This window comes from Pseudovibrio sp. Ad5, from assembly GCF_001623095.1.
In the GTDB taxonomy this organism is placed as follows: domain Bacteria; phylum Pseudomonadota; class Alphaproteobacteria; order Rhizobiales; family Stappiaceae; genus Pseudovibrio.
This window is the reverse complement of record NZ_LMCH01000015.1, coordinates 57,672-288,357: the sequence shown is the minus strand read 5'-3', so window position 1 is coordinate 288,357 and position 230,686 is coordinate 57,672. Positions and strand designations below refer to the sequence as shown.

The following is a 230,686-nucleotide window of genomic DNA, read 5'->3' as shown; positions in this document are numbered from 1 at the left end:
TTTTCCTGCTCCATCAGCTTTTGTGCCTCTGCTGCATGTTCAGCACCACGCACCTGCATTGCTTCAAAGACTTCCCGGTCCATGCCATCCTGAATGTCTTTCTTCAGAGCCTCGAACTCGGCAAGTTTTTGCTGGCTCTCCTTTATCGTGGCAGCGAGCTTTTCTGGATCTTTCGCAAGTGGCACTGCCTCCTGGAGCAGTTCAAGCATGCGATCTTCCTGGCTGAGTATGTATTCACTTTCCTTGTCAGGACCGAAGCGGTCTCCTTTTTTAATCAAGGCAATGCCTCGATCTATCGCCTGGAGAGCTGAGCGTTCAGCATCATCAAAAGCCGTTGTAAGATGTTTGATTTTTTCGAGTTCTGGTCGACGTTTTACAACGTCTGCGATGCGCTGCCGATAGACTTCAAAGCCTTCTATGAAACTCGCCTTTGCCTCTTCAAATAGGCTCGCATAACGCTGTTTCTCGGCTTCAACCACCTTCACGGCATCGGTAAGCTGATGATTGAGATCTAATCCGTCCAGATAATTTTTTCTCTGAATGGCTTCCCTCAATTGCTCAACCAACCCTTTGGCTTTATTGTAGTTTGTTTCGAAATCGGTAAAATCCAACCCCCAATCTGCATATTGATCAAGGCTCACATTTACGTTGTCGATAATCTTTTCGAAACCTTCGGCCCGTTGACTCAATCCTCTCATCTGAGACTCTGTGAAGTTCTCACTGAGCTTGCGGAAATTGTCCATCGCGTTGAAGGCATCCAGTGCCTCTTGTAACCCGGATTCCATGCCCGCAATGATGGCTTTACGGTCTCCGTCCTCTTGTGAGTTATTTAAGTCAGTTGCAGCAGTAAGATTCAATCGTGCCTTATCAAATTCCTCAATGAAAGTCCCTTCAAAATAGGTGTCACGACAGGACGGCCACCATTCATCGTATGAAGCTATTACAATGTCTTGTAGCTTGCTAACATCAGAATAAATGTTGTCTTTTTTAATTCTGAAGGCAGTGATGTCGGCATCGTACTGGGCTTGTGCGTCGAGTTCTGCTCTCACAGCTGCAACACCTGCGTCACCGAGAGCATCGAGCATGACGTCCATAGCTTTCTCGATTTCTGAAAACTGCAGTACTGCGGCCTTTCCCTCTCCAGATTTTGCCAGTTCATGAGCTTTATCCAGACCAGCTCTCGCAGTGGCATCTGCATTTTCAAAAACTTTCAAAATCTCTGGAAATTTTGCAACCGTGTCTACAAGTTCGGACAGCTTAATGTAGTCAGTCAGCAAGTCAGAAAATGACGTGAAGACCTTAAGTTCTTCGTCTAGTGCTGCTTTTTCCGCTGCCTCACTCGCCTGTCTCATGCTCTGCCGGTGTGTTTCAGCCAGATCCAAAGCATCCCGAGATGCTGCAACATCTTGTTGTTCTACGGATATTTTGAGTTCCGCAATGTTGTCCATTGCTATCAGATAGGCATCATCTAATGCGGACAGATCAATCGCCCAGCCACCCAAGTTTTCACGCACTTTGTAAATATCTTCGAATGCGGCAAGATAGTATTTGGCCCCTTCAGAGATGCCGTTGAGCTGCGACATCACGATTTGCTTACTGACATCAAACGCATTTTCCATGTCGCGATAGGCTTTTTTGGCCTCTGTGATTGGCTCTCGTATGCTCGTGATGAATAGATCCTGATTGACTTTCATCCGTGGGCCAGGTGTCATCATTTGGTCAGCGCCTGTGAGCCAATCCATCGCTTCATCTATTGAGGCGTTTGCCAGTTGGAATGAGTTCTGGAACCGTTGGAGGTAGTCACCTTCACAGAAACGCTCCCAAACTTTATTCCCCTCTTTGACAGCGTTTTTCAACTGTTCGACCTCAACGCGAAGCTGCTTTAACTCTCTGACGAATAGTGCAATTTCTTCCTGCTCTTCTTTTTCCGCCAGTTGCTCTACAGTTAGAGCTTCCTCTTCCACCTCAGATGTTTCAGTACCTGCCTGATAGCTTTCCGGTTGCTTTGGTTTTGGCGGATTGGCGACAAAAGCGTCCAGATTGACCATAGATTGCTTCAGGTCTGCCAGCGCGCCTCTGGCATCTGTGATGCGGCCTTGGCTGATGTAGTCGAAGGCTTCTTTGGCGTATCCTTGGGCGATCATCCTGAAACTAAGAAATTCCCCACGAAGTTCATCATTTACAATGCCATTCGCAACGTTTTCATAGGCTTGAATTCTGCCCCAGGCCTCTTGCACTTCAATCTTCAGGCCTGCAACTTTGGCTGCTGTTTTTGCGCCGCGTTCCAAGGCGATTTCGAGGCCGCTGAGAGCAATCTGGGTGTTATCGATTGCATCGTCGGCGTCTTCGTATTTCTTACGTTTGAAGAGATTTTCCGCCTGATCAGAGTACTCGACAGCTCTATCGTATAGATTATCGAAAATTGCTTCTTCTTCTTTGTCTTTGAAGACATCGCTACGATCATTGAACTCGGCAATATTTTCTCGCAGTCTGTCCAATGTCTGCATGAAGAGCTCGGTATTTTCCTCCTGAGTGGCTGCAGTTCTGATCCCCTGGAAGTACTGCAATTTGTCGACATGGTTTTGCAGGTTTGTAATGGAGGTCTGAGCGTTGGCGGTGACCTGATTGGCCTCGCTCAGGTTTTCATTTTTCACCGCTGTTTCTGCTCGATTAAGGTTGAACTCAACTTCGCCCGCAATAGTATCGAACCTTTTGAGGTAAATGACTTTTCTCTCCTCTACCTCTGCAAATTTCACAAATTCAGAGCGACGGGAGAGCAAAATATCGGCTTGTTTTTGCAGTAAAGCGATCTGATCCTGTGCAATCTCAAGAGCCGATTGTGCCTCCACGGCAATCTCGTGCATCTCTGTGAGGTCAAGCTTGACCATTTCAAGCTTATCTTCTGCGGACAGCACTTCACCTTTTAATAGGTCAGATTGCGCCTCTGCAATGGCGCTACGTGCCGACTTATCCGCCTTCCTGAAGACGGGCAGAAGTCCGTTGTACTCGCTCACCAACCCTTCCTGAGAGGCCAGCTCATCCGCCTTCTTTGTCAGCTCAATCGCATCACCAGCAAGCAGTTTCACTTCGTTCTCATCATCATCGTCCTCTTCAGGTGTCCCTTCAGAAGACGCGATGCTTTGCAACATAACTTGCTGCATTTCGATGAAGCCGTTTTCAGCGCTCTCAGCCGCTTTTTCGGCCTCAATGCCGTTGCCTGCAGCGACCAGAGATGTTGCTTGCTTGCAGTTAGTTACGACCGCCTCATGAAGCTTCTCAAATTCTACCAGGTCTTTGGGATTATGCTCTATTTCGGATTTACGTGTACTCAGATCAGCAGCTGCGGTTTCGGTTGATTGAACTCGGTTCTCGATATCTTTTTTCGCGTTTGCAGCGTGTTTTTGCGTTTTCTTCAGCAGGTCTTTCAACACCGCAAGATTGATAGATGCGGCTTGTAGACTTTGCTTGGCAACAGAGATGCTGTTGCTGTTCAATGCCGTGTTCAGATCCCTAATATTTTCAGCAGCCTGCTCGTAAGCCCCGTCAAAGCGAGACAGATCAATGTTCCAGGTTTCAATACTGGCGCGTTGCTTATGGACATCATCCAGTTTCTTCTTGGCTTCAGCTGCTATCCCCCTCATGCTATCGAGAGTGATGTCCTGGCCTTCCTTGAAGTTGGACTGCATCACGCGGAGATATTCTTCTCCGCGATCCATGAAGGCCTGCAGTTTACCAAGGTCAACAAAGCCTTTTTTGTCTGGCTTGTTCATGATGTCGTTGGCTTGCTTTACATTGGCTTCAGCCAACTGCTTGGCATCTTCAAACACCCTTTGAGTGACGTCTTCAATGAAGACATCGGTTCGTTTGCCAGCTATATGTACTGCTTTAGCAAGAGACCTTAAGTTCCTGCTTACTTTAGACAATTCCTTTTGATGAATACGCTTGCGTTCTGCCAGATCCAGAACAGCCTGCTGTTCTTCGGCTTTGTCTCGCGGGGGTTGTTCTGCCTGAGAAACAGAGACTGTTTCGCCACCTTGCCCATTTTCGCTGTTCGGCACCTGATCATCATCATCAGGCAGATCAAACCTGACCTTCATCGTCTTTAAGACTGCATGCGCCCAGTTTTCGTGCTCTGGAGGGAGGTTATTCTCAGGCATTTGGAATCTCCGAAGTTCGGGAAACTACTGTTTCACACTTTAATCGCTCTGCGCATAATTATGCGTTGCTGCTCTTCGGATATGGGAAATTTCAAGTGTTTCGCTAAAAATTACGTTGCCGATACTTGGTTAAGTTAAGGTAAGTTTAGATCCAGTCTGGATTTGTATTTGAGGCAAGATTTAAATACACAAAATGCGATGATTTTCACGCAATGCACACAACGGAAAATGGCCTTGCGTTGGTTTGCGTTGAAATGTGAGCGTAACGGCTAGAGAACCCACAAGCATTCTTGAGAAAGAGATTCAGGAATGCCTGTTAATGCACTGATTTAACTAATCTAACCTTCAGTTTGAATCTGTAAATTTTACTCCAACATCGGCAAACAAGGCTAAGTCGTTTGCTGCGTCGGTTAGCGTTGTTTCGTAAAACTCTCCATCCACTATGGCTTTATAGAAGGCGTCCAACTCAATCCGGAACGGGTCTTCATAGGACGGACCAATCACCTCTTTGGTGGTCTGCTCATCGGTTGAACGAGTGATACTAAGTTGTGTCGGTAGATTACGAATGTACGGCGTATCATAGGTCACGTGGTACCGCTCCGTCTGGGTCAAAACTTCGATGCCTGCATCGAATTCAGCAATGTCAGAGATGACAGCTTCGTACAGCGCGGTGAAGTGACCATAATCAAACAGGACCATCACCGTTTCCCCACCATGCTGTTTGGCGTAGCTCACCGCCTTGGGCATGCCGAGCAGGTCACGCATGGCGGAGAAGCTGTGTGAGGACAGCCCGGTCAGGACCTGATAGGCGCGCAACTGATCTTCGCTGGCGTTCTCCCCCATGATCTCACGGAGCATGGCTGTGGTGCGCTGCTGGCCCTCTGCGATGATCTGTTGCGGGACATCGCTACCGCGGACAACGGGGCGCGTCTGACGGGTGAAGTATGGCGCTTCGCGGATGATATCGCGGATGCGGACATGGCGGATGTTTGCCAGATCTGGCATGCGATCCTTCAAAGCGAGGAAGCTGCGGGAATATCTGCGCATGTAGCCAACGAACACCACACTGTTGCTGCTTTTTTGCTCTTCCAGCAATGGCGGGATCTGGTGTTTATTGAGGCAGACCGGCTTTTCGATGAAGACATGCTTGCCGGCTTTCATTGCCTCTGACAGAAGGTCCGCGTGTAAGTGATCCGGTGTCAGAATGAAGATTGCATCCAGCGAGCGGTCTGCAATCAGGTCTGAGGCTGCAGCATACCGCTTTGCAACACCGTAGCGGTCGCTGATGTACTCCATAAGCTCGTTAGAGACATCGCTGATGGCCGAGATGGTAAAGCGGGCATCATCTGCAAGAAGTGGCAGGTGCATCAACTGAGCGACTTCGCCCAAGCCGATAATTCCGACGGACAGTGACATTGTTCTTCCTCAGACTTAAGCGAGTTTTGCAATAAAGGAGAAGTTGCGACGGGCGAGGTCCAGAGGTGTTTCGCATGCGTTTTCAGCAATATCTTGCTCAACAACAACCGGTCTCCGGAAATCCCTTGCCCGCAGGACGTCCATAACCGCCGCAATATCAACGGCTCCGTCTGCAAGTGGGCACATGACACCTGCAGCCAGAGACGCAGGAACGCTGAGTTCGCCAGACAGAACGCGCGTGCGTACAGCTGGATCAACGTTTTTCAGATGCATGTAGTCGATGCGATCCCATTTTCGCTGCATATACGCCAGTGGATCCTGATCCCAGAACGCATGGTGGCCTGTATCAAGACACAGGTTGAGTGGCGTGTTTTGCAACAAGTCATCAATCTGAGTTTCCAGCTCAACGCATGTGCCGATGTGGGGGTGGAAACTCAGCGCAACACCGTAGACTTCAGCAAGCATTGCATGGGCCTTTGTGAGGTCCTCATACATTTGCGAGCGCGCGGCCTGTGTCATCACACCGAGCTGTTCTGGCGGATAGACGTTGCTTTCATCCATCACCACCAGATGCTTAGCGCTAAGGGATGACAGGAGTTGACCTTGTGCCTGCATGTCTTCATGGAACCGGGCACTTGTTTCCGGCTGGGAGAACGTGTGCACGTGGGTTGCGCCGATCAAGGTGAGATCGTGCCTCGTTAGCATGGCCTTGAGCGCTTCTGTGTCCTTTGGCAGGTACCCGAGCGGGCCAAGCTCAGTCCCCTTGTAGCCTGCGCTTGCGACCTCTGCCAGATACTCCTCTGGCGTGTATGCGTTGCCTGTTGGATAACAGACGCCCCATGAACACGGTGCATTCCCGATCAACATGCCGTGCTGTCCTATTCCGTTACTATGTATATTGGATTGGAAAGAGCCCGGATAATGGGCTGTTCCAGTATGTCTGCTTCAGTGAGCCCCAAAGGAAGCTTTTTGCCTTTGAACGCCCCTAATAATTCTTCAAGCAGCCCGGTGTGGTTTTCACGCGCAACGATCTCAGTTCGCAGGAATCCAATGGCTGGCTGGTTGAAAGAGATCTGCTGTTCATCATTGATGAGAACATCTTCTCTCCGCAAGCCGGATGCATCCACCCAGCGCAACACATCCCCTTTGGCGCCTTTGACGTGGACGGAGAAACTTGTGGTGCTTGTTGGCACTTCATCCCCCATGCGCGCCAAGCCGGAGGTGAGCGACAGGTGCGGGCCGTCTGGCCCTTCGGTCACATACCCGAGCCCTGCTTTCATGGCGTTCAGAACAGCTTGCTCGCTGAGTTCATCCAGCCAGAGCACTGTTGTCGGGCGAGCCAGCACAAGCGGGCCTTCCGGTAACAGTTGGTCGGGTTGATGGTAGTCGCTGCCACCAATCAAAGAAATCTGATGCCCCTCACTGAGGCGCTTTTGATAGCGTGCCAGTGACACCCAGTTGTACATGAGCCAAGCGGATTGCCAGACCTCCATACAGTCGGTCTCTGGCAGCTCGTAGGTCCAGTCGATCGGCGGTTTGTCGTGATTGATGGAGAACAGACCGCCGCGGTCATGAGCCGCTTTGGCGACGATGTGGGCGTGGTCTGGCTTGGTCATGCGGAAGTCGAGCCAGTCATCGATGCCGAATACATTAGCGTGGCCGACTGCCGTGGTGACCTCCATGCCTCTTACAAAGACAAGGTCTTGCGAGGAGTGCGGATGGAAGTATCTACGCTGGGTGGTGGTGTTGTGGTCTGCGATTGCCAGAAAATCCAGCCCTGCCTGTTTTGCCGCGGCGTGGAGTAACTCAGGTGCGCCGCGTGCATCGGAGTGGAAGGTATGGCAGTGCAGATCTCCCTTGTACCACCCTGCCCCTTGGCGCACCGGATTGGGTGTCACGGGCTGCGGCGTAAGCTTTCTTGGGGCCTGATCGAAGGAGATGGTGAGGTCAACATCCGCCCCATTTTCCGGCACTTTATAAAGGCCCAGAATTATCTGCCATGTGCCCGGTTTGATCTGTCCGTGGACATAGCCCGGAGTGGCATCATCCAGCGCGATGAAGAAGCTGTCGCGGGCGCCCCCGCTCCAGCCACGAAACCCCGAGATTGCCGGAAACGGCGTGATCTCGGGATCAAGGCATCCAAGATCGATGATACAATCCTTGGCCTTGGGGTAGTTCAGCAACACGTCAAAGCGTGTCGTTCCTTCCGGCACCTCAAATTCCAGATAGAAGTACGGATCTTTGAGCTGATCCGCCTTCGTGGTGTGGTGCTGCAAATTGAGGTGGTCCAGAGTGTCACTCATTGTCCAATGCCAATCTGTTTCCGTCTGCATCAAACAAGGAGATATGCTGACTGGAAAAGCCGAGAGCTACATCTTCTGACAGGATGATGTCGTCATCTGTGAAGATGCGGGCTGTGAAGCGGGCAGCATCCGGACGCTCGATGGTGACGAGCTTCTCGGCGCCCATGTTTTCATTGGCAAACAGTTTGCCGCGCACCACGTTTTCTTCTTCAGCTGTTGCACGCAGATGTTCCGGGCGGACCCCCAGCGTGATGTTGGGGTTGATGGCAACGGCTTCTGCAAAGGACTTATGCATCGGCAAGGCCACAACTTCCAGACCATCAGCTTTCACCTTCAGGCTGTTGTCTTCCACCATCGCTTCCACTGGCAACAGGTTCATGGGCGGGTTGCCGACAAAGTTTGCTACGAAGGTGGTGGCTGGTTTGCGGTAGATTTCCATTGGGGTTGCGAACTGAACGATCCGACCCTGATCCATGACCGCAACACGGGTGGCGAGCGCCATGGCTTCGGCCTGATCGTGGGTGACGTAAACCGAGGTCATGCCCATGCTGTGTTGCAAGTGGTGCAGAAAGCCGCGCGCTTCCAGACGCAGCTTGGCATCCAGATTGGAGAGCGGCTCATCAAACAAGTAGACCTGACTGGGGTTTACCAGTGCACGGGCAAGTGACGTGCGCTGTTGCTGGCCGCCAGAGATCTGCGCTGGCAAACGGTCCAGCAAATGGCCGATCTTCAGAACATCAGCGACTTCCTGCGCCCGCTCGCCGCGGGTGGCTTCATTCTCACCGCGTACTTTTAACGGATAAGAGATGTTCTGGCTGATGTTCATGTGCGGATAAAGCGCATAATCCTGAAACACCATGGAGATTTTGCGATCACGCGGATGCAGGCCTGTTACATCTCTATCACCGATATAGATGCGGCCACTGGTTGGCGTTTCCAGCCCGGCGATCATGCGCAAACTGGTGGTTTTTCCGCAGCCGGACGGGCCCAACAGGCAGATGAACTCGCCGTCGTTGATCTCAAAGCTGGCGTTGGAGACTGCATTAAAATCGCCGAAAGACTTGGTGACGTTTTGAAAGGAGATAGAAGCCATTTTTGTTCTTCCGATTATGCTTTAATGCCGCCGAAGAACCGGAAACCAAACTTCCAGTTTACGAACAGATAGAGAGAGATGACAGGGAACGAGTAGATCAGCGCATAGGCTGCAAGCAGCGTGACGATTGGCGTTCCAGCTTCCGAATAGAAGGAGTAGATGGCCACAGAAGCAGGCATCAACTCGTCAGAACGCAGCAGAATGAACGGGATCAGGAAGCTGCCCCAGATGTTGACGAACGCCCAGACCACCACGACCACAATCCCCGGACGGATGACTGGCAGTGCCACATCACGAAAGGCCTGCATGGAGGAAGCTCCAGCGACCATGGCGCTTTCCTCGTAGGACTTGGGGATGCCGTCGATAAAGTCGCGCAGGATGAACATGGCTGTTGGCAGCAGACCGCCAGCGAAGACGAGGATTACAGCGACATGGGTGTCGATGAGGCCGAGCTTGGAGACGATCAGGAAGATTGGAACCATCGCCGCACTGCCAGACACCACGGAGGAGAACAGCAGCAGCAGATATGTGATGCTTTTTTTGCCGGGAATGTCCGAGCGTGACAGAGCATAGGCTGCCAAAGTCGCTGCGAAACCGACAAGAACCACACCGCCAATGCTTTGGATGAACGAGTTCAGCAATCCGCGCATTGCGAAGGTGTTTTCAAAGACAGTGAAGAAGTTCTTCAGCGTAAACGGACTTGGGATTTCCAGTCCGAGTTCTGCCCGCGCGTTGAAGGGAGCGAACAGGAACCAGATCAAAGGCAAGGCAAAGCAGATGCCGATCAGAGCTGCAAGAACAGAGAAGCTGATACGAGACAGAATTTGCTGGAATGAGAGGGTCATTATTCTGCTCCCTTATGTTTCTGTTTTGCGATGCGCAGATAGAACAGAGCAAAGGCAAGGTTGATCAACATGATGACCACGCCAACGGCGGCCCCTTTGCCAAACTCAAAGTCTTTAAAGGCGACGCGATACGTGTAGATGGACAGCAGCTCGGTGCGGTACGACGGGCCACCTTGCGTCAGCAGGAACGGGGTAAACACGTTGAACGTCCACATGGTGATGAGGATCAGATCAGTCACCACGTGCCCTTTGATGAGCGGCAAGGCGATGTCTTTGAATTTTTGGAAAGACGTCGCGCCAGCAACATCAGCGGCCTGAAAATAGCTTGGCGGAAGAGAGGCAAACGCGGAGTTGAACAGCATCATGGAGAACGCTGCACCGCGCCAGGTGTTGAAGAACACGATCACCCAGAACGGATTGTCCAGCAACCAATCCCCCGGCTCCAGCCCGAGTGCTGTTGTCAGCATGTTCAAGGTGCCGTTGTCGTAATCAAGGAAAGCAAACCAGGCGAAACCGATTACGACTTCTGGCAGAATCCAAGCCACGATGACGGCAGATTCAGAGAAGAGCTTCACGTATTTGGGTGTTGATTGCAGCAACCATGCGAGGATCATGCCCAGCAGTGCCTGCCCGATAAGCGCGGAGAGCAGCACAAACTGAATTGTTAGAATGAGCGAGAACCCAAACTGGCCTCGTGTGAAGAACGTTTCCATGTTGAACAAGGCGACGTAATTATCAAACCCGACAAACTCGGGGTTGAGAGCTGTTTTACCAAGCAGAGTTCTGTTGGTGAAGGAGACAAAGATCACCCAGAAGAAGGGGACGATCACAAATGCGCCGACAAGAGCCGCAGAGGGCGAGAAAAACAGCGTTCCCGCGCGCACAGACAACAAAGAGAAGTTCTTCAAAATACACCTTCCCAAGAAGGGAGATTACTGGATCGAAAGATCAGGGAGAGGATAAGGGCGCGCAACAGGAGCGCGCCCTGCCCCGGAGTTGGGGTAAGCCTTATTTGCTTACGATGTTTTCTTCACCAACAATGGCGGTAACGTCAGACTTGTACTGCGCCATGGCCTGTTCTGGTGTCTGCTCGCCGGAGACAACTGCTTCTGTCATACGCTGAACTGCAACAGACACTTTGTTGTAGTAGGCGTTGTTTGGACGAGCTGTGGTCAGTGGCAGAAGTGTCTGAGAGGTCTCTGTCAGGAAGTCAGAGTTTGGAATCCAGACATCATCACGAATACGAACGCGTGGGTTGATCGCCTGGAATGCATCCAGCTGCTCTTTGGAGTTCATGTAGGACAACAGCGCCCAGGACTCTTTTGGAGCTTTGGAGTTTGGATTGATCACAAAACCCGTACCACCGGACATGGTCACGAAGTCCTGACCGCGGAAGCCTTTGCCCGGCTCTTGAGCAGGCATCTTCTTCCAGGTCATGTTGACGTCGCGGTCTTTGACTTCAAATTCAGCGCCCGGCTTGGTGACTGAGCGGTAGAACCAGTCGCCTTCAACCAGCATTGCTGTTTTACCATCGCGGAAGTTTGCGAATGTGCGGTTGCGGCCATCACCCAGCAGCTGAGCGCGTTTGTCGCCAAGCTTTTCATCAACATAGATGGTCTTATAAAGGTTCAGTGTATCGAGAATGCCTTGTGAGGAAACGATCCACTTGCCGTTCTCGTCCAGCATGCCTTCACCAGTGCCGAGAATGGCCATCCAGTAGCCCTGCATGGTGGTTGCTTCACCCATGGAAACGCCCGCATTCAGCTGAAGCGGAGCGGATTTAGGCATTGCCTTTTTGATGGTGCGCGCTGCATCCAGAACGTCTTTCCAGGATGTTGGCTGCCATGTGTCAGCGTCAATTCCTGCCTGTGCGAAGATGTCTTTGCGCACAAAGATCATGCGGCTATCAGTGCCAAGCGCGATACCATAGGCTTTGCCGCCGTAGGACATCAGCTCTTTAGAGCCATCAGAAATGTGAGACCAGCCTTCCCACTGGTTCACCTCTGCGCCAGCAACCTCTTCCAATGGCTTCAGCAGACCGGCGTCAACGAAGTTTGGAATAAGGAAGCCGTCGAACGATGATACGTCCGCGCCTGCGCCGGTTGAAAAGTCCAGAGCAAGCTGCTGTGTCAACTGCTCGTCTTTTCCGGCAAACTCTTTAAAAATCACTTTTACGTCTTTGCCTGTGGCTTTCATCATGGTTTCAAAACCAGGAATGACGCTTGTTTTCAGCCAGACAGCAGCTGCACTGTTCACGCCGCCTTCCACACAACGGCAAGTGATGGTGACGTCCGTTGCCATTGCTGGCCCGGCCAATGCTGTGGCAGCTGCAAGACCCAATGCATAACTACGCAATTTACTCATCTAAATTATCCCCCCAGGGCATCCTGTGTTGGTGTGCCTTGTCACTAATCTTGAGAAATCGATCAGTGAATTTAAAATGAACACGTTTTCATTATTCGTCAACACTCAAGAGAAAATCAAGAGGATTCTAAAATATTACGCCAGCAAATATTTTACAGAAACGGCACAAAACTGTCATATTTTCGTCGTGCATAAAGAATGTTCGATTGACATCCTAGGGTTATATACGGCATTAACGGTGAACACGTTTTCACAAATTGAGTGGTTTTGAGTGTCAGAGCATCCAAACATCCAAGAGGCGAAACGCCCCGAACGCGCGACGGCAGATACAGTTGCCAAACTTGCAGGCGTATCGCGAGTCGCTGTTTCACGCGCTTTCAATCCACATGCCTCTTTGAAGAAGGAAAAGCGTGATCTGATTCTCAAGATCGCGAAGGAGTTGGGTTACACGCCAGACATGGCGGGCCGCGCGCTGGTGACACGCCGATCCCATCTGGTGGGGGTGATCGTACCGGATGTGTGCAGCCCCTGGGAATCGCAGGAGATCGACGCGCTGACCACTGCCCTGCAAGGGGAAGGGTTTGCCACGCTGCTCTTCAAGACCCGCACTGACCAGAGCATGGATGAGCGGTTGCTGACCTATATGAAGGGCTTCAACCTGGACAGCATCATCGCTTTTGCCGAGAACGTTTCACCTGATACACTGACCCATTCGCTGGGCCGTGCCGTGCCGATTTACGTGAGTTATTCGGAGGATGGCAGTTTGCCAAACCAACCGGGCTCCACGTCTGTCTTCGATCGTTTGATTGTGGATCAGAAGACCGGCATCGATCAGGCTGTTGCTTTGATGCAGGCTTATGGCTGCAAGAACTTTGCCTATCTTGGTGGTACGACCACATCCCTTGCAAATACAGAGCGTGAGCGCGCATTCAAATGCATTATGAAAGAGCGTGGTTTGCCAGAGCCGCTGGTGTTGCAGGGCGACTATACCTATGAGACCGCCCTCGCCTCCACGCTGGACCTGTTCAAGGTTGGCGAAGGCGTTGATGGCATCTTCTCTGCAAATGATGTCGGTGCGTTTGGTGTGATTGATGCCCTGCGTTTTCAACTGGGCCTGCGGGTTCCTGAGGATGTGAAAGTGGTTGGCTTTGATGACATTGCTCAGTCCGGATGGCTGAGCTACAACCTCACCACTGTGAAAATCGATCTGGAAGATCGTGTCCGGGCTCTCGTACGGCTTATCTTGCGGCGCCTTAAAGACCCCAATGCCCCAGCCATGACCGAGACACTGCAGACCCGCCTGATTGTGCGCGGTACTGTTGGCTCATAAGAAGCAAAGAAATATGTCCCCAAATACTATTCACCTGATTTTCAAAACCCATCTGGATATCGGTTTCACTGATCATGCGGAGAAGGTCCGGCAGCGTTATCACTCCTACTTTTTGCCGCAAGCGCTTGATACGGCGGAGCATTTCTATTTTGAAAACCCGCAGGACCCGAAATTTCGCTGGACCACGGGCGCATGGCTGATCTGGGACTATCTGAACGAGGCGTCAGCTACTGAAGCAAAGCGACTGGAAGCTGCGATTGAGAAGGGTTTGATCCGCTGGCACGGATTGCCGTTCACGATACATTCTGAGCTGATGTCACCAGCCCTGTTTGAGGCCGGCCTTTCCTACTCCAAAGAACTGGATGAGCGGTTTGGGGTGAAAACTATTGCCGCAAAGATGACGGATGTTCCCGGACATACGCTTGGTATTGTGCCGCTGATGGCGAAAGCTGGCATCAAGTTTTTGCATCTGGGGGTCAACACCGCCTCTCCGACACCAAAACTGCCGGATGTGTTCCGCTGGCAGGCCCCTTCCGGTGAGGAGGTTCTGGTGCTCTATCAAAACTCCTATGGTGCGACCCAGTTTATTCCGGGTGTTTCTGATGGCCTGAGCTTTGCGCATACGGAAGACAATATCGGGCCGCAGAACATCGGACAGACGGTGAATGTATACCGTGCGATGGAGCGGCAGTATCCGGATTATCAGATCAAGGCAGCGACGCTGGATGAGTTTGCCGAGGTGCTGTGGCCTCACCGGGAAAGCTTCCCCGTTGTAACGCAGGAAATCGGCGACAGCTGGATCCATGGCAGCGCGACTGATCCTGTAAAGTCAGCACAGTACCGGGCATTGCAGCGGGTTTATGATCGTTTTGCTGACGACAAAATCACGCCGGAGCGGCTTTCCTTTGGTCGCAAGCTTTCCATGGTGGCTGAGCATACGTGCGGGGTAGATATCAAAACCTATCTACGCAATGAACAGGCGTGGGATCGCGGGGATTTTGACGCTGCACGCCAAAACGATCCGCGTTTTCAGTATGCTGAAGCGTCCTGGGCTGAACAGCGGGCTTATTGTAAGGATGCCGTTGCTGCGCTTGATAAGGGTGATCAGAAGATTGCCAGGGCAGCGCTGAAAGAACTGTGCTGCCCTCTTCCGCATGCTGGTCCGTTTGAGATTATCGATGAGGCCGGGTTTGGTGGTTGGTCCATGGAGATTGATAGTGACACCGGTGCTATCAAGCGGCTTACAACACCAGATGGGAAAGACCTGTTTGGGCTGGATGACAATCTGCTTTCGTTTGCCCATGAAACCTATGATGCCAGCGATGTCAAAGCGCATATGGATGCCTATCTGACCCACGAGGAAGAATGGGCCATTCTGGATCACATCAAGCCGGGACTGGATAAGGCAGGGACTGCGACGTCAAAAAGCCATTGCCCGAAGTTTGAAGGGCTTGCGGTTGCCGACGATCACGTCGTTCTTTCCTATGTGATGGCCTCGGATATTCCCGGCGCGACCTCCAACATTCAGCTGGCACTGAATGGGTCAAACGACAAGCTGGAGATCACGCTGCGGCTTTATGGTAAGATTGCCAATCGGATGCCCGAGGCTGGGTTTCTGCGGTTTGCGCCAGATGGTGCGGCACGCTGGCAGTTCGACAAGACCGGATATTGGGTGGAGGCCCATGACCTGCCGGATATGAGCGGAGGTCAGTTGCAGGCGATCTTTGGGGCGAGAGCACAAGCAGATCAGGCAATCCGCATTGTTCCGCTGGATTCTCCGCTCGTGGCCCCTGCTGATTTGCCGTTTATGCCGTTCCAGCACAAAGCACCTGCTTATGATCAGGGGCTTCGGTTCAACATCTACAACAACAAGTGGGGCACCAACTTTCCGATGTGGTGGGAAGGTGACTTTAGCGCCCGGTTTGTGTTGGAGATTGGCGCTTAATTCGCCAGAGCCGCAATAAAAAAGCCAGCTCACGGCATTGGACGTGAGCTGGCCTCTCGGGAGCGTAGGAATTTCAGTTTATTCAGCTGCAACAGACTCGCTGTCGGAGCCGCGGGCATCCCACAAGCCCTGATAGATTTCCATCATCTCAGCAATGGTTGGCGTGACCGGGTTGTTGCCCGGAGAACCTGAGGCAAGCGCCTGCTCTGCCATGGTTTCGCAGCGATCCATGAACTCCTTGCGATCAATACCGAATTCTTCTGGTGTTGGCACGGAGAGTTCATCGTTGAGCGCACGCAGCTCAATCAGGAGCTTGCGGTTGGCCATGGCATCATCATCCTGCTGGGATGCAAAACCCAATGCACGTGCAGCTTCAGCATAACGCTGTGGTGCAGCTGGAATTGAGAAGGCTGTCACATCTGGAAGAAGCATTGCGTTGGAAAGGCCATGCGGCACGTGGAAGAACGCGCCAATTGGGCGACTCATGCCGTGCACCAGAGCCACGGATGCGCTAGAGAACGCAACGCCTGCAAGGGTTGAGCCGAGCATCATCTCTTCACGTGCTTTTTCGTTGTTGCCTGTGTGGTAGACTTCACGCAGGTTCGGGCCGATCAGCTTCAGGGCAGCCAGTGCCTGACTGTCGCTGTACGGATTTGCTTTCTTGCTGACATAGGCTTCGAGCGCATGGGTCATGGCATCAATGCCGGTGTCCGCGGTGATGCGTGCTGGCAGGCTCATGGTGAGTTTGTAGTCCACCAGTGCGGCAACAGGCATGAAGCCGATGCCGACACACAGCATCTTTTCGCCGCGCTCTTCATCCGTGATGATGGTGAAACGAGTGACTTCTGTGCCGGTGCCAGCAGTTGTTGGAACCGCAATAACCGGCAGGCCCTGCTCTGTGACGTCTCGTGGGAAGCGGTAGTCGCGCATTTCCCCGCCAAACTTTGCCAGAATCGCAATGGCTTTTGCGCTGTCGATCGGGCTGCCGCCACCAAGGGCTACGATGCAGTCATAGCTGTCTTCCCGCGCCTTTTCCACACCCGGAAGGATGGAGGCGACGGTTGGTTCAGGCAAGGTATCTGCAAAAACTTCGCTTTCAATGCCCTCGGCCTTCAGGCTTTCCTGCATAGATTCGGAATATCCCAGCTGAACCATCATGGGATCTGTGACGATGAGAGGCTTTTTGCAGCCGATTTTTGCCAGAACTGCAGGCAATTGAAGGGCGGCTCCCGCACCAACTTGCATGATGCGCGGCAGAATGATCTGAGATGTCATGAGAATGAACCTTTGGTTATTGTCACCATCTGGGATGCCGGGAACATCCCAGATGGTTCGGGGTGAGAGCGCCTTACTCGGCTGGAGCTGCAGCAGGGGCTGCATTGCCAGCTGAATAAGGATGCTCTTCGTCATCTATGGTGGAGATGATTTCTGAGACCTCGAGGTGGAGTGATTTGAGCAATCCCCACGTGGTCAGGATCAGCACGAAGGAATACGGCAGAGCCGCCACGATCGAGGCTGTTTGCAAGGCTCGCAAGCCACCGGCGAACAACAGCACCGCAGACACGGCGCCAATGGAAAGGCCCCAGAAGATGCGGTAGCGGTTGGCCGGATTCTCGTCGCCCATGGACAAGATGGTGCAGATCACGAGTGTCGCGGAATCCGCAGAGGTTACAAAATACGTCACCAGCAGAACTGTACACATCGCCGCGCCGAGGATGGTGAGCGTGGAGCCCAGATCCATCAGTTCGATGGTTGTGTAAAGAGCCGAGGTGATGTCCGCATTCACCGCTTCTGTCACGCCGCCAGCGCCGAACAGTTCAAGGAACATTGCTGTGTTGCCGAAGGTGGTGATCCAGAATGTGGAGAGCAGTGTTGGTGCCAGCAATACGCCAAGCAGGAATTCTTTAACCGTACGGCCTCTGGAAATGCGCGCGATGAAGATGCCAACGAATGGCGCCCATGCGATCCACCAGCCCCAGTAGAAGATGGTCCAGCCACCCTGCCAGCTGTTGCTCGGATCAGTTTCGACCCAGAAGCCAAGCGGAATTGCGTTGGTCAGGTAGTCGCCCAGATTGGTTGCGAAAGACCCGAGAATGTAAACGGTCGGGCCAAAAATGAGGAAGAACACAAGCATCACCATGGTGAGGTGCATGTTGAATTCACTCAGGATTTTGATGCCCTTGTTCACGCCACTCAGGACGGACATGGTTGCCAGTACGGAGATAACCGCGATGATGATGATCTTGTTGGTGATGCTGACTTCAAAGCCGAACAGGTAGTTCAGGCCGGTATTCATCTGCTGGGCTCCCAACCCAAGAGATGTCGCAATACCGAAGACTGTACCGAAAACTGCAAGCAGGTCGGCTGCGTGGCCGATTGGACCGTAAATCTTATCACCAAAAATCGGATAGAGCCCTGAACGAACGGACAGCGGCAGGCCCTTACGATAGTGGAAATAAGCTAGTCCAAGACCGGAGAGTGCAAACAGTGCCCAACCATGCAAACCCCAGTGGAAAATACTGATCCGCATTGCAATTTGGGCGGCTTCTACGGAGCTTTCCTGCCCTTCTGCGATAAACGGATTACTTTGGAAGTGGTAGATCGGCTCTGCGATACTCCAGAACAGAATCCCGATACCGATGCCGGCCCCAAAGAGCATCGAGAACCAGGAAAAGAAGCTGTATTCCGGCTTTTCGTCATCTTTGCCCAAGCGAATATTGCCGTAACGGCTCATGGTCATCGCGAAAGCCAGAAACAGGAAAAAACTGACCAGACCAATATAGTACCAAGATAGATTATTTGCGATGAAACCTTTGGCTGAATTGTAAAGTGAGCCAGCAGTTTCAGGAACCATTACAGTAAATAAAACAAACGCAATGACGAGTACTGTAGACCCGACAGCCATAACAGGATTTACACCTGTAAACAGGCCCTCCCCCGTCCTTCTTTCAGTATTGCTGTTATTATACATTTGTCCCCCTCAAGCTTTATTTTTGCTGTCCTGATTGAAGGTTGAATTTTTGCCGGAGGGTTAAATTGTTATCAATCAACAAAAAAAGACCCAATGGTATAAAAATATTTATGAATAGTTTTACGTAGAGTATGAAATTCTACCCATACGAATGGGAGAAGTTAATGAAGAAGAATTTACCCCCGCTCAATTGGCTCAGGGCATTTGAAGCGTCGGCGCGTCATCTCAGCTTTACGCATGCATCAACAGAGCTCAACCTTACGCAGGCAGCGATCAGTCACCAGATCAAGGGCCTGGAGTGTCAGTTGGGATCTGTGCTGTTTAAACGATTGCCGCGTGGCCTGGAGCTGACAGATGCGGGGGCGGCGTATTTGCCGGCAGTCCACGAATCCGTGGAGCGCCTGAAGGCGGCAACGGAAGAAATCTTCGGTCAAGGGCAGAACAATCTGCTGACTGTGAAGATCAACATGGTGTTCTTCATGCGCTGGCTTGCGCCGCGTATGAAGGAGTTTCGCAAGCTGCATCCAAAGATCAACCTGCGGGTCACCTCCAACATCTGGCTGGACAACAAAGAAACCTCTGGAGACTGTGATCTGGAAGTGCGGTACGGGCGAGGCAAATGGCCGGCCGTTCAATGTGACCGACTGACACGAGACGAGCTATTTCCGGTTTGCAGTCCTTGCTATCTGGAAGAAAACGGGCCGCTTGAATCGCCTCAAGACCTTGCAAATCATAGTGTTTTGCATGTGATTGGATATCAGGAAGGCTGGGGATACTGGCTGAAGCAAACCAAGCACAGTGACGTGGAACTGCGGCAGAGCTATCAGTTTGACACGCTTGTTACTGCCTTGGAGATGGCTGCCTTGGGAGAAGGCGTTGCTTTGGGCCGAACAAGTCTTGTGGAAAATGCACTGAAGTCCGGCCAGCTGGTTGCTCCACTGGAAAATCGCGTTCCGACGGAAGAAGCGTTTTATCTGGTTTACTCCAATACGAGCCTTGAGCACCCCCATGCTGTGACCTTCAGAAACTGGCTGCTGAACGCGATACATGAAGGGTAATCTCCCTTTTTGACAGGACACTGTCCCCGCGGCTCACGCAGTATCAAACAGGTTTGGTGGAAGAAATTTCAGCTTCCACCAGTCCGGCAAAGGCAAAACCAAACAGTTCAGAATTAGACGAGCTACAAATAATTTTATGCCTGCACCGAAATTTAAATTGCTGGTTTCTACGTATGGGCCTGCCTATTGTTTTTCCAATGAAGTGAACCGTTGCTGCGAAGCATTTCACCCATAACAATCTGAAATCAAAGACATAATTATGTCTGGAATAAACTGAGAACCGTCGATGGGCGGTTTCTGAGGATGATGTTGCATGGAAAAAAGACTTCCCCTTGAAGGTGTCAGAGTTGTTGACTTCGGTCAGCAGATTGCAGGTCCAGCTGTTGCTATGATCCTTGCGGATATGGGCGCAACTGTTATTCACGTCGATCCGCCTCAAGGGCCTCAGTGGGATCACCCGGCAAATGCGATTTTAAATCGTAACAAGAAATGCATCCGGCTTGATCTGAAGTCAGAAGCTGGCCTGCAAAAGGCATTTGAGCTGATTGCAGCAGCCGATGTGGTGCTTGAGAGCTTCCGCCCTGGTAAGATGAAAGACCTTGGCGTCGATTTTGCTGCACTTCGTGCTGAACGCCCTGAGCTTGTTACGCTTTCAGTCCCAGGATTTGCCAGCAATGATGAGCTGCGCCGTGAGTGGAAAGCAACGGAAGCCATCGTCGCCGCTACATCCGGTGCGTTCACTGACATGGGCTTTAACCGCGTGCTCATGGGTCTGAACCCGAGCTTCTCTCCGCTTCCACTCGGTTCCTCTTATGCCACGACAATGGCGGCCAGTTCTGTTGTGATGGCCCTACTCGCCCGCGAAAAGACGGGCCGTGGTGATACAATTGAAGTGCCGATTGCAGCTGCTCTCATGGAAGGCCTCTCCTACAATTCAGTCGTGATTGAGGGCATGCCAGAGCGCTACATGACCATGCGCGAGCACGAAATTACCCATCGCCGCGAAAATGACATCGAGATGGATCTTTCCTATGAGGATCTGCAGGAGTACCTCGACCCGTTCTACCGGACCTATGAGTGCGCGGATGGCCGTTATTTCTACGCGGTCTGCCCGTCTCACCGCAACCACGCCCGCCGCTGCCTGCAGGCTCTCGGTATTTACGAGGAGTTGCTTGCTGAAGGTCTGCCTGAGGTAAACAACCTGCACCTGCCAATTGCAGAGTGGGACGGGGAAACGTCCATTGGTGTTTATCCGCTTCCGAAAAAGTGGGCTGATATCATTTCAGTGAAAATGAAGAAGGTATTCCTCACCAAAACCTCTGATGAATGGGGCATTATCTTTGGTGAAGGCCAGATCCCAGGTGCACCGCACCGCACCACACAGGAGTGGGTGAACAGCGAGCACTGCAACACGTCCGGTCTGATTGTCGAAGTGAACGACCCTGAATACGGCCTGATGAAACAGCCCGGCCCTGTTGTGTGGTTTGAGGAGATTGTGGACTACCTGCTCACCCCCAAAGCGCGCGAGAACGTGACCTTTGAGGAGGCTCTGGCAACTTTGAAGGCCGTTGATAGCACCGACACCTTGCCAGCTCCGACGGCTCCATCAGCCGACAAAGACGGCTGGCTTAACGACCTGCGTATTCTGGATCTGACCAATGTGATTGCTGGTCCGCATTCCACTGCATTCCTTGGACGTTTTGGCGCAGATGTGATCAAGCTAGATCCGGTCAAACCGCTTTACGATCCGCTGATTGGCACGCTGTTTACGTTCCAGACCAACATTGGCAAGAAGAGCGCGCTGGTGGACATTACAACAGGCGAAGGCCGTGAGGCTTTTGAACGTCTGGTGAAGTCCGTTGACCTTGTGGTGATCAATGCTCCTGACCGTCAGATGAAGCCACTTGGCCTTGATCATGTCAGCTTGCAGGCGATCAATCCGGGCGTTCTGTTCTGCCGTCTGGACTGTCTTGGTGGACCAAAGCCCGGACCGAAAACCAACTACATCGGTTATGATGACATCATTCAGGCCAACAGCGGCATCATGAGCCGGTTTGGCGGCGTTGATACACCGGAAGAGCATGCGCATCTGGGTACTCTGGACGTGAACTGCGGCTTTGCTGCTGGTCTTGGTATGGCGCTGTCGCTTTATCACAAGCACAAAACCGGTCAGACCTCCCGTGCACGGACCTCTCTGTCAGCGGTGACTAATCTGGCGCAGATCAAGTTTGCGTTTGATTATGAAGGCCGTGCTCCGTTTGATGAAGCATCCGGACGTGATGCCCTTGGCAACCACGCACTCTCGCACTTCTATAAAGCCTCTGATGGTTGGATCTTTATGGATGCAGAGGACCACGAGCTTATCGACCTTGCACAGGTTGACGGTTTGAGCGGTGTGGAAGAAGCAAATGATACCGCTGAGTTCCTGCGGGTTGCGTTTGAACAAGACACGGCGGAAAGCTGGTGTGAGAAGCTGAGAGCAGCGGATATTGCGGCGGCGCAGCCTCTGGGCATCGAGCATCTGCGCGACACGTACACTCGTACGGCTGATGGTGCGGTTGGCATTGATCGTGGCAGCTACGCGTTTTCCACTTATGAGGATCATCCAAGTGGGCACCGCGTGACGCTGATCGACCATTATTCCATCCGCCCAGAGGAAGCCGCTATCCGCGCCTTGCCTAGCACTGAGGCTTACGGCAATTCCACACGCGAAGTGCTTGCCGGTGTTGGATACAGCGATGAGCAGGTGGACGACATGATTGAACGGCGGATTGCTGGCACCGGTTGGGGCCGAGAGTTCCTGCCGAGCTGATTACTTAAAAACGTATATCCCATTCCCATAACAGGGACCCACACAACAGGGATATGCTTTAATGGAACCCCCTCACAGCGCTTCAGGCCTTGTGAGGGGTTTCTGTTTTTTGGTGTCTTGCTCAGGTCTTTAATGCGTAAGCGCTGCTGAGCCGTAGGTGAGCAGGGCTGCACAAATCATTGTTAAAGTGAAAATCATAGAGGTGAGCATGGAGAGCCATGCAGGGCATCTGGTCAGGCCAAGGTATCGGGTCAGGATGATCCGCGCCTTAAACAGGATTAGCGCAGCGATGATCAGCGGGCCCACATAGATAAGCAATTCGCTGCTGAACAGGCTGAGGCCGTAGCCGAGCAGTGTAAGCGCGACCAGAACCACCCAGGCTTTGAGCAGATCGTTCATCTGGATGCTCTTAGAGGTCGTTTTGTTGGTGTCCATGATTATAGCCCCTGCCCCATGAGATAGAAAATGGGGAAAATGATCACCCAGATCAGATCAACCATATGCCAGAAGGCTGTGCCCGATTCCATGTTGTCCTCGGTGGGCCACAGGGCGATGATGCCGAGTATGATCAGGCCAAAGATCACGTGGGCCAAATGGAACCCAGTGACCAGATAGTAAAGCGTATAGAATGTGTTGGTCTCAACATTGAGGCCAAGGGCAAGCTTTTCCTTGTACTCGAAAATCTTGAGCGCGATGAACACGACGCCGAGACTTCCTGCCCCCAGCAATGCCAATCTTGTCTTCACAATCTCTTTGATTTTGGCAAAGCGCACCGCGATGGCAGCAAACAAGCCTGAGGTGAGCAGGATGATTGTGTTTAACGTGGCAAGAGGCACATTGAGGTGCGTGCGTGCCTCACGGTAGATCTCAGGATTGAGCAGCTCATTGCCGGCGAAGGCCCACAGCGCTCCGCCAAACACGAGGATTTCGCTGACGATCAGGATCCACATCATGGGATCACCGGGCAGATTTTCCAGTGCCCAGGGAGAGACAGGCTGGTGATAGACCCGTTCTGCAGTCTCGTTTTCTTTCTGGCAAACCTCGTCCATTACGCCCTTCCAGCCGATATGAGTGTTTGATGGCAAAGTAGATCGGTTTGCCTGCGTGGTCCTTGTTGGAGCGCTAACTGTAGCTGCTCTTTGCTATCTGATTGACTGATTGATGGTTTGTTCCACCCAGTTTTGCCAGGAGGAGACGAATGAGCTTGCCAATCGGGACAGTGGTCGCTGGTGCGGCACGAGGATGGAGTAGCCGAAGGGCACTGTCGGTTCGAAGGGCAGGAACACGATTTTGGAGGCATCCCCGCGGCTGCGCTGATAGCTGACCGCACTCAAAGCATCGACAACTGCGCAGATCTGCCCGGCTTCGACAAAATGGAACAGCGGCAGGAAGTATTGAGTATCGATGCGGATATCAAAATGCGCATCACTGGATTGGAACGCGGTTTTGGTGGCCTCAAAGGTGGAGTGACTGGGCTGGAGCACACCCATGGGCACACCGTCCAGATCCTTCGCGTGGATCACCTTCTTGTTTGCCAGTGCTGATGTTTTCGGGACAGCGCACAGGCAGGTGCATGGGATTGTAGTGTTGTGAGACAGGACATCCTGCTCCGTGCCTACAGCTGCATCACAAAAGCCGATATCGAAACTTTGTGCGGCGATCAGGTTGAGGATTTGCGGTGAGCTGCGGGTTGCCAGAGTGACCTTCACCTGCGGTTTGTCCTCGATGAAGTTGCTGATGAACTCGGGCAGCAGATAGGAGGATGGACCGGGCATGGCAACGATACTCAACGAGCCTTGCACCTGATCGCGCATGTTGCTGAGGTTCTGCTCAACCATCTTCACGCGGTCCAGAATGCTAGACGCCTCCGAGAGCAAATAATGGGCTTCCGGGACAGGAATCAGTCGGCGACCCTCGCGCAAGAAAAGCGGCATTCCCAAATCATCTTCCAGCGCTTTGAGCGATGCGCTTACGGCGGGCTGGGTGCGATGAAGGTTTCGCGCAGCGTGGCTGACCGAGCCGGTTTTCATTATCTCGCGGAAAACCGCCAGTTGCTGCAGATTCATAGCCACCTCAATACATAAACAAAATCTATCATAACCATAATATTTCGAATTTGCTTTTATGAATAAGGCTAACCACCATGAGGCCAATAATTATAAATACCTATCACCTTGAATTGGGCTTATCTGAATTTATTAGAGGGGGGATACTCATGGGATTATTCAGTAAATGCGCCGGGATTGCGCTTGCTTGCACGATGATCAGTGGTGCAGCGGTTGCGCAGGACATCAAATTTTTCCGCATTGGTACGGGAGGTGCTGGCGGAACCTACTTCCCGATTGGCGGGATCATTGCCAACGCAATTTCCAACCCACCAGGCTCTCGTCCGTGTGATCAGGGCGGCAACTGCGGTGTTCCAAATCTGGTGGCGATCGCGCAGTCAACCAACGCGTCTGCGCATAATGTGAACGCTATTCAGGCGGGCCAGATGGAAGCAGGTCTGACAGGTGCTGCGACACTTCATTTTGCCTATCACGGTTCTGGCAAGTATGAGGGCAACGCCAAACCAGACCTTCGTGTGATTGCAAACCTTTACCCTGAGGACTTGCATCTTGTACTGCCAAAGGGTGGTGAACTGGACAACCTTGCGGACCTGAAAGGCAAACGGGTTGGCATTGCGCAGGCAGGTTCTGGAACGCAGATTGCTGTTGAGCTCATTCTCGGTGATCACGGCGTCAACCGTGACAATATTGATGAGGCAGAGCTCAACAACTCTCAAAGCGCGGAGCGGACAGCTGATGGTCAGCTGGATGCTTACTTTTATGCTGCGGGAACCCCGGTTGCTGCCATGATCCAGTTGGATAACACCAAGGGCATGGATCTTTATTCCTTCACTGAAGCAGAAGTTGCTCAGGCGAACAAGACTGTTCCCTACTACATTCCTTCCACCATCCCTGCTGGCACTTATCCGGGCGTGACGCATGACACCAACACGGTGGCAGTGAGCGGCATGTTTGTGACCAATGCTAATATTGATGAGGAACTGGTCTACGAGATCACCAAGGCGCTTTGGTCTAAGACCGCCCGTAAACTACTGGATAACGGACATCCGAAAGGCAAGGTCATCACCATGAAGAGTGCGCTTGACGGCATTGATGGCATTGGCGTGCCGCTGCACCCGGGTGCTGAGCGTTACTACAAAGAAGTTGGTCTGCTCGATTAATCACAGTCTGACTTAAAACGGCAGCGGGAGTGTTCTTCCGCTGCCTTCTGTCGCCACCGGTGGTTCAGCCTTGCCGCATGCTTTTGTTTGCGCAGCTGTTGGTGTTGAGAAGTGATCGTCCAACACGCTCCTACCACCGCATGACGCACCCCAGACCCGGGAGGGTTCCATGCCCCTACAATCGCACCTTGATAACAAGGCTCTGGAAGAGCTGGAGAAAAAGTATGACTCCGCTCTCCATACCCGTGACAACGGGCCAATCCTGACAAAAGTGGTTTATTGGGCGACCATTGCCTATGCGCTCTATCACTTCTGGACCGCCGGATTTGGAACGCCGGTTGATTATGTTCACATGGGCATCCATCTGGCCGGGTTGTATTTCTTCATTTTTCTGGCGTTTCCCTTTCTCAAATCTGATCGTGCTTTGGCCAATACGCCCGGTAAGTTCCTGAGCTTTGGCAATGTGCCGCTCTTTGACTGGGTGATCATGATACTGGCGATGATGGGATCGCTGTATCTGTGGTTTAGCTGGCGCGGATTTGACCTTTTTGGCATTCAGGTTTCTGAGCAGGCTTTGCGACAAGGCAACCCAGCCGGACCGGATATCTTCTTCGGCACTATCATCATTTTAACAGTGCTGGAGATAGCGCGCCGGACCATTGGTATCGTGCTGCCGCTGATCATTGTGGTCTTCATCGGTTATGCGCTTTTGGGGCCATATATTCCAATCCAGATCCTGAAGCATCCGGGCGTGGACTGGCGGCAGTTCGTCAACAACATGTACTTCCCGTTTGAAGGCATTTTTGGCGTTACGCTCTGGGTCGTTTCAACTGTTGTGTTTCATTTCGTGCTGTTTGGTGTTGTGGCGCAGCGCATGGGGCTTGGGCAGTTCTTCGTTGATAATGCGATGATCCTAGCCGGACGTTATACGGGCGGACCTGCGAAGGTTTCCGTTGTCTCCTCCGCTTTCTTCGGCACTATCTCCGGCTCTTCCATCGCCAACACAGTCTCCACCGGTTCACTGACCATTCCCAACATGAAGAAGCTTGGGTATCCGGGGCACTTTGCAGGCGGTGTTGAAGCGGCGGCCAGTGCGGGCGGACAGATAACTCCGCCGATCATGGGGGCTGCGAGCTTCCTGATGGCCGAATATCTGGAAGTGCCTTACACCACCATCGTGATTGCAGCGATTGTGCCTGCTCTGATGCACTATATCGGCGTCATGTCCATCGTGCACTTCACTGCAAAACGCCTTGGGCTGGAAGCCTACCCTAAGGACCAGATCCCGCAGTTTGTGCAGGTCTGGCGTGAGGGCTGGTTTACGGTACTGCCGCTGATCGGGCTGCTCGTGGTGCTGTTCTCTGGCTACTCGCCCAACATGGCTGCGTTTATTGGCATTTCGCTTTGTGTTGTTGTTGGCTTTTGTGCCATCGATAAGCCGCTGTCTCTGGCTGTGTCACTTGCCTTGCTGGGTTTCATTTTCTGGAAGGCATCGCCCTACTCCGGTGAAGGGTTCTCGCCAACGATGGCCGGGGTACTTGGCGCGCTGACCTTGCTGGGCTGTTTGCATCGCAATGAACGCCAAAGCTTTAAAGACCTGTTCGACAGCTGCCATGTGGGCGTGCAGTACGCACTGGCCGTGGGCGCAGCCTCTGCTGCTGTTGGCATCGTGGTGGGTGTGATCAACACCACCGGTGTTGGCTTCCGTCTTGGCTTTATGGTCACCAACGGCGCTGCGGATATGGCGGCGTCATTAGCTCCGCTGCTTGACTGGACCTCTTTGGAAGTGTTTGGGCAAGCCTCCATTCAGCAGTTCCTGTCTCTGGTTCTGATCGCTATTGCCTGTATTTTGATGGGTGCTGGTCTACCAACAACAGCGCTTTACATCATGCTTGTTGCGGTGGCTCAACCGGCTCTGGCTCAACTGGGCGTGCCCGCTTTGGCAACGCATATGTTCGTGCTTTATTATGGTGTTATCTCCGAGATTACACCGCCGGTTTGCGCCTCAGCCTACGCTGCGGCTGGTATTGCAGGGGCGAACCCGTTCAGGACTGGTGTGAGTGCCTTTACCTTGGGGCTTGGCAAACTCATGGTGCCGATGGTGTTCGTCTATGCGCCAACCATGCTGATTGTTTTGCCGGAGTACTTCACTCTCGTCTCGTTCTTGCAGGTCACGCTGACCTGTGCGCTGGGTGTGTTTGCTATTGCAACAGCCGTTTCCGGTTACTTCATGGCTCCGCTCAACGGTCTGTGGCGTGTGCTGATGGCTATTGGCGGATTGATGCTGGTTGCTCCAAGTCTGGGGTCTGATCTGGCTGCAATTCTCATCATCGCGCCTGTCTTGTTCCAGCAGGTTTCCAGCCAACGCAACTTGCAGGCGGCGACACAATGACAGAAGCTGTAGTACCTGACGTCACTGTGCTTGGTGCGGGGTTGGTTGGCATTTGCTGTGCTTTGTCTCTGGCCGAAAAAGGCTTGCGCGTGCACATGGTTGACCGGGATGCTCCCGGTCAGGCCACCTCTGCTGGCAATGCGGGGATTATCTCGCCGTGGTCTGTGGTGCCACAGTCCATGCCGGGGCTTTGGAAGAAGGTGCCCGGCTGGCTGATGGATCCGCAAGGTCCGGTGACGATCAAGCCCAGTTACCTGCCTCGCGTGGCTACATGGGGCCTGCGTTTTCTCTATGGGGGACGACAGGAGCGCATTCAGCCGATTGGCGATGCCATGCATGCCCTCAATCATGACTGCATTGAGCTTTACCGTCATCACCTTACCGGCACAGGGCACGACAATCTGCTGCAAGACAGCTGGTATGTACATGCATTTCGGGATGCCTCCCAGATTGATCTGGATGGACCGGATTATGCCATGCGCCGCGCTGTGGGGGCTGAGATTGAGGAGATTGGTGCTGCGGCCTTACAAGATTTGGAACCTGCTCTAACTCATGAGTTTGAGGCCGCCGTTCTCATCAAGGGACAGGCCCGGGCTGTCTCTCCCGGTAAAATCGGTAAAGTGCTTGCCGACAAGCTACGCCAGATGGGCGGAACCATTGAGCAAGCCGAGGTGCACTCCATCACACCAAGAGACGGCGGCGGCTGGAGATATGTGACGGAGACAGGCGAGCATTTTGCACCGAAACTGGTGCTTTCCATGGGCGTCTGGTCTGCCAAACTGCTGAAACCACTTGGGGTCAAGGTGCCGATGGAGGCTGAGCGTGGCTACCACGTGTCCTTCAGCAATCCCGGTGTTGCCCTCACGCATTCCATCATGGATATGGACATGAAGTTTGTCGCCTCCACCATGGAGAGCGCCATTCGGGTTGCCGGAACGGCTGAGTTTGCCGGGCTTGATGCACCGATCAACCAAAAACGGCTGGATGGTTTGGTGGGGCTTGCCAGCAAGCTGCTGCCAGATTTGCGGATGGATGACATCAGCACATGGTCCGGACAACGTCCCAGCTTGCCCGACAGTTTGCCTTGCATTGGCGAAATTGACGGATTTCCGGATTTGATTGGCGCGTTTGGCCACAGTCATTACGGCCTGATGATGGCCCCAAAAACTGGAAGATTGGTTGCCGATCTGGTGACCGGCACCACCCCCAACATCAATATGACCCCTTATTACGTGACACGGTACTAAAGGATTTCGCATGACCATTCATCCTGGTGGCCAGAACATTTGCGGCGTTTCAATCGGCGTTCTTTCGCTGGAAAGCTATTTCCCGAAACCTCCCGGTCACATCAAGAACCCGTCGAGCCTGCCGTTTACAACAACCTATGAGATCCTGCATGGATTGACAGTCCAAAAACTGCTGGCTGATCCCTCGCCTGAATTGCTTGAGCCGATCCTCAGCGCCGCCAAGCGTCTTGAAGATCAGGGCGTACATGCAATCACCGGGTCCTGCGGATTTCTGGCGATCTTTCAAAAGGAGATCGCAGCAGCCGTTTCTGTTCCGGTTTTTGTGTCTTCGCTCATACAGGTTCCCCTTGCCTACCACATGACCAATGCACCCGTTGGGGTCATTACCGCGTCCGCAGCCTCTTTGACGGACAAGCATCTGGAAGGTGTGGGTGCAGCCCATGTGCCGATTGTGGTTCAGGGGCTGGATGACGCACCTGAGTTTTCCGCTGTGATCTTACGCGGTGAACGCACACAGATGGACCTTGGCAAGGTGACAGAAGAGCTGTTTGCTGCGGCAGATGACATGATTGAGCGATCACCGGATATCGGTGCCGTGGTTTTGGAGTGCACTGATCTGCCGCCATATGCGCATCAGCTACAAGCGCGTATCAAACGGCCAGTGTTTGACATCATCACCCTTGCCAGCATGGCACATTCGGTGGCACATCGGTACGCCTTTCCCGGATTTATCTGAGTGTCTTACACCCCTTCTGTTTCGCTTTCATAAGATGGCAGGGGTGGAATGATGTCATCGGTGCACAGGTAGAGGTTTTGCAGGGTAAGCAAGGGCATGGGGTTTTCCGTCAGATTGGACATGATGTTCATGGCAATGTTCAGCTGAGCTGCGTTGCAGGATGGTTTATGCGTCTGTGCCCACGCCGTGATTGAGTTGGCAAGGTTTTCAAGGATATCGCCCTCAAGTTCGCCGTTGTTCTGGATGGTGACGGGGGTTGGCGGCAGAAGAGCGATTGGCAGATCGATTGGCTCTTCTGTGAGGCCTTGCGCAAGATGATAGCCGTAACCGATATTAAGCTGCAGCGTAATGTCGCCAGCATATTCACCATGAAACAGCATGTAGAAGAGATGTTCCAGATGCTCCATCAGGCTCCGCTGATAAGGCTCATTTGTGGGGTTGCCGAGGTATGCGATGTTGAGTGACTGAAAGCTGGACAATGTTGGGTGGAACGGGTTTTTAAAGGTGGCCGTCGGCGTTCTGAACACGAAGCCATCTGTGATTTTGCCGTGGATGTAGCTGTTGCGGATCATGTACATGGAAGCCAACGCATCTTGCCGCGCGAGCACCTGCATGCCCGGCATGACGACCTGACGATCACTCAAGGGCTGTGCAATATCCTGTGTCAGATAGGTCTGCTTGCTCTTCGTTTTCTGGGTGTAATAGTAGGTGTAGGTCTGCTTACCTTCGACACAAGCACTGCTATCCAGATGGCTTATCCAATCCGGGATTTCGACCACAGGATCTCCGGTTAGTCCTGCAGGCGGATTGCAATTCTCCAGTATCAGTTTGACGACCCAGCGCTGTGATGTTTGCTCCGTTGGAGTGCTATAGTCCTGATTTTCCTCCAGAATGCTGAAACTGACTGTTTCGCTGCCCTCTTTTTGTGAGGTCGCCGCAAGTATCGCAAAGCTGCTGCTGGCGTTTGCTTTACAGATTATGTCTTCGTTGACCTTGATGATCACAGCCAGAGCTTGCGCCGCCTTCTCGATGGCATCAGTTGACTGATTGCCAGCGTTTATGATTGGAACATATTGGTCCAGCGTCGTGGTCAGGTTGTTCTGGATGGTGATGAACTGCGCGAGTTCGGCAAAGGCATCCATGAAATCGGTGAGTTCACCTTGCGGTTTGTCTTTGAGGTTGAATTGGATTTGCCCATGAGCTTTGTCCTGAAGGTAATGGAAGTTCAGGCCGTAAGTGTATTCGTAGTTCCATTTGGTGATCTGGGAGAGTTTCTTAGCCTTCTTGTCATAGGCAGGGCCAGCTTGAGAGACCATGCGCGGTGTTTCCGGGAAACTGCGCAGCAAGATGGGCACTTTGAAAGACCCAAGCGGCTTTTCAAGAACCGGCGTACCTTCCGCCTGGATCGGAGAGAGCCAGCTTGAGGCTTTGTAGTCGGCTATGCCCTGAACCGGGCTGATCTGATGTTCGAGAGACGTGACTTTGTAGCTCAGATCCAGCGAGAGGCATTCCGTTGTCTCTCCCAGTTTTTCTGAGGCCTGAAGCAGGAAGGTGAGCGGTTGCTCTGCACCATCTTGCAATTTCAGTTTGGCAGACGTGAGCGAGAAAAGGCTTGAGAGAGATTTTGCGGGTGTTGGCTCCTGCGCGGCTTCCTGTGCATCCGGTGGGCAATCTGCCACGCTGTTCAGGTTGATGTTGCCGTAAAGCTGCGGAGTTTCTTCATCGCCTGTCAGCGGAATGTTGGCGGTTATGTCCGCCCCGAACGAGAGGACAGCCTGGGTTGTGTAGAGATTGGAAAGCTCATTGAGCAGCGTTTGTTTGAAGGTCTCTTGTGCGGAGGTTAGCCGCGTACTTGTGCCATCCTGATAGATGGGTGCCAGCATGCGTGCCGTGATCTGTGCAAGGCTCTTCTTTTGCTCCGTCAATGCCTCCATAAAGCCGCTGACAACTGCAGGGCTCTCACCGGTGCAGGAGATACTCTGCGGTTTGTTGGCTGCGAGTTTGTCGATGAACAGGAGTGAGGAGGAGTATTTGGGAGACAGCAGCGCGTCAAAAAACTCAAAGTACTGCTTCAGCCAGACGTCCATCTCTACATTCGAGAAGGTGCTTTGAACCGGAGTGCCTGTGAACTTTCCTGTGCTTGCGTCAAAGTCATCCAGTCCAGCATAGGGATAAACCGAGGCACTGCGGGAGATCAGCGTGTTACTGACTGGAAGCGGTGCGTATATTTCTGGCTGGCTTTCATCTGTGATGTGGAAGGAGATTGGATCTCCCTGCTTTGTGCCAATACGCACACCCCAGGTTGCGTTGGAAGACACGCCAGCGGATGGCGCATATCGGTTGATACCGGAGGCGACCATCATTGTGAAATCCGGACCATGGATAGTCTGCGCTACACATTGCGCAAACTCTGCCAGAATGTCTGGCTTTGGCTTCGTCGGTTTTTCGGAGTCTGCGTCACCTTTTTTAGGTTTCGGGGCACTGACGGTGGTTCTGATTGCTATGGTGTTGGCAACAGATCGTGTCAACGGATCGGCAGCGTAATCACCGACCGCTATACCGTGGGTTCGTTTGAAGACAAGCTGTGTTGTGAGCTCAATGATTGGTTCCTGATTGAGGCTGCTCATTGGCACTGTTACAGGCAATGAGAGCGGCGGAATTGTTTCAAAAGTATCGGTTTCTTCGAGGTTGCTTTGCCTGATCAGGAATTGCTCGATGTCTTGCCACCAGCCGACCAGCTGTTCAAGTTCGTGTACTGAGAGCTGATAGGTGTTGAGCGAGAGTGTCGAGTTGACCTCTATTGCAAAACCGTTGGGGTCATTGAACTGGGCCAGCATATCTTCAACGATAACCAGTGCTGAGTGCGCTCTTTGCTGTGCGATCTCCGGATTTTGGCCTTTTTGCGGGAAGAAGGGTCCACTATCAAAGCTGAAGGTGATGAGGATCGTGAAGTTTTCCGGGGTCGTTTCGGCGCTACCCTCAGGCTGCACTGTCCAGTTTGCTGAGGTCGAGGGCCACTGAGAGAGCGGGATGATCTGATCTGTGTAGCCCTGAAGCGCCGGTTTTCTGTTCAACTTTCCTGCGGGCTTTGTCGGCTCGTCCAGTGTTGATAGGATCGTATTGCCGTAATAGTCGTTCCATCCGAGTTGAGTTTGCAGGAGCAATCCGTTGGCACTGTACGGGTTCAGTGTCGTGGCTTCTGATGCGTTTTCGGTTTTTACAAGGCTGAGATACGATATTACGCCATGATACATTTCCGCATCGCCAGCAGACGCTTCCAGAACATATCGGATCTTTCCCTCATAGGGCGAGGTAGACTTGCCTGAGGCACCAATGGGCAGGCCCATATTGCTTGGTCTGAAGTCCTGATTTCCCAGAATCTTATAGGCCAGCAGGCTGTAATTGTTGAGGAGCAAGGCCGTCGCGTAGTCGTCTCCTGTTCCGCCCTTGGGTATCTCCGGCGCCTGTTCACGTTGCGCATTAAGTGCCTGAACACCGGGATGTTCACCGGGTTGAACAGTCAGCGGACCCGCGCGCAGAGTGAGTGTTTGACCGGAGACGAGCAATTGCTCCATCTCTGCGTTTGTACTGGCAACAACGATGGGCTCGGTGCCAAAGTAATCCGCAATTTCTGACAGGCATGTGTAGCTCGACAAATCATTGCTCAAAGTCTTGGAGCCAATTGTCAAATCAATCACAGGCAACCGTATTGGTGCGCTTGCTGGAACTGTTTCGCCAGTCAGACGCGGGTTTACCTGCTTTAGCTCTTCAACGCTTGTCCCAAAGCGCAAGGCGATACTTGCGAAGGATACATCACTGCTTTGTGGAACCCGATAGGTACCCTGCTCGATGCTGACGGTTTTGCCCGGTATCAGCTGGATTTTGCCGTTCGCTGATGTTTCTTGACTTGAAGCCAGAGTGTTGGCGATGAGTGAGTTGAGGTTGGAGTGATAGCGTAGCGCAATGCTTGCCAGCGTATCATCGTCAGTGGTCGTGTGCTCCACCAACTCGCCTTTGGCAGCAGCTGTTAGTGATGTGCCTGAGCCTGCGATTGGCTGTGCAGTTGCGAGCCCGTTAATGTAGGCGTGCATGTACTCCTGATCTTCATGGATGATGACCAGAGACAGCGTCGCCTCACCTTTTTCGTTGAAGACATCTGGCGGCAATCCAGTCTGCCCGTCATCAGCGGTGTAATAGAGATAGAAGCCACCCGAGTTAGTGATGCCAGCTTCCCAAAGCAGTTTGATCAGTGACATGGGCGTGTTGAGAAGCGTTGGGCTCTGGCTCTCCTTTGCCGCCTCAGACAACAGCTCTCCGCTTGGATTGGTCACCGTGGAGAGGTTGGTTTGCGACAGGCCGAAGGTGACATTGCTGCCGCCCTCACCCACAAAATGTGTACCGCTGCTTTGTGAGCCTTTGCTGTAACCGAGCGTGAGAGACGCAAAGCTATGATCCGCAGGCAGGCTTTGCAGCAATCGCTCCAGAATGACAACGCCAGCTGAACTCACTCCATTCAGCTCATAGGTTGTTTTCAAGGCCGCATCCGCCGCCGTTTTGGCTTCCGTCGCTGGAGCGTTCGATGTTTGAACTGGCAGTTTCTTGATGGAGAACTCAATTGTTGATGCCCAGCCATAGTTCGTCAGCGGGGTTTTGATGGCCTTTCCAGTTGCAGCATCCATCGACACCTGCTCAACAAGGAGCTGAGGAGGCACAACTGCGTTGTTTTGTGCGCTGTTGGCACCAAGTGTCGTTAGTGCTGCTGAAAGCGTCCACAAACGCAGATATTGGGTACTGGATGGCTTTTGAGGGTCGTTTGTGGGAACGTTGATTGGCTCTGCACTTTGCCAATTGATGAAGTGCGGGATTGGGAAGGCGCTTGGTTGCTGTTCAACCTTTGCAAGGAGTGAAAGTTCCTCTGGTCCGGCAGACAGGTACTCTGTCTGCCCGTAGGCATTGACGGCTTCAATGCGTTGATAGTCTTTGCTTGCAGTCGCCTCATTGTCTGACGGTACATCCACCTCGTATTTCAGGGTGGTTTGATCATTTCCAAGTGTGATCCAATCTGCATCCTTTGGCTTGCTCAGCAGCAAGGAGAGACTGCTTGTTAGCGGTGTTGGAATGGCGAGCTGCTGACCGGACAGAGCGAACAGGCCAGCCTCATTCGGCAGACTGAGCTTTCCAGCCTCATCCTTTTCAACCCAGATGCCCTCTACAAGTGGTGTGATGCCATCTGTTGGCAGACGCATACCATGGAAGTAATAGCGTGAGGCCATGCCTGACAGGTGGGTGATGCCACCCGTACGCTGCACTTCCTTGATGAGCTCTCCAACGGGGAACTGAGGCAGATGCACGATGCTCAAACTGCCAGCATCTGATCCTGCGTTGGAGCCTGAGGCGCCCGCAAAAAGATCGGTGAGCTCTCCGTTTGCGGTGATTGCCAGCGCTTCAACATCAGCGTCAAACTTTTGCGCGATGGATGAGAGGGTATCCGTATCCGCTGTCTTTTGCGTGAACGCTGGCATCTGCAACGTAGAGCCGACAACCAGAAGGTCCTGCTGGGCTTGCACAGCACTGCTGCTGGTCAATTCATCGATGGTAATCCCAAGAGCTGTTGCGACTGCATTTAATGTTTGCCCGCCAGAGACTGTGTGCTTCTTCTCAGTTCCATCTGATGTGGTGTAAACAATCTGAGCACCGCTGCGCAAAAGGTCCGCGACTGCCTTGTTTTTACTCATGAGGTCAGAGGCTTCGACAGTCGCATTATATGGGTTGTTGCTGGCTAATTTTTGGAAGGAACTGTTCGCAGGGATCACAAGCGGTGCAGTCGGAATTGTGACGTTGAGGCCTGCTGTCAAAGGGTGGCTGTTGTTGGCTTTGAAGAGGTCTGTGAGGGTAAAGTCTGCTCCGGAGAATGCACCTTGGCTGTTGACCCAACTCACAATGTAACTGGGTGTTTTTCCAGCTGGGAGCGGATAATTGAAGTCGCGTAGACCGCTCAGGAGGTTTTGCATCATCTGCTTCATAATCAGCATAAAGTAGTTTTCATATATATATGATGCTATTGATGTTTTACTGCCAACTCCATCAATCTCAAAGGGGGATTTTCCACTCTCTTTTTCCACCTGAACACTGAGCTGGTTAAAGTAAACTGTTAAGTCTTCCAGGTACTCGGTGGTTATGGAATTGTAGTCTGCAAAAGTATAGGAGAGCGATGTTTTGCTGTCTTGTTCCAGCGCGATGCTGAGTGATGGCAACATGGGGAAATAGGTCGCTTGCGCCTCTCCTGAACGGGACGGCAAAGCAATATCGAGCATGAACTGTTGCTGCAGGAACGTGGTGATGTCCTGCTGGGTCAGTGCGTCTGACGAGCCTTCCAACTCACCCAGCCTGTTCAGTATGGCGTTGATCTCAACCGCGCTGATTACGTGGTTATCGACCTGGTCTGCACTGGGGTTTTCATCACCCATGGTCGCGGCTACAAGCCAGCGGGTTACCATCTTGGCCAGAGCCTCGAATGCAGTGTCTGTTTGCTGCCCTGCGGCCTTCTCATAAAGCTCCGCATCTTCCGGAGTTGCTGGTGCGGGTGCGGAAATGAATAGGTTGGCGACGTAACACGGCAACTGTGGCGCTCGGGCCTCTTCAGAAGACGACCAGTTCTCATCCTTTGCCAGAGTTAAACCGTAGCCCAGATGGATCTCTAGCGGGTTTTGAGAGGGATCCGCAGCGGGTTGCAGGTTTGCCCAGCTGAACTCTACCGGAGCTGCCTCATAGGCTCCCGTTAGCATTGGCAAGCGGCTGTAGAGCGCTAGGCGGTCCGCTAATGGTGCAGCAAGCAAGCCTTCGTAGGCTTCCGAACCATCAAGCCAGGGAGCTTTACTAGGATCCTGGAGAGCACCTAGTTTGAAGGTGGTATGAACGTGCGCGGAGAAGCTGAAGCTCACTTTGATGGTGAACAGGCCAAGATCAATCTTCGCAGAGGCGCGGACATCCACTTTAGCTGAAATTGTGAGTGGGATCGGCTCGTATGAGGCAAGCTTGATCTGTGCGCTGACCTCGATCCTGATATTGACCGAGGCCTTGATGATAGCAAAATCTATGGTGCCGTACAGTTTACCGATGATGCCAAAGGTGCCTGTGAGGGAGAAGAAATATTCGCCCTGCAGTGACAGAGCATCGCTGCTGCCTGAGTGCTGACCTTCATAGGCATTCCACTTTGCTAAAATGCCTTGCAAAATCCCGAAGGCGGTGAGGCTGAAGCCCGCTTTGAGAATGCCCATATCAACAGACTTTCCAAGCCCCAGCTGCGCGCCGAAGCCGAAGACCAGATTGGGGTTGAAGAAGCCTCTTGTGGAGACTGGCAGCCCTTTGACAGAAGCGGCAGGCAACTTGCCAAAGTAGAACCCTCCTCCACCTTTTACCGGAATGCCCGGCGGTACGATGGCCTCAACTGAAAAGGAATGCGAGAAATTGTTGTTCCAGGGGAAACCGACATCAATCTGGAAGTCACCGTTGGTGTAGACCTCAATCCCGAATGTGGGCAGTGTGATTGTCACGGCTCCAACATCAATGCGGCGCATGATTTCCGGCAGTTCGATGGAGGCTGAAAACTTACCAAGGCCCGGTGAAACCTTTTTATAGATGACCTGAAAATCCAGACCGGAGAAGACCTTAGCCGCTTTTCCATTACAGGCAATGCGCAGTGCATAGAGACTTGGGTCCGTCAGAACCACTTGCAAGGTGAACGTGTACTTCGCGCCAGTGCTTTCAAGATCGCCTTGATGTTCCTGCCCTAGTTCTTTGCTGGAATCGATCCTCAGAACACCGAAGTCCGTTGCAAACAGCCAGTTGATATCACCAGCAAAGCCGATGTCGGGCACCTTCTTCACTGAGGGTTTGTGAAGGTCTCCCAGAATATCGACAGCTTGCTGCACGGTGGTGACGTCTTGCAGGCCTTTGACGTCCACATGCTGTCCACCAGCGAGTAAACGCAGGTCAAGATACTTATTGCCAGCACCGCCGGGGCTTGGCGTTGTGGAGGGTTGATCTGCACGCCATGGCGGCAGCTTTGTTGCTTCCAGTTCGCTATCAGACAGCCAGGGAAAATCACCTTCCAGCTGCACGAAAACGCCTGATTTCTTTTTATAGGTGAGCGAAATGCCGGTCACTGAGGCGATTAAAAGGTCGATAGGACCAATTTTCACATCAAATTTAACGCTTCCGGTGTTAAAATTCCATTTGAGTTCAAAATCAGAAAGTTTGACATCATTTAACAGGTCAAATGGCGCGGCGAGCCCAAACTTTGTTCCGGTCATCCATTCCACAAAGGTTTCGACCATGGCACCAAGTGTGGTGGTATCTGTAAACCTGATCGTAGCACATTGATCAGCCAATACCTCTGCCGAGAACACGCCCCATGTGATCCCGAAATGTGAATGCATTTTGGCATATTCATAAAATACGGTGAGCTCGATGTTTTCCCAAAGCACGTCGGCTGTCAGCAATGCGTATTTGCTGTTTTCTTTTGCGGTTTCATAACGGGTCAATGATTTGGCTGGTTCAATGAAGACAATCTCTTCGCGGTCATCAAGCACCGGAATGCGCGCTTTGCTGCCGGGTAACAGAAGCTCACTTCCGCCCGTATCTCCAATTTTTGCCGTGAAGGTCACATCCGGGAGCCATTTTGGCCTCACGTCTTTGTTGAGGCTCACTGTTCCCCCAAACTCATAACTGGCCGCGGATGTTCCGATGCCCGTTGAGAAGGTTACATTCAGATCTGAGAGGTCTACATCGATAGCATCCGGTGCCCAGTTACTGCCGAAATAGGCATCAATGATCTGGCTGACCTTGATAGGCGTGTCACCCTGCTCTCCGGTAAACGTCCAGAGATGGTTTTGCGTGTCGAATGTAGCTGTCACATTAATTGGGACGGGCTGAACATTCGGCAGACCATCAAACAGCATTGTTGAGGCTTTGATGGAGCCTACCGAGTTGGTTCCAACGCCTTTGACTTGGATGTAGATGTCGTTGAGCTCGAACTTTGCAGGTGGCAAGGTGATTTGCCAGCCTTTCAAATTTACGCCAGCCTCAACGGAATAAGAGCTGCTATTCTTGTTCTGTCCGGGAGAATATTCCAGTGACAGGTTTGCAATATCGGCATCAACGTCAAGGTGATAGCCGCTCGGCAGTAATGCATTCACGAAGTCCGAGACAGGCAGGTTTGCCCCATCCGGGCTAAGTGTTGCCGTTACTGTGGTTTGTGGATAGGTGGTAGAAACGTCGAGAATTGCTGGGTTACTGCTTGAACCGATCATAGCATCTGTGGAGGCCACCCAGCTTATCTGACGTTTGCCGGTTGGCTGGGAAGCGGTGATCTCAAAACTCAGGTTCTTCAGATTCAATCCACCAAACAGATCCCATTCCTTGCTGTCTTTCAGGGAAACCTGAAAACTTTCTATCCTCTTGTTTTTTTGGTCATAGTTGAAGCGCAGGCCATCCACATTCAGCTCATTCAGGTCGGCGAACTCAGAAGGTATTGAGTTTGCAAAATTCATCCCGCCTATGAGCGTGAATATGGAGTTCAGTGAAGGGGCAGCCTCCTCTGCAAATGCCCCCTGCACCACCATCTTGTTTTTGGCAGAGCTTGGGAAATCCATGTGGAATGGAATGAGCGTGTCGCCGACCTCAATAGAGGTTTGCACACCGCCTGTGAGCCGCGCACCATTGCTGGAAAACTCGACGGACAGACCTGTGTCTTCCAGTGCGAACCATTCAACGCCTGGTAGTTCAAGCTTTTCCAGCGAGATTTGGAGTTGGGCTTTGTAATTGCTTTGGTTTTTACTCGCTCGCCCCAAGCTGGAGACCGTAAGTGTGACTTCCAGTTCTGTGCCGAGAAAATCCGAGGTCTTTCCCTGCACGATGATCTTGCTGAGCTTTTTTGAGGTGTAGACAGGTTTGATCGTCACGGGGCTTTTTACCGAGCCAATTGTCAGTCCGCCTGAGCCCAGCACTGTTTGCAGGAAGGTGTGGAACGGTCCCTCTTTCAACACATTGGGGATCAGAGCGAGCATCCCATTTTTTGTATTGTCCGTCAGCGTGGTTTGTAGTGTTTGCAGATCAGAAAAAATACTGTCGGAGACGCCACTTGCGACTGAAACGAGAGCAAATCTGGCAGCTAAAAACCCGAGCGCTTGTAAGAGCTTATCGTTTTGAGGTGCGGTGTAATACTGTTTGAGGCCGTCAAAATACTCGAAGTACTCGCCCTTTTCTGAGCGAAACTGGGTCACCATATCCGATATGGTTTGCACCAGTTCATTGGGCGGCATGGTTGCTTTGTAGCCCTCTTGAAACGCAGATGTTCCGAGAGCAATCTGGTTTTTAGAGCTATCTAAAAGCGTAGCGGTGGTTGGTGTTGTGCTGCTGGCGGCTTTGCCCTTGCCGTTTCCAAATGTGCTTGGATAAGGGTTGGACGTGAAATTGCCGAGTTTGAAGAACGGCTTACCCAGGTTCACAGCCAGATTGGCGCTTTGAGTGCCTTCCAGAACGCTTGGCAATGTGGCTGCGCCATACAAATAGTCAATCGCGTCTGGCGGCAGATCAGACAAGGTGGTGACAACCGTTGCACCTGGTTTCAGTTTGCTGAGGAAAGCAGCCCCAGCAGAGCCTGACAGGTCCTTATTCAGGTAAATATCGGCACCTGAGCCAGAGGTATTTCGGAACACTTGCTGGTTCTTGCAGTAAGCGTTGATGTTCTTTGTCTGCTCATCACGAGACGTGCTTGTGCCCTGCTTCGCCGCGTTCTTTTGGGGAAAATATCGCGCAAGTGTTTGCCATGTGGAACTGCTCAAATCATCTAGAACAGCGATGACAACCGGCTTTTTGGTAAAGCCCTTTTGCTTTTGCAGGAGTGCGGCTGCAGCGATGAGTTCAAAGGCAATCCCTTCTGTATTGCCGACAAGCGATGTTTTGTCTGTCGATGACCCTGGCAGGCTCGCAACCGGAAAGAACTCGATGCCGGATTGGCCTGATTTTCCAAGAGCATTGCTGATGTTCTGCGCCGCACTCAATGCCTTGGTGTTGACCTCGGGGATCTTCCTCAGGTCCGCCCAGTTGAGCTTTGTAGTCAGGTCCTGTTTGAAACTGCGATAAGCAAACTGTGAGCCTTGCAGAACGAGCTGGTCATCGAGATTTATGGTCTGCTTGAGACCCGGCAGCACCACTAAAGAGTTGGCGGAACAGGTCTTCCCAGCCTGCGTGCAGGTTTCAGCTGTCCAGAGATAGGGTTGTAGCAGGACAAAGTAGCTGCATTTCACTGCAGTCGCGATGCTTGTATTGTCTATGTTGGGAATGTTACCGCCGCCACATAGGCATAGCGGCATCGTGCCAGACAGACCTGGTACGGAACGATGGGTTATCTCGCCAACGGTGGTTTCCTGATAAGCGTGAAAGGTGATTGTAACGCCGTCCAGCGTCATTGATGCGCGGGTGGTCGGGTCAAAGCCGGGTAGCAGCTGCGCCAGCTCCTGCAGGAGTGTTTTTTGGCCACTGTCGTAAATCAGGTCCACATCTACCTGAAACCCAAGGGAAATCATCCGCCGCATAAGGTTGATGGTGTTGGCGGCACTGCCTGATCTTGGGTCTTGTGACAGAAAATAACGCAGTTTTTTGCCGAGCAGAAAATCCGTGAGCCGCCCGATGATACCACTGGAGAGCGTTGCATTCAGATCCTGGGCAGCGGAGGCAAACAGTTGCACCAGATTGGCAAGCTCTGAGGACAGGTTCTCTTCGTCTGGCGTGGCTACACGCTCGAGTGGTTCGATTGGACTGTGCTCGTTCATCTTGCTGCACCAGTGCTGATTGAAGGAGTGATTTATTTGCTGTCGGCGGGCTCGTTGTTGTAGACCGCGTACCAGGCCAGACCTGTGGTTTTGGCCGAGCCCTCGTTGCTCTCATCTGGGTCTGAGAACAGATAGAACGATGTGGCGCCGCTTGGCGGGATCTTGGCCAGCCCCAGAAACTTGATGGCGATCTCATTGAGAACAAACATGTATTGCTTGCTGGCATCAGGCTCTTTGCTATTTGGGTTTTCCGTGTAGAGCAGCTGGATCGGGCCGTAGGACATGGAAAGCACGTTCTGCAAGCTGATGAGCGAGGCACCGTTTGAGGAGCCCGGCATTTGAATGGCAGTCTTGGATTTGTAGGTTTCGCCCGTGGAGTCTGGTGACCATGCCAGCAGCAAATCAGCGGTGAGGCCCAGTTTGCCTGCGAGGTCTCCGGCGGTGCCGAGGCTGACTTCGAACTTGAGGCCGTTCCATGTGTCTGACAGGCCTTGCTGGCGGACGCTGGTCACAACATCCAAATATCCCATGGAGGCTGGCGTCTTGCCTGCGCTGTCAGAGCTGACAAACCCTTTCAATTGCAATGGCATAGTGGCAACAAGGCTACCGCTGCGAGGCGTGCTGTTTTTGCTGTCGAATGTCAGCTGAGCGCTGTCCCAAGTGATCTTCTGGCTTTCGTAGGCACTCGTTTGTGCAAAGCTCATTTGCAGGCCGAGTTCGTTAAACGCCAGTCCATTCTGGCTGGTTTGCTGGTCTGGCTCATTGCCAAAGGAGAATAAGTCAACTGGCTTGTTCTTGCCTGCGCTGAGGATCGCGAAATCGAGGAAGCCTGTGAAGGCGAAGCGGATGAGTGGTTCTGTTTGATTTTCCTGCGTTTTTTCGTGTTTGGAGATGGTGTTCATTCGCGCGGATGTGAACTCTGTTTGCTCCAGGATGTTGTTGTCGACCGTGAACAGATAGGGATGGGTTGCAGCCATGGTGTAGGACGGGTGGTTGTTGTTGTCCTGATAGCTCGCTTTCATAATCAGCGACTTGTACTGGCTGCCTTTGGGCTGTGGTTGGCCTGTCGGTAAAACGGGCTTTGAACTGGCGGTCTCGCTGCCAAAAATCCTGGTCATGGAGAGCTGTGCGAAGGAGGAGAACTTCTTTATTGCCGAGTTCTCAAAAAGCACTTTGAGCGAGAGCAGGATGAAATCATATGTGCGCGTTGCAGAGGGCACAACTGGCTCCGGGCTTGTCGCTCCCTTTGGTACAATGAGATCACTGTCTTCATAGTAAATCAGCCCATAGACTGAGCTTTGCTTCTTTATTTCGATTTTTTCACCACTTGCACCTGCCTTGATCTGATTGATGCGGATGGCGAGGTGGTGGGCATAAAACTTTGCCGGATCGCGCACGCCAGCCACAATCCCAGCCAATTGCTCGGGCGGTGATTTGATACGCGCGCGTAGCATAAGTACGCCGGTCCAGTTGGGATCAGCGGCAGTCTGGTTGAAGCTTTCGAAGTACTCTGTTGCCGGGTTTTCATAGGCTGCTTTGAAGTAGTCCTGAAGCCATGAGGAGACATTGACCAGCTGGGCTTTGTCTGGTGTGTTTTGGCGTTCGGTTGTTGGAGCGGCGAAGGTTTCTTTTTGGGTCCATTTTTGCGGATTGGAGATGAGGTTGTCTTTTTCACTGCCCTTCGGGTCAAAGAGTGGGCCGCGTATTCCTTTAATAATCAATATGTTGGCGTAGTCGCCGAAATCTGGTGAATTGCCGACGTCGGCTTCGATTTGCCAGTCTTCGATGTTCAGCGTGTTGAGGAAGGTTGAGCCTGCTTCACCTAATTCTGATGGGTTTGCAGCCACCAGAAACAGCTGATTGGTCTGGAAGGCCTCTATGAGTTTGGGGGATAAATCTTTGAAGGCAAAATCGGAAGGTGTTGGTACTTTGATTTGAGCGAGCTTGACTTCCTTCCAGTGACTGGCGTCTGTGGGTGATTGCAGCGTGGCGATCACGCCCAGTGGGGTTGTCAGGGTTGCATCCCCCTCTCCTGTTTGCGCCTTAGCCTCTCTGGCGTTGGATTGAGCGTTGGTCAGAGATGCAATCACCTTGCGGCGGGTCGGAGCAATGATGCTTTTTTCAAACAGAGCGACATCGCACTGGGAGTAACTCGGGTCGCCCTCATCCGTGCCGGCGTAGGGGAACATGGGGAAGGCCTTATCTTCCATTGGCGGCAGTGTGTAGGCTGGACTGACAGTACCCAGCAACTCCTTGTTTTCCTGCCAGATTTCATCGTCATAACCGTGCAGTGCGCTGCCGTGAGGTTGCGCCACATAGGTGATGGATGTTCCGCTTTTTTCTGCGGCATTATCTGGCGGGAACACCTGCACATACGACGTTTTGTAGTTGCCTTTGAGCGGTGCTCCTTTGGGTGCGGGGCGTCCAACGGGAGACGACACAGGCAACGGGAAAACCGGCGCATAGGCAGGCTGATTGGGTATAAACCGCAGCCGTGCTCCCTCAGAGAGCGCGTGTTCTGCTGCGCCAGGGACTTCCAGAAACTCTGTGCCGCCCAATCCGCACATGAAGCGGGCTTTTGTATCGTCTTTCGCGGCCGGTGCGCAGACGAGGAAATCACCAACAGGACTGGCGATAAAGCTATGAAGCGATGAGGTATTCTCGTAGCTCGGGGTGAGTATAATTCCTGCAGACTGTGCATCAGTCATATGACTGTCAGCGGTGATACTCTGTAAAACAACAGGAGCGCCGTAGGTGGTCCGGTAGAAGCTGTTCAGGGTTGGACCCTGCCCGCTTTCCTCTTCGGCGCGGAAATAGAAGGCGCAGCGGTTGGGATCTGTTCGATTGTGCGTCGGATAGATGTTCAGCGCGTCGGTGACGTCCACAATGAGCGTCATAGGCAGAGGATTACGGCTGCCATTGTCGCCTGTGCCCAAGGCGAAGCGTTGACCATTGACGCCGGTTTTGGTCTTGGCATCTTTCGTAACCCATTGAAAACCAAGGTTCCATTGATCATGAAGAGCGCCGCGCTCGAACTCGGCATCAAACACAATGGCACCACGATCCGGACCGGAGCAGCGGATGTCTGCCTTACTCACCGAGCCCGTATCCGGACTGAGATATCCTCCCAACTGGATGGCAGATTCCGAGAGTTGGAGGTTCTCTTCATCTTCAGAAACACCAATGTAAGCGCTTGAATAGAACTCGATGGTGAGTTCGGGTGCCAGAAGGTAGGACAAACTGCTGGTTGTCACTGTTCCCGCTGCATTAATGGAGAAGAAGGCCGGGCGTTGGCCGGTATAGTCACGAGGGACCGGAAGCGGTGTTAAGTCTTTGGGAAGCCACATGAAACCGCGCAGCACATTCATGCTTTGCAAGTAGGCATGCAGGCCGGATACCAGGTCCTGCTGACTGCTCTCTTTGCCTCCACATTCAAGTGGATCCGGGCAGTAGATGAAGGAGCCGGAGTAGGTTTTGCTGGTGAGCGCGTCTTTGAGCGAAATGCGCTTGGGGAGTTTGGCTCTTCTGGTGGCTACCTTGCTGACAACAAACGCAAAACCACCGGCGTTGTCGCCAGAGTTTGGAGCCAAATAAAGGCTTTTGCAGGTTTGTTGCAGGAAATCCATTGCTCAGCTCCCAAAGCCCATTCCACCAACGGGGATAAAGACAGAATTCGGGAGCACTGCTCCGCGCTTTTAAGGGGAACATAGGGTGCAGGCAGGCTTCAATTTGCGACAATTGAAGGTTCACAAAGTGAACTGAAAAGGTTTCATCCGTCAGAAGCAGTTTTCGCTTCACAGATCAGAATAGATTTGATTTTACTCATAAAAAACAGAGTGTTAGTGCGCCTTACACACCAAATAAGTTGTGAGCTGAAAAATGATCGTGTTTTTGTGCGTTGGTTTGCGTTTTTTACGTGTGAGCTGCGTTTTTTTTGTAAAACACACAAAAGGCAGGCTGATGGATGTTCAGCCTGCCTTTTGCTCTGTCAAATCAGTTTAGGCGAAGGTGACGCCTGCCTTGGTCATTGGGAGTTCGGTCACACGTGGTCCTTTCGCTGCAATGGCATTTGCCAGTGCTGGAGCGGATGGTGGTGTGCCCGGTTCGCCGACGCCTGTTGGGGCTTGTGTGGAGAGGACAATGTGCGTTTCAATCTCGCCGATATCCCCGATGCGGAGAGGTTCGTAGTCCGGGAAGTTTTGTTGGATAACTTCACCGTTCTCCAGAGTGATCTCATCGCGCATGGCGTGGCCAAGGCCGTAGCCGATGCCGCCTTCCATCTGTGCCTTGATCACATCCGGATTGACCGGGATACCGCAATCAACGGCGCAGGTGACTTTTTCGATCTTTACGCCGTTTTCTGCATCACCTGAAATCTCGACAACTTCGGCAACATAGCTGCCAAAGGATTTGTGGACCGCAACACCTTGAGAGCGACCCTCAGCGCCTTTGCCCCAGTTGCTTTTTTCAGCAGCCAGTTTGAGAACACCCGTCAGTCGTTTTTGATCTGGCGTGTCGCCTGCCAGATGGGCCAGACGGAACTCAACCGGATCACGGCCCGCTGCTGTTGCAACGGCATCCATCATGGCTTCCATGACGTAGGCGGTGTGGGTGTGACCAACGGAGCGCCACCACAAAACGGTTGTGGCTGGTTTGATGTCCGTCAGGCCGGCAAACATGCCCGGAATGGAGTACTGCGTCGGGGTGACGCCTTCTACGGAAAGATGATCGACCCCATCATGAACCGAGAACGCCTCAAACGGGGTGCCCTTGGAGATGGACTGGCCTGCAACACGGTGATCCCAGCCAGCGATGTTGCCATCTGCATCAAGACCAACACGAACTTTGTGCGCAAATGCCGGGCGGTAGTAGCCACCGGTGATGTCATCCTCACGGGACCACACCAGTTTGACCGGGCGGCGGCGATCCGTCATCACAAAGGAAAGCGCTGCTTCCACCTGATAATCGACCGTTGGTGTTGCACGGCGACCGAACGAGCCACCAGCGAACATGGTGTTGACCTGCACCTTGTCCATTGGCACCTGAAGGATTTGCGCAATCGCTGCATGTGGTGAGGTTGGCATCTGACAGCCGTCATGCAGGATCACGCCGCCATCTTCTGTCGCCTCAATGGTGCAGGTAAGCGGTTCCATTGGAGCATGTGCGAGCAATGGGAAGTAGAAGGTCTCTTCGACCACCTTGTCTGCATTTTTAATCGCACCTGCAATCTCGGCCTGATCGTTTTTGGTCAAGTTGTATTCCGGCGCTATGTTTAGCGCAGCCATCAGCTCTTTGTAGACGTCTTCAGAACTGCGGCTTTCAGCTGCTGAGTTGTCCCAGGTGACTTCCAGAGCTTCACGGGCTTGAAGAGAGGCCCATGTGTTTTCTGCGTAAACCGCGACACCAGCTTTGTTGGGCAGTGTAGCTGCACGGATGAAGCCTTTGACATCCTTCGCGGCGCTGTCATCAAAGGATGTGACAGTTGCACCTTTGCGGGTGGCCCGCTTGATGGTGACGACCATCTGATTATCAAGCTGGATATCCATCGCGTATTTGGCAGTGCCGTTGATCTTCGGCGGTGTGTCCTTGCGGCGCACACTGGCGTTGCCGATCAACTTGAACTCGGATGGATCTTTCAGGCGCGGGTTTTCAGGTACTGTCAGCTTGCTCGCGGCAGCTACAAACTCGCCGATTGGCGCTTTGTTGCCACCACCTGAGATCACACCATCTTCCAGCTTGAGCTGGGCGGCGGGTACATCCCAAGCCAGTGATGCGGCTTGCAACAGCACTTCACGGGCGGCAGCGCCTGCCTGACGATACTGCTTAAAGCTGTTGAACATGGCGGTGGAGCCGCCGGTACCCTGGATAGGTCCGAAAGCCGTGTTGTTGTAAAGCTTCGGGTTGGATGGGGCGAACTCATACTCTATCGCATCCATGCTGACGCCCAGCTCTTCTGCAATGAGTGTGGTGAGGCCGGTTGCCGGACCCTGCCCTTTTTCAAAATGTTTGACGATCGCAGTCACGGTGCCATCTGCTGCAATCTTTACAAACGGATTGAGCATGGTGGTGTCTGCAGCATTTGCAGCGGCCATAGAGCCGGATGGGGCCACACCAATAACAAGAACGGCGGCAGCAGAGGCTGCTGCCCCTTTGAGGAAGCCACGACGAGAGGACAACACGCTCATATCAAGCCTCCATAATTTCTGATGCACGTACGATTGCGGAACGAATGCGCTGGTAAGTGGCGCATCGGCAGGCGTTGCCGTCCATGTAATCGTCAATTTCTTCCAGTGTCGGCTTTGCGTTTTCAGAGAGCAGGCCAACGGCAGACATGATCTGGCCGGACTGACAGTAACCACACTGGACCACGTCCAGCTCTGTCCATGCCTGTTGCACGGCTTGTGCTGGCGTGGACTTCAGGCCTTCAATTGTGGTGATCTCAGAATCTTCCACATCTTCAATAAACGTTTGACAGGAGCGGACCGGTTCGCCATCCAGATAAACGGTGCACGCACCGCATGAGGCGACACCACACCCAAATTTTGTTCCGGTGAGCTTGAGTTCATCGCGGATCACCCAAAGAAGCGGGGTTCCTGGTTCGGCGTCGACCTTATGCGTCTGGCCGTTCAGCTTTAAAGAAATTGCCATCAAAAAAAATCCCTTTTTTGATCCGTAGCGGTTGGCTGGGTCAGCAATAATCTCAGGCACTGTTTGAATGGGGCAGTGTTGTATGCGGAATGCGCTATTCTGCTTTTTGAGCCTGAAACAAATGATCTGTAGTTATCCCTAGCACTCGCCTCTCTCGCTTTCAGTGGCAAATCGCGCCAAAGTACTGCCATATCGCGCCACTATGTAAATTGGCACTGGCACACCTAGCAAAAATTCGAGATGAAAGAGTGGCAAGACCAATGAGACCGAGCCGAGCATGACGAAACACGCACATCTTTACCCAGGCGCTGCCATGATGGCGCAAATCATTCAGTACCTTGACCTGTCTGTTGACCGGGTGATGCGCCGTGCCGGAGTTTCCATTGAACAGCTGGGTCCGGCAGCCAAGGGCATCACGCAGGCGCAATATTTCGCCATCTGGCATGCGCTGCATCAGGAATATGGCGGCAACGATCTGGCAATCAAACTTGGGCACACCATCAAGCAAGGCAGTTTTGTTCCACACGCCTTTGCGTTTTCCTGCAGTCCAAACATTGAGGAAGGCGTGAAGCGTCTTGCGCTGTTCAAACCTCTGATTGCGCCTATCCGGCTGGAAGTTGAGCGTACAGATAGTACGGTGTCCATCCTGTTTACCTCCAGCGATCCGACGGAACCGTTTCCTGAAATTCTGGCTCAGTTCGAGATTGTCTACTTCACCAATTGCAGCCGCACCTTTACCGGAGAGCAGATTGTGCCGCTCAGTGTGGGAGGCCCTGTTGGGAATCTGGACTGGTCTGCTGTTGAAGCGGAATGCGGGGTGAAGGCAACGCCTGCCCCGGTGGCGCACATCACCCTTTCGCTGCAGGATGCCACTCGTCCGCTGATCACGCAGATGGAAGGTATGTGGGATACGTTTGAAGATGGGCTGCGCCAGAAATTGCAGAGCACGGGCAGTTCTGATGAAATGTCCCGCCGCGTGAAGAATGCGTTATTGGAAAGCCTGCCAGCGGGCCAGAACACCATTGACGTGATCAGCCAGAACCTGAATGCCAGCAAGCGGACCTTGCAGCGTAAGTTGAAGGAAGAAGGCAAAAGTTTTCAGGACATTTTGAGCGAGACCCGCGCCGAACTCTCCCAGCACTATCTGGTGCGCAGTGATCTGAGCATTCCGGAAATCTCCTATCTGCTTGGGTACAAGGATACCGGCTCGTTCTTTCGCGCGTTTCACAGCTGGACGGGCAAGACACCGATGGAAGTGCGTGGGATTGCTTAAGGGCGCCCTAATTTAGCCTCTCATGAAGAAAGCTTCATGAAACCTTGGGCTGGTAAGAGCCCGGCATGGCTATTCTATTTGTTCTTTCGGGATTGCCTGGTGTTGGTAAAACGACCTTGGCAAAGGCCCTTTCTCCGCGCCTGCAAGCCGTTCATTTACGTATTGATTCACTTGAGGCTGCCCTCAAGACCTCCGTTCTTGCGATCTCACCAGCAGAAGATGCCGGTTATGTTGCAGCAGCAGCCGTTGCCAAAGACAACTTGCTGCTGGGCAACAATGTGATTGCGGATGCGGTGAATCCGATCGAGATTACCCGCAACATCTGGCTGGAAGCGGCGCTTGGCGCCAAGGTGAAAGCGCTTAACATCGAAGTCATCTGCTCTGATGAGGCTGAACACAAGACGCGCGTTGAGACCAGACACAACGATATTTCCGCGATGTCCCTGCCCAGCTGGGAGGATGTACAGCGGCGACGCTATGAGCCGTGGAAGAAGCACCGCCTTGTGGTCGACACCTTTGAAAAGCCCGTTGAGGAAAGCGTCGAAGAGATCATCGAGGCCTTCAGCCAGCTGGTGCGTTACGGGTCTTATTGAGGCTCTCACGCGAACTGGCGGAGTTTCGGGCGGATCATGCTCACGCAGGTTTCCAGAAACAGGCGTGTGAGCCGGGACTGATTTTGCTTGCCAGTGTGCATGGCGTGCAGGTCTATTTCAGGGAACCTCCACTCCGGCAGCACCTCCACCAGACTGTGCCTTTTCAACGCGTCCTGACAGAGAATGGATGGCAGCTCCCCTATTCCCAGGCCAGACCTAACCGCAGATTGAAGCGCTGAGTAGTCGTTGATGGCGATGTCTGGTGCAAAACGAATGGTCCGCTCTTCGCTTTTCCTGCTCAGCTGCCAGTTGATTTCCGGCTTATGCCAGAACCCGAAGCCGATCAGGGCGTGTTGCGTCAGGTCTTCAGGGCACTGCGGAGTTCCCTGCTCTGCGATGTAAGAAGGCGAAGCGACCAGAACGTGGCGGTAGGCGGCGAGCTTTGTGAGTGTCAGTCCGGAATCTGGTTTTGGACCAACGCGGAAAGACAGATCAACATCATCCTCGATAAAGTCCAGATTGCGCTCTGATACGATCATGTGGATGCGTACCTGCGGGTATTGCAGGCGAAACTGCCCGATGACAGGAATGAAGAGAGCTTCGGCCAGATTGGGTGGCACGGTGACCTTCAGGTCTCCCGACACGGCTGACTGGCTCTGTTCCACCACGCGATCTGCTGCTTTGAACGCTTCCAGTCCCGGTAGGCAGGCTTGATAGAACTGGTCACCGATTTCCGTCAGACGCATGCGCCGCGTCGTGCGTTCCAGCAGTTTTGCGCCCATCTGCGCTTCCAGATCCGCCACCTTTCGGCTGACGGTTGAGAGCGGCAGGCGCAGCACCTTGGCAGCTCCGGAAAAGCTGCCTGCTTTGGCAACTTCAGCAAATATCGCGATTGCATTCAGGTCCTGCATCATATTCCCATATTTAGAATTATCATTTCCAATTCAAGCAATATTACCACATCAAGAAGAATAGTAGAATGCGTTCCAATCAAAACATGAAAGGAACGCGGGGTGGGAAACCAGGATAAATCCATCAACTACATCGAATTTCCTCTGCTGAAAAATGAAGAGACCAAGAGTTTCTACAGCTCTGTGTTTGGCTGGGTCTTTGAAGACTGGGGGCCAAGCTACATCAGCTTTTCCGGTGCTGGTGTGGAGGGCGGTTTTAATGGAGAAAGCGGGTTTCCGGTTCAGGCTCCCGGTGTTCTGGTGGTGCTTTATGCGGCGGATCTTGAGGGCACGCTAAAGGCCGTCCGTGCAGCTGGTGCGGCGATCTTGCAGGACATCTATTCTTTCCCTGGCGGGCAGCGGTTTCATTTTGCAGATCCCAACGGGAACGAACTTGCGGTGTGGACGGAGGCTTCGTCATGAGCAAACGTATTTTGGTCGCCGGAGCCAACGGGACAATCGGCCTGCATCTCCTCAGAGAGTTAAAGCAAACACCGTGGCATGTGCGTGCTTTGGTGCGCAGTACGGAAAATGCACGGCTGGTTTCATCCTTCGGCGCTGAGGCGGTTCGGGGAGATTTTTCTGATCTGCCTTCTCTCTCTGAGGCGATGGCGGGCATTGACACACTGGTACTGATCACTTCGGCCAACCCACAGGCAGCACAACAGGCCTCAGCTGTGCTTCATGCGGCATTGGAGAGCGGTGTGCGCAAAGTGGTTCGCATTTCGGCCATCAAGGCAGGTGCTACTGGGCCAACAGCGAACACTGTGTTGCATGCAGCAACCGAGGATGAGCTTGTTCGCTCCGGGATGGAGTATGTAATCCTGAGACCTAACCTTTTTATGCAGAACATGTTTCTGGCAACGCAAACCATAGCAGAACACAGCAGCTTCTTCTTTGGCATGGGTGATGCCCGGATGGGGATGGTAGACACACGCGATGTGGCTGAGTGCGCCGCAAAATGCGTGCTGAGTGATCATTTCAACGGCAACATCTATGAAGTAACGGGAGCAAAGAGCCTTTCCTATTTTGATGTTGCGTCGGCACTCAGCCCAGAACTCAAGCGTACCATCACCTATGTGCCTGTCATGCCGCAGGATGTGTATGATGGTATTGTTGGTGCGGGTTGGGATGAGTGGATTGCGGGCATCTCTCGCGATTATGCGCAGGCCTATCGCAGTGGTTGGGGGGACTTCACAACGGATGCCGTTTCTACAATCTGCGGGCGCCCACCGCGCAGCATCAAAACTTTCATCTGTGAGGTGTTTTGCGCCAAGGCCGCTTTGAGCGTGTCGATTGGGCCGCCTTGACCAACCATATGGCGAGCTACCAATTATCCGTCAATTGTAACCGCTTATGCGATTTCTTCAGGCACAATTCAGTTTCATGTTCTTTGTAGATGTGAAAGAGTTGAGGCAAATATTGGGTATACTTCGCCCTAGTGGAAGGAACACATGCGCGTATTGTTGGTTGAGGATGAGCGGCTGATTGCGGATGCGATCAAGGCTTTTCTAGAGCGGCATGAATTTATAGTGGACTGGGTCGATGATGGTCTTTTGGCAGAAGACGCTCTGAGAACCGGAGAGTTCGACCTGGTTATTCTGGATCTGGGGTTGCCCGGTCAGGATGGTCTGGAGTTTTTACGGGCCGTTCGTGATGACAAGGCGGATGTGCCTATCCTGATCCTGTCTGCGCGGGAGACCACCAAGAACCGGATTGATGGGCTTAATCTGGGTGCAGATGATTATCTGACCAAACCTTTTGACATGGAAGAACTTCTGGCCCGCTGCCGTGCGCTGGTGCGGCGCTCTGTTGGGCGTACGCGCATGTTGTTGCAGCATGGGGCGTTGACGCTGGATCTGGACCAGAAAAAAGCCTGCTACGACGGGGTTGAGGTGGTGCTGCAGCCCCTCGCCTTCCGCCTGTTGACCATTTTGTTGGAGCGGCGGGGCCGTGTGGTTTCCAAGTCTGATCTCATGGAAAAGCTTTATGGCTGGGAAGAGAATGCGGAGAGCAATGTGCTTGAGGTTTATGTCTCGCAGATCCGCAGGAAGACTACGTCCAAACTAATCCGGACCATCCGCGGCGTAGGCTATATTGTTGATGAGGACGTACCGGCATGAAACTTTCCTCCATCCGCAGCCGCATCCTCATCTTTCTGATCCCGCTGCTGTTTGTGGTCTGGGGCGTCTTTTCCGCCATTGTCTACACTATGACAGAGGAAGAGCTTTACGAGACCCATGATGCGCAAGCCTTTCAGCTTGTCAGCGCGATTGCACAGCTGGAGGGGGATACCATTTCTCCCAAGCATCTGGATGATCATCATGAACTTAATGATTACTTCGTGATCATCCGTGATGGAGACGGCAACGATTTATATAAGTCATCCGACCAAGTACAGCTACCCCAGTATCTGAGGCCGGGTGCTCAGGAAATTGAGCATGAGGGCGACAGCTGGGTGATCTGGAATTTTCCGGGCCAAAAGACTGACAGGCAATACATCATCGGTGTTGTGTTTGATGAAGCCATTGAGCTGGCCGACCAGACTGTTGCCACGGTTTCCATCCCTTTGGGGCTGGTGCTGGTGTTTTCCATCATCGCAACGGTTTTCATCGTCAAACGCGGGTTACGTCCGCTCACCACTCTTTCTGAGACACTGCAAACTCGGGAGCCTGAGAGTCTTGGCAAGCTGACAACGGAGAAGCAGGCAGATGAGCTTGTGCCGATTGTAAACTCCCTGAACATGTTGTTTGACAAGATTGAAGACTACCTTGCCCGCGAGCAGCGGTTTATTGATGATGCGGCGCATGAGATCAGAACACCGCTGACCGTGGTGAAGGCCCAATGTCAGGTGATTGAGCGGGACGCGCTGGATGATGCGACACGGCTGCGGTTTGACAACATCATTGAAGGTGTTGACCGGGCCACACATCTGGCCGCCAAGCTTTTGGAACATGCCCGTGCAGGTCAGGATGCCCACAAAGAGATAACAGAGCACGACTTGCTGCCTGTTCTTCAGGAAAGCCTTGCACAACAGGCCCATGCGGCACTTGATAAAAATGTGGAGCTGCAACTGCTTCAATCAGAACATGTGGCAGCTGTTGTTGATCCGGAAGATCTGGGCGCTGTGCTTGGTAATCTGATTGGCAATGCAATCCGGCATACACCGTCTGATGGTGAGGTGATCGTGGTTCTTGAGCGCGGTGACGATCATATTCAACTGAGTGTTGAAGACAGTGGACCAGGTGTGCCTGAGAAATACCGTGAGAAGGTGTTTGAGCGGTTCTTCCGCATGCCGGGGCAATCAAGTTCAGGTGCAGGCCTTGGCCTGTCTATTACGCAAACTCTGTGTCGCCGCAATGGGATCGAGATTTCCCTTGGCAAGAGTGAACGACTGGGCGGAGCCTGTTTTATGCTCAAACTGAAAAGGTAGTGTCGTAAACTTCAGGTAGGTTTCAGCTTCCAAGTGAATTTAGGGGAAGCACTCAGATTGAAACCTACTCCGAGGCTGCATCTGTAGCTTCATTTGGGGTGATCTGATTATGAATGGTGTGCGATGCCCCCCAACGGTGTCACTCACCTTTCATAGCCAGAGTTTCATCTGAGTGCGCATCGTTAACTCAGATGAGCGTACCGGAATGAAACCGATTGGCCTGACCTTCATTATCGCCAGCATCCTAGTCCCCCTTTTGATCTTCTCCCAGTTTGGTAGCCAAGCAGACTCAGGTGCTTTGCTGAGCCAGTATTTTGGCATGGTCTCACTGATCTTCATGGGGCTGGTTCAGGTGATGGCCACACGGATGAAAGGCGTTGAGGCTCTGTTTGGCCCGCTGGACCGTGTGTATGTCTTGCATAAATGGCTGGCTATTTTCGCAATTGCTGCTGCTTTCCTGCATGAAAGCATTGATGCAGATGCGCTTTCAAGCGGCGATACGGATGGACTGGCGAAAGAGCTGGGTGAGATCGGGTATAATGGTATTTTAATCCTCGGCCTTGGTTCTCTGGCGACCTTCATCCCCTATAATATCTGGCGCTGGACCCACCGTTTGATCGGTATTTTCTTCGCCCTTGCTGCTGCGCACTTCCTGATGATCCCCAACGTGTTCTCTTGGAGTGATCCGCTTGGACTTTACGTCGCCTTCTTCTGTTTTGCCGGTGTCGCGTCCTTCTTGTACCTGACTTACAAAGGCATGGCCGGGCGCACAAAGACCTATGAGGTAGAAGATGTTCAGATTTACGGGCGCATCACCAGTGTGACACTGAAACCTGAAGGCAAGCCAATTTCTCATGATGCCGGTCAGTTTGCTTACCTCTCCTTTGATCAGGAGGGCATGGGCGAAGTGCATCCTTACACGATTGCATCTGCACCGCGCGAAGACGGAAGACTGCGGTTCTGCATTTCTGCGCTGGGTGATTACACATCTCGTGTGCACAAGCTCCAAGTCGGCACAAAAGCTCAAATCAGCAAGGGATATGGCGGGTTCCGCCCAATTGCTTCCAATCGGGACCAGATCTGGATTGCGGGCGGTGTCGGGATCACACCTTTCCTGTCGTGGGCTCAGACTTTGAGCGGGGATGAGACCGGACAGTTCTATCTTTACTATGGCGTCCGTAACCGGTTGGAGAACCCGTTTGAGGAGGAGCTGGACGCACTGCAAAGCCGTCTGCCGAACCTTCATGTACAGTACTTTGAGTCTGACATGGGCGAGTACATCGACGCGCGGTTGCTGAAAATCCTGCAGGGAAAATTCTTTGATGTGATGCCAATTGCGTTTTGTGGTCCGGAAGTTATGCGCAAAGCGTTGATACGGGATCTGAAAGCCCTGAAGTACCCGATGCGCTTGTTTCATTATGAAGAATTCCAGATGCGCTCCGGCCTTGGTTTCCGAAAACTGTTTAAGTTTCTGCTTCAGCAAGTTAACCGGCATTCTGAAAAGTTCGCCCCGGCCAAGTAGAGCTTGGCCAACATGAGGATCGCTGCATTGCCTGGCGGTGCGACGATCCGCTCTTTCAAGCCAGATGCAAGGTTTAGCTGTCTGGCTTTATGGTGCATTCGAAAGGTGCCGGGACTGAAGGGATCAGTGAAATTAAATCAATATATTAATTGAGATTTGGAGGGTTCAATCAGAACCAATAATTCTGCTCTTTTTAGGATCATTGGCTCATGACAAAAATCGCCTCCCGCTCGATTACGACCGACATTCCTGCTCCTTCCGAAGATCGTCGCTCCAAGTCTCCTATTGTTTGTTACGAAGTAGATCATTTGCCTGCCTATAACGCTGAGCTTTATCAGCAGGCAAAGGAGAGCCTGGAGAAGATCGACGAAGTTGTGGTGCCACCTCGTGATGGCGGTCATTTCAAGGTGCCTGCTGGCCACTTCTTCCGGATTGTGAGCGTTGAAGGCCCGCAGGTTGGCGATCTCAATTTGTGGAATGCCAATGACATTAATGAGCGGTTTTTCAGCGGCAAGACCCGTCAGCTGCATGCCTCGCACCTTTCAACCGGAGACCGGCTCTGGAGCACCATGCCGTATCTGCGTCCGATGGCGACGATTACACAGGATACGCTGGACTGGTACGGTTGGGATGAGGATGGTGCGGGCGTCCATGATGTGATTGGGACACGCTGCGACCCTTACACCAACCATATGCTCAAGAACGTGGATTACAACCATTGTTGCCACTCTAACCTGACCCGCGCACTGGCAGATGCAAAGGGTCTCTCGATAGATGGCGCTGAGCCTCATGTGCATGATGTGATGAACGTCTTCATGTGCACGGGCTTTACCCGCGATACCCACCAGTATTTCATGAAAGCCAGCCCTGTTCGTCCGGGTGATTTTATTGAGTTCTTTGCGGAGATCGATCTTCTGGGCGCGCTTTCTACCTGTCCGGGTGGTGATTGCGGCAGCAGTCACTCTGATGACAATACGCCGTGCTATCCGCTTCTTGTCGAGATCTTCAAACCGGAAGAGGGTAGTTTGAAAGGCTGGTCCGCCGCAAAACGCAGCGGTTATGCAGGCGGGCACCAAGCCTGATCCTGTTTGATTTGGCCAGTGGCAGTTGTTTTTCGTGTTACGGCACGAGGACAGCTGCGCCGGATAGTCGTCCCTCTCGCAAATCTTCCAGTGCCTGATTGGCCTGTTCAAGCCTGTAGGGAATGCAGTGAGTTTTCACACCTGCTTTTTTGGCGAGGGGAAAGAACTCCAGCCCGTCTTCTCGGGTCAGGTTGGCAACGGAAACAACCTCCCGCTCCTCCCAGAATAATGCATAGGGCATTTGCGGGATGTCGCTCATATGAATGCCACCGCACACCACACGCCCGCCTTTGCGCAGAGCACTCAACGCGGCTGGAACGAGTGGACCCACGGGGGCAAAGATGATGGCTGCATCCAGTTTTTCTGGTGGCTGGTCTTCAGAGCTTCCTGCCCAAATGGCACCAAGTTCTCTTGCAAAGTTCTGGGCCTGTGTGTCTCCTGATCTGGTGAAGGCATAGACATCACGACCTTGCCAGATGCAGATCTGCGCGATGATATGGGCGGCGGCACCAAAGCCGTAAATACCTATCGTTCTGCCTTTGCCAGCCTTCTTTAAAGATCGCCAGCCGATTAAGCCGGCACACAGAAGTGGCGCAAGCGATACCGGATCTGCGTCTTCATCCAGCTCAAATGCAAAATGTCGGTCTGCGATGGTGTGGGTCGCAAAGCCGCCATCGCGTGTGTAGCCCGTGAATATGGGATGATCGCAGAGATTTTCCTGATGGCTTTGACAAAAGGAACAACAGCCGCACGTATGCCCAAGCCAGGGAATGCCCACTCTCGTGCCGATTGTGAGGTCATCAACACCTGCCCCACATGCACGCACCCTGCCGACAATTTCATGACCGGGAATGAGCGGGAGCTTTGGTTTCGTCAGATCGCCATCCACGACGTGAAGGTCTGTCCGGCAAACCGCGCAAGCTTCAACCTCAATCAGGATTTCGCCGGTGCGCGGTGTTGGCGGCGCAGCACGTTCCTGCAAGACAAGTGGCTTTCCAATTTCGGTCAGAACCATTGCTTTCATGAGGGCATTCCTTCTCACGCAGGCTTGGATTGTGCTCAGATTATACGCTGTTGTCCTAAGAAAGTCTGGCGTGGTGTTTGCGGTTCCCCGTTGTTGCTGTGCGCTGCAGAATTAGATCAAGAATAAGAGAAAACCGAACCATTTATCACAACGCATATTTCATCTGGGTCCGTCATAACAATCTGGTGCGCGTGCGCGCGACGACTTGTTGGAGTGGAGCCTTGCGGAGATGCCATGTGCGTCTGCCCGCTGGTTTTCCTGTTTGTGTACCTCTCATAATTAAGGTGAGTGAACCTCCGATGCCCGGAAATCAAAATACCGATACTGGCACTGACACCAATCCTATTCCTGCAGAAGACCAAATGAACCAGAGCGAAGAAACCTGGGCTCAGCAAATCTATAAGCTATGGGGCGAAATGCTTCCAACCTGGGCAGATGCATTTGGCGAAGTTTATGAAGCAGAACGAGAACGGGAACGGGAAGAGCTTGCACAGGCAACAGCCCGAATGGATGAAGATGACCGTCGTCAGGCTGAGCAGGAGTTACGACACGATGCTGCTTCTACATTGGCATTTGAGGATAGTGAACGTTTCTTCGAACTTAAAAATGAGATGACCATACTCGAATCCAATCCCATGGAAGCGATCGACATGCCAGATTCACCTGACATGTCGCTGAGTAAGGTGATCATCGATCAGATCGCAGCTTTCAAATTGCAGAAGGAAGAACTTTTTCTGGAAGTTCAGGTCTTTAAGGGTCTGGAAGCTGAGAAGCTGGCTTTCACAACCGCTAATGAGCTGGTTGGGATGCTTATAGACAAAGCCTATATTCAAAGCGGCGTTTACAACTTTGCCGCTTGCGAAGTGACTCTGTCCGAGATGGAACGCAAGCTCAAAGACATGAAAAATCTTCTTCGAGATGCCCAAGTGCATCCAGCAACCTATGTCAGTAACGAAGATCAGGTTCTGATTGGTCAGGATGTTAAGAAGGTGAAGGAGATCATCTTCAATTTGCAGGACGCTGGTTATACTGGATTGGGAACAAGCCTGCTCATTGAAATGAACCAGTATCAGGATGCGGTGTCACGGCCATCCGATGCGCGCTGGACAGAGCTTATGTCTGATGCGGAGGCCTGTAAAAAAGCTCTGCCGGAACTGCGCAGCTCGGCCAAATATATTGAGACCCTGTGCGAAAGCATGACCATGGCGCAGCCAACAACTGCTGCATCAGATACGCTTGAAGAACTCCGTGACTATCAAAGTGAAAGTTCCCGCGACCTTTCATCAACCCTGCGCGTTATCGCGAGTCTCAAGGCTAAGGCTGAACGCCGTGAAAGGTGGATCAAACAAGAGGAATGGGCCGAGAAAAATCTGGATGTACGCACCCAGGCCTATCGAAAACAACTTGAGAAGTTTGTCGTGTTTGATGCAGACCATCAGGTGGTTACCAAAGAAAGCAAGACTGAAGCCCGTGCTCGCGCTGTTGATACTGAAGGGCTGGATAAAGATGTCATGGCAACAATGCCGAAGCGACCCGGCGGCAAGGATGTTAAGGCTGTTCCCCGTGCGACGATCAACAAGCTTTTGGAATCTTTTGAGTTTTTGGATGAAATGCGGTTATCGGGTGTGACAGGTATGGAAGCCATTGCACTTGAAGAGTTTATCAAGACAGAAGACATTCTGGAAGGCATCAACTCCAATCCAACCGGATATGATGACCTTCAAACACGCACGCAGAAGATGCTTGATAAAGTTGCAACCACCAAATCCGGCAAGAAAGCGATTTATTACGTTGAAGCCAAGATGAACCTTGAAGAGGATATCCGTCTCTTACGCGAACAAGCACCGGATATGAACATCAACAAGGCTCTCGGTCGGTGCAACAAGCTGGAAGGTACACGATTTCATCCACTCCTGAGACAGCTCGAGGAATCCCTCGCCTTCAGAGAGGTCTTTGAGATGAAGCTGGAACCGATTGAGAAGATATTCAAGGAAATTCCGGGCTTGCTTGCCAGGCTGGGTAAAGCTCGCCCTGAGCTTGCCATGAGATTCAAGAAGATCTGGCAGCCCAAGCAGGAGAAAGTCTATCACGGTGAACTGGAGCTGGAACTGAAACAGGCGAAAGTCACCGCTCATAACGCTGCCACTGTTGATGATGTGAAAGAGGCCATCTCACAGGTGAATACCGTCAAGATTAAAGCGGACAAGTATGTTGAAGAGCTGAGAGCTCGTGTAGCGCTGCTTGGCGAGGATGTGGATGGACCTGTCACCACCCCTGAGCGGGATGAGTTCTTTGAGAAAATCGAAGAAGACTACAAAAATGGTGTTCAGCTTGAGATTGACCGCAAGGTTGCCAAGGGCAAATTCAATGAAACCTCTGGCCCTATGAAGGATGAGCTGGAAATGCTCACCGCGAAGTCCAAGAGCTGGAAAGGTGCAAAGGCGCTTCTGACACGGTTCCCACGTATTGATACAACTAACTATGATCCGACCCGTTTCAAGGATCTCTTGGAAGAAGTGAAGCTTCTTGAACAGGAAAGTGCGGTCAACTCCTCTTACGAAGAAAATATGGGGCGGCTGAAAGAGCTGAAGGGCATGTATGATGCCATGCGCGGCGAGCTGACAGGCTTTAGAGAAGACATCGCCAAGGATGTCGTTAAAGCCGCAGAGAAAGCCATCACGCGTATGGAATCTGCAAAGGCGTTTGCTGAAGGCGACTTCATCACCGGTGTTGCCAGCCAGCAAGAAGCTGGCGAAGATTACGTCAATGCGGGCAGCTTGAAGCGGTTCACCACCTGCATATCAAAGCCAATTATACCAGGTGAGCTGCGAACGTATGCGCAGGTCATCGGCGACAGCAAGAAATCACTTCAAGAGCGCAAAAAGGCCCGCGAAGAGGCGTTACGCCTTGTGCGGCCTTTGCTGGCACGGCTCGACAGCGACAAGGCCATCAAGCTTTATCGTCGCCATCCGTTCGGTTTGGACAATGACATAAATGTCCTGAGGCCCGTTCTGGTGCAGCTTGAAGTTAAATTGTTGACTCTCGCGTCCTGATGCATATGAACCCTGCGGCACTGCATGTGATCGCAGGGCAAAATACGCGCAACTTTGAAGTGTAATTTGCATTTATACTCAGCAGGTTATCCATGAGATGTATGCAGAGGGTGAATTAGTCCTTTTCCTTGAGGTTTTAGTCTGGTAGTTACCGATTTGCTCAGCAATGAGTGCCGGTCGCAGCCTACCCGGCAACAGCGAAAACAAGGACTAAACCTTATGAAGACTATCGTAATCTGCTCAGGCGGATTGGATTCGGTCACGCTTGCCTACAAGGTTGCGCGTGAAAACGAATTGCTCGGCCTCGTCTCTTTTGATTACGGCCAACGGCACAAAAAGGAGTTGGACTATGCAGCGCATGCTGCAAAGCAGCTTGGTGTGCCACATCATATTCTGGACATGAGCCAGATAGGAGCGCATTTAAGCGGCTCCGCTCTAACCGATGATGTTGATGTTCCTGACGGCCATTATGCCGAAGAGAACATGAAGGTCACTGTGGTTCCCAACCGAAACGCAATCATGCTGTCCATCGGCTTTGGTATTGCGGCTGCTCAGCAGGCCGATGCTGTGGCTGCGGCTGTTCATGGGGGTGATCACTTCATCTACCCGGACTGTCGCCCTGGCTTTATCAAAAGCTTTGAAGCCATGCAGAAGCTGGCTTTGGACGGCTATGCCAATGTGAGCCTTTACACGCCATTTGTAGAAATTTCCAAAGGTGCCATCGTTGAAGAAGGTGCCCGGATCAACGTGCCGTTTGAGGACACGTGGTCCTGCTACAAAGGCGGAGAGAAACATTGCGGGCGGTGCGGCACCTGTGTCGAACGGCGAGAAGCCTTTGATCTGGCCGGTGTTGAGGACCCAACAGAATACGCGGATCCCGACTACTGGAAATCCGTGGTGGAACGAGCGGAACCATAATGTACAAAATCACCAAGGAATTTCACTTCTCGGCGTCGCATCAACTCTGCGAAATGCCGGAGGGACATCCCTGTGCGCGCCTGCATGGCCACAACTACATTGTGGTGATTGAGCTTGCCAGCAAGGATCTGGATGAACACGGCTTTGTGGTGGACTTCACTGAGTTGAAGCCGCTCAAGCGTTTCATTGATGATGAGCTGGATCATCGCCACCTCAATGAGGTGTTCGGACACGATCAGGTCACCTCTGAGTATCTCGCCAAGACCATCTACGAGTTCTGCAAAGGGCACTGGGTGGAGACCTGCGCTGTGCGTGTGAGTGAAACGCCAAAAACATGGGCGGAATATCGGCCATGAGCAAACTCAGTATCAGTGAGATCTTCGGGCCAACCATACAAGGCGAAGGTGCTTTGATTGGTGAGCCAACCGTGTTTGTGCGCGCTGGCGGCTGTGATTATCGTTGCAGCTGGTGTGATACATTGCATGCGGTGGACAGCGCTTATCGTCATACATGGGATCAGATGGACAGTGCGGACGTCTGGCACAAGATTGAGGAACTGTCCGGTCATCAACCGATCACGGTTTCCCTTTCTGGCGGCAACCCTGCCATTCAGGATTTTTCGCAAGTAATCTCACTCGGTAAAGCGAAGGGTTATAAATTCGCGATCGAGACGCAGGGGTCAGTTGCACGGGACTGGTTTGCGGATCTGGACACGCTGGTGCTGAGCCCGAAGCCGCCTTCCTCTGGCGAAACTGTCAATTGGGACAAGTTCGATGCCTGTCTGGATGCAGCCCTCAACTCGGCCACCTGTGTGATCAAAGTGGTTGTGTTTGATGATGTCGATTACGACTGGGCCAAGGACGTTGGTGAGCGCTACCCTTATCTGCCGATGTACCTGCAACCGGGGAACCATACCCCTCCTCCACCTGAGGAGGATGATGCGACCATTGACATGGACGGCATCATGGATCGCATGCACTGGCTGGTGGACAAAACTGTTTCCGACCAATGGTTCAAGCCACGCATTCTGCCACAGCTGCATGTGCTGCTGTGGGGCAACAAGCGCGGCGTTTAAAGCATATTCCGGCAAGTTGATGATCAGCCTTTGATGACGGAAATGCATGAGAACGAAGAATTCGAGAGAACAATGAGCAACGACGATATCTATAAAAATCTGACCATGCTGGGCGGTGATACTGTTCAGCCGCAGTCCCCTGAAGAAGCGGTTCTGGAACGGGTTCCAAACCCACAACAGGGCACGCCTTATGCAATTCGCTTTACAGCACCTGAGTTCACCTCCCTGTGCCCGATCACCAATCAGCCGGATTTTGCTCATCTGGTGATTGATTATGTGCCGGACCAGTGGCTGGTTGAGAGCAAATCTTTGAAACTGTTCCTGACATCCTTCCGCAACCACGGTGCGTTCCATGAGGATTGCACTGTGTCCATCGGTAAGCGCCTTGTTGACACGTTGAACCCGATCTGGCTGCGCATTGGCGGTTACTGGTATCCGCGCGGTGGTATTCCGATTGATGTGTTCTACCAGACCGGTGAAGAGCCAAAAGGCGTCTGGATTCCAGAACAGGGCGTGCCGACCTATCGCGGTCGCGGCTAAATACCTGTTTAGGATGTACTCAGTTGGGGTTGCGAAAAGGCTGCCAACCCCAACTTTGCTGTTCTGAGAGGCCTTAGAGCATAGCGAATTCTTGTCATTTGATTGAATTCAATCAAATGGAACGCGCTCTATGCACCCATCAGAGCTTCGACTTCAGCCAGAGTTGGCGCGGATGTGGCTGCACCATGTTTGGTGGTGGAGAGAGCGCCGCAAGCAGCTGCGAAACGGACTGCTTCGGCCAAGGATTTGCCGCTGTCCAGCGCATACGCCAGACCGCCGTTGAAGCAATCTCCTGCTGCAACGGTGTCGATCGCATTCACCTTGAATGGCTCGACAAAGCCTTCACTCTCATCATCCTTGAAGTAAACGCCGCGTGCGCCGAGTTTCACAACGGCAGCTGCAACGCCATGTTCGCGCAGCAGGTTTGCAGCATGGGCTGCTTCTTCTGCATTGGATGGGCGGAAGCCTGTGAGGATTTCGGTTTCGGTCTCGTTGGGCGTTACAACATCTACGTTTTGCAGGAAACCTTCCGGCAGACCATCGACGGGTGCTGGTGCAGGGTCAAAGATCACTTTGCCGCCTGACGCGCGAACTTTCTTAGCGGCGCTCAGGCACGTTGCGACCGGAATTTCCAGCTGCATCAGCATGATTTTAGCGTTCTTCAGCACATCTGATGTGCGCTCCAGATCGCTTTCGTCGACAGCAAGATTTGCGCCACCAATCACGGTGATGCTGTTTTCGGAATTTGCGTCCACACCGATCACAGCGATGCCGGTGCCGTGGTTTTCATCCAAATGCACATGCTCGGTTGAAACGCCCATGTCTTTCAGGTGCTGGGCTGCGATGTCGCCAAACCCGTCTTTACCGATGCGGCCTACCAGTTGTGCATCACCACCCAGCTTTGATGCTGCAACGGCCTGATTGCAGCCTTTGCCGCCCAGGTTGATGGCGTAGCTGTGTCCATGCAGCGTTTCTCCCGGCTGTGGCAGCCGGTCAGAACGGGTTGTGATATCAACATTGATGGAACCGACAATGACGATGGACATGAATACTTCCTAGTTAACAACAGAGCTGCGGACGATCAGTTCAGGCACCAATTGGATGACTGGCGGCATCTCTGTCTTTTCTTCCAGATGATTGATCAGCGCTTCTGCAGCGCTCAACCCAAGCTCGAAGCTGGGCTGTTTGATGGTTGTGAGTGCTGGCGCCATGTAGGAGGCGTACTCAACATCATCGTAGCCGATGACGGAGATATCCTCCGGAATGCGCAGGCCACGTTCGTGAATGGCGCGGTACGCCCCCATTGCCATCAAATCGTTGAAGGCAAAGATGGCTTCGGGCTGGCTATCGGCGTCCAATATCTGCTTCATGCCTTCATACCCGCTGGATGCGGTGAGAAGGCCTGCGGCTTGCCACTTGCTTTCTACCGGCAACCCGGCAGCGTTCATGGCATTTTCAAAGCCTTTGTAGCGTTCAATAGAACGGGGATGATCTTCTGGCCCCATAAGACAACCGATTTTGGTCAGGCCGCGCTTGATCAGGTGTTCTGTAGCCAATCTGCCGCCCAGTACGGAATCATCCTGCAAAGTGCAGGCGTTTGGGTGCGGGGCGGAATCCAGAATGGCTTTGGGCAGTTTGCCGAGCTTGCTGATTTGCTGGTACAGCGCCGGGTCTGTCTTGGTGGTCATCACCATGAGGGCATCAATGCGGCGCTGAAGCAAGGTGTTGAGGTTTGCCAGCTGCCTGTCGGACTGATGACCTGAATTGCACAGGATGAGACTGAAATTGTGTTGGTAGCACCCCTCTTCCACACCGCGCACAACGTCAGCAAAGAAAGGGTTGGAGCTGCTTGAAACCAGCATACCGATGATGTTGGTGCGCTTTACCTTGAGCGCGCGCGCCATCATGCTTGGCTGGAAGCCGAGAGCCTGAATAACTTCCTCGACTTTTTGTTTGGTCAGGGGTGCAACGTAGCGCGTCTCGTTGATCACGTGAGACACTGTAGATGCGGATACCCCCGCAGCTTGTGCAACATCCTTGATACTGACCATTTCCGCTCCGGTTTTAAGGGTCGGGTCTGGCGCTTACGCCAAACCCGATCTTATTCAGATTACTTGCACTTACTTGGTAACAAGCTTCAGCGCAACTGGGGTATACGCATCAACTTTTTCACCTTTGAGGACTTTGTCCGCAGTGTCGACGCCGATGGAACCAATCATGCCAGCTTGCTGCGCAACAGTTGCCAGCATTGTACCTTCTTCAACAGCTTTTACGCCGTCATCAGTACCATCAAAGCCAACAACGAGGATGTCGCGGTTTGCCGCTTCAATTGCCTTGATTGCGCCCAGAGCCATTTCATCGTTATGTGCGAAAACAGCGTTGATTTCTGGCTGTGCCTGCAGGATGTTTTCCATCACGTTCAGGCCTTTGGTGCGATCGAAGTCTGCTGGCTGAACTGCAACCAGTTCAATACCGGAGGCGCCGTGCATTGCTTTTTTGAAGCCTGTACCACGATCACGTGCAGCAGAAGTACCTGGAACACCTTCCAGCTCAACAATCTTACCGCTGCCGCGCAGGGTTTCAACGATCAGCTCACCAGCCATTTCGCCGCCGAGGATGTTGTCGGATGCCACGTGGGACTCCACTTTGCCGCGTGCTGCACCACGGTCCAGAGTGACCACTGGTACGTTTTTGTGGTTTGCAGCGCGGATGGAGCTGGAAACAGCGTCAGAGTCAGTTGGGTTGATGAGCAGGATCGAAACGTTCTTGCTCAGCACGTCTTCCACGTTTGCCAGTTCTTTTGCAGGATCGTTCTGGCTGTCGAGAACAACAATCTTGTAGCCGAGCTCATTTGCGCGTGCTTCAGCACCTTCTTTCAAGGTCACAAAGAACGGGTTGTTCAGGGTGGACACGACCAGAGCCAGTGTGTCCTGTGCCATTGATACTGCTGTGGAGCCGAGAAGAAGAGCAGCACCTGCTGCCAAACTTACTAGTTTTTTCATAGAAACCTCCCGAGGTTCAGTTTGATTGCTCACGCGTTTGATTTGCCACGGCTGTCGACGACAACCGCCAGAAGGATAACCGCACCTTTCGCGATCATCTGGTAGTAGGATGAAACATCCATAATATTCAGTGCGTTATTCAATACACCGATAATGAGGGCACCGATGATGGTGCCAAAGATCCGGCCTTTACCGCCAGCGAGGCTTGTACCGCCGAGAACCACGGCTGCGATTGCATCGAGCTCGTATCCCAGACCAGCTGTTGGCTGAGCAGATTCAAGGCGTGCTGTCAGGATGATGCCTGCCAGTGCGGCGAGCGCTCCGCTGAGGGCGTAGACAAGAATTTTGACTTTTTTGACATTGATACCGGACAGACGAGCCACGTTTTCATTGCCGCCAATGGCGTAAACGTAACGACCGAAACGGGTCTGGCTGAGAACGAACCAGCAGAGCGCGAAGATGACCACCATCAGGATCACCGGGTTCGGAATGCCGAGAATGTAGCCGCCGCCGAACTGGTAGAAGCTTTCAGCCACATCAAAGTAACCCGTAGAGATTGGGCGGCCTTGCGTATAAACCAGCGTCGCGCCGCGGATCATGGTCATGCCAACCAATGTTGCGATGAACGGCTGAACGTTGAAGTAGCTGATAATCACGCCACTTGTTGCACCAAGGCCCGCGCCAACCATAATGGTGGCGATCAGTGCGATGATGAGCGGCGTATCCATGCCAATGAGACTTGCGCAGATGGCACCAGCGAAGGCCAGAATGGAGCCAACCGCCAGATCGATGCCCGCCGTCAGGATCACAAAGGTCATGCCCATGGCGATTACTGCGTTGATCGAGGTCTGACGCAGGATGTTGAGCATGTTGTCGATGCCAAGGAAGTTGGCATTGGCGAAGGACACTGCGGCCATCAGGATGATCAGGCCAATCAGAGACTTATTTTCACTGATAAAGTCGTTGAGCTTCATCTGTTTTACCCGTTCGTTTGGCCAGCAACGGCGCAGCGCATAATGTTTTCTTGAGTGGCTTCGGCTCGTGCGAACGATCCGGTCAACTTGCCGCTGGACAAGACGTGGATGCGATCAGAGATACCCAGAAGCTCTGGCATGTCGGAGGAGATCAGCAGGATGCAAAGACCCTCTGCCTTCAGCTTGTTGATGAGCGTGTAGATTTCGCGTTTTGCGCCTACATCCACGCCGCGCGTGGGCTCATCAAGAATGAGGACCTTGGGTTCCGGCACCAATGACTTGGCGATGGAGACCTTTTGCTGGTTGCCGCCGGACAGATTGGAGATGATGGTGTTTGCATCTCTGGTCTTGATGGCGAACGCTTCGATGTACTCGCTGATGGTGACTGCTTCAGAGGCTTTGTTGACGAACCCGAGCACGTTGCAGAACCGGTCCAGCCCTGTGAGGGACATGTTGGTGCTCAACTCCTGTGACTGGACGAGACCTTCCTGCTTGCGGTCTTCAGTGACGTAGCCGATTTGTGCTTTGACACCATCCTGTGGTGATTTAAGGCGGATTTCTTTGCCATCGATCTTAACTGTGCCGCTGTCGATTGGGTTTGCACCAAAGATTGCCTTAGCAAGCTCTGTGCGCCCTGCTCCAACAAGGCCTGCGAACCCTACAACTTCACCGGCGTTGGCTGTGAAGGAGACCTCTTTTGCACCATGCGCAGTCAGTTTCTCAACCTCGATGCGCACATCACCCGGAGCGGCTGGAACGAAAGGATATTGATCGGAAAGTTCCCGGCCCACCATATGGCGGATCAGATCGTCCTCGGTGATTTCAGAGACCGGCCCTTGATGGACCATCTCACCATCGCGCAGAATGGCGATGTCATCACACATCTGGAAAATCTCACCCAAACGGTGCGAGATGAACACGAGACCTTTGCCTTGCGTCCGCAGCTCGTCCACGACTTCAAACAGGATTGCTGTCTCAATATCGGTGAGCGCGTCTGTTGGCTCATCCATGATGATCACTTCAGCGTTCAGCGAGAGCGCTTTGGCGATCTCAACCATTTGCTGCTGCGCGATGGAGAGCTTGCCCAGTGGCGTTTTAGGATCGATATCCTGTTTCAACAGAGTGAGGTATTTTTTGCTTTCCCGCTCAATCACATCCCACTGGATTTTGCCCAGTTTGGTGGGTTCACGGCCCAGATAGATGTTCTCAGCAACGGACAGTTCAGGCAGCAGATTAAGCTCTTGGTGGATAATACCAATTCCGGCATCCATGGACTGACGTACCGTAGTGAATTTGACCTTATTGCCCTTGTAGGTCACCGTGCCTGCATCGCGCTGATAGATGCCCGATATAATTTTCATCAGGGTTGATTTACCGGCTCCGTTTTCACCGGCCAGCGCCACAACGCGCCCAGCCCGGATCGTCAGATCAACGGATTTGAGCACGTTGATCCCGGAGAAGGATTTTTCAATTCCCTGAAGTTCAAGAAGGGTTGTCACTGGGTGTCCTCTCCCAAAGCCCGAATTATCTCAGATTTCCCTCAGAACGTTACGCCTGAATAAAAAATCACATTGGCGTAGGGCGTGCATTCTCCCGTGCGCACCACCGCCCGGCATTTACCAGTTAATGCCTTGAATTCCTCATGAGAGACAGTTGTGGTCTCTACGCTGTTGCCTTGACACTTTGCGATTTCGGCAATGAGTGAACGCAGGCGCAAGTGATAAGCTGGCTGGTGTTCAATCAGCTCTTCAGCAATGACAACCCGCTCTACCTGCATCTCAGCTGTGATCGCGCTTGCCGTTTCCAGCATGCCCGGCAAACCCTTTGTAATGGCAAGGTCGATGCGCTCGACATCCTTGGAAATTGGGAGCCCGGCGTCTCCAACACACAGACCATCCCCATGGCCCATATGAGAGATAATGCTAGAGACCGGAGCGTTTAAAAGTACGCCCTTCTTCATTGCAGCAGTTCCTCCGCGTTGTCTCGATTGAAGAGACGTTAGCAGGCGCGTATGGGTTACGCAACCGTTTGCGCAAACGTTTGCGCGAGTCAATTTCTAGAATTCTTCCAGTTTAATTCAGGCATACTGAAAGAGCGCCTGACCTGAACAATGAGAGGTAAGTGCAAAAATATCAGAGGTTATATGGCTTTATTGCGGATGCACTCTGGCCACCCGAAGCACGCTAAAGGCAAGAGCCTGCCCGACAACTGAGACAATTTGCGCCTATTTTTCCATACTTAGATCTTGGGGATATTGAGCCAAGCATCCTTCAGGCAAGCAAAAAGCCCCGCTCCTTTTCAGAGCGGGGCTTGTGGCATTTCAAAGATTAGATGTTGTTTACTTCAGATCAGGAACTGCGATGTGGTCCATGTCGGTGAACTCCTGGTTTTCACCGATCATACCCCAGATGAAGGTGTAGGACTGGGTGCCGACACCGCTATGGATGGACCAGCTTGGGGAGATCACTGCCTGCTCGTTGTGAACGAACAAGTGGCGGGTTTCCTGCGGTTCGCCCATCATATGCACCACTGCGGCATCCTCCTTCATATTGAAGTAGAAATATACTTCCATACGACGATCATGGGTATGCGCTGGCATGGTGTTCCAGATGGAGCCCTGATGCAGTTTGGTCATGCCCATGAGCAGCTGACAGGTTGGGAGTACATCCGGCACGAAGTACTTATTGATCGTGCGCTCATTGCAGTTTTCAGCATCGCCCAGAGTGACCGGAGAGGCTTCTGCCAGAGTTACCTTCTTGTTTGGATAGGTTTTATGAGCCGGGGCGCAGTTGTAATAGAGCTTGGCCGGGTTCTGCTTATCGATGCTTTTGAAAGACACATCTTTTGCACCCATCCCAATGTAAAGCGCTTCTTCCTGTGCGATTTCGTAGGTTTCACCATCTACTGTGATGACAGCCGGGCCACCCACGTTGATGAAACCGATTTCGCGGCGTTCCAAAAAGTAGGAAACGCCCAGCTTCTTGCCGTAGTCTGCCGCCAAGACGACTTCTGTGTTCACCGGCATCACACCACCTACTATGATGCGGTCTACGTGGCTGTAGGTCATGGTGATTTCATCGGCAGCAAATATGCTTTCGATGAGGAACTCACGGCGCAAGCCTTCTGTATCCAATGTTTTAGCGTGGTCGCTGTGAATTGCTTGTCTTACTTCCATGGTGATCTCCTAAAATTCGGCAATTGAGCACACTTTTCCAGTCGCTCAACTTTTCAACTGCGCGTTGTTTGCTTTTGGTTTTGTGTTTCAGTTAGCGGGCGAGCCAGCCGCCATCGACAGCAATGGTGAAGCCGTTGACATATGAGGCTGCCTCAGACGCGAGGAAGACACATGGTCCTGCGACATCCGTCGGTTCGCCCCAGCGCTCCGCCGGAATGCGGTCCAGAATGGCCTGATTACGATCAGCATCCGCCCGGAGCGCTGCGGTGTTGTTGGTTGCCATGTAACCGGGTGCGATCGCGTTGACGTTGATGCCGTGCTTTGCCCACTCATTTGCTAATGCACGGGTCAGGCCCAGAACTGCGCTTTTGGAGGCGGTGTAGGATGGCACGCGAATGCCGCCCTGATAGGAAAGCATGGAGGCAACATTGATGATTTTGCCGCCGGTGCCCTGCTTCACGAACTGCTTTGCAACCAGCTGAGAGAGGAAGAAGAGCGAGCGGATGTTGAGGTTCATCACCGCATCCCAGTCGTCTTCTGAGAAGTCCAGCGCCTCTTCGCGGCGGATGATGCCTGCGTTGTTGACGAGAATATCAACCTGTCCAGTGGCCGCGACAGCATCAGCAACGATGCCCGGTAGAGCTTCCTTGTTGCTCAGGTCGGCACGCAGATCGAAGAACTTGCGGCCAGTATCCGCCATCAAGTCCACTGTCTCTTTTGGCTCGACCACGTTGACGCCGACCACATCACAGCCCGCCTTTGCCAAGCCAACGGCCATGGCCTGACCGAGACCTGTATCGCAGCCGGTTACAATTGCGGTTTTTCCATTTAAATCAAACTGTTTCAGCATATGTCCTATTCCTAAACAACACTGTGAGAACTTGCAGGTTTGCTGAAGCAAACGTTGGTGACGTGGCCGAGTTCCGCCTCTTCCGTCGACCAGCCTTTCGGCAGCGGTGCGGGTCTGTGGATCACAACATCGTTGCAACGGACGTTGTTGGCATGATCCAGCCAGAGACCCGGCAATCCGTTCGGATAGGGCTCAAGGCCAAGGACTTGCCCTGCCTCGTTTTTGACCCATGCGTTGCGGCGGCCTTGCTCGGGATTATCGAGTAGGTTTACATCGTGCGGGCTTGGGCGCAGGTCGAGATAGTAGGAATCCGAGAACTTGCCGGTTTCCAGTGTGAGCTGGATGTTGCTGAGCGAAACACTCTCGATCTTCTGGGCTTCGTGACCGACAATGTTGATGGCCCCTTGTGCCCGGCCCGTGATGCCATCAGCAGATACATCACGCACGTAACCCGGCACGTCGCCAGCGACACGCGGCAGGGCATTGATGGTGATCGCCTCGCCGCTGCCCCAGAACCCGTCTGGTGTCTGCTCGCATTGAACGGTGCAGTTGGAGAAGCGAATGCGCTCGATATCTCCGCCATCGCGGGAGAAGATGCCGAAGGCGCGGTTGGACTCGGTGATTGTGCAGGTGGTGAACAGCACATCCCGCACATCCTGATAGGTTTCCGTGCCGATCTTCAAAGCACAGGACTTTGAGGAGAGGATGGAGTTACTGACGATGATCCGCTCTGCCGGCCCATTGAGGCTTTCATCTTCTTTGCGGCAGGTTTTTACGCAAACCGCATCATCGGCTGCGCGGATCACGCAGTTGAAGATAGAGGCATCGGTGCAGCTGTCGAAGTTGATGCCATCGGTGTTTGGCATACGCATATCATTGAGAATGCGCAGACCTTCTGCCTTCACCTGATGACAGGCGATCAGGTGGATGGTCCACATAGGCGCTTCAACAATAGAAATGCCTGTGAGGCTGACGTCTTTGCAGTTTTCGAAGACGACGATACGCGGGCGTAGCATCTTGGGCCAGAACGTCCCTTCAAAGAGACCTTCACGACCACACCATTTTGCACTGTGGCCATGAATGGTACCGCTGCCGGAAATGGAGATGCCTTGCTGATCGCGCGCTGTGATGAAAGCACGGTCAGAATCTTCCGCAATGACGGAGACCTTGCCGGCTTCATAGTCTGCATAGTCGGTGGAGCAGGAAAGCTCACAACCGTTTGGCAGGTGCAGGTCTACAAAAGACTTTAGTTTCAGCGCCTTTGAGACCCACTTCCCTCTTGGCAGCACGACCTGACCACCGCCAGCTGCGTGAACTGCGTCAATTGCTTGCTGGACGGCCTGCGTTATGTCTTTTTCGCCGTCTGTGACAGTGACATGGTGTGTATTAAGCGACATCTTGCAATAATTCCTCAGCGGCAAGAAGTTCAATCAAAAGAAGGCTTGCCAGTGCCTGCCCGTATGGTGTGGGAGTGTTCGGAATGTTCCGATAGAACTCAAAATCATGCCCCATGGCCGTGCCATCGGAGACTTCCTGCACGATCCCAGCTGCATCTATCCGCTGCAGAACCGCAGCCGCAGCCTTGAGTGTGGGTTGCAAGTAGCTTTCCGGCAGGATGCCTGTTCTCACGCCCCGCAGCAGACCGTAGGCAAAGCCTGCGGTGGCGGAGGTTTCTGGTGGGGAATCCGGCTGATCCAACAGAGTTGGCCACATGCCGTCTTCCAACTGGAGAGGCAGCAAGGCTTCCACCTGACGGCAGTAGAGCGCCTTGATCTGGCGCGCTGCCGGACCATAACGTTCACCAACCAGCTCAAACAGTTCCGGCACGGCTATCGTGATCCACGCATTGCCGCGGGCCCAGAAGGCCTCGGCGTAGTTGTGGTTCCCCAGGAAGGTCCAGCCATGATACCAGAGGCCGCTCACCGGATCTGACAGGTACCGGCCATGGACAAGGAACTGGTAGTAGGCTTCTTCCACCCAATCAGGGCGGTTCAGCCAATCGCCAGCCACCCCCATGAACAGACCTGCCATGAACAGCGTATCATCCCAGAGCTGACCGTCGTTCTCGCGCTCCTTGACCAGATGCTGGAAGCCATCATCAACGGTTTTGGGCATATCGTTGATCAACCACTCAGCCCAATCGGTCACGATCTGCTTCCACCGCTGGTTGTTGGTTTCACGAGCCAACAAAGCAAGGCAGAGCATGGGGGCTGTGGAGTTGATCTGGCGCGATGGCAGGCCACGGGCAATCTGCATGTCATACCAGTTGGCGAGGTTGCGCTTCATGCGCTCATCGCCGGTCTTGCAAGCCTGCTTGTAAAAGCCGTAGAGACCTACACCGACTTCCCAGTCCCATTCATCAAAGTGAATGGAGCCGTCATTGTCGAGTTCTGACGGGGTATCGTTGATGCCCTTCAGACTGCGGAAGCCATCTGCAGTCAGAGCCAGAGCGTCTTCAAGCCTGGATGTCTCAAACATGAGCTGCCTCCTGAGTTAAGCTGGACTGATCAAGCCGTTTCAGACCGATGCGTGGAACCGGGCTGAGGTTTTCGAAGACACTTTGCTTGCCGTTGACGAGCAACTCGCCTTCCCAGTTGAGCGAGAGGTTGCCCTGCCCGTTGATCTCAACGCTTAAGGACAATGTTTCTGCATTCCAGCTGATGTTGCTGGCGAGCAGACGTGCCTTGAACTCTGCGAAGGTTTCGGTTTGAGCTGAGCCTGTTACAGTCACCCACGCATTGCGGCGCCCTGAACTGCGGAACTCAACACCGGCAAAGCAGCCGGTTTGCAGTGGCTCCATGCCATTTGCGGTGTAGAAGGCGGTGAAACCGTCTTTGACGCGAGCAAAGAGCCAGTTGCCAGTGAGCTCATGCTCATCGCAGATGTGCAAAGGCGCATAGAGGTGGGTGAAGTCAACCTCGTTTTCGGCGGCATTGAAAATCATCAGACCCGCCGGGCCCGTTTGATCCGCACGCGGAAGCGTTCCGTTGCCGGACCAGTAAGAAGGTCGCCCGCTGCCCCAGACCTGAGTTTCACCTGGATGGTTGATCCAGAACCGTGCGTATGGATTGCCTGCGAGCATGACATCCTGCACATGCTGCTGGTGGCCGTGTTGCCCGGTTTTGTGGTCTACGACGGTGGAAAGCTGTGCGTCCGCAGTTTTATAAAGCTTAAGCTTACCTGCGTGTTCATGACCCTGCGTGTAGTTGGTTTCCAGAGCACGTCCTTCAGGTACCGACGCATATGTGCTGGTTTCTTCCGGCGGTACGTAGTCGCTCAGCGCAATCAGCGTTGAGGCGAAGTTGCCGGAGGACACGAAGCCGTTACCCCATGCAAAATGGCAGAGTGTTGCCAGTTCGCTTGCCGGGCCTGCGAAGATATCCTTGTCGTAACACCGCCCCATGGAGCCAGCAGGCAGGCCGGACTGGGTGTGCAGGGCCATCATTTGGAATATAGAGTCCATGAGCGCTTTGGAGCGATCACGGATGTCAGCATCCGGTGCCAGATGATACAGTGCTGTCAGGCCGATAAAGTCGATCGGGTAGTATGGAATAGAATTCCACTCTGCCAGACCGTCCCGTTCCACGGTTTCAAACCACATCAACAGCCGCTCATAGCCAACCTGCTTTTGATGCTGGCCTTGTCTGCCAGAGCAGAGGAAGAGATCTTCCGGGAACATGGTTCCAGCAAGGTACTGGGAGGCATGGAAGCAGAGCGTGTGGTTTTCACTCCAGAACCACATGGCATCGTTGCCCGGTTCATCAAACCAGTAGCGGAAGCCGAGGATTGTAGAGCGGACACGGCGCCAGGTTTGCTCTGTGAACTTTGTCCATGCATGATCTTTCCAGATCCAGAGCAATGGCAGGAACGCAAAGTCGGCGCAATCTTCGCGGCGGGAAATCTTGCTTAGCGCTTCAAGAAGCAGCTTCCTGGCTGTGTCCAGATCAATGCCCGCATGTAGCTTTGCCAAAGCATGGGAGAGATGGCTTTCGCCAGTCTGTGCGCTGGCTGTTAAAAGCTCATTGCGGCGCTCTTCCAGTGTTGAGCCAGTGCCCTTTTCCAGATCCTTCAGGCAGACAACGCCCACTTCCCGTGCAACACCAAGGCCTTGGGTGAACAAGGTGACCCGCACGAGATTGGTGGTCGGAGCCAGATCATCGACACGTGGACCGACCAGACGATTTGCGCCTTTGGGCAAGGTATAGGTGCCCTTGCTGCCCGCCAGAGTTGGTTTAAGCAGTGGCAGAGTTTCAACGTGGACCTGAGCGTCTTCTGGCAAGGAACCTTCAAACTGCAGTTCCACATCTCCTTCAGAGTAATAGAGCTTGTCTGGTTGGATGCTGGAGATAAACGCTTCAGCTACCCTCAAGGCCTTTGCATCGTATGTGGTACTGAGGCCGACTTGCAAATCAGCGTCAGTTTCCTCTGAGCCCTCATAGAGGAGCTCGAGAGAATAAACGGTGTCGCGCTCGGCAATGTCTTCCAGATGCACGATGATTTCATTCGCACCTTTGAACAGAGCAAGCGTTTCGAGGCTTTCCTGCGGTTTATTGCGAACCAGAGGCTCGAATGCAAAACCGGGCTCACCGCTCAACCAGACACGTACACCGCCGGCTGTGCGGACGCGGAACTGATAGTTCCCTGTAGCTGGTGCGTTCACCACACAGCGCAAAACGCGTTGCAGATGGGTTGGACAGAACCAAAAGCCGCTGAAGTCCAACACGGACTGTGACGACTGGATGCGAGTTTCAGCCAGTTGGGAATCATGCGGACACGGAACATCCCTGCCCTTCATGTCATTCCAGAAGGCAATGCGGCATGGGAGGTCGCCGACATCGGTAAAACCGTTGATGTAGGTGTAGTTCACTTTGTCGGGCAAAGTATCTGCCTCGCCAGCAAAGGGTGTCTCCGTCAGCCCAGAGACCTCCCAATAGCTTAAGGGCTCACCCTTTTTGATCTGCCAGGGGAATTGTGTTTTTGGCACAAAACCACTCCTTGTAAATGGGGTATCTTTTATGGGACTTCAGGTAAGCGAAAGCTCGATTTGCTCGATACAGCTGACCAGCTCGTGAAGCGAAGCGATGATCCGAGTAGGCTCTTCACTGGCGTCTTGCGGATCCACATTTCTGCGCTGCGTCCACTTATGGAAGATGCTCTTGTGACCTGCTTCGTTCGCACCTTTGATGTCACGTTCAAGGTTGTTGCCAACCATAACGATACTGCCAGCATCTGTTTCGCTCAGCCCGAGTGAAGACATGGCGCACTCAAACATTCTGTAATCTGGTTTCAGAACACCCACATCACCTGAAATGGTGTGGCTTTCGAAATGATCCCACAGGTCGTGCTGTCCCAGAATATTCTTAAAGGTTGCGCGTGGGCCGTCAGCCACGAGAGCAAGGCGGTAACCGCGGGCAACCAGCGTGTTCAGCGCTTCACGGGCATGTGGCAGGAGCTCAGCACCGTAGGCAACATCACTGCCTTCCTTTTTAATCTCAGTGCCTTCATCGATGAGCGTGTCACCACAATCCAGAAAGATGGCTTTGAGATGCGGAAGGGTTTTGCGCAGGTCGTTGATGAGGTGTTTCACCCGCTCAGGGATCCAGCTCTCCGAACGAGCCCATGGCACCAGATCGTCTTCAGCACAATCCCAGCGCAGAGTTTCGCCGTAGGATGGTTCCATCACCAAACGTTGCATTTGCAGGCGTGCGAGGCGGTGTTCATATGGAGTGACCTCACCAAACTCTTGCGAGAATGGATTCCCCATATGAACACCATGTAACCCCGCCCCCAACGAGCACTCGTAACGGGTGTGAGCTTCGCGTTCCTTCATGGCGTCACAGGATGCAAAGTGGGCGTGTTTGCCAGGTTCCGCCCAAAGCGTGACTCGGCCATTTTCAATTGGCAGTGCGTCACCGTTCTTCATTTCAACGCGCTTGCCGTGCTGAGATGCTTCAACGGCGACAACCTGATCGTCTGCACCCAGATGAATCCAGATGTGTTCCAGGTCGTAAAGATGCTGAATGTCATAGTCCCAGAAGATCGCGTATTCGATGACGCGGTCAGCTTTAGGCGCAATCTCAAACTTGCTACTTGGAGACTTGCCTGCCTCCAAAAAGACCGTGAACCCGATAGCGGTCGGGCGCCATGGTTCTGATCTGTCCAGTCGCAGCACTGGTGCAAATTTACGCGCAAGGTTAAGTTCGTCGGTTTCCTGAAGACCCTGCCTCAAGGCAATGAGGCTTCCGTTTTTATTGGTCATAGTTGGCCCCTTGTAGCTTCAGGTCAGCAGAGTGATGGCAGCGGACGAACCGACCACCTGCTGTTTCAGTCAATTCCGGATTGGACATGTGGCAATGCTCAGATGCATGCGGACACCGGCTGGCAAACGCACAGCCCACTGGCAAGTTCGCCGGATCAGCTACCTCCCCTTTCACGAGGCCACGTTTCTTGGCACGGGCACGCTTTGGGTCAGGGATTGGGATAGCGGCCAGTAGAGCTTCCGAATACGGATGCAGCGGCTGTTCAAAGAAGCTGGCTGTGTCTGCTACCTCCACCAAGCGCCCAGCATACATCACGCCAATGCGATCACTGATGTGTTCCACCATGCTCAGATCATGGGTGATGAAGAGATAGGTCAGCCCCATCTGCTCTTGCAGGTCCTGAAGCAGGTTGATGGTCTGCGCGGCGATGGACACATCCAGAGCTGATACGGATTCATCAGCTGCGATGAATGTCGGGTTCAGTGCCAAGGCGCGGGCAATGCCGATGCGCTGGCGCTGACCACCACTGAATGCGTGAGGATAGCGGCTCATGTTCTCAGGGCGCAGGCCCACTTTGCTTAACAGATCCGCAACACGGTCTTCCAGTTCGCTCTTGTTGGTCAAGCCGATGTTGACGAGCGGTTCGCTGACCAATTGCAGCAGTGTCATACGTGGGTTGAGCGATGCATAAGGATCCTGAAAGATCATTTGCATGTGCTGGCGTAACTTGCGCATTTCAGCTTCGGACTTGTGCGTCAGGTCATGCCAGACACCATCCGGATCTTTGAAGCGTATTTTCCCGCCGGTCGGTTCATAAGCTCGCAGCAAAGCACGTGCGGTGGTGGATTTTCCGGAGCCACTTTCACCCACAATACCCAGAGTTTCGCCTTTTCTGATGTAAAAAGACACGTCATCTACGGCTTTGACTGCGCCCTGCTCTCTGCCCAGGAATCCCTTTTTAATCGGGAAGTGCATCTGCAGTTTTTCAACACTGATCAGCGCATCATCAGGTACATGAATATTTGTCATGAGAGTTCGCCCTTATGCCTGATGGAGATGGCAGCGCGCCATCTGATCGTTTTCAAAATACGTCAGCTCAGGGATCTGGCTGGTGCATTTGCCTGCCACCTTTTCAGCGCAGCGCGTGTGGAACACGCAGCCTGTTGGCAGGTTGAACGGATCAGGCACCATGCCTTCGATTGTTTGCAGACGGCGACGCTTTTGCCCATCCAAACGCGGGATGGATTGCAGCAGTGCACGGGTGTACGGGTGCTTTGGATTGTAGAAAATGTCATCTACGGCAGCCGTTTCCACCGCATTGCCCAGATACATAACCGAGACACGATCTGCGATTTCTGCCACCACACCGAAGTTATGGGTGATGAAGATCACCGCCATGTTCAATTCGTCCTGCAAGGACATGATGAGATCGAGGATCTGCGCTTCAGTGGTCACATCCAACGCGGTTGTGGGCTCATCAGCCAGCAACAGGCTTGGGTTACAGGAGAGTGCCATGGCGATCATGGCACGCTGACGCATGCCGCCAGAGAGCTGATGTGGGTACTTTTTCAGCATTTCCATAGGCTTTGGCATTTGCACCATAGCCAACAGATCTGCTGCCCGTTCTACCTGCGCCTTTTTGGGAAGGTCCGTATGCAGGCTTAGCGTGGTCATGATCTGTTTGCCGATGGAATGCACCGGGCTGAGAGCTGTCATAGGCTCCTGAAAAATCATACCTACATGACCACCGCGCAGTTCACGCATCTTCCGGCTTTCTCGCTTTTCAGCAAGGATATCGACAACTTCGCCATCGCTCTTGCGGAACTTTACAGAACCATTGGTGACTGTTGCGTTGCGGGGCAGCAGGTTCATGATGGAGCGGGCACTCAGGGACTTTCCGCTGCCGCTTTCGCCTACGATGCCGAGCACTTCACCTGGTTTGACCGAAAAGTTGACGCCATTAACGGCATTGACGGTCCCCTCACGCATTTCAAAGCAAATGTTGAGATCTTTGATTTCGAGAATGGTTTCATCCTGCATGATCCGTTCTCCTTATTTCTGATAGGGATCGGCAGCATCACGCAAGCCATCGCCGAGGAAGTTGAAAGCAAGGATTGTCACTACAATCGCCACGCCAGGAATGAGGAGCCACGGAGCCAGAGCGATTGAGCGCAGGTTCTGAGCATCCTGTAACAGCACGCCCCAACTGATGACCGGAGGACGCAGACCCAGACCAAGGAAGCTGAGTGCTGTCTCACCGAGGATCATTTCCGGGATTGCCAATGAGATTGCTGCGATCACATAGGACGTCATGGATGGCAGCATGTGACGGGTCACGATGCGGGTTTTGGAAGCACCAGACAGACGAGCTGCCAGCACGAAATCCTGATTGCGGATGGTCATGAAGTGGCCACGCACCACACGGGCAAGGTTGGTCCAGCCGATTAATGCCAGAATGACCGTGATGAGCAAGTAAACGAGGATCGGATCCCAATTCACCGGAAGAGCAGCTGCCAAACCAAGCCAGAGCGGGATGGTTGGAATGGAGCGGACGAGTTCGGCCATGCGCTGGATGACGGTATCAATTGTTCCGCCGATGAGACCTGCCAGACTGCCGAGTGTAATACCGATCACGAAGGAGAAGAACACGCCGATCAAACCAACGGAGAGCGTGACACGAGCGCCATAGACCAAACGAGAGAACAGGTCACGACCGAGTTTGTCTGTCCCCAGGATGTAAACCCGGTTGCGACGACCTTCGACGCCGAACAAGCGCAGTTTGGTTGGGACGAGACCCCAGAACTTGTATTTGTCACCTTCGACGAAGAACCGAATGCGATTGATCTTGCTGGTATCTTCCTCAAAAGAAAGACGAGCGGTTTCCGGATCACGTTGGCGCTTCAGGCCATAGACGAACGGGCCCTGGAACGTGCCATCCTCGCTAAACAGGTGGATGGACTGCGGCGGCACGAACGGGTGAAGCCTGTTGTGCTTGAATGGATCATACGGCGCCAGAAAACCAGCGAATGCAGCAACCAGATAAAGCAGGATGATCACGCCCAGAGACCACAGGGCCAGTTTATGTTTTTTGAAACGCCACCACATCAGGGTCAGTGGCTTGGCGGTGTAGGAGGAGTTCTCCTTCACCTCGACTGCAGGTTCAACAACAGTATCACTTAAAGTTTGCTCTGACATAGTGCCCTCACGAATGACGAATGCGTGGATCGGTCAGCACCAGCAGGATGTCTGAAAGCAACGTGCCGATGATGGTGAAGACGCTCAGTATGAGAATGAAGCCACCAGCCAGATACATGTCCTGGTTCTGCAAGGAGCGCAGAAGCAGTGGGCCGGTTGTCGGGAGGTTCAGCACCACTGCTGTGATGACATCGCCAGAAATGAGTGCAGGCAATGCCCAACCTACGGTGGAGATGAACGGGTTGAGAGCAACGCGCACCGGGTAGCGCCAGACGACCTGTCGTTCGCTTAAGCCTTGTGCATAGGCGGTCTCAACATACGGTTTGCCCAGCTCTTCCAGCATATTGGCGCGCATGATGCGCAACAGGCCAGCTGCACCACCGGTAGAGAGTACGAGAACGGGTACCCAAAGGTGGGAGAGAAGGTCGCCGAATTTGGCAAAGGACCACGGTGCATTTTCGTAGGCTGGCGAGAACAATCCGCCAACGTGGAAGTTGAAGTAGAGGAAGCCCATCCACATCAGCACCAAGGCGAGTAGGAAGTCTGGAATACCGCGCCCGAGGAAGCCAAGAACGGTGAACAGATGGTCAAGGAATGAATACTGACGCGTGGCGGAATATACGCCGATTGGAATAGCGATCGTCCATGTCATCAACAATGAGAGCATGGAGATCAGCAGGGTGAGACCGATACGATCCCAGATCAGCTCAGATACCGGAAGTTTCCAGTCGAGAGACAGCCCGAAGTCACCATGAAGCAGGATTCCGCCGATCCATGTGAGGAACTGCTCGTACATTGGACGGTCCAAACCAAACTCATGACGAATGTGAGCAGCTGTTTCCGCATCAATAACTTCACCAGTTTCTACCAGTTCTGCAATGTATGCTGTTACATAATCACCCGGTGGAAGCTGAATGATAACGAATGTGGCAATCGTGATAACGATCAATGTCGGGATCGACCACAGTAGGCGATGCGCAATATAACCTGCCATATCCCTTTTCCGTTTTATTGTACTTGTAAGGACGCATTGAAGTTGTGAACTGGCGGCGGCATCGGGATCGCCACCGCCAGTTCAACCGCAAGGCAGGTTAATCTTGGGAGAAATAGAGCTGCTGCGGATATGCGAGGCCAACGCCGCGTAACGCGTCGTCGTGGACGAACCCCGCAGGGAAGTTTTTCAGGCTGTTTTTGCGCACGTAGATTGCAGGCGTTTCACCAACGAGCCCCACATGCCAACCGTATTGTTTGTGCAAGGTCACCATCTGCTGCGCATAGGTATTAGCTTCTTCAAGGCTATGTGCAGTCTGGGCGCTTTCCCATGCTTTCCAGACTTCTCTGATCGGATGATCTTTCGGCGGCTCTTCACCGGCCTTACCGTTGGTGCTCCACCAGTTGAAGTAGCTCTGTGCAAAGCCATAGCGACCAAGGAACCGAAGCGGGTCAGCTGTAATGACGGAGGAACGATCAAACGTGTCGAGGACCATATCGAAGTCCGCCGTATCAACGTGCTGCTGGTAGAGCGTGCGGTCGATGATACGCACCAGAACTTCAATGCCAACATCCTGCCAGTAGGTACGGACCACTTCGAGCAGTTCGCCCTGGATGTCCCAGCGAGTTTCCAGCACGAGGCTGAGGCGACGGCCATCTGACATCAGACGATAGCCATCCCCATCTTGCTCGGTCAGGCCAATCGCATCCAGAAGCTTTGCGGCTTTGTCCGGGTCATACTCTGTCCAACGCGCTTCAGCTTCTTCATCGTAGAATGGAGAGCCGGAGATCGGCGAAGCCTGACGCGCCTCACCTAAACCGGAGAACGCCAGTTCGTTGATGGTTTCGCGGTCAACTGAGATGTTTAGTGCTTCGCGGAAGCGAATGTCTTCGAACAGAGCCTGCTTGACTTCATCTTTGGAATTGAGGTTCGGAATGATCGACCATGTCAGCGCCTTGGTCCATTTTTCAATGGTGTAGTCGCCCTTGGCTTCGTTCTCTTTCAGGAGCGTGAAGTCGGCCACGTTGATGTGGCGGTTTTGGAGGTCAATCTCGCCCTGAATCGCCATGAAGTTGATGGCTTGTGGATCCTGGAACAGGCGGTGCTCGATCTGGTCGATGTAAGGAAGCTGGTTTCCTTCTGCATCCACGCCGTAGTAATAAGGATTGCGCTCCATGACCACGGTATCAGCAGGCGGCGGTGTTTTCACGCGCCATGCGGTGAGAACCGGCATATTCGGGTTGAACCACCACGCCTGAATTTGGCCTTTGGAATCCCAGAGATCTGTCCATTTCTTGGCGCCATACTTGGCAATGGCTGCCTCCAGCTTGGCAGGATCAGCGTAGGCTGGGTGATAGTCTTTGAGGTAGTGGAAGGGCTCGATGAAGCCAGGACGATCCAGACCCGGACGGCCCGTGCTTTCCTTGGCCAGAACGGTCAGGAACAGCGGGTATGGCTTCTCAAAGGAAACAGTGAAGGTGTAATCATCAGCAAAAGACAGCTTCATTGGCACACCGTTGGAGGTGTACAGCGCTTTGATGGAGGGCATCAGGTCTTCATTGAGGAAGACGTCTTCATACCAGAACCGAACATCGCGGGTGGTGACGGGTGCTCCGTCAGACCAGCGCAGACCTTCGCGGATTGTAAAGGTGAACTCACGAGCGTCCTCACTTGCAGAGTATTCGCCGATCCAGCCTGGAACCAGAGACAGGTTCTTGTCGCCGTCCATGTAGGTTTCAACCACACGCTCTTCCATGAGCTTGGTTGGCCCCCAACGGTCACTCGGGCCTTTGAACGCACGCTTCAGGACACCACCATAGGTGCCGATGCTGTCGTAGACAGGAATAACGCGTGGATTTTTCGGCAGACGCTCTTCAACCGGTGGCAATTGACCAGCTTCAACCAACTGCTTGAGCATGGGCGCCTCGTTATAGGCCCAGCCATTGGCGGCCAGAAACGGCAGCGTCAAAGCAGCAATCGACGTGAGTGTAACGCTCTTCATCAAATTCTCCCCCAACACGTTTTGCCAGATCCTCCCCGCCAAAACGCATTACTTCTATTAATGCAACAAGCCCACCCCACTGCACCTGGCAGCCCGAATATGACCTTGTTGACAATCGGTTACCTGGCAAAGATGACAGGAGCACCGTTTGACAACAAGGCGCCTTTATGAAAACTTTTTCATGATTGGTTCTTCAACTTACTTGAAGGTCATCACTCAATCTGGCTCATTTGCCACCAAAAGTTGAGCAATGCAGATTTTCTTAAATTTATTCATCACCTTAGATCATAATCACGAATGCGACTGCGAAGTTGTCTGAGTATCAAATGCGTATTGGATAAGTAATATTCATCAATCAGTTCCTTTCAGTGATACACAGCAGCACGCACGTAGGCGTTGCACATGAAAAGATTTTCATTCAATAATTGCCTGTCCTATTGATGAATGGTGGAAGTCGCGTGGCAACGGGTATCAAGCAGATCGCAAAACTTGCGAACGTCTCAATCAGCACTGTTTCCCACGTTTTAAACGCTTCTGCTCCCATCGGCAGTGAAGTGCAGGAACGTGTGTTGGGCATCGCGCGTGAGACCGGTTACCTCGCCAAGCGGAGACGCAAAGCTTCTATCTCCCTGCTCTCTACAGTGCTACTGGTTGGCACTAAGAAAGCCTTCCCTAAGTCTGATCGCAACTTCGTGGCCTGGACCATGCTGAACGCCTTCAGGAAAGAATGCCAAAGCCGTGGTATTCGCCTCATTCCTCAGATCGAGGAAGAAAATGAAATCAATCCGGACAATATTGTAGAGGCCGTTGCAAAACACCGCCCCCAAGGCATCGCAGTCATGCAGGATGACAGGCAATGTCTCATCGATATGCTCTACAAACTGCCGTCTGCCTCCGTTATCCTGAGTGGGCAGGATCAGTCGATGAGAGTGGATACTGTTGCCCCCAGCAATCGTTTTGGGGCAAAGCTGGCGACTGATCACCTGCTGGAGCTGGGCCATAAAAAGATTGCGCTGCTCACCTGGGGCAATCGGCGGGTTGCGAAACAACGGACTGAAGGGTTTCTGGATGCCTTCAGACAAGCTGGGCTCGACGTTCCTGTCTCCGATATTATTGATGTTGGCGACTATCAGCAGGATGTGGTGGAGATCAACTTCAGCAAATGGCTGAGCGAACACAATGGTCCTTCCCCTTACTCAGCGTTCTTTTGCTCAGCAGACAACGTTGCGCTTGGTGCGATGAAAGCCCTACAGACCCACGGCTACTCTGTCCCCAACGATGTTTCAATTATGGGCTTTGACAATGCATTGTTTGGCGAACTGTCCAGCCCTTCCCTCTCTACCATCCACGTTCCCATGGAAGAGATCGGTCACGTCGCGCTGAATCTGTTGGAAGAAGCTTTAACCCTGCCTGATAGCGAGCGCAGTGCGCGCCGCGTGGAGCTTGGGTGCCGCTTGATCCTGCGCAACAGTACGGGCATCCCAAACTCGTCTTTTTCCAAGTCATAACACGCCAACACGTTCCCTTAGGGGACCTCTTTTAGATTCAAGTAAGGTTAGAAGACGTTTTCTGCAGCCATATTTTGGCGGGTTTACCTTGCTTTTTATTGTCATCACATCAGGCCTAAAGCCCTATAGCTCTTACTTTTACCGCTGTGTCTGATGAGACCAAAACCATTGGTTACTCAGAGTGTTTTCTCTTGATTAGCAATCAAACAAAATTTGCGGCGTCCCGAAAGCAAATCTCTAAGAGGGCTGTTCTATATTCCCGCAAAGCACTATTGCGCATGGGTTCTCACCTACTTCTCCTATCGGCTTGCGCTGATGATGTTGGGAAATGTGCGGAAGTATTCCAATTTCCGCCGCAACATGAATGTAGATAATGGAAAACAAGATTTCATTATATCGTCCGCCAGCACCCTATCCGGGAGAAGCCGCAGAAGGCTGGAGAAACTTCAGTAATTATTTGAGCTCTGACCCTCTTGGTGTCATCCCAAAGGAGCTGTACGAGTGCGCGATTTTTCAGTTTGACGATGATGACCCGCGTAAATTCCTCGTAAATGAGCCCAAGTTGCTGTCCAGAGTCCTGGAAGAGCAACAAGCGATTTTCCCAAAAGGTGGCGGAATTGCAGAGCTATTGAAGCCGATCCTGCATAATGGTCTGGTTTCTGCAGAAGGTGTTGACTGGCAAGACCAGCATGAAATGGTTGCGCCTATCTTTTCCAACACAAGCGTCCGCATCTCGTTTGGCTATCTGCAAGAAGCACTAAGCTCCTTTGTTGAGCGTTTTCAGCAACACGCTGAGACTGGTCAAACCGTCAAACTGGCTGAAGAGATCAACTTTCTGGTTGCCGATGTTAATTTCCGCTGTGTGTTCTCAAAGCCCATTGAGATCCAGCTGGAGCATCAATGTTTCGACTCCATAATGAAATATGAGGAGGAAGTTGCCGGGACAGCGTTAGATCTGAAGCGCTTTACCGGTCGATCACAGCCGGTGTTTACAGAAGCTGCCTTGAAGACCGCAGAAGACGTGCGTGCTGTCATTTCGCAGATCATTGACGAGCACATGCATAACAAGCCTCCGAACTCTCAAAACTTCTTTCAAGTGTTTCAGGATGCCCGTGTTCCATCGACCGGCAAGCGTTTTACGAAATCACAACTTGTTGACCAGGTCGCTAGCATTTTCCTCTCCAGCCACGAAACAACATCTGCAGCGTTGTGTTGGTCTGTCTATATTCTTGCGCAATGCCCAGAGATAGTTGAGCGCATTCGAACAGAAGTGCAGCTGGTGACAGCTTGTGGCCGTATCTCTTATGAGCACCTGCCCCGTCTGCGTTTTACACGTGACGTCTTTAAAGAGGTCCTGCGTCTTTATCCACCCGTGCTTTATCTTTCCCGCGTTGCCCGAGAAGACACGACACTTGGGGACACTCTAATCCCTAAAGAATCCATGGTAATCATCAGTCCATGGGTTGTTCATCGCCACCGTTCATTCTGGGAAAATCCAGATATGTTCGATCCTGATCGATTTTCGCGCGGAGAAGCGAAAGCAACACTTGGGAGCTATTTCCCCTTTGGTTTGGGCCCGAGAATGTGTACGGGCGCCAGCTACGTCACCTTCCTTGGAATTAAAGTGATCGCGCGATTGTGTACCATGTTTGATTTTGAAACGCTCAACACTGATGACGTGCGCCCAGACAGTACTCTTTATTTAAAACCGTCGAGACCTGTTTTATGTAAAGTACATAAAAGGAAGTTTAGTAAGTAGTCGGAAGATCAAACGTCGAGGTTACCCAATGGACCCCAAAGAACTACAACAGCTAAAAGCAGGCATTCAGAAGGCACGTAAGCAAGAAGTCAACTTTGCGTATTCGCCAAACAAGAATCCAAAGGAAGACGACGCTTTGATGATTCACCCGCGGAAAAAGCCAAAGATGCTTTTGGTCGCGGTGAAGAAAGAGACCCAGAACCCCAAGAGCATGTGTGGGGTTGTGACCATCAAAAGTAAGGAAATGACCATCGAATGCGTTGGTAAGCCACCTACTCAAGGGCTTATCAAGATGATGCGTAAGTTCCTAATCAGCCAAAAGCTGAACTTCAAGATCCATGTAAAAGATGAAGAGGGCAACACCGTTCACTCTGATCACGCAGAGGAAGAAGGTGCAGAGACTCCAGATCATATGCTGGATACGTTCTCTCATGAAACTGATGAAGTTTCAGACTCCGGCAGTGACGAAGCCTTTACTGATGAAGAACTGGCTGCCAGCGGCGAAAGTCTGGAAGACACTGAAGACGACGAGGACACATCTGCTGAAGATGCCGCAGCAGCTGCCGCGGAAGACGCAGCACAAGAAGAAATACTACGTGACAAGCTGACGTCGATCCTGGCTGCACTCACCCATAAAGTTGAGAAAGCTCTCGGCAAAGATGAAGAATATGATGGCAAGCTGAGGCAGCAACTTGCAGCGGTTGAAGCCTCCGTCAATGCGCTGGACGATCCCGGTACGCAATCAGGTGTGAAAGCGATGCTTGCTCTGTTGGCGCAAGCTCCAACACCAGAGAAGGTCGACCAGAAAGAGGTCTTTGCCGCGATCAAAGAGTTTCAGGTTCAACGTGCAAATGTTGAAACAGAAATTGGTAGCCTCCTTGCCAAGCTAAAAGCACATTCAGACCCACGGATGCAGCTCATTCAGGCTAAGGGACCCTCTCAAGCATTGACTGGTGCAGCCAGTGTCCTGCAAGGGAATCTGGATGCGGTGCTCGCTGGTCTGAAAGACTGGGGCGCAGCTGATCCAAAGCAGAAAGTTGCTGTTGCGAAAAAACTCTCTGCAAGTATCACAACGCTCAACAAGCATATGGCCTCAGATAAACTGATCGACTTGCTCGAGAAAAATCCACTCGGTGTAACTGTTTCAATCAAGAAGCCGATTGAAGCTGCGCTGAAAGATATCGAACAGAAGATTTCTATCTGATCTAAACGCCCCATGCTGCGGTCTTTGTAGCATGGGGCGACCTTTGTTTTCGGGAACAAGCCGAAGGAGCACCCCGCATTGCCTTGCTTCTGTTTTTGTCCAGATATCATTCCCGACATCAACCTCAACCTGCTTGTTCCTCTTGTGTTGAAGGCAGGAGAAGCGACGGCCTTGCCGCGTATCAAAGGACCTTCTCTTCGTGTCACATCCCCCCATCTGTTCATGCGGTTTCGTCCGTTCAACTTCCTGAGCCTTGCGCAACTTTTGGCGTTGAACGCCAGCATCAATCATCGCCTAACTGCAGCTGCCGACCTGGCTCTTCGGGTGACGGAGTCTGCGACACTTCCCGCTGCCAAGCTAAAACTGAAAAAGCTTGCGCAAACCTCAGCGAAGTTCGCACTCCCTCTTGCGCTGAAGCTTGGTTCCCTTCCCGGCCATATCCTTGCAAAGCTGGGGCTTGCCGCGCAACTCATCCTTCAGATTAAGGGGCTCGGACTGAACCCGTTTAATCTCAATCTTGGCAAGCTAAATCTCATTCTCCCGAAGGCCAAAATCAATCTGCCTTTGCTTGGGCTCGTTGATCTGGGTCTGAAGCAGAATTTGAATATGAACGCTCAGGCTGATCTGAAGGCTCTTGCTAAGATGTTGGCTGACTTTGGCAACTGGAACCTTGGCTTCAAGTTCGATTTGAAAGCAGCATTCAAAATTTTGGCAGCTCTGAACATCATTGGTCTTTTGCAGCTGGCATTTGGCGAAAGCCTGTTTTCAGGAAACGTCAAAGCCTGGGCCCGCATTACTGCAAAGCTAAGCCTCTTTTCCAGATTACTACCACAGCTGAACCTGAAACTGCCGACAGCGAAAGTGGATCTGAGTGATCTTGACCTGAACATTGGTCAGGCTGACTGGCTTCGCAATGCAAACCGTATTTCCATGAGGGCATCTGCACGCGCATCACTTCGAGCATCCGCACGCCTCAATGCGGGTTTATTTGCCCGAACGGAGGCTGCCATTGGGCTTGCCTATGCGCTCTCCGCAGCTCTTAACATCAAGCCCACGACTAGGTGCTGTAGTCGCTGTGCGTTAATATTCTAACGCGTTCTTCAGGCACAAATTTCAGCAGTTGAGTAACCATTTGCCGCCAGTCTGGCGGTAGTTTTCTGAGGTCGGGATTGCTCTGCCGAAACGCAATGGCAGCTTCATATGTGTCCTTGATATGATCCCGATTTCCAAACATCTCGCGTATAATCAAGCCGAGTGCATACAGGTCTGCTTTCTCGGTGATTTGATCCGTGCCTAACCCGAGTTGTTCTGGAGCGGCATAGTTCAAATGACCAGTAAAACTGCTACGGGGTCTTATAAACGGCAGCTCGTCAGTAAAGGCACAATAGGCAAAATCCAGAATGACTAAGCCATGCTCTCCCTGGTTGCTTAGCATGATGTTGTTGGGAGCGAGATCCAGGTGAGCAATCCCTGCGTTATGGAGATGATTGATCGTCAGAACCAATTGTTTACAGAGTTGGACACATTCTTTTGAGGACAGCAACGCCTTACTCATCTTTTCGGCAAGAGTTTGGCCTTCCACCAACTCCATCACCAGCTTGATGTTTCCGTCTTCGGATTTCAGCTCCACAAACTTTGGCGCAATGGTGCCTGACAGGCGCTGCAGGGCTTTTGCTTCTCTAAAAAAAAGTTGCTGCGGAGCAGATGGTGAGATGAGCGTCTTCTCTGCCAACATGCGTTTTGTCGACGGGCACTTGTAAAACCTGACAGTGCTTGTTGATGTGTTCTTTGCAGGTTCCAACACAATATCCTCATATCTGTCAGAGTGTTCTGGTTGCAGAGATACTTTTCCCTATCAAGTCAACGAGTTAATAACGATATTACCAGTTCCTCTTATACTGTACACACAATGAAATGATCTTGCGGAATATTATAGGCCCATCTCGAGTGGTCGCCCCACTCATTTGGCAACCTCTACCAATCCTATGCGCAAATACTTGGTAGTGATCGGACTTCCAGTCCCAATAAGCAGTAGCAGAGCGGGATAGATTTCGAATGGATCCAACGGCTTCCCTTCAACCTATTGAGGAGAATGCACCTTGCGGGCCGGATCTTGAATACGATCCTGACTTCCTGACGATGGAGACTGCTGCCAGTGGCACCCAAGATCACCAGATCGGGGAAGCCATTATCAAAGGGGAAGAGCCTGACTGGAAGGAGGCGCTACGCCTCTCCACCCAACTGCTTACACGGACCTACGATCTTCGCGTTGCCATCATTCACGCACAATCTCTAATTGCAATTGAAGGATATCCAGGCTTCGCCAAAGGCATGGATTTCATTGCACAAATGCTGGATTCTTTCTGGGATACGCTACATCCAGAACTTGATCCTGCAGAGGGGCATGACCCGATCATGCGTGCGAATGTCCTTTCCGCTCTCAACGACAGACGCACAACGCTTGCTTTGATCAGAAATGCCGCTTTAGTTCAGTCTCGTATCTTCGGAGCATGGTCTCTCAACGAGATCGCTATTGCCCGCGGGGAGACTGAACTGCCTGATGGTCGTGATAGGCCGGACATTGCCTCTTATGACGCTGCTCTCAGAGAGACTGATCGCGAAAACATTGCAGAGGTTGTTAATGCAATCGAAACCGCGATCAAAACATCCGAGCATATCCGGGATTTTTTCGCGCAGCACGGTGGCCTGATCCTTGACGACCTGCTGCGAGAGTTGCGTCAAGCGCAGTTTTTATTGGCTCCAGCACTGGAAATCGAAGAGGAAGAGGAGGAGGAAGATGGAGAACCTGACTCTGAGGAAGATGGACCAGTCAAAGCCCGAACAGGCAAGAAAAGCGCAAGTTTTACTGGAACAGTTATAAACCGAACTGACGTGTTAAGGGCTCTTGATGAAGTTTGTGCGTATTACAAGCGTAGCGAACCTTCAAGTCCGGTTCCACTTCTACTGGGTCGGGCCCGACGTCTTGTTGATCTCGACTTTTATTCCATCATCAAGGACCTCGCTCCAGATGGGGAAGCACAAGTTTTGAATATCAGAGGGGTACGCCCCGACGACGATGACGAGCATTCTGGTTCAATCGAATAACCCAGGTCTGAATAAGAACAAAAGTACCGGGAACCCGATCACATGGCAAAACAAAGTAGTCAGAAATTTATAGCGAGGAACAGAGCCCCTCGAGTGCAAATTGAGTACGATGTTGAATTGTACGGTGCAGAGAAGACCATCCAGCTGCCTTTCGTGGCTGGCGTGATGGCTGATCTTTCTGGCAAGCCCGAAGATCCACTTCCTCCTGTAGGGGATCGTAAAGCCCTTGAGATCGACGTCGACAACTTCGATGAACGCATGAAGTCGATGAAGCCACGTGTGGCATTCCGGGTTCCCAACACCCTCACAGGCGAAGGCAATCTCAGTGTTGATTTGACCTTCGAGAGTATGGACGACTTTTCTCCAGCAGCCGTTGCCCGCAAAGTAGACGCTTTGCGTACCTTGCTGGAAGCCCGTACTCAACTTGCAAACCTGATGACCTATATGGACGGTAAGTCCGGTGCCGAGGAGTTGATCGGTAAGGTTTTGAATGATCCTGCCCTTTTGCAAACACTAGCTGCCACACCGAAGGAAGGTGATGCTGCTGCTGAAGAGAAGGACGAAAATAATGGCTGAAGCTGAAAAACAACCGGAAGTCGAAGCCGAAGAGGCACAGGTTGAAGCTATTGATCCCAATAACTTTGAATCTCTCCTCACTCAAGAATTTAAACCCAAGTCAGACAGCGCAAAAGAAGCCGTAGAAGGTGCAGTGGCAACACTGGCTGAGCAGGCTTTGGCAAACACGACGCTGATTTCAGACGATACGCTGAAGTCAATCGAGTCAATTGTTGCCGAACTTGACCGCAAGCTTTCCGAGCAAATTCAAACGATCCTTCACCACGAAGATTTCCAGAGCCTGGAAGGTACCTGGCGCGGACTTCATTATCTCGTCAATAATACTGAGACTGACGAAATGCTGAAGATCCGGGTGATGAATATCTCCAAAAAAGAACTGAGTAAGACCCTGAAAAAATACAAGGGTACGGCTTGGGATCAGAGCCCGGTCTTCAAGAAAATCTACGAAGAAGAATACGGCCAGTTCGGTGGTGAGCCTTATGGTGTGCTGATTGGTGATTACTACTTCGACCATACGCCACCAGACGTGGCACTTTTGAACGAAATGGCAGAGATCGCCGCGGCGGCTCATGCTCCGTTCATTGCAGGTGCAAGCCCTAGCCTCTTCCAAATGGAATCCTGGCAAGAACTCTCAAACCCCCGCGATCTCACCAAAATCTTCCAGACACCAGAATATGCCGCATGGCGATCACTACGAGAATCTGAAGATTCCCGTTATATCGGTCTTGCAATGCCGCGTTTTCTGGCCCGGCTGCCTTATGGTCCGCTTACTGAGCCAGTGGATGAGTTTGATTTTGAAGAGGACACATCAGGTGCCTCCTCCTCAAAGTACGTCTGGTCCAACTCTGCTTTTGCAATGGCAACCAATATCACCCGCTCATTCAAGATGTACGGCTGGTGCTCCCGCATCAGAGGTGTTGAATCTGGTGGTGCTGTTGAAGGTCTGCCTTCACATACGTTCCCAACGGATGATGGCGGCGTGGACATGAAGTGTCCAACCGAGATTGCTATCACTGACCGCCGTGAAGCTGAACTTGCAAAGAATGGCATGATGCCATTGTTACACCGTAAGAATTCAGACTTAGCCGCGTTCATTGGTGCACAGTCTTTGCAGAAACCAGCAGAGTATACGGACCCTGATGCGACAGCAAATGCGAACCTTGCAGCTAGGTTACCTTACTTATTTGCAAGTTGTCGGTTCGCTCACTATCTAAAATGTATTGTTCGAGACAAGATTGGCTCGTTCAAAGAACGTCAGGATCTTCAGAACTGGCTGCAAGATTGGATCATGCGTTACGTAGATGGCGATCCTGCAGGTTCCAGTGAGCAGACAAAGGCGGAAAAGCCTTTGGCGTCAGCCGAAGTGGTCGTCGAAGCCGACGATTCAAACCCAGGCTACTACAGCGCGAAGTTCTTCCTGCGTCCTCATTACCAGTTAGAAGGTCTGACGGTTTCCTTGCGACTGGTTTCAAAGCTTCCGTCAGCCAAGGGAGGATAAACCTCAGGCTGACGCGGAAGACGGCAGCGTTTTTTATCAACCCATCCAAAACGCTGTTAATCGGCACTACGCCTCATGCGGCAAGCCGTTTAGTGCCACAACAACGTAAGCAACAAAAAGTGGAGCAAGCGTCATGTCAATTGATGCATATGTAATCTTCGAGGGGCCCGGTGCCGGTGCTATCGCCATTGAAGGCGAAACACAAGATGACGAAATGGCCAAAAAAAAGGCCTTCGAAATCGCCACTTTCAGCATGGGTGCTGAAAACACTATGGACATCGGTTCCATGCGTGGCGGTTCTGGCGCTGGTCGCGTGAAGTTTAAAGAATTCCAGATTGAAAAGAAAAGTGACCGCGGTTCGCCAGGCCTTTTCCTTGCTTGTTGTAACGGTGGTATTTACGAGACCGTGACACTTTTGCTTCGCCGTTCAGGTGGTGCATCCGGTAAGGCTGGTGTGATCTTCCTTACCTTCACAATGAAGCTGGTTGCCATCAAGGAAATCAGTTGGGAAGGTAACGACGAAGAGTGTAAAGAATCCATCCAGATGGAATACGGTGCTGTTCAGATTGATTACACCATGATGGATACCACTGGTGCGATGGGCAAGACACTTACCGAAAAGTGGAGCCGCATCAAGAATACTCGCGACCTCGTCGTCAAATAATCGAGTATTTTCCTACCTTATCTGTTTGCCGGGGTTTCCCCGGCAAACCTTCCTCATCGCAATAGTCTGGAGTGATCCCGTATGCCTGCGAAGGAACATCTAGCCACAGGTAATTTACAAGAAGCGCTCAAGATCACTCAGGAGCAAGTGCGAAAAAAGCCTGAGGACGTAAAAGAACGCATCCTCCTTTTCCAGCTCTATTGCGTCAATGGAGACTGGCTCAAAGCCAAAAAACAACTTCCAATCATCCGGCAGTTTGATGAAAGTGCCGTGCCTATGGTGGAGACTTACTCCCGCTTGCTGGATATGGAGCAATTGCGCGAAGAAGTCTTTTCAGGCGACAAGACGCCCCTGCTCTTTGGTGAACCCAAAGAATGGCTTTCTTTCCTGGTTCAAGCCCTCAAGTTCGATAGTGAGAAGAACGAACAAGCGGCAATTGAGCTTCGGGATAAAGCCTTTGAAGAAGCAGACGCTATTTCCGGAACCATCAATGGTGAAAAGTTCGAGTGGCTGGCAGATGCCGACCCGCGGCTTGGCCCCGTTCTTGAGCTTATGATGAGCAACGCCTATTACTGGGTTCCGTACTCCGCAATCAAATCCATCAGAATTCCAGAGCCTCGTGATCTGCGGGACATGTGCTGGACACCTGTGAACCTTCTTTGGGTCAATGGTGGCCCTGCAAATGGTTTCATTCCAACACGTTACGTTGAGACTGTTCATTCAGACGACCCAAACCTCAAGCTTTCCCGTTTAACCACCTGGAACGAAGACAGACCGATCGGGCAACGTATGTTTGCGCATGAAAGCGCAGAGATCCCTCTGCTTGAGGTGCGAGCGATCAACTTCGACACTGAACTGGATATTCATAAGGACATTGGCCCCGTAACGAGCGCAGATGATGCCGCATCTTCGACGGAGGGAGGCCATGGCTGAACGCCCTCTTGCTGATCGGTTAGTCCCGTCTTTGTTGGATCGTCTTACAGATGACAACCCGTTTCAGCAGGTGGAGCCTCGTGAAGCCCGTGTCACCAGTTCGGTTAATCTTCGGTATTCCATTCAACGTGATTTGGAGTGGCTTTTTAACACAACCCGCCTGGCATCAGACATTGATTTAACACCCTATCCCGAAGTCCAGTCCTCCGTCTTAAATTTTGGAATTCCAGACCTAGGCGCGATGACAAGCAAAAGTGCTGAAGAGATTGAAGACATCTTGCATGAGGCAATCGTACATTTCGAGCCTCGCCTTATCGCAGATAGTCTTTTGGTGTCTATCGTTGAACCTAATAAGCCACGCCGCTCCAATCGTCTGGACTTCCAGATTGAGGGGCAGCTGTGGTCTCAACCTTTGCCACAAGCCTTGTACCTGCGCACTGAGTTCGACCTTGATGTGCATGCGGTGCAAATAGCTAAACCGCGCCAGCGAGGTTCTTGACATGAAGCCTTGGCTGCTTCCGTATTACAACAGAGAATTACAGCATATTCGCGAAAGTGCCTCTGAATTTGCAGAGGCTTACCCCAAAGTCGCCGGACGCCTTGGGTTGAGCGGTTTTGACTGTGCAGACCCGTACGTTGAACGTCTTCTGGAAGGCTTTGCATTCCTGACTGCGCGTGTTCAATACAAGCTGGACGCTCAATTCCCTCAGTTTACGCAGCACCTTCTGGAAATGGTGTATCCTCACTTTCTGGCGCCAGTTCCATCCATGCTTATCGCAAGTTTAGAGCCGGATATGACGCAAGGCTCCCTGAAGGATGGGTATGTGATCCCTCGCGGAACGCAGTTACGCAGCCGCAAGAGTGCCCGCGGAGCGACGCCTTGCATCTATAACACTGCCCATGAAACAACCCTTTGGCCAATTACGATAGAGGCCATCGATTATCTGGCGAGCCCAAGTGAACTGGCCGCTCAGAAAGTTGAAGTGAAAAATGGAGCAAAAGCTGGACTTCGTATTCGACTAAAAACGGTTGGCAACATCCCGTTTAATGAGCTCGCACTGGATGAATTGCCGCTGTATCTGCGCGGTGGAGGCTCGCAACCGGTGAAGCTTTATGAGCAAATCATTGGCAATTGCACTGGCGTTTCGATCCGTCCAACAAGTTTGCCTACTCCCTGGGAAATCAGCCTTTCCTCCGAGATCGTGAACACGCGTGGATATGGAGACGAAGATGCGCTTCTTCCTTATGGTCCACAATCCTTCAGCGGGTACCGTCTGTTGCAGGAGTACTTCGCATTTCCGCATCGTTTCCTGTTTGTTGAACTGACCAATCTGCAACCTGCCGTTCGTCAATGCGAGACGGATGAAATGGATATCTTCCTGCTCTTTGATCGGATTGACAAAGATCTGGAACGTGCTGTTGATCGCGCCAACATCTCATTGTTCTGCACGCCTGCAATCAATCTGTTCTCAACGCGCCTTGATCGTTTGCATATCAACGACAAGCGCAGTGATCATCATGTGGTGCCAGACAGATCGAAACCGCTGGACTACGAGATTTATCAGTTACAAGAGGTTGAAGGGTTCAGCTCGCAAGGCGATGCCCCACAGATCTTTAAGCCGTTCTACAGCCTATCAAGTACGCAAGACTTACAAAGTGAAGGCGCCTACTACACAGTGAACCGCAAACAGCGGCTTGCGACGGCCAAACGTCAGATGACAGGTGGGCGGAGTAATTATCTTGGCACCGAAATTTTTGTCAGTCTCGTAGATGCGAAAGATGCCCCCTATAATCTGGCACTCAACCAGCTGGGCATCCGCGCGCTTTGTACAAACCGGGATCTGCCATTGATGATGCCGATTGGTGCGGGAAAGTCGGATTTCTCCCTTCCAGAAGGTGGGCCTGTTGAAGCGGTCAAATGCATTGATGGTCCTAGTCGGCCACGTCCTTCGAACATCTTTGGTGAGACCGCATGGCGTTTCATCAATCATCTCTCACTGAATTACCTCAGCATTGCAGACAACAACGATACTGATGGTGCGCAAGCACTGCGTTCCATCCTACATTTGTATGCACCACTGGGTGACAGTTCCACAACACAACAGATCGACGGCGTACGCTCAATCAACTCCACACGAGCTGTTCGCCGCCTCCCTGGACAAGGCCTTTCATCCGTGGCGCGCGGACTTGAGCTCAATATTACGCTTGATGAAGCCGCCTTTGAAGGCACGGGTGTGTTCTTGCTTGGTGCTGTGCTCAATGAGTTCTTTGCCCGTTACGTTTCGATCAACAGCTTCACCGAGACGGTGATCAGATCCAACGTACGCGGTGAAGTTATGCGCTGGCCCTGCCAGATCGGGAGGCGTCACAGACTATGACCGGCTCGCAAACACCGCCCCCTCCCAGCTCTTCTGGTCCACCCAAACCTCGCGATGGGCAAGGCACTCTGCCCGTACCGGTTAAGGCAGACGTAACGCCTGAAGCTCTGTGGAAGCAGCGTTTGCGCTCGGCTGAGAAAGATTACCTCAGTTACGAGTTTTTGCCTTTGGTGCGGCTTATTGAGTGTTCTAACCCGGAAATGCCTCGGATCGGAACGTCACGGCGCTGTCAGGATGATCCTGTTCGATTTTCTCATGAACCGCATTTGCAGTTTGAAGCCTCAACGATCACAGCATTCAAGCAAGGTGTTGGAGCAAAACCCAGCCGGTTAACCAGCAGGTTTTTAGGGCTATTTGGACCCAACGGTCCAATGCCGCTTCATCTGACTGAGTATGCCTTTAAGCAGGAACATCAACACCGCGATACAACTATGCGTGCATTCGCGGATGTCTTTCACCACCGTATCCTGAGCTTATTTTACCGCGCGGCGATTACGGGGGAGCCCGCGTTCAGCTTTGATCGCCCCGAACAAGACCGGTATTCGATCTATACCGGAGCACTCGCGGGGTTTGGACCGACTGAATTTCGGCATCGTGATGATTTGCCGGATGTGGTGAAGTACCACTTCGCAGGCCGTCTCGCCTTGCAAACGCGCGGGGCTGATGGATTACTGGCTATTTTAAGCTGTTACTTCAACCTTCCCGTCGCTCTGGAAGAGTTCATCGGAGAATGGCTGTATCTTCCCAAAAATCAAGTGACTGCCCTCAACGGCTTTCGCAATGCCGGTCTTCTCGGTGTTGGAGCTGCACTGGGAGGGCGTGTTTGGTCCAGCGACACAAAGTTCCGTGTGGCGTTCGGTCCTCTGAGCTTACGTGACTATGAAGGTCTGCTTCCTGATGGTGTTTCCATGCCGCGTTTGCTTTCAGCCGTCAGAGCCTATTGCGGCGATGAGCTGGAGTGGGACGTAGCTCTTGTCCTTAAGCGCAATCAGGTGCCGACTACCCGGCTTGGACAATATGGGAAGCTTGGTTGGACCACCTGGTTGTCACCCAAAAAACAAGGCGATCCGGTTCGAGATCTCAATTTACGCCCACGACAAGTCACTGAAAAATCAAAAGCATCTGTTCACAACAACAATCGTGCGAAGGCTGCCTAGGAGTTCCCATGAGTGATATCAAACGAGCGTCCCTCTTCGGTAAATTGAATCCGACCTGCTATCAGGCAATCGACAGCGCTACGACCTTTTGTAAGATGCGTGGCAATCCCTATGTGGAGTTGGAGCACTGGTTCCAGCAGTTGTTGAGTGGTCAAGATTCAGATCTGCACCGCATCTTGCGGGATGCAGAGATCGATGAGGCCCGGCTCGCGAGTGATCTCACCAAAGCCTTGGACAAGTTGCCCCGAGGAGCCAGTTCTGTCAGCGATCTGTCTCAGCACGTGGAAGAGGCCGTTGAACGCGGTTGGGTTTATGCCACTTTGATGTTTGGTGATAATGCCATCCGCAGCGGTTACCTTCTGATTGGCATCCTAAAGACACCGGGCCTTCGCAATACGCTCTTTGGCATTTCGCGTCTGTTTGAGAACATTTCAGCTGATGATGTTTCGACACGATACAAAAAGATCACAGAAGGCTCTCCTGAAGAAGGGAAAGCCAAGGATGGAACGCAACTCGATGCTGGTGAACAGAAAGCCACTGCTCCGGGTCTCAAGTCTGCTGATGAGGCGTTAGACGCCTACTGCACAGACATCACGGCAAAAGCAAAAGCTGGACAGCTGGATCCGGTTATTGGCCGTGAAGAAGAAATTCGCCAGATCATCGATACGCTGATGCGCCGTCGTCAAAACAATCCGATCCTGACTGGTGAAGCCGGGGTTGGTAAAACGGCAGTGGTCGAAGGTTTAGCAATCCGCATAGCAGAGGGCGACGTGCCCCCATCCATCAAGGATGTGCGCGTTCTGTTGCTTGATGTCGGGTTATTGCAGGCTGGTGCTGGCGTAAAGGGCGAATTTGAAGATCGCCTTCGCAAGATATTGGATGCAGTGCGCTCCTCTGTGCAACCGATCATCTTGTTCATTGATGAAGCTCACACGCTCATCGGTGCAGGCGGTGCGGCGGGAACCGGTGATGCAGCCAACCTCTTGAAGCCAGCTCTTGCTCGCGGTGAACTACGAACAATCGCCGCTACAACATGGTCTGAATACAAGAAGCACATTGAGAAGGACCCTGCCCTTGCTCGCCGCTTCCAGAACATTTTGGTTGAAGAACCTGATCCAGATAAAGCCGTTGCAATCATGCGCGGTGTGGCTGCGATGCTCGAAGAGCATCATCAGGTCCAGATTCTGGATGAAGCGCTTGAGGCTGCCGTACATTTGTCGATGCGTTTTATTCCGGCACGGCAGCTGCCAGATAAGGCAATCAGCCTGATTGATACAGCGTGTGCCCGGGTTGCTCTTTCACAGCATGCGACCCCAGCCGCTGTAGACGACTGCCGTAAGCGTCTCGTTATGATTGAGACGGAACGGGATATCCTTGAACGAGAAGCGCAGTCCGGGTTTGATGTCGGAGACAAGCTAACTGACGTGCACAAGAAGCTTGCAGAGCTTGAGAAAGAGCGTGAAGCTCTTGAAGCTGAATGGTTAAAAGAGCAATCGCTTGTTACAGAAATTCTGAAACTGCGTGAGGTGTTCCGCCAAACCAATGGAGATGAGAACGCAGATACGGCTCCAATCAAGAAGGAGCTGGACCGGAAACTTGAAGAACTAACCGAATTACAAGGTGAGCACCCTCTCATTCTTCCTGAAGTGGATGGCCAAGCGGTTGCAACAATTGTTTCTGACTGGACGGGCATCCCAACTGGACGCATGGTCTCTAACGAGATTAAAACTGTGCTGCACCTGAGCGATATCCTGAGGAAGCGGATCATCGGTCAGGATCACGCTATGGAGGTGATCGCTCGCCGCGTAAAAACCTCTCGTGCGAACCTTGATAATCCAAGTCGTCCCATTGGTGTGTTCCTTCTGGTCGGACCAAGCGGTGTTGGTAAAACCGAGACAGCCTTAGCGCTTGCAGAGACCCTTTATGGCGGTGAGCAGAACCTTATTACCATCAACATGAGTGAGTTTCAGGAGTCCCATACAGTCTCCACGCTCAAGGGCTCTCCACCAGGTTATGTGGGTTATGGTGAAGGCGGCGTTTTGACGGAAGCTGTACGTCGCAGACCTTACAGCATTGTGTTGCTGGATGAGGTTGAGAAAGCCCACCCTGATGTGCACGAACTCTTCTTCCAGGTCTTCGACAAAGGCATGATGGAGGATGGCGAAGGCCGGAAGATCAACTTCAAGAACACTTTGATCCTGCTGACCGCCAATGTGGGCAGTGACCTCATTTTGGATATGTGCGCAGACGAAGATCTGACACCGGATCCAGAGGGAATTGCCAAGGCTTTAAGACCCCCACTCCTGAAAGCCTTTCCAGCCGCCCTTTTAGGCCGGCTTGTAACTGTGCCTTATTATCCTCTGAGCTCTCCTGTCATTCATAAGATTATCAATCTGCAACTTGGCCGGATTGGTGATCGTATCCTTGAGAACCACAATGTAACGTTCACTTGGGATGACTCAGTTGTTGCCTTGATTGAGAGCAGATGTGCGGAAATTGAGAGTGGTGGTCGTATGATCGATGCGATCCTGACCAACACCCTTCTCCCGGATATCAGTACAGAGTTCCTGAAGAATATGAGTGAAGACAAGAAGATCACAGAACTCAAGGTTCTGACTGATGGTGATGCATTTGATTACAAGTTCAAGAAGTCACCTGTGGCTAAAAAAGATAAACACAAGAAGAAATAGGCCTTTCACAGACCATTCAGATAAATCTGAAAGCAAAATCAAAACATAGGCTTATTACTTTTTTTACCACAGAAACTAACTGAAACAAAACACGTCGGAACTACTTTTCCAAGTGACGAGGAGTCCAACGATGCAGAAAGTTAAACAATCGGCGAGGAGACGGTCGACACGCATTCCTGCGTGGCGTCTTACTTTGCGCCGTATTGTTCGTTCTGATGCCTTTCAGTACACCTTTCTCATCTTGATTGTTGTCAACGCCATCAGCCTGGGTCTGGCAACGTCTCCCTCCGTGCGACGCTTGACCGGAGATGGTCAGATCATTTTTGATGATGTGATTATCGGACTTTTCATCTTGGAATTTGTTCTGAAAATCATGGCTTTTGGCACGCGTTTTTTCAAAAGCTGGTGGAACATCTTCGACATTTCAGTGGTTAGCTTCTCACTGCTCCCACAGTCGGGTTATCTCAGCGTTTTGCGTGCCCTTCGGGTTATGCGGGCCATGCGTGTCCTGTCCTTCCTGCCACAATACCGGCAAGTGATGCAGGCGCTGTTGGACGCGCTGCCCGGCATGTTCTCCGTGATGATCGTTCTGGCGCTGATTTATTATGTGTTTGCGGTGATGGCGACTGGCCTGTTCGGCGCAAGCTTCCCGGACTGGTTCGGGGACATTGGTCGATCCTTGTACTCGCTGTTCCAGATCATGACGTTAGAGAGCTGGTCCATGGGGATCGTGCGTCCCGTAATGAAGATCTATCCCTACGCCTGGGCTCTTTTCATACCCTTTATCTTCCTGACTGCATTTGCGGTGCTCAACCTGTTTATCGGTCTGATCGTCAGCTCCATGCAGGGCATCTATCAGGAAGAACACAGTGAAGACGTCGAACGACTTCGCCTCCTCGTATCCGCAGAAAACCGTGCAATCGCCGCTCAATTGGAAGCTGCGCAGTTACAGGTAATCAAAACCCTCGAACGTCTTGAGGACCAGATAGAAACCAATAAGAGAGATTCTGATGAGTGACTCTGACAAGGACGATGATCTTGATGCACTGCTCAATGACATCATAGAGGAAAGTGATGCTCCCACAGAAGGTGAAACCGCTGAAGGTGCATCTGCAAGTGTTTTTAAGCCAGATTTTGGCGAGGTCACATGTGAAGCCCCAAAGCTCAACATCACGCTGGATAGTCCGTTCCATCTTGCTGTGATCGGTGATTTTTCTGGTCGTGCCAACCGTATGGCTCTTTACGATGCTGAAGAGCTTGCTGTGCTCAAGGGGCATAATGTTGATGTCGATACTGCAGAAGATCTCCCTGCCCGATTCAAGATCAACATTGAACTTGACCTTGCTGGTGATGAAAAAGTCATTCGGTTTGAACCGAACTGCATTGAAGACTTCCACCCTGACGAAATAATCGATGAATTCGAGATATTTGATGAGCTGAAGGCGCTGCGTTCTTCCCTCAAGAACCCCGGAACTTTCAGCAATGCGGCTGCAACCATTGATGAGTGGCTGGAGAACAAAGGCGAAAAGCCTGTCTCACAGCGCAACTCGCGTGGATCAGTCATTCCAGTTGACAAGAAGCTGAGTGACTTTTCAGCTCTCATTGATCGCCCCGTTGAAGAACATGAAGAGGCCGACGACTTTACAGATCTGATTGGTAAGATTGTCTCGCCCCACATTACTCCAGCCGACAACCCACAGCTCGATGATTACCTTGAGATCGTCGAGGCTGTGATGACCACAACACTGCGTAAAATCCTTCAAAACGCTGACTTCCAGTCTTTGGAGAGTGTTTGGCGCGTTATTGATATGTTGTCACGCCGAATTGAGACCTCAACGGCGCTCAAGATAACGCTCTATGACATTTCTGCGGAAGATTTTGCAAGAGACCTCAGCGCCACCAACAAGCTTGAAGAAACAGGTTTGTATCGTCTGTTCGTAGAAAATGCGTTGCAGGATGAAGGTGTTGGCACGCCGAGTGCTATTGTTGGCCTTTACACATTCGACATGACGCCACCTCACGCAGAGCTTCTGGGGCGTATGTCAAAGATCTGTGCGCATGCGCACGCACCTTTCCTGACATCCCTGGACCGCAACAATGCCACCAGAAAATTTGCTGAGCTTCCTAAGATTACCGAAAAGACGTGGCAGAGTCTGCGTGCCATGCCAGAAAGCAATTACATTGGCCTGAGCTTGCCACGCTTCATGCTTCGAATGCCTTATGGCGCAAAGACCGACCCAATTGATGCATTCAGCTTTGAAGAGTTTGACGAGCAAGTTGGCCTGAAAGCCATGTTGTGGGGCAACCCTGCAGCCCTGATTGGTCTTGTGCTTGCAAAAGACTATGAGACCAATGGCGGCGGCATGAAGCCAGGATCGATCCTGACACTCAACGAAATGCCCTTCCACTACGTTCACGACCAGTATGGTGATCAGGTTGCCCTGCCCTGTACGGATCGCATGATCAGTCATCGCAGCGTCGAGCCACTTATGAGACAGAGCTGGATGCCCATTGTGTCTATGAAGGGGCAGCCCGAAGTTCGCATAGCCTCTCTTAATGGCCTGGCCGGTGACACGATCTCTGGACGCTGGTGCGATCAGATTGCAGTGACCAAAGCTGCCGAGGCACCAAGCCCAAGTGCTGGTGCGCGTGTCAGCATCAGTGGTGGCGACGGCTTAACCCCAGGCATTCAGGCAACAAAAGGTGCTGTTGTTGTCGAGACCATCATTGATCCTAAGAAAACACCAGAAACCATCTTCAGAATTGAGGCTGATCCGCCAGAACCTCAGGTGAGTGAACCTGAAGCGGCAGAGGACGAAGAAGACGAAGTTGAAGAGGCACCAGCACCTGCGCCAGCCGCAGCAGCTGCCCCGCCTGCACCTGTCCATGACACAACAGAGTTGGACAACCTCCTAGCCGATCTTTCAGCAGATGATGAAGAAGAAGCGGATGAAGAGGGTATGGATCCGGAACTCGAAGCACTGCTTGCTGATCTGTAACAATTGATAACGGAGTTTCAAATGGCCGAACTCATTGAGATAGAAGAAGTACCTGAGATTTACGTCATGGAATACGGCGGCAACTATTACCTTGTTCGCGGCGCTGCTTACCTTGACCAAATCCTGTTTGGCAAAGAGCCACTCAGCTTCCCCGTACTCATCAAATCCGTCAAAACCTGGGATGAGGTTCTCGTGAATTGGGAGAATACCGGGGGCTCCATGCCCTGGATCCTCAATCCCAGCATTGTTGAACGGATGGAACGAGACAATCGCAAACTGACCTCAGACAGCTTCAACGCCTGAGACCGAACGAGAAACGTTTTAGAAATAGGCAGGTCCTGGAATGTGTGCGAGCAAAGTAACTGAAAATCGGCTGTTCACGATCAGCTTCGATGGTGGAGATGACAGCTTCCACCTTTGGAAGATGAAGATGACCAGCGAAATGAGTGAGCTCTACGAAATGGTCGTAGATTGCCGATCATTCGAGCATGACCTGAGCCTTGATAAGATGCTTGGGCAGACGCTTACGCTTGAAATGAAAAAAGTGTCCGGCACAAGCCTGTCTTCTGACCAGTATCTGAATGGGTTTGTAACCAAAGCCATCTATACGGGACAAGATCATGGCTATTCAACTTACCGGCTTATTGTACGCCCGTGGCTTTGGTTTTTGACCCTTACCAGCAACTGCCGGATTTTTCAGGAAAAGTCGACGCCAGATATCTTGAAGGAAGTCTTTCAGGAAGCAGGTTTTACCGACTTCAAAAACAAGCTGAGTGACAGTTATGATCCTCGGCCCTATTGCGCGCAGTTTCAAGAAACCGATTTTAACTTTATCTGTCGCCTGATGGAGCAGGAAGGGATCTATTATTACTTTGAGCATGAGGATGGCCAACACACGATGGTATTGGCAGATTCCTATAGCGCTCATGAAGACATCAAAGGCGAGTCCAGCCTTCCCTTCTATTCTGAGGAAGACCATTTCCGTCGCGGAGCTGATCACTTTTGGGATTGGCGACACAATGAAGAGATCCAGACGGATGAAGTTGAAATCAATGACTATGATTTCACTAAGCCCACGAGTGATCTGAAAGCTAATGCTAGCGAAAAGAAGTCCCACCAACTTTCTGGCCGCACACGTTACATGTATCCCGGCCATTACGAGGAAGTCAGTGTAGGTGAAAAGCGAGCCAAGGTGCGCGTTGAAGAAGCCAGTGCGGCTTACGCTAAGGTATATGCGCGCGGCAACGTACGTGGATTGCGACCCGGATACCTTTTCAAATTGGATCAGTTTTCAGACGACCCAAGTCAGGAAAAAGAATACCTGATCACGAAGGCGATCTGTGAGGTCTCAATCGAGTTTGCGCGCGATGAAGAGCAGGAATTTTATGACGCAATCACCTATGAGATTGAGGCGGTCGATTCCAGCGTTCAATACCGTAAAGCCTCTACTACACCCTGGCCTAACATGAATGGCTTGCAGTCCGCAGTTGTTACTGGCGCGGATGGTGAAGAGATCTGGACCGATGAGTATGGCCGGATCAAAGTGCAATTCCATTGGGATCGTGACGGACAGAACGATGATAAATCTTCTTGCTGGGTGCGTGTAGCGCAAATGTGGGCAGGTAAAGGTTGGGGCGGTCTCCACATTCCCCGTGTTGGGCAGGAAGTCCTCGTTGATTTCTTAGATGGTGATCCCGACCGACCTATTGTTGTGGGCAGCGTTTACAATGGAGAGCAGACTGTTCCTTATGACCTGCCCGGTGAAGCCACAAAGTCTACACTTAAGAGCGAGACATCCAAGGAAGGCGGCGGGAACAACGAGTTCTTGTTTGAAGACAAGAAAGATGAGGAACTCGTTCAGCTCACAGCTGAGAAGGACTACGAGCGCACCGTTAAAAACAATGAAACCGTCAAGATTGGTTTCGACAAGCAAGAAGATGGTGACCAGACAATCGAGGTCTATAACAATCGCAATCTGACGGTTGATCAGGGTGACGAGACCTACACAATCAAGACCGGTGGCCGAACCACAACTGTCGAAAAAGACGATGCCCTCTCAGTCAAGTCTGGCAATCACACTATTACAGTTGAGAGCGGTGACCAGAGCATCTCCATGAAGCAAGGTGCGCAGACTGTTGAAGCCATGAAAGACATCGGTGTGACCTCGCAAACCGGCGATGTGAAAGTGGACGCATCTGCAGGATCTGTGAAGGTCTCCGGAACCCAAGCCATTGAGCTCACCTGTGGTGGCAGCTCGATCAAAATGGATCCCATGTCCATCACCCTTACCGCTGGCCCTAGCTCTCTCAAACTTGAGGCCGCTCAGGCTGAGTTGAAAGGCTTGATGGTGACCGTAAAAGGTGATGTTCAGGCGACCGTTGACGGGACATTGACCACCTTAAAAGGTGCTGGCATCACGACGGTACAAGGTGCTCTCGTCAAGATTAACTGAGGCGCATTATGGAAAATATCGTGACAAATACTACACTGCTCCTCAACTCCTACAAGGATCTACTGGAAAAAAGACCTTTAGAACTTGGAGATGAAGCAGTACCATTGATAGAGGGACAGAAGCCTTCTATCGAAGTTGTGGATACCTTGGCAGAAGCGGAGCTCATGTCTGACGCCATTAAGGTTCTTGCTCACGCCCTGAGTAAACCACGTGCAGTGTGGTGGGCCAGTCAAGTCAGCAGAGCGACCTTTCCGGAAGGCAGTCAACCACCCGATGAAGACGAAATAGCGCTGAAAGCCGCCGAGGATTGGGTCCGCAAACCCGAAGAAGACCTGCGCCGTGCAGCAATGAAAATTGCTGATGACGGAGGATATAAAAGCGCCGCTTCTCTTGCCGCGGCAGCGGCTGGTTGGAGTGGCGGTAGTATGGGATCTCCCGAATTTGACCCTGCACCTCCCCCAGAAAACCTAACTAGTATTGCTGTAGGGTCATCTATAGTTTTGTCTGTATACGACAGTAACGTGGAGGACCCTGAAGAGTTCTTAGTCAAAGCTTACAAGTTAGGACGAGCACTCGCAGATAATGAAATAGAGGCCCTATGAGTTTCCCAGCAGCACGCATGACAGACATGCACGTCTGTCCAATGGTGACCGGTATCGTTCCTCACGTAGGAGGCCCGATATCTCTTGGAGCACCGACGGTTTTGATCGGAAACTTACCAGCGGCGCGCATGACTGACATGTGCGTGTGTGTTGGGCCTCCAGATACAATTATGAAAGGCAGTGTCACCACTTTGATCGCCGGATTGCCGGCGGCGCGTATGCTGGATGTCACTGCTCACGGCGGCACCATCATCCTTGGCTGGCCCACAGTTTTAATCGGGGGCTGAGGATATGACTGATAACACGAGCATGGTTTTAGTACTCATTTTGACCAAGGGGCATGAGTTGGTCGACACAGGAAAATGCACGCGCATACTGCGACAGGAACGCTGCGTCATTGGACGTGGAAGCAGTGCGGATTGGATTCTTCCCGATCCTGCAAACCAGCTTTCGCGCCGTCATTGTGTCGTTGAGTGGAACGATGGGGCCTACCGCGTCGTCGATACCAGCTCCAATGGAACCTTTGTTAATGATTGGGACGAACCAGTTCCCAACGGTGAGGCCTGTGGCCTTCAGGATGGCGATGTTATCAGGGTCGGAAACTATTACATCAGCGCACAAATGTTGCCAGAAGATGCTGATGCCCGTCTGAAAGTGGATGACTTTCTTGCAGAACCTGAGAACCCTGATCCACTTGCAAATCTTCTTCCTAAAGAACTCGACATGGAGGATGACGACTGGGTCGATGACCAGATCGTTACCTCTGAAGACGAACTTTCCGAGGTTCTGAATGACCCACTGGAGTCTCCAGAATCTATTCTCAGAAAAGCGACTGAAACACTGGACTCCTACCCTGCCAGCGCTGGGAAAGAACCTATTCCGCCAGTTAGTTATGGATTTGAAGGATACAAATATTCCAGCTCAGTACCGTTTGAAAGTGAAAGCGGCATCTCGAGTGAGGAAGGTGCAAGTGCGTGGGATCACAACCGCACGGAATCCGATTCATTTAAATTGCCCAGAACGCATCACCAGACCATTCCTGAGGACTGGGATGTAGCCCCGAAAAAAGACATTCAGAACAAAGCTCGTAAACCAAATGACGATTAGCCACATCAAACGCATTGCGTACATTTTGCTTTTGAGTATCGGTCTGGCCTCCTGCTCCGCCGAGATGCCGATGCCTGTCATGATCACGACGACAGTCATCGCGGACAAGGAGTTGAACCAAAACGCAGATGGGATGTCGACGCCTGTTCAGGTGAAGATCTTTTACCTTACGTCTGATGCCGAGTTTAAAACTCATGACTTTTTCACTTTGTTTGAAAAAGGAGACCAGGTTCTGGGCAAAAACCTGCTTGCTATGAAGGAAGTTTTCATAGCTCCCGACAAGATCATGAAGGTAGCAGTCAAGGTTGACCCCAGTGTGGCATTTGTCGCTGTGCTCGGTGCCTTTCGGAAAGTGGATACAGGAACATGGAGTTCGGTGATTATGGTTCCAAACAATCAGCCATCGAGCCTCATTGCGTATTTGAGCAAGCTTGAAATTACTCTGCAGCCCGACAAGACAGTAAAAGAAGGATGGTTCTATTAATGACCACTCATAACAAAGTTGTCTGGTCAGAAGGTCTGTTTCTACAGCCACAGCACTTTCAGCAGCATGATCGCTATCTGGAACAGCTGGTCAGTGACACTATCTCGAGCATTCGCCCTCACCCCTGGGGCCACACAGAGCTGAAAATCAATCAGGAAGCCCTGAAACTGGGCCAGTTTGCACTCAATTTTGCCAGCGGTCTGATGCCAGATGGTACGCCTTTCAAGATGCCACAGGAATGTGACGCTCCTGCGTCTATTCCAGTTCCTGAAAGCGTAAAAAATTCGGTCGTCTATCTTGCATTACCTATTCGACAACCTGGTGCCTACGAATATGAATATCCAGGTGTGCAGGAAACAGCTGCACGCTATGTGGTGCATGAATCCGAGGCGCGCGATGCAATCACCGGCAGTGACGCCAGCGTCCAGATGGAAACTGGTCGGCTACGGTTCTCTTTTAAGTTCGACTTTGAGGATCTGGAAGGCTGGATCTGCTTGCCTATCGCCCGTGTGATTGAAGTACGGGCAGATAAGCAAGTTATTTTAGATGACGAGTACATCTCCACGTGCCTCGCCTCACATTCCTCCTCAGTGCTTTATGGGTACATTCGCGAGATTTGGGGCATGCTGAGCCACCGGGCAGATGCGCTTGCAGGCCGAGTTTCAAACTCCGGCAGCAAGGGTGTTGCTGAGATTTCAGATTTTCTGCTTCTGCAGACCGTCAATCGCTATGAACCACTCTACGCCCACTTTGCGCAAACACCCTCGCTCCATCCTGAAGCACTGTATCGGATTTCGATCCAGCTGGTTGGTGAGCTTGCAACATTTACAGCGGCAGCCCGGCGTCCCTCAACACTTCAGCCTTATCGACATGAAGCCCTTACAGAGACATTCGCTCCTGTGATTGCTCATTTGCGACAGCACCTTTCTGCTGTTCTGGAACAGACTGCCGTGCCGATACCGCTGGAAGAGCGCAAGTACGGCGTTCGTGTTGGTATGCTGCTTGATCGCAGCCTGATCAAGTCCGCTCGGTTTGTGCTTGCGGTTAGTGCTGACCTGCCATCAGAAGTGATCAACCGACACTTCCCGGGGCAGATTACGATTGGATCTGTCGAACAGATCCGAGACTTTGTGAATTCCGCTTTGGCCGGCATCGCAGTGAAGCAACTGCCAGTCGCGCCAAGACAGATCCCGTACCACACGGGCACAGCATATTTCGAACTGGATCCGGCCTCATCACATTGGGACGAAATCCGTGTTTCTGGCGGTCTGGCGATGCATGTCGCGGGTGATTTCCCGAAACTTGTGATGGAACTCTGGGCGATCAGAGAGCAATAAGCGGCTAACGGACTGAGGAGTTGAGATTATGGCAAAGAAGGATTTCACTGCCCTTTCGGTGGACTCAGTCGACACTGTCATCTCGACTGATGCACCCAATCCTGATCATCCTGATGCTGGTAGTACCAACCTTCCGGCGCAAACGCCTGCGGGCTATTGGTTCCTTGGCGCTGACGATATTCAATTTGTCCCACTTGGGAATAATCCTCTTATCAAAGCAGCCTCCAGTTTATTAGCCCTAGCTGCCCGCTTGCGAAATCACGCTCAGCACCGTGATGTGAATGCCCTGCGCTCTCATGTTATTTCCGAGATCCGTGCTTTCGAACACAACGCTATGCTAAACGGTCTTTCTTCTAAGACCATTCGCATTGCCAGATATGTGGCCTGCGCAACCCTTGATGACATAATTCTCAATACTCCGTGGGGCAGTCGCAGCATTTGGGCAACGCAAAGCCTTGTCAGTAACTTCCACAAGGACGTGTCCGGTGGCGATCGATTTTATGATCTATTAAGAAAGACGCAGGCCAACCCAAGCCGTGATAAAGATCTTCTGGAATTATTGTATCTTTGTATTTCTTTGGGGTTTGAAGGCCGCTTGCGGATCATGCCGCAAGGCAGCAATACGATGTCGCGCCTGCGTTATGGCATATCGCGCCTCATTCGCTCATTGCGAGGAGATCAGGAAACCGACCTTTCACCTCACTGGAGAGGCGTTGAAGATGCGTATCGACCTTTAAAGTGGTCTATTCCGGTGTGGGGTATCTTCTTTGGAGCAGCACTCCTCGCCTTGCTGATTTATGCTGTGCTTGCGCTTTGGCTTGGAGAGAAAAGTGAGCGCATTGCGTTCCAGTATGAGTCTTTAATCAACACAAGCCCAATTGATCTGACTCACCAACCTGCTCCGCCACGAGCAGCTCTACCGAACTTGCCACAACAACAGGCAGCACCTGGAACACCTTCCTCACCTCAAGTCGTTCGTAACAGCACGTTGCCTGCTTATCTGCAAGTTAGCAGGTTCCTTGCTCCTGAGATCCGGCAAGGTCTTGTCGTCGTGATGGATGTGCAAGGCAACGTGGTGATACGCCTGACAGGTTCTGGCATGTTTGCAACTGCTAGAGATACGCTCACTGCCCGCTTTATTCCAGTCGTCAATCGTGTCGCTGAAGCGGTGAACACGCAGCCTGGTACCATCAATGTAGTTGGCTTTTCAGACAATATTCCAATTCGAAATGCCCGTTATCCGAACAATGTTGCACTTTCCAAGGCGCGTGCTCAAACAGTTGCAGATCTCATCAAGGTCAGACTGACAGACAGGACACGTGTCAAAGCCATCGGCAGAGGATCAGCTGATCCAATTGCGACCAATGCAACAGCTGAAGGGCGTGCTCAGAACAGGCGCATTGATATTACGCTTATTCCGCCTTCTGGCCAGGGAGGCCAGCAATGAAGAAACTCAAACGCTTTTTCCCCTTTTGGTTTGTTACGCTCCTCATCACACTAATATTGTGTGCGGTCATCTGGATTTATGGCCCAAGTCTATCGATCTTCGGCGCAAAACCTTTTGCGATGGCTGTCGTTCGTATGCTGATCGTCATGGGCCTTTTGATGATCTGGGCCGCGATCAATATTGGACGCCTTTCCCGGCGAGCAAGAGAAGCAGAAGCCAAGAACGAAGAAGAAGAGGAAGAAGAAGAGCCTGAAGTCGATCCTGAAGAGCTGGCGAAGAATGAAGCAGCGCTGGTCTCTGGCAAGGTTGAGAAGAGTCTGAACATTCTCAAAACGGCAAGTGTCGATGGTAAACTAGGCCGTAAGGTGATCTATCAGCTGCCCTGGTATCTGATGATTGGGCCAGAGGAATCTGGCAAGACCACTGCTCTTTTACGTTCTGGAATGAAGTTTCCACTGGCTCACAAACTGGGCCAGAAAGTGGATGCAGCGACGATTGAGCCCACTGCAGAATGCGAATACTGGTTCAGCAACAACGCGATCATCGTTGACAGCGCTGGCCGTTATACCATGCAGGACCAAGATGAGGTCATCGATGCTTCTGGCTGGAACACACTGCTTTCATTGATTAAGAAAAACCGCCGCCGTCAGCCGCTGAACGGCATGATCATTGCGATCAATCTTGCAAAGCTCGCAACAATGCGTTCGGATCAGCGTCTGGATATGGCGCGGACGGTCAAACAACGCTTCAAGGAAGCTGAGAAGCAACTGGGCCTTCGCTTTCCCATCTACGTGATGTTCACTAAGCTTGATTTGATCGCCGGTTTTGCCGACTACTTCCAAGTCCTTGGCAGAGATGAGCGACACCAAGCCTGGGGTATGACTTTCCCCGTTGATGACGGCAAATCCTCCGAGAATGCGATCAGTCATTTCGATGAGGAATATGAGTTGCTCATGGAGCAGCTCAACTCGCGCGTCTACGACTACCTGAATAAAGAAACGGACATACAGCACAGAAGTCTGATCTTCAGCTTCCCGCAACAAATGGCCTCGCTGCGAACCGTGCTGAATGATTTCCTGACCGAGATGTTCCGTCCTAATCGTTATGAGGACCGCAGCTTTTTGCGTGGGGTTTATTTCACCTCTGCCACCCAGGAAGGTCAACCTGTTGACTTGCTTGCAGGTTCGATTGCGCATGCCTATGGGATTGGCCGACAGGCACTTCCCTCTGCTCCCTACGAGAAACACGCGTATTTTCTGGAGCGCTTGTTCTTTGACCTGATTTTTGGCGAAGGCAACCTTGCGGGCGAGAGCAAGCAAGTGATGCGCAAACAGAAGATCCGCAAGCGCCTCTCTTTTGCTGCTTGTGTGATCGTTCTTGCATTTTTAACAACGGTTTGGGTCATCAGCTATGAGATGAACCAGGAAAACATCATCAACCGCGCCCAAGCTGACTTGAAAGAATACCCCAAATTTGCTGACCGAATTGATGCTGTGCGCGTCAATGATGCCAACTACCTATCTGTGTTGCCGTTGCTGAACTACCTTCGAGACCTGCCAGGCGGCTTTGCGGATCAGCAGGAGAAACCACCTCAAAATGAACGTTGGGGCCTTAACCAGATTCCGAATGTTTCAGAGGATGCGGATGCGCTTTATCACAACGGACTGGAGCGCTATTTGCGACCACGCATGATGCTCCGCCTTGAGCAGCAAATGGTCGCAAACATAGACAATCCAGAATTCCTGTTTGAAGCCTTGCGGATTTATCTGGAACTGGCGGATAAAGGTCCCCTGGAACCGGAGGTTATTCAGCGTTGGGAAGAAACTGATTGGCAGTCCCTTTACAGTGACCCTCGACAAGTAACAGAGCGCGACCAACTTTCAAATCATCTTGCAGCGTTGCTGGACCAGCCCTTTAAGGTGCGAATTGATGTGAATACAGAGTTGGTTAGTCAGGTTCGAGAGATTCTGAATGCAACTCCAATCGCGGAGCTGGCTTATTCCTTTATCAAAGCAGGACAAGCCGCTCAAAGTCTTCCGGAGTGGCGTCCTGACGAAGCTGCAGGATCTGCTGTAACTCGCGTCTTCACACGATCTTCAGGCAAACCTTTGAGCGAAGGTATTCCTGGCCTTTACACTTATGAAGGTTTCCGTGGTGTGTTCCTTCCTCAGTTGGTTGATAGCATTCAGAGTTTCGTTCGAGAAAGCTGGGTGCTGGGTCCAAACGGTCAGTTGGAAAACAAGGAAGAGACTGTCACCCGTATCGAACGTGGCGTTTTAGGGCTTTATCTGGATGACTACGCGCGCATGTGGGATGCGATGCTGGCTGACCTGCGCATTGTGAAGTTCACAAGCCTGTCGCAGGCGACAGATGTCATTAACACCGCTTCCGGGCCCAATTCACCTATCCGCAATCTTCTCGTCTCAGTGGCTGAGCAAACACAGCTTACTCGGACTGAAGCTCCATCCAGTGCTACCGGCGTTGCTCAGAACGTTGCAGGCGGAGCAGCTCGTATTGCGCAGGAAGAAGCCCGCGCGACCACCAACCTGAGACAGCAGCAGCTTGTTGAAGTGCTTGGTGAAGCTGTTCCGACGAGTGAAGGTGGCCCGAAACCGGTTCCACCGGGCACTTCTGTGCAGGCGCGCTTTGAGCCTCTTGATAGTTTCACGTTAGGGTCAGGGAGTGGCACCACTCCACTCGACGCTTTGTTGATGAAGGTCACTGATCTTTATCGTGAACTTAACCGGATTTTATTGGCTAACAACACTCAGCAAGACGCCCTAAGCTATATTCTTGGCGGCGGGAGTGATGCGGTTAAAACACTGAAAGATGAAGCACCTAACGTTCCTATGCCGCTGCAAAGCTGGATACTGGAAATGCTTCAGTTCTCCTCACAAGTTACCGTAAACGATGCTCAAAAAGCCATCAATGCAGCCTGGGATTCAGAGGTTTTACCTTTGTGCAGCAATGCTCTTTCTGGCCGCTATCCGGTGGCAAATGGTCAGCAAGCTTCGGTGATGCTGGACGACTTTTCGACCCTGTTCAAACCGGGTGGCAAGATTGAAGCGTTTTTCAATACCAACATCAAATCATTCGTCGATACCTCCTCCACACCGTGGAAATGGAGAGAGAGCGACAACGCCAAGATTGATGTCTCAAAAGACAACCTTGAAGTCTTCGAAAAAGCTAACAATATTCGCAACGCATATTTCGCAAATGGGGGGGATAAACCATCTGTTGCATTCACGATGACACCCTTGGATCTGGACGTCGGATCAACCAGAGTTGCCCTCACCGTGGATGGGACAACAGTGAGCTATGCGCATGGTCCAACACGCCCGATTGAGTTGAATTGGCCTGGCGAAGGTGTACCAGCTGCAAGTCTCGCATTTTTCCCTGCGATTGCCGGAGAATCGAACTCCATCAATCTCAGCGGACCATGGTCCCTCTTTCGTTTATTGGAAAAGGCAAGCGTGACAAAAACTGAGCTACCCGATCAATACAAGGTGAGATTTACGCTTGGAAATCGATTTGCCACCTTCAACCTCATGGCCAACAGCGTGAACAATCCATTCTCAGCCAGGCTGCTTCAGAATTTCACCTGTCCTAAGGAGCTCAATACCTAAAATACAGGTTTAGTGGTTCTCGATAATAATAAAACCAATTGGAGCCTCGAATGTCTGACGATCAACTAACGCCCCAACAACTTGAGTGGGTGAAATCAGTTTATAGAGCACTCGGCTGGGCCTTTAAGGAACAGGATGAGGCTGAGCGTGAGACAGCCGCAGCAATCAAAGAAAAAGAAGAGAAAGAGATTGCACAGGCGACAGCTAAGACAAAAGCTGAAGACGACAAAAAAGTTGAAGCGGCTGTTACAGAAGCAACTGCTGAGCGCATAAAAGCAGAGAGTGATGAAAAGCTCAAAGATGTCACCGCGCAACTCTCTGAGTTAAAAGCCGACGTTAAAGACCATTTTGTTCATGAGAATGAAGACACCGATGCAGATGCTCTGGCAGCGCTTGCAAGCCAGAGTAAGCAGCTTCTGGAACGTCTCAACTCTATTTATGGACATAAAAAAGATTTTGAAAATTATCCAAGCGAAGCAATTGCTTTTGACAAAAGCTATGAAAATGCGAAAGCGCTCATTCAAACCGCTGCTTTGGAGATCAAAACCAAAGATACGGATGGTGCACATAACAGCCTAATAGATGCCGAATCCACCGTTGATGATATGCAGACGCTTTGGCAAGGCGTTGTAGCCGCGGCCAAGAGCAAACCAGCAGAACCTCCTGTTCCGGCTGAGTTGAAGCCATATGTCATGGAAGTTGGTCAGGGTATCAAATCGATGACCGGTATTGGATTTTCCGGACCAGCAACACGCCTTGGAAAAACCTTGAAGGACGTCAGAGCAGCGAAGGTGCCCAAAGACGATCCTGCCTGGGAAATCCTGCTTTATGAGAATGAGATGGCCATGGCTGCGGTTGGGGAGTTTGATCAGCTCAAGAACCATATTCAAAAGCTGGCGACAAGTTTGCGCAACTCCGGTGTTGCGGACGCTGCTGGCGACATTGAAACCACACTTGATAATTACATGTCGGACGCCTCAAGAACGGTCCCGACCATTCGCAGTTTGCTTAGTTCTCTCAAGGCCTCCGCAGCACACAAGAACAGCATGAGAAAAGAAGCGCGATGGGATGCGGCGCAACTTGGTGAGCGTACAGAGCGCTTCCGCGATGATTTGAAGAAACTGGTCCTTTACGACAAGCAGGGAAATCTGGTCACCAAACCTGATGAACGTCGTGCGATCAAGCGTGCGGGAGATGTCCCTGGCTTGAATCAGGACGTGATGATCCAAATTCCACGTCGCCCCAAAGATGCGAAGGAAATTCCGCGCAAAACCATCGACAGTCTTCTTCAAACATTTGACTTTCTTGATGAGTTGAAAGCATCCGGTGTGACAGGTGTGGAAGATATAGCTGTTGAGGAGTTCCTGAAAGCTGAAGCCATCCTTTCCGGCATTCAGAAGGATCCCGGTGCCTATAAAAAGCTGACTAAAAACCTAGATAAGCTACGCGAGAAAATCGACAAGATCTCGAAAGGCAAGGAAGGTGCTTATTACATCGAAGAACGGTTGCGCCTCACGGATGACATCGATGAACTGGAAGAAGAAGCCCTCTCCATGAACATCGAAAAAGCGCTGGCTTCATGCACTGAAATGGAGGCCAAGCAATTACACCCACTCGAAGAAGGTGTTCGTAAGGCCGTCAAAAACCGAGAGTTGTTCGACACCAAAGTTAAGATCATCGAGAACCAGTTTACAGAGATCCCAAAACTGCTCGCACAAATGGGGAAAGCAGATCCCAGCCTTGCCAAGATGGTTGGTTCTCTATTCGCGCCAGATGAGATCAAGCAATATCATGGTGATCTGGATGTCTTTTTCGATCAAGCGAAAGACCTTGCCTACAACGCAACCACAAATGACGAACTGGCCCATTCACTTGATCTGGCGAACCGCCTGATCTTCCGCGTTGACCGTTTTGTCCACGAACTGGAAGGCCAGTTGAGCCATCTTCACAAGCTTGCTGAGATGGAGAAGAGAGGCGAGAAAATCACAGATGCAGATCGCTTCAGTAAGGCAGAGCTGAAGTACTTCAAAAAACTGGAAGTCGATTACAAGAAGGGTGTTGCCCGACAGAAAGATCAGAAGGAAGCTAAGAACGCCTTCCTCACCAAATCCGGCCCGCTTAAAGATGAGCTGGATATGATGACGTCGAAAGATATCTCCATCAAGCGTATCCTTGCTTACTACAAGGGTGTTGATCGCGTTGACCCCAGCAAGTTTGATACATCTCGTTTGAAAGAACTTCGCATGGAAATCGCGGAGCTGGAAGATCAGTCTGACGCTTCTCATACGCACAAAGAAAACCTTGCTAAACTGAAAGAGCTGGAAGGTGCTCTGGATGCAATGCGTGGTGAAATTACGGGCTTCAGAGAGGACATTGCGAGAGACATCTCAACGTTTTCTGATAAATGCATCGCACGCCTGATCAAAGCCAAGCAGTATATCGACAGCTCTTTTGTCAATGCAGTGAAAGACAAGCAGGATGCCGGTGAAGAAGCGGTGGATGTCGCTGCTTTGCGAAAGTTCTCGTCGTGCATTTCTCAACCGTTGGCCCTTGCAGAGTTGCCAAAGCAAGTTGCAGCTATTGCTGACAAATCAAAAGACCTGAAAGAGCGCAAGAAAGCCCGCGAAAATGCCCTAAGGCAAGTGCGGCCACTGATTGCGCAACTGGACAACAGTCAGGCTATTCAGCTCTATATGCGACACCCCTTCAGCGATCTGCCGAATGATCTGAACATACTGCGTCCTGAGCTGATTCAGCTGGAAGTGAAGCTGCTCTCTCTTGGTGGCTAAGATACAACAAGAAGGATCGAAAACGATCCCACACTGGAGTTTATCATGACGTTAACTCCGTCTCAAATTGACTGGCTCTCACAGGCTCAAGGCGGCGTGGAGAACTTCGAATCTGATAGTGAAAACGAAGAGAAGAAATCTGCAGAACTGACCAATATTTTGGCTAAATTGGATGCAGATAAGTCGGTTATTCACCAAGCTCAGGATTTTCAAATTGAGCTCGCCCGAAGTCCAAATGTTTTTAAGCGCAAGCTGCAAAAAAGCAAAATGGACTTTATGACCGGTGATATGAAAACCGAGGTAGATTCCTACGCGGACGTGACTTCTGAAACGCCTCTCATTCAATCTGAAAATGTTGATGCGCTCAATGCCGCTTTCGGCAAAATCCTCGAGCGGCAGGCAGAAATGATTGCGGCGAAGAAGAAGGATGGGAAGACACGGCTTTTCAGTGATGCAGATATCACCCGGGAACTTTGGACTCCGCTGGTTCGCGAAGGGATCATTCCCTCCAACATTGTGCCGGATAAATACAGTCAATTTGTGCAGATGTTCCAGGGTGCCTCTGAGATCTATGAGGGAAAGCTGGAGCAACATAGTGAAACGGCTTCAAAGTATGAGAACACGCTTGAAGCCATTGGGTTTGCGCGTGATGTCGTCTCACTGGCCGGAAGTCTTGGCAGTAGCGCACTGACCATTGCCAACTTTGAAGACCAATCTCGTTCACTGGCAGAAAAACGCGAAATTGCAGCCAAACGTCAGGTTCTGAAAGGGAAGCAAGATCAGATTGCTGGAGACCTTCGTACTGAGTTCAAAATGGGTGCAAACACTTCGGATGCAGAGGTGTTGGAAGAGGCAGCCCGACGTGGTGAATATAGTTGCGAGATCAAAAGCTACCAGAATGTAGAAGCAGCCCAATCACAGCTCGTTGAGCAGCTAATGGGGCAAAACAAGCTTTTCGAAGAGGAAAAAGCTTTACTGACGATGTCCACGTCGTTGCTGGATGGCGGTCTAGCCATGGCAGAAAAAGGTATCCAGTTTTCGGAGAGACAAAAGAACGCAAGAAACACACTCGCCTTTGCCCAAGACGCTGCTGATATCGTTGCTGGCCAACTTAAGCTTGCATTGGAAGCAACAGGCAAAACCTACGAGCAAGAAGAGCACCAAACCACCGACCAGATAGAATTTGAAGGCGCCGCAGATAAGGATATGCTCCAGAATATTTCTTATGCCGCAGGTGCTGTGAGTGTCGCGATTGAAGCCAACCAAGTTGCGCGGAAGATTGCCTTAGCAACGCAAGCAAAAACGAACAAAGAGCGAGAGAATGCGGTTTTGCAAATTGCCGGCTCTATCGCCGACTCCCTTGCTGAGGCTTTTTTTGCAGCAGGTGACGTTCAAGGCCATATCGATACGGGTAAACAAGATTCTGCGCTGACTCTCAAGGATGAAAGCAAAGCATATGCCTACGGTGATCCTGGGCCAGGTCCTGGAAATGAGAATGACCAAACCGAACTGATTGGTGTTTCAATCAAGGCTTTTTTTGTCTTAGGTGTCAACACCGGTACTGCTGTTAAAGCGCTCAAAGATAAGGATTACAAAGCCTTTTCTGAATCCCTTGTTCTAGGTTTAATGCAGCTAGCTTCTTCTGCTACCACAGGCCCCCTCGCCGCAATGGCCAAGCCTGATCTTCCTCTCAACACTGATGAGGAAAAAGAAGAACTTAGTGAGCTCTCAGCCCGCGAACTTATGGATCGCAAGCTGGAACGATCTGGTTGTACGTTTAAACGAACGGAGCGCGAGGCGTTTCTTGATGGTTTTCATGATCCACAATATTTGCACAAAATCACGAATAATATGCGTGAAATGCAGGATGCCTTCCGTGAGGCAAATGACAAGAAGAAGATGGATGCTGAAACGGTAAAGCGAACGAATGCTGCCATTCAGAAGATGGAAGCGAAGAAATCCTGGGACGCACTTGCCGATTTTAAGAAGAAGCAATCCAACAAGAAAGAACGCGAAGAGTTTATGGAAAAACTCGAAGCGGATGTGGAAGCAGAAACAAAAGCGCTGAAAAACCTGATCGAGGAGGCTTCCCCTCCTCCTGATCCTGAAGACACGAAGGCTCTTCAGAAATCAATGGAAGCGGTCGAAAGACTGATTGCTGACATCAAAGCCTCTGAAATGAAGTACAAGCTGATTGAAAAGATTGCCAAGGGTGGTGTTCAGGTTCTGGTGCGTGTTGTTCCGGCAACGGGCATGGTTGAGGCTTGCAGAAAACTTGCGTTTGACGCAGTTGCTCTTGGTAAGAAAGCTGCTGAAGTTGAAAAGTGGCGCAGAAACGTGAAAATGGCTCAAACCGCCAATTCGCCCTATTACCACGCTTGTAAGGAGCGCCATACACAGGCCGCGGTTCAAGTCAGTCAGAAGACAATCAATACCTTCCTATCTATCATTGGCGTGGCTACAGAGGCCACGCGTCTGGCCGATTCAACGCAAGCCTCTACGGGGCTTTCTCTTGCAAAGAACATGGGTCAGGCGCTCTCTGATTTTGGCTATAAAACTTACGGACGCGCTAAGGTCGTTTTTGGATGGCGGAAGTATCTTGATGCCCGCAAAAATCCAGAGAACCGCAAGAAGGCCCGCGAGGCCATTGCCTGGAACTCGACACTTGCCAAGTGTGTGCTTGCCTACGGCATTGTTGAAGAACGGGACCCGATTGCACAGCAAGTTGGACGCAACTGCGGTTTGACACCTGAAGTCCTGGTGTCAAACAGTGACGTTTGTGCTGCGGTGGTGCGGTATTTTGAGACGCTTTACAGTGAAGATCCTGTTGTCCTGCGGCGTGTTCCGAAGGTTGCAAACTGGCACCCTGGAACACCGGATCTGACGCTCAAGAGCTGGTTTAGCTTTAAACGTGCGGCGACCAAGAAAGCCTATCCTTTGATGGCTAAGGAAAGCTGTAAGACACCAGCTATCGAGCAAGCTTTGAAGGCACTGCACACCTTGTGTGGTGGAGACCCGTTCAACTACCCCTCTGTTCGAGATGACATGATTTCTGAAGATAACTGGCAGGAAAAGATCCTGACCTACGCTCAGGATGTTCAAAAGCATCTTGAGACTCTTGAACTTGAGTTCAAGGGATATCGCCCAGTCACTGCTGAACCAAAAGACAAGAAGACACAGGCTTGGACTGGTGGCCGATTACATACCGAAATGATGGAAGTCGCGGATTCTTTGCGAGCACAAGCAACGTTGATCCTCCGCGATGCCAGAGCAGATGTGAAGACTTATAGTTCTTAACCCGTTCTCCTGAACACGTTGGAGTTTGTCATGCCCCTTACCGGAAAACAGCTCGATTGGCTCAAAACAGCGCAACAAGGCGCCGGCAATTTTGAACAAAATGCCGAACGTGTTGCAGCCAAAGCTGGACGTTTGAATGACATTATGACCAAGCTGGATGGAGACAAAGAAACCATTCGCGAGGCACAGAACTTTGAAGTAACGCTGGCGCGGAATGAAAAATGGTTCAAGCTCCCCGGCTCGGGTACAAAGATGCCCTGGATGACCGGGGATATGCAGACAGAGATTGACACCCGCGCTGATATTCGCGCCGATAGCGGGGCTATCAATGCTGAGACCCTGAAGAAGCTCAATGCTTCCTTTGAACGCATTCTGGCACGACAAGCCGAGATGATTGCGGCCAAAGATAAAGATGGCAACGAGATGTTTTCTGAAGAGGACATCACACGTGAACTCTGGACTCCGCTGGTTCGTGAAGGGATCATTCCATCAAATCTAGTCCCTTCCCGTTACAGCCAGTTTGAGAAGATGTTCAAGGGCGGTGCAAAAATCTATGAGCAAAAGCTTGATGAACATAGCGAAACTGCTTCCAAACACGAGAACACGTTAGAAGCCATTGGTTTTGCGCGTGATGTCGTGACGCTTGCCTCATCTATCGGATCCAATGCAATCACTCTGGCCAATTTGAATACAGTTGCAGGTGATGCACCTGACAAAGATCAGATTTCTGCCAAACAGGACGTCCTCAACAACCAGAAAGGCCAAGTAACAGGCGATTTGCGCAAGTCTCTTGGCATGGATGCGAATGCAAGCTCAGAGGATGTCATCAAAGCAGCAAAAGATGCTGGGAAGTATGGAGATCAGCTGCAGAAAGTAACCAATATTGACTCAGCCTTGAACTCGCTGGGAGAAAATCTCTCAAAGGACGCCAATTGGGTGGCTGAACAGCGTGCGTTGTTTACTGCAACAACTACACTACTCGACACCGGTCTTGCAGCTGCAGAAAAAGGTATTGTCTTTTCAGAGCAGAAAGGCAAAACAGCCGCAGATAAGCTGAGCTTTGCGAACGAAGCTGGCGAGATGATTGGTGAAGAGATCAAAAAAGTTCTCTCTGCTGGCGCTGCTTTTGACAAATCCGCGTCTGACCGCAAAGGCGAGGATGACCACGGCAATATTTTTGAAGGTGTTTCCGGCCTGATCGACGTTGCTATGGCTGGTGGTCGTGTTTCAGAGAAGATTTTGCAAGCCACACAGGCCCCCGACAAAGACGCCAAGCAAGAAGCGGTGATGTCCATCATCGGGACACTAGCGGATTCCCTCTCTACAGCAATATCATCAGGCTCACAGTTGAGCGGTACGGAATCCACTACTCCTGAGATTGTTGGTGAAGCGCTTAAAGCTGCGATGATTGCAACGACTGATGCAGGCGCAGCGACAAAGGCGTTGATTAATGGCGACTATCAGGCCTTTGCAGAAGCCCTCACAGGAGGCCTGGCAAACCTCGCCAGCGCGACTGGTTCTGATGCCATTGGTGATGCCATCACGGGCAAGATTCAGCCAGATCAAGGTGAGTTGACAGAAGAAGGCGAAGCTGAGACTGAAGGCCTGACACCGCAGCAAATTCTTGAGAAAAAACTGAAACTTGCTGGTCCAAGCGCGGGTGTCCAGAGCGTTGAGAAGAGTATGGAGCTTCTTTCTGACGAAGACATTATGGCAAATGTCAACGCTTTGCTGACCGGTGGTCTCGATAAGTTCAAGAAACCAGGTCGCGATGAAAAAGACGCCGAAATCGTCAAGAAGAATACAGCAGCTGCGCTGAAAAAGATCGAAGAAGAAAAAACAGGCAATGCGCTTGCTAGTCTGAAGGAAAAGCTTGCTGATCCTAAAGAGCGCAAGGCTTACATGGACGAAATCGAGAAGCGCGCAGATGAAGAGCACAAGGCTCTGCAAGATCTTATTGCAGAAGCTTCCTCACCTGATGACCCGAATGATGAAAAGGCCGTTGAGAAATCTTTGAAGGCCATCGACACTCTGCTTGCTGATATCAAAGCTTCTCAAATGAAGATCAAGATGATCGAGACCATTGCGAGTGGTGGTGTAAAGGCAGTCACAACGATCTTCCCTGCAACAGGCCTTGCAGAAGCGATCAGAAAATTGACCATGGATGCAATCGCGTTGGCGAAGAAATCTGCTGAGGTCGAGAAATGGCGCAAGAACGTCAACATGGCTGAAGCGAGTAACTCGGTCTATTACCATGCAATCAAAGAGCGACATACACAGGCCGCTATTCAGGTGAGCCAGAAGACGCTGAACACCTTCTTCTCCGTTGTTGGTGTTGCCGCTGAAATTGCGCGCTTGGCTGATGCAACACAGGCTTCTGCCGGCATCTCGGCAGGTATGAACATGGGCCGTGCGCTATCTGATTTCGGTTATAAAACCTATGGCCGCGCGAAGATTATTTATGGCTGGAAGAAGTATCAGGAAGCGCGGATGGACCCTGCAAACCGTAAAGCGGCACGTGCTGCGATTGCAGGCAATTCCACGCTTGCCAAGTGTGTGCTCGCCTACGGAATTGTGGAGGAAAAAGACCCCATTGCCCGCCAGGTTGGCCGGAACAGTGGTTTGACGCCGGAGGTGCTGGTTTCCAGCACAGATGTATGTTCTGCAGTTGTGCGGTACTTTGAGACGCTTTACAGCGATGATCCTGTTGTACTGCGCCGAGTGCCAAAGGTGGAGAACTGGCATCCTTGTACGCCTGATCTGACCCTGAAGTCCTGGTTCTTGTTCAAGAAGGCAGCTACCACGCGAGCCTATCCACGAATGGCCAGAGACAGTTGTCTGACACCAAACATTGATCGTTCCATCAAGGAGCTGCATAACCTTTGTAATGGCGACCCATTCAAGTACCCAGAGGTGCGGGATGAGCAACTGAGCAAACCGGATGGTATGAAAGCGGTGTTTGATTATGCCACACAGGTTGATACAGAGCTGGATAACCTGAAGAAGGCTTTGGATGCCTACTCTCCGGTGACAGACAAGCCGGAAAACCCCAAGATCGAGAAGTGGTCAGCAGGGCAACGTCATTCAGAGATGGAAGCCGTTGTTGATGCGATGTCAGCTCAAATTGAGCTCGTACACCGTGAAATCACGGCAGATCTGAAGCTCTATAAGACCTGATCCACCCCGTAACGTAAACAGCAAAGAACCGGCCTGAACTTTCAGGCCGGTTCTTTTTTTTTGCAGTGTTGTAAGCGGCTATCAGAAACGTTTCAGGAACCGCATCAAGACTGGCCAGTGATCGCTGGCGCCCTGATTATTGTCGGGATTAAAGCGCTTTGGGCGTACTCTGTTTCTTGCATCCTGTGCGTACTGGCTCGGGTGCGTGACAACTGTGTGGAAGCTACCCAAATCAGCAAACCATGTACTGTTGCTGTCCTGATCGGGACGCAATGCACCGGAAACGAGGATCATATCCAAAAATGACCAGCTCTGATCCTTATAGTAAAATGCACTGCCCGGGGCTGCACACCCGACTATCTCAGGCGGATAACTCCAGTTCCCTTCTCTCGCCAGGGCCTGAAACTCACCATTTTGAATGTCTGTGCAATTAAAATTGAAGTCGCCAGCAGCAACCGCATTTGCGTCATCAGGAAGCTTTGCACGTTCTTTGTTCAGCACTTCCATCGCATCTTTCCGGCATTGATAGGCCGCGCCAGATGGAAAATGAACACCAAAGACATGCATTGTTTCGCCGTCTGGCATCTCAAACTGAGCTTTCACAATATCACGGGTTGGATGGCAATCGTGGGGATTGTCGCCATCTTCGCCAAACACTTTAATTGTCTCCGGTTCTCCCTTAAGCGGCAAGCGCGAGATGATGCCAACATCAATACCGCGATTGTGCTCATTGTTGGAGGTGTCCAGCTGAATGACTGAGGTGTAGTCCAGACCGGCCAGTGCTTTATTGACCAGATCATCAAGCACCTTTTTGTTTTCTGTTTCAGGTAAAACCAAAATGTCCGGCGTTTCCGGGAAGGAACGAATGACAGCGCCCAGTGTCATCAATTTTTGCTTGTAGCTTTCCTCGCCCCAGTTCAGCTCAATGCATTGTTTGTAATAGTGAGAACCTTTATCATTGTAGCTCTCACACGCGTCTTCATGATCCTTACCACGGGCTTCTTTTGCTTCTTTGGAAAGGTAGGTGTCATCTCGTGGATTGTTCTCATCATCAATGGTGTCGAAGAGATTTTGCACGTTGTAACTGACGATCGTGACAGGCTTGTCTTGAGCAAAGGCTGTCGGCATGGCCAATCCGATGATCGTTGCACCCAGTAGCAAGGATTTCATGGGTTTCTCCCTTTTTTCTTTTGGGAGTACCAAACATGGGTTAGTGGCCCGTTCCGAGTGTTCTTGCAGTTTTAAGTGTTTCCGCAAAATGGCTGAGCAAAACAAAAAAAGCTGACCTAAAGGCCAGCTTTCCTATCTTAAACACATTGGTTGCTGCTTACTCTGCTGCGACCGGCACCACTTTAAGCGCAAGACCACCCTGTGAGGTTTCTCTGTATTTTGCCAGCATATCCTTGCCGGTTTCGTACATGGTCGCGATGACTTTATCGAGAGAAACACATGGATCTGAGTTTCGGCGCATAGCCATACGTGTTGCGTTGATCGCTTTGACAGAGGCTATTGCGTTGCGCTCGATGCAAGGCACCTGAACCTGCCCGAGAACAGGGTCACATGTGAGGCCCAGATTGTGCTCCATACCGATTTCAGCTGCAATGCAGACCTGAGCCGGGCTCGCACCCAGCAGCTCTGCAAGGCCTGCTGCTGCCATGGAGCACGCAACACCAACCTCACCCTGACAGCCAACTTCTGCACCGGAGATGGATGCATTGGTCTTATACAGCGCTCCAATGGCGCCTGAGGCGAGGAAGAATTTTGTGTAGTGCTCAGGCTCAAGACGCTCAATAAACTTGTCATAGTACGCGAGAACCGCAGGAATGATACCTGCTGCACCGTTGGTTGGTGCTGTTACAACGCGGCCACCTGCTGCATTTTCTTCTGATATGGCCAGCGCGAACATGTTGACCCAGTCAACCGTCGCCATCGGGTCGTTGCTGCTGCGCTCTGTCGCCGTCAGCTGACGGCGTAGTGCTGCTGCACGGCGTGGGACTTTGAGCGGACCCGCCAGCAGACCTTCCGTGTTGCTGCCACGCTTTATGCCATCGCGCATCACATTCCAGATACGACCAAAGCTCTCACGCAGTTCTGTTTCACTGCGGAATGCTTTTTCGTTTTCCAGAACAAGCGCGGAAATGCTCATACCGTTTTGGCGGCAATGCTCCAGCAATTCTGAAGCGTATTTGTATGGATAAGGCACCGAAACTTCGTTTTCTGAAGCCTTACCGAAATTCTCTTCATCCACAATGAACCCACCGCCGATGGAATAGTAGGTTTTGGAGAAGATCTTTTCTCCACCTGCAAAGGCATGGATGGACATGCCGTTTTCATGCAACTCAAGTGCTGGACGATTAAATGTGATTGCATCATTCGGGAAGTCAACCACGTGGCAATGCATGCCAACCGGGAGGCGACCGGTTTGTTCTACGCGCTGAATGAACTCTGGAATGCTGTCAATATCAACGGTTTCCGGAGAGTTGCCACCAAGCCCCATAATAATTGCTGTGTCTGTGTGGTGGCCTTTGCCTGTCAGAGACAGAGAGCCGTATATGTCAACTGCAATACGCGTCACATCACGCAGTTTATCCTGAGCACGCAGGCTATCAATGAACTGCTTTGCCGCTTTCATAGGCCCGACTGTGTGGGAGCTGGATGGACCTACACCGATTTTGAAGATGTCAAAAACGCTGAACATAACGTGAACCTCAGTGGGAGAGAAAAACCGGTGTCCGAAGACACCGGTTTATTTTTGTTAGTTGGCCTTCTTAGAAGAGGCCTTTTACGATCGCAGAGATTGCGACAATGCCCATGATGGTGATGAAGATGTTGGACAGCGCACCGTCGTACTTCTTCATGCTTGGGACTTTTTTGATTGCGTACATTGGCATCAGGAACAGGATTGCTGCGATGAACGGAGCACCCAGGCCTTCAATCATGCCAAGAACGGATGGGTTGATGATTGCAACACCCCAGACGGAGAAGAAGAAGAATGCAACAAGCAGTGTGTTGAATTTCTTTTCGCCCAAGCCTTCAACAGCTTTTGGAGCAGCTTTCTTAGCAATGCCTGCAAGACCTTCTTTTGCGCCAAGGTAGTGACCGAAGAAGGAAGAGAAGATTGCAAGGAACGCAACCAGTGGGCCCATGAAGGAGATCAGCGGGCTGTCAAACACGTTTGCAAGGTAAGACAGGACTGGCAGGTTCTGCTGTTTTGCTTCCATCAGCTGTTCAGGTGTCAGTGCAAGAACGCAGCTGAATACGAAGAACATAACGAAGCCGAGGAGCATCACAGATGCGCGCTTCAGGATGATATCGGACTTTGCCACCGCATTATCGCCATGTGCTTCGCGCTGAGCCAGAGCCATGGAGGAGACGGCTGGGCTGTGGTTGAAGGAGAAGATAAGCATTGGAATGGTGAGGTACACCACTGTCAACAAAGTGCCGGTTTCTGGGATCATATCAAAGCTCATGGCTTCAAAAGACCAGGATGGGATCAGGTATACAGACATACCGAACAGGATGATCACCAGTGGGTACACCAGAAGCTCAGTTGCGACGAGCATCAGGCGGCGACCAAGGATCATTACGCCCATCATCATTGCAACGAGAATACCAGAGAGGAGCCAGCGTGGAACTGCAGGCATTGCCAACTGGTTGACGATGAAGCTGTCGATGGTGTTGGTAATCGCGTTACCGTAGATCAACACGATTGGGTAAATCGCGAAGAAATAGAAGAAGGTAATCAGCAGGCCAGCTGCTTTACCAAAGTGTTCTTCAACCACGTCTGTGATGTCTGCGTCTTTGTTCTTGGAGGAAAGAACAAAGCGAGCCAATGCGCGGTGAGAGAAGTAGGTCATTGGACCTACGAGAGCTGCGATCAGGATCAGCGGCCAGAAGCCTTCAAGACCTGCACGGATTGGAAGAAACAGAACACCGGCACCGACGGCGGTACCGAACATGGACAAAGACCAGGTAAGATCTTCTTTTGTATATTTAACCGTTTCTTTCGGGGCGACTTCGACTTCGGTCGCATTGATGCTTGACATTTCTTTTATTTCCCCATGTGCCACTCATGTGCCCTAGGAGAATTTCCCAATCTCTCTAGGACGGGGACCTGATATACTTATGTTAAAATTTTAAGACCATACGTTTTAATACACATCCTGCGCGCCATAATAACGCAGCGATACTGAATACGACTTCAGTTTAATAGCGCGAGCCCCCAGTGCGCGTGCAACAATCTGCCGCGGCGCTGTAAATAATTATATTAAATAGGATTTTTCACCGAACTCCTATTAATCAGCTTTGGCTCTTCGTCAAACCTACAGTTCACACAATATACGCGCATTCTAATATATGCAGTCAACACACTGTTTCCCAAGCGTATATCACTGACCTAGAGGTACTTTGGCGTCATTTGAGTAATTCGCATAAGTAAAATTGCATTCAGGTGTATGCCTGAATCTAATGCGTTCACCTGTCCTCAAATGATGACAATATGCCCCTTGCACGCGCATTTTGTGCGCTCGGAAAAACACCGTATTTTCGCTAAGGCACACAAATGCATACATTAATTATAATCGGAGGAAAAATTTCAAATGCGACATTCTTTCCCCCTGTTTTCAATCAGAGGGTTTGAATTGTCTTCATTGCACCTTCCAAAGCTTCGCCTTTTTCATCCAAAAGCGCGGCTTCTCTGAGACGTCTGAGCCAATCTGCGGCGTCTTTTCTGTCTTTCAGGAGTGTGAGAGAGGAAAGAACCCGGTCGAATTTGGAGTGCCCGCGTTTATGTGTGTCCGAATATCCTTTGATGAGCCGGCGACAAGTGAGGATCTCAACAGCAAGATCATAGTCCGAATGCACGGTCTTAATCGCAAGATCCCGCCAGTTTTGGAGATGTTCTGTCTCAATTTCATGGCGCAGAAAACTGCGGCGCCAGGGTTTCAGGCTGCTGATGAGCCAGAGGCTGAGGAAGCCTCGAACGGAGTGCGTTCTTATGCGTCGCCCTTTGTTCACCCTTCTATCCAGCCAGTTGAACACTTTAGGATGGGCTTCAATCCATTTACCGAGCCAAATTGGCAGAGTTCCGCAGATTTCTTCCATGCGCGGGTGGAGATATTCGGTCAGTTCCAGCTGGTTTTCGGCTCCTAACCCAATTTCCCTTTCAACGCGTTGCAAGCGTGTTTTTTGCGTTTTTATGTCGGCAACACGGATCGTGTCGTCATAACACATAGCATTTGCGATATACTTGGCCGCAACTCTGGTGAACTCCCAATTGCAATTTTCGGTATCGCTTGCGAGCACGATTTCGAGGTGATTGAGATACTCCTCACCGTATTCCAGATCCTGAAACTCAACGGTCTTGCGCAGCCCTGCCAGCGCCATCTCGTGAACCTGTTTTGGAAGCGCTTCAATGCGGGATAAAAGCAGTTGCCAGGCTGCGCGTTTCTTCTCAGGCCCGCGGACTGTGAGTGCCTTCTCAGACTTTGGTTGTTCTGGTCGCTTGGTACCAGCGCTTCCAGCAGCAGCTGATGACTGGGCGTGCTCGAAGCTCGCATTGAAGGAGGCCAGACTTGCTTTGACGCCTTTACCGCCTTTGCGGATGGTGTCTTCATAGGTGCTTTTGAGAAATGGCAATGCGCCTGAACCGGCAAGTGCGCCGAACAGGCTGGAGGAGATCACGCTGCCATTGTCTGCAGCGACCTCTTCCATATTGAAGGCGACCAGTTTTTGGGAGGCATTTCCGAGACGAGAGAGGACGACATCACTGTCCTGCTCCCCTTTGCCCGGCACAATCTTTTCCGAGACCGCCAGAATGCGGTGAGATGAGGCAATGAGCGTTGTCTTATCAGCAGTCACGAAACCACGGATAACAGCGCGGCCTGCTTCCATGAGCTCCGCGCAAATGACGATGTCGACATCGCCTTGCGCTGGGCTGAGAGAGAAGACGGGGGCTTTGCCAGTGTCTGGTGCCATTTCAACGTAATAGATCGTTGCGCCCGTGCGCTGGGCGACACCTGCGACAGAGGTGGACTGGGCTTTATAGCCGTTGGCTTCAGCTAAGTTGACGATCCAGTCTGTGAGGACACCACCGCCCTGCCCGCCAACAGCGAAAATAGCGATTTTCGTGATAGTGCGGGTTTCATCCTCGCCTGTTCCCAAAGCCTGCCATTGAGTGTCGATATCCATACTTATGCCTCCTCAATGATCAGAGATCGGCGCTCTCGCCAGTTTTGCAGCGCAGAAATGATGCGACCGCGTATCTTACTGAAGAAGCGTTCGGTTTTGCTTGGGTTGTGAATGGTGTCGGCCTGATAGAAGGATGGGCAGAGGATGGCGGCGTCCGCAACCTCCCCGCAATTGCCGCAACCCACGCAGTTCTGGTCGATATGCGCGACGGGATCATCGCGCAGCGGGTCATCCAGATCTTTGACTGTCAGCGACGGGCAGCCGGATAAGCGCATACAGGCGTGATCCCCTGTACAGACATCTTCATCAACACCAAAGCGGGTTTTGACGACGCGCTTTTGCTCTTTCACGGCCTGATTGATGATCGGCTTTTCGCGGCGCTGTTTGTTGAGCATGCATTCTGAAGACGCGATGATGACTTTTGGTCCTTTGACATCAGTGGTCAGCGCTTCTTTCAGGATTGATTGCATCTGGGTGACGTCATAGGTGCGGTCAAGCTGACGAACCCATTTGACACCGACGCCTTTCACCGCTTCGGTGATCGGGTGTTTGGTGGACTTGCTTTTGTTGTTTGCCCTTGAGGACAGGATGTCCTGCCCGCCTGTGGCCGCTGAATAGTAATTGTCGACAATGACGATCACGCCGTCATTTTGATTGAAGACCGCATTGCCGATAGAGGTGGTCAGGCCATTGTGCCAGAAGCCGCCGTCTCCCATGAACGAGATGGACCTGCGATCCGTTTTTGTTGTGTTGAATGCAGAGGCCGAGGCCGGGCCTAGTCCATACCCCATGGTGGTGGAGCCAATGCCAAAAGGGGGCATGATGGAGAACAGGTGGCAGCCGATATCGGAAGCTATGTGATGCGGGCCAAGTTCATCTTCCACCAGTTTGGTGGCAGCGAAAATTGGGCGTTCCGGACACCCCACGCAGAACCCGGGCGGGCGCATGGGAACGACCTCTTGCAGCTCTTTGATATCTGGCAGGGCTCCAGGTGTGTTTGGTGCGCGTCCTTTGCCGGGCAACGCATCGCAGTGGGTTGCAAGGAAGGTCTGGATGCTGTCCAGCATCACCTGTCCGGTATATTCACCAGCTTCGGGGAATGGCCCTTTCCCTTCCAGTTTGGTGGTGAGGCCTTCCTTTTGCAGCATGGCGCCGACGGCTTGCTCCAGATAATCAGGATAGCCCTCTTCCACCACCAGCACGGCCTCTTTGGTGCGGCAGAACTCGGTGATTTCAGCTGGAACAAGCGGATAGGTTACATTCATGACGTAGAGCGGGATTTGCGTTTCGCCGTTGATGTCGGCAAGGCCCAAACGCTGTAATGCGCGGATGACGCCGTTATACATACCGCCTTGCAGGATAATCCCGACATTGCGACCCTGAGGGCCGAACAGCTCGTTCAGTTTATGCGTTTGAATATAATCCAACGCGGCAGGCAAGCGCTTTGTCACTTTCTCCTGTTCATGGAGGAAGGAGGCTGGGGGCAAGACGATGCGGTTCAGGTCACGCTTTGGGTTCTCCAGCGCTTCTGCCACACTCATGGATGGGCGCTTGTTGTCTTTGGTGGTGAACTCGCCATGGACATGACAGCTGCGGATGCGCACCTGAAGCATAACCGGTGTGTTGGAGGCTTCGGATAGCTCAAAACCATCGCCAACAGCTTTGACGATGGATGGCAGATTGGGACGCGGATCGAGCAGCCAGATCTGGCTTTTCATTGCAAAGGCGTGGCTGCGCTCCTGCATGATGGAAGAACCTTCGCCGTAATCTTCTCCGACAATCACAAGGGAACCACCGGTGACACCGCCGGACGACAGGTTTGCCAATGCGTCAGAGGCAACGTTGGTGCCGACTGTTGATTTGAAGGTGACTGCGCCGCGAATGGGATAGTGAACGGACGCGGCCAGCATGGCGGCGGCGGCAGCCTCGCTGGCGCTGGCTTCAAAGTGCACGCCCAGCTCGCCAAGAATATCCTGCGCATCAGCCAGAACATCCATGAGGTGGCTGATGGGCGAGCCCTGATAGCCGCCAACATAGCCAACACCATTTTCCAGCAGTGCTTTGGTGATGGCCAGAATGCCTTCACCGCGGAACACTTCGCCCTCACCTGCGCGAAGTTTTTCGACCTCTTTGACAAAAGATCTTTCTGCCATTCTCTCTCCCCAGAAAGCATGACAGATCCAGTTGGTGCGAACTCAATGAAGAGAAACGCGCCCTAGAAGTCGTGCTTTCGTATGTTTGCCAGCACCTTGCGTAGTGTCACCAAAAAGGCGTCATGCTCGGCTTGCGAGACGCCAGTGAACATTGTGCTGTATTCGTCGCGCATATGCGGCCACATCTCAGCAAAGGCAGACCGTCCAGCCTCTGTCAGAAAAATATGGCGCACGCGGTTGTCCTGCTCGCTGGCCTTGCGGTGGATCAGGCCTTCCTTTTCCATCGCGTCCAGCGTGCGGCTCAAAGTCGATTGTTCGATCACCGAATAAACCGAGAGTTCGTTGATCATCAGCCCGTCCACGACTGACAACACAGCAAGTGCTCTCATTTTGGCGACCGACAACCCTGATCTGCTCAGTTTTTCGCGCAGACTCTCGTTGTATCTGCCCATAATCCGGTTCATCAGATAGGGCGCAAAATGGCCCAGCCCGACCTCTCCCAGAGTTCTCGGCGTGGATACAGGTTTTGAGTATTGTCCGTCCTGTTCAGTTTCGGGAGCTTGATCACCGAGAATCTCGTTCATGTGGTGCACTCTTTCTTTTTTGAACAAGCCCCACCTCTCGTAGAGCTTGAAGTGATTATATGCATTTACATATTTATATCAACTGCAATCCTGTAGATTATAGCGTAAATATGTGATCATTCATTGTTTTCGAGAGTCTCGATCATGCGAGAGAGAAAACCTTTCACCTGCGTAATATCATTCATGCCAAGCTGACGGATCAACCGCTCTTCATGAGCACTGGCCTGCGTGACGAGCTGACCGGCGAGTTCCCTGCCCTTCTCGCTCAAAAAGATGCGGACACGGCGGCGGTCTGCTTCATCAGAGCGGCGTGTCACCAGCCCTCTTTCTGTCATCTGATCAATGGTTTTAGTGAGGTGAGATTGCTCCATCAAAGCGAAGCGGGCCAACTGAGTGACCATCTGGCCGTCATTGTCTCGAAGACACGCCAGTACGCGCCATTCCGGGACGCGTACGCCTGCGCCCCGGATTTCTTCGTGAAACTGCCCGCTTGCCAGATGGCTTGCCGATGCCAGCAGATACAAAAGGTAACCGTCTACAAAGCCGGTTTCCTTTTCATGAGTGTCGATTTCATTCAGGTCTGCGTCCACCGGCCAGCCTCTTCTTTTGTTTTTGCCGCGCTACATTGAGTACGGAATGATAAGTGCGAGTCCCGGAACTGCAATTAGCAGGATCAAGCGCACAACATCCATAGCAACAAATGGAACTACACCGACAAATATCTTTTCGACCGGCACCTCAGGCGCAACTGAGCGCATAACAAACACGTTCATGCCAATTGGAGGCGTGATGAAGCTCATTTCCGTGACGATAATGACGAAGATGCCGAACCAGATTGGGTCAAACCCAAGACCTGTGACGATTGGAAAGAGAATCGGCACTGTAAGTGTGACCATGGACAGGCTTTCCAGCAGGCACCCCAGCACCAGATAGATCAGCACAATCATGGTGATAATGGCATAGGGCCCGACGCCAAGGGCATTTACCCATGTGCGCAGGTCCGTCGTCAGACCGGAAATGTTCACATAGTTCAGGAAATAGAGAGCCCCGAACAGAATGAAGAACATTACAGCTGTGGTTTTGGCTGTCTCGAATAAGGTGTTGAGCGTCTCCCGATAAGTCAGCTTGCCCCGCATTGCGGTCAGAACCAGCGCTCCACCAGCTCCGATGCCAGCCGCTTCCGTGGCTGTGAAGACGCCGAGATAGATGCCTCCCAGTACACATACGAACAAAAGCAGTGCCCATGACACACCGCGCAGAGCGGTGATCCGCTCTATCAGTGGCAGCTTGCTCTGAACTTCCAGCTCCTCCTTAAACATGAAGAGCGACAAGCGCACGGCGAGCATATAGCCGATGACGCCGACGAGGCCCGGCAGAATGCCTGCCAGGAACAGTGCGCCGATGTTTTGCTGCGTGAGAATGCCGTAGATGACAAGAATGACAGAGGGCGGAATCAAAATACCCAGCGTTCCGCCTGCTGCGATGGAAGATGTTGCCAAGCGGTCCGAATACCCAAACCGGCGCATGGCTGGCAGAGAGACGCGTGCCATGGTTGCGGTGGTCGCCAGAGATGATCCACAAACCGAGGAAAAGCCGCCACAGGCAACAATGGTTGCCATGGCCAGACCGCCCTTACGGTGTCTCAGCCATGCGTTTGCCGCCGTATACATGTCACTGGCGATTCCAGACTGGACGATGAGATTGCCCATGAGCAGGAACAGGGGCACGACCGACAGGGTGTAGCTTCGACCGCTGTCAAAATAGACCTGTCCGACAAGGTGAAAGGCCGGAGGAAGGCCGATGATGGAGGCCACTCCGAAAAAACCAACGGCTGCCATTGCAAAAGCAATCGGCACGCCTACAAAAATCAATGCCATCAGGATGGCAAGACCCAGATACCATTCCATCAGGAACCGCCCCCAACACCTCTAGGAATTCTCAAAACGGCAAGCACAAATGTGATGAATGCGCAAAACGCACAAATGACACCGGCTGCTTTTGCAAATGGAGCAAGAGGGATGCGTAAATACACCGTCACTTCCTGATAACTCGCAAGCTGCGTTCCGTGTTGCCAGAGCTCCCAGGCCACAACGGACAGGACCACAGCCACAAACATGCGCGAAAAGAACATTTGCAGGGCGGCTACTCCGCCTTTGAACTTGGAGGTGAACAGGTCAACCGTGATGTGCCCGTCATCCAGACACACCGCTGGAAGGCCTGTAAAGATCACCGCCATGAGCAGCAGTTCTGTATATTCCGGCGCTCCGGGCAATGGGCTTGAAAACAGGTAACGGCCAATCACATCAATGACCGTTACTGCGACCAGCGCCAGAAGCAGTATTCCGCAGAGAACAGAGGCGCCCGAACGAAGCTTTCGTCGGGCGCGCGCTGCTAGATCAACCAGATTACCACTCATTTTTCAGAGGCAACCGCTGCAACTTCTTTTTGGAGCATGTCCATGGCAACTTCAAAGTCGATGCCTTTTTCGCCGTAGGATTTGGCAACACCGTCAAACATTGGACGGGTGGCTTCTTCCAGCTGAGCACGCTCTTCTGCGGTGGCATCGTGAATGGTCACTTTGCCTTCCATCTGCTCCAGCCCCCATGCATCCGCAGCATTCCATGCGGCACCAGCAAGACGGGAGAAGGCTTCGCCAGAGATGGCCTCAATGGCTTTCTGATCCGCTTCTGACAAGCTGGAGAACTTGGCGTTGTTGGCGATGAAGAAGAAGGAGACGTTGTAAAGTCCACCTTCTACGCGCAGGCCGTTGCTGAGCAAGCCATCCAGCTTGAAGAACGGGATGGATTCAGTCGGGAACACGATGCCGTCAGCAATGCCGCCGGACAGGATCTCATAGGACTGCGGTGCTGGTGCCTGAATGGCCACCATGTCCATAGCCTGTACCAGTTGGTTGGTGATGCTGCCAGCGACGCGGATCTTTGCGCCTTTCAGCTCGCTCAAAGGTGAGACGGCACGGTCGGTTGTGTAAAGCAGGCCGGGACCGTGGGTGAAGACGCCCAGAACCTTTGAGCCGCGGTGCTCGTTGGCTTTTGCCAGCGTGCTTTCATAGAGACGCCAGTAAGCAACGGACAGGCTGGTGGCGTCCGTTGCAAGGAAAGGCAGTTCTGCAATCTGTGTGAGTTTAAAGCGGCCCGGTGTGTAACCGTGCACGCCGTAGGTGAGATCCGCAATCCCGTTTGCGGCGAGGTCAAAGTGCGCTGGTGGCGGGCCGAGCGGTGCGTCGAGGATTTGCACAGAGACGCGTCCCTCTGTGACTTCCTTCACTTTGGCCGCCCAAGGCACCATCATGCCTTTTACGATCGGGTGTGCCGGCGGCAGCCAGCTGGACATGCGCAATACGGTTTCCTGCGCCATGGCAGATGCGCTGACAGAGAGCGTGGTAATAGTTGCAGCTGCAAATATCTTGAGTTTCTTATTCATGTTCTCCCTCCCCAGAGAATACAGGATGAATGAGAAAAATGTGCACACATACCGTGGGTTAATCAAGCACAAATATGAAACGGAAACTATTTCCAGTTCATGCATTGACATTGTTTTATATGATATCGCATATTATATTCCTCATTTATGCGAGAGGAGACTCTCCTTGTTTTGGCTCTGAGGGAGGACGCCAAAAAGCATGAAAACACTTATTATTGAGGGGGTTCGGACGGCCGCCCCAAAAATCAAACAGTTTGTTCTCAAAGCCGAAGATAATGCGCAGCTTCCGCAATTTGAAGCTGGTGCACATATCGCAGTTCAACTTAAGGATGGCTCTTCTCGTCAATATTCTCTGATCGATTTTGGTGAAAACTTACCCTACGAGAATCAGCGATACATGCTCGGTATACTTTTGGAGCAAGACGGAAGTGGCGGTTCGGCTTACATGCATTCTTTGCAGGTGGGCGATGCTGTTCAGGTTGACGTGCCAAAGAACGATTTTCCGCTGATTGAAGACGACAGACCGGTTGTTCTGATTGCAGGCGGCATTGGCGTGACGCCGATCATCAGCATGGCTGCTGCGTTGAAGCGCGCGGGCAAAGCCTATGCCCTGCACTACTCTGGCCGCACGCTGGAGGGGATGGCATTCAGGGATGAGCTTGCGGAACTCTGCGGTGATGCTTTGAACATCCATAGCGATGACGATCCTGAGCGCTGTCTGGATCTAGGCGCTCTCATTCCAACGCTCGATACTCGCAGCCATATCTATGTATGTGGTCCGAAGGGAATGATTGAGGCCGTGCGCGAGACGGCGCTGACTGCTGGCTTTGGCAAAGAGCAGATCCACTTTGAACTGTTTGCTAGCCCTGCATCTTCAGGCGATGATGTCAGCGGCGGGTTTGAGGTGGAGGTGAAATCCTCTGGCGAGGTGTTTTGGGTGCCACAGGATAAATCCATCGTGGATGTGCTGGAAGACGGCGGAGTGGACCTTGTTTACGATTGCCAGCGCGGGGACTGCGGGATTTGTCAGGTGGACGTGCTTGAGGGTGAGCCAGACCACCGGGACGTGGTGCTGAGTGATGATGAGAAAGCGGCTGGTGACGTGATGCATATTTGCGTATCGCGCGCCAAGTCCAAACGATTGGTGCTGGATTTGTAAAAGATAATTTCGCGTATTTGCCGGAGGGACGCATTTTTAGCTCCGGTCAGTATGCGCTCTAAGCTTTTTGGGAGGGGAGCTTATGACCATGAAATACAAAGATAACCCGCAGGCGGTGGCAGACCTTGTGCGCCCTGCTGAGGTTCATCGTGATTTGTATATCGACGATGAAGTGTTTGCCTTAGAAATGAAGCATCTGTTCGCCTCCACATGGGTTTATGTGGGGCATGACAGTCAGGTGCCCAATGCTGGTGATTATTTTGCGACCAATGTTGCTGCTCAGCCTATTGTGCTGGCACGACATACAGATGGTGAAGTGTACGTGCTGCACAATCGCTGCCCGCATAAAGGCACCAAGATCGTCATTGATCGTACAGGCAATACGGGCAAGTTTTTCCGCTGTCCTTACCATGCGTGGTCGTTCCGCACCAATGGCAAGCTGCTCGCGATCCCGCTGAAGAAAGGGTACAAAGACACCGGTTTTGAGCAGAGCGAGGCTGGGCAAAGCGGTCTGCCGCCTGTGGGTGCGGTGAAGAACTACCGCGGCTTTATCTTTGTGCGCATGAACCAAGAGGGCATCAGCTTTGAGGAGTACTTCGGCGGCTCCCTCTCTTCTCTCGACAATATGGTGGACCGCTCTCCGATTGGTAAGCTGGAGGTGGCTGGCCCGCCGCTGCGCTACATGCACAATTGCAACTGGAAGATGCTGGTCGATAACCAGACAGACACCTGTCACCCGATGGTTGCTCATGAAAGTTCCGCTGGCACCGCGGTTGAGATCTGGGAGAGCATAGACAAGGACGAGAACACCAAAACGCCTATGGCGATGGAGGTGATTGCGCCATTCATGTCGCCCTACGAGTTCTTTGAGGATATGGGTATTCGCACCTGGCCGAATGGTCATGGTCATACAGGTGTGCATCATTCCATTCACTCGGATTACTCTGCTATTCCGGGCTATCTGGAGATGATGGTGGAGGCCTATGGCGAAGAACGTGCCAAGGCTATTTTGGGTGAGAACCGGCATAACACGGTCTATTTTCCGAACATCATGATCAAAGGCCCTATCCAGCAGTTGCGTGTGTTCATTCCACTGGCCGCCAATAAGACACTGGTTGAAAGCTATATCTTCCGCCTTGTTGATGCACCGGACATGCTGCTTGAGCGCACGGCCATGTACAACCGCCTGATCAACGCGCCAACCTCCATTGTTGGGCACGATGATCTGGAGATGTATGAGCGTGCGCAGGAAGGCCTGCATTCTCAAGAGCTTGAATGGGTGAACGTGCAGCGCCTTTATGATGCTGACGAAAACCTGGATGAAGAAGCCGTTGAGAACGGGACAACGGAACGCCAGATGCGCAATCAGTTCCATGCCTGGAAGAAGTTTGTTGTTGCAAGCATGGAGGCCGAAGCTCGTGACCTTACCGACGCGTGATGACCTGATCGACTTTGTCTACCATGAAGCCCGGGTGATTGATGAAGGCCGCTTTGATGAGTGGCTGGAGCTTTGGGGCTCTGACAGCTACTACTGGATGCCGCTGGATTATCAGCAGGACAATCCAAAAAACATGACCTCGCTTATGTATGAGGATGCCTTTTTGCGGAAGCTTCGTGTTGAGCGCCTCAATGGCCTGCGCACTTTTTCGCAAAAACCCAAAAGCCGCTGCTCTCATGTTTTAAACCGTCCAAGCATCGAGGCTTTTGATCCGAAGGCGGGCCAGTTTATCACCCGCACTGCCGTTCATTATGTGGAGACGCGGCTCGATGACCAGTTCTTGCTGGCAGCCACCGTGCACCATCATTTTGAGATGGTGGAGGACGAGCTGAAAATTAAACTGAAGCGGGTTGATCTGCTCAACTGTGATGCTGCCTTTGGCAACATCCAGCTGTTCATTTGAGAAAACAGGTTGTTTGAATGATTGAACATAAATCTGTTTTCGATGCATTTTGCGCCACTGCTGAAAAGTGGCCAGACCGTCCGTTTGTGAATGTGTTGGCTGAGACTGCCGAGCTTTACGGCATTGAGGCTGGAGAGACCTCCTACGCAGAAGCATTGGCTCAGGCGCAGGGTGCGGTGACGCGCTATCGGCAAGCTGGCCTTCAAGCAGGAGACCGTGTTCTGGTTCTGCTTGAGAACCGCCCTGCCTTCTTTCTGCATTGGCTGGCCCTCAACGCGCTTGGTGTGGTGATTGTTCCGATCAATCCTGACCTGCAAAGCTCTGAGCTTGAATACATCGGCAGACATGCAGAGCCTGTTCTGGCTATTTCAACGTGTGAGCGCAAAGCGGATATGGAACAGGCAGCGCGTGAGAGCGGGCTAGGTTTTGCCTGTGCCACACTGGATGATGCCCTGCCCGTTGTGCGCACGCCTTCGGATGAGGTCTACACGCCTGCGCAAGAAGACCCTGCGGCGATGCTTTATACCTCTGGCACCACCGGGAGCCCGAAAGGCTGTGTGCTGGCTAACCGCTACTTTCTGGAAGCGGGGCATTGGTACGCCAATGCAGGTGGCACGTGTGCGCTGAAGGGCGATGGCGAGCGGATGATTACGCCGCTGCCCATCTTCCATATGAATGCGATGGCATATTCTGCCATGGCGATGATTGCTGTTGGTGGGTGCCTGACAGTTCTGGACCGCTTCCACCCGCGTTCCTGGTGGCAGAATGTGCGGGATAGTGGAGCAACCTGCCTGCATTATCTGGGCGTTATGCCATCGATCCTGATGGGTCTGCCAGAAGCGCCAGAAGACAAAGCCCATTCGGTTCACTTTGGCTTTGGGGCGGGTATTGATGCAAAGCTGCATGTTCCGTTTGAGGAGCGCTTTGGAATTCCTCTGGTGGAAGCGTGGGCCATGACGGAAACCGGTGCAGGATCTGTGATTGCTGCCAATCAGGAGCCTCGTAAGCGCGGCATGAACTGCCTTGGTAAGCCCGGACCTGAGATGGATGTGTGCATCATGGGTGATGACGGTGTGCCTGTTACAGGAACCGACCCCGGTGAGTTGCTGGTGCGGCGCAAGGGCGATGATCCGCGTATCGGGTTCTTCTCCCATTACTTCAAGGACGAAGCAGCGACCAATGAGGCATGGAAAGCCAACTGGTTTCATACGGGCGATATTGTTCGGCGGAATGAGGATGGTGACTTCTTCTTCGTGGACCGCAAGAAGAACGTGATCCGGCGAAGTGGCGAGAACATTGCCGCGGTGGATGTGGAATCCGTTTTGATGCAGCATCCGGACATTGAGGCAGTTGCTGTTTGTCCTGTCCCAGATGCCATTCGCGGGGATGAGGTGTTTGCCTCTATCGTCTGGCGCGGCGAGAAGACGAAGGACGCCGCAGAAGCGATTGTGCGCTGGGGGTTGGAACGCATGGCCTATTACAAGGTGCCTGGCTACATCGCATTTTGCAGCTCTTTAAAGCTGACCGGCACGCAGAAGATCCAGCGGGCAGCCCAAAAGCAGATGGCACTTGAACTGCTTGAAGCATCAGAGGCGTTCGACACCATCCATTTGAAGCGGAGGCAGTTGGTTTCATGATCAAGCCACGCAAACGCATGGGGTATGACGGGGTTGTGGTGGCAGCCCCTGCCAGCACTCCTTATGAACGTTACTCTACCGAGACTGCGCATTGGTGGATTGCCAAGGCGCTGCGAAAGTCGATCAAATCTGCCGGTCTTACACCACGCGATATTGACGGGTTTTCTGTCGCCAGTTTCTCGCTGTTTCCTGATACGGCTGTTGGCTTGACCCAGCATCTGGGATTGGTTCCGCGTTGGTTGGATCATATTCCGCAGGGCGGTGCCAGTGGCCCAAGCGCGCTGCGCCGGGCTGCGCGGGCGGTGCAATGCGGGGATGCCTCTGTGGTGGCTTGCGTTGCGGGGGATACCAACCACGTGGACAGTTTCCGGCGCATGCTCTCCAGCTTTTCACGGTTCGCGCAGGATGCCTCTTACCCTTATGGCGCTGGCGGGCCGAATGCCTGTTTTGCGCTGCTGACTGACTATTACATGCGTGAGTTTGGCGTGGACCGAGAAGATTTTGGCCGGATCTGCGTTTCTCAGCGGGACAATGCTTTGCGCAATGAGAATGCGGTGATGAAGAAGCCACTGACTATGGAGGCTTATCTGGCAGGGCGTGAGATCAGTGATCCAATTACCCTGTTTGACTGCGTGATGCCTGTTGCTGGTGCTGAGGCTTTTCTGGTGATGCGCGAAGAAGATGCAGTCGCCTCTGGGATTCCGCATGCGCATATCAGCGCGACCATTGAGCGGCACAACGCTTTTGCAGAAGACCCAATCCAGATGCGCGGCGGATGGGAGATGGATATTGATGAGCTTTACGGGATGGCGGGCCATGGGCCGGAAAACGTGGACCTGTTGCAGACTTATGATGATTATCCGGTCATCGTGATGATGCAGCTGGAAGATCTGGGATTTTGCGCAAAAGGCGAAGCGGCCCGGTTTATTGCGGATAAGGACCTAACCGTTTCCGGTGACTTTCCGCACAACACCTCCGGCGGGCAACTGTCTGCTGGTCAGGCCGGGGCTGCTGGCGGGTTCATTGGGCTTGTTGAGGCCATCCGGCAGGTGACGGGCACGGCTGGGGCAACGCAGGTGGCGGATGCCAAGCGGGCTTTGGTTTCCGGCTTTGGGGTGATCAATTACGACCGTGGCGTGTGCACCAGTGCGGCGATTTTAGAAGGGGTGAGCTGATGGTGACACCGCTTCAAAAACCACCCAAAAAGAACCCGCAGGTGCGCACCCGTGTGCCCACATTGCCTTCTCATTATCGTAGTCGATCTGCCCTGTTCATGGCCGCAGCTGCCGCTGAGGGGCGGTTTATGCTGCAGGTCTGTGCTGAGCCAGATTGTTGGTCTGTTCAATACCCTGCACGGGATGCTTGCAGTTGTTGTCTGTCTGATCGGCTCGTCTGGCAGGATGTGTCTTCGCGCGGAAAGCTGATTGCAACGTCTACTGTGCGTACAAGCACCAACACGTATTTCCGTGAGCGGACACCATGGCGGCTTGGGACGGTGCATCTGGAGATTGGCCCCTCCGTTATGTGTCACCTTCACAGTGAGGTAGCAGTGGGGGATGAGGTGCAGCTGATTAATCGGCTCGATAAATCCGGACAAAGTGTTTTGCTTGCCTTGCCCATGGAAAGAGCCCAGTTGCAGGAGGATGATATGCAGCTTCGTGAATTGACGTGTGATCCGAAATTCCGGCGCATTCTGATCACAGATGCACGCAATCCGAATGCGTATGCTCTGGCAAAGAGCCTGCTGGAGGCTGGAGCTTCTGCGGTGTTTGTTGGAGAGGCTGAGAGTTGGCGACCTTACCCTGACCGCGCCAAACTTGAGTCTCTTCAGGGTGTTGAGCTGGTTTCTTTAGATGTGACTGACACTTCCTCCGTTCAAGAACTTGCCGGCGAGTTTGGTGGCAAGGTCGATATTTTGATCAACAATGCCCGCTTTGTGCGGCCCGGTGGTATTCAGGGTCGTGGGGACGTGGGCTTTGCTATGGATGAGATGCAGGTCAACTATTTCGGCATGATGCGGCTTGCGCAGGCCTTTGCCCCTGCCATGGCCGGACGCAGTGCGGATGGGGTGAACAGTGCTGTGGCGTGGGTGAACGTACTCTCCGTCTACTCGCTGGTCAGCACCCCCGGCTTTGGCAGCTTTTCAGCCTCCAATGCAGCCGCGCATTCGCTCTCACAATGTTTGCGGGCGGAAATGGCGTCCTCTGGTGTGCGGGTGGTGAATGTGTATTGCGGGCCGACAGAGGATGAATGGCATCAGCCTTTGCCTCCGCCCAAGGTGCCTGCGGGTGCGTTGGCGCGGGAGCTGGTGAAAGCTCTGCAAGCAGGGCTGGAGGATGTGTATGTGGGTGACATTGCCAAGGACATCCGGCGCAAGTTCATGGAGAGCCCGAAGGTGCTTGAAAAAGAAATGACAAGTCTGGAGGCACTGTGACCATGGAAGCCTTGAAAGAGAAACTGGTGAACCCGGTTGAGCTGCTGAGCTCTGCTTTGCTTTCCGGTGATGTGGAAGTGGTGGACCTGACGCATACGCTTGATCCGGACTTTCCGGTGATCGTGCTGCCACCCGAGTTTGGGCAGTGCGCGCGCTTTCGCATGGAAGAGATCTCCGCCTATGATCATCGCGGTCCAGCGTGGAAGTGGAACACCTTCACTTGCTCTGAACACACAGGCACGCACTTTGATGCGCCGATCCATTGGATTTCCGGCAGGGATTTACCCAACAACACGGTGGACTCCATTCCCCCTGAACACTTTGTCGGGCCAGTGGTGGTGATTGATTGTTCTGAAGGGTCTGCACAGGATGATGATTTTGAGCTGACGCCTGAGATCATTGCCGGGTGGGAAGCTGAACATGGGCAGATTCCAGCGGACAGCTGGGTGTTTATGCGCACGGACTGGAGCAAGCGCCGTGGTGCGGCTTATCTGAATATGCGCGATGACGGGCCGCATTCTCCCGGACCGACACCGGACGCAATTCGGTTTTTGATTGAGGAACGCAGTATTCGCGGGTTTGGGACTGAGACTGTGGGGACGGATGCGGGCCAAGGTGTGCATTATACGCCTCCCTATCCGGCGCATTTTTATCTGCACGGAGCTGGCAAGTATGGATTGCAATGCATGTGTAATCTGGACCAGTTACCCGCCACGGGTGCCATGATCTTATGTGCCCCGTTGAAGATTAAAAACGGGACAGGTAGCCCGCTGCGCGTTCTGGCGCTGGTGCCGAAGGGAGGCCGTTGATGTCAGAGGAATTCACAGCGGTCATCACAGGCGGCAACAAGGGCATTGGGGCTGCTTTGGTTCATGAAATGCTGGAGGCTGGTTACACGGTTATCTGCCTGTCGCGCCACGAGCCTGAGTTTGAGCACCCGAAGCTGCATTTTCATCAAACTGACTTGCTGGATCAGGCGCAAGTGAGTGCTGCGGCTGAGGCGATTGCAGGTGAGCATGAAGTCACACATCTCATTCACAATGCGGGGCTGATCTTTCCTAATTTGATTGAAGAGACTGAGCCTGACGACATTACGGGACTTGCCCAGCTTCATCTCGGGTCAGCGCTGACGCTGCTCAAAGCCTTCTTGCCGAGCATGAAGGCCAATCAGTTCGGGCGCGTACTGTTTAACGGCTCCCGTGCTGCTTTGGGAGCAAAGACACGGACGGCGTATAGTGCCTCCAAGGCTGGTATGATTGGCATGGCGCGGACGTGGGCGCTGGAATTGGCGCAACATCAGATTACGGTGAATGTGGTGGCGCCGGGTCCGGTGAAAACAGACAACTTCTGGGGCATTATCCCAAAGGGCAGTGAACAGGAGCAAAAGCTGGCGGATGGCATTCCTGTTGGCCGCATCGGCACGGTGGAGGACATCACCAATGCCTTTATGTTCTTTGCTGATCCCAAGTCCAGCTTCATCACAGGGCAGACGCTGTTTGTCTGCGGTGGGATGAGTGTGGGGACTGCCCTGCTGTAATTTTTCGCAGTTAAAGTTCTGAATCAGATTCAGCTCATGACTGCACATGTCTGATGCCGCTGAGTCAGTGTTCTTCTACCGGCATTTTCCGACGCCACCCGAGTAAGTGGGCGCCTGCTCCATCACTGCTGAGTTTGTCTTCAGGATTAAGGAGATGGCAGTCGGTCAGGGAGAGACAACCGCAGCCGATGCACTCATCAAGGCCTGCTCTCAGGTCCTGAAGTTCTGCAATGCGGTTGTCAAGATCCTGCTGCCACCACGTGGAAAGTTTGGCCCAATCCGCTGCCGAGATCTTCTTCTCGTTGGGCAGTTGATCCATGGCCGCTTTGATTTCCTTAAGAGACACGCCCAGCTTTTGCGCGGCCTTGATCACGGCGATCTTACGCAGGACGGCTGCGGAGTATCTTCTATGGTTTGCGTTGTTGCGCCAGGAGTTGATGAGCCCCTTTTCTTCATAGAAATGAACAGCAGAGACTGCAATGCCACTGCGCTCTGCGACCTGCCCGACGGTTAATCCTTGCAAGGAGACCATTGCCATTCCTCTATTTTTCGCCTTGACCTCAACATTACTTGAGGAATTAGAAGAGATCATGACAGTAATCAAGACCCAATAAGGAATGGCAGATGAACACTATTTACGCGGACCTGTGGCAAGTCCCGCTCGAAAAGCGGTTCGGAACGCTCCTCTCGCATGCATATTTTTTAAAAACGCCAGCCAGAAACATCCTTATCTCAGCCTTTGAGAATTTGGATGAGGCGGCGCAGTTGCGCGAGTTAGGTGGAGTCAATGAGCATTACCTCACGCACAATCACGAGATCACTGAGGGTTTGAGCGAGCTGAAGTTCGTTCTTGGTGCAACGCTGATCGGACATGAAAACATTCAGAAGTTCTTTAGAGGAGATGTCCAGCCAGATTTGCTTTTAAGGGGTTCAGGGCCATTTGTGGGCTCTGACGGATTTCAGGCAATTTACACTCCGGGGCATACGGATAACAACCTGTGCTTCTATTACCCCTCCCCCACTGGCAAGAATTATCTGTTTACCGGTGACACGATCTATCTGGACAATGGCCGTTTCAAAACACTGGTCATGTCCAGTGATGGCGGCAACAAGCAAGAGCTCGTCACCTCACTGAAAAACCTGCGGGACCTGCCGGTAGATGTGATCTTTTGTAGTGTCGCCATGGGGAACTATGAGATTATTGAGGTCACCCAGCCTGAATGGCACGCTCTGATGAATGAGAAGATTGCAGAGCTGGAACGCTGATGCAAAAAAGCCGGAGTGTTTCCACCCCGGCTTTCAGAATTCTGCATTCCCGAGACTTACGCGATGCGCATTTCTGAGGAAGGATCAAACGGGATGGCTTTGTCCATATTGATCGCGAATGGCACGTCCTGCCCGGCAACGACCTGTGCATCCGCACGCATGCGCGCGTTGCAGTCTTTGCCGCCGAGAGATGACATCACGTAGGTATCAGAACCAGCTGGCTCCGTTACGATGACGCGGTTTATGATCTGCTCGATGTGGTTTGCCTTGCGGTCAGCCCCTTCAGGGTCAGTAATCGCTTCTGGACGGATGCCCAGCACGATTTCCTTCTGATCAAAGCCTTTCAGCGCTTCGGTCGGATTGGAAAACTTGAGGTTCACCTGATCACTGAGGCCCGTTGGAAGCTGCGCGAAGATGCCATCACCGTTAGCAACAACCTTAGCTGGAACAAGGTTCATGCTTGGAGAACCCATGAAGCTCGCGACAAACAGGTTTGCCGGGTTGTCATAGATCTCTTTTGGCGTTCCCAACTGCTGTACGTACCCGCCGTTCATGACAGCAATGCGCGTGGACAGCGTCATTGCCTCAATCTGATCGTGTGTCACGTAAACAATGGTTGTTCCAAGCTTCTGGTGCAGCTTCTTGATCTCCGTGCGCATATCAACGCGCAGTTTCGCATCAAGGTTGGAGAGCGGCTCATCAAACAGGAACACATCCGGATCACGCACCAATGCACGGCCCATGGCCACACGCTGGCGCTGACCGCCAGAGAGCTGGCCCGGTTTGCGGCCCAACAGAGGTTTGATCTGCAGCATCTCTGCAACGTCGCTCATTGCCTTTTCGCGCGCAGGCCTGGCAACGCCATGCATTTCCAGACCGAACGTGATGTTCTGACCGACCGTCATGTTCGGGTACAAAGCATAGGACTGGAACACCATTGCGATGTTGCGCTTGGACGGGTGAACCCCGTTCATGGTCTGCCCTTTGATAGCGATGGTGCCGGAGGTGATATCCTCCAGACCGGCAATCATGTTGAGCAGAGTGGATTTTCCGCAACCGGACGGCCCGACGAGCACGAGGAATTCCCCTTCCTGCACGTCGATATCGATGTTGTGAAGCACCTTGGTTGAGCCGTAAGACTTGGTCGCATTGTTGATTTTCAGAAAGCTCATAGGTCTTATCCCTTCACCGATCCGGCCATCAGGCCTCTTACGAAGTAGCGGCCAGCCACGATGTACACGAGCAGTGTCGGCAATGCGGCGAGGATCGCTCCGGCAAAATGAACGTTATATTCTTTGACGCCCGTTGACGAACTGACGAGGTTGTTCAGCGCAACCGTCATTGGCTGGCTGTCCAGATCAGCAAACGAGGCACCGAACAGGAAGTCGTTCCAGATGTTGGTGAACTGCCAGATGACAGAGACAACAATGATTGGACCGGAACTTGGCAGCATGATGCGCCAGAAGATGCGGAAGAACCCTGCCCCATCAATCTGAGCTGCGCGGATCAGCTCTGTCGGGAACACCTGATAGTAGTTCCTGAAGTACAGCGTGGTGAAGCCGAGGCCGTAAACCACATGCACCAGCACCAGACCTGGTGTTGACCCTGCAATGCCGAGGAAGCCAAGCACACGCGCCATTGGGATCAAAACGATCTGGAATGGAATGAAGCAGGCAAACAGCATCAGACCGAACAGAATGGTATCACCCTTAAAGCGCCACTTGGTCAGCACGTAACCGTTCAAAGCACCCAGAACGGTTGAGATCGTGACTGCCGGGAACACCATTTTGAGGGAGTTCCAGAAGTACGGCTTCAGACCTGTTGGCTCTACGCCAATCTGTGCGCTGTTCCAGGCTTTAAACCAGGGTTCCAGCGTGAAGACCTGAGGCAGTGACATCATATTTCCGCCAGTGATCTCTGAAAGAGGCTTAACGGAGTTGAGTACCATAATGCCAAACGGCAACAGGTAGAATGTCGCGAACAGGATCAGCATCAGGTAAATGAATGCACGGGTGATGCGCCCTGTGCTGATGGCATTATCTGTCGAGGCTACGGACATTATTTTTTCTCCCGCAGTTCGGCATAAAGGTAAGGCACCATAATCGCAGCGATGGTCATGAGCATGATAACAGCGGAGCTGGCGCCAATGCCCATCTGGTTGCGGGTAAAGGTGTAGGAATACATGAAGGTCGCCGGTACTTCCGTCGCTCTACCCGGTCCACCGCCCGTCAATGCCACGACAAGATCGTAGGACTTAATGGCAAGGTGAGACAGGATCACGAAAGCAGACAGGAAGGCTGGACGCAGTTGCGGGATAATGATCCGGCGATACATGTTCCAGTTGGATGCCCCGTCGATTTGTGCGGCCTTCAGGATTTCGTTGTCGATGCCACGCAGTCCGGCCAGGAACATGGCCATAACGAAGCCACTTGTTTGCCAGACAGCTGCAATCACAACCGTGTAGATGGCGAAGTTACGGTCCTTGATCCAGTTAAACTCGAAGCTCTCCCAGCCCCATAAGTGCATTGTGTGCTCAAGGCCGATGCCCGGATCGAGAAACCACTTCCATGCTGTTCCCGTTACGATGAAGCTGAGTGCCATCGGATACAGGAAGATTGGACGCAAGAAGCCTTCTCCGCGGATCTTCTGGTCCAGAAAAATCGCAAGGCTCAAGCCGATGGCTGTACAGATTGCGATATACAAACCTGCAAAAATGCCAAGGTTTTTGATGGCAATGGACCAATGCCGTAGCCGGAACAGCTTTTCATAGTTCTCCAGTCCGACCCAGTCATAGACTGGCAGAATACGGCTTCCTGTGAAGGAAAGGTATACGGAGAAAATGATAAATCCATAGACAAAGACCAAGATCAAAGCCAACGAGGGTGATAACACCAGTTTGGGAATGAGATTTTGGAGTCTTGTCCGCAGGTCCGGTTTTACTGCCGTTGGCGTCGCATAGTCAGCGGCCATGGCAACGGATGAGTTGGTCTGATCGACCATGATCCCTGCCCCCAGATTCTATGTTGTTTTAGGAAAAATGGGGCCAACACATCGTCGGCCCCACTTAAAATTACTTAGCGATGGAGACAGCGTCTACCAGCTCATCAACAGCGGTAGCGGAATCGAACTCACCGTTAAAGTGTGCTGTTACAACGTCATAAATGGCGTTTTTAACAGATGCTGGTGCAGAGTGACCGTGTGCCATGGAACCATAAAGATTGCCGCTTGCAGCAGCTGCAGCCAGATCTTTCATGCCCTGTTTTGCACATGCATCAAACGCTTCGTCGGAAACGTCTGTGCGTGCAGGAACGGAGCCCTTCACCACGTTGAATGCAGACTGGAAGGCAGGAGACAGGATTGCGCTTGCAAGGGCAGCCTGCTCTTTAGACACTTCACCGCCCTGATCGAACATAGCGAACTGGTCAGCGTTGAAGGTTACCTTGTCCTGAGTGCCAGGGAAACGGAAGCAGAGGAAGTCTTCGCCCGGTTTTTTGCCAGCACCGAGGAACTCACCTTTTGCCCAGTCACCCATCATCTGGAAGCCAGCTTCACCGTTGATGACCATTGCAGTTGCAAGGTTCCAGTCACGACCAGAGAAGTTGTCGTCTACGTTTGCACGCAGAACGGACATGCGATCAAACGCTTCCTTCATGGTGTCGGAACCAAGAGCAGCTTCGTCCAGATCAATGAAGGCAGCTTTATAGAAGTCTGCGCCACCGGTGGCCATGACGATTGCATCAAACAGAGTTGCATCCTGCCAAGCCTGACCGCCGTGTGCGAGCGGCGTTACGCCAGCTGCTTTCAGCTTCTCAAGTGCTGCGGTGAACTCTTCCCAAGTGGTTGGAGTTGCAATGCCGTTTGCGTCCAGCACTGCTTTGTTTGCCCATACCCAGTTGGTGGAGTGTACGTTTACTGGCGCAGCAATCCACTTGCCATCGTACTTTGCAAAGCGTTGAAGTGCTGCAGGTACAACTTCGTCCCAGCCTTCTTTCGCTGCAACAGCGTTAAGGTCTGCCAGAGCGCCTTCTTTTGCCCAGTCCTGAATGTCGAAACCAAGCATCTGAACAGCGGTTGGTGCGTTGCCAGCGGTTACGCGTGCACGCAAAACAGTCATTGCGCTTTCGCCGCCGCCACCAGCAACAGGCATATCTGCCCAGCCAATGCCCTGAGTTTCCAGATCCTGCTTAAGAACGTTAAGTGCAGCTGCCTCGCCACCTGCTGTCCACCAATGCAGGACTTCCACGTCTGCTGCCAAAGATGGAGCAGCTGTTGCTGCCAACAGAGCCAGAGCCGATGTGGTTTTTACTAGTAGTTTGTGCATGTGTTGCCTCCCGATCACAACTTAAAATTTCTACACAAAAATACGACTAACATAGTACTTATAACGTTACAAATATCGGATCTGTCAATGCAAAAAGTGAACCCATTGACTTGAATGATCTTTTTTGTATGAAATGATACTCACCTATTTTGTTGTATCGTTATAACGAAGATCTAACTGTTTTACGGGAGGTAACTGGCTTCACATGTCGACACAAAAACCGCCAAATTCCTCCACTCATACCACCTCGAAACCTACGCAGAAGACAATTGCGGAGATCACCGGCCTTGCGGTGACAACTGTCTCGCGGGCACTTCAGGGTGATGAAAAGATTGCACAGGCAACCCGGCTGCGCGTAAGTAAAGTTGCTGAAGAAATCGGCTATGTTCCGGACCGCGCGGCGCAAAGATTACGCACCGGAAAGACTAAAGTAATCTCACTGATTCTTGACCCTCATAACGAGATTCTGGGGTTTGGGAACTCGCTGATCACAGGTGTGGCTCATGCATTGGCTGGGACTGACTACCATCTTAATGTGACACCGCAGTTCCTTGGCGGTGATCCGATTGAGCCTGTCGAATACATTGTGCGCAACAAACTGGCTGACGGAATCATCTTTTCGAGAACGCGGCCTTTTGATGAGCGGGTGCGTTTTTTGCGGGAACGCAGCTTTCCGTTCACCACACATGGGCGAACTGAATTCGGCTATCAACACTCATATGTGGATTATGACAACGAGAAGTTCGCTTACGAATCTGTCTTGCGGTTGATGCAAAAAGGGCGGCGCAGGATTTGCGTTATTCTACCGCCCAACCATTTCACGTTCTATCAACATCTGAATTACGGGTATATGCGGGCTATTCGGCAAGAAGGTTTGCAGTGCTACATTCCTGAAGGCATCAATCTTGATTCAGATATGCCGGAGATCTTTGAATGGGCACAGACGATTGCTGGAACCAGCGATGCACCGGATGGATTTATCTGCCCCGGTGAGACCTCTTTCCTCGCGATTGCGAACGGGTATCGGCAGGCAGGTAAAGAGCGTGGGCGGGATTTTGATGCGGTTGTGAAATCAAGCTCACAAACGCTGCATCAGATTGATCCACAGATCGACAATATCAGCGAGGATATTCGGCAGGCCGGTGCTTTGCTGGGAGCAAATCTGCTGAAGACGATGTTGCACCCGGACGGCCCGTTTGAACAGACCATCCAGGACCCAGACATCACATTCCCAGCTCTCAAATCCTATCAGGACTGAGTTCTCAGGACGCGACTTTCGGTGCTTCCTCTTCGATCCAGAGGTCATCGCCTTCCGGATAGGTAAAACCTGTTTCTGCGGCCAGTTGTTTCAGGAAACCGATCATGTAGTCGGTGCGTTCGCGCGCGACTTCACGGCCTTCCTTGGTTTGCATGGTTTTGTGCAGTTTGAGCAGTTTGAGGGCGAAATGATCAACGCCGAATGTCTTGTCGTCGAGATCACGGTCGCTGGCGAACAGGTCGCCACCATGGAACAGGTTAGAGTTCATGGTTTTGGCGATATAGAAAGTGCGGGCAATGCCGATTGCGCCGAGGGACTCCAGACGATCTGCGTCCTGCAGGATCTTGGCCTCAATCGTTTGCGGCTCGATTTCAGCTGAAAAGCTATGCGCTTCAATGGCGTGCTTGATCTTCTCGATTTTTGCTGCAGAAACACCCAGCACAATCAGGATCGGTTCAGCCGCGTAAGCTGACAGTTTGGAAGCCTTTGCACGGTCCGGTGAGTTCTTGGGGACATTGACCAGATCATGCAAGTAGGCAGCTGCGATCAGCACTTCCTCATCGCCCTCACCGCGACGCTGAGCGATGTCCAGCGCTGCCAGTTTTACGCGGCGCGCATGGTAGAGGTCGTGGCTGGCATCGTCACTCTGATCATGCGCTTTCAGCGCTGCTTCCAAATTCTTTTCGAACTCAATCATCGGAACTCACAGTTATCAAATAAGCCCGAAACCTACGTCAGGTCAGTGTGCATTTCGAGGCAAAACTGGTCTGAACCCCCGATAAAATTCCGCGAGTTCAGGCTGAGGTTATCGATCGCCGCTTACATGTTACAACCAAGCATCACGTCAACACTTCATTATCATGCTAGCGGTTTTTGGCGTTTGCAGCGTAGTTCATGACATTGAAGATGTAATTCTGCTCGATTGTGCCATCAAACAAGTGCGCCCATGGACCTCTTGCATAAACCGCAACATCTTCTCCCGAATGGGTTTCTGAGGGCGTTGGAAGCAAGGATTGCTGTTTGAAATCAGGGTCAGTTGCCTCTTCCTGTGACAACACTGAACGGGTGCCGAACCAGTTGTTTTCTTCTGTGAGAATTGAGCCGGGACCATTGAGATAGCTGGCGACAGAGTATGGTTTTCCATCCAGCATCAGGTGCATTTCATTGGTGTGTTTGACACCGTTGTTGTCGATGCCCATGCACAGCCCGTTGATCGGCGTACCGCGTCCGCAATAGCCGTTGAACGACAAAGTATGGGCATGATCCGCAGTGACGATGATCAGGGTGTCCTGATCGCTGGTCATTTCTTTGGCCATGGCGACAGCGTCCGCAAATGCGACACCGTCTGTGAGGGCACGATAGAGATTTCCGGCATGATTGGCGTGATCGACACGACCACCTTCTACCGTGAGATAGAAGCCGTTTTCATTATCCTGCAACACTTCGATGGTCCATTTCACCATTTCGGCCAGGGAGGGCTGATCTTTCCGGTCATACTCATACTGCATATGGTTTGCTGCGAAGACGCCAAGGACAGGTTTATCTCCAGACGGAGATAGATCATTAAAGGAAGCCTCATTCCAAGCATAAGATGCACCAAACGCCTTGGCTTCCTCAATCAGGTTGCGTCCATCCTTGCGATTTCCAGCAGTGCCCTCGATGGTCTTTTTGGTTTCAGGCAGCATATGGCGCTGCCCTCCTCCAAAAGCGATATCAATGGTGCCGTTCTTGATCTGCTCAAGCAGCTGCGCTGCAATATCCGGCACATCGCATCCCTCTGGCACGTCAGAATCGTCTTCAAACCTGCGACTGGCGACGTGGGCGTAGGCTGAGGCTGGTGTTGCGTCCGTGAGGCTTGCAGTTGAGATGATGCCGACCGCCTTGCCTTCTGCAGCCATCACTTCTGCAATGCTCGCGACACTGGCGCTTTCGACAGCCGAGCAGTCACCAACATTTAGTGTTTCATCGACACCGAGGACACCGGCTTTGGTCTTCACGCCTGAATGGAATGCTGTACCGGTTCCCGCAGAATCTGGCGTTTGGGCGTTCACATTGTAGGTTTTGACCAGTGCGCTGTGCGGAAAGGCCTCTTGTGGCAGAACATTTTCTTCGCCCAGCAATCCATTTTGCTGCCCCTGAAAGACCCGCGTTGCATAGTTTGTTGAGATGCCGTTGCCATCCGCGATCATCAAAATGATATTTTTGGCCGGTTTGGTGATCGGCTGCTGAGCAAGTTTGCTCTCAATCTCCGTCTCTGCGGCCTCAAACCATCTGTTGTTTTTTTGAGGGAAATCAGTCTCTGCCGAAGCATAGGATGCGGAACAGGCCAGCAGGAGCGCAACAAGTGGCGTTTTCATTTCAAATCCTCAAAAGGTGATGTTTCGGGCGCAGTGTGTACTTTACAATTCTTAGGGTTAGCTGTGCTGAACAGGAAGAATTCGAGTTAGTTTTCATCTTGATTGCAACGTCTCCGGCTCCTTCTGCGACAATCCGGCGCAATACGTATTTTTATGTAGACCACCAGAGTTGCCTGCTCCACACTTGGACTTTCTGGTTTAAAGACCATGAGGGGCACGCTTTGGGTAAGATTGATGACATGTTGGAGGAGGCGTGCACTGCGCGGCACCTTCCCGAACATCCGCTGCGCCAGGCCATTCTTGCAGAAGTTCATGCGCGTCCCTTCGTCCCCATGCATGGGGAGTGGCAAATTCTGCAATATGCCTTCATGGTCGAACAGGATAACAAGCAAGCAGAACAGCAAGCTGCGCTTCGTTTTATCTCAGAGGAAACGAGCACCACTTCAAAAGCCTCAGAGCACTATCTCCATAAGACGTTTGAAGGCTATTCTTTACGCTGGGAGCAACACAGCGAGTTTTCTACCTATGCTGTGGAACAGCCTCTTCCCTCAAGCTTTTGCGCACAAAATGTTTCTCTCTTTGCCAAGGGCCAGCTCACCCCTCCGGGGCAACTGATTGCAGCCGTTCAGCTTACGATAAAAGCTGCGGAACATCCCGAGGCTGGAGATCTGTCTGATGGGTTTGATCTGGCAAGCCTGAGTGTTTCCCAAATCATTGAAGGACGTGCGACGCTGGTCACCGACTTCAAGGCCGGTGATGATGGCATTGTTTCGTTTCTGCTGCTGGATCATGGGCTGTCTCCGTTGGAACTGGGAGCAACCGTGCGGCGTGTTCTGGAACTGGAGACTTACCGGACTCTCTCTTTGTTGGGGCTTTATGAAGCGCGGAAGCAGCAAACAGTTGTAAGCCGCATTGAGCAGGAACTCGTGGGCATAACCGCTCAACTGCGCAATTCAGGAGACGCCGAAGCACATTCTCTGGCGCATAACGAGGAGCTACTGGCAGATCTTTCTTCTCTTGCGGCAGATCTGGAAGCTTCTGCGATGGAAAGTCTTTTCCGGTTTGGGGCAACACGGGCCTATTCCGATATTGTCGGGCGGCGTCTGGACACTCTTGGGGAGAGCAACGTCTCTGGTTACGACATGATCGGGCGTTTTCTCAACCGCCGGCTCGCGCCAGCTATGCAGACATGCCGTGCTATTGAAGAGCGACAAGCTAACCTTTCGCGAAAGTTGACACGAGCTGTCGGCCTGTTGCGCGCCCGGGTGGATGTGGAGCTTGAACGACAAAACCGAGACTTACTGAAGTCGATGGATCAGCGTGCTAAGTTTCAACTTAGATTGCAGCAGACGGTGGAAGGGCTTTCGATTGCTGCGATCTCTTACTACGTCATCAGCCTGATCGGATACGCTTTGAAAGGCGCCAAGGCTGTTGGCTCCCCGCTTGATCCGGCTGTCGGTATGGCCGCATCTGTGCCGCTGGTGGTTGGTGTACTTTGGTATGCCTTGAGAAGGCTGAAAGCTGCACACTAGAGTTTGATGGCGGCGGTTATCGCCGCCATCCTGAACACTTACAGATAGGCCGCAGAGACCAGTCGCTGTGTGTATTCTGTCTGCGGCCGATGCAAAACATCGAGCGTGTTGCCAGCTTCGACAACGTTTCCGTGCTGCATCACCATGACGTTGTGACAGAGTGCTTTCACCACTTTCAGATCATGACTGATGAAGAGATAGCTCAGTTTCAGCTTCTCTCGCAGGTCTTTCAGCAGCTCGATAATCTGCGTCTGAATGGACAGGTCCAATGCAGAGGTAGGTTCATCCAGCAGTATGAATTTCGGTTTTAAAACGATGGAGCGTGCAATTGCGATCCTCTGACGCTGGCCACCTGAGAACTCATGGGGAAAGCGGTCCATGGTGCTGCGTGGCATCTGCACAGCATCCAGCGCTTCGGCCACCATGACCTGTCGTTCCTTATGGCTTCCACCGATGCCGTTGACCTTAAGGCCCTCACCCACAATCTCCCCCACAACCATGCGGGGATTAAGCGAGGAAAACGGGTCCTGAAACACAACCTGCAGATCAGTTCTAAGAGGCTTCAGCTCTTTTCTGGTGAGGTTGTCGATCCTGTTTCCATCAAAGGTGATAGTGCCAGAATCTGTTTTTAAGAGCTGAAGGATGGACATGCCCAATGTGGACTTTCCGGAACCTGACTCGCCAACAATGCCAAGCGTTTCGCCTGACCTGATGTTGAGTGAGATGTCGTTGACGGCCACCAGTTCTTTGGTTTTGCGCCTGAACAAGCCACCATGTTTTGAGGTGAACGTGACACGGACCTTATCTGCATCCAATAGCTCGTAGAGACCCTCCTCCAGTTTATCTGGCACACCGGATGGCTCACTTTCAATCAAGTGCCTAGTATATGGATGAGATGGTGTCTCAAAGACCTTATGGGTGCGTCCGGTTTCAACAATCTTTCCTGCGCGCATCACACAGACACGGTCACTCACCTGACGCACCACATTGAGGTCATGTGTGATGAGGATGATCGCCATGCGGTGGCGCTCTTGCAGCTCTCGCATGAGTTTTAGGATTTCAGCTTGGACAGTCACGTCAAGAGCGGTGGTTGGCTCATCTGCAATGAGCAGGTCAGGCTCATTTGCCAGTGCCATCGCGATCATGACACGCTGGCGCTGACCGCCGGAAAGCTGATGCGGATATTGACTGAATCTGGCCTCTGGGTCTGGGATCTTCACCTCATCCAACAGCCGGAGCGTTTCTTTTTTAGAGTCAGCCTTGGAGATTTTGCGGTGTGAGCGGATCATCTCAATGATCTGGTCCCCAATCCGGTACACTGGATTGAGGCTTGTCAGAGGTTCCTGAAAGATCATCGAGATGCGATTGCCGCGGATCTTTTGCAGCTCCAACTCACTCATGGTCGTCAGGTCTCGATCCTCGAAACGGATCATGGAACCTTGAGCCAGTGTCGCGTTTTCGGCGAGCATGCCCATGATTGCGCGGGCAGTCACAGATTTACCGGAACCGGACTCCCCAACAATGGCCAATGTCTCACCTTTTGCCACGGCATAGCTCACCCCTTTCACCGCTTCCACGGTTCCGATCACTGTTTTGAAGGTGACGGCCACATCGCGGATGGTGAGCAGGTCTTTGTGTTGTGTTTGGTCGATACTAGGCATTGCTGTAGGGATCCATTGCATCACGAAGGCCATCGCCAGCGGCGTTGAAGGCGAGTACGGAAATGATGATCATACCGACTGGAGCCATCATCCACGGCGCAGCGCTAAACGACTGGAAGTCGAGAATCTGGTTGAGCATGCTGCCCCAGGACACCATCGGCTGCTGAATGCCCACGCCCAGAAACGACAGAAAACTCTCCAGAAGAATGATCTCGGGCAGCTGGTAGGTTGCCCAGACAATGATGTGCGAAGATGTGTTGGGAACGATATGTGCGCCAATGATACGGCTGCTTGAGGCGCCAACGGCTTCTGCTGCGCGGACATATTCCAGATTGCGCATGGAGAAGACTTTGCCGCGCAGCTCGCGGCAGAGATCTGCCCATCTGAGCAAGACGAGGATGCAGGCGAACATGATAAAGATCGTCACCGGCTCTGCCCGCCTAGGCAACAAGGCGACCAATGCCAGATAAAGCGGGAGGTCCGGGAAGGCCTTGATGAACTCGACCATTCGCTGGACCACAAGATCATACAGGCCACCGAAGTATCCTGAACTCACTCCAAGAATGATCCCGATCACGCAGGCAGATCCCATCACCATGAGCGCCATGAGCAGTGTGATGCGTGTACCAAAGATCATGCGTGAGTAAACGTCACGGCCCAGATTGTCAGTGCCGAGGATATGGAACTTGCTGCCATCTGTTGTGCCAAATAGATGTGTTGTGAAGGTGAGACCCAGAAACTTCCAGGGTTCTCCTTCCACGAACAAAGCGACATGCGAGATTTTATCAAAATCAGGAATAAACGTGATCTCAAAGGTTTGCATGTTCATTTCTTCTTTGAAGCCCGTAACATACGGCGTTGTCAGGCTGCCATCAGGCGCGAAGAAATGGAGCGTTTGCGGTGGTGAGTACAGCGCTGCCCGGTTGGCAGTTTGCGGCCCATACGGCGCGATGAAGCCCGCGAAAATAGCTGTCAGGAAGATCAGCATACAGGCGATGAAACCTACCATGCCGTATTTGTTACGGATGAAGCGACGAACGACGAGACCCCAATAAGAAATAGAGGGCCGGTCTTCTGCCAGTTGCTGAGCGTCTACGCTGCCGTGTTCGATTGCGTCGGTGTCGATCTGGGTCATCACGCGTTTCCTTCCATAGCAGCTTGACGGACACGCGGATCAATGAGAGCGAGCAGCAAATCTGCAACCAGATTTCCGACAACCATAATGGTGGCAACGAGCATGAAAATTGCAGCGACCACATACATGTCGCGCTCGGCAACTGAGGAGAGGATCAGCGGGCCAATGGTTGGAACACCCAGTACTATTGCGATCTCAATCTCACCTTTGACCATGTACTCAAAGCGGCTGCCGATGTTCATGATGACAGGGTGCAGCGCATTGGGGATGGCATGCACCAAGATGATGCGACTGCGAGACAGGCCTTTGGCGCGAGCTGTTTCGATGTATTGAGATTTCATCACATCCAGCAGGTTGCCGCGCATCATGCGCAAGGTATAGGCCTGCCCGGCCCAGATGGAGATGAGCAAGATTGGCCAGACGTGTTTAAAGAAGTCCCAGAGCTTATCGAGCGACCAGTAGTCTTGCAGCAAATACTCGGGTGATTGCAGTGCTCCGATGTAAGGAGAGTGCCAGACGAAGGCGAGATAATACAGAATTATCAGCGAGATAACGAACTTCGGAATAACAATGCCAAGGAAGGCAACAATTGTCGAAATGGTATCGCCGAGCTTGTACTGGTTCATGGCTGCGTAAACACCAAGCGCACCGCCAATGAACTGAGCCAGCACCATGGCAGTGAAGGCCAGAGCAAGTGTGCGCGGCAGACGCAGACCGATTACTTCTGTGACCGACTTGGAGAAGAAAAACGAGTCTCCGAAGTTGCCAGCAGTGACGATGCCAACAATCCATCGCCAGTATTGCACGACAACGGGCTGATCCAGCCCTAACTGTGTGCGTAAAATTTCTGCCTGAGGTTCCAAAACTGCACGTGACTGTCCGGTTTGGGCGGCTGTTGTCGCCATCCACATGTCAACATAGTCACCTGGAACAGCTTGTATGATCGCGAAGGAAACAATGGAGATCCCGACCAACAAGACCAGTGTTGCAGCTGCACGTTGCGCTAAAAAGCGTAACAAGCCCATTTATCTAGCCCTCCCAGCTATTGAGCATTTATTGCTTATTGCGTTGGAAGGCGGGCCAGAATTGACCCGCCTTTCCTGCCTTAGTGCACGTCGCGTTCATTTACATTCACGCATAGCGCTCTAACATCTTTGTTGGAGCGAATTCTTGTCGTTTGATTGAATCCAATCAAACGGAACGCGCTCTAGTATTCAGCGATCGTTCCTGGGAGGAGTTCTTTCAACTGCTGATCCTTTGGTGTCCAGAGGCGCTCGCGCACAACACCATCTTCTGCCCATTCAAACATGTTGACGGGTGTGCCCGGATGCGCGTTCCTGATGCGTTTGTTGACGAGAAGCGCAGCAGGAGCCTGAACGGTGCCAATGGTGTAGGCATTCTCAGTCCACAGACGCTGGATGGTTTTGGCTGCATCAGCTGCTTCAACCGCATCCCAGGTGGACAGAATGGTCTGATAGGCATCGACCATCTCGATTTCAAAATCCATCAGGTTTCGCGTACCATCTGAACCAGGAAGATGCCGGTCAGGACAGCTGTTTGCGATTGGCAGATGGAAACAGGTTTCACGAGTTGGAAGCGCCCATTCTTTCCGGCGTATCAACATGTTGAAATCACCGTTTTTCGACGCTGTATCAATTGTATCCACGTTGCGGATCAACACACGAATGCCTGCTTCTGCCAGCATCAGAATGATCGCATCCGCCTGTTTTTTATCAGTGACTTGCCGCCGATCTGTCGTCATGTCGATTTCCAGATCAGCCCCTGAGCCTGGCATGTTGCGAATGCCGTTGCCATCGGTGTCTTTGAGGCCCAAAGCATCCAGCATGGCGTTGGCTTTTACCAGATCATACGGGTAGTAGACGGTGCTGTCGTAATCGTAATACGGAGATCCGCTGGAGAAGCCACCAGAGTATGGATACATGAACGGACCACGCGCTACTGACTGGCCGATCGCCTGACGATCAAGCGCATGACTGAGGGCAACGCGGAAGTCTTTTTGCCGGAAGAACTTGCGGAGTTCAGCGTCCACTTCATCCTGAACACCGTTTGTTTCAGAGAAGTTCAGTTCCAGACGCCACGAGAGAACACGTGGGCCAAAGTTGGCTTTAACCGGTGCATCTGCAGACAATGTCTGCTTGAGTGCTTCCACGAAGTTGCCCGGGTTTTCCATATTGGAAAAATCAGCAGTCCCGGCGACAGCTTGCGTTGTGCGGTCTGACCAAGTGGACAGTTTGAAGTGCATCTCGTTCAGGTATGGCAGCTGATTGCCAGCTTCATCTGTTTTCCAATAGAACGGATTACGGCGCAAGATCACCAGTTCATCCGCCTTGTGGCGCACTGGCACCCAGCCTCCCAGAACAACTGGTGGAACTGCGTCCGCAGGCATTGCATTGCGATAGTCTTCGTAACTGGCATCCTTGTTGTATTTGGGATGTTTCGTTTTGAGTGTGTGCGAGGGACCGGGGCAGCCTTGAATATAGGCCAGAGATTTCAGGATTTCCGGGCCTTGTGGTTTGGCGAAAGTGAACTTGAATGTGTAAGCATCAATCACTTCAAGCGTTGTACCCTCACCAAGGCCACCTTTTGGCAGACGGGATGCAATGTTCTCATCCTGAACGTTGTCGTCCCACCAAAAACGGATGTCTTCTGTATCAAAGGGATCACCATCGGACCATTTGATGCCTTCAACCAGATGCATGGTCAGTTCGGTTTTGTCGTCGCTCCACTCCCAGCTTTTAGCTAGGTTTGGTAGCGGACCGGACTGCTCCTCTGCCTTTACCTGCCAGAGCGGGCCGTTGCGTACCAGACATTCCTGAATGGCCATATTGATGCCGCCCCAGCCCTGATGCTGACCAGCGAGCCAGTTCCAGCCTTCCGGACGACCGCCGATGACATGACGGAATACTCCGCCGTAAACGCCGATCCCCTCAGACATGGCTTTGGTTGACATAACCAGCGGCTCTGCTGGTAGTCGCTCGCCAACAGGTGGCAACTTGCCTGCCTTGACCAGTCCACTCAGGAACGGGGCTTCGCTATAGCCCTCCAGTTTCTGATAGGTCCACAAATCACTGCGAGACAGCAGATCATATTCCAATGTGGACATGGACTGCTCAACCGGCATTTTGTCGGCCAGTGCTGAACTTGCCGCGATTGCACAGGCACTTACACCTGCTGCTAAGCAAAGTTTAGACACAAGGTTTGTTGAAGACATCAATTCCTCCCCCATTTCATTACTCCCAACACCATCATGGCCACCCGCGCCGTCTCTTTTCCTCCGGCTTTCTATTCATAAATTCCGATTTTCTTCGTAGATGCTTTTAAACTGCGTATTTCTCTATACTATACACATGGGAGAATATTGAGAGCCGAACTCTCGTATTAATATCGATTCATTCGGCTTTTCAAATATTGACGCAAGAGGAGGATGTGTAATTGAGTATTAGCGATGACATATATCGCCAATATCTGGATCAGAGTGTCATACCCTCGACAGATAATTTCCTGATTATGCGCCATAAGCCTCACGTATTCTCCAAAAGGCCTTATCATCACCATGCCTCTATTGAAGTGAACTTCCTGATTAACTGTGAAATGGACTATTCCTTCTCAGGAAGTCATGTGACTGTTCACCCCGGTTACATGATTTGCTTCTGGGGCGCCGCGCCGCACGGTGTTGTTGGGGTGCGCGGGGATGGCGATATGGTCAATCTCTACATCTCCTTTGCACAAATATTGCAGTGGGGTTTGCCCACACGCATCACTGATGCACTCATTTCAGGAGATGTGATTTGCAACAAGGCGCCCTGCCCGATTGATGCGGTGCGCTTTGGCCATTGGGCAAGCGAGTTCAAACGAGATGACATCAACTGGCGCAAACTGGTTCTGAGTGAGATCTCGTCGCGGTTTACGCGTCTGGCGCTGGACGGTTGGAACACACTGCATCATGACTACCGTCAGTCCAGCACGGTGGTTGGTCGCGGAAAGTCCATGTTGCATATGGAAGAGATGTTGCGGTTCATTTCAGAGAACCACACCTCGGACATTTCTGTCTCTGATGTTGCTGAATGTGTTGGCTTATCGCCGAGCCATGCAATGACTTTGTTCAAGCGCATTGTAGGGCTACCGATCAAGGAACATTTGACGCGCGTCCGGCTATCCCATGCACGCATGTTGCTTGCTGAGTCTGAAATGAAGATCTTGTCCATCGCTATGGATGCCGGGTTCAGGTCTCTTTCGAGCTTTTATGAGGCGTTCCAAAACCACTTCAGCACGTCTCCAGCTGCGTTTCGCAAAAAGGCCAGAAACATTGGCAAGATATAGCGGGCAGCTGCCTACCCGCTACTTTTTCTTTAACCTGTCACGACAACGCCGCCATCAATGACAAGGGCTTGGCTGGTCATCATACGACTGGCTTTAGATGCCAAAAACAGTGTTGCATCAATAATATCGTCCGGTTCCAGATGCTCCTTCAAACACTGACGGCCCAGATGGGCTTTCAGATCTTCCGGTGTTGCCCAAAGGTCTTTCTGGCGCTGTGTGAGGACCCAGCCCGGCATCAAAGCGTTGACGCGGATGTTGTCTGGTCCCAGCTCACGCGCCAAAGCTCTGGTCAGACCAGTGATGGCTGCTTTGGACGCTTCATAAGCCGGATAACCTGCGTTGCCCATCATGTAGGAAATGGATGAGAAGTTGATAATGGAACCACCACTAGCTGCTTTCATGCCTGCGGCAGCGGCCTGAGCGGTAAAGAAATGAGGGCGCAAGTTCACATGCATAGACGCATCCCATTGATCTACCGTAAATTCTTCAAGGGTATGGCGAGTGTCGTTGGCAGCATTGTTGACCAGTACGGTAATCGGGCCATGGGCCTTTTCCGCCTGTTTGATGGAAGCTTGAAGAGCATCAACATCGGTGACATCACACTTGATGAACAAAGGTGCGACACCGTGTTTTTCCTTCATCTGCTCGGCAAATTCTGAAGCATCAGAGCGTTGTACAAAGGCGACTTTGGCACCTTGTTGCATGAAGCCATCAGTGAGGCTTGCGCCGATCCCTGCTCCGCCGCCGGTGATGAACACACTTGCGTCCTTCAGATCATGGAAGGTGACGTTCCCAGACATTTATTCCCCCAGGGAGTGCTTGGCACTCATCTTTGATATATCAGAATATACATAAGCGGCAGCCTCGTTTCAGGCAACCGCTTATGTCATCGCATTCTCTAATTGGCAGCGCACTTGCTATGCAGTTTCAAGCACTTGCTTCTGCGTCCAAGCTGGCAACCAGTCTTTATGCGCTTCCAGAAGCTCGTCCACCATGGCCCAGATTTGGTCCAGATCCAACTCCGCAGCGGTGTGCGGATCAAGCATTGCAGCGTGATAGATATGCTCGCGCTTCTCCGTCATGAGTGCCTCAACAGTCAACTCCTGAGGGCCAATGTTTGTACGCATCAGAGCAGCCAATTGCGCTGGCAATTTTCCAATGTGCGTTGGCTGGATGCCGTTGCGATCCACAAGACACGGCACTTCAACTGCGCAATCCTGTGGCAGCGAGGTGATGTAGCCTTTGTTTTGTACGTTGCCGTAAATAACTGCTGGCTCACCAGTCCAGATGGAGTTCATGATCGTTGAGGCGTATTCATGGCTGCGCTCTACTTCAATGCTCTCTGCATTTTTGTAGTCTTCCACCTGAGATTTCCAGCGTTCAATCTGCTCCACACAGCGGACCGGGTATTCGTCGAGCGGAATGGAAAATTTCTCCAGCAGGTCTGGGCGGTCACGTTTGATAAACCACGGAACATACTCAGCAAAATGCTCTGAGCTCTCCGTTACGAAATGGCCAAGACGGGTCAACATCTCGTAGCGCACTACGTTCTGACAGCGTGGGTTCCACGTGGATGGTTTCGGATAGCGGCCTTCACGGTAGCCTTCTATCAGCCTTGGAGTGAGATCCTCAAATGTGCCGTCTTCTTTGATCTCTTCCAGATACTGATAGAACGCCATGTGATTGATGCCTGCACATCTAAAGCGGATATTTGCAGGATCGATATCAAGGTCGTGCGCCAGCTCTTTGACAGTGCCCTGAACAGAGTGACAGAGGCCTACCTGTTTGATTTGTGGGTATTTATGCGCGATGGCCCAGGTGTTGATCGCCATTGGGTTCACGTATTGAAGCATGACCGCATCCGGGCATACTTTGAGTATGTCTTCGCAGATACTCCAGAGGTGTGGAACGGTGCGCAGGCCGCGCATGATTCCGCCGATGCCGAGGGTATCCGCGATGGTCTGGCGAAGGCCGTATTTCTTTGGAATTTCGAAGTCGGTGACCGTGCACGGCTCGAAGCCACCAATCTGGAAAGCAACGACTACAAAGTCAGTAGAATCAAGCGCTTCCATCTGATTGGTGTGCGTTGAAACTGTTGCGCTCACTCCCAGCGTCGAAATCAGTTTACGCGCTACAATTTCAGATTCACCAAGGCGTTCCTCGTTGATATCCATCAGAGCAACATGCGCTCCAGAGAGCGCTGGACGCTGCAGAATATCACCGATGATGTTCTTCATAAACGTGGTGGAACCGGCACCAATAAAGGTGATTTTGGGGTTTCGGGCCATGCTTTTCTCCCATTTTCTGAAGAGCTCGCCAGCACTTCAGATTGCATAGTTCTTGAGGGGATAACCAGACAGCCTTGAGACGGGCGTCTCTGAGCTGTCCTTTGATGAAAAACTATGGATCAGCGCCTCTCTTTTCTTCCTGTTTTCTATTCTAAATTTCCGGAAACCACGGCAATTCTGGCTCTGTTTTGTATTATTGACCTCAAAATCGCACGTATTGGCTACGCCATCACCTCTGTTGCCGACGCCAGTTTAGAAGAGATAAACCCGTTATTCTCCAAAATCTTAGCCGTTATAAAGAGGTATTCTTCGCCATAACGCGGGCCGATGAGCTGGATACCGATTGGAATGCCGTCCTGGGTGTCACGTGTGGGGATACTCATGGCGGGAAGGTCAAAAAAGTTTACAGAGCCGAGGTAGGTGTTTGTTTTTGCTATCTCTTTAAGGCTATCAACGGATTTGATATCTGCACCTGCCTCAAATGCGTTTTTTGTGCAAACGGGTGAAAGGATTACGGGATATTTGCGTTGAAATTGGTCAATCAGGCGATGGTAGTGCGATCTAGCGGCCAAAGCCTGCGCATAACCGTGATAGTCCATGGGCGGCACCAATTGCGTGTAGTACTCAAATATTGCCTGTAGTTGCTCTGAGCCAAAACGGTCGATCACGCTCTCCTTCTGGAGTGCGACTTCGGTGATCAAAAGCGATGTGTAGTGTGTGTAGGCTTCTTCGATAAAATCAATGCTGGTGTTATCCACCTTGTACCCCTGCTGCGCCAGTACCTCGCCTGCTTGCTTCAGAGCTTCATTGATTTTCGGGTCAGCATCCGGTGGTGTGATGAGTGCGACCCTGTTTGGGAAGATCTTATCCTCAATCATATCCGGCAGTGACCATGTATCCAGATCGGAATAGCCTTTCATCACATCGTAAGCGAGTTTGAGATCATCAAGCGAGCGTGCGAGTGGTCCTTGTGCTGAGGAGAGCTGGATGGTGATTGGGCGTTCTGCAGCTCCGGTGGCATTGTAAAACGGTATGCGTCCATGAGAGGGGCGCAAGCCCAGCACACCGCAGCAAAAGGCTGGCAGGCGTATGGAACCGCTGAGGTCGGACCCATGGGCGATGTATCCGACGCCAGCTGCCAGTGAGCTCCCTGCTCCACCGCTTGAACCGCCTGGTGTGCGGGATGTATTCCACGGGTTGAGGGTCTGGCCGAACAAAGTGTTGTCCGTATGAAAGCGCCATGACATTTCTGGTGTGTTTGTGCGCCCAATCGGAATTACTCCTGCCTGTTTCAATCTCTGGACAAGGGGAGCGTCCTGCTTAGCAATCAGGCCAGCAAATGCTTTCACACCGTTGTTTGTGGAGGCGCCAGCCTGATCGATGTTTTCTTTGATGGTGACGGGAATGCCGTGGAGTGGACCTAACGGCTCACCGCGCTGCACCGCCTGGTCTGCCTGCTCTGCTGCCTGACGGGCCTGATCATCAAAGCGGGTGGTGATGGCATTCAGATGCGCGGTTTCATCAATGCGCGTCAGATGCTGCTCTATCACCTCACTGCATGTGATCTGCTTGTCACGGATTGCTTGAGAAACTTCGATTGCCGTCATTTTGAAGATATTTTCAATCATTTACGAGTTCCTCAGCTTACAAGAAAGAGTGAGAGATCAGGCAGGAAGGTAACGAGCAGCAGCACGCAGAGCATGATCAGGACAAATGGAATGACTGACCTTGTGACAGTCCAGAAGCTTTCCCTGAACGCCTGGGAAGCAACCACGAGATTGATGCCGACAGGTGGTGTCAGCAGGCCAATCTCCAGATTGATGATCATGATCACACCAAGATGCACTGGATTGATGCCGTAGATTGTTGCGACGGGAAGCAGAATGGGTGCCATAATCAGCAGTGCAGAGATGATCTCCATAAAGAACCCAACCATCAGCAGAAGGATGTTGAGGCCGATCAGGAACATCCATTTTTCTTCCACGTGCGCGGACAGCCATTGTGCCAGCTGGCTTGGCACCTGCTCTGTTGTCAGCACCATGTTCAAAGTCGCGGCGATGGCAAGAATTGGGAGCAGGCCACCGAGCATCTGGGTTGTGTGAATGACAGCATCCCAGAGCTGGGCCAGTGTGAGCTCTTTATAAATGAACAGCTCGACAACGAGCGCATAGGCCAAGGCGATGGCAGCACTTTCTGTGGCTGTGAAGTATCCGGAGTAAATGCCCCCAAGCAGAATGACCGGCATGAGCAGGGACCAAATTCCGTTGGTGATTGCACTGCCTGCTGCGCTCACGTCAAAGCCTGTGCGCGGGATCGTTCTGTTGGCCCAGGCTGAATAGATCGCCAAAGCGATGGTAAGCAAAAGCCCTGGAATGACGCCCGCCAGAAACATGTCAGTGATCGAGGTTTCTGTGACCAGACCGTAAATGATCATGGGAATGCTGGGCGGGATGACAACACCGAGTGTTCCTGCACTCGATAGCGCACCCAGAGAATAACTGGTGGAGTACCCCTGCTCTCGCAGTGCCGGGTACAGCACAGACCCAACCGCCAACAGCGTAACCATGGAGGAGCCCGAGATTGCAGCAAAGAAAGCGCAGGAGAGGATTGTTGCTACACCGAGACCTCCTGACAAAGATCCAGTCAATGCTTTGAGGACTGTGACGAGCCGCTCCGCAATGGCACCGCGGCTCATGATGGAGCCGCACAGCAAGAAAACGGGAATGGACAGAAGCGCTTCGCGATCCAGCGCGGCCCAAAAGTCCTCCGCCATGAACATCAGCTCGCCATCGCTATAAAGGAGCTGTACTGCCCCGCCGAGCACCATCAAGATAACAATGAGGTTCTGCCGCAAGATCAGCATCACCAGAACAGCGAGTGTGAGAAGGAGCGCATAGGTCATGCCGCATCTGCCTCTTCTGGCTTCAAAGAGGGCGACAGCGCAAAGCCGAAATATCTGAGGGCATTGGAGCAGAAGGCGTAGGGCATGATGGACTGGAACCACCAGAGCGGCCAATCCACCACGGGCACCAGGAACCCGATTTCATAGGAGGACTGCACGAGCCCAAACGAGACATAGCCCGCGAGCAGGAAGAGCGCCCCGCTCAAAACGTCTCCCAGTCGCTGCAGAAGGTTTTGCCATGTTGCCGGCAACAGCTGGTCAGTGATCTTGGGGCGGATGTGGTTGCCGGTGAATGTTGCAAGGCCAAGGCCCAGCATGCCAGCAAAAATAGCTGCAAACAGCGCGATCTTGCTGCTGTGCATCAATGAGAGATCAAAAAACTCTCGTGCAACGACATCAGCCAGCATGGCTAACACCACGATAATGTAGGCCAGAGCAGCAAGTGTCGCTTCAAATCGGTACAGCAGCTGGAAAAATCGCTTCATGCAAATTGAAAAGAGCCCTCAAAATGTAGTGGGCTCTTCCTTTCAGGTATCATGGAATCAAAGCAGACAGGCTTTCTTTGCCTCTAGAATCTTAGGCCAGACTTCTTGTGCCTGCCCGCCGATTGAGCTTACCAGTTCCTCACGCAATGGCAGGACGGCTGTTTTCCATTCTTCGCGTTGCTCGGCTGAAAGCTTATGGACGTGCCCACCCTTTTCCTGAAAACCTGCGAGCATGTCCTTTGCCATGGAGCGGACTTCATCTCGAAGACCCTGGACAGGCACCAGAGCGTTGGTGATGCTGTCCTGCTCGTTCTTACTCAACTTTTTCCAAGTGCGCATGCTCATGACCAGTGCTCCGGACTGGTGTAGGTGCGCAGAAAGCGTGAGATGTGGAGCCATCTTGCCCATGCCCATGGCCACGTAGGTCATGGCTGGCAGTGTTCCGCCTTCCACCATGCCGGTTTGCAGTGCAGACGGCGTTTCAGCAAGTGGTAGAACGACACCGTTTGCGCCCATACCCTGCCAGAAGTTGACCGAGTATTTGGCAGGTGCTGCACGTACTTTCACGCCTTTCACATCACTAGGAGCCAGAAATGGTTTTTTGCTGAAGGTATGAATCCAGCCCAACTCATTCCATTGCAGGAACTTGAAACCCTTTTTCTCAAAGAGAGGTTCAAAAACAGGCGTCAGGTGTTTGTCCATTGCGCAATCAATTTGCGCATAGCTGTCCCACAGGAACGGAACCCCCATGAGAGCCATTTCCGGGACAACCGTGGAGAACGCCGTCATGGAGCTGCCGAGAATATCGATCCTTCCGCGAATGGCTTTTTGGACCATAACCGGTTCTGTACCGAGTTGACCTGCATGAAATAATTTCGCGCTTATTGCCCCGTCTGAGTTGGCCGATATTTTGCTCGCAATGGCCTCCACATGGTTGACCCATGGGGTACCTAAAGGCGCACTGGTTGCAATTTTTAGCTCTTTGGCAGCCTGTGCCACGCCCACAAATGCAGTGAATGAAAAGGCCACCCCCAGCAATAATTCGCGTAATTTCATAGTCCCCCCAATATGTTCCCAAATCACACATGCATTCTGCTATTATCAGTGGCCCCAAGCCAAGAGATGTTATAGTTTGGCAACACAATTATCATTATCAAAAACAGAACTTATCGTCTAGTTTGAGTGTAAAATGAAATCTTATAAGCCAAAACAAAAACGAGGCTATGAGGCGGAGCAGAATTTCCTGCAAGCTGCAAAAACGATTTTTGCCAAAGAGGGTGTGGCGCGGGCGCGGGTTTCAGACATTGTTCAACTTGCAGGTTCGTCTACGGGTAATTTCTACTTTCGCTTCAAGAACAAGGAAATGTTGTTCGAGCGCCTTTTTGAGATTTACGAGGAGCATGCTCAACGCCTTATTCAGGATCTGCAGGATCCCCTCGGCTCGCTTGAGAGTACTATCTACTTTGTGACAGCTCTGAACCACAAACTGCTGCAAGAGAATGTTGGCCTGTATCGCGCCGCTCATGAAATCTCAGCAAAGGAGCCTGAGACCTGGAAGCGCTTCCAGCAGCTGACCATCATGACAGCAGAGCGTATTCTTGAACTCAGCACCCCTTATAAGGACCAGATTCCATTTGAGGACTGGGAGATGCAGGTGCGGCAGACGGTTCAGCTCATTACCGGGTTCACCGCCAATCAAGCCATTCGCAATGCCGGCCCTGCCCGTTTTGGATCGCAGGCAATGGTTGATATGCTTTTCATGGCAGCTATGGGCTCACTTGGCCTTGCTCCTCCTAGGGATTTTGAAGAGGAAAAAGAAAAAATTCATAAGATATTGAATGATGAACGATATTCCTAAAGCGTAAGCTGAAAGAATATTCTAATATACGCGTATAGGTTTTAATTTTGGGAGGAATTATGACTGATACACTTAGTGCTCCAACCTGGACACCTACTGTATTCACCAAGCCAATTGATGTGAACGGTTACAGGTCTGTGATCGAGATATTTGAAGAGGCCAATGGCCGATTTGCAAACAATGTCGCCTTCACCAATTTTGGCCAGTCACTTACATTTAAAGACGTTGATGAGAGGTCTCGCGCAGTTGCTGCCTATTTGCAGAATGAGCTGGGCCTGAAGAAAGGCGACCGCGTCGCCATTATGCTGCCAAATATTCTGGCGTTTCCGGTTCTCATGTTCGGCATATTGCGCGCCGGACTGGTGCAGGTGAACGTCAACCCTATGTACACACCGCGCGAGCTGAAACACCAGCTCAACGATGCGGACACTGATACGATCTTTATTTTCTCGGGCTCCAGCCCGACGCTTGCAGAGGTTGTTGCGGATACACCAATCAAAAATGTGGTGATTGCCAATGTGGGTGATGCGTCTGGTGTGGACATGCCCTCACCGCCTCCACACGAGATGTTTGCAGACCGCCTGACAGTCTCAGATGTTCTTGAAAAAGGTGAGCAGCTGGACTTTACACCGCCGCAGATTAATCCGAGTGATCTGATTTACCTGCAGTATACGGGCGGTACCACTGGTCTTTCCAAAGGCGCGGCGCTGAGCCATGGCAATCTGGTTGCCAATATCGCACAGTTTGATGCGGCGACAGACGGGTTTATGCGGGCTGGTGAGGAGATCGTGATTACGGCGCTGCCGCTCTATCATATCTTCGCGTTGATGGTGAATTGCGTGTCATTTTACTGGCTGGGATCCCGCAATGTGCTGATCACCAATCCACGCGATATGCCGGGGTTTGTTGAAGAACTTAAGAAGTGGAAGTTCAGCGTGATCACCGGAGTGAACACGCTTTTCAATGGCCTGTTGCATACCCCGGGCTTTGATGAGCTGGACTTCAGCAACTACAAATTTGCCATGGGCGGCGGATCCGCCATTCAGCGGGCAATTTCGGATAAGTGGAAACAGGTTACCGGTCACCACATCATTGAAGGATATGGCCTGAGTGAGACCTCGCCGATCCTTTCTGTGAACCCGTTTGATAGCACTGAGTTCACTGAGACCGTTGGCCAGTCCATGCCGAAAACGGAGATCAAGCTGCTGGATGCGGAGGACAATGAAGTTCCGCTTGGCCAGCCGGGTGAGCTTTGTGCACGCGGGCCACAGATTATGCAGGGATACTGGCGCAAGCCGGAGGCAACCGCTGCGGTGATGACGCCGGACGGGTTCTTCCGTACCGGTGACATTGCGATCATGGACAAGCGCAACAACTTCAAGATTGTCGACCGCAAGAAAGACATGGTGCTTGTGTCTGGCTTCAACGTATACCCCGCAGAGGTCGAGGCTGTGATAGCTGAGATCAAGGGTGTGGTTGAAGTAGCTGTTGCGGGTACATCTGATGAGCGGACTGGCGAAGCGGTGAAAGCGTTTGTTGTGCGCAACAACGAGGACGTTACGCCAGAAGCCGTGCAGGATTACTGCCACAACGCGATGGCAGCTTATAAGGTGCCGAAATACGTGGAGTTTTTGGAAGAACTTCCGAAGTCTACCGTGGGTAAAATCTTGCGCCGGGAATTGCGAGAGAAATAAGTTTTTCTCCAGAAGACATAAAAAGAGCCGCAGTTTGATCGCTGCGGCTTTTTTCGTTTCATCCGATGCAGATGCGCGTTAGGCGCCTTCCACGATGATGATGTTGGCAATGCCAGCGTTCTCGCGGTGCTTCTTGGCCGCCTGATACTCTTCGCTGTTGTAGCACGCCATTGCGGTTTCCATGTCGGCAAACTCGATCACCACGTTGCGGGGATGGTTTGTGCCTTCCAGATCCTTAAACTTGCCGCCGCGGGCCAAAACGTTGGCACTGTACTTTTTGAAGGCGGCAGAAGCTCCGTCTGCGTAGAGCTTGTAGGGTTCAGGATCTGTGACTGTCACGTGAGCGATCCAATAGGCTTTTGGCATTTTCTCTTCCTTTGAAACAGGAAGAAGCGGCGCATGATACGCCGCCCCTTCTTCTCGTTATTTATTGTGAGTTTGCCTGTTACTTGTTCAGGATTTTCGCCAGAATAAGGTAGGCGATACCTGCCACGAACAGACCAACGAACCATGCATAGGTGTAGATGGTTGCGAACAGTGGTGAGGCTGGACCGGAAAGACCGACGCCTGCCAGGAAGCCTGGAAGGTTTGGCAGGATACCGATGATCAGCGCGAGCACGCCCGCCCAGTTCCAGCCGTTTGAGCCAGAATAGATGCCGTTGTGCTTGAACAGGTCTTCCACGTTGAGCTTGGTTTTGCGCAGCAGGTAGTAGTCTGCCAGCATAATTCCCGCAATCGGACCCAGCAGCGCTGAGTATGCAATCAACCAGCCGATGATGTGGTTCACAAGGATCCATGGGAACATCACAAGGCCAATAGCCGCTGTAATGTAACCGCCGGTACGCAGGTTGATGGATTTCGGCGCCAGGTTGGAGAACCCGTGTGCCGGAGCCACAACGTTTGCCGCCAGGTTGGTGGTGAGCGTTGCAACGATGAGTGCGAACAGAGCGATGATAATGCTCATGCCGCCCATTTTCTCAGCCAGGACAATTGGATCCCAGATTGGTTCACCGAAGATCACCACAGTTGCGGAGGTCACCGCAGAGGCGATGAACGCAAACAGCGCCATTGGGATTGGAAGGCCAACAGCCTGCCCCATGAACTGGTCTTTCTGGCTTTTTGCATAGCGCGTAAAGTCAGGAATGTTCAGTGCAAGGGTTGCCCAGAAGCCGACCATGCCTGTGAGGCTTGGCCAGAAGACGGACCAGAACTGGCCTTCTTTAGGCTGACCTTCAGCAAACTGGCTTGGAGTGGAGAGCATTGCACCGAACCCACCAGCATTGACATAGGCCCATGCCAGCAGTGCCAGACCCATTGCGAGCAGGAATGGTGCTGCATAAGTTTCCAACCAACGGATGGATTCTGTACCGTTTTTGATGAAGTACAGGTGCAGTGCCCAAAACGCCATGAAACAGGCAAACTGGCCTGCATTGATGCCCAGAATTGGGAGCGGGTCACCGGCCAGTGCTCCACTCATGAGCGTGTTCAGGATCACGTAGATCGCGGAACCACCAACCCATGTCTGAATACCGAACCAGCCACAAGCCACGATACCACGGGCGACTGCTGGAAATTTTGCACCAGCTGGACCGAAGGACGAGCGCAGCAAAACCGGGAACGGAATACCGTATTTGGTGCCTGCATGGCCGATCAGAACCATTGGAATGAGAACGATTGCGTTGGCAAGCAGGATCGTCATGACCGCCTGATCCCAACTCATGCCTGCGCCAATCAGATAGGACGCGAGCAGATACGTTGGGATACAGACCACCATACCGACCCAGAGCGCGGAGATGGAAACCCAGTTCCATGTACGAGCCACTGCAGCAGTTGGCAGCTGATCTTCGTTGTAAAGATCACCGTCGATTCCGACGAGTTCCTGATGGATAATACCAAACTCGTCCGGGACGACATTCCCGGTTGAGCCTAGAGTTGAATCCGACATCGAGTAATTCCCCCTCAGATTAAAAGCAGCAGATCCCCTCTAAAAATACTACTGCGTTTAATGACCAGCCCGCGTACCCCACGCGGACCTGATGGCATATCGCAGTGCTTTTCAGCTCCGCGACATGCTCTAAATTGTTGCTTTCGAGCGCATCTTGTTCCGAAAGCCAGTGTCCTCTGTTCGGAGATGCGCCTTTTGCTCTGTGTGCAGACTTATACGCCTGCTGGCATCAATTCTGGCCGGCGTTCAACTTTGCGCGGCGCTGTGATTTCCTTCCACTTGGACAGAGCGGCGCCGACCGGAGCATTTGGCTCGCGACCAACGAATTCACCGTGACCTGGTTCGGTTTTAACCGTGCTTTCCTCAATCGCGACTTTACCGCGGGTGAGTGTGAAGCGTGGCAGACCGACCACTTCCCTGCCTTCAAACACGTTGTATTCAACGCAGGACTGCTGATTTGCAGCAGTGATTGTTTTTGAGCGGTTAGGATCCCAAACAACAATGTCGGCATCCGCTCCTTCAAGAATTGCACCTTTTTTAGGATACATATTCAGGATCTTGGCGATATTGGTGGAAGTGACAGCTACGAACTCGTTCATGGTCAGGCGGCCTGTGCGCACACCGGTTGACCAGAGCATTGGCATGCGGTCTTCCAAACCGCCTGTACCGTTCGGGATCTTGGTAAAGTCGCCAACACCAAAGCGTTTCTGCTCCAATGTGAAGGCGCAGTGGTCAGTTGCAACCACCTGCAATGAACCGGACTGCAAACCTGCCCAAAGGCTATCCTGATGCTGTTTGTTGCGGAATGGAGGCGACATCACGCGCTGTGCGGCATGATCCCAGCTTGGGTTGGAGTATTCACTGTCATCCAATGTCAGGTGCTGGATAAGCGGCTCCCCATAAACACGCATGCCTTTCTGGCGGGCACGGCGAATGGCTTCATGGGCCTGCTCACAGCTTGTATGCACGATGTAGAGTGGTACACCAGCCATATCCGCGATCATGATTGCACGATTGGCTGCTTCACCCTCCACTTCCGGCGGGCGAGAATAAGAATGCGCTTCAGGTCCGTTGTTGCCTTCTGCCAACAGTTTTTGCTGCATGGTGGCGACCACATCACCGTTTTCAGCATGGACAAGCGGCATCGCACCAAGGGCGGCACACCGCTGGAAGGATGCGAACATTTCGTCGTCATCCACCATCAAGGCGCCTTTGTAGGCCATGAAGTGCTTGAAGGTGTTGATGCCACGATCCACCACTTCCTGCATTTCATTGAAGACCTGCTCACCCCACCATGTAACAGCCATGTGGTAGGAGTAATCCGAGCATGCTGCACCGGACTTTTGCTGCCAGATGGCAAGCGCTTCCATCATGGACTGGCCGGGGGATGGCAGACAGAAATCCACCACCATAGTTGTGCCGCCAGCAAGGCCTGCTCTTGTGCCGATTTCGAAGTTGTCTGCAGAATGCGTTCCCATGAACGGCATTTCCAGATGCACGTGCGGGTCAATCCCGCCCGGCATGACATAACAACCGGAGGCATCCAGCGTTTCATCACCGGAAAGGTTCTCACCGATCTCGATGATCTTGCCACCGTCAACCAGCACATCAGACTTGTAGGTTCTATCGGCAGTTACAATCGTGCCGCCTTTGATAACTTTAGACATGTTGCAGTCCTCAACTCTTTCAAATCTATGGGTTATTCGGCTGGCTCGGTGGTATCTTGCTCAATTTCCGCGTATTCCAGCACTGCATGGAACAGCACGTCAGCACCTGCGGTTGCCCACTCTCTTGAAATCTCTTCGTCTTCGTTGTGGCTCAAACCATCCACGCATGGGCACATGATCATGGCTGTTGGCGCTACACGGTTGATCCAGCAAGCATCGTGGCCTGCGCCGGAAATGATGTCGCGATGGGAATAGCTCAGGCGCTCTGCTGCATTGCGCACGGCAGAGACACAGCCTTCATCGAAGGTGACCGGATCAAAGTGACCCACGGCTTCGATCTCAATGCCCAAACCAAGTTCTTCTGCGATTTTCGGTGCCTCAGCTTCCAGTTTAGCTTTCATGCCATCCAGAACGTCCTGATGCGGGGAGCGGAAATCGATGGTGAAGACGGTTTTACCCGGAATCACGTTGCGGCTGTTTGGATAGACGTCGCAATGTCCAATGGCGCCAACGGCTTCCGGCTGGTTTTCCATTGCAATCTGGTGCACCAACTCTGTGATGCGCGCCATGCCGAGTCCTGCATTTTTTCGCATTGGCATTGGGGTTGAGCCGGTGTGGCTGTCTTTTCCTGTGAGCGTGACCTGCAGCCACCAGAGGCCCTGCCCGTGGGTGACAACACCGATGTCCTTTTCCTCGATTTCGAGGATTGGTCCCTGCTCAATGTGGAGTTCAAACATGGCGTGGAGTTTGCGGGCGCCTACCGGCTCCTCACCTACATAGCCGATGCGCTTCAGTTCATCGCCAAACTTCTTGCCTTCTGCGTCTTCGCGGTCATAGGCCCAATCCTGCGTGTGCATGCCAGCGAACACCCCAGATGCCAGCATTGCCGGAGCAAAACGGGTGCCTTCTTCGTTGGTCCAGTTGACGACTTCAATTGGGCGTTTGGTTTTGATGCCACGCTCACGAATGGAGCGGATTACTTCCAGACCTGCAAGTACACCAAGCACACCATCATACTTGCCACCAGTTGGCTGCGTATCCAGATGAGAGCCGATCATGATCGGGTCAAGGCTCGGATCTTCCCCTTCAAGCCGGGCAAACATGTTGCCCATGGTATCAATGTGCATTGACATGCCTTCAGCCTCACACCAGCTGGTGAAAAGCTTGCGGCCCTCGGCATCTTCGTCTGTGAGCGTCTGCCTGTTGTTGCCGCCACGAACACCGGGTCCGATTTGGGCCATATCCATAAGGCTACGCCACAGTCTGTCACCATTAATACGATGATTTGAGCCAAGTTTACTCATAAGTCTCTCCGATAACGCTTTTACAACGTCGTTTTATTCAACTTACCCGCGCTTTATTCTTTAAAAACGCAACGGGCTCGCCATAGTTATCTGGTCTCCCGAAGGAGTATAAAACTGATAAAACCGATGAGGACTTTCGCAGGATTCAAGCTGTATCTCTTTTTTTGACAGGACGGACGGATTGCAACCGCACATAAACAGGCTGCAGGCAAAATATGTCAAAAATTCAATCTACTAGATTTCCCGCAGGGTTATTTTTCCCATTTGGAACAGAGTAGGTATCGTATGCAGAGGTGGCCCCCTCATACAATAGCTTAGTTCAGCTTAAATCTTGGATATTCCCCTCCCAAAACTTTGGGTAAATTGGACCAAACAGTCAATTATCTGTCAACCCACCTTCAAAAATGGATCAATTTCACCAGCCGACTTCAAAATTTCTCCTGATATTCCAATAGGTAAAACACTTAGAGGCCCTCCCAAAACTGCGAGATAAGCGCGTCGCAGGTAAGAAAGCTCCACAGCTTACTAAGTTTTTTTGATGTTTTTTTCTAAATCATCGGAATCAAAGTTTCCCCATCTACTTATCAAGGGAAACAACACACTGGAAAGACGGATATTTATGCATGTACTGCTAAAATTTTGCACAAATAAGATTTTGATAGTTCAATATTGCAAAGCACCTTTACAAAAATCATTGCAAAATAAAGCTTTCCATTGCTGAAACAGACTCTTAACATTGCTTGTTTTATTTGCATTGCAGCATATTTATTCTAGCCGAGAGATAATTCTCCCTTGACTAACTGTTAGTTGCAGATATTTTTTGACCGAGAGGTAAAAAATTATGCTGACTGCTGACCAAGCGCGATACCTGGGGGAAGTGCAAGGCTCAGATCTTCGGGATCTGATGCAACAGGCTGCTACAGTAAAGCTTCAGTATTGGGGCAACACTGTCACCTACTCCCGTAAAGTTTTTGTACCACTGACAAACATGTGCAGGGACACATGTACGTATTGCACATTTGTCAAACACCCCAGTTCGCCCGAAGCCAACATCATGACACCGGAGCAAGTGATGCGTACGGCGCGTCAGGGTGAAGAGACCGGATGCAAGGAACTGCTGTTCAGCCTGGGCGAGAAGCCTGAACTGCGCTACGAGCAGGCGAAAGCAGCTCTGGCAACGCTTGGCTACAGTTCCATGGTCAGCTATCTGGCTGATGCTTGTGAGATGGTGCTGCGGGAAACAACTCTACTGCCCCACGTGAATGCGGGTACGCTGAGCGATGAAGAGATTGACCAGCTGCGCCCCTTTGCCGCCTCCATGGGCATGATGCTGGAGACAACCAGTCGCCGATTGATGAAAGAAGGCCAACCGCATTACGGCTGTCCGGATAAGGCTCCTGTCCAGCGCCTGCGTACACTGGAACGTGCTGGACAAAAGAAGATCCCGTTTACCACTGGACTGCTGATCGGCATTGGTGAGACATGGGAAGAGCGCATTGAAGCGCTGGAGGCTATCAATGAAAGCCATGCTCGGCACGGCCATATTCAGGAAGTGATTATCCAGAATTTCCAGCGCAAGCCAGGGATCGGAATGGAAAATCATCCGGAACCTTCGCTGGATGACATGCTGCGAACACTCGCCGTGGCACGCTTGATCCTTTCACCTGAGATCAGTCTTCAGGCTCCACCAAATCTGAGTGAGCGGCATATGGAATACCTGAGTGCGGGTATCAACGACTGGGGCGGTATTTCGCCGGTTACCATTGATTTCATCAACCCTCAGCACCGCTGGCCAGTGATTGATGAGCTTGCAAAATCTACTCAGTTGGCAGGGCAGAAACTGGAAGAGCGCCTGACCGTTTATCCGAGTTATCTGCGAGATAAAACCGAGTTTGTTGACCCTGCTGTGCTTTCAAAATCACAAGGGCTTTGGGAACAGATGGGTTCCTCTGCCTCGCTTCAGTCAGGAGGCACCCTATGACCCTTCACAGTTTCCCACAGCGCACCGGTGATACGCCAGAGTTTCGCAGTGTCAGCGCTCCCGTTCGTGATATTTTGAGCAAGGCACTGGCTGGTAATGAGGTTTCTCAAGCTGAAGGCGAATGCCTGTTCCGTGCCTCAGCAGAAGAGTTTCCAGCTATTGCCTATGTGGCGGATACCCTCCGTCAGCGGTGCAATGGTGATCGGGTGGGCTTTGTCGTTAACCGGAACATCAACTTCACCAATGTCTGCTACATGGGGTGCAAGTTCTGCGGGTTTGCCAAGCGAACCGAAGATCCGGGTGCTGAATGGCTGGTGCCTGAGCAAGTTGTTGCACGGGCACAAGAGGCCTGGGACCGAGGGGCGACTGAGGTCTGCATTCAGGGTGGACTGCACCCGAAAATGGAAGGCACCTATTATCGTGAGCTCGTGTTGGCGATCAAAAAAGCGCTGCCGGACATGCACATCCATGCGTTTTCACCGTTTGAGGTTTGGTATGGTGCAGCCAAGACCAAGCAGTCTTACACGGACTTTCTTCAGGACCTGAAGGATTGCGGGCTGGGTTCTCTGCCCGGTACAGCGGCGGAAATTCTGGACACAGATATTCGCCAGCAGCTGACCCGCAACAAGTTGAGCACTGAGAAGTGGGTAGAGATCATTAAAGCGGCCCACGAGGTTGGAATTCCGACCACCGCAACGATCATGTACGGCCATATTGATGGGCCGGAGCACTGGGCAGCTCACATTGCCTTGCTGCGCGATATTCAAAAGGAAACCGGAGGCTTCACCGAACTGGTGCCCCTGAGCTTCGTGCACTCTGAGAGCCCGCTTTATACGGCGGATCCGAAAAACGTGCGCCCCGGCCCGACTGATCTGGAAGTACGCAAGATGCATGCAGTTTCGCGGATTATGCTGCATGGCTGGATCGACAACATTCAGGTTTCCTGGACCAAGCTTGGTGCAGAGTTTGCCTCTGATCTTTTGCAATGCGGTGTGAATGATCTGGGCGGCACTTTGATGAATGAGAGCATCTCCCGTTCTGCTGGCGCTGCTCATGGGCAGGAAATCACAGCCTATGAAATGTGCCAAGTCATTCAGGAAGCAGACAGAGAGCCTGTTCAGCGCAATACCATTTATGGCGTGATCAATGATTTTGCCGATGGATTGCCAGAACAACAGGCGCCTCTGGTTGCCCGCGCACACTCCGGACTGCTGAACTTCCTGACTGAGGCTGATGGTGCGCCTGTACAAGCGATCGGAGGTGCTGGATGAGCTCAAACACACCTATCAAAGTTACTCTGATTGCCGGAGGGGTCGGCGGCGCCAAAATGGCGGAGGGCGTGTATCATCTGGAGAATGTGGAACTTTCCATCATCGGCAACATTGCAGATGATGAGGCTTTCCACGGTCTCTGGGTTTCGCCGGACATTGATACCCTCACCTACACACTGGCCGATGTGATTGATCGCCAGCAAGGTTGGGGTGTGGCGGATGAAAGCCACCGCGCGTTAGACACGCTATCAAAACTGGGTGACGATACATGGATGTCACTGGGAGACCGTGATTTTGGTCTGCACATCTACCGCACACACAGGCGTCGGCAGGGAGATCGCCCAACGCATATTGCACGTGATATCGCCAAGAGCTTTGGTCTTCAGTGCGAGATGATTTTGCCAACGGACGACATGGTTCAAACGCGTGTGAGAACGGAGGCTGGTTGGCTGAGTTTTCAGGAATACTTCGTCAAAGAGCGCTGTGCGCCTGAGGTTCGGGAACTGCACTACGATCATATTGAGGATGCACATGCGACCGAGGAAGCCCTGAACGCACTTGCGGAAGCAGACTTAATTGTGGTCGCGCCAAGCAACCCTCTCGTGAGTATTCTGCCAATCCTGAAAGTTCCCGGTATTCTGGAAGCAGTAAAGGCCTCCAAGGCTCCCAAGATTGGTGTTTCACCGATCATCAATGGGGGGGTGGTGAAAGGCCCTGCGGACCGGATGCTATCTTCCCTTGGCTATGAAGCGTCAGCCTTTGGTGTTGCTCAGATCTATGCGGATTTTCTGGATTGCTTTGTGATTGATAATGCAGATGAGCAACATGTGACTGCCATCAATGGCCTTGGTCTGTGTACCTCATTGGACACGATCCTCATGAAGACCCGCGATGACAAAGTACGGCTGGCGGCGTCGCTGCTTGCCCTTTCCGATGTTGGCAGCGGAAAGGCATCAGAGGCTCGGGAGCTGAGCGTATGACGGAAACCGCCCTTAAAACGCTTGTTGTGGTTCCGGTAAAGGATTTTGCGAGAGCCAAGTCGCGTCTGGGACCGGATCTTGATGCCAATGAACGGGCCATCGTGGCTGCGAACTTGTTTGCACAGACCATTGCCTTTCTGCAGGACGCACAGACACGCAGCAGCACGCCCTTTGACATCGCGGTGGTCACCAGTTCTACGACTATCGCAAGAACCGTGACTGATCATCGCCTTCACCTGATCTTAGAGGGAGAGGAAGATGGACTGAACTGTGCACTGTCGACTGCTGCTCTTTGGGCAAAAGCGCATGGCTACGAGACACTCTGCGTTTTGCCTGCCGATATCGCATCACCTGACTTTGGTGAGTTTGAGCGACTTCTGGGCCTTGCTGGTTCTTCCAGTTCACTGGTTCTTTGCCCGGCTCATGACTACGGTACCAATGTGCTGATTGTAACGCCGCCGGATGCCATTTCGTTCACTTATGGCAGTTCATCCTTCCTGAAGCATCAGGCCCAGGCGGCAGAGCGTGGTTTGAACTGCGTGATCGCCCCGTCCTCCTCCTTTTCCAGAGATATCGATTACATGGAAGATTTGAGCGCACATCAGCCTCGGCTCCTTGAGAAACGTTCTGATCGGAGAGCTGTTTGATGCATACACTTTCTCTACATGCGATCCCGAACATTCCAGAGATCAATCCCGGTGATGATCTTGCTGCTATTTTGGGCGATGCCATTGAGGCAGCTGGACTTTCTTTGCAAGATGGAGACGTCCTGACATCTGCGCATAAGATCTTCTCTAAGGCGGAAGGCCGTATTGTGAGACTGTCAGATGTCACTCCTTCTGAAGACGCTAAGACCTATGCGGAAGAGCTGAGCAAAGACCCGCGTAAGGTTGAGATCATCTTGCAGGAAAGCACTCGGGTGGTTCGCCATTTTAAGCGGCCGACGCAAAATGAAGGGACGATGATCTGTGAGCACCGTCTGGGCTTCATTTCCGCCAATGCGGCCGTCGATGAATCCAACAGCGGCACAGATGAAACGCTCATTTTGCTGCCTGAAGACCCGGATGCCAGTGCTGCCCGTATGCAGGAAGCCCTTTCCAAACGCTTTAACGCCGAAATCGGCTTTGCCATTACGGACACTTTTGGACGGCCCTGGCGACTTGGCCAAGTAAACGTGGCTGTGGGCCTTGCCGGTGTACCCGCAACAATCAAAGAACAAGGCAACTCGGATGCACATGGGCGCTTGCTCAGTGTGACCGAACCCGCCTTCGCAGATGAGTTGGCCGCGGCTTCCGGTCTGGTGATCAGTAAAGCAGGCCAGACGCCTGTTGTGCTGTTTCGCGGATTGAACTGGACGCTGGAGGCGAGCTCAGCACAGGATTTAATAAGATCTAAGAAGGAGGACATGTTCCGATGACATTAGCAATTATCGGAGGAACCGGGCCACAGGGTCAGGGGCTTGCACTCAGGTTTGCACGTACGGGTGTTCCCGTTGCGCTTGGCTCTCGTGATGCAGTTCGCGGCAAGGAAATTGCCGATGAGTTGATGACCAAGCTCCCAGAAGGTTCTGCGCAGATCAACGGTATGGGTAACGAGGATGCAGTGGCCGCGGCTGGTGAGTGCGTTATGCTTGCTGTGCCTTATGCGGCGCACGACGCAACATTAAACGCCCTGAAACCGCACCTTGCTGGCAAGATCCTGATCGACATTGTTGTTCCGCTTGCGCCAGGTGACCCGAAGACCGTCGAAATGCCGCCTGAAGGCTCTGCTACTGAGGCTGCACAAGCATTGCTTGGGCCAGATATTCCGGTTGTGGGTGCATTGCACAATGTTTCTGCCACGACTTTGAACAATCTGGATTGGCCGATCAACTGCGACATCCTCGTATGCGGTGATAGCCTTGCTGCCCGCAAGGTGGTGATGGAGCTGGTGAACAAGCTTGATGTGAAAACCTACAATAGCGGCAATGCAAAAGCAGCACGCTGTATTGAGGCGATCACTCCGATCCTCATTCGTCAGAACATTTCAAAAGCTGTGCCGTTTACACATGCGGGAATCCGCATCTGGGCACCGGATCACTAAGACTTTTTCGGGCGTATCCTTCTTCGAAAGCCAACTGCCGTTTTTCGAGGATACGCTTTGAACAACACCTTACTATTTGTGGAGGAGACACACATGGATTTTGGTATTTGCTTTAAGGGGTTTGTAGAACCAGAGCGCGCGAAGGCACTGGTTCGTCAGGCGGAAAATGCTGGTTTCAAGTATTGCTGGTTCTACGACAGCCACATTTTATGGCGTGAGAGCTTCGTTGCTATGGCAATGTGCATGGAACACACCAAAAACATGCGTTTTGGACCGTGCGTGACCAACCCGAACACCCGTGACTGGTCTCATGCAGCCAGCTTGTTTGGTTCGCTTGCTAAACAGTCCGGCGGCCGTTTTGATATTGGTTTGGGCCGCGGCGACAGTGCTGTGCGCGTGATGGGTAAAAAACCTGCCCCACTTAAGCGTCTGGAAGAGTTCACTCACACTGTTAAAGCTCTGATCCGTGGTGAAGAAGCGCAGTACGGTGAATGCCCAGAGCCAGTGAAGTTCCCATGGGCAGATGGTTATGAGCTCCCTGTCTGGGTTGCTGCTTATGGACCAAAGGCGCTGAGCTCTGCTGGGCGCGTAGGTGATGGCCTTATTCTGCAGATTGCGGAGCCTGGCATTTGTAAATGGCTTGGCGATCAGGCTGTTGCAGCTGGTGAGGAAGCTGGCCGTGACATGAGCAACTTCGGCATTATGGCAGCTGCTCCTGCTCATACAGGCACACTGGAAGAAGGCATTGAGAAGACCAAGTGGTTCCCTGCTATGGTTGGCAACCACGTGGCGGACATTGTTGAGAAGTATGGATCAAACACCGATCAGGTGCCTGCATCTCTGACGTCTTACATTGAGAACCGTCGTGGTTATGACTATTCCAAGCACGGTCAGAGCGACAATCCGTTCCTCGACTTCATTACCGATGATATCGTTGAAAGCTTTGCGGTTCTCGGCCCACCTGAAAACCACATTGAAAAGCTGAACAAGCTGAAAGATGCGGGCATCACTCAGTTCAATATTTATCTGGACAGTGGTGACGAAGAGAAGATCATCGCAGATTACGGCGAAAAGGTCATTCCGGCCTTTAACGCGGACAACGCAAAAACACCGGAAGCTGTCAGCTAAGCAAACATGGGCCGGGTTCTATATGAGCCCGGCCTTTTCTCTTTCCAGAGCAGGCTGTGTTCATGTGGATGCACGCATCAAGCTTTAACTCTTTATTTTTACGCGTATTCTTGTCCGAAAACCGGAACCACTTTTCAGGAATGCGCTTTATTGCAGAAAAACAACAATTATTGGGTGAGCCGCCTCATCACGACTTTTCTACTAGTGTTTAGCTTGATATGAGCACTGTGTTTTCGTAGGTGCTAACCTACTCATATACCGAGCGGGTATTTTTAGGTTCGGTGCTTAAGCAATTTGGAAAAGAGTATGGCTAAGGCTTCTGAAGCAAAAGGCAAAACACGAATTCAGATAGAAAAGACTGAGAAGATCCTCGCAGCTGCGCTGGATGTGTTCTCAACCTATGGATTTCGTGGATCTACGATCGATCAGGTCGCTCAGCAAGCTGGCTTGTCCAAACCAAACCTTTTTTATTATTACGATAGCAAAGATGCCATTCATGCAGAGCTGATTGAACGGTTGCTGTACATCTGGCTTGATCCGCTACATCAGCTCAATCCTGAAGGTGAACCCATTGAAGAGATTTGCGCGTATGTACGCCGCAAACTGGAGATGGCGCGGGACTACCCACGGGAAAGCCGCTTGTTTGCCAATGAGATCTTGCAGGGTGCCCCGCGCATCAAATCTTTGATTGCCGGCCCTTTGAAGTCACTGGTGGATGAGAAGACAGTCGTTGTTCAAGGCTGGATGAATGAAGGCAAGATCGCAGAGACAGATCCCTACCACCTGCTGTTTTCAATCTGGTCCACGACACAGCATTACGCTGACTTTGACAGTCAGGTGGAGACGTTGCTTCCGGCAGATAAGTCCAAGGACCGCTTCAAAGAGGCTGCGGCATACCTTGATCGCATGTTCCGTAAGAGCCTTGCACCCGAATAATCGAAGGTCTTCTTACAAACGTGTTGTGGGGGTGATCACAGGCCCCTGCTCTGTTTGCAGAATATGGGCTTTGACACGATAAACATCCTGCACGCGTTCTTCGGTCAACACGTCTTTTGGCGTACCATACGCGACCAGCTTTCCTTCTTTTAGCATCGCGAGCCGCGTGCAAAGGCGCGCTGCGTATGTCCAGTCATGCAGGCTGACAAGCATGGATGTACCTTGTTGTTGCAGCTTTTGAAAAATCTCCTGCAGCTCCAACTGGTGTTCCGGATCAAGTCCTGCCGTTGGCTCATCCGCAATGATCAATGGTGTTTTTTGCATCAAGGCCCTACCGAGCAGAGCACGCGCCTTCTCTCCACCAGACACCTGTAGGATTGAGGCTTTTCTGATTGCGTCCAGCCCCAAGCTTGCAATCGTCTCTTCCAGTTCCGCCTTGTGTTTTGGCGTCCGAACAGAACCTCCGATTGCTTCACACCCCAAAGCCAAAATGCGTTCTACAGACAAATCCCATGCCACATCACGCTCCTGCGCCATGTAAGCAACATGCTTGGATAATTGCTTGGCCGAGATGCTTTTGAGGAGCTGGTTGTCGTAGCTGATCTCTCCATAAGACGGGATTAATCCGACCATGGCTTTCATCAGTGTGGATTTGCCTGAGCCGTTGGGGCCGATCAAGCCAACGATCTCACCTTTACCAATCTCCAGATTGATTGAGGACAGGATGTTCTTGGGACCGTAGTTGACAGAAAGATCTTTGAGTTGAAGCAGCATCAGATCAAAGCCCTGCGTTGTTTAATGATCAGCCAAAGGAAGAACGGCGCACCGACAATTGCCGTCAGCACTCCGAGCTTGAGGTTTGATTGTGGGCCGAACAGTTTCACTGTGATGTCTGCAAGCGTAAGCAAGCATGCCCCTGCAATGGCACTTGGCAGCAGAAGGCGTTGCGGCTCTCCGCCCACCATTTTGCGTAGCAGATGAGGTACAATCAGACCGATGAAACCGATTGTTCCAGTCACAGCTGTCACAGCACCAACACTGGCCGCGGTTCCCGCAATGGCACAAAATCGCAGATGAGGTAGAGACACACCCATAGTATGAGCAGTTTCCTCACCCAGAGACAACGCATTGAGGCCTTTGCCCGTGATGAGCAAGAGGCTCCAGCCGATCACGATGAACGGCGCAATGATGTAAAGGTGTTGCATGGACCGGTCGTTTAATGAACCCAGCATCCAGAACACGATTTCCATGGCTGCAAACGGGTTAGGCGACAGGTTGAGTGCCAATGACGTGAGCGCAGTCGCTATGCTTGAGATCGCAACGCCTGCAAGGATCAGTGTCAGCGTCTGCCCTCGCCCGCCTGCCAGCATGGGCAGCAAAACTGCTGCAATCGCTGCGCCGAGCAATGCAAACGCTGGCAGTGCGAAGGGCATGGTAATTGTCAGTCCTGTGTAAATAGCTATGACTGCGCCCAGACTTGCGGAGGAGCTGACGCCGATCAAACCAGGTTCCGCCAACGGATTGCGCAGGAGGCCCTGCAATACAGCACCGGACAGGCCTAGTGTTGCACCCGTGATTAAGCCCAGAAGGGCGCGCGGCACGCGGATTTCCCAAAAGACGATGGAAACGGGTGTTTTTTCTGCGGCGAATGCTGCTTTAATCAGCTGCATGAATGTTAAATCAGCAGCGCCGATCATGAGCGAGGTTACAAACAAGACAGCAGCGATCAGGCATAGTGTCATAATCAACGGAGCATCCGGATGCTTTGTCATTCGGCTTGCGCTCCTAATTTGGTGGCTTGGTTGGCCAGTTTACCAATAGCTTGCGTCACAAACGGCAGACCACAAATGGTGTATTTGTCTTCAACCATGACGCGGCCACTGTTGCCGAGTGTTCGCTTCAATGCCGGGTGAGCGAGGAGTTCAAAAGCCAGTGCTGGTTTATCTGAGAACTGAGTGCCCTCAACAAGCAACTGTGGGTCTTCGAGGATCAGCAGCTCCAGAGGCAGTTTACTTGTGCCCTTCAAGCCCAGATTATTGGCAATATTCTGCAGGCCTGCCGTTGTGATCAACTCATTGACGAGGCTACCATCTCCCGCCGTGTACCCATTGGCGTAGTAGACCCCTGCCCGTGCCTGTTCATCTGGCTGGACGTCGATTAACTGTTGGATTTCGGAGGTGAACTGCTGTGCAAGCGCTTCAGCTTGTTGTTCACGTCCCAATACCTTACCGAGACGTCGTAGCTCTTTGGCGATGTCTGAGATCGTGCGAACGGGCGGCACTTGAACCACCGTTATTCCGAGACCGCGCAGCATCTGGACTGTGGTTTGGTTTGTGTATGTCCCTGCGATCACCAGATCAGGGTTCATCAGATAGATTTCTTCCGCCCCGCCGAAGTTGACCGGATAGGCCTTTGCCTCTTTACTCATGACGGAGAGCGTTGGGTCAGATGCTAATTTGGAGACTGATACAAGTTGTTCTTTGCCCGCAAGTAGCATGGAAAACTGGTCGGTGCACAGGTTCATGGAGACAACTCGCCGGGGTGCCTCCGCCTCGCTCTGGTCCGCTCGTACAACAGCAGGACTGATTGCCAGAGCCATCAGAAACGCCATTTGCATGATCTTTTTGATCTTATTTCGCATTTCGACCTTTTGAAAGGCGTACAGACATTGGAAGGCAGCCCGAGCAGAGCCTTCCCCTGCAAGATGCCGCTCAGCTTTCACCGAGCGGCATACTTAATCAGAAACTGGCAGTAAGACCAGCGTAAACGGAAAGACCCGGTGTCTGATAGTCTTTGATCCGCTCATAATCCTGATCCAGCAAGTTTTCACCGCGGACGTGGAACGTCAGATTCTCAGTGTACTGATAAGCAGCTTTGGCATTGACCAGAACGAAGTCGTCGAGCTCACCGTCATCTTCGATACCGGAGACGTAACTGGTATTGAGGTTGAGGGTCAGCACATCAACGGGCTTGTAAGTTGCCCCGACATTCACATCATGCAGCGGTACACGGCGCAGACGTTTTTTGTCTGGTCCAACAGCCCATGTGTAAGTGTAGGCAGCATTGAAGCTCAGATTGTCGAGAACATCCCAGTTAGCAGACAGCTCCGCACCTTGGCTGCGGGACATGCCGTTGATCTGTACGTATTTATTGGTTGTACGGTCATATCTAATCAAATCTTCAGTCATGATCTGAAAATAGGTTCCTGAAAGTCTAAGTTTATCACCCAACAGATTCTGATCGATACCCAGGTCAAAACTCATGGCAGTTTCAGGTTCAAAATTTGGGTTCCCATATTTTACGTCATACAACTCATAAGATGATGGCGCTCGAAAACCATTCCCGAGGCTTGAATGGATACGCGTATCTTCAAGCAACTGATAGGAAATGGTTCCACGACCAGACCAATAAGCACCGAAATGAGAATGGTAATCCAAGCGAGAAGACACCGAGAGGCTTAGGTCATCTGATGGCTCAACCATTGCTTCAACAAAGCCACCAAAGATACGGCTACTACCATACTCAGTATAGTCTTCATGCATCCAATCGCCACCAAAATTCAAAGTAATTTCGTCTGTCGCTTCAAAGGTATTGAGAACGTCAAACTTGTAACGATCACCTGAGTACTTTTTGGAGAACCCGCCAAAGTATTGGCGCTTTGTATGAATGACCTGAAACGAAGCATCAGTTGTTACTCGATCATCAAACCAAGCAACATCTGCACCAAATTTTCCCATGTACTGATGAAAATCCTGCTCATCACGCCCATCTGGATCAGATCCCCCATCAAACTCGCTGTGACCATCCGTACCGCGTGCAACAAAATATAGGTTCAGAGCCTCTGTGACATCGACTGAACCTTTTGCAGAAAAGGTCAGGTTCTCATAACCGTCCTCATCTGCTGTGTCACTTTTTGGAGTTTGCGCGCTAAACCCATCAGTATGGTAGCGCTGCACATTTACTGCGATATCTGCTGTTTCAGTCGCCGCTTGAAATCCATAGGACGCGTTGACGGTTCCGTAGCTGCCGCCCTCGATGGCCGCATTATGCTTCACGGTGCCCGGCGCAGCGCGTTTGGTGATGATATTGATAACACCCCCCACCGCTTGGCCACCATATAATGCACTGTGCGAGCCTTTTAAGATTTCAATACGCTCAACATCATTAAGTAGGACATGCTCAAGGCGAGCTTCAACTTGCGTACCAGACGGGTCAGCAATATCGACACCATCCAGCAAAATCTTCGTGTAATAACCACTCATTCCACGAATGCGCAAAGCACTTGTTTTACCCGCTCCGCCGTTTTGCGAGAACGAGATACCCGGCAACTTTGTCAGGTATTCAGAGACAAACATAGCGCCGTCGTTCTTTAGGTCTTCTTCGGTCACGACATGTGTTGTGGAGCCGACTTTGCCGGCTTCGGTTTCCGTTCTGTTGGCGATGACGATGATGTCATCAAGCTCTGTCTCGTTTGCGGATGAGATAAGAGTTGAGCTGAAGAGCGCTGAAAGGGCTACGCCGGACTTGAGGGTAGCTGCGATCCAAGATGTGTTACGCACGAGTTTGGTCCATCATTCACAGCATCCATGTCGGATGCCATGCTGTTGATTGCATTGTGCGCCTTTGAAGAAACTTGGTTCTAACCCGTTGAAACAAAGTCAGATTCATCACCACTCAGACGCACTGTGAATGTCACCTGAACGGAATACCGCCCCTTAGCACGCCCCGTACCGTGGGTGAGTGACTGCATCTGGCAGGTCTCCTGGCTTGCGCGTCCTTATTGTTGCTCCGCCTTCCCAACACCGCTTTAAACAGCTGCATCAGTGGCATGTGTGAGCAACAACTCTACGCTTACAGTTGCGGGGGCAGCCACGGCTTTTCCAAATGGACCGTGTTCCCTTTTCATTTTTATCTGATCGACAAAAATACCAAATGCCCGGCTATTGATCAGATTTCAGGGGCTTCCGTCAACTGGCTGAGCGAGGAACTTGATAAAATTCGACCAATTGCCAGCTAAACTCACAGAATTTGCTGGAGAGAGCACATCTCCATATCTTGCGGTGCGACCACTTAAGGCCGCACCTGCTAGGGATGCTTAGGCGGCATCGCTACCTTCTCGTTTGCTTAGCTCATGAAAATCAAAGCACAGCCGAGAATGACGAGGAGTGCGCCGATCCATGCTCCAATGGCAGGGAACTCTTTGGTTTGCCACCATAAAACAGGTAGCATCATGGCTGGTGTGGTTGCTGACAAGGTAGAAACAATGCCAACTTCGCCACCGCTGAGTGCATAGAGGATCAGCGTCATACCGATCCCCATGCCCAGCATGCCGGACAAGGAGGCCAGTGCGACGATCTCTTTGTTGATTGGGTTCGCCAATCTGAATGGACGGCCCGGCAGGTAAAACAACACCAGCAAACCAAAGGCTGCAATGGTGCAGCGCATAAGAGAAATCGCAACAGGATCTGCTCCACTTTCCATAACGGGGCGAATGATGATTGACCCTACTGATTGGGAAAGTGCGGCCAACGTGCCAAAGAGGATACCAATGGCAACAGGACCTCTAATCGCCTCCCATTTATGGAGCTGGTCTTTGCGCTTTCCAAACGCAATGGAGAGAATAACGCCCACTAAAACGAATAAGATACCAACAAGCGCCTGAAATGACAGTTCCTCTGACAGAAACAACCAACCGAGAAGCGCTGAGATGGGTGCGTTCATGGAAAACAGGATGGCTGTGCGGCGCGGTCCCATACGGTTGAGCGTGAGGAACAGCAATGTGTCCCCCATGAAGATGCCGACAAAGCCAGAGAGAAAGATGAGAGAAGCGTGGCTTGAATCAACCGTATTCCATGTGCCTGTTGCAATGACATAGATACCCAGAAACACCACAACAAACCACATACGCACACAGTTGAAGCCAATGGCTCCAAGGTGTGCTGCAGGTTTTGCTGAAATGAGACCACCAATAGCCCAGGTGGCAGCGGCACCGAGCGCGGCAACTTCAAATAAAAACATGGGGTGACCTAACCGACGAAACTACGGCACGACGCAGTTTGTTTATAAAAGCCAACCAGCTCTACTGCTCTTGGATTTGCCGCGCAAGCGCAGTCTGGTGAATTTTAGAACAGACCAACAGCTATTCAGGCAATAATATTTCACATCTCAGCAAAAACACAGATGAGCACCGTTAACTAAGTTAGTTTCAAGTGCCCTACCTCAATCTTGAACTTTGCAGGTGCATTCGGTAGAGATTCTACGTAGAGATTACATTGCTGTTCCTGCCTGATTTGCGTTTTTGACGCTCTCTCCGGCTCATTTGATTACACGTTCTAATCTGGAGATTTTCCATGAAAGATATTGAAATTGCCCGCGCAGCAGACATGAAACCCATTGCGCGCATCGCTCAAAATCTGAAGATCCCGGAGGACGCTCTTGAACCTTATGGCCGGTTTAAAGCCAAGGTTAATCTGGATGAGATGCCTGAGCTGAGCAGTAATCCATATGGAAAACTCATACTTGTCACAGCAGTCTCTCCAACTCCGGCTGGGGAAGGCAAAACCACGACAACCGTAGGACTTGGTGATGCTCTCAACCGCATTGGGTTAAAAACAACCATCTGTCTGCGCGAACCTTCTCTTGGCCCGTGCTTTGGCATGAAGGGTGGAGCTGCAGGTGGCGGTTACGCGCAGGTGGTGCCTATGGAGGATATCAATCTCCATTTTACAGGTGATCTGCATGCAATCACCGCTGCGCATAACCTGCTTTCTGCAATGATCGACAACCACATCTATTGGGGCAATGCAGAGAATATTGACCAGCGCCGGATTGTCTGGCGCCGGGTAGTCGATATCAATGACCGATCATTGCGCTCCGTTACCACTGGTCTTGGCGGTGTAAGCAATGGGTTCCCGAGTGAATCTGGCTTTGACATTACCGTGGCTTCTGAAGTGATGGCCGTGCTTTGCCTTGCTGAAAATCTACAGGATCTTCAGAACCGTTTGGGTCGCCTGTTGATTGGGTATCGTAAAGACAAGACACCCGTTTACTGCCGGGATATCAAAGCTGATGGTGCGATGACTGCGCTGCTTAAAGATGCCTTTCGCCCCAATCTGGTTCAAACGCTTGAGAACAATCCTGCCTTTATTCATGGCGGCCCGTTTGCCAACATCGCGCATGGCTGTAACTCGGTGATTGCGACGAAAACAGCACTGCGCCTTTCTGATTATGTGGTGACAGAAGCAGGCTTTGGTGCCGACCTTGGAGCAGAAAAGTTCTTCAACATCAAATGCCGTCAAGCTGGTTTGACACCGAATGCCGTTGTTGTTGTAGCCACTGTTCGTGCACTCAAGATGCATGGCGGTGTTGCCAAGAATGATCTGACAGTGGAGAACATCCCCGCGCTTGAAAAAGGCATGAGCAATCTGGAGCGACACGTCAAAAACTGTCAACGCTATGGCGTTCCTGTGATTGTGGCTATCAATCGGTACGGCCCTGATACAGATCAGGAAATTGACGTGATCCTGTCACGGATGGAGAAGCTTGGCGTAAAGGCCGTGCCCTGCACACATTGGGCCAATGGCTCAGCAGGCACTGAAGAGCTGGCGACTTCTGTCTCCGAAATTCTCCAGACGACACAGTCAGACTTCAAACATCTTTATGAAGATGATCTGGCCCTTTGGAAGAAAATTCGCAGGATTTGTAAAAAAGTCTACGGCGCCTCCAAAGTCACCTGCGAGCCGGCTGTCAAAGATCAACTCAAATCCTATGAGGAACAGGGGTACGGTCATCTCTCGGTTTGCATGGCCAAGACGCCTTATTCCTTCTCGACCGATCCGGCTTTGCTTGGGGCACCATCTGACTACAGCATCCATGTGCGTGCGGTTCGACTTTCCGCAGGGGCTGGATTTATTGTTGCACTGACTGGCGATATTATGGTGATGCCGGGCCTGCCGCGCCACCCGGCAGCAGAGACCATCGGGCTTGATGAAAACAGCCAGATTGAAGGCTTGTTCTAGTCTACATCAGACCGGTGTGGGCCGCGGCGAAAGCGGTCCAGATACACTGTCGACTGTAAGTCATCGCGATCATAATCCCGGTAATGCCCGAACTTGAAGTATTGGGTTTTACCGGCAAACTCATCATTACCAATGTAACCAGTAACGCGTGCGATGAACCTGTTGTTGGCCCAAATCTCGATGATCCCCTGCCCAACACGGCTTCCTTTGACGCGATAACGCATATCAACCCATCCGGTTGTTGGATCCGGCAGTACCGGGTCATCTGAGAGTTCGATCTGAATACCTGGATAATCTGAGTAGGTTTGTGGGTCCGCCAGAAATGGGAACTTGGAGGTATCCTGTGCTTCAATCGCTTTTTTCAGCTCAGGAATTGAAAGGCCACTGCCAAGGAACTCGTCTGAGGTGCGGCTTGCATCATTTCTGTTGCGAAAACCTTGCCGATCCAAACTCAGCATTTGCTGTAGCTCCTGCGAGAACCCCTTAAAGTCTTGCTGATAGCTGCCTTCTGCCTGCGCAACCAGTTTGCGAATGTCATTATGCTGGACAGTGATGTGAAAAACGCCGTTGTCAAACCGTTGCGCCAGAAATGGGCTGCCGCCAGAGTCTTCCTTCCATTGACCAATGACCCAGCGGGTCGATCCGGCAGGCCAGACGGTTCCATCAATTTTAAAGCTGAATGAGTACCAAACCTCATCGCCAAAATTACAACGTTTTTGACGGGCCTCCCAAAGTTCATTTTTCAGGTTTCCCTCTGCGTCCAACTCATCATCGCCGAACACTGTGATCGCCAGCGAGTGTCCACCATCGCGCACAACATCGCTTTCAATCTGGAAGTTTTCTGGCTTGTTCATGCGGTGAATATCCCAGTCGCTTGCACTTGGGTATTCATCAAAGTCATCAATCATGACGGCACACCTTGACTGACGCATTTCATTGATGTGAACACCTCCGTCCTGTTGGGGTGTCACGATGACATCAGTTTTGTCAGAGGGTTCGTCTTTTGGAGTTAGGTCGTCGGCAACTGAGAGCTGAGGACTCACCAACAGGCATAGACCTGCAAGCACAGGGATGAGCAGACCGTATCTTCTGAAAGTATCGCGTAGATCTGAATCCGGCATCTTTTCTCCCAAAGGCACGGTGCTGGATTGATTGCAGATCACGCCAATCTAGAGAAGATTTATTGCTGCACACCCAAGAGACTTTCGGGATTTTTCATAGGATTTGAAGAAAAGCTTCAGGAAACAGGCCCATAGATGATGTCTTCAGCCTCTTCCAAGGTCATATCAATGATCTTTTGAGCGAGCGAAAAGGGGAAGCCTGCGCGGATCAAACTGCTAAGCTCTTTATCCCGCCGCTCTTCTTTAGGTTTTGTCCGCCACGGCCCAAGGCGCCTGCGTTTGGCATAGGCAATCGCTGCACGTTGGTCGTCATGGTTTTCATCGTCAAAAGCTGTCTGAATATCGTCTCCAGACACACCTTTGGCATTCAGTTCCAGCTTTATTCGGGAGCTGGACTTGCCTTTGAGTGTCGCCGATCTGATTTTGCTTTGCGCAAATTGAAGATCATCGACAAACTTGTGATCACGGCAAAACGTGACCACAGGTTCAATCAGCTCATAGAACTCGTGGGGATCTTCATCTGCTTCTCTGGCCCGTTTGTCTACTTTACGCTTCAAAACCCGTCGCAGACTGTCTTCCGATGCACTGTATCTGTTTAGATAATGCAGCGCTGCCCGGCGCAGATATTCAGATGAAACTTTCTTGCCCACGTGACCTCATCTCCAATGCAATAGAGATGAGCTATCACATATTCCGCTTTGGTTTAGCCCACGAACGCACGCTCAACAACAAAATCACCTGGATTGTTGTTGGCACCCTCGGTGAAACCGCGTTGTTCCAGCAGTGCCTTGGTATCGGCAATCATGTGCATGGAGCCGCAGATCATGGCCCGGTCTTCTGCGACGTCTAAGACTGGAACTGACAGATCGTCAAAGAGCTTACCACTTTCAATTAGATGCGTGATGCGCCCTTCCCGCTTAAAGCGTTCGCGGGTGACAGAATTGTAAAGATGTAATTTACCAGTTGCGACCTCACCAATCAGCGGATCATTGCTGATGTCAGCCACCAGCTCCTCCCCGTAGCGAAGCTCAGAGATTTCGCGTGTGGTGTGGGTCAGGATCACCTCATCGAATTTCTCATAGGTCTCTGGGTCACGGATCAGGCTGGCAAATGGAGCAATGCCGGTTCCAGAAGAGAACATATAAAGACGTTTTGCCGGAGACAGTGCGTCAAGCACAAGTGTTCCGGTGGACTTCTTCTTCAGAAGGATATGGTCGCCTTCTTTGATCTTCTGCAGGTGCTGGGTCAATGGGCCGTCAGGAACTTTGATGGAGAAAAACTCCAGCTCTTCATCCCAGGAAGGGCTCGCGATTGAGTATGCACGGAAGAGTGGCTTTCCGTCGATCATCAAACCGATCATGACGAACTCACCAGAGCGGAATCTGAAGCTTGAAGGACGCGTGATTTTGAACCGGAAAAGGCGGTCCGTGAAATGGGTCACTTCCGTTACTGTTTCTACAAAGACATTTGCATGAACTGCGCTCTCCAATTCCGCACCCTTTATGATCTGGTTCATCGTTCGCCTTGCTCCGATTAATGAGGTTGGCAAAGGCTAACCCAAGCTGAAGGCTGTGCTGAGGCACATGCAGCTAATAAACCGCGTGCGAGTGAATATTTCTTTTCCAGTTGCTTCTTTCCGTAGAATACTGTCTTTCGGCTCCCTTTCCTGAGCTTTGGGAAGATAGCCAAGACTGCTGGAAAGTGCAGTGAAGCGGGTTATCAGACATGCGCTACATATAATTATGGAATATATTCATATTATTCAATATAGCGCGGTAAGTTATGCGCATGGCGGCATGATTTATGCCCGTCAGTGGGCATTGATCTGAGCCGTGTTGAAAAAGAGGTAGGTTGGGTTAGTCGATGTCGTTTTGAGAAACGATCTGATCCAGCGCTTCATCAGAAGCTTGCTTCTTTTCTTCAAGCACCTTCACCGGATTACGTCTATCTGTGAAGATATCCTCCGCAAACTCAAGGTATTTGCGGGCTGGCAATGGTTTGGAGAAGATGTACCCCTGCGCAGAAGACACTCCGAGCTCGCGCAAAAGTACAATTTGCTCATACTTCTCTACACCCTCTGCGATGATGCCCATGTTCATCGTATCCGCAAGTTCGGCGATGGCATCGACCAGACGGAAGGCATTCTCTTCGCTGCCTAGTGGGTCGATGAACATCTTATCGATCTTGACGATGTCCATACCCAGCTTTTGCAAGTAAGCCAGACCGCCATGACCTGTTCCCACGTCATCAAGAGCGACACGAATGCCATGGGCTTGTAGCTCTGCGATGATCTTTCTCGCCAGGTCAATATCTTCAAGAGGCTGACGCTCTGTCACCTCCATGACCACCTGATTGAGCGCAATTGGAGAGTCTTCGTAGATGTCCAGCAGATCGTCTACAATGGATCGATCATTGAAGTGGCCAGCGAAAAGGTTGACCGAGAGCTTCAGTTCCGGATGTTGAGAATAGAGCTCTCCCAAATCATCAATGGACTGGCGCATGATGCTGCGGGTCATTTCGAAAATATGGCCCGATGTTTCAGCATAGGTCATGAACTGACCTGGAGAGACCATTTTACCGTTAGGGAGTTGCCATCTCATCAGCATTTCACAGCCCTGTAGCTCACCAGTTACGATGTCCACGACAGGCTGATAATACGGTATGAACTCGTTGTTACGGATGGAGGCAACAAAGTCGTCTTCTGCATCTTTTTCTGGCTTCCAGGAAAGCCAGACGCCCAAGGCAATCAGGAAAATAGCAATACCTGAACAGGCGATCACAGCAACGATCTTGAGTTCGCCTACTAGACTCATGACCGCATTGCGGTCGCTTCGGATCCGCACATTAATCGGGTAGATCGTTGATGCCGCAAACTCTTCGATGAAGTTGCTGCCCATGATGACAGGAAGGTTGCTGTTGTTTGTCGGATTGACCCAAACATGATCGCGCCCTAACCGGACTTCGATTTCAGAAGCATGGCGCAGATAATCTGGGCCCGGTTCGATCGCAAGTACGGTTGGAGAAATATTGGCAACCAGACGCCAGCCATTTCTAAGTTTCCAGGAGACCAACGCCGTGCGGATACCCTGATACTCCATCCAGGACATACCAATTCCAACACGCGGGGCATCTGGCTTCAAAGACGGGAGAATACTGTTTCCACGACGAACCTGAGCCGGCACATAACACATGGGGACACCGCGGTGATCCACAATCCCTATTGCGTTTATGATGACGTTTTCTGAGAGGGTCTTTTCAAACTCACCCTGATTTTGGCGTGTGCAGGATGTCAGGCCTTTCACCTGCATCTGGCGCAGTATTTCTACAGCACCGGATATCGCGGCCTCGCTTCTTGAGATGTAACGATCTGCGATCGCGTTCATTTCGTTTCGCGCCTGATGCATCGCGAAGTTCTCAAGGATCATATTGCCAATGAGCAATGGCAAGAGCGCCAATCCCAAAGCAACCAAAATTGCGCGGACAAATACGAAATAATGGCGAGACACAACCACGACCTTAAAAATGCAAAATACGGCTACCTATTTCTATGATTAAGGCTTACTTAAAACTGTAAAAATCATCCAAACACCCTAAACGATCCCCAGATGCTTTCCAAAATGGCTGTGAAATGCAGGGTTCCACCATGTTTTCTCTCAGAGTGGTTTGACTTTTTGCAGTGATATACACGCGCCCCTAACTCTCAATATGCCAGCTTAGCACCCAAATGCCTCTTAGCGGTCAATCTGGAGCCGAGCTATGCGCAGTTCTGAGTTACGTCGCCATCGTGCCTTCCTGGTATTCTTCTTTGCCCTCCTCTTCAGCAGCTGCCTTGCTCTTGCAGCATCAGCACAGATCAATACTGATAATGCTGTCGCAAAGGCCTTTCTTCAGAACCTTCAGGATCGCGGGTTGACCTTGACGCATGTAGGACCGGTTACTGTCGATAATGACGTGCTTTCTATTGGCGGTATTGAAGGTTATCCGAATGTAGATCAGACAAAGCGTTTCAAGATTGGCGATCTGGCGCTGGCTCAGGCATCCGTGGAAAGTGACGGGCGGATCTTTGTCGGGGCATTCGCAGCTTCGAAGTTCGAGGTTGACGAACCAGACTTCAACTTCACGGCAGACAAGATCGCGATTACGGATCTTTATCTTCCCAATGCCAATGATCTAAGCAATCCAGCATCAAACCTCCCCATGTCACTCTATTCCACTGCAGAGATTATGGGACTGTTGTTTCAGGATCGTTCAACGGGCCAATCTATGCCTATTGAGCGGGTCAGTATCGACTTTGACGTCAACAATGGCGGCTTCCCTATCATTGCCAGTGTTCAGGTTGCTCATATCGCTTTGAGCCGATCCATGTTTGCACCACCACAACAGCAAATGCTTGATGAGTTGAGCCTGACTCAAGTGGATGCAGATATCGACTTTGAAGGTGAGTGGAATGGCGACACGGGCGAAGTCAATATTCCGAGTGCAGCTGTTGTGCTGAAAGATCTTTTCTCTGTACAGGTCTCCCTGAAACTGGAAGGCCTTACAGATACAGTTGTTGAGCAGATCACCGAGCTTGCCACTAAGGATAACGTCATTGCACTGGATTTATTACAGAGCGCAGCCATCTCCAGCTTCAATCTCTCACTCGTCGATGAAGGCAGTCTGGATGACATGCTTGAACGTCAAGCTCACCGACACGGACAATCGCGTTCTGCCTATACACAGCAATTGACGGAGAAAGCAGAAAAGCAGTTTGCGAAAATTCCCGATCGCGCAAAGCAGCTGGAGTTTACGGAAGCGATTTATAGTTTCTTGCAAAATCCGCAGAGTATCACACTGAGTGCTAACCCTAAGGCACCGATAAGCGTAACACAAATTCTTGGGGTATCTGCGATTTCCCCCGCTTCCATCATTTCTTTGCTTGGCATCGCCCTTCAAGCAAATGTAAACTAGCGGGGAACCCTCCTACTAGCCATAAAAGGTTTATTTAATGCCTTTCCAAAATTTCAAACGGCAGGGATTTTTTGCTGTTTCAATCACTGTATTAGGTTTATCCGCCCAGCCTGCTCTTTCCAGTCCTGCATCAGACCTCATTGATAAGTACAATGACTGGTTCCTTGCAAATGGCGCAGAAACTGCAACATATGCGAAGGCGGTAGAAAACGGATCAAAGACCGAAATTCTTGATCATAAAATCGAAGGAATGTTCACTCTTTCCCTCGATGAAGACAAGCCTAACCTTGGCGTCTACTACATCATCAAGACGCCAAAGGCGATTTATGATGGCTCTTCACGTGACGGTGACACCTTCAGCTTCCAAAACGTAACCACCGATGAGATGCAGCTTGAGCTCGGCTTTTTTGAGAAAGCAGAGAATTTCAAAAATGTTGCAGAGGCTCAAGCCTCTGACGATGTCATCAAAGTTATCGCTGACGCCAAAGATTATGTCATTTCCAGTTATTCTGTGAACTGGGTTGACCTGCCTGTTCTGTCAGATGGTGTTACCGCAGAAGAGTTTCAGCAGTTGCTCGCCGCCGCAACCAGTGTTTCTTATGACCGCAGCAGTTTTGTTGAAGTTGTCGCTGATATGGCAATGGCGGATGCACTTACAGGGACATACACCATTAAGAACGGCGTTTACTCCGGCGCGGAAAATGGTGTTGTGGCTTTGGCCTCAATTGAAGAAATTGAATATAAAACAACAACTTCAATGACGACAGATGGCCGAGAGGTCTCAACGGTTTCTGAAACGGTATACAACGACTTTTCAGTCAAAGATCAAGACGTACGCCCGCTTCTGGCGCTTCTTGGTGCGGCCAAGGCACCTTCTGATAGGCTGCTGAGCGAGTACCGGGTTGGAAGCTTCTCAAGTACAATAAAAACTGAAGGTGCCAGCGCCTCTGAACCATTCGGTTTTCTAGAAGTGAGTGCTGGTGAATCTACCACCAAAGACGTGCGCATGTCAGGTGGTGATGCTGCCAAGCTTTGGGCTGCGTTTGAGAGCCTCAAAGACAAGCCAGAGGAAGAAGAGGCTGTTGATCAGATTTTCGGCATGCTTGATGCGCTCGGCTCATACTACGTCGCATATTCAGACGTAAACGACATGGTCATCAAAGCGTGGGATCCAATCCGCGCACGTATGAAAGACAGCGAAGCACCAAGTTTTGAAGCAACACTGAAGCATTTCTCAACCACAGACTTTACAACAAACAGTCTTGGTCAGATGAAATTTGAAGGCCTGCACGGTGCGGTCGAAGGTGACGATGCAGTGTTTGACTTGGACAGCTTTAAACTAGCTGATCTTGCATGGCCTAGCCTGCGTACCATGGTTGAGAGCACTCTTGCGGCAGAAGCTGATCCTGCTGCTGCGATGAAGGCCATTCCAACGATCGGACGCATTTCTCTTGCTGGCCTAAACATGCAGGCAAAAGATCTGCCAACACCAGTCTCCCTTGGTGAGCTTACTATTGAGATGGGCAATCACATCGGGCCGATTCCAACAAGCCTATCTGAAGTTATTGGTGGTCTGAGCTTTGATGCTGCACTCCTTCAAGAGCCGATGGTTCTGGGTGTACTTGACCGTCTTGGCATTGAGCGTGTTAACCTCACACAGGACTTCAAGATTGCGTGGGATGAGAACACTCAGGACCTGACGCTGGAAAAATTCGAGTTTGAGCTTGAAAACGGCATCAAACTGCGTGCTGACATTCAGCTTGGCGGAATTCCACGTTCTCTCTTTGAAAACCCACAGGAGGCAGAAGCTGTAGTGGCTCTGGCGACCTTCAAAGGTGCACAGATCGAAGTGATGGATTCTCCGCTTATCAGTGAACTTCTTGCAACTCAGGCAGAGCAAGCAGGTCTTCCTGCTGAATTGCTGGCTTCAATGATGATTGATGGCACGCTCCAGCAGGCTGGTCCACTGGCTGAAACCGAATTTGCTCTGGAACTGGCACAAGCAGCTAAGAGCTTTGCTGCCAAGCCAACCAACATCCGCGTGACACTTGCTCCGCAGACAGCAGTTCCAATCATGCAGCTTGGAGGTATTGCGGCTCTTGCACCTCAACAGCTCCCTGAGATGCTGGGCGCAACTGTGAGCTACACCGAGTAAGCTCAGACAGGATGAAATCAAAAAGGCCGCTGTGATAGGTGATATCACAGCGGCCTTTTTGTAATCTGGAAGAGCCTTGCAAAAGCTCGACGGCGCTTCAAGTCGGCCTTATCAAGCGTCCGGAGACGCTTTTTGAGTTACTTGATTGCTATTGGTGAACTGGAGTTCACACAGGTGTCTGTAATAACCATCCATCTCATACAACTGATCGTGCGTGCCGCTCTCTAAGAGTTTGCCATGCGACAACACATGGATCGTATCTGCATCACGAACGGTTGAAAGGCGGTGCGCAATCACGAGTGTGGTACGCCCCCTCATCAGCCGAGCAAGCGCGGTTTGTACTTTGTTTTCGGACTCAGCATCCAAAGCAGACGTCGCTTCATCCAGCAATAGAATGGGTGCGTCAGAAAGCATTGCCCGTGCGATCGCCAAGCGCTGACGCTGGCCGCCGGAAAGGCGTGTACCACCCTCGCCTGCATTGCTTTCGTAGCCCTTTTCCATCTTCTCGATGAACTCGTGGGCATTCGCATTCTTTGCAGCCTCAATCACTTCCTCATCCGTGGCGCCAGGACGGCCGATAAGGATGTTCTCTCTGATCGTACGATCAAACAGGAACGTATCCTGTGTCACGATTGCGATATTGCTGCGCAGACTTTCCATGTTGAAGTCACGAATGTCTTGATCATCAATCAGAACTCCGCCCTCATCAATTTCATAGAAACGCTCAATCAACGAGAAGACTGTTGATTTACCTGCTCCAGATGCACCAACAAGGGCAGTCACCTCACCTGAGTTTGCAACCATACTCAGGCCATTCAGAGCTTTCGTCTCACCATAATCGAACTCGACTTGTTTGAACTCGATCCGTCCTTTGGTGACCTTCATATCAGGCTTGTCTAAGGTTCTCTGATTTTCCTCTGGCATATCCAGAAGCTCGTACATCAGGCGCACACCAACAAGCTTTGTATTCAGATTAACCTGAAAGCGAGCGAGGCGTTTAATTGGCTCATATGCAAGCAAAAGTGCTGTGATGAAGGCAAAGAATGCTCCCGGATCCTGATCCAAGGCGATCACACTATAACCGCCATAGAGGATAATAATCCCAATCGCAATACCGCCCAGAGTTTCCATCAATGGCGATGTTCTGGCAGTCAACTTCGCGATCTTGTTAGACTGTTGCTCGACGCTGGAGACCGCGCTGTCCATCGCCGAATGCATGTTTGCTTCGTAGTTGAAGGACTTCACGACGCGAATGCCCAGTGCCATTTCCTTTACCAAGGAAAGAATGATTGTCTGAGAAACAAACTGGCTCTTTGCAATCTTCTTCACACGGCGAACAAGCTTGGAAACAGCATAGACAGCTGGAGGCATGATGCCCAGAGAGATGAGTGAGAGCAGCGGATTCTGCCAGACCATGACAGTGACCAGACCGATTACCGACATAACATCCCGTCCAGCGGAAAGGATGATCAGCTCCATAACACCGCGTGCAGCGCCTGTGTTGTGTCCAAATCGTGTAGCCAGATCACCAAATGTCGTGTGGTCGAAATATCTGACCCCCAATCGGGTCACTTTTTCAAACATGTCACGCTGGAGCTTGGCGACAATCGAGTTACCGATCCTGCTCAGCACAACAGTCTGACCATAGGTCGCTATGCCTTTGGTCAGGAAGATGGTCATCACCGCGCCGGAGATGATGTAGACCATGGTGATATCACGGTCGATAAAGACCTGATTGATCACGTTTTTCATGATGGCTGCACTGCCAGCACCTGCACCGGCAGCTACAATCATGAAGCCAAACGCAATCATGTATTGGAATTTGTAATGCCCGAAATTTTCTCGGAGAAGGCGGCGAATAAGGCTGGGAGCGCCCTCTTCATCCGCAAACAGCTTTTTGCTTATGGCGTCGAACACCTAAAACCCTCAGCTTTTCCAGCGAAATTAAGTATGACGACTTAATTTGCTACCGGTAGAAGATGAAAAGGCGACCGTAGATCTACGACCGCCCTTCCATGAGATTTATAACATTATGACGTGAACCGCCATACCTGCTTTTCTGCCAGCGGCTCTTATGCTTCTGGCAAGTTCAGGCGGATATGAAGATCGCGCAGCTGTGCCGGGAACACATCGCCCGGAGCACCCATCATCAAATCCTGTGCCTGCTGGTTCATTGGGAACAAGGTCACCTCACGCAGGTTCTTTGCACCAACAAGCAGCATAACGATACGATCAACGCCAGCAGCCATGCCGCCGTGTGGAGGCGCGCCGTACTGGAATGCGCGGAACATGCCACCGAATTTTTCTTCGAGCAGGCTTTCATCGTAACCAGCGATTTCGAAGGCTTTTTTCATGACTTCGACCTGGTGGTTACGGATCGCGCCTGAGCCGATTTCATAACCGTTACAGACAACGTCGTACTGGTAGGCGTTCAGTTCAAGAGGCTCAACATTGTTGAGGCCGTCCATTCCACCTTCCGGCATGGAGAATGGGTTGTGACAGAAGTCAACTTTCTTGTTTTCTTCGTCCCATTCGTACATTGGGAAGTCAACAATCCAACACAGTGCGAACTGGTCTTCATCAATCAGGTTCAGCTCTTCAGCAGCGCGAGTACGCGCTTTGCCAGCGAAGTCTGCGAACTTTTTAGGATCGCCAGCTGCAAAGAACACCGCATCGCCTTCATCCAGACCAAGCTGGGTGCGGACTGCTTCAGTGCGCTCTGTACCGATGTTTTTCGCAATTGGGCCAGCACCGGCGATTGCGTCTTCTTCTTTACGGAAGAAGATATAACCAAGGCCTGGTTGGCCTTCGCTCTGTGCCCATGAGTTCATGCGATCACAGAATGCGCGGGAACCGCCCTTTGGAGCTGGGATTGCCCAGACCTGAACCTTTGGATCGCTCTCGATCATACGTGCAAACACTTTAAAGCCGGAGCCTGCGAAGTGTTCAGTCACGTCCTGCATTTCGATCGGGTTACGCAGATCCGGCTTATCGGAGCCGTATTTGCGGATCGCTTCTGCGTAAGGAATGCGTGGGAATTCTTTGGTAACTGGCTTACCTTCAGAGAATTCATCAAACACACCACGGATAACTGGTTCCATGGTGGTCAGCACGTCTTCCTGAGTAACAAAGCTCATTTCCACGTCGAGCTGGTAGAACTCGCCTGGCAGACGGTCAGCGCGTGGATCTTCATCACGGAAGCAAGGTGCAATCTGGAAGTATTTATCAAAGCCAGACATCATAAGCAGCTGTTTGAACTGCTGGGGAGCCTGTGGCAACGCGTAAAACTTACCAGGGTGAATACGGGAAGGCACCAAGAAATCGCGCGCGCCTTCTGGGGAAGAAGCCGTCAGAATTGGTGTCTGGAATTCGTTGAACTCAGCATCATTCATGCGACGACGCATGGAATTGATGATCTTGGTCCGTGTCATCAGGTTTGCGTGCAGAGTGTCGCGACGCAGGTCGAGGAAACGGTACTTTAGACGAATATCTTCTGGGTATTCCAACTCACCGAATACTGGCAAAGGCAGCTCTTGAGAGTCGCCCAAAACTTCCATATCACGAATGAAAATTTCGATCTCGCCGGTGCCAAGGCCCTTGTTGACGGTATCGTCAGAGCGCTTCTTAATGTCACCATCGATGCGGATGCACCATTCGGAACGTACGGTTTCAGCCAGTTTAAATGCTGGGGAGTCCGGATCAACAACACACTGCGTAAGGCCGTAATGGTCACGCAAGTCGATGAACAGCAGGCCGCCGTGATCGCGTACACGGTGCACCCAGCCAGAAAGGCGAGTGGTTTCACCTACATTATTCGCCCGCAGCTCTCCGCAGGTATGGCTTCGATAACGATGCATAGCGTCCTCAGTGGTAATCTAGTGAATCATAAAATTCAGAAACTGGTTGACCTCGTCAAAAGGTCATCCGGCTGGAAAAGACATGTCAGCATCCTAAAGTCAAGTAAGTCTGTAACTTTGGCGCTGTTTCTTGCGGACATTTCCCGAGTTTCCTCTACCTACGTGGTTTTCGCGAGGCTCTGGCTGCGACCCTTTGGTTCATAGAGAGCAAAAATCGACATTTACAACCACTTGATGAGAAAACGAGAAACTTAGATAGGGACAAGCCCGTTCGCTTACGCTATAGACTTTGACACCATGAAGATGATCACAACTACAGAAGAGCTTGCGCAAGCGTGTGCCAAGCTTGCTAATTCAGATTTCGTAACAGTTGATACCGAGTTTTTGCGGGAAACGACCTTCTGGCCAAAACTCTGCGTCATTCAGATTGCCAATCCAGATAATGCTGTGTTGGTTGATGCTCTGGCTGAAGATCTGGATCTTGAACCTTTTTTTGCATTGATGCGCAATACGGACATCGTGAAGGTGTTCCATGCTGCACGGCAAGATATTGAAATAATCTACCATCTGGGTGGCTTTGTGCCCTCACCTCTCTTCGACAGTCAGGTTGCAGCCATGGTTTGCGGCTTTGGGGATTCAGTTTCCTACGACCAACTTGTTTCGAAAGTGACGGGTGAGCGGATCGACAAATCATCCCGGTTTACAGATTGGTCACGGCGACCTTTGACGAACAAACAGCTTGCTTATGCACTGGCTGATGTGACCCACTTGCGCGACGTCTACCAGTTCCTGAAAGAGCAACTGGAACAGAAGGGCCGCAACCACTGGGTTGAAGATGAGATGGCAACGCTGTCTTCCATCGACACCTACCGCAGTGATCCTGCGAAGGCCTGGCAGCGCATGAAGTTGCGCGTCCGCAAACCACGCGATCTGGCTGTCTTAAAGGAACTGGCCTTCTGGCGTGAACAGGAAGCGCAAAAGCGTGACATTCCTCGTAGCCGCGTTATCAAAGATGATGCGATTTTTGAGGTTGCAACGCAGAAGCCTCAGACATCTGAAGCTTTGGGGCACTTGCGCACAATTCCACGTGGTTTTGAACGCTCCAGACATGCTGAGGACATTCTCAACGCGGTTAAACGCGCCATGGAGATTTCCGAGGACGATCTGCCAGAAGTTCCAAAAGGGCGGCCTTCTCCGGACGGAGCGTCTGCAGCTGTTGATTTGCTGAAGGTGCTTTTGAAGATGAAGAGCGAGAGCTTTGGTGTGGCACCAAAAGTTATCGCGACGGTCGATGATCTGGACAAGATTGCATCAAGTGGTGATGCGCAGGTTCAGGCTCTTTCCGGCTGGCGCCGAGAGCTTTTTGGTGAAGATGCGCTACGCTTGAAAAAAGGCGAAATCGGCCTTGCTTTTAATGGCCGTCAGGTCGTCATTTGCGAACAAGGTGAACCGGTTGAGCGTGTTGAAAACAGTTCTCGCCGTCGTGGTGGCAACAAGAATAACAAGCCAAAGCCTGATTAAGAATTTGAAACCACTACTCATCATAACTTACTGATAAATAAGAAAGCCCCGGCAAAACTTGTCGGGGCTTTCTTGCATCTGTCTCAGATTTCCTAGAGCACTCTGACTTCGGCTTCCAGATCCATAACACGTCCGAGTTGGTTCAGGCGTTTGGTCAAACGATCCCCTTGCATGTCTGCAAGTTCTGCAGGGAGAGCCAGCACGAGTTTGTCGTTCACCAGCGACAGCTTGCTCTTGAGCAACACGCCATTCATGGAGGCGCTGATCAATGCTGCAACACGCAGCGTCGCGCCAAGCATACGTGCCAGCTTCATGAGGCGTGGATTACTCAGACTGCGAATGGCAGGCGAAAGCGCATCATCCATCAGGCCTTCGTAGCGATAGAACACTGTCAGCGCCAGATATGCCCTGCCCGCATGATCAATGCCTACAAAGCCACCATTAGAAATAATGTTCAGTGATTGCTGACCACGGTAATCCGGATGCGCACGCCAGCCGATATCCGTTAGCTGACAGGCCGCAATGCGCAGGCGGCGTTCGCCTTCGCTTTCGTCCACACCAGCCACACGCATGGCCTGCTCGCTCCACTCAACCACTTCGGCTGAATATGAGGGATCACGGGCACGCAGCACACCCAACTCGTGGGCTGCTGTGAGCAAAGGGTCTTGCTTTTTGCCGTCTTCATCAAGCTGATCATACAAGTACCCTTCCCGCACGCCGAGTGCAGAAAAGACGACCTGATCTGCCTGACAATGCAACAAGGTCTGCCGCATCACCGTTGCACCGTATGGCAACAATCCACGACGCGCTTTTGAGATCACCTGAATGCTTGGCTCGTTGCTCAGGTCATCCCGCATGAGCTGCTCGCAGAAATCAATCATGACTTCAGCAGGCACTGTGTAGTCATGCATCACATGCAGCGGATAGCCCTGTTGATACAAGTGCAAACGGCCAAGTGAACGCCACGTTCCGCCAATCGCATAGAAATTGCGGTCTTTTGCCTTACCCAGCCAGTCTGCTTTTTCCAGCTCTTCACGGGCGATCTCATTGGCCAGTGCCAGATCTTTTTCTGAGGATTCCTGCAGCCGAATGCCGCCAAGCGGAAATGTGCGTCCGTCACCGATGCCATGAGCACTGATGTCGACCAGCTCTAATGATCCGCCGCCCAAGTCTCCGACAAGGCCGTCTGCCCGCCAGAAACCGGAGAAAACCCCCATTGCTGAGTAGAATGCCTCATCACGGCCAGACAGGATCTGAACGTTGGCACGGCAGATGTTTTCTACTTTTGCAATGAACTCGGCGCCATTTTCAGCTTCGCGAGCTGCTGCTGTTGCCAGAATGTGCAGTTTGATGACACCCACATGATCGCAAACACGGCGAAACCGCACCAAGGCACGCAGTGCGGTGGCAACATTTTCTTCACCCAGACGACCAGTCGCGCCTACGCCGCGCCCCAGTCCTGCCAGGATTTTTTCATTGAACAACGCTGTCGGGTTACGCGCCAGTCTTTCATAAATTACAAGACGGACAGAGTTGGAACCAATATCAATGATTGCTATTGGTCCCGGGTCTGCAAATCGTCCTCGAGGCTCATCACTCGTCGAGATATCTGTCACTATTTGGCCGTTCTACAAAAAGTTTTGGGCTATCGCCCTGTAGCGAGCTACCACGACCAGACAGAGATGGGTTCGTCATAAAGAACTTGTGTGCGTTGAACGGATCTTCGTCTGGTTCTGCAACAATGCGCTCATGACTACCGTCTGGAAGCAGACGCCAGCTTTGTTGATTATCTTCTAGATTTGCAACCATGATCTGATCAAGAATCTGCTTGTGTACTGTTGGCGTTTTAACAGGAACAAGGGTCTCGACCCGACGATCCAGATTGCGCGGCATCATATCCGCTGATGAGATATAGACATGGGCTTCATCAGAGGGCAACCCGTGACCATTGCCAAAGCAGAAGATACGGCTGTGCTCAAGAAATCTTCCCACAATTGATTTCGCGCGGATGTTGTCAGAGAGCCCCGGCACGCCTGCCCGCAAGCAGCAAATACCGCGCACGACCAAATCAATTTGTACCCCTGCCTGACTGGCCCGGTACAATGCATCAATGACACCTGGATCGACAAGAGAGTTCATCTTCATCCAGATCTGACCTGGACGACCTGCCTTGGTGTGGGCAATCTCTTCTTCTGTGTGCTGAATGATGCGCTTGCGCAGGCTCATTGGAGAAACGGCCAGTCGCTCCAGCTCGCCCGGCTCTGCGTAACCTGTGATGTAATTGAACACCTTAGCAGCATCGCGTGCCATCGCTGGCTCTGCGGTAAAGTAGGACAGATCGGTATAGATGCGTGCTGTGATTGGGTGATAATTGCCGGTGCCGAAGTGGCAGTAGGTTCTCAAACCACCCTGCTCACGGCGGACAACCATGGAGACTTTTGCATGAGTTTTCAGCTCAAGGAAGCCGAAGACGACCTGTACTCCAGCGCGTTCCAGATCTCGTGCCCAACGGATGTTGGCTTCTTCGTCAAAGCGGGCTTTGAGTTCGACAAGCGCGGTGACGGATTTGCCAGCTTCTGCAGCTTCTGCAAGGGCTTTGACGATCGGGGAGTTGTTGGATGTACGGTACAGCGTTTGCTTGATTGCGACGACATCCGGGTCCTGAGCGGCTTGGCGGAGGAACTGAACGACAACGTCGAAGCTCTCGTAGGGATGATGGATGAGAATGTCTTTTTGTTGGATAGCCGCAAAACAATCCCCGCCGTGTTCGCGGATGCGTTCCGGGTAACGTGGGGTGTATGGCGGGAACTTGAGGTCGTCGCGTTTGACGTTCACAGCCTGAGACAGGTCATTCAGCGCCAAAAGACCGTTGGCAAGGAAGGTTTCCTCTTCGGTGACTTCAAGCTCATTTGCAACGAAGGCACGCAGACTTTCTGGTGTGCTTTCTTCAATTTCCATGCGGATCACAGATCCGCGGCGGCGGCGTTTCAGGGCGGTTTCAAAAACGCGCACCAGATCTTCCGCTTCTTCCTCGATTTCCAAATCGGAGTCGCGCAAGACGCGGAACGCGCCTTTGCCGCAAACTTCATATCCGGGGAAGAGATTGCCGATGAACAACGAGATGATCGTCTCAATTGGAATGAAACGTGTTGCTTTTGGCCCGGCATCACGCGGTGTTGGCAGGACAACAAAGCGGCCAATCTGGCTTGGCATGCGCAGCAGCGCAGTCATACCTGCGCCTCCATCCACCGGACGCAGATCCAGGATCAGCGAAAAGCCCAGATTTGGGATGAACGGGAAAGGATGCGCCGGATCAATAGCCAACGGGGTTAGAACCGGAAAAATATGCTGAAGAAAGTAGTCTTCCAGCCAATCCGTTTCAGACTGGCTCATGTTCTGCGCTTCAACGATGAAGATACCCTCATCAGCCAGCTCAGAGCGCAGTTGACGGAAGCGGGCTTGCTGCTCACTTTGAAGCTTGCTCACCTCAACAGAGATTTGCTCCAGCTGTTCGGTCGAGGTCAGACCATCATCAGAAATGGTCGTCACATCCGCTCGCTGCTGACCGCGCAGGCCAGCAACACGCACCATGAAGAACTCATCAAGGTTGTTGGCAGAGATGGACAGGAACCGGAGCCGCTCCAAAAGCGGATGGCTCGGGTTCATGGATTCTTCCAGAACACGGCGGTTGAACTGCAACCACGAGAGTTCACGGTTTACAAAGCGCTCTGGTTTTTGCATCAGAGCCAGCCCTGCACTCACCTCAAAATCTGCGGTGTCAGTGGTCTCGTCTTCCAAAGCGTTCATTTCCGTAAACTCATTCATTCCATGTACCTCCGCAGCCCGTGGACCGGGTCACCTGTATGGGCGCACCTCGCCCTTAGAATATCTGACGATTGCGCTGTCCGTTGTATGATTCTGGTCATTTAGACCATACATTTTTGACGGGAAAATAAAGCTTAGAGCATGTTGCAGTGCAGCAGCAAGCTCTCAGCATTATTTACAAGCGTATCTGGAGCCGAAAACCGGCAACCACTTTTCGGAGATACGCCTTGGTTCCTACTCGCCCATGCTCTCCAGAATTTTGGAGGCCATGACGCGGGAGATCTTTCGACCCTTCGCCAATGCATGTCTGTCCAGCATGTCTACAACGTTGCGTGCTGCATCCAGTGACCGTTCAATTCTTATCACGAGGTAATCTATCACACTGGAGTCAACAGTTACCTGACGATCTGAAAAATGTTTGGTCATGACCATTGCGAGCAGCATGTCGTCTGGTTCTTCCACCTGCACCGGGGTCGCCGCCCGAAAACGGGACGCCAGATCCTTGGTTTTCAGTTCAAACGTGTTTGGCCACTCGCGGGTGGTCATCAACATATTGCCACCGGACAGGCGTACTGCGTTGAACAGATGGAACAAAGATGCTTCATCAAAACCTGCGTGCAGGTCTTCAACCGCGACTGGCCCGGCTTCTGCCAATGCCGTCAGGTCGAGAAATTCCAGTTCATCCCCGCCCACGATCTGAGCTCCGCTGAGCTCCTGCCATGCGTTGACCAGATGTGTTTTACCCGATCCGATCGGCCCTTGCAGGGTTACAATCGGAGATGGCCACTCCGGCCAATTGGTAATCAGATTGAATGCAGCCTGATTTGACGTTGAAACCAGATAATCATCAACCCCCAAAGCCTCCTCATGGGGCAAGACCAAAGGCAATTGTTGTGGCCCTGTCGATCCTGTCATTCCAGTCCTTCCGTCTTATTGGTATTTTTGTAGTGACCTGCATATAGCGAACTTGCAAGATATTGCCTGAGAGCAAATCTTGCTAGTACCCCAACCACTGCTGCAGCTGGAATTGCTATCAACATCCCCACAAATCCCATTAAAGAACCAAAAGCGAACAGTGCAAACATGAGCCAGACAGGGTGAAGACCGACACTTCCACCTAAAAGTTTGGGCTGAAGGACGTTTCCCTCCAGAAACTGACCAACAACAAATACGCCCAGCACCGCTCCGATCATGAAATAATCAGGCCAGAACTGGACCAAAGCAACACCAATTGACAGACCGAAGCCGACAATCGCGCCGACATAAGGAATGAAACTGATCAAGCCAGCTGTGAGACCGATCAACAGGCCAAATTTCAGGCCAACAAGTAACAGAGCAACAGCGTAGAAGGTGCCCAGTATCAGGCACATCATCACCTGCCCGCGAACGAACCCAGCCACTACTGAATCCATGTCGCTTGCCAGTGCGCGGATGGTTTGCTGGTAGTCACGTGGCAGCCAGCTGTCGATACGTTCGATCATGTTGTCCCAGTCGAGCAGGAGATAGAACGCGACAACTGGTGTTACGACGGCAAGACCGATGATAGAAATAAGTGCTTGCCCGCCGCTCCAGATGGACGACAGCAGCCCGCCAACGAAGTTTGCGGCCTGCCCGACGAAGGCACCCCAGTCGATTTTGTTGGTTTGGCCTGACAGGTTTGCAAGTCTGTCCATTTGTGGCCCAAGGCTTTCGCGCAGCAAATTTTCAAGATTTCCGGCCAGTTCAGGCAGGTAGTCCAGAAACGCGATCAGCTGTTTGCCGAGAATTGGCAGAAGGATCAGCAGTGCTGCAGTGAAAACGATCAGGAATATCAGCAGGATCGTAACAGTTGCCCAGATACGCCCGAACCCGTGGGTTTCCAGATAATCCGCAATTGGATCGAGAAGATAGGCCAAGGCCATACCTGCGACAAACGGTAGAAGGATGCTTTGAAACACCGACAAGAACAGGATGAAGGCTATAAAAGCCAGCAACCAGAAGAATAACCGTTTGTTTGTACTCATAAACTATCTCCAGGTGGAGGCATGGAGCCCATCAGCTTGCCTGTTATCCGGCAGCGCGGTCGCTCACAGAGGCATCTTTAAAATTTAAGATGGTTGTAGTTTCCATAGGTTGATTACGTCAAGTCGCAGCATCAGGTTTGCCAGAGTAGCTACTCCACCTTTTCGCCCGCTTAATTTCGGAGCATCTTTGAGAGGGGTGAAAAACTTTCCCCTAAATGAAGAGTTTTTCAAAGCTCCATTAATTTGCAAAAGCTTAGCTGGTTCTGCACAGATCTGCGTTTTTCTGAGATACCAGCGTGGTTTCCTTCCCCTTTCGGCCTTGCAATTCCCTACAGTTTTGTTTTTATGCCGCCAAATTACATAGGCGGTCATGCCGCTATACTCTTGATGATGCGGAGCAGTATCCATGAGCCAGGACCAGAACGGTAATAACGGCCTTACCTATTCACAAGCGGGGGTCGATATCGACGCCGGGAACGCACTGGTCAAACGGATCAGCCCACTGGTTAAAGCAACGCGTCGCCCGGGTGCTGACAGTGACATTGGCGGCTTTGGCGGTCTTTTTGATCTGAAAGGCGCCGGGTTTAAAGACCCTGTTCTTGTGGCGGCCAATGATGGCGTGGGCACCAAGCTTAAGATTGCGATTGACACCAACGTGCATAGCGGTGTGGGGATAGATCTGGTTGCCATGTGTGTGAACGATCTTGTGGTGCAAGGTGCAGAGCCGCTGTTCTTCCTTGATTATTTTGCCACTGGTGCGCTGGACGTGGACATGGCGACCGATGTTGTGGCGGGGATTGCAGAGGGCTGTAAAATCTCCGGCGCTGCGCTGATCGGCGGTGAAACGGCGGAAATGCCGGGCATGTATGCGGCTGGTGATTATGATCTGGCTGGATTTTCCGTTGGCGCGGCTGAGCGCGGAACGCTGCTGCCGTCCAAGGATATTGGCGAAGGCGACGTTCTGCTTGGTCTGGCTTCCTCCGGTGTGCATTCCAACGGCTTCTCTCTGGTTCGCAAGATCGTTGAAGTTTCCGGCCTGACATGGGCTGACAAAGCTCCATTTGATGCAGACAAAACGCTTGGCGAAGCGCTGATGGAACCAACCCGCATTTATGTGAAGCCGTTGCTGGCCGCGATCAAAGAAACCAATGGCATCAAAGCCTTGGCGCATATCACTGGTGGTGGTCTTCCTGAAAACCTGCCGCGTGTTCTGCCTGACGGGCTTGCTGCACGGATCGATCTTTCTGCCATTTCCTCTCCTGCTGTGTTTGGCTGGCTTTCAAAAGCTGGCGGGATTGAACAGTTTGAAATGCTGCGCACTTTCAACTGCGGCGTTGGCATGGTGGTCGCGGTTGCGGCAGACAAAGCCGATGCTGTTCGCGACGTGCTTGAGCGTGAAGGCGAAACTGTTGTGACGCTTGGCAAACTGGAAGCTGCGCAGGATGGAGCTGAGCAGGTTGTGTTTGACGGCTCGCTGGGTTTTGCCAAATGAGCACGCAGCCTAAAAAACGCGTAGGTGTTTTGATTTCAGGGCGTGGCTCCAACATGCTGTCTCTTATTGAGGCAGCAAAAGCCCCTGATTATCCAGCGGAAATCGTTGTGGTGGGGTCCAACCGACCAGACGCGAAAGGGCTGGAGCGCGCTGCTGACGAAGGTTTTGCCACTTTTGCGTTGGATCATAAGCTTTATGGCAAGGACCGCGAGGCATTTGAGCGTGATCTGAATGCGATGCTTGAACAGCACAACATAGACCTGCTTGTTCTGGCTGGCTTTTTACGTTTGCTAACACCGTGGTTCGTAAGCCAGTGGCAAGGCCGGATGATCAACATCCACCCTGCTCTCTTACCAAGCTTTCCGGGTCTGCATACGCATGAGCGGGCGTTGAAGGAAGGCGTTCGCATTCATGGGGCGACTGTGCATTTTGTAACAGCGGAAATGGATGTGGGTCCGATCATCGCGCAGGGAGCTGTCCCCGTTCTGGACGGGGATAACCCGGATGACCTGGCAGCGCGTGTGCTGGCTGTTGAGCATGAGATCTATCCCAAGGCCTTGGAGGCTGTGGCCAGTGGCAGAGCTTCCGTTGATGGCTTCCGCGTGAAGATTGAAGGTGCTGAGCAGGACGATAAAAGCCTTATTTGTTAATGAGATAAGGCTCTTTTAAAGAGACACAAAAAGGCCGTAGACATTCTCGTCTACGGCCTTTTTTCGTTTGCGTTGCTATGTGCGTTCGTTTGCGCGATTTGCGTTTTTTCTGCGTTGAAAGCGGAGTTGGCCCTACGCTACCACCTGTGAGACTTATCAGATCCGAAGTTCACCCTTTTGCAGCACCAAGTCATCCAGTTTCACAAACTGAGATTGCCTCGCAGTGCTCCGCTCAGTCTGAGCTTCAGGCTGTTCGATACCATCTTCGTCAGGTCCTGTTTCCAAATCAGCATAGTTGACATTGGACTCTGCTGGCGGTGTCACCTGCTGGGATGCGTGAGCGACCGGTCTGTTGAACTGAGCAAAATATGACTCGAACGTTTTGAACTCGCCTGATGTCTGCAGTTGAGCCATATAGCCATCTATGTAGGCTTCCTTCCCTTCCATGAAATTATTTAGTTCGTCCAGGCTTTGGAAGTTGGTTCCCAAATTACCATTCGTGATTTCCAGAGTACGCCGCGCGGAGTAGCTTTCGGTATTCTCACCCAAGTTCTGAGCTTCCACGTTCTGGTAGACAGTCCCTGTGTTCAACTGCGCATATGTTGGCACCACTGTCGTCTTTGGCTCCAGATGATCGTATGGGTGTTGTGGCCGCGGGGTATCGTACTGATGCGGTTGTGGGCGCGGAGTATCGTATAGAGGTTGTGGTGGCTGGCGTGGAACATCGTAAAGAGGCGATTGCTGCACTCCAGAGACTTCAGCGCTTCGGGTGCTGCTTGCATACCCCAATATTCGACTCTGGGCACTGGAGACTGCAGCATCCATGGCTTTCAAGCTACGGATATCGACTTTGGCGGCATCCCCCAGTGTGCGATGAGATCCGTCGTGCTCGTTGAACTCAGTCCTGTCAAAAACGCTCGCTTGTATGCCGGCCATCATCGCTTTCAGGTCAACGAGACGCTCGGTCCCGGATGAGGCGTGCTTTATTGTGTCTGCAATCGTCTGCTCTGCAAGTTCCAGAAAAGGAGCCCAGTTTTCTTTCGCTTGTTCCGGAGCACTTTGGGTCCGTCCCAGAAGGTTCCCGATGTTTTTTGTCGCGTCGGTGAGAGATTGTTTCACATTGGCAAGGCGGCCATGCGACAACGCACTTGCTGCAGATTTAAGATTATCTCCCAAACCGCGCTTGTGCTGCGGCGTGTCAACCACAACAGAGTAAATCCGTTCCCCTGTCTGCGGGTTGCCTTGTTTACTGCCAATAGAAACGATCAAGTCGTCAGTATTTAGATTTAACGAGGTCGCATGCTCGACACGAGCCTGATTTACCAGATTTTCAACAGCACCGTGAAAATTACTAGAGTTACCAATAGTTAATCCGCTCATTGCACACCCTTTATTATTATGAATTTGACGCAGAGTTATCAAATTCAATCAAAACTCGCTAAGTGGAACTACTTTACGATTCCTGGCGGAGTTAAGAGTGTCGCTTAGTACTATGAGGGCTCTTTTTTGTTCACATATGCGTTCAATTTTTGTGAACTGAGGAAAATCATCACTTTTGTCGTCCATGCCTATTGAAGGAGCGGTATCGTCCCCTTCAATAGACCAAGGATATCTACCTTACGCTTTGCGCACTGCCACATGGATATCGTGGAAGGCAGCGCCGCCGAACGGAGCTGTCTGGTCGGCACTGGTGAGGGTGTTGATGCCGTTTCCACCTTCGTGTGCTGCGTTGGGCCAGATGCCTTCTGCGATCACTGTGCCCATTTGAGGACGATCGCCCACGGAGGCGTGCAGGATGACTTCGCCGCGGTGATTGGAGAGGATGATCTTGTCGCCCTCCTCCACGCCCAGCGCGGCAGCGTCGTCAGCGTGCAGCATGGCTGTTGGACGGCCTTCCTTCTTCACAGAGCTTGGTGTCTCGTTGAACGTGGAGTTCAGGAACGAGCGAGACGGTGATGTGGCGAGGCGGAACGGATAGTCCCTGGTCGGCAACTCATTGATGTCCCAATGATCCGGCAGGGCTGGCATTTGTTGCCATGGGCCCATTGGACCGTTGTTTGGTGCAGGCACCTTTGCCCAGTCCGGCTTGAAGCGGAACTTGCCGTCCTCATAGCCAAAGCCGTTTATGTAGTGTGCTTCATTGAAGTCTGGCTGACAGTCGAGCCAACGGTTTTCTTCCAGCTCGCTCAAGCCACCCGGATATTTGGAGTTCCTGAGCATCCAGTCGATGTGCTCGCGGGAGGTCATTTTGTGCGCTTCGTGGTCTTCCCCGCCGAGGCGTTCAATCAGCTCGTTCAGCACATAGAGGTTCGGCTTGGCTTCGCCCGGGGCGTCGACCAGTTTTGGACCGAACAGGAGGTTCTGGTGTCCGCCGCCTTTGTAGATGTCGTCATGTTCCAGAAACTGGGTTGCTGGCAGGACGATATCCGCCATGAGCGCGGTTTCAGTCATGAACTGCTCGTGGACCACGGTGAACAGGTCTTCGCGGGCAAAGCCTTCTTTTACGAGGGTCTGCTCAGGAGCTACAGACACCGGATTGGTGTTCTGGATCAGCATGGCGGTGACTGGTGGGCCGTCCATAAGCGCTTCGCTGTCGCCTGTAAGAACCCGGCCTACCTGAGACATATCGAGTTTGCGGATGGAACTGTCGTGGAGCGAGTGAGCTTCGACCATGGCCATGTTGAGACCGTAGATGGCGCCGTTGTTATGAAACGCGCCGCCGCCCTCATATTGGTAGTGACCGCCAACAACCGCGATACAGCTGGCGGCATGCATGGAGACCACGCCGTTACGCTGGCGGGTGAAGCCATAGCCAAGGCGGAAGTAAGTTTTCTTTGTTTCGCCAACCAGTTTGGCGAGTTCTTCGATCTGCTCTGCGGAAAGACCTGTGATCTCGCTGGCCCACTCAGGGCTGCGGGTCTTCAGGTGTTCTTCCAGTTCGGCAGGTGCGTCGGCGTACTTTTCCATGTAAGCGCGGTCGGCATAGCCATCGCGGAACAAAACGTGCATGACAGCACAAGCGAGTGCGGCGTCGGAACCCGGCTTCAGGACAAGGCCGATGTCTGCCTGTTTCATTGTCTCGGTCTTATAGACATCGATGACAACGATCCTGGCTTTACGGGTCTTGCGGGCTTTGATGGCGTGGGTCATGACGTTGACCTGCGTCGCCACCGGGTTGGTGCCCCAGATCACCACAGCGTCGGCAAGCGCCATTTCGCGCGGGTCCGGCCCAGCGAGCTTGCCGGTGCCAGCGATGTAGCCAGTCCACGCCATGTTGGTGCAGAAGGTCTGGTACATGCCGGAGTAGCTTTTGGCATTGCGCAGGCGGTTGATGCTGTCGCGCTGTACAAGGCCCATGGTGCCGGCGAAGAAGTATGGCCAGATGGTTTGCAGGCCGTGTTTCTTCTCAGCCTCCAGGAATTTCTCTGAGACTTCCTGTAGTGCCTCTTCCCAGCCGATCTCTTCGAACTGGCCGGAGCCTTTCGGCCCTGTGCGGCGCAAAGGTTTGGTCAGGCGGTCAGGATGATGCAAGCGCTCAGAATAGCGGGCAACCTTGGCACAGATGACGCCAGCGGTATAGTCGTTGTCACGGGTGCCATGAATACGGCCTACACGCCCATCTGCATGTACTTCGACCTCGATTGCGCAGGTGGACGGGCAATCGTGTGGACATGCGGAGGCAAACCTTTGTGGTTTTTCGGGCTTAGACATGCGTGGCGTACTCAATAAAACTGGTGTTCTAGACTTGTTCTCGTTGCACAGACAGATCGCGGGTAACACTCAAATTGTCAAGAAAGCGCAGGCAAAAAATTCTTGAATTGACGATTTCTTGAGGTCCTGCACGGTCTTTGCGGTGTTCCTATATTTCCTAATGCTTGCAAGAGGTGCCTGTTCTGGTCTTTCATAGGGAATGGTTTGAAGCTTGAGGCAGTCCATGTTGCAGGATATCGACGTAATTGCGTGGGATTTTGACGGGGTTCTCAATCGTAACATTATCAATGACCGCTTTATCTGGGTGCAGCAGTTTGAAGAGGATCTCGGCATCTCATGGCACACCTTTGCTCAGGAGATGTTTACGGATGATTTTAACGAGGTTCTGGTTGGGCATGAGGATCTCAGAGATCTTCTCTCCCGTTGGGCGGATAAGACCGGCTATCCCGGTGACCTTGATCATTTCCTGCTGTACTGGTTTGAAAAGGACGCCCACCCGGACTTTGATCTGCTGGCCTTAATGCGCAAGCTTACCAAGACCCATGTCCGCCAGGTGATTGCGACCAACAACGGGGCACGGCGTACGCGCTATATCGAAGAGCAGATGGGCTACAAGGATCGCGTAGAGACGGTGTTTGCCTCCGGGCGTATGGGGGTGGCCAAGCCCAGCGCCGAGTTTTTCATACATGTTACCAAGGCCCTTAAGGTTCCTGCCAACCGGATGCTTTTGATTGATGACCGGGAAGAGAACATTATGTCCGCGTTGGACATGGGGTGGCGGGCGCTGCATTTTACTCCCAACACCCGCGAGCAGATCATCAAGGTGCTTGGGTCGTTTTAGTGCATCTTAGTGGGTCTGTTACTTCCTCACCGCTTCCCATGCCATCTTCACCAGAAACTGCCTGTCTTTATCACAGACAACCCGCTCTGTGCTTAACAGCGTATAGGCTGGACCTACGATGAGCGCGGAGGCAACGGACCACGGAATAGGTTTCACAGCTCCCAGCACTTGCCAGGTGGCATAGAGCGCCTCTCCCTGCAAATGAACGTTCTCCATCTGTTGCTTGATGGTTTCGAACTCATCTTCCGTCTGGGCTTTGACCTTCAGCTCCTCAAAAAGGCGAAACAGATCAGGATTGGCACTGCCCCACCGCAGCAAGCCATTGACGGAGGCTTTGATGGTGTCTTCAGCGCTGGCGGTTTGAGGCGTGTTGCGTGTCTCTCTGGTCCAACCGGCCACGGCCTGATCCCATAGCGCGACGGCGATATCCGGTTTTCCCTTGAAGAAGTGATAGATGCTGCCGGTCGTCGCTCCGCTTTTGTTGCGGATTTGTGCAATCGAGGTGCTTGTGTAGCCCTGTTTTAAAAACAGCTCCAGCGCAGCATCCAGTATGGATTGATATCTGTTGTTTTCATTGGCCACTAGAACACCATTCCAACCCTGACGAGAGTACCGCTCTATCTCAAGTTAGAACGCCATTCTAATATATGAGCGCAGTGTCAGGTCTGCAAAGAAGAACCGTGGCAGTGCAAAGAGACCTTTAAAAGCAATGGAAGGATTTGAACCTGATGCGTCATGTTTTTGAGTTCACAGGTCTTGCGTGTCTTCACCTGAGACGCAGCCGCCATTCTGCGGAGAAGCGCCTTCAGAAATTGATGCCTTTTTTCAAATGGTTGGCCAGAACTTCCAGGCTTAGATTCGCCATTTTGTAAAGGTCTTCATGGGACATGCCGTGCTGTACCATGATGGAGAGACCTTCAAAGATCGTTGCGTAGAACTTGGCCAGTGATGTGGCTTCGTCATCAGTTTGAAGCTCGCCTTTGCACTGGGTGAATTTGTAGATGAAGTGCTCCATGCCCTCGAGCTTCATCTTGCGCAGCTCCTCCGACAATTCCGGGTCCAGCTCTGCGATGTCCATGAGGGTATGGAACCGCATGGCCGTGCCAGCATCATATTGCTCCCGGGAGAGTTCAATAAACTCGTAAAGCACAGCTTCAACTGCTGGGTATAGTTCTGAGTGGAGCGCGAGCACAGACCGGAGCTGGCGATAGAATTTGGAGAAGTACCAGTGCATGGCAGCTGCACAAAACTGCTCTTTGGTGGCAAAATGCTTCTCGATAAAGTCTCTTGAGCTTCCGCTTGCAACAGCAAGGTCTTCCAATGTGGAATGCTGGAACCCTTGCAGCATAAAAACCTTCACGCAGGAATCTAAGGCGGTTTCGAGTTCAGGTGACAATTCACCATCGCGTATGGGATCTAATGAGGACATGGCGTCAGTATACGTTTTGGGTGGGGGGCAGCAATCTCGTTTTCCAGCTATGGGAAATGAGTACAGAAGAGGTCTCTCCCGTCTTGGTGGATTTCTTTCATCTTCTGTAAAGAGCTAAGGCAATGGGCAGTGAGAAGGCAGTGGCACTCACTTTGATTTCTTCTTGGAGCCCTTCTTTTTCTTGGGCTGGCCGGTCTTCATATGCGCCTCCAGAACGCCGAGGCTCGCAACCGCAACCTTGTACATCAGATCACACGGGGTTCCGTATTTGATCAGCTCATAAAGGCCTTCAATCACTGTCAGGAAGTAGTGTGCCAACACCTCGATGTCGGCGTCGTCCTTGAGCTCCAGCTTGCACTGCTTGAACTTGTCGAGAACCTGATGTTCCCAATCATTCTGCAGTTCCTCGAAGGAGTTTTTGACGAACTCATCAACGTTGGAAATGTCAATGAACGTGCGGACAAATAACCCTTTGTTGGCATGGACCTGATCGCAGCTGATTTCGATGAAGGCAAACAGCACCGCTTCCATGGCCGAATAGATATCCTGGTGCATGGCCATTTCTGCGCGCATGTGGCGGCTGTACTTGATGTAGTACCAGCGCATAGCTGCAGCTGCGAGTTCCTGCTTGGACGTGAAGTGTTCCTTCACACAGTCTCCCGAGCATCCAGCTGCTTCACCGATATCATCCAGAGTGCAGGTTTCGTAGCCCTTAAGGAGAAAGACTTTGACGCACTGGTCGAAGAGCCTTTCCGCTTCAGGAGTTACGTTTCCGCCTTCTATCTTATCGCACGGTCTCATAGCCGCGAGTATATGGTGTCAGAGGGTCTCCTCAACGCTGTTTTGGTCACATGGGAAACAACATTGCAAAGACATAGGGCTTACTGCGCCTATAACTTTCACCATCTGTAAAGGATTAGAAACGATCGCGATTGGGTTATCTTTTGAAGTGCCCTGAGACGCCTCAAAATTCATTATGTTCACCCTATGTTCCAAGCCTCATATCGACAGAGAACATAAAGATAACCTTTTAATTGATGCGGTAGGAATCCAGGACTTTCATGCTCATATCAACCACGCGATAGAGCTGTTCTTTTTTGGCGCCATCCTTACATTGACTGGCCAGTCCCTGCAGGGTTGCGGCATAAAAGCGGGCGAGTGTTTCGATATCAGTGCCGGTCTTGAGGCTTTCTTTGCAATCGGTGAGTTTTCGCGTAATCGCGCCTACCATGGTGTTGCGCAGATCGGTGATCTCTCTGGTCAGAATACTGTCCTGGGTGGAGATCTCCAGTAAGCCAGATGACAGAAGGCATCCGTCTGACTCTGTTTTATCGCAGAGCACATCGACACATTCGTAAAGGGCGACACGAATGGCATCACAGCAGTTGGAATGCATGGCAAAGCCAGAAAGCAGCCTGCGGCCATAGTTTTGCAGATACCACCTTGTGGCTGCTGCATAGAGTTCTTCCTTATTGGAAAATGCCCCTTCTACAAATTCATGAGGAACGCCCATGGCGTCCACGACATCATCTAGGGAAGTGGCATCATAGCCGCGCTTCCAAAACATTTTGACCGAGGCTTCCAACATGGCCTCTATGTCCGGAGATATTGTTTCCACGTGCATTTCATCCTTTATAGGCATAAGTACATATTACGCGGCCATGGATAAAGAACAACTGATTATTAATGCTAGGAAAATTACGATTAAGGCCTGATAGACAAGATCCGGACAAATTGAGTATTTCGCCTTTTCGCAGCCTCATTTCGTGCCGGATTTGAGCGTTTTATTTCACAAAAAAGCGGACTGACACTGAGGGCTGCCAGTCCGCTTGTTCTGATCGTTTTTGCTCACATGCACTAGTGGATGACAGGCTGGTTCTCCAATCTTTCAAGGCTGGCATCAGCGAGATTATACAGGTCTGTGCGATCTACCCCATCACAAGCCTGCTTAATGAGGATCGCCATGACTTCGGTATAGAACTCGGCAAGCTCATTGGGTCTAAAACCCGAGGTGAAGCGCTGTTTGCAGTTCTCCAGTTTTTGATAGATGCGTCCGTGGACCTGCTCTTTGAGGTGCGCCATTTCTTTGGCGATGACGCCGTCGGTATCAGAAATCTCCATAAGCTCAACAGAGAGCAAACTGCCATGTGGGCAGTCATCTTCGCAAAACAGTTCAATGCATTCGTAAAGGGCAATACGGATGGCTTCGACAGGGTTGGAATGCATGGCAAAGCCGGAAAGGATCTGATGTTCGTATCTGGTCAGATACCATTTGACCACATTTGAGAACAGATTGGCCGTGTCATGAAAGGTCTTGGATAAACGCTCTGTTGGAACGCCCGTCGCTGTACTGATTTGCCCAAGCGACGTTGCTTCCACCCCAAAATTTGAGAACTCGTGGATGGAGGCTTCGAAGGTTTTTGTCAAACTGATCGGGGTCGGTCGGTTCGTCTTAACGGTCTCGATTTGCATCGAAAATCTCCCGTATCTTTATTGAACGAGCATTCAATCTTAGGCCCATTTACGTATGCAGCAACTTACCCTCAGGCGAACGAAATCTATCCTTAACAAAGAGGAGCGGTTTGCCTCAGCTTTAGTGAAAAATGATGTAACCAACTGTTGTGGTGTTATATTATTACGATTTATTTTATCGATTCTTTGTTCTGCTAAAGGAGTATGACCTAACGTCTGCTGTCTTCGATTGTGGCAAGATTTCGATGGTTTGTCGCAGCGAAATAGAAGCCTGTTACAAAGTCAATCAGGGCAATTGAGTGTCCAGATTAAAGCGGCAGGCTGAGACGAGCCATGATTGCCTGCTCCAAAGCCTCAGTTCAAAAAGCCTTTTGAAAAAATACAACTCAAGGGGGGCAAAAGTTGACAGGCACCCTCACCTAAAAAAAGAGCCTGACAGATATTCATTTCTGTCAGGCTCTTCGGTCGAAATGTGCTGGGCGTACTCATTTTCGGTAGGCTTCCAGCAGCTCCAGACTTAAATCTGCCACGCGGTAGAGCTCATCGCTTGGGATGCCGTCTGCTGCCTGACTGGCGAGACCTCTGAGCGTTGTGATGTAAAAGCGCGCCAGCACGGGTATGTCTGCTGTGTCCTTCAAGTGGGTCTTGTTGCTGTTCAGCTTCATCAAGATGGTGGCGTAGACCTTACGGCGCAGAGACAGCAGCTCCGAGATCAGGATCCGGTCACTGTTGTTGACGGCAGCCAGAGCGTAGGACAACAGCTTGGCGTGCTCACACTGCTTGTTGCAGAACAGTCCGATGCATTCATAGAGCGCACCGCGCAGAGCTTCTGTGGGATTGGAGTGAAGCGCAAACTCTGACAGGAGCTGTCTTCCATACTGATCCAGGTACCACATCACTGCAGTGCGATAGAGATGTTCTTTACTCTCAAAGTTCTCATTGAGGAAATGATAGGAAACACCTGACTGGCGGCACACATCATCAATGGACGTGCGATGCACACCGAGGCGCCAGAATACTTTGAGGGATGCTTTGAGTGCTTCCTGCATTGACTGTGGGAACGTCTCGGTGAAGTTAATGGTATCACTATCCATCGTCAGCCTCCCTTGGTGTTGGGCAATTCATACCAAAAGCATAGGTGACAGGAGGCTTGGAACAACAAACTCATGAGTGCATGGGAAATACCCTTAACAGTATCATTCACGATACTCTGATATATTATGTAAATGACATTCTTTAGTTTGCGTAATATTGCAAAATAAAAAAGGCGTGATTGCGTAATTTTATTAGCAATTCACGCCTAATAACGCAATTTTTGCGCCATTTCCTTTGTCAGAAACGACGAGATGCCTGCAGTACGCTCAAACTGTGTTCTGCGATTTTATGCAGTTCTGTCGGGCAGTTAACGTCTCTTGCCTGAACAGCCATGCCTTGAATTGTGGCGCCAAAGAAGCTGGCAAGGGCCGGAAGGTCAGTTCCTTCGACAAACTGGGTTTCACAGGCTTTAAACTTATCTGCGATGATCTTGATGGTTTGCTGGCGTAAATCAGCCAATTTACGTGCCAATGCGCCTTGAGCATTAGAACTTTCGACCAATCCGGTAGCGATCATACAACCAGAAGGATGGTCTCCACCGACGAAAACCTCCACACATTCATAAAGAACGGTCCGGATTGCTTCATAAACACAGGAATGCAGAGCAAGGCCAGACAACATTTGCCGGCCATAGCTTGCCGAATACCTGTCGATTGCAGCCAGGTACAGTTCCTCCTTGGAGGAATACGCTGCATACAGACTTGGTGGTGTAATACCCATGGCAGTGACTAGCTCATTTATCGAAGTCGCCTCATAGCCCTGTTGCCAGAACAGGACACTTGCGATCTCCAGTATTTTTTCTTTATCCAACCGACGGGGTCGACCGCGGGGGGCTTTTTCCATTTCCATAGCGATCACTATATATATTGATTGAAATTTTAATCAATCATAGTTTTACCAAGGGTCTTCCTTGGGTTTCGGCCATTATATCACCTCCTTCACCCACACATTACTGATGCATATCAAACTGTTATGCAAAAACCCGTAGCTGATTTCGCCGCGTTTTGGTGCTTGTCTCTCCGGCTAAGGTATAATGACAGATTGTCGCAACCCCTTGCGATTTGCTGGGGTGTTCCCCAATACCCAGTGATAACGAGGTCCAGTGTTCAGCTTCCACTTTCACGTATGGGATCAGAGAGCCTCCTGCTCTGCCCCACAAAAAAGAGCGGCACTGAGGCCGCTCTTGATGTTGCTTTTGCTTTGAAGTGTGGTGTTGGCTACGCCTTAACGGCAGCAGACAAGCCCAGCAGACTTTTGGAGTCGAGCACGTTATCCAGGTTGGCCTGAACTTTAAACATTCCGCCTTCACCAACCTTATAACCAGCCACACCGGTGCATGCTTTTTGCACGGTCTTACCGCCCATCACCTCAGAAGACAGGCTCATCAGAGCGTTTTGCGCTTCTGTGCGCTGTCCGTAGATCTGTGGCACAATTGACTTATCATTTTGCGGACGACCTGCATTCAGGCTTTCCACTTCCATGAGACGTGCTTTGACGGCTGCATCCAGATAGCCTGTACGATCCTTGCCGGACATGCAGTTGATCGCAGGGACAGCCCCGGTTTCATTGGCAATCAGGTTGACCAGAACGGCAACACCATACGCATTGCCTGCGGAGCGGCGCTGCTTGCCATCATTGACCGCTTCATGCAGCTGGGTGCTATAACTCTCAAGACGGGCAACTTTACCTGGATCGTTGGCCTCTACTGCATCGGCTTTGGCCTGCTCCACCATTTCGTCTAGTTTACCAATGAGCGGTTCGTTGTGGTTGTCAGCCCATTTCCAGCCGGTGAGACGATCCCCCAGATGTTTGCCGATGGAGCCTGAGAACAATCCCAGTTTCGCAAAACCGTTGACGCCCATGCTGAACGGCAGCACTTCGACCTCTACATTGACTTCAGTTATGCCTTCACCCGGCAAGTCTACCGTGATGGTTTGCTCGCCCTGTGCGCGGCCCCATGCTTCCTGCTGGCCGGTTTCATAGGTTTTGGCCTTGGATGCTGCGGTCAGCAGTGAGGTTGAAACAATTTTCAGCGGGAAAGGCTCTCCCGGGTGATCTGTGCGCCATGCTACAATGTCAGCTGCTTTGGTGGATGCCGCTGCTGTCACCACTTCCTGGGTTCGGGTGTCTGCGCCCTTTGTGGCCAGCTCAGCATCATGTTTGACACCGAACGGGAAGTTCACGCCATGACGGACCGCTGCGTAGGAGGTGGTTTCGCCTTTCAGCTCGCTGACCCACAGGTTTACCGCGTGATCTGTTTCAGAGGTTGCCGTTGAGCTGATGCCGTGTTTTTCATCGGCCTGATAGCCCCCTGCCAAAACTTCCAGTTTTGCTGCTGGCGTTGTGGTGGCTGTGAAGGAGCGCTCTGTCAGTGTAGCATCGCCTGAGGCACCCAGTTCTCTTTGCGTTGCCACATCCAGCTTGACGGTCTCAGTCGTGGTCTGCCAGTTGGCCTCAGTCTTGTTCAATGACTGGGTTATGTGAGCGGACATGTGCTGCTGAAACTCTTTCTTCAGCGTTTTGATATCACTCTTGGATAGTGTTGTCCCCTCAGCAGAAGCTGCCAGTTTGTAAGCTGAGATGACTTCCTTCTGGATGTCTTTGTTCAGTGCTTTGGAAGCCTTGGCGACACCTTTGATATCATCAGGATTTTCTGCAATCTTTGCATCCAACCGATCAAACGCTTCGTTGATGCCCACTTCTGCTTTGATCTCGAAGACATCACCGTTTCCACAAACACCAGCACTCAGCAATTCTTTAACAGCGTGGTGTGCGGCTGGTCTTACATGGGTTTCGGCCCGTTCCTTGATGTTTTCGACAGATGTCGCAAGGCTCTTGTTGTTTTCGGTAAACTGAGCTGTTTTTGTGTTCACCAACTGTTTGGTGGCACCCGCTGCAGCCGGAGCGGTTTCCGCTTGGGATGCACGTGAACTGCCCGTGAAGAACGCCTTGATGCGGGTGAGGACGCTCTGGGTCTCTCTGCCCTCTGCCGGGATGTTTACACGTGCTGCCAAGCTGTGATGGGAAGAGCCTGAGATTTTTTCTCTGACATATGCAACAATTTTAAACAGGCCACCATCCTGGCTCCGCACTTCAGTTGATTTTACGGCTGTGTTTTCAGCGGCATTGGTGTTTGCCTGATTTACAGATGTAGTTTCAATAGGTTGGACAGTTGTCGATGCAGCGACCGTCGGAATTCCCATGCCTAGTTCCCTTAGTTTTGTCTTTTAGCGGCGCTTTGAGCGCGTTCTTGAGACAAAGCATATGGAAAGCTGAGAGGCGTGATGTGCCCTTTGGCACGCCTGTGGGTTGATTGTCTCTGTTAGACAGAGTTCAAATCAAACATCCCGTTTAAAGGAGCACCCGTGTCGAACGTTCAAACAGCCGCTAATGAATTCCTTGAAAGCATTGATTTAAGCCCGATGCTGGAGGATGACCTCGACGGCGAACTCGTGCTTGAAATTAATCAGAATTTCTCTCTGGTATTCGGCTTTGATCAGACCACAGAAACATGCGTGCTCCGCATTCTCTTCAATGACTTGCCAACTGATACCCGTGTTCTCACAGAACTGCTGCAAAACAGCAATACGCTGGATGTGGCGGGTTACAATCTGACCTTTGGTCTTGAGGTTGCCCATTCCTCAGCCTATGGCGAAATCCGTATTCCAGACAGCGACATTGACGTTACGCATCTGAAGCAGGTTTTCCCGGTCTTCCTTCAGGTCTCAGAATGGTATGCTGAAGTAAAAGCCGGTGCGGCTCCTGAGTTGTCAGGCCAGGACCACCCGCAAATGTGGATGTAACTCCTGAGGCTCGCCTCGTGCCTTTGAGACAGAGATAGTGCAAAAACAAAGCCAGCTCCGCACAAACGGAACTGGCTTTGCTAAATTCACTCGGTTTGCTGAGATCAGCGCATGGCTTCTACAGCTGCCTTTGCGCAGGCTGCGTCATTTTCCATTGAGCTGCCCGCAACACCGATGCCACCCACCAGAGCACTTTCACCCACAATGATTGGCAGGCCGCCTGCAATGCCAAGAATACCCGGGAACTGTTTGAAGACCGGTGCCTTCTCCAGAACCTCGTTCACCTGCTCTGTTGGCATGCCCCAGGACAAAGATGTGTTTGCCTTGAGCGTTGCGCCTTTGTAGCTGGCAGGCAGAGCCTCATCCATGCGTGCAGACGCCACAACATCCTCACCCCGATCCAGAATAACGATGGACATGTTCCAACCGTTTTCCTTTGCCAGAGCCACACAGGCGCTTACGCCTTTGCCTGCAGCATCAAGGCTCAAATAAGGACGGGTATGGTCCTGAGCGGTTGCCGCGCTTGCCACCAGTGCCAGAGATGCCCCTAAAAGAAGCGATTTTGCATTAATATTCATGAATTTATCTCGCGTTCCGTTTTCCCACGTGCGCGCGGACTTAATTTTAAAATTGTGTCCGAAGCAAGGGTGCCCAGCGCAAACCTGAGTTTATCCAGTAACTTTTATGAACCGTCTGCCGACATGATGGAATTTTTGACAAGAAAAGACCCGCCTGACGCAATCAAGCATCAAGCGGGCCTTTTTTGAATTCAGCAGACAGCTGAAATCACTGAGCTAAATTAGCCTACGACTTCGGTGCCGGAGAACCAGTAAGAGATTTCTTCAGCAGCTGTTTCAGGAGCGTCAGAACCGTGTACGGAGTTTTCGCCGATGGACAGAGCGAATTCCTTACGGATGGTGCCTTCAGCAGCATCTGCAGGGTTGGTAGCGCCCATGACTTCACGGTTTTTCGCGATTGCGTTTTCGCCCTCCAGAACCTGAACGATGGTTGGAGCGGAAGACATGAATTCTGTCAGTTCACCAAAGAAAGGACGCTCTTTGTGTACTGCATAGAAACCTTCTGCTTCACGCAGGGACATCCAAACGCGCTTGGATGCAACAACGCGGAGGCCAGCTTCTTCAAGCTTAGCGGTGATAGCACCGGTCAGGTTGCGTTTGGTTGCGTCCGGCTTGATCATGGAAAACGTGCGTTCAATCGCCATCGTTATTACCTGCAGT

174 protein-coding genes and 1 riboswitch (1 of these 175 running past the window's edge) are annotated in these 230,686 nt (G+C 51.9%); of the genes, 78 read left to right on the top strand and 96 right to left on the bottom strand.

The annotated features are described in order from the left end of the window. From PsAD5_RS09930 to PsAD5_RS09895, 8 genes are all read right to left on the bottom strand, one after another. Positions 1-4,157: the 5' portion of a hypothetical protein gene (locus tag PsAD5_RS09930; protein ID WP_063291995.1), read on the bottom strand. The gene continues 1,027 nt to the left of window position 1, outside the view; 4,157 of the gene's 5,184 nt are visible here — the first part of the coding sequence; its start codon is at positions 4,155-4,157; the stop codon falls past the left edge of the window. A gap of 345 nt (positions 4,158-4,502) precedes the next feature. Continuing rightward, entirely contained in the window at positions 4,503-5,573 is a 1,071-nt protein-coding gene (locus PsAD5_RS09925) for a Gfo/Idh/MocA family protein (RefSeq protein ID WP_063291994.1), read from the bottom strand. Positions 5,574-5,588: 15 nt separating this feature from the next. Continuing rightward, positions 5,589-6,440 (bottom strand): sugar phosphate isomerase/epimerase family protein, encoded by an 852-nt coding sequence (locus PsAD5_RS09920; RefSeq protein ID WP_084405930.1) that lies wholly within the window; start codon positions 6,438-6,440, stop codon positions 5,589-5,591. An 11-nt stretch (positions 6,441-6,451) separates the two neighbouring features. Then, positions 6,452-7,876, bottom strand: coding sequence for a CehA/McbA family metallohydrolase (locus PsAD5_RS09915; RefSeq protein WP_063291993.1), 1,425 nt, complete (start codon positions 7,874-7,876; stop codon positions 6,452-6,454). Beyond that, on the bottom strand, positions 7,869-8,969 hold the full coding sequence (locus PsAD5_RS09910; protein WP_063291992.1) for an ABC transporter ATP-binding protein: 1,101 nt from the start codon (positions 8,967-8,969) through the stop codon (positions 7,869-7,871). The genes PsAD5_RS09915 and PsAD5_RS09910 overlap by 8 nt, the downstream gene beginning before the upstream one ends. Before the next feature lie 14 nt (positions 8,970-8,983). Further along, positions 8,984-9,814 (bottom strand): carbohydrate ABC transporter permease, encoded by an 831-nt coding sequence (locus PsAD5_RS09905; RefSeq protein WP_063291991.1) that lies wholly within the window; start codon positions 9,812-9,814, stop codon positions 8,984-8,986. Beyond that, positions 9,814-10,722 carry a carbohydrate ABC transporter permease gene (locus PsAD5_RS09900; protein WP_063291990.1) on the bottom strand — a complete coding sequence of 303 codons (909 nt, stop codon included), beginning with the start codon at positions 10,720-10,722 and terminating at the stop codon, positions 9,814-9,816. The genes PsAD5_RS09905 and PsAD5_RS09900 overlap by 1 nt, the downstream gene beginning before the upstream one ends. Positions 10,723-10,822: 100 nt before the next feature. After that, positions 10,823-12,178, bottom strand: coding sequence for an extracellular solute-binding protein (locus tag PsAD5_RS09895; RefSeq protein WP_063291989.1), 1,356 nt, complete (start codon positions 12,176-12,178; stop codon positions 10,823-10,825). Positions 12,179-12,449: 271 nt separating this feature from the next. Between PsAD5_RS09895 and PsAD5_RS09885 the strand changes: the two genes are divergently transcribed. Together PsAD5_RS09885 and PsAD5_RS09880 are read left to right on the top strand one after the other, a co-directional pair. Beyond that, entirely contained in the window at positions 12,450-13,508 is a 1,059-nt protein-coding gene (locus tag PsAD5_RS09885) for a LacI family DNA-binding transcriptional regulator (RefSeq protein WP_057465213.1), read from the top strand. A gap of 13 nt (positions 13,509-13,521) precedes the next feature. Then, positions 13,522-15,453: a DUF5054 domain-containing protein gene (locus PsAD5_RS09880; RefSeq protein WP_063291987.1), complete on the top strand. Its 1,932-nt coding sequence runs from the start codon at positions 13,522-13,524 to the stop codon at positions 15,451-15,453. Between the two features lie 78 nt (positions 15,454-15,531). On the opposite strand, the gene PsAD5_RS09875 is transcribed toward PsAD5_RS09880, so the two are convergent. Then, positions 15,532-16,728 carry an iron-containing alcohol dehydrogenase gene (locus tag PsAD5_RS09875; protein ID WP_063288878.1) on the bottom strand — a complete coding sequence of 399 codons (1,197 nt, stop codon included), beginning with the start codon at positions 16,726-16,728 and terminating at the stop codon, positions 15,532-15,534. Between the two features lie 73 nt (positions 16,729-16,801). Next, positions 16,802-18,424, bottom strand: coding sequence for a BCCT family transporter (locus PsAD5_RS09870; protein ID WP_208980913.1), 1,623 nt, complete (start codon positions 18,422-18,424; stop codon positions 16,802-16,804). Between the two features lie 164 nt (positions 18,425-18,588). On the opposite strand from PsAD5_RS09870, the gene gcvA reads away from it, so the two are divergent. Both gcvA and PsAD5_RS09860 read left to right on the top strand, forming a co-directional pair. Next, positions 18,589-19,482 (top strand): transcriptional regulator GcvA, encoded by an 894-nt coding sequence (gcvA, locus tag PsAD5_RS09865; protein WP_063291986.1) that lies wholly within the window; start codon positions 18,589-18,591, stop codon positions 19,480-19,482. A 313-nt stretch (positions 19,483-19,795) separates the two neighbouring features. Continuing rightward, positions 19,796-22,294, top strand: a complete 2,499-nt coding sequence (locus tag PsAD5_RS09860) for a CoA transferase (protein WP_063291985.1) — start codon at positions 19,796-19,798, stop codon at positions 22,292-22,294. A gap of 129 nt (positions 22,295-22,423) precedes the next feature. On the opposite strand, the gene PsAD5_RS09855 is transcribed toward PsAD5_RS09860, so the two are convergent. The 3 genes from PsAD5_RS09855 to PsAD5_RS09845 all read right to left on the bottom strand — a co-directional run bounded on the left by PsAD5_RS09855 (position 22,424) and on the right by PsAD5_RS09845 (position 24,360). Beyond that, positions 22,424-22,729 carry a hypothetical protein gene (locus PsAD5_RS09855; protein ID WP_063291984.1) on the bottom strand — a complete coding sequence of 102 codons (306 nt, stop codon included), beginning with the start codon at positions 22,727-22,729 and terminating at the stop codon, positions 22,424-22,426. A 2-nt stretch (positions 22,730-22,731) separates the two neighbouring features. Continuing rightward, a complete protein-coding gene (locus PsAD5_RS09850; RefSeq protein ID WP_063291983.1) occupies positions 22,732-23,343 on the bottom strand; it encodes a cytochrome c oxidase subunit 3 in 612 nt (203 codons plus the stop codon). A 93-nt stretch (positions 23,344-23,436) separates the two neighbouring features. Then, on the bottom strand, positions 23,437-24,360 hold the full coding sequence (locus PsAD5_RS09845; RefSeq protein WP_063291982.1) for a LysR family transcriptional regulator: 924 nt from the start codon (positions 24,358-24,360) through the stop codon (positions 23,437-23,439). A gap of 149 nt (positions 24,361-24,509) precedes the next feature. On the opposite strand from PsAD5_RS09845, the gene PsAD5_RS09840 reads away from it, so the two are divergent. The 4 genes from PsAD5_RS09840 (at position 24,510) to PsAD5_RS09825 (ending at position 29,895) form a co-directional block, all read left to right on the top strand. Then, on the top strand, positions 24,510-25,520 hold the full coding sequence (locus PsAD5_RS09840; protein ID WP_063291981.1) for a TAXI family TRAP transporter solute-binding subunit: 1,011 nt from the start codon (positions 24,510-24,512) through the stop codon (positions 25,518-25,520). A 169-nt stretch (positions 25,521-25,689) separates the two neighbouring features. Further along, positions 25,690-27,912: a TRAP transporter permease gene (locus tag PsAD5_RS09835; protein ID WP_063291980.1), complete on the top strand. Its 2,223-nt coding sequence runs from the start codon at positions 25,690-25,692 to the stop codon at positions 27,910-27,912. Beyond that, positions 27,909-29,159: an NAD(P)/FAD-dependent oxidoreductase gene (locus PsAD5_RS09830; RefSeq protein ID WP_063291979.1), complete on the top strand. Its 1,251-nt coding sequence runs from the start codon at positions 27,909-27,911 to the stop codon at positions 29,157-29,159. Before PsAD5_RS09835 ends, PsAD5_RS09830 begins: the two co-directional genes overlap by 4 nt. Positions 29,160-29,169: 10 nt before the next feature. Next, positions 29,170-29,895: an aspartate/glutamate racemase family protein gene (locus PsAD5_RS09825; RefSeq protein WP_063291978.1), complete on the top strand. Its 726-nt coding sequence runs from the start codon at positions 29,170-29,172 to the stop codon at positions 29,893-29,895. Between the two features lie 5 nt (positions 29,896-29,900). On the opposite strand, the gene PsAD5_RS09820 is transcribed toward PsAD5_RS09825, so the two are convergent. The 4 genes from PsAD5_RS09820 to PsAD5_RS09805 form a co-directional block, all read right to left on the bottom strand. After that, a complete protein-coding gene (locus tag PsAD5_RS09820) occupies positions 29,901-41,729 on the bottom strand; it encodes a LysM peptidoglycan-binding domain-containing protein (RefSeq protein WP_063291977.1) in 11,829 nt (3,942 codons plus the stop codon). Positions 41,730-41,761: 32 nt separating this feature from the next. Continuing rightward, positions 41,762-45,355, bottom strand: coding sequence for a hypothetical protein (locus tag PsAD5_RS09815; protein WP_063291976.1), 3,594 nt, complete (start codon positions 45,353-45,355; stop codon positions 41,762-41,764). 372 nt (positions 45,356-45,727) lie between these two features. Next, complete coding sequence (locus tag PsAD5_RS09810; protein ID WP_063291975.1) at positions 45,728-47,914, bottom strand: xanthine dehydrogenase family protein molybdopterin-binding subunit; 2,187 nt, start codon at positions 47,912-47,914, stop codon at positions 45,728-45,730. Position 47,915: 1 nt separating this feature from the next. Then, positions 47,916-48,377, bottom strand: coding sequence for a (2Fe-2S)-binding protein (locus tag PsAD5_RS09805; RefSeq protein ID WP_063292120.1), 462 nt, complete (start codon positions 48,375-48,377; stop codon positions 47,916-47,918). Between the two features lie 277 nt (positions 48,378-48,654). Here PsAD5_RS09805 and PsAD5_RS09800 point away from each other — a divergent pair, with 277 nt between their 5' ends. Together PsAD5_RS09800 and PsAD5_RS09795 are read left to right on the top strand one after the other, a co-directional pair. Beyond that, positions 48,655-49,650, top strand: coding sequence for an AraC family transcriptional regulator (locus tag PsAD5_RS09800; protein WP_063291974.1), 996 nt, complete (start codon positions 48,655-48,657; stop codon positions 49,648-49,650). Positions 49,651-49,715: 65 nt separating this feature from the next. Beyond that, positions 49,716-50,243: an AAA family ATPase gene (locus PsAD5_RS09795; RefSeq protein ID WP_063291973.1), complete on the top strand. Its 528-nt coding sequence runs from the start codon at positions 49,716-49,718 to the stop codon at positions 50,241-50,243. A 5-nt stretch (positions 50,244-50,248) separates the two neighbouring features. On the opposite strand, the gene PsAD5_RS09790 is transcribed toward PsAD5_RS09795, so the two are convergent. Then, a complete protein-coding gene (locus PsAD5_RS09790) occupies positions 50,249-51,154 on the bottom strand; it encodes a LysR family transcriptional regulator (RefSeq protein WP_063291972.1) in 906 nt (301 codons plus the stop codon). A 102-nt stretch (positions 51,155-51,256) separates the two neighbouring features. Between PsAD5_RS09790 and PsAD5_RS09785 the strand changes: the two genes are divergently transcribed. From PsAD5_RS09785 to PsAD5_RS09760, 6 genes are all read left to right on the top strand, one after another. Next, a complete protein-coding gene (locus PsAD5_RS09785) occupies positions 51,257-51,616 on the top strand; it encodes a VOC family protein (RefSeq protein WP_063291971.1) in 360 nt (119 codons plus the stop codon). Then, positions 51,613-52,503, top strand: a complete 891-nt coding sequence (locus PsAD5_RS09780) for an SDR family oxidoreductase (protein ID WP_063291970.1) — start codon at positions 51,613-51,615, stop codon at positions 52,501-52,503. The genes PsAD5_RS09785 and PsAD5_RS09780 overlap by 4 nt, the downstream gene beginning before the upstream one ends. 144 nt (positions 52,504-52,647) lie before the next feature. Then, positions 52,648-53,316, top strand: coding sequence for a response regulator transcription factor (locus tag PsAD5_RS09775; protein ID WP_063291969.1), 669 nt, complete (start codon positions 52,648-52,650; stop codon positions 53,314-53,316). Then, a complete protein-coding gene (locus PsAD5_RS09770; RefSeq protein ID WP_063291968.1) occupies positions 53,313-54,626 on the top strand; it encodes an ATP-binding protein in 1,314 nt (437 codons plus the stop codon). Before PsAD5_RS09775 ends, PsAD5_RS09770 begins: the two co-directional genes overlap by 4 nt. 205 nt (positions 54,627-54,831) lie before the next feature. Further along, complete coding sequence (locus PsAD5_RS09765) at positions 54,832-56,148, top strand: ferredoxin reductase family protein (protein WP_063291967.1); 1,317 nt, start codon at positions 54,832-54,834, stop codon at positions 56,146-56,148. 209 nt (positions 56,149-56,357) lie between these two features. Then, positions 56,358-57,230 (top strand): urea carboxylase-associated family protein, encoded by an 873-nt coding sequence (locus tag PsAD5_RS09760; RefSeq protein ID WP_063291966.1) that lies wholly within the window; start codon positions 56,358-56,360, stop codon positions 57,228-57,230. 37 nt (positions 57,231-57,267) lie between these two features. Here PsAD5_RS09760 and PsAD5_RS09755 read toward each other — a convergent pair whose 3' ends face one another. Continuing rightward, positions 57,268-58,254, bottom strand: coding sequence for a zinc-dependent alcohol dehydrogenase family protein (locus PsAD5_RS09755; RefSeq protein ID WP_063291965.1), 987 nt, complete (start codon positions 58,252-58,254; stop codon positions 57,268-57,270). 299 nt (positions 58,255-58,553) lie between these two features. Between PsAD5_RS09755 and PsAD5_RS09750 the strand changes: the two genes are divergently transcribed. The 5 genes from PsAD5_RS09750 (at position 58,554) to queF (ending at position 63,840) form a co-directional block, all read left to right on the top strand. Continuing rightward, positions 58,554-61,307 carry a hypothetical protein gene (locus tag PsAD5_RS09750; protein ID WP_063291964.1) on the top strand — a complete coding sequence of 918 codons (2,754 nt, stop codon included), beginning with the start codon at positions 58,554-58,556 and terminating at the stop codon, positions 61,305-61,307. A 219-nt stretch (positions 61,308-61,526) separates the two neighbouring features. Then, positions 61,527-62,225, top strand: a complete 699-nt coding sequence (gene queC, locus PsAD5_RS09745; RefSeq protein WP_063288558.1) for a 7-cyano-7-deazaguanine synthase QueC — start codon at positions 61,527-61,529, stop codon at positions 62,223-62,225. Further along, positions 62,225-62,581, top strand: coding sequence for a 6-carboxytetrahydropterin synthase QueD (gene queD, locus PsAD5_RS09740; protein ID WP_063291963.1), 357 nt, complete (start codon positions 62,225-62,227; stop codon positions 62,579-62,581). Before queC ends, queD begins: the two co-directional genes overlap by 1 nt. Continuing rightward, the gene (gene queE / locus PsAD5_RS09735) at positions 62,560-63,300 is read left to right on the top strand and encodes a 7-carboxy-7-deazaguanine synthase QueE (RefSeq protein WP_063291962.1); all 741 of its coding nucleotides are present in this window, start codon (positions 62,560-62,562) and stop codon (positions 63,298-63,300) included. Before queD ends, queE begins: the two co-directional genes overlap by 22 nt. Positions 63,301-63,372: 72 nt before the next feature. Beyond that, positions 63,373-63,840 (top strand): preQ(1) synthase, encoded by a 468-nt coding sequence (gene queF / locus PsAD5_RS09730; protein ID WP_057465235.1) that lies wholly within the window; start codon positions 63,373-63,375, stop codon positions 63,838-63,840. A 128-nt stretch (positions 63,841-63,968) separates the two neighbouring features. Here the strand turns inward: queF and rbsK are convergent, their stop codons facing one another. The 17 genes from rbsK to PsAD5_RS09645 form a co-directional block, all read right to left on the bottom strand. Further along, positions 63,969-64,886, bottom strand: coding sequence for a ribokinase (gene rbsK / locus PsAD5_RS09725; RefSeq protein WP_063291961.1), 918 nt, complete (start codon positions 64,884-64,886; stop codon positions 63,969-63,971). 9 nt (positions 64,887-64,895) lie between these two features. Next, positions 64,896-65,891: a LacI family DNA-binding transcriptional regulator gene (locus PsAD5_RS09720; protein ID WP_057465237.1), complete on the bottom strand. Its 996-nt coding sequence runs from the start codon at positions 65,889-65,891 to the stop codon at positions 64,896-64,898. A gap of 69 nt (positions 65,892-65,960) precedes the next feature. Further along, positions 65,961-66,842, bottom strand: a complete 882-nt coding sequence (gene rbsB, locus PsAD5_RS09715; protein WP_063291960.1) for a ribose ABC transporter substrate-binding protein RbsB — start codon at positions 66,840-66,842, stop codon at positions 65,961-65,963. Between the two features lie 29 nt (positions 66,843-66,871). Beyond that, entirely contained in the window at positions 66,872-67,816 is a 945-nt protein-coding gene (rbsC, locus tag PsAD5_RS09710) for a ribose ABC transporter permease (RefSeq protein WP_057465239.1), read from the bottom strand. A gap of 5 nt (positions 67,817-67,821) precedes the next feature. Continuing rightward, positions 67,822-69,315, bottom strand: a complete 1,494-nt coding sequence (locus PsAD5_RS09705; protein WP_063291959.1) for a sugar ABC transporter ATP-binding protein — start codon at positions 69,313-69,315, stop codon at positions 67,822-67,824. A 41-nt stretch (positions 69,316-69,356) separates the two neighbouring features. Next, positions 69,357-69,776 carry a D-ribose pyranase gene (rbsD, locus tag PsAD5_RS09700; protein WP_063288553.1) on the bottom strand — a complete coding sequence of 140 codons (420 nt, stop codon included), beginning with the start codon at positions 69,774-69,776 and terminating at the stop codon, positions 69,357-69,359. 378 nt (positions 69,777-70,154) lie between these two features. Next, complete coding sequence (kduI, locus tag PsAD5_RS09695) at positions 70,155-70,991, bottom strand: 5-dehydro-4-deoxy-D-glucuronate isomerase (protein ID WP_063291958.1); 837 nt, start codon at positions 70,989-70,991, stop codon at positions 70,155-70,157. Between the two features lie 91 nt (positions 70,992-71,082). After that, positions 71,083-71,841 (bottom strand): 2-dehydro-3-deoxy-D-gluconate 5-dehydrogenase KduD, encoded by a 759-nt coding sequence (gene kduD, locus PsAD5_RS09690; protein ID WP_063291957.1) that lies wholly within the window; start codon positions 71,839-71,841, stop codon positions 71,083-71,085. 11 nt (positions 71,842-71,852) lie between these two features. Then, positions 71,853-73,238 (bottom strand): glycoside hydrolase family 28 protein, encoded by a 1,386-nt coding sequence (locus tag PsAD5_RS09685; protein ID WP_063291956.1) that lies wholly within the window; start codon positions 73,236-73,238, stop codon positions 71,853-71,855. After that, positions 73,228-74,319 (bottom strand): beta-galactosidase BglB, encoded by a 1,092-nt coding sequence (gene bglB, locus PsAD5_RS09680; RefSeq protein ID WP_063291955.1) that lies wholly within the window; start codon positions 74,317-74,319, stop codon positions 73,228-73,230. Before bglB ends, PsAD5_RS09685 begins: the two co-directional genes overlap by 11 nt. Then, the gene (locus tag PsAD5_RS09675) at positions 74,312-76,825 is read right to left on the bottom strand and encodes a hypothetical protein (protein WP_063291954.1); all 2,514 of its coding nucleotides are present in this window, start codon (positions 76,823-76,825) and stop codon (positions 74,312-74,314) included. The genes bglB and PsAD5_RS09675 overlap by 8 nt, the downstream gene beginning before the upstream one ends. A 39-nt stretch (positions 76,826-76,864) precedes the next feature. Next, complete coding sequence (locus PsAD5_RS09670) at positions 76,865-78,100, bottom strand: HAD family hydrolase (protein WP_063291953.1); 1,236 nt, start codon at positions 78,098-78,100, stop codon at positions 76,865-76,867. Beyond that, positions 78,090-79,130 (bottom strand): ABC transporter ATP-binding protein, encoded by a 1,041-nt coding sequence (locus tag PsAD5_RS09665; RefSeq protein WP_063291952.1) that lies wholly within the window; start codon positions 79,128-79,130, stop codon positions 78,090-78,092. The genes PsAD5_RS09670 and PsAD5_RS09665 overlap by 11 nt, the downstream gene beginning before the upstream one ends. A gap of 12 nt (positions 79,131-79,142) precedes the next feature. Beyond that, positions 79,143-80,141 carry an ABC transporter ATP-binding protein gene (locus PsAD5_RS09660; RefSeq protein WP_063291951.1) on the bottom strand — a complete coding sequence of 333 codons (999 nt, stop codon included), beginning with the start codon at positions 80,139-80,141 and terminating at the stop codon, positions 79,143-79,145. 12 nt (positions 80,142-80,153) lie between these two features. Beyond that, complete coding sequence (locus PsAD5_RS09655; RefSeq protein WP_063291950.1) at positions 80,154-81,296, bottom strand: ABC transporter permease; 1,143 nt, start codon at positions 81,294-81,296, stop codon at positions 80,154-80,156. A gap of 7 nt (positions 81,297-81,303) precedes the next feature. Continuing rightward, positions 81,304-82,290: an ABC transporter permease gene (locus PsAD5_RS09650; protein WP_063291949.1), complete on the bottom strand. Its 987-nt coding sequence runs from the start codon at positions 82,288-82,290 to the stop codon at positions 81,304-81,306. 97 nt (positions 82,291-82,387) lie between these two features. Then, positions 82,388-84,289, bottom strand: coding sequence for an ABC transporter substrate-binding protein (locus PsAD5_RS09645; protein ID WP_063291948.1), 1,902 nt, complete (start codon positions 84,287-84,289; stop codon positions 82,388-82,390). 458 nt (positions 84,290-84,747) lie between these two features. Between PsAD5_RS09645 and PsAD5_RS09640 the strand changes: the two genes are divergently transcribed. From PsAD5_RS09640 to PsAD5_RS09625, 4 genes are all read left to right on the top strand, one after another. Continuing rightward, the gene (locus PsAD5_RS09640; protein ID WP_208981865.1) at positions 84,748-85,797 is read left to right on the top strand and encodes a LacI family DNA-binding transcriptional regulator; all 1,050 of its coding nucleotides are present in this window, start codon (positions 84,748-84,750) and stop codon (positions 85,795-85,797) included. Between the two features lie 373 nt (positions 85,798-86,170). Next, positions 86,171-87,556 carry a cytochrome P450 gene (locus PsAD5_RS09635; RefSeq protein WP_057465251.1) on the top strand — a complete coding sequence of 462 codons (1,386 nt, stop codon included), beginning with the start codon at positions 86,171-86,173 and terminating at the stop codon, positions 87,554-87,556. A gap of 28 nt (positions 87,557-87,584) precedes the next feature. Beyond that, the gene (locus PsAD5_RS09630; RefSeq protein ID WP_063288541.1) at positions 87,585-88,760 is read left to right on the top strand and encodes a hypothetical protein; all 1,176 of its coding nucleotides are present in this window, start codon (positions 87,585-87,587) and stop codon (positions 88,758-88,760) included. 78 nt (positions 88,761-88,838) lie between these two features. Continuing rightward, positions 88,839-89,852, top strand: a complete 1,014-nt coding sequence (locus PsAD5_RS09625) for a hypothetical protein (RefSeq protein WP_208980910.1) — start codon at positions 88,839-88,841, stop codon at positions 89,850-89,852. On the opposite strand, the gene PsAD5_RS09620 is transcribed toward PsAD5_RS09625, so the two are convergent. Beyond that, positions 89,818-90,495, bottom strand: a complete 678-nt coding sequence (locus PsAD5_RS09620; protein WP_153040748.1) for a protein kinase domain-containing protein — start codon at positions 90,493-90,495, stop codon at positions 89,818-89,820. The two genes, PsAD5_RS09625 and PsAD5_RS09620, sit on opposite strands and share 35 nt — an antisense overlap. 320 nt (positions 90,496-90,815) lie before the next feature. Between PsAD5_RS09620 and tssA the strand changes: the two genes are divergently transcribed. The 23 genes from tssA (at position 90,816) to PsAD5_RS09505 (ending at position 125,078) form a co-directional block, all read left to right on the top strand. Beyond that, positions 90,816-91,865, top strand: a complete 1,050-nt coding sequence (gene tssA / locus PsAD5_RS09615; RefSeq protein WP_057465254.1) for a type VI secretion system protein TssA — start codon at positions 90,816-90,818, stop codon at positions 91,863-91,865. A 42-nt stretch (positions 91,866-91,907) separates the two neighbouring features. Continuing rightward, a complete protein-coding gene (gene tssB, locus PsAD5_RS09610) occupies positions 91,908-92,441 on the top strand; it encodes a type VI secretion system contractile sheath small subunit (RefSeq protein WP_057465255.1) in 534 nt (177 codons plus the stop codon). Continuing rightward, a complete protein-coding gene (tssC, locus tag PsAD5_RS09605) occupies positions 92,434-93,939 on the top strand; it encodes a type VI secretion system contractile sheath large subunit (protein ID WP_057465256.1) in 1,506 nt (501 codons plus the stop codon). Before tssB ends, tssC begins: the two co-directional genes overlap by 8 nt. 133 nt (positions 93,940-94,072) lie before the next feature. Then, complete coding sequence (locus tag PsAD5_RS09600; RefSeq protein WP_057465257.1) at positions 94,073-94,603, top strand: type VI secretion system tube protein Hcp; 531 nt, start codon at positions 94,073-94,075, stop codon at positions 94,601-94,603. Positions 94,604-94,684: 81 nt separating this feature from the next. Continuing rightward, entirely contained in the window at positions 94,685-95,536 is an 852-nt protein-coding gene (locus PsAD5_RS09595) for a type VI secretion system accessory protein TagJ (protein ID WP_063291945.1), read from the top strand. Continuing rightward, complete coding sequence (gene tssE, locus PsAD5_RS09590; protein ID WP_063291944.1) at positions 95,529-96,035, top strand: type VI secretion system baseplate subunit TssE; 507 nt, start codon at positions 95,529-95,531, stop codon at positions 96,033-96,035. The genes PsAD5_RS09595 and tssE overlap by 8 nt, the downstream gene beginning before the upstream one ends. Position 96,036: 1 nt before the next feature. Continuing rightward, on the top strand, positions 96,037-97,914 hold the full coding sequence (gene tssF / locus PsAD5_RS09585; RefSeq protein ID WP_063291943.1) for a type VI secretion system baseplate subunit TssF: 1,878 nt from the start codon (positions 96,037-96,039) through the stop codon (positions 97,912-97,914). Beyond that, on the top strand, positions 97,911-99,071 hold the full coding sequence (gene tssG / locus PsAD5_RS09580) for a type VI secretion system baseplate subunit TssG (protein ID WP_063291942.1): 1,161 nt from the start codon (positions 97,911-97,913) through the stop codon (positions 99,069-99,071). Before tssF ends, tssG begins: the two co-directional genes overlap by 4 nt. Positions 99,072-99,079: 8 nt before the next feature. Then, the gene (tssH, locus tag PsAD5_RS09575) at positions 99,080-101,761 is read left to right on the top strand and encodes a type VI secretion system ATPase TssH (RefSeq protein WP_063291941.1); all 2,682 of its coding nucleotides are present in this window, start codon (positions 99,080-99,082) and stop codon (positions 101,759-101,761) included. A gap of 130 nt (positions 101,762-101,891) precedes the next feature. Beyond that, the gene (locus tag PsAD5_RS09570) at positions 101,892-102,779 is read left to right on the top strand and encodes an ion transporter (RefSeq protein ID WP_057465263.1); all 888 of its coding nucleotides are present in this window, start codon (positions 101,892-101,894) and stop codon (positions 102,777-102,779) included. Next, the gene (locus PsAD5_RS09565) at positions 102,772-104,760 is read left to right on the top strand and encodes a type VI secretion system contractile sheath domain-containing protein (protein WP_063291940.1); all 1,989 of its coding nucleotides are present in this window, start codon (positions 102,772-102,774) and stop codon (positions 104,758-104,760) included. The genes PsAD5_RS09570 and PsAD5_RS09565 overlap by 8 nt, the downstream gene beginning before the upstream one ends. Before the next feature lie 21 nt (positions 104,761-104,781). Continuing rightward, positions 104,782-105,063, top strand: a complete 282-nt coding sequence (locus PsAD5_RS09560) for a hypothetical protein (RefSeq protein WP_063291939.1) — start codon at positions 104,782-104,784, stop codon at positions 105,061-105,063. Positions 105,064-105,103: 40 nt separating this feature from the next. Next, on the top strand, positions 105,104-107,212 hold the full coding sequence (locus PsAD5_RS09555; RefSeq protein ID WP_057465266.1) for a type VI secretion system Vgr family protein: 2,109 nt from the start codon (positions 105,104-105,106) through the stop codon (positions 107,210-107,212). 8 nt (positions 107,213-107,220) lie between these two features. Continuing rightward, positions 107,221-107,814, top strand: coding sequence for a DUF6931 family protein (locus PsAD5_RS09550; RefSeq protein WP_063291938.1), 594 nt, complete (start codon positions 107,221-107,223; stop codon positions 107,812-107,814). Continuing rightward, positions 107,811-108,101 carry a PAAR domain-containing protein gene (locus PsAD5_RS09545; protein WP_057465268.1) on the top strand — a complete coding sequence of 97 codons (291 nt, stop codon included), beginning with the start codon at positions 107,811-107,813 and terminating at the stop codon, positions 108,099-108,101. Before PsAD5_RS09550 ends, PsAD5_RS09545 begins: the two co-directional genes overlap by 4 nt. Before the next feature lie 4 nt (positions 108,102-108,105). Next, on the top strand, positions 108,106-108,921 hold the full coding sequence (locus PsAD5_RS09540; protein WP_208988562.1) for a type VI secretion system-associated FHA domain protein: 816 nt from the start codon (positions 108,106-108,108) through the stop codon (positions 108,919-108,921). After that, positions 108,911-109,405, top strand: coding sequence for a type VI secretion system lipoprotein TssJ (gene tssJ, locus PsAD5_RS09535; RefSeq protein ID WP_082597106.1), 495 nt, complete (start codon positions 108,911-108,913; stop codon positions 109,403-109,405). Before PsAD5_RS09540 ends, tssJ begins: the two co-directional genes overlap by 11 nt. Continuing rightward, complete coding sequence (gene tssK / locus PsAD5_RS09530; protein ID WP_063291937.1) at positions 109,405-110,742, top strand: type VI secretion system baseplate subunit TssK; 1,338 nt, start codon at positions 109,405-109,407, stop codon at positions 110,740-110,742. Before tssJ ends, tssK begins: the two co-directional genes overlap by 1 nt. A 28-nt stretch (positions 110,743-110,770) precedes the next feature. Next, positions 110,771-112,189: a type IVB secretion system protein IcmH/DotU gene (gene icmH / locus PsAD5_RS09525; protein ID WP_063291936.1), complete on the top strand. Its 1,419-nt coding sequence runs from the start codon at positions 110,771-110,773 to the stop codon at positions 112,187-112,189. Then, positions 112,186-115,815: a type VI secretion system membrane subunit TssM gene (tssM, locus tag PsAD5_RS09520; RefSeq protein WP_063291935.1), complete on the top strand. Its 3,630-nt coding sequence runs from the start codon at positions 112,186-112,188 to the stop codon at positions 115,813-115,815. Before icmH ends, tssM begins: the two co-directional genes overlap by 4 nt. A 50-nt stretch (positions 115,816-115,865) precedes the next feature. Next, on the top strand, positions 115,866-118,604 hold the full coding sequence (locus PsAD5_RS09515) for a hypothetical protein (RefSeq protein WP_063291934.1): 2,739 nt from the start codon (positions 115,866-115,868) through the stop codon (positions 118,602-118,604). A 45-nt stretch (positions 118,605-118,649) separates the two neighbouring features. After that, positions 118,650-121,901 carry a hypothetical protein gene (locus tag PsAD5_RS09510; RefSeq protein ID WP_063291933.1) on the top strand — a complete coding sequence of 1,084 codons (3,252 nt, stop codon included), beginning with the start codon at positions 118,650-118,652 and terminating at the stop codon, positions 121,899-121,901. 30 nt (positions 121,902-121,931) lie between these two features. Then, a complete protein-coding gene (locus tag PsAD5_RS09505; RefSeq protein ID WP_057465396.1) occupies positions 121,932-125,078 on the top strand; it encodes a hypothetical protein in 3,147 nt (1,048 codons plus the stop codon). 81 nt (positions 125,079-125,159) lie between these two features. Here the strand turns inward: PsAD5_RS09505 and PsAD5_RS09500 are convergent, their stop codons facing one another. From PsAD5_RS09500 to PsAD5_RS09455, 10 genes are all read right to left on the bottom strand, one after another. Further along, the gene (locus tag PsAD5_RS09500; protein WP_063291932.1) at positions 125,160-126,248 is read right to left on the bottom strand and encodes an endonuclease/exonuclease/phosphatase family protein; all 1,089 of its coding nucleotides are present in this window, start codon (positions 126,246-126,248) and stop codon (positions 125,160-125,162) included. A gap of 157 nt (positions 126,249-126,405) precedes the next feature. Then, positions 126,406-127,776 (bottom strand): L-serine ammonia-lyase, encoded by a 1,371-nt coding sequence (locus tag PsAD5_RS09495; RefSeq protein ID WP_063291931.1) that lies wholly within the window; start codon positions 127,774-127,776, stop codon positions 126,406-126,408. A 70-nt stretch (positions 127,777-127,846) separates the two neighbouring features. Further along, entirely contained in the window at positions 127,847-129,124 is a 1,278-nt protein-coding gene (locus tag PsAD5_RS09490; protein ID WP_057465273.1) for an aromatic amino acid transport family protein, read from the bottom strand. Positions 129,125-129,704: 580 nt separating this feature from the next. Then, positions 129,705-131,267: an indolepyruvate oxidoreductase subunit beta family protein gene (locus tag PsAD5_RS09485; RefSeq protein ID WP_063291930.1), complete on the bottom strand. Its 1,563-nt coding sequence runs from the start codon at positions 131,265-131,267 to the stop codon at positions 129,705-129,707. 2 nt (positions 131,268-131,269) lie between these two features. Continuing rightward, positions 131,270-133,420: a thiamine pyrophosphate-dependent enzyme gene (locus PsAD5_RS09480; RefSeq protein ID WP_063288526.1), complete on the bottom strand. Its 2,151-nt coding sequence runs from the start codon at positions 133,418-133,420 to the stop codon at positions 131,270-131,272. Between the two features lie 62 nt (positions 133,421-133,482). Continuing rightward, a complete protein-coding gene (locus tag PsAD5_RS09475; protein ID WP_082830504.1) occupies positions 133,483-134,004 on the bottom strand; it encodes a MarR family winged helix-turn-helix transcriptional regulator in 522 nt (173 codons plus the stop codon). Between the two features lie 116 nt (positions 134,005-134,120). Next, positions 134,121-134,594 carry a MarR family winged helix-turn-helix transcriptional regulator gene (locus PsAD5_RS09470; protein ID WP_063288525.1) on the bottom strand — a complete coding sequence of 158 codons (474 nt, stop codon included), beginning with the start codon at positions 134,592-134,594 and terminating at the stop codon, positions 134,121-134,123. Positions 134,595-134,624: 30 nt separating this feature from the next. Next, positions 134,625-135,911, bottom strand: coding sequence for a TRAP transporter large permease (locus PsAD5_RS09465; RefSeq protein WP_063291929.1), 1,287 nt, complete (start codon positions 135,909-135,911; stop codon positions 134,625-134,627). After that, positions 135,911-136,420, bottom strand: coding sequence for a TRAP transporter small permease (locus PsAD5_RS09460; RefSeq protein ID WP_063288523.1), 510 nt, complete (start codon positions 136,418-136,420; stop codon positions 135,911-135,913). The genes PsAD5_RS09465 and PsAD5_RS09460 overlap by 1 nt, the downstream gene beginning before the upstream one ends. Then, positions 136,417-137,445, bottom strand: coding sequence for a TRAP transporter substrate-binding protein (locus PsAD5_RS09455; RefSeq protein ID WP_063291928.1), 1,029 nt, complete (start codon positions 137,443-137,445; stop codon positions 136,417-136,419). The genes PsAD5_RS09460 and PsAD5_RS09455 overlap by 4 nt, the downstream gene beginning before the upstream one ends. Positions 137,446-137,644: 199 nt before the next feature. Between PsAD5_RS09455 and PsAD5_RS09450 the strand changes: the two genes are divergently transcribed. The 8 genes from PsAD5_RS09450 (at position 137,645) to PsAD5_RS09415 (ending at position 146,113) form a co-directional block, all read left to right on the top strand. Continuing rightward, positions 137,645-138,604, top strand: coding sequence for a PDR/VanB family oxidoreductase (locus PsAD5_RS09450; RefSeq protein ID WP_063291927.1), 960 nt, complete (start codon positions 137,645-137,647; stop codon positions 138,602-138,604). 82 nt (positions 138,605-138,686) lie between these two features. Further along, entirely contained in the window at positions 138,687-140,042 is a 1,356-nt protein-coding gene (locus tag PsAD5_RS09445; protein WP_063291926.1) for an aromatic ring-hydroxylating dioxygenase subunit alpha, read from the top strand. Continuing rightward, entirely contained in the window at positions 140,023-140,505 is a 483-nt protein-coding gene (locus PsAD5_RS09440; RefSeq protein WP_063288520.1) for an aromatic-ring-hydroxylating dioxygenase subunit beta, read from the top strand. Before PsAD5_RS09445 ends, PsAD5_RS09440 begins: the two co-directional genes overlap by 20 nt. Before the next feature lie 17 nt (positions 140,506-140,522). Next, positions 140,523-142,142, top strand: a complete 1,620-nt coding sequence (locus PsAD5_RS09435; protein ID WP_063291925.1) for an AMP-binding protein — start codon at positions 140,523-140,525, stop codon at positions 142,140-142,142. Next, positions 142,139-143,317, top strand: coding sequence for a thiolase family protein (locus tag PsAD5_RS09430; RefSeq protein WP_063291924.1), 1,179 nt, complete (start codon positions 142,139-142,141; stop codon positions 143,315-143,317). The genes PsAD5_RS09435 and PsAD5_RS09430 overlap by 4 nt, the downstream gene beginning before the upstream one ends. Further along, positions 143,317-144,576, top strand: coding sequence for an SDR family NAD(P)-dependent oxidoreductase (locus tag PsAD5_RS09425; RefSeq protein ID WP_063291923.1), 1,260 nt, complete (start codon positions 143,317-143,319; stop codon positions 144,574-144,576). Before PsAD5_RS09430 ends, PsAD5_RS09425 begins: the two co-directional genes overlap by 1 nt. A gap of 2 nt (positions 144,577-144,578) precedes the next feature. Further along, a complete protein-coding gene (locus PsAD5_RS09420; protein WP_063291922.1) occupies positions 144,579-145,385 on the top strand; it encodes a cyclase family protein in 807 nt (268 codons plus the stop codon). Further along, positions 145,385-146,113, top strand: a complete 729-nt coding sequence (locus PsAD5_RS09415; protein WP_063291921.1) for an SDR family NAD(P)-dependent oxidoreductase — start codon at positions 145,385-145,387, stop codon at positions 146,111-146,113. Before PsAD5_RS09420 ends, PsAD5_RS09415 begins: the two co-directional genes overlap by 1 nt. Positions 146,114-146,177: 64 nt before the next feature. Here PsAD5_RS09415 and soxR read toward each other — a convergent pair whose 3' ends face one another. Next, entirely contained in the window at positions 146,178-146,645 is a 468-nt protein-coding gene (gene soxR / locus PsAD5_RS09410; protein WP_063292118.1) for a redox-sensitive transcriptional activator SoxR, read from the bottom strand. 92 nt (positions 146,646-146,737) lie between these two features. Between soxR and PsAD5_RS09405 the strand changes: the two genes are divergently transcribed. Then, on the top strand, positions 146,738-147,379 hold the full coding sequence (locus tag PsAD5_RS09405) for an MBL fold metallo-hydrolase (RefSeq protein WP_063291920.1): 642 nt from the start codon (positions 146,738-146,740) through the stop codon (positions 147,377-147,379). Between the two features lie 56 nt (positions 147,380-147,435). Here the strand turns inward: PsAD5_RS09405 and PsAD5_RS09400 are convergent, their stop codons facing one another. The 4 genes from PsAD5_RS09400 to PsAD5_RS09385 form a co-directional block, all read right to left on the bottom strand. Continuing rightward, positions 147,436-148,551 (bottom strand): ABC transporter ATP-binding protein, encoded by a 1,116-nt coding sequence (locus PsAD5_RS09400; protein WP_063291919.1) that lies wholly within the window; start codon positions 148,549-148,551, stop codon positions 147,436-147,438. 5 nt (positions 148,552-148,556) lie between these two features. Beyond that, complete coding sequence (locus tag PsAD5_RS09395; protein ID WP_057465290.1) at positions 148,557-149,438, bottom strand: carbohydrate ABC transporter permease; 882 nt, start codon at positions 149,436-149,438, stop codon at positions 148,557-148,559. Beyond that, a complete protein-coding gene (locus PsAD5_RS09390; RefSeq protein ID WP_063292117.1) occupies positions 149,438-150,349 on the bottom strand; it encodes a carbohydrate ABC transporter permease in 912 nt (303 codons plus the stop codon). Before PsAD5_RS09390 ends, PsAD5_RS09395 begins: the two co-directional genes overlap by 1 nt. Before the next feature lie 100 nt (positions 150,350-150,449). Next, on the bottom strand, positions 150,450-151,700 hold the full coding sequence (locus PsAD5_RS09385; RefSeq protein WP_057465291.1) for an ABC transporter substrate-binding protein: 1,251 nt from the start codon (positions 151,698-151,700) through the stop codon (positions 150,450-150,452). Between the two features lie 205 nt (positions 151,701-151,905). Between PsAD5_RS09385 and PsAD5_RS09380 the strand changes: the two genes are divergently transcribed. Then, a complete protein-coding gene (locus PsAD5_RS09380; protein ID WP_063288510.1) occupies positions 151,906-152,958 on the top strand; it encodes a LacI family transcriptional regulator in 1,053 nt (350 codons plus the stop codon). Between the two features lie 4 nt (positions 152,959-152,962). On the opposite strand, the gene PsAD5_RS09375 is transcribed toward PsAD5_RS09380, so the two are convergent. After that, positions 152,963-153,655 (bottom strand): HD domain-containing protein, encoded by a 693-nt coding sequence (locus PsAD5_RS09375; protein WP_063291918.1) that lies wholly within the window; start codon positions 153,653-153,655, stop codon positions 152,963-152,965. 166 nt (positions 153,656-153,821) lie between these two features. Continuing rightward, positions 153,822-155,315, bottom strand: coding sequence for an alkaline phosphatase (locus PsAD5_RS09370; protein WP_063291917.1), 1,494 nt, complete (start codon positions 155,313-155,315; stop codon positions 153,822-153,824). Between the two features lie 221 nt (positions 155,316-155,536). Between PsAD5_RS09370 and PsAD5_RS09365 the strand changes: the two genes are divergently transcribed. Continuing rightward, a complete protein-coding gene (locus PsAD5_RS09365; protein WP_063291916.1) occupies positions 155,537-156,847 on the top strand; it encodes a DUF3422 family protein in 1,311 nt (436 codons plus the stop codon). Positions 156,848-156,885: 38 nt separating this feature from the next. On the opposite strand, the gene PsAD5_RS09360 is transcribed toward PsAD5_RS09365, so the two are convergent. The 4 genes from PsAD5_RS09360 to PsAD5_RS09345 all read right to left on the bottom strand — a co-directional run bounded on the left by PsAD5_RS09360 (position 156,886) and on the right by PsAD5_RS09345 (position 162,875). Then, entirely contained in the window at positions 156,886-158,508 is a 1,623-nt protein-coding gene (locus PsAD5_RS09360) for an ABC transporter ATP-binding protein (RefSeq protein ID WP_063291915.1), read from the bottom strand. After that, positions 158,501-159,643 (bottom strand): ABC transporter permease, encoded by a 1,143-nt coding sequence (locus PsAD5_RS09355; protein WP_063291914.1) that lies wholly within the window; start codon positions 159,641-159,643, stop codon positions 158,501-158,503. The genes PsAD5_RS09360 and PsAD5_RS09355 overlap by 8 nt, the downstream gene beginning before the upstream one ends. Further along, complete coding sequence (locus tag PsAD5_RS09350) at positions 159,643-160,668, bottom strand: ABC transporter permease (protein ID WP_063291913.1); 1,026 nt, start codon at positions 160,666-160,668, stop codon at positions 159,643-159,645. The genes PsAD5_RS09355 and PsAD5_RS09350 overlap by 1 nt, the downstream gene beginning before the upstream one ends. A 182-nt stretch (positions 160,669-160,850) precedes the next feature. Continuing rightward, on the bottom strand, positions 160,851-162,875 hold the full coding sequence (locus PsAD5_RS09345; RefSeq protein WP_063291912.1) for an ABC transporter substrate-binding protein: 2,025 nt from the start codon (positions 162,873-162,875) through the stop codon (positions 160,851-160,853). A 221-nt stretch (positions 162,876-163,096) separates the two neighbouring features. Between PsAD5_RS09345 and PsAD5_RS09340 the strand changes: the two genes are divergently transcribed. Further along, complete coding sequence (locus tag PsAD5_RS09340; RefSeq protein ID WP_208988558.1) at positions 163,097-163,984, top strand: helix-turn-helix domain-containing protein; 888 nt, start codon at positions 163,097-163,099, stop codon at positions 163,982-163,984. A 29-nt stretch (positions 163,985-164,013) separates the two neighbouring features. On the opposite strand, the gene PsAD5_RS09335 is transcribed toward PsAD5_RS09340, so the two are convergent. The 6 genes from PsAD5_RS09335 to dctP form a co-directional block, all read right to left on the bottom strand. Continuing rightward, positions 164,014-164,784: an SDR family NAD(P)-dependent oxidoreductase gene (locus PsAD5_RS09335; RefSeq protein ID WP_063291910.1), complete on the bottom strand. Its 771-nt coding sequence runs from the start codon at positions 164,782-164,784 to the stop codon at positions 164,014-164,016. Between the two features lie 117 nt (positions 164,785-164,901). Then, positions 164,902-166,272, bottom strand: a complete 1,371-nt coding sequence (melA, locus tag PsAD5_RS09330) for an alpha-glucosidase/alpha-galactosidase (RefSeq protein ID WP_063291909.1) — start codon at positions 166,270-166,272, stop codon at positions 164,902-164,904. A gap of 221 nt (positions 166,273-166,493) precedes the next feature. Further along, a complete protein-coding gene (locus tag PsAD5_RS09325) occupies positions 166,494-167,900 on the bottom strand; it encodes an amidase (RefSeq protein WP_063291908.1) in 1,407 nt (468 codons plus the stop codon). Positions 167,901-167,911: 11 nt separating this feature from the next. Beyond that, positions 167,912-169,174, bottom strand: a complete 1,263-nt coding sequence (locus PsAD5_RS09320; RefSeq protein ID WP_063291907.1) for a TRAP transporter large permease — start codon at positions 169,172-169,174, stop codon at positions 167,912-167,914. After that, on the bottom strand, positions 169,171-169,659 hold the full coding sequence (locus tag PsAD5_RS09315; RefSeq protein WP_063291906.1) for a TRAP transporter small permease: 489 nt from the start codon (positions 169,657-169,659) through the stop codon (positions 169,171-169,173). The genes PsAD5_RS09320 and PsAD5_RS09315 overlap by 4 nt, the downstream gene beginning before the upstream one ends. Before the next feature lie 57 nt (positions 169,660-169,716). After that, positions 169,717-170,715, bottom strand: coding sequence for a TRAP transporter substrate-binding protein DctP (gene dctP / locus PsAD5_RS09310; protein ID WP_063291905.1), 999 nt, complete (start codon positions 170,713-170,715; stop codon positions 169,717-169,719). Positions 170,716-170,848: 133 nt separating this feature from the next. On the opposite strand from dctP, the gene PsAD5_RS09305 reads away from it, so the two are divergent. Both PsAD5_RS09305 and PsAD5_RS09300 read left to right on the top strand, forming a co-directional pair. After that, positions 170,849-171,517, top strand: a complete 669-nt coding sequence (locus tag PsAD5_RS09305; RefSeq protein ID WP_063291904.1) for a TetR/AcrR family transcriptional regulator — start codon at positions 170,849-170,851, stop codon at positions 171,515-171,517. 59 nt (positions 171,518-171,576) lie between these two features. Further along, positions 171,577-173,211: an AMP-binding protein gene (locus PsAD5_RS09300; protein WP_063291903.1), complete on the top strand. Its 1,635-nt coding sequence runs from the start codon at positions 171,577-171,579 to the stop codon at positions 173,209-173,211. Between the two features lie 78 nt (positions 173,212-173,289). Here the strand turns inward: PsAD5_RS09300 and PsAD5_RS09295 are convergent, their stop codons facing one another. The 4 genes from PsAD5_RS09295 to PsAD5_RS09280 all read right to left on the bottom strand — a co-directional run bounded on the left by PsAD5_RS09295 (position 173,290) and on the right by PsAD5_RS09280 (position 178,127). Then, positions 173,290-173,577, bottom strand: coding sequence for a DUF1330 domain-containing protein (locus PsAD5_RS09295; RefSeq protein ID WP_063291902.1), 288 nt, complete (start codon positions 173,575-173,577; stop codon positions 173,290-173,292). Between the two features lie 79 nt (positions 173,578-173,656). Then, positions 173,657-175,156: an NCS1 family nucleobase:cation symporter-1 gene (locus PsAD5_RS09290; protein WP_063288494.1), complete on the bottom strand. Its 1,500-nt coding sequence runs from the start codon at positions 175,154-175,156 to the stop codon at positions 173,657-173,659. A 212-nt stretch (positions 175,157-175,368) separates the two neighbouring features. Then, a complete protein-coding gene (gene hydA, locus PsAD5_RS09285) occupies positions 175,369-176,823 on the bottom strand; it encodes a dihydropyrimidinase (protein WP_063291901.1) in 1,455 nt (484 codons plus the stop codon). A 32-nt stretch (positions 176,824-176,855) separates the two neighbouring features. Beyond that, positions 176,856-178,127 (bottom strand): Zn-dependent hydrolase, encoded by a 1,272-nt coding sequence (locus PsAD5_RS09280; protein WP_063291900.1) that lies wholly within the window; start codon positions 178,125-178,127, stop codon positions 176,856-176,858. Positions 178,128-178,968: 841 nt separating this feature from the next. Between PsAD5_RS09280 and cofG the strand changes: the two genes are divergently transcribed. The 8 genes from cofG (at position 178,969) to PsAD5_RS09240 (ending at position 186,505) form a co-directional block, all read left to right on the top strand. Continuing rightward, positions 178,969-180,108, top strand: coding sequence for a 7,8-didemethyl-8-hydroxy-5-deazariboflavin synthase CofG (gene cofG, locus PsAD5_RS09275; RefSeq protein ID WP_193778145.1), 1,140 nt, complete (start codon positions 178,969-178,971; stop codon positions 180,106-180,108). Beyond that, a complete protein-coding gene (gene cofH / locus PsAD5_RS09270; protein ID WP_063291899.1) occupies positions 180,105-181,379 on the top strand; it encodes a 5-amino-6-(D-ribitylamino)uracil--L-tyrosine 4-hydroxyphenyl transferase CofH in 1,275 nt (424 codons plus the stop codon). Before cofG ends, cofH begins: the two co-directional genes overlap by 4 nt. After that, on the top strand, positions 181,376-182,359 hold the full coding sequence (gene cofD / locus PsAD5_RS09265; RefSeq protein ID WP_063291898.1) for a 2-phospho-L-lactate transferase: 984 nt from the start codon (positions 181,376-181,378) through the stop codon (positions 182,357-182,359). Before cofH ends, cofD begins: the two co-directional genes overlap by 4 nt. Then, positions 182,356-183,006, top strand: a complete 651-nt coding sequence (cofC, locus tag PsAD5_RS09260) for a 2-phospho-L-lactate guanylyltransferase (RefSeq protein WP_063291897.1) — start codon at positions 182,356-182,358, stop codon at positions 183,004-183,006. Before cofD ends, cofC begins: the two co-directional genes overlap by 4 nt. Next, complete coding sequence (cofE, locus tag PsAD5_RS09255; RefSeq protein ID WP_063291896.1) at positions 183,006-183,776, top strand: coenzyme F420-0:L-glutamate ligase; 771 nt, start codon at positions 183,006-183,008, stop codon at positions 183,774-183,776. The genes cofC and cofE overlap by 1 nt, the downstream gene beginning before the upstream one ends. Next, the gene (npdG, locus tag PsAD5_RS09250) at positions 183,773-184,441 is read left to right on the top strand and encodes an NADPH-dependent F420 reductase (protein WP_063291895.1); all 669 of its coding nucleotides are present in this window, start codon (positions 183,773-183,775) and stop codon (positions 184,439-184,441) included. The genes cofE and npdG overlap by 4 nt, the downstream gene beginning before the upstream one ends. 93 nt (positions 184,442-184,534) lie before the next feature. Beyond that, a complete protein-coding gene (locus PsAD5_RS09245) occupies positions 184,535-185,569 on the top strand; it encodes a TIGR03842 family LLM class F420-dependent oxidoreductase (RefSeq protein ID WP_063291894.1) in 1,035 nt (344 codons plus the stop codon). Between the two features lie 306 nt (positions 185,570-185,875). Then, a complete protein-coding gene (locus PsAD5_RS09240; RefSeq protein ID WP_063288486.1) occupies positions 185,876-186,505 on the top strand; it encodes a TetR family transcriptional regulator C-terminal domain-containing protein in 630 nt (209 codons plus the stop codon). A gap of 12 nt (positions 186,506-186,517) precedes the next feature. Here the strand turns inward: PsAD5_RS09240 and PsAD5_RS09235 are convergent, their stop codons facing one another. From PsAD5_RS09235 to PsAD5_RS09215, 5 genes are all read right to left on the bottom strand, one after another. Next, complete coding sequence (locus PsAD5_RS09235; protein WP_063291893.1) at positions 186,518-187,279, bottom strand: ABC transporter ATP-binding protein; 762 nt, start codon at positions 187,277-187,279, stop codon at positions 186,518-186,520. Continuing rightward, entirely contained in the window at positions 187,279-188,277 is a 999-nt protein-coding gene (locus PsAD5_RS09230) for a FecCD family ABC transporter permease (protein WP_063291892.1), read from the bottom strand. The genes PsAD5_RS09235 and PsAD5_RS09230 overlap by 1 nt, the downstream gene beginning before the upstream one ends. Further along, entirely contained in the window at positions 188,274-189,146 is an 873-nt protein-coding gene (locus tag PsAD5_RS09225) for an ABC transporter substrate-binding protein (RefSeq protein ID WP_063291891.1), read from the bottom strand. The genes PsAD5_RS09230 and PsAD5_RS09225 overlap by 4 nt, the downstream gene beginning before the upstream one ends. A 97-nt stretch (positions 189,147-189,243) precedes the next feature. Further along, complete coding sequence (locus tag PsAD5_RS09220; RefSeq protein WP_063291890.1) at positions 189,244-191,064, bottom strand: TonB-dependent receptor plug domain-containing protein; 1,821 nt, start codon at positions 191,062-191,064, stop codon at positions 189,244-189,246. 176 nt (positions 191,065-191,240) lie between these two features. After that, positions 191,241-191,453: riboswitch (cobalamin riboswitch) on the bottom strand. Between the two features lie 176 nt (positions 191,454-191,629). Further along, a complete protein-coding gene (locus tag PsAD5_RS09215; protein WP_063291889.1) occupies positions 191,630-192,523 on the bottom strand; it encodes a DMT family transporter in 894 nt (297 codons plus the stop codon). Positions 192,524-192,855: 332 nt separating this feature from the next. On the opposite strand from PsAD5_RS09215, the gene PsAD5_RS09210 reads away from it, so the two are divergent. After that, positions 192,856-194,523, top strand: a complete 1,668-nt coding sequence (locus tag PsAD5_RS09210) for a formate--tetrahydrofolate ligase (RefSeq protein ID WP_063291888.1) — start codon at positions 192,856-192,858, stop codon at positions 194,521-194,523. Here PsAD5_RS09210 and PsAD5_RS09205 read toward each other — a convergent pair. The 4 genes from PsAD5_RS09205 to PsAD5_RS09190 all read right to left on the bottom strand — a co-directional run bounded on the left by PsAD5_RS09205 (position 194,520) and on the right by PsAD5_RS09190 (position 199,150). Beyond that, positions 194,520-195,644: a heparin lyase I family protein gene (locus PsAD5_RS09205; protein ID WP_063291887.1), complete on the bottom strand. Its 1,125-nt coding sequence runs from the start codon at positions 195,642-195,644 to the stop codon at positions 194,520-194,522. The two genes, PsAD5_RS09210 and PsAD5_RS09205, sit on opposite strands and share 4 nt — an antisense overlap. A gap of 116 nt (positions 195,645-195,760) precedes the next feature. Continuing rightward, a complete protein-coding gene (locus tag PsAD5_RS09200) occupies positions 195,761-196,294 on the bottom strand; it encodes a regulatory protein RecX (protein WP_063291886.1) in 534 nt (177 codons plus the stop codon). Between the two features lie 53 nt (positions 196,295-196,347). Beyond that, positions 196,348-197,160, bottom strand: coding sequence for a ferredoxin--NADP reductase (locus PsAD5_RS09195; RefSeq protein WP_063291885.1), 813 nt, complete (start codon positions 197,158-197,160; stop codon positions 196,348-196,350). Between the two features lie 340 nt (positions 197,161-197,500). Next, complete coding sequence (locus tag PsAD5_RS09190; RefSeq protein WP_063291884.1) at positions 197,501-199,150, bottom strand: EAL domain-containing protein; 1,650 nt, start codon at positions 199,148-199,150, stop codon at positions 197,501-197,503. 250 nt (positions 199,151-199,400) lie between these two features. Here PsAD5_RS09190 and PsAD5_RS09185 point away from each other — a divergent pair, with 250 nt between their 5' ends. Further along, the gene (locus PsAD5_RS09185) at positions 199,401-200,594 is read left to right on the top strand and encodes a hypothetical protein (protein WP_063291883.1); all 1,194 of its coding nucleotides are present in this window, start codon (positions 199,401-199,403) and stop codon (positions 200,592-200,594) included. 37 nt (positions 200,595-200,631) lie between these two features. Beyond that, entirely contained in the window at positions 200,632-202,749 is a 2,118-nt protein-coding gene (locus tag PsAD5_RS09180) for a hypothetical protein (RefSeq protein ID WP_063291882.1), read from the top strand. Positions 202,750-202,860: 111 nt separating this feature from the next. Here PsAD5_RS09180 and PsAD5_RS09175 read toward each other — a convergent pair whose 3' ends face one another. Both PsAD5_RS09175 and aspS read right to left on the bottom strand, forming a co-directional pair. Beyond that, positions 202,861-204,666 carry an ABC transporter ATP-binding protein gene (locus PsAD5_RS09175; protein ID WP_063291881.1) on the bottom strand — a complete coding sequence of 602 codons (1,806 nt, stop codon included), beginning with the start codon at positions 204,664-204,666 and terminating at the stop codon, positions 202,861-202,863. Between the two features lie 155 nt (positions 204,667-204,821). Then, the gene (aspS, locus tag PsAD5_RS09170) at positions 204,822-206,606 is read right to left on the bottom strand and encodes an aspartate--tRNA ligase (RefSeq protein ID WP_063291880.1); all 1,785 of its coding nucleotides are present in this window, start codon (positions 206,604-206,606) and stop codon (positions 204,822-204,824) included. A 297-nt stretch (positions 206,607-206,903) separates the two neighbouring features. Here aspS and rnd point away from each other — a divergent pair, with 297 nt between their 5' ends. Further along, on the top strand, positions 206,904-208,127 hold the full coding sequence (gene rnd, locus PsAD5_RS09165) for a ribonuclease D (protein WP_063291879.1): 1,224 nt from the start codon (positions 206,904-206,906) through the stop codon (positions 208,125-208,127). 92 nt (positions 208,128-208,219) lie between these two features. Here rnd and PsAD5_RS09160 read toward each other — a convergent pair whose 3' ends face one another. The 5 genes from PsAD5_RS09160 to PsAD5_RS09140 all read right to left on the bottom strand — a co-directional run bounded on the left by PsAD5_RS09160 (position 208,220) and on the right by PsAD5_RS09140 (position 214,363). Then, positions 208,220-209,743 (bottom strand): Ppx/GppA phosphatase family protein, encoded by a 1,524-nt coding sequence (locus PsAD5_RS09160; RefSeq protein WP_084405929.1) that lies wholly within the window; start codon positions 209,741-209,743, stop codon positions 208,220-208,222. Next, positions 209,721-211,934 carry an RNA degradosome polyphosphate kinase gene (locus tag PsAD5_RS09155; RefSeq protein WP_208980945.1) on the bottom strand — a complete coding sequence of 738 codons (2,214 nt, stop codon included), beginning with the start codon at positions 211,932-211,934 and terminating at the stop codon, positions 209,721-209,723. The genes PsAD5_RS09160 and PsAD5_RS09155 overlap by 23 nt, the downstream gene beginning before the upstream one ends. Before the next feature lie 252 nt (positions 211,935-212,186). Next, positions 212,187-212,867 (bottom strand): DnaA ATPase domain-containing protein, encoded by a 681-nt coding sequence (locus PsAD5_RS09150; RefSeq protein WP_063291877.1) that lies wholly within the window; start codon positions 212,865-212,867, stop codon positions 212,187-212,189. Next, positions 212,864-213,955, bottom strand: a complete 1,092-nt coding sequence (locus PsAD5_RS09145) for an AI-2E family transporter (RefSeq protein WP_057465336.1) — start codon at positions 213,953-213,955, stop codon at positions 212,864-212,866. The genes PsAD5_RS09150 and PsAD5_RS09145 overlap by 4 nt, the downstream gene beginning before the upstream one ends. A gap of 84 nt (positions 213,956-214,039) precedes the next feature. Then, positions 214,040-214,363, bottom strand: a complete 324-nt coding sequence (locus tag PsAD5_RS09140; RefSeq protein ID WP_153039902.1) for a hypothetical protein — start codon at positions 214,361-214,363, stop codon at positions 214,040-214,042. Here PsAD5_RS09140 and purM point away from each other — a divergent pair. Both purM and purN read left to right on the top strand, forming a co-directional pair. After that, positions 214,362-215,447, top strand: a complete 1,086-nt coding sequence (purM, locus tag PsAD5_RS09135) for a phosphoribosylformylglycinamidine cyclo-ligase (RefSeq protein WP_063291875.1) — start codon at positions 214,362-214,364, stop codon at positions 215,445-215,447. The genes PsAD5_RS09140 and purM overlap by 2 nt on opposite strands. Then, positions 215,444-216,097 (top strand): phosphoribosylglycinamide formyltransferase, encoded by a 654-nt coding sequence (gene purN / locus PsAD5_RS09130; protein WP_063291874.1) that lies wholly within the window; start codon positions 215,444-215,446, stop codon positions 216,095-216,097. The genes purM and purN overlap by 4 nt, the downstream gene beginning before the upstream one ends. 156 nt (positions 216,098-216,253) lie before the next feature. On the opposite strand, the gene PsAD5_RS09125 is transcribed toward purN, so the two are convergent. Beyond that, positions 216,254-217,477: a hypothetical protein gene (locus PsAD5_RS09125; RefSeq protein WP_063291873.1), complete on the bottom strand. Its 1,224-nt coding sequence runs from the start codon at positions 217,475-217,477 to the stop codon at positions 216,254-216,256. 237 nt (positions 217,478-217,714) lie between these two features. Further along, positions 217,715-219,808 (bottom strand): molybdopterin-containing oxidoreductase family protein, encoded by a 2,094-nt coding sequence (locus tag PsAD5_RS09120; RefSeq protein ID WP_063291872.1) that lies wholly within the window; start codon positions 219,806-219,808, stop codon positions 217,715-217,717. 223 nt (positions 219,809-220,031) lie between these two features. On the opposite strand from PsAD5_RS09120, the gene PsAD5_RS09115 reads away from it, so the two are divergent. Next, positions 220,032-220,649 (top strand): HAD family hydrolase, encoded by a 618-nt coding sequence (locus tag PsAD5_RS09115; RefSeq protein WP_063288465.1) that lies wholly within the window; start codon positions 220,032-220,034, stop codon positions 220,647-220,649. A gap of 18 nt (positions 220,650-220,667) precedes the next feature. On the opposite strand, the gene PsAD5_RS09110 is transcribed toward PsAD5_RS09115, so the two are convergent. From PsAD5_RS09110 to PsAD5_RS09075, 8 genes are all read right to left on the bottom strand, one after another. Continuing rightward, positions 220,668-221,231 (bottom strand): TetR/AcrR family transcriptional regulator, encoded by a 564-nt coding sequence (locus PsAD5_RS09110; protein ID WP_057465341.1) that lies wholly within the window; start codon positions 221,229-221,231, stop codon positions 220,668-220,670. Positions 221,232-221,454: 223 nt separating this feature from the next. Further along, on the bottom strand, positions 221,455-221,997 hold the full coding sequence (locus tag PsAD5_RS09105) for a TetR/AcrR family transcriptional regulator (protein ID WP_063288464.1): 543 nt from the start codon (positions 221,995-221,997) through the stop codon (positions 221,455-221,457). 228 nt (positions 221,998-222,225) lie between these two features. Beyond that, on the bottom strand, positions 222,226-222,879 hold the full coding sequence (locus PsAD5_RS09100; protein WP_063291871.1) for a TetR/AcrR family transcriptional regulator: 654 nt from the start codon (positions 222,877-222,879) through the stop codon (positions 222,226-222,228). Between the two features lie 229 nt (positions 222,880-223,108). Beyond that, positions 223,109-223,702, bottom strand: a complete 594-nt coding sequence (locus PsAD5_RS09095) for a TetR/AcrR family transcriptional regulator (RefSeq protein ID WP_244272075.1) — start codon at positions 223,700-223,702, stop codon at positions 223,109-223,111. A 233-nt stretch (positions 223,703-223,935) separates the two neighbouring features. After that, entirely contained in the window at positions 223,936-224,550 is a 615-nt protein-coding gene (locus PsAD5_RS09090) for a TetR/AcrR family transcriptional regulator (RefSeq protein WP_057465344.1), read from the bottom strand. 485 nt (positions 224,551-225,035) lie between these two features. Further along, positions 225,036-225,644, bottom strand: a complete 609-nt coding sequence (locus tag PsAD5_RS09085; protein ID WP_063291870.1) for a TetR/AcrR family transcriptional regulator — start codon at positions 225,642-225,644, stop codon at positions 225,036-225,038. Positions 225,645-225,882: 238 nt separating this feature from the next. Continuing rightward, positions 225,883-226,494, bottom strand: coding sequence for a TetR/AcrR family transcriptional regulator (locus PsAD5_RS09080; RefSeq protein ID WP_208980904.1), 612 nt, complete (start codon positions 226,492-226,494; stop codon positions 225,883-225,885). Between the two features lie 368 nt (positions 226,495-226,862). Then, positions 226,863-228,848, bottom strand: coding sequence for an inositol phosphate phosphatase SopB (locus PsAD5_RS09075; protein ID WP_063291869.1), 1,986 nt, complete (start codon positions 228,846-228,848; stop codon positions 226,863-226,865). A 162-nt stretch (positions 228,849-229,010) separates the two neighbouring features. Between PsAD5_RS09075 and PsAD5_RS09070 the strand changes: the two genes are divergently transcribed. Continuing rightward, positions 229,011-229,448, top strand: coding sequence for a hypothetical protein (locus PsAD5_RS09070; RefSeq protein WP_063291868.1), 438 nt, complete (start codon positions 229,011-229,013; stop codon positions 229,446-229,448). Positions 229,449-229,552: 104 nt separating this feature from the next. Here PsAD5_RS09070 and PsAD5_RS09065 read toward each other — a convergent pair whose 3' ends face one another. Together PsAD5_RS09065 and ndk are read right to left on the bottom strand one after the other, a co-directional pair. Further along, positions 229,553-230,026 carry a GlcG/HbpS family heme-binding protein gene (locus tag PsAD5_RS09065; protein ID WP_057465349.1) on the bottom strand — a complete coding sequence of 158 codons (474 nt, stop codon included), beginning with the start codon at positions 230,024-230,026 and terminating at the stop codon, positions 229,553-229,555. Between the two features lie 221 nt (positions 230,027-230,247). Continuing rightward, positions 230,248-230,670, bottom strand: a complete 423-nt coding sequence (gene ndk, locus PsAD5_RS09060; protein WP_063291867.1) for a nucleoside-diphosphate kinase — start codon at positions 230,668-230,670, stop codon at positions 230,248-230,250. Positions 230,671-230,686 lie beyond the last annotated feature (16 nt).

Excerpts from the sequence above, each read along its gene's own strand:
- dctP (WP_063291905.1), bottom strand. The coding sequence starts at position 170,715 with ATGAAATTACGCGAATTATTGCTGGGGGTGGCCTTTTCATTCACTGCA.
- PsAD5_RS09775 (WP_063291969.1), top strand. The coding sequence starts at position 52,648 with ATGCGCGTATTGTTGGTTGAGGATGAGCGGCTGATTGCGGATGCGATC.
- PsAD5_RS09905 (WP_063291991.1), bottom strand. The coding sequence starts at position 9,814 with ATGACCCTCTCATTCCAGCAAATTCTGTCTCGTATCAGCTTCTCTGTT.
- PsAD5_RS09080 (WP_208980904.1), bottom strand. The coding sequence starts at position 226,494 with ATGGAAATGGAAAAAGCCCCCCGCGGTCGACCCCGTCGGTTGGATAAA.
- PsAD5_RS09850 (WP_063291983.1), bottom strand. The coding sequence starts at position 23,343 with ATGGACGAGGTTTGCCAGAAAGAAAACGAGACTGCAGAACGGGTCTAT.
- PsAD5_RS09180 (WP_063291882.1), top strand. The coding sequence starts at position 200,632 with ATGCCTTTCCAAAATTTCAAACGGCAGGGATTTTTTGCTGTTTCAATC.
- PsAD5_RS09870 (WP_208980913.1), bottom strand. The coding sequence starts at position 18,424 with ATGTATAATAACAGCAATACTGAAAGAAGGACGGGGGAGGGCCTGTTT.
- tssG (WP_063291942.1), top strand. The coding sequence starts at position 97,911 with ATGACCGGCTCGCAAACACCGCCCCCTCCCAGCTCTTCTGGTCCACCC.
- PsAD5_RS09780 (WP_063291970.1), top strand. The coding sequence starts at position 51,613 with ATGAGCAAACGTATTTTGGTCGCCGGAGCCAACGGGACAATCGGCCTG.
- PsAD5_RS09600 (WP_057465257.1), top strand. The coding sequence starts at position 94,073 with ATGTCAATTGATGCATATGTAATCTTCGAGGGGCCCGGTGCCGGTGCT.
- PsAD5_RS09075 (WP_063291869.1), bottom strand. The coding sequence starts at position 228,848 with ATGGGAATTCCGACGGTCGCTGCATCGACAACTGTCCAACCTATTGAA.
- PsAD5_RS09355 (WP_063291914.1), bottom strand. The coding sequence starts at position 159,643 with ATGACCCAGATCGACACCGACGCAATCGAACACGGCAGCGTAGACGCT.
- PsAD5_RS09595 (WP_063291945.1), top strand. The coding sequence starts at position 94,685 with ATGCCTGCGAAGGAACATCTAGCCACAGGTAATTTACAAGAAGCGCTC.
- queC (WP_063288558.1), top strand. The coding sequence starts at position 61,527 with ATGAAGACTATCGTAATCTGCTCAGGCGGATTGGATTCGGTCACGCTT.
- PsAD5_RS09345 (WP_063291912.1), bottom strand. The coding sequence starts at position 162,875 with ATGTCTTCAACAAACCTTGTGTCTAAACTTTGCTTAGCAGCAGGTGTA.
- PsAD5_RS09915 (WP_063291993.1), bottom strand. The coding sequence starts at position 7,876 with ATGAGTGACACTCTGGACCACCTCAATTTGCAGCACCACACCACGAAG.
- soxR (WP_063292118.1), bottom strand. The coding sequence starts at position 146,645 with ATGGTCTCCTTGCAAGGATTAACCGTCGGGCAGGTCGCAGAGCGCAGT.
- PsAD5_RS09065 (WP_057465349.1), bottom strand. The coding sequence starts at position 230,026 with ATGAATATTAATGCAAAATCGCTTCTTTTAGGGGCATCTCTGGCACTG.
- PsAD5_RS09315 (WP_063291906.1), bottom strand. The coding sequence starts at position 169,659 with ATGAAGCGATTTTTCCAGCTGCTGTACCGATTTGAAGCGACACTTGCT.
- rnd (WP_063291879.1), top strand. The coding sequence starts at position 206,904 with ATGAAGATGATCACAACTACAGAAGAGCTTGCGCAAGCGTGTGCCAAG.
- PsAD5_RS09465 (WP_063291929.1), bottom strand. The coding sequence starts at position 135,911 with ATGGAATGGTATCTGGGTCTTGCCATCCTGATGGCATTGATTTTTGTA.
- tssJ (WP_082597106.1), top strand. The coding sequence starts at position 108,911 with ATGACGATTAGCCACATCAAACGCATTGCGTACATTTTGCTTTTGAGT.
- PsAD5_RS09235 (WP_063291893.1), bottom strand. The coding sequence starts at position 187,279 with ATGCTGCTTCAACTCAAAGATCTTTCTGTCAACTACGGTCCCAAGAAC.
- PsAD5_RS09510 (WP_063291933.1), top strand. The coding sequence starts at position 118,650 with ATGACGTTAACTCCGTCTCAAATTGACTGGCTCTCACAGGCTCAAGGC.
- cofE (WP_063291896.1), top strand. The coding sequence starts at position 183,006 with ATGCATACACTTTCTCTACATGCGATCCCGAACATTCCAGAGATCAAT.
- PsAD5_RS09300 (WP_063291903.1), top strand. The coding sequence starts at position 171,577 with ATGACTGATACACTTAGTGCTCCAACCTGGACACCTACTGTATTCACC.
- PsAD5_RS09205 (WP_063291887.1), bottom strand. The coding sequence starts at position 195,644 with ATGCCGGATTCAGATCTACGCGATACTTTCAGAAGATACGGTCTGCTC.
- PsAD5_RS09925 (WP_063291994.1), bottom strand. The coding sequence starts at position 5,573 with ATGTCACTGTCCGTCGGAATTATCGGCTTGGGCGAAGTCGCTCAGTTG.
- PsAD5_RS09450 (WP_063291927.1), top strand. The coding sequence starts at position 137,645 with ATGAAAACACTTATTATTGAGGGGGTTCGGACGGCCGCCCCAAAAATC.
- PsAD5_RS09475 (WP_082830504.1), bottom strand. The coding sequence starts at position 134,004 with ATGAACGAGATTCTCGGTGATCAAGCTCCCGAAACTGAACAGGACGGA.
- PsAD5_RS09120 (WP_063291872.1), bottom strand. The coding sequence starts at position 219,808 with ATGTCTAAGCCCGAAAAACCACAAAGGTTTGCCTCCGCATGTCCACAC.
- PsAD5_RS09350 (WP_063291913.1), bottom strand. The coding sequence starts at position 160,668 with ATGGGCTTGTTACGCTTTTTAGCGCAACGTGCAGCTGCAACACTGGTC.
- PsAD5_RS09920 (WP_084405930.1), bottom strand. The coding sequence starts at position 6,440 with ATGTTGATCGGGAATGCACCGTGTTCATGGGGCGTCTGTTATCCAACA.
- PsAD5_RS09360 (WP_063291915.1), bottom strand. The coding sequence starts at position 158,508 with ATGCCTAGTATCGACCAAACACAACACAAAGACCTGCTCACCATCCGC.
- PsAD5_RS09325 (WP_063291908.1), bottom strand. The coding sequence starts at position 167,900 with ATGATTGAAAATATCTTCAAAATGACGGCAATCGAAGTTTCTCAAGCA.
- PsAD5_RS09435 (WP_063291925.1), top strand. The coding sequence starts at position 140,523 with ATGATTGAACATAAATCTGTTTTCGATGCATTTTGCGCCACTGCTGAA.
- tssA (WP_057465254.1), top strand. The coding sequence starts at position 90,816 with ATGGATCCAACGGCTTCCCTTCAACCTATTGAGGAGAATGCACCTTGC.
- PsAD5_RS09090 (WP_057465344.1), bottom strand. The coding sequence starts at position 224,550 with ATGCAAATCGAGACCGTTAAGACGAACCGACCGACCCCGATCAGTTTG.
- tssB (WP_057465255.1), top strand. The coding sequence starts at position 91,908 with ATGGCAAAACAAAGTAGTCAGAAATTTATAGCGAGGAACAGAGCCCCT.
- PsAD5_RS09570 (WP_057465263.1), top strand. The coding sequence starts at position 101,892 with ATGCAGAAAGTTAAACAATCGGCGAGGAGACGGTCGACACGCATTCCT.
- PsAD5_RS09415 (WP_063291921.1), top strand. The coding sequence starts at position 145,385 with ATGTCAGAGGAATTCACAGCGGTCATCACAGGCGGCAACAAGGGCATT.
- PsAD5_RS09845 (WP_063291982.1), bottom strand. The coding sequence starts at position 24,360 with ATGAATCTGCAGCAACTGGCGGTTTTCCGCGAGATAATGAAAACCGGC.
- PsAD5_RS09140 (WP_153039902.1), bottom strand. The coding sequence starts at position 214,363 with ATGGATACTGCTCCGCATCATCAAGAGTATAGCGGCATGACCGCCTAT.
- PsAD5_RS09795 (WP_063291973.1), top strand. The coding sequence starts at position 49,716 with ATGGCTATTCTATTTGTTCTTTCGGGATTGCCTGGTGTTGGTAAAACG.
- PsAD5_RS09485 (WP_063291930.1), bottom strand. The coding sequence starts at position 131,267 with ATGGATATCGACACTCAATGGCAGGCTTTGGGAACAGGCGAGGATGAA.
- PsAD5_RS09155 (WP_208980945.1), bottom strand. The coding sequence starts at position 211,934 with ATGAACGCTTTGGAAGACGAGACCACTGACACCGCAGATTTTGAGGTG.
- PsAD5_RS09385 (WP_057465291.1), bottom strand. The coding sequence starts at position 151,700 with ATGCACAAACTACTAGTAAAAACCACATCGGCTCTGGCTCTGTTGGCA.
- tssM (WP_063291935.1), top strand. The coding sequence starts at position 112,186 with ATGAAGAAACTCAAACGCTTTTTCCCCTTTTGGTTTGTTACGCTCCTC.
- PsAD5_RS09280 (WP_063291900.1), bottom strand. The coding sequence starts at position 178,127 with ATGAGTAAACTTGGCTCAAATCATCGTATTAATGGTGACAGACTGTGG.
- tssH (WP_063291941.1), top strand. The coding sequence starts at position 99,080 with ATGAGTGATATCAAACGAGCGTCCCTCTTCGGTAAATTGAATCCGACC.
- PsAD5_RS09765 (WP_063291967.1), top strand. The coding sequence starts at position 54,832 with ATGAAACCGATTGGCCTGACCTTCATTATCGCCAGCATCCTAGTCCCC.
- PsAD5_RS09750 (WP_063291964.1), top strand. The coding sequence starts at position 58,554 with ATGCCCGGAAATCAAAATACCGATACTGGCACTGACACCAATCCTATT.
- rbsK (WP_063291961.1), bottom strand. The coding sequence starts at position 64,886 with ATGTCCATCGTCATTGTCGGTTCCATCAATGTTGATATCACAACCCGT.
- PsAD5_RS09195 (WP_063291885.1), bottom strand. The coding sequence starts at position 197,160 with ATGAACCAGATCATAAAGGGTGCGGAATTGGAGAGCGCAGTTCATGCA.
- melA (WP_063291909.1), bottom strand. The coding sequence starts at position 166,272 with ATGGCCCGAAACCCCAAAATCACCTTTATTGGTGCCGGTTCCACCACG.
- PsAD5_RS09635 (WP_057465251.1), top strand. The coding sequence starts at position 86,171 with ATGGAAAACAAGATTTCATTATATCGTCCGCCAGCACCCTATCCGGGA.
- PsAD5_RS09395 (WP_057465290.1), bottom strand. The coding sequence starts at position 149,438 with ATGTCCGTAGCCTCGACAGATAATGCCATCAGCACAGGGCGCATCACC.
- PsAD5_RS09540 (WP_208988562.1), top strand. The coding sequence starts at position 108,106 with ATGACTGATAACACGAGCATGGTTTTAGTACTCATTTTGACCAAGGGG.
- PsAD5_RS09645 (WP_063291948.1), bottom strand. The coding sequence starts at position 84,289 with ATGAAGAGCGTTACACTCACGTCGATTGCTGCTTTGACGCTGCCGTTT.
- PsAD5_RS09460 (WP_063288523.1), bottom strand. The coding sequence starts at position 136,420 with ATGAGTGGTAATCTGGTTGATCTAGCAGCGCGCGCCCGACGAAAGCTT.
- PsAD5_RS09810 (WP_063291975.1), bottom strand. The coding sequence starts at position 47,914 with ATGAGCGTGTTGTCCTCTCGTCGTGGCTTCCTCAAAGGGGCAGCAGCC.
- PsAD5_RS09685 (WP_063291956.1), bottom strand. The coding sequence starts at position 73,238 with ATGTCGCTTAATACACACCATGTCACTGTCACAGACGGCGAAAAAGAC.
- PsAD5_RS09085 (WP_063291870.1), bottom strand. The coding sequence starts at position 225,644 with ATGGATAGTGATACCATTAACTTCACCGAGACGTTCCCACAGTCAATG.
- PsAD5_RS09445 (WP_063291926.1), top strand. The coding sequence starts at position 138,687 with ATGACCATGAAATACAAAGATAACCCGCAGGCGGTGGCAGACCTTGTG.
- PsAD5_RS09455 (WP_063291928.1), bottom strand. The coding sequence starts at position 137,445 with ATGAATAAGAAACTCAAGATATTTGCAGCTGCAACTATTACCACGCTC.
- PsAD5_RS09105 (WP_063288464.1), bottom strand. The coding sequence starts at position 221,997 with ATGCTGCAAGGGTTCCAGCATTCCACATTGGAAGACCTTGCTGTTGCA.
- ndk (WP_063291867.1), bottom strand. The coding sequence starts at position 230,670 with ATGGCGATTGAACGCACGTTTTCCATGATCAAGCCGGACGCAACCAAA.
- PsAD5_RS09430 (WP_063291924.1), top strand. The coding sequence starts at position 142,139 with ATGATCAAGCCACGCAAACGCATGGGGTATGACGGGGTTGTGGTGGCA.
- PsAD5_RS09825 (WP_063291978.1), top strand. The coding sequence starts at position 29,170 with ATGACCATTCATCCTGGTGGCCAGAACATTTGCGGCGTTTCAATCGGC.
- PsAD5_RS09500 (WP_063291932.1), bottom strand. The coding sequence starts at position 126,248 with ATGAAATCCTTGCTACTGGGTGCAACGATCATCGGATTGGCCATGCCG.
- PsAD5_RS09815 (WP_063291976.1), bottom strand. The coding sequence starts at position 45,355 with ATGGATTTCCTGCAACAAACCTGCAAAAGCCTTTATTTGGCTCCAAAC.
- PsAD5_RS09880 (WP_063291987.1), top strand. The coding sequence starts at position 13,522 with ATGTCCCCAAATACTATTCACCTGATTTTCAAAACCCATCTGGATATC.
- purN (WP_063291874.1), top strand. The coding sequence starts at position 215,444 with ATGAGCACGCAGCCTAAAAAACGCGTAGGTGTTTTGATTTCAGGGCGT.
- PsAD5_RS09390 (WP_063292117.1), bottom strand. The coding sequence starts at position 150,349 with ATGGCCGCTGACTATGCGACGCCAACGGCAGTAAAACCGGACCTGCGG.
- PsAD5_RS09860 (WP_063291985.1), top strand. The coding sequence starts at position 19,796 with ATGGAAAAAAGACTTCCCCTTGAAGGTGTCAGAGTTGTTGACTTCGGT.
- PsAD5_RS09720 (WP_057465237.1), bottom strand. The coding sequence starts at position 65,891 with ATGGTCAGTATCAAGGATGTTGCACAAGCTGCGGGGGTATCCGCATCT.
- PsAD5_RS09550 (WP_063291938.1), top strand. The coding sequence starts at position 107,221 with ATGGAAAATATCGTGACAAATACTACACTGCTCCTCAACTCCTACAAG.
- cofH (WP_063291899.1), top strand. The coding sequence starts at position 180,105 with ATGACCCTTCACAGTTTCCCACAGCGCACCGGTGATACGCCAGAGTTT.
- PsAD5_RS09670 (WP_063291953.1), bottom strand. The coding sequence starts at position 78,100 with ATGACCAATAAAAACGGAAGCCTCATTGCCTTGAGGCAGGGTCTTCAG.
- PsAD5_RS09830 (WP_063291979.1), top strand. The coding sequence starts at position 27,909 with ATGACAGAAGCTGTAGTACCTGACGTCACTGTGCTTGGTGCGGGGTTG.
- PsAD5_RS09425 (WP_063291923.1), top strand. The coding sequence starts at position 143,317 with ATGGTGACACCGCTTCAAAAACCACCCAAAAAGAACCCGCAGGTGCGC.
- tssC (WP_057465256.1), top strand. The coding sequence starts at position 92,434 with ATGGCTGAAGCTGAAAAACAACCGGAAGTCGAAGCCGAAGAGGCACAG.
- PsAD5_RS09790 (WP_063291972.1), bottom strand. The coding sequence starts at position 51,154 with ATGCAGGACCTGAATGCAATCGCGATATTTGCTGAAGTTGCCAAAGCA.
- hydA (WP_063291901.1), bottom strand. The coding sequence starts at position 176,823 with ATGTCTAAAGTTATCAAAGGCGGCACGATTGTAACTGCCGATAGAACC.
- PsAD5_RS09505 (WP_057465396.1), top strand. The coding sequence starts at position 121,932 with ATGCCCCTTACCGGAAAACAGCTCGATTGGCTCAAAACAGCGCAACAA.
- PsAD5_RS09225 (WP_063291891.1), bottom strand. The coding sequence starts at position 189,146 with ATGCGAAATAAGATCAAAAAGATCATGCAAATGGCGTTTCTGATGGCT.
- PsAD5_RS09145 (WP_057465336.1), bottom strand. The coding sequence starts at position 213,955 with ATGAGTACAAACAAACGGTTATTCTTCTGGTTGCTGGCTTTTATAGCC.
- queE (WP_063291962.1), top strand. The coding sequence starts at position 62,560 with ATGGGCGGAATATCGGCCATGAGCAAACTCAGTATCAGTGAGATCTTC.
- aspS (WP_063291880.1), bottom strand. The coding sequence starts at position 206,606 with ATGCATCGTTATCGAAGCCATACCTGCGGAGAGCTGCGGGCGAATAAT.
- PsAD5_RS09125 (WP_063291873.1), bottom strand. The coding sequence starts at position 217,477 with ATGAGCGGATTAACTATTGGTAACTCTAGTAATTTTCACGGTGCTGTT.
- PsAD5_RS09405 (WP_063291920.1), top strand. The coding sequence starts at position 146,738 with ATGAACACTATTTACGCGGACCTGTGGCAAGTCCCGCTCGAAAAGCGG.
- gcvA (WP_063291986.1), top strand. The coding sequence starts at position 18,589 with ATGAAGAAGAATTTACCCCCGCTCAATTGGCTCAGGGCATTTGAAGCG.
- tssF (WP_063291943.1), top strand. The coding sequence starts at position 96,037 with ATGAAGCCTTGGCTGCTTCCGTATTACAACAGAGAATTACAGCATATT.
- PsAD5_RS09095 (WP_244272075.1), bottom strand. The coding sequence starts at position 223,702 with ATGCACGTGGAAACAATATCTCCGGACATAGAGGCCATGTTGGAAGCC.
- PsAD5_RS09840 (WP_063291981.1), top strand. The coding sequence starts at position 24,510 with ATGGGATTATTCAGTAAATGCGCCGGGATTGCGCTTGCTTGCACGATG.
- PsAD5_RS09805 (WP_063292120.1), bottom strand. The coding sequence starts at position 48,377 with ATGGCAATTTCTTTAAAGCTGAACGGCCAGACGCATAAGGTCGACGCC.
- PsAD5_RS09320 (WP_063291907.1), bottom strand. The coding sequence starts at position 169,174 with ATGACCTATGCGCTCCTTCTCACACTCGCTGTTCTGGTGATGCTGATC.
- PsAD5_RS09910 (WP_063291992.1), bottom strand. The coding sequence starts at position 8,969 with ATGGCTTCTATCTCCTTTCAAAACGTCACCAAGTCTTTCGGCGATTTT.
- PsAD5_RS09560 (WP_063291939.1), top strand. The coding sequence starts at position 104,782 with ATGGCCGAACTCATTGAGATAGAAGAAGTACCTGAGATTTACGTCATG.
- cofC (WP_063291897.1), top strand. The coding sequence starts at position 182,356 with ATGACGGAAACCGCCCTTAAAACGCTTGTTGTGGTTCCGGTAAAGGAT.
- PsAD5_RS09800 (WP_063291974.1), top strand. The coding sequence starts at position 48,655 with ATGACGAAACACGCACATCTTTACCCAGGCGCTGCCATGATGGCGCAA.
- PsAD5_RS09650 (WP_063291949.1), bottom strand. The coding sequence starts at position 82,290 with ATGGCAGGTTATATTGCGCATCGCCTACTGTGGTCGATCCCGACATTG.
- PsAD5_RS09515 (WP_063291934.1), top strand. The coding sequence starts at position 115,866 with ATGTCTGACGATCAACTAACGCCCCAACAACTTGAGTGGGTGAAATCA.
- PsAD5_RS09305 (WP_063291904.1), top strand. The coding sequence starts at position 170,849 with ATGAAATCTTATAAGCCAAAACAAAAACGAGGCTATGAGGCGGAGCAG.
- cofD (WP_063291898.1), top strand. The coding sequence starts at position 181,376 with ATGAGCTCAAACACACCTATCAAAGTTACTCTGATTGCCGGAGGGGTC.
- PsAD5_RS09115 (WP_063288465.1), top strand. The coding sequence starts at position 220,032 with ATGTTGCAGGATATCGACGTAATTGCGTGGGATTTTGACGGGGTTCTC.
- PsAD5_RS09490 (WP_057465273.1), bottom strand. The coding sequence starts at position 129,124 with ATGTCAAGCATCAATGCGACCGAAGTCGAAGTCGCCCCGAAAGAAACG.
- PsAD5_RS09335 (WP_063291910.1), bottom strand. The coding sequence starts at position 164,784 with ATGTCTGGGAACGTCACCTTCCATGATCTGAAGGACGCAAGTGTGTTC.
- PsAD5_RS09210 (WP_063291888.1), top strand. The coding sequence starts at position 192,856 with ATGAAAGATATTGAAATTGCCCGCGCAGCAGACATGAAACCCATTGCG.
- PsAD5_RS09420 (WP_063291922.1), top strand. The coding sequence starts at position 144,579 with ATGGAAGCCTTGAAAGAGAAACTGGTGAACCCGGTTGAGCTGCTGAGC.
- PsAD5_RS09245 (WP_063291894.1), top strand. The coding sequence starts at position 184,535 with ATGGATTTTGGTATTTGCTTTAAGGGGTTTGTAGAACCAGAGCGCGCG.
- PsAD5_RS09480 (WP_063288526.1), bottom strand. The coding sequence starts at position 133,420 with ATGGCAGAAAGATCTTTTGTCAAAGAGGTCGAAAAACTTCGCGCAGGT.
- PsAD5_RS09290 (WP_063288494.1), bottom strand. The coding sequence starts at position 175,156 with ATGTCGGATTCAACTCTAGGCTCAACCGGGAATGTCGTCCCGGACGAG.
- PsAD5_RS09655 (WP_063291950.1), bottom strand. The coding sequence starts at position 81,296 with ATGTCAGAGCAAACTTTAAGTGATACTGTTGTTGAACCTGCAGTCGAG.
- PsAD5_RS09215 (WP_063291889.1), bottom strand. The coding sequence starts at position 192,523 with ATGTTTTTATTTGAAGTTGCCGCGCTCGGTGCCGCTGCCACCTGGGCT.
- PsAD5_RS09240 (WP_063288486.1), top strand. The coding sequence starts at position 185,876 with ATGGCTAAGGCTTCTGAAGCAAAAGGCAAAACACGAATTCAGATAGAA.
- tssK (WP_063291937.1), top strand. The coding sequence starts at position 109,405 with ATGACCACTCATAACAAAGTTGTCTGGTCAGAAGGTCTGTTTCTACAG.
- PsAD5_RS09545 (WP_057465268.1), top strand. The coding sequence starts at position 107,811 with ATGAGTTTCCCAGCAGCACGCATGACAGACATGCACGTCTGTCCAATG.
- rbsC (WP_057465239.1), bottom strand. The coding sequence starts at position 67,816 with ATGAAGCTCAACGACTTTATCAGTGAAAATAAGTCTCTGATTGGCCTG.
- cofG (WP_193778145.1), top strand. The coding sequence starts at position 178,969 with ATGCTGACTGCTGACCAAGCGCGATACCTGGGGGAAGTGCAAGGCTCA.
- PsAD5_RS09770 (WP_063291968.1), top strand. The coding sequence starts at position 53,313 with ATGAAACTTTCCTCCATCCGCAGCCGCATCCTCATCTTTCTGATCCCG.
- PsAD5_RS09230 (WP_063291892.1), bottom strand. The coding sequence starts at position 188,277 with ATGACAAAGCATCCGGATGCTCCGTTGATTATGACACTATGCCTGATC.
- PsAD5_RS09100 (WP_063291871.1), bottom strand. The coding sequence starts at position 222,879 with ATGAGACCGTGCGATAAGATAGAAGGCGGAAACGTAACTCCTGAAGCG.
- PsAD5_RS09295 (WP_063291902.1), bottom strand. The coding sequence starts at position 173,577 with ATGCCAAAAGCCTATTGGATCGCTCACGTGACAGTCACAGATCCTGAA.
- PsAD5_RS09400 (WP_063291919.1), bottom strand. The coding sequence starts at position 148,551 with ATGAGCTTTCTGAAAATCAACAATGCGACCAAGTCTTACGGCTCAACC.
- queF (WP_057465235.1), top strand. The coding sequence starts at position 63,373 with ATGAGCAACGACGATATCTATAAAAATCTGACCATGCTGGGCGGTGAT.
- PsAD5_RS09820 (WP_063291977.1), bottom strand. The coding sequence starts at position 41,729 with ATGAACGAGCACAGTCCAATCGAACCACTCGAGCGTGTAGCCACGCCA.
- icmH (WP_063291936.1), top strand. The coding sequence starts at position 110,771 with ATGGCAAAGAAGGATTTCACTGCCCTTTCGGTGGACTCAGTCGACACT.
- PsAD5_RS09565 (WP_063291940.1), top strand. The coding sequence starts at position 102,772 with ATGAGTGACTCTGACAAGGACGATGATCTTGATGCACTGCTCAATGAC.
- rbsB (WP_063291960.1), bottom strand. The coding sequence starts at position 66,842 with ATGAAAAAACTAGTAAGTTTGGCAGCAGGTGCTGCTCTTCTTCTCGGC.
- PsAD5_RS09620 (WP_153040748.1), bottom strand. The coding sequence starts at position 90,495 with ATGTTGGCAGAGAAGACGCTCATCTCACCATCTGCTCCGCAGCAACTT.
- PsAD5_RS09760 (WP_063291966.1), top strand. The coding sequence starts at position 56,358 with ATGACAAAAATCGCCTCCCGCTCGATTACGACCGACATTCCTGCTCCT.
- PsAD5_RS09375 (WP_063291918.1), bottom strand. The coding sequence starts at position 153,655 with ATGATTGAGTTCGAAAAGAATTTGGAAGCAGCGCTGAAAGCGCATGAT.
- bglB (WP_063291955.1), bottom strand. The coding sequence starts at position 74,319 with ATGTTTGAGACATCCAGGCTTGAAGACGCTCTGGCTCTGACTGCAGAT.
- PsAD5_RS09895 (WP_063291989.1), bottom strand. The coding sequence starts at position 12,178 with ATGAGTAAATTGCGTAGTTATGCATTGGGTCTTGCAGCTGCCACAGCA.
- PsAD5_RS09665 (WP_063291952.1), bottom strand. The coding sequence starts at position 79,130 with ATGACAAATATTCATGTACCTGATGATGCGCTGATCAGTGTTGAAAAA.
- PsAD5_RS09835 (WP_063291980.1), top strand. The coding sequence starts at position 25,690 with ATGCCCCTACAATCGCACCTTGATAACAAGGCTCTGGAAGAGCTGGAG.
- kduD (WP_063291957.1), bottom strand. The coding sequence starts at position 71,841 with ATGCTGAAACAGTTTGATTTAAATGGAAAAACCGCAATTGTAACCGGC.
- PsAD5_RS09855 (WP_063291984.1), bottom strand. The coding sequence starts at position 22,729 with ATGGACACCAACAAAACGACCTCTAAGAGCATCCAGATGAACGATCTG.
- purM (WP_063291875.1), top strand. The coding sequence starts at position 214,362 with ATGAGCCAGGACCAGAACGGTAATAACGGCCTTACCTATTCACAAGCG.
- PsAD5_RS09495 (WP_063291931.1), bottom strand. The coding sequence starts at position 127,776 with ATGTTCAGCGTTTTTGACATCTTCAAAATCGGTGTAGGTCCATCCAGC.
- PsAD5_RS09555 (WP_057465266.1), top strand. The coding sequence starts at position 105,104 with ATGTGTGCGAGCAAAGTAACTGAAAATCGGCTGTTCACGATCAGCTTC.
- rbsD (WP_063288553.1), bottom strand. The coding sequence starts at position 69,776 with ATGAAGAAGGGCGTACTTTTAAACGCTCCGGTCTCTAGCATTATCTCT.
- PsAD5_RS09185 (WP_063291883.1), top strand. The coding sequence starts at position 199,401 with ATGCGCAGTTCTGAGTTACGTCGCCATCGTGCCTTCCTGGTATTCTTC.
- npdG (WP_063291895.1), top strand. The coding sequence starts at position 183,773 with ATGACATTAGCAATTATCGGAGGAACCGGGCCACAGGGTCAGGGGCTT.
- PsAD5_RS09755 (WP_063291965.1), bottom strand. The coding sequence starts at position 58,254 with ATGAAAGCAATGGTTCTGACCGAAATTGGAAAGCCACTTGTCTTGCAG.
- PsAD5_RS09380 (WP_063288510.1), top strand. The coding sequence starts at position 151,906 with ATGTCGACACAAAAACCGCCAAATTCCTCCACTCATACCACCTCGAAA.
- queD (WP_063291963.1), top strand. The coding sequence starts at position 62,225 with ATGTACAAAATCACCAAGGAATTTCACTTCTCGGCGTCGCATCAACTC.
- kduI (WP_063291958.1), bottom strand. The coding sequence starts at position 70,991 with ATGGAAGTAAGACAAGCAATTCACAGCGACCACGCTAAAACATTGGAT.
- PsAD5_RS09630 (WP_063288541.1), top strand. The coding sequence starts at position 87,585 with ATGGACCCCAAAGAACTACAACAGCTAAAAGCAGGCATTCAGAAGGCA.
- PsAD5_RS09150 (WP_063291877.1), bottom strand. The coding sequence starts at position 212,867 with ATGACAGGATCGACAGGGCCACAACAATTGCCTTTGGTCTTGCCCCAT.
- PsAD5_RS09660 (WP_063291951.1), bottom strand. The coding sequence starts at position 80,141 with ATGCAGGATGAAACCATTCTCGAAATCAAAGATCTCAACATTTGCTTT.
- tssE (WP_063291944.1), top strand. The coding sequence starts at position 95,529 with ATGGCTGAACGCCCTCTTGCTGATCGGTTAGTCCCGTCTTTGTTGGAT.
- PsAD5_RS09875 (WP_063288878.1), bottom strand. The coding sequence starts at position 16,728 with ATGACATCTCAGATCATTCTGCCGCGCATCATGCAAGTTGGTGCGGGA.
- PsAD5_RS09370 (WP_063291917.1), bottom strand. The coding sequence starts at position 155,315 with ATGAAAACGCCACTTGTTGCGCTCCTGCTGGCCTGTTCCGCATCCTAT.